The sequence below is a fragment of the Haloarcula hispanica ATCC 33960 genome (assembly GCF_000223905.1).
GTDB lineage: Archaea > Halobacteriota > Halobacteria > Halobacteriales > Haloarculaceae > Haloarcula > Haloarcula hispanica.
Genome location: NC_015948.1, coordinates 2,283,222 through 2,507,617, shown reverse-complemented (window position 1 = coordinate 2,507,617; position 224,396 = coordinate 2,283,222). Strand labels below are relative to the sequence as shown.

Genomic DNA, 224,396 nt, shown 5'->3' with positions numbered 1-224,396 from the left:
ATGATGACCGGTCGCGCGAGGTCCTCCTCCATGAGGCCTTGCGGGACCTTGACTTCGGTCGTCACGTCGTAGACCGTGTCGACTTCCCCGGCTTCGATGTAGACGACGGTGTCGACGATCTGGGGGATGAGACCCAGTTCGACGCGGCCGATGAGCCGCTGGAGCGCGTCGATGGCGCGGGTCGCGTGGACGACGCCGACCATGCCGACGCCGGCCAGGCGCATGTCCGCGAACACCTCGAAGTCGTCCGTTTTGCGAACCTCGTCGTAGATGGTGTAGTCCGGCCGGACCATCAGCAGCGAGTCGGCGGTCTTCTCCATGGAGCCGCCGAGTTCGGTGTACTGCGTGATGTTCGGGCCGACCTGGAGGTCCCGTGGCTTCTCCATCGTCTTGACCGCGTAGTCGGCGTCGACGAGGAACTCCCCGACCGCCTGGGCGAACGTCGATTTCCCGGCCCCGGGTGAGCCGGAGATGAGGACGCCGCGCTGGTGTTCGGTGAAGCGGTCACGGAGCTGGTCCGCGTACTCGTAGTCGTCCAGTTCGGTCTTGACGATGGGCCGGACGGCCGTGATTTCCAGTGCGTCGGCGAAGGGCGGCCGCGCGATGGCGATCCGGAAGTCCCGGAACTGGGTGATCGTCATCCCGGGCTCGTCGAGTTCGAGGAAGCCGTCCGGCGAGGCGCGCGCGCTCTCCTCGATGTCGGCGGCGTACTCCCGTAGCTCACTTTCGGTTGCAGGGTCGTCGCGGATCGGCGTGTACTGCATGTCGCCGATAGAGCCCTTCTTGGCGTAGGGCTGGACGCCGACCTTGAGGTGGACGCTCATCGTCCCCTCGTCGAAGAAGTTCTCGATCTGCAGGCGGTCGACCGTCCGCTTGACCGGCTCGACGAACTCCACTGCGAGCCCTTTCGCGCGGGCCACCTGGGCCTGCACGTCGTCGCTGGTCACGAGCGTGGCACCGCGGTCACCGGCGATGTCCCGGATGAGCGCGTCGATCTGCCCCTCGCCGGCCTCGCGCTTCTCGATGGCGTCGGGTCGTCGGCCCACGTACTCCACGTCGATAGTACCCCCCTCGGCCAGGTCGACGAGCGTCTGGAGCTCTTCAAGGCCCTCCCAGCCCGTCTCGCGGCCGTCGTTCGCCTGTGCTTCGAGTTCGCCGACGACGGCTTCGGGGACGACGACCGTCGCGCCGGCAAAGCCCATGCCGTCGACGTCGGTGTCGGGGTCGGCATCGGCCTTCACTTGGTCGGACACGCGGCCGTCGATGACCACGCTCGTGTCCGGTACGATTTCCATATCGGCCGTTGGAGACTGCCGTTGATAAGGGTATGGAGTCCGTGCCCTCTCCGTCCCTGCCGTCCGCGGGCAGGCTCACCTGCCCCGGATTTTTGCCGCTCCGGCACACGACCCACGGTATGGAGACGCTGCCGTCGCTGACTCGTGCCCTCGTTTCGATCCCCAGTCACGACGACGAAGCGGCTGCTGGGGAGTACATCCTGACGTGGCTCCGGGACCACACCGATGCGCAAGTCACCCGCGACGACCACGGGAACGTCATCGCCCGCAAGGGCCAGGCCGACGACTCGCTCGCCTTCGTCGGCCACCACGACGTCGTCCCGCCGGACGAGTCCCAGGTCGACGCCGACGGCGAGTACGTCGTCGAGGAACGCGACGGCCGTCTCTACGGCCGGGGCGCAGCGGACATGAAGGGGTGTGTCGCCGCGGCGTTGCTGGCCTTCCGGGACGCCGACCCCGCCGGCGAACTGGTCTTCGCTTCGTTCGTCGGCGAGGAACAGGGCGGCATCGGGTGCCAGGCCGCCATTGAGGACGGCTTCGCGCCCGACTACGCCGTCGTCGGTGAGGGGTCGACCGGCTACTCCGCACCAGGAACGACGGACGTAGCCGTCGCCCACAAAGGCCGGCGGGGATCGACTATCGTCGCCGAGGGCGCGGCGGCCCACGCCAGCGAACCTGAAGCCGGCGCGAACGCCATCTACCGCGCGACCGACGCCGTCGACATGGTCCGGGACCTCGACTTCCCCGAGACGACCGTCCTGGGCCACGAAATGAGCGGGAGTGTCGCCGTCACGGAAATAGATGGCGGCTCGGCCTGGAACGTCATTCCCGAGCGATGCGAGGTCACCGTCGACGAGCGGACAGTCCCGGGCGAGCGCGCGCCGCTGGACCGGGTCGAAGCTATCGACGGCGTCTCCTGGCGCGTCGACCAGGACCTCCCGCCGATGGCCTGTGGCGACGCCGACTTCGCGGAGCGGGTGCTGGACGCCGCTACCGCCGCGCAGGACGCGACACCTGAACACGTCGTCAAACCGCACGCGACCGACGCCGGCTGGCTCGCCCAGGCCGGGACGGACTGCGTGATTGTCGGCGCGGCCGAACCCGGCGAGGCCCACACTGGTGATGAGAGCGTGTCGCTGGCTGTGTTGGAGCGGTGTCGAGACATCTACGAGGACGTTGCCGAGTCGTGGCCGCCCGAGTGACTGTCGGCTGTTCCGCGCTGCCCTGATGTGTCCTGTTAGCTAGTGCACCCCTTACCGGCGGCGTCGGGCCTTTACGGTCACCGGCCTAACGCCGCCGTATGGCAACAGCGAGCGAGGACAGCGAGTCCACGTACGAGCAGTTCCTGGATCACGTCCGCCGCCTCCACTACGTCGAGGACGCCGGCGGCGTCCTCAACTGGGACCAGCAGGTGATGATGCCCGACGCCGGCACGCCGGCCCGGGCGAAACAGACCTCCGCCATCTCGACGCTCCATCACGATCTGCTTACCGACGACGATCTGGCCGACTGGCTGGACGAACTCGACGACGCCGACCTCGACCCCGAACAGGAGGCCGTCGTTCGGGAGGTCCGGCGGGACCACGAGCGGGCCACCAGGGTCCCCGCAGACCTTGTCGAACGCCTCTCCGAAGCGTCCTCGAACGCCCTGCCGGTCTGGAAGGAAGCCAAGGCCGAGGACGACTTCGACGCCTTCGCCGACACGCTCGAAGAACTGGTCGAACTCCGCCGGGAGTACGCCGCCGCCATCGACCCCGACCGCGACCCCTACGAGGTGCTGTTCGAGGAGTACGAGCCGTATCTCGGCATCGACACTGCCGAGGAAGTACTCACGAACCTCCGCGACGCGCTCGTCCCGCTCATCGACGACATCGCCGACAGCGACGTGACGCTTGCCGACCCATTCGAGGGCATCTACGACGACGACACCCAGCACGACCTCGTCGAGACAGCGCTTGACACGCTTGGCTACGACTGGGACCGCGGCCGCCTCGACACCGCCCCCCATCCGTTCTCTATGGGGACACAGTTCGACGCCCGCGTCACCACCCGATTCACCCCCGAAGACCCGCTGGACGCGCTTGGCTCGACCATCCACGAGTTCGGTCACGCCACGTACACGCTCGGCCTGCCACAGGAAGCGTACGGCACGCCGTTGGGCGACAATCGCGACCTCTCCGTTCACGAGTCACAGTCCCGCTTCTGGGAGAACCACGTCGGCCGCTCGCGTTCGTTCTGGGACTTCTTCACCGAGACGGCCAACGACCATCTCGGGACCGACGCCACCGCCCAGCAGTTCTACGAAGCGTTCAACGAGGTGTACGACGACAACCTCATCCGGGTCGAGGCGGACGAGCTAACGTACCACATGCACATCATCGTCCGCTTCGAAATCGAGCGAGACCTCATCCGTGGGGACCTCGCCGTCGAAGACGTGCCAGGGGTCTGGAACGACAAGATGGAAGAGTATCTCGGTATCCGCCCCGACACCGACGCCGAGGGCTGCCTGCAGGACATCCACTGGACCAACGGGGCCTTCGGGTACTTCCCCACCTACACGCTCGGGTCGGTGCTGGCCGCGCAACTGGACCACCACGCTCGGCAGGACATCGACGGCTTCGACGACCACGTCCGCGCCGGCGAGTTCGGCCCGATTCACGACTGGCTCACCGAGAACGTCCACCAGCACGGCGCACGCTATCGGACTGACGACCTCGTGGAAGAAGCGACGGGCGAGTCCTTCACCGCCGAGCACTTCCTCGACTACGCCGAGGAGAAGTACCGCGCGCTGTACGACTGCTGACACGACGGTCGACGAACCCCGTTCCAGATATCGACTCTGATACTATTGGGCAACTCGTTTTATATTCCCCTCCCATTGTGACGACTACTATGGCTGAGAGACCGACGGAAAATGTAACGAACCAAACAGGGACGGGGATCGACACGGACATCCAGGACGACGTCGCGGAGAATATCGACACGGAGGCCGGCTACAGCCACACTGCAGCGAGCGAGATCCAGACGATGCTGGCCGAGCTGGAGGGCACGTCGGTCGGAATCGCGGAGGAAACTGCCGAGATCCGCGAACAGGCCGCCGAGCAGTACGAGGGACTGACAGACATCGCAAACGAGGTGTCGAACCTCTCGGCGTCGGTCGAGCAGATCGCCTCGTCGTCCGAAGAGGTGTCCGCGGCCTCCCGCGAGGCAAAGGAACTCGCCGAACGCGGGCAGGGGAACGCTGACGACGTCCACGAGGCGATGGAGAACATCCAGCAGGCGGCCGACAGCGTCGCCGAGGACGTCAAGACGATTCAGGAGAGCGTCGAGGAGATCGACGAGATCGTCGACGTCATCAACGACATCGCCGACCAGACCAACATGCTGGCGCTGAACGCGTCCATCGAGGCCGCTCGCGCCGGTGAGGCGGGCGAAGGGTTCGCCGTCGTCGCAAACGAGGTCAAGAGCCTCGCCGAGGAGTCACAGGAGCAGGCGACGACCATCGAGCAGATGATCGACGGCATTCAGGACGACACCGAGAACGCCGTCGAGAGCCTCGAAGAGAGCAACGAAGAGATCGACGACGGTATCGACACTGTCGAGGAGTCGACCGAAATCCTCGAAGAGATCGACGACACCGTCCGCGAGGTCAACAACGGTATCGAGGAGGTCGCTACGGCGACGGACCAGCAGGCCGCCTCGACCGAGGAAGTGGCCAGCATGATCGACCAGTCCACGGACGCAGCCGAGGATATCGCCGACGGTACGGCCGACATCGCCGAGGAATCCGATGAGCAAACCGACCTTCTCACCGACATCAATCAGGCGATAGACGATCTCGTCGCGGACCTCCAGCGCAACAACTGAGCGGCGAACTGTCCCGGCTGTTCGGATCAGCTCTGCGTCCCGAACGTGCCCCCCGCGACGAACCCGTCGTTTATTTCTCCGGGTGGCGTACGGCCACTATGCGACCGGATCTGGATCCAGAACAGCTTGACCGGTACTCCCGGCATATCATCATGAACGACGTGGGGCCGGAGGGCCAGGCCGCGCTGCTTGACACCGACGTGCTGGTCGTCGGGGCCGGCGGCCTCGGCGCACCGGTCCTCCAGTACCTCGCGGCTGCGGGCATCGGGCGGCTGGGTATCGTCGACGACGACGTGGTCGAGCGGTCGAACCTCCAGCGGCAGGTCATCCACGGCGACGACGATGTCGGCCGACCGAAGGTCGACAGCGCCGCCGAGTTCGTCACCGGCCTCAATCCCGACGTGACTGTCGATCGCCACGACCTGCGGCTGGCGCGGGAGAACGCGACCGACCTGGTAGCCGACTACGACATCGTCGTCGACGCCTCCGACAACTTCGCCACGCGGTTCCTCGTCAACGACGCCTGCACGCTGTCGGGGACGCCCTTCACCCACGGCGCGATTTTCCAGTTCGAGGGCCAGGTAACGACGTTCTCCGGCGACAGTCCGTGTTACCGCTGTCTGTTCCCCGAAGCGCCGCCGGAGGGAACCGTTCCCGACTGCGCGACCGCGGGCGTTCTCGGCGTCCTGCCGGGCACTATCGGGTGCATGCAAGCGACCGAGGTCGTCAAGCTCGCGATGGACTACGGCGAGACGCTGGAGGGGCGACTCGTCGCCTACGACGCCGCCGAGATGTCCTTCGAGGAAATCCCCGTCGCCGCCAACCCCGACTGCCCGGTGTGTGGCGAGGACCCGGCCATCGCGAGCGTCGCCGACGCAAGCTACGAGGGACGCTGTTCGCTCGCCGAGGACTGACCGACTCGCTCTGTACTGACCGGCTCGCCCTGTACTCGCCGCCAGTTTTCATGGCTGATACTGTGGAAGCGAGCTTTATGCGCCGACAACCGCGAGTATCGGTATCCCCTCACATGTCCAGCCCTGACCACGCATCGCATCCCCTCTCGGTTCGCCTCCAGAAGTCCGGCTACGTCGAACTCGTGTTCTCGCTGGTGCTCGTCTGGGGCTTCGGTGACGCGCTGTCGACGCTGTTTGCCGCGCAGTTTGCCGGGCCGGGGCTGGAAGCAAACCCCTGGATACGGACCCTCCTTATCCACGAACCGCTGCTCGTAATCGCTTTGAAGATGGCCGTCGTCCTCTACGTCGGCGTCGTCCTGCTAGAGTGTCGCGACGTGGTCGAGCGGGTCCCGCTGTGGCGGGCCTGGCTCCTGTTCGTCGTCGCTCTCGGCGCGGCAGTCGTGGTCGGCAACACCTACGTCGGCCTAGCCGCGGCCGCCGTCTAGGCCCGGACCGTCCCGAGTTCGACCACGGCGTCCCGCGGCGGCGTTTCGAACAGGTCCGGGTGACACTGCGCCGCCAGGAACTCCAGTGTGTCCACCAGCCGCGGCCCCGAGCGGTTGACGTAGTGGTGGCCGTCCATGACGTACGCCCGGCCGTCCCGGACCGCAGTCAAATCGTCGAAGCCGGGCCGCTCGGTCAGGTCAGCGATGTTCTCGCGGGTCTGTGCCACGTCGAAGCCACAGGGCGCGGCCACCAGCACCTCGGGGTCGTAGTCGACGACCTCCTCCCACTCGCGGGGCCGGGAGTGAGCGCCCGCCTCTTCCATTCCATAGGTGCCGCCGGCTTTCCGGACCATCTCTGGCACCCAGTGCCCGCCGACCATCACCGGGTCGAGCCAGTCGAGCACCGCCACGCGGGGCGTCGTCTCGGCCCGCGCCGCTGTTGTCTCCACTGCTGCGACGCGCTCCCGGAGGTCCGCGACGAGGTCTGCGGCGCGGTCGTCGCGCCCGACCGCCGCGCCGACCCGGTGGATGGACTCGAACAGGTCATCGAGGCTGTGGACGTCCAGCGTCAGCACGTCGGCGTCCAGTCCCAGTTCCTCGACGGCCTCGGCGACGATGACGTGGTCGACAGCACACACGTCACAGACGCCCTGGGTGACGATGAGGTCGGGGTCCAGTTCTGCCAGCGTCTCGCGGTCGATGGCGTAGACGCCGTCGTCCTCCTCGGCGGCCGCGACCTGCTCGTTGATCTCGCCGCTTGAGGCCGTCGGGTCGACACGCGAGCGATTGACTGACGGCTTCTCGCGGGCCGCCGGCGGATGGTCGCACTCGTGTGAGACGCCGACCGGCTCGACGCCGAGCGCGTAGACGATTTCCGTCGCCGAGGGCAGGAGCGTGACGACTCGCATACCCCGACCTTGGACCGCGCGGACAAAAACCTGCGTCCGCCACACCGCCCGCGCGCTTCGTTACGCTTACCGTCTGTCGCCGAGGAGACGCGGGCATGGAAGTCAAGTCGCGACACCACCTCCGTTCGGACGAGGTCGACACCATCACGACAGCGCTGTCGGAGAACCTCGGTGTCGAACTCGACGCGGACAGCTTCGAGAAGGTCGAGTTCGACGACAGCGACTGGGATGTCGTCCTCGTCGACGGCGACCCGCTCGTCCTCTATCTGAACGGCGAACCGTTCCTGACCGTTCAGGGAGCTAATCAGTACCCACCGGAGAAACACATCGTCACCGTGGACGCCGGGGCCGTCTCCTTTGTCTCGGACGGCGCTGACATCATGCGGCCGGGTATCACCGAGGCCGACGACGACATCAGCGAGGGCGACCTGGTCGTCATCAACGAGGAGTCCCACGGGAAGTTTCTCGCTGTCGGCCGCGCACAGACCGACGGCGACGACATGGTCGGCGACAGCGGAAAAGTCGTCAAGTCGCTGCACCACGTCGGCGACGACCTCTTCGAGTTCTCGGTGTAGCGCAGTCCACTGGTATCGCACTCCAGTCACACCAGCGGCCGAAGCCCGAACCGGTCGAGGGTACGGTCTATGCCGATTCTAGCAACCGCTTCGGCCACGCCAGCGCTCACGGCCACCCCGAGCAGCAGTGGCCAGACGGTGAGATACGACGACAACGGGTGGAGATGCGTCCCGTAGAACCACTGCGACACCGTGTTGCCAAGCAGCCAGAGCGTCACGAGGACTGGCGTAACAAGCGAGAGGCGGCTACAGAGATACAGCGGGACGGCACCTGTGAGGACCATCCCAACGGCGGCGTAGCCGGCCCCGAACGCGAGTGTCGTCGGGTCCTGCGACGAGAAATGGACGCCGCTTGCAAACAGCCACGACAGCACCCCGATGGCATAGACGACGCCACCGACGGCTGCGACGGTGCGGGGAGTCGTTCTGATGGAGGGCGGGCGCATCGCTGTCGGTGTTTGCTCCGCCGCTGAATAACGTTTTGTGTGGGACTCGCTGTTCCTGCTCGCCACCACGGCCGATCAGGGGTGCTGTGGCGATACGTTCGATGGACGAAAAGTTGAAACGGGTAGCGCACGCCGTGAGTGACATGGGACTGATGAGCAAGATCCTCGGAGAGTCTGGATCCTCTCGGAACACCGAGGATTACGTCGAACTGAACGCGAACGAATTCGAGATGACCGGGACGGAACTCGAACGCCAGGTTCGGATCGCCCGTATCAGCGACAAGCAGGACGTCATCGACATCAAAGACGCCGTCTACGACGGTGACGTGGTCGTCGCGGACATCACGCGCCACTCCACGCAGGACCGTACGATGGAACACATCAGCGACGAACTCAAGCAGGTCGCCAACGAGGTCGGTGGCGACATCGTCCAGAAGGACGACGACCAGCTCATCATCACGCCGGCTGGCGTCGGCATCTCCCGGGAACGCCTCGGTCAGTAGGATTGTGACAGCCCGGCCAACGGGACCTCGCCGTTCGGTCGATCTTGTCAGCTTGTATCAGTCTAACTGCCGGTTTTCGGGGGCTTCAATGCGTTTTTCGGTGTCGCCACGCTAAGGGCGGCAATGACTGAACCGGCGATACGCGCCAGTGGATTAGGGAAGCGCTACGGCGACGTCCAGGCGCTCGACGACCTAGAACTGACAGTCGAGCAGGGCGAGTTCTTCGGGCTGCTCGGGCCGAACGGAGCCGGCAAGACGACGTTTATCAACACGCTGGTCGGCCTCGTCCACAAAGACGCGGGGACCGCCGAGGTGTTCGGCTTCGACGTGGAGGACGACTACCGGGAGGCCCGCGACCGCATCGGCGTCGCGCCACAGGAGTTCAACGTCGACCGTTTCTTCCCCATCATCGAGGTGCTCGAACACAAGGCGGGCTACCACGGCATCGGTCGGGCCGAGGCCCGGGAGCGCGCCGAAGACGCGCTGAAGACGGTCGGTATCTGGGACAAGCGCGACACACGCTTCGACTGGCTCTCCGGCGGAATGAAACGGCGGTTCGTCCTCGCGCGCGCGCTCGTTTCCGACCCCGACCTGCTCATCCTCGACGAGCCGACGGCCGGGGTCGACGTCCAGCTCCGGCACGACCTCTGGGATATTATTAACCGGATGAACGACGCTGGGACGACGATTCTGCTGACGACCCACTACATCGAGGAGGCCGAACGCCTCTGTGACCGGGTCGCAATCATGGACGACGGGCGGAAAGTCGAAGTGGCGACCCCCGACGACCTGATGGCCCGCGGGACGGACACTATCGTCCTCGAACTCGCCGAGATGCCGCGGACGGCCCCGCGACTCGACGTGGAGGGGATCACCGACGTCGAACTGACTGACGAGGGTCTGGCTGTCACGGCGATGGGAGGGAGCCAGACCGCGCCGGCGATCATGCGCGACCTCGAAGCGCAGGGTCACACCGTGACCTCGCTCGATATCCGCCGCGCGTCGCTCGAAGAGGTGTTCGTCGACATGACCCGCGACGACCGCGAGTACGCGGAGGTGTCCGCATGAACGCGAACGCGACGCAGTTCCTGACACTTGTTCGGCGGGAAATCCTCCGGTTCGTCCGCCGGCCGTACAACACCTTCCTCCCGCCGATTATCACGAACGCGCTGTATTTCTCCGTGTTCGGCGTGATTCTGGGGAGCCGGATTGGGGAAATTGCGGGCGTGAGCTACCTCCAGTTCGTCCTGCCCGGACTGGTCGTACTCGGGGCCATTTCGGACAGTTTTGAGAACGCCTCCTTCACTATCTTCCACGGGCGCTGGAATGACTACATCCAGGCTGTTCTCACTTCTCCGATGTCGAACCGGAGCATGGTGGCCGCCTATGTCTCGGCCAGCGCACTCCGGGGGGTCGTCACGTCACTGCTGATCGTCGGTGTGGGCCTGATATTCACCTCGGTTCCCGTCGCCAACCCCGTGTATCTCGTCTCGTTCCTGCTGGTGATTACCACACTGTTCGGCGGGCTCGGCGTCATCGGCGGCCTCTGGGCGAGCGACTTCGACTACCTGACAGTGATGAACCAGTTCATTCTCCGGCCGCTGGTCTTTTTCGGCGCGGTGTTCTACTCGCTCGAAGTCCTCCCGGCGTTCTGGCGGAACGTCTCGCTTCTCAATCCCATGGTATACATGGTCAACGGCGTTCGCTACGGCATGATCGGCGTCACCGAAATCGATCCGAACACGTCGCTGGCCGTCCTGACCGGGACGACCGTGGTCGTGCTGTCAATCGACTACGTGCTGTTCAAGCGCGGTTACGGGCTCGCCGAGTAGCGCCGTTCTGACTCTCGAATCTTTCCGATCAACGGCTGCATTTTGTCGTCGATATCGCGCCGATGAAACGGGAATGCCGGCTCGGTAACTGACCTGGCCGCGCTCGAATGCCGGATTGGGTCCGCTCCGGCGGGCGGACAAACTATGACAGGCTGCCCCGGAGCTGGCTCCGTGGCAACACGAGGGGTGTCTCGTGCCCCGGATACTTGTGCGCGCCTCCGGGTGAGGCGTATGTGAACCTATGCCACAAGCGTATTTAGATGTGACGCCCGTCTGACGCTGCGTGATACTGGCGGTACTCAGTGTCGATATCGAAGAATTTCCGGATGGCTACGCGGGCCGTGCCGAACCGATACGCAGTACCAGCCTGCCGGCACTCGCGGACTGCGTGCGCCCGACGACCGTCGTTAGACGTTGTCCGGGGCGTCGGCGTCGTCCTCGACCGAGCGCTTCAGTGAGTCGCGTCGTGCCTTCGCGTCGCGGTCGGTCGCCTCCTCCAGGAAATCGTTCTTGATAGCGACGGCGTCCTCGGCCGCATCGACGTTGCCCTCGGCGATGACGTCCTCTGCCGGTCGCTCGTCGATGTGGAGTGCGATCTTGTCTTTCTTCGAGCCGTACTCGACGCGGCCCGCGACGACCCGGTCAAACACGGGGTTGTCGGGGTCGTCGACGACCAGCAGGTCGTTGCCTTCGTACTCTTCTGTATCCGTTACTTCGCCGAAGTACTCCTCGACGAACGCTTCCATGTCAGGGACGCGGTCTTCGAGATGCTCGCCCCGTCGCATCTTGTACTCTCGCATGGGCGAGTTTTTGCGAGGGGCTGTCTTACCCTTTGCGTTCACTCCTCGCCCCGGGTGATAAGTGACCCTTTGTGACACTCCGGACAGAAGTCCCCAGCGCGCAACGACGTCGATTCCACCTCGGTGGTGAACCCACACTCCGGACAGGCGAACTCGCCTTCCGGAACCGTCACGGCGCTGTCGCTGGTCGGTTCGACGCTCGAATCGTCGTCCGTTCCGGTATCGACCGGCATCGTCTCCGGCGACCAGCCGTCCCCGTCGTCCCCCGGTTCATCGGGCCATTCGCCCGGCTGGCGGTCGTCGCCGGCCGACTCCGATTCCTCTTCCTCGCCGAGAATGAGCCCGTCGTCTTTCTCCGGGTCGGTCTCGTCTTCGGTTACCGGCTCCTCGCCTTCGGCGTCCGGGACGTCGACCGTCGTCGTCGGCTCGTCCAGTTCCACGTCGCCGCTTTCTTCCTCGCCATCGTCACTGTCGTCGATAATCTCGGCGTCGTCAGCCGACGGATCAACCGGTTCCCCGGCGTCTACGCTTTCGTCGCCGATTCCTGTGTCGTCCGGTGCTTCGACCGGGTCGTCGACGCTATCCCAGCCACCCGAGCGCTCCGATTCCTCGTCTGTGGGTTCGGCCGCGCTATCAGCAGGTTCGTCTTCTGGCGGTGACTCGGTCCCCGCCGTTTCGGATTCGGACTCGTCTTCGACGAGGTCGCTGGCGATGTCCGACGGCGTCTCGATTGCCGTGACCTCCTTGTTCTCCGAGACGATCCGCGTATTTCCACACCGCTCACAGGTCTCCCGTTCCTGGATGGTGATGACGACTTCGCTACCCTGCTCTTCGCGCTCGCGCTCGACGGTGGTCTCACCGTACTTGTGCCCGAGGACGGAACATTTGAGACCCATTGCCAGAACTTCCCACCGTGGCGTACTTAAACCCTGCCCGTTGGCTCCACCGCTCGTGACAGAACGCTACCCTGTTTCGCGACGCTGCTACATTAATTTCAGCACAGCTTGTGAAATTTTATAACTGGAAGCGGTACTACGTTACGCCAATGCAGCGGATGACGACGCTCGTGGTGTCGGTCCTCGCCCTCTCGGCGCTTCTCGGCGGGACAGCGGTGGCGACCGGGAACCAGCCACCGCTTGCCGACGCCGGACTGGACCAGTCCGTCGAGCGAGAGACGTCGGTCCAGTTGGACGCCAACGGCTCGCGCGACCCCGACGGCACAATCGAAGATACCGAGTGGTCCATCGAAACGCCGGACGGCACGACGCGCACGCCCGACTGCCAGACCTGCGTCCAGACGACGTTTTCACCAGCCGACACCGGCCAGTACAACGTTACTGTCACCGTCACTGATGATGACGGCGCGTCGCGCTCGGACACGCTCCACGTCGACGTGGTGGCCGCTGGTGGGCCGTCAGTCTCGATGTCGGCCCCGTCTGCGGTACCCGCTGGCCTCCGGCGGAATCTGGCTGCAAACGCGACTGCCGGTGATGCCGACCTCCGAACGCTCGCGTGGGTCGTCAACGGCACCGCCCAGAACCAGACACGACTCGCCGGTGAGAACGGGACCGCGACCATTACGCACACGTTCAACGACTCCGGCTCCGTGTCCGTCCGTGCGGTCGCCTACGATGCCGACGGACGGCGCGGCGTCGCTAACCGGACGATTCGTGTCGCCGACTCGTCCGGCAACGGTGGCGGCGGCAGTAATTGCCCGGGTGGTAGCGGAAGCTACTACGTCGACGGGCAGAACAAGGGCTGTACTTCGGCCGCGATGACTATCGGCGACACCATCGTCGACACCGACGGCCGGGACGGTTTGTGGATGTACGTTGACAATGAACTCACTAAGATCATCGATGAAGAGAACATGAACAAGTACTCCGAGGACGGTTACGGAGGCACGTTCAGTAAGGAGACTATCGATGAACGAAAAGACGATATAAAGGAGCGGAGTTCCGTTGCGGAAGAGCCTGACGACTCCAATGATGACGGTTCTGGTGATAGAAGTACTAGTGACAGTCGTAGTACCCGACCGGCCTCCAGCGTACCGAACAACTTGATAAACCCAGATGGGGGGAGTGGTGATGACGATGATGGCTATGATTGGTCTTACGATAACGGCGGTGGCAGTAGCAGTGATGACAGCAGCAGTAGTGACGATAGCGACAGCAGCAGTAGCGAAGGTGATGGCGATGACGATGATGGGGGTTTCTTGGATGGACTAACTGGTGGTGGAGACAATGACAGCGGCGGCGATGACAACGATGATGACGGTGGTTGGTTTGGTGGCGGTGGTGATGATGATAGCGATGATGACGGCGGCGGCGGAGGGTGGAGCTTCTGGTAATGCCTTCTGTTCTAAACTCTAAAGCTAGTGTTTATAAACTAAGTAGATAAATTCTAAATAGAATGTGGCGAAAACAGTGGGCTGGAAAAGAAGTCTCATACTTGTTAGCGACGACTGCACTTTCTCTTATGCTCCAAGTCTCTGCTCCGGTAATCATATGGGCAAGTACCATGCGTATGCGGACAAGTCCCAATGGATGTCAAGTACTTAGTCCTGAGATGGGTTTGTCAGCATCCAAAGCATGTTCCCTATGTGGACTTGTCTTCGCTGTCCCCCATTCGCGGAACCGCATTTTTCAATGCTGGTGGTGGGGCTGTGCGCGGTGCGCTATTTACAGGAGTGGACAGAAACGGGTCGGCAACAGAGCCAACGCTAGTCCCGAATTAAGATCTGACTCATCCACTTGTTGATAAAGAAAACAAAGAAAAAGACGCCAACAATGAAATTCAAGAACCATGACTAATACTAAAATAATTCTTAGCGGTGTTGCTATCGCTCTATTAATTATGTCTGCCGGCTGTTCCGCGTTCCTAGGTGGAAGTGGACCAGCCAAGCAGACAGATACGCCGATACAGACGCCAGAACACACACAGGGGGCTACTGAGGCCCCAGCCACAACATCTGAGCCGACGGAGGCCAAAAGTACGCTTGTGGCTACTGAGGAATCAAAAATAGAAACTGAATCCAACAGCGAGAAAGAACTTAGTAAGGCAGAGAAATTTGAGCGGTTCGATGAGCATATGCAGCGGATATATCACGAGCTTGATTATAACCGGTCTGCCGAGACAGAAGCCTTCCCTGAAAATGATTCATACCACATGACGATTCAGATGCGGGACACCACGAACCGTACTAAAACTGTAGATGACCGGCTTGACCCACTCTGGAACTACTATGTCATTGTGGAAGACTACAATGACGACGATGATAGTTATTCAGACCGGGACCACACGTACATTCCTGATACGGTCAATGTGACGTTCACTACGGAAGACGGCGGGGTGTTTGAAACAACTCACATCAAATATATTTGGGCGTACAAGTACTATACCGACGAATGGTCGCTCCGAGTCTTCATGGCAAAGTATGGCTCTACCACTGAAGAGGGGCCAGCTTACCATGAAAAGGGACGATAGCGAATCACTCGGTTCGGAATCATAAGTCACAGCGAGTTTGTCGCTGACGACCGCTCCGATCAGGGGTCTGACTTACCGGTTCAGCAGTTTATACCGTGTCGGATCAGGTTCCCAGATTAGATTCACGAGGGACAAAGATTAGACCCAGCCGGTTTTAGAGGGACATATGAGAGCGAAGCCGGAGTATCGCGACCGGGACGACACAGAGGTTGCGGTGCTCGATGCGCTCGCTGACCGCCGTGATGAGGGGATGACCGTCTTCGAGCTTCGGTCGCGGACGGAGGAGAATATCGACCGCATCGAGGACGCGCTCGCGGCTCTCAAGGCGGACGACCTCATCGAGGTCGAGGACAACGGCGAGCGAACCGTCATTCTCCCGGGCGAGGGCGTGGTGGGGGAGTCGTTGCCCGACGAAGACGAATCGATTCTGGATCAGATCCGCAAGCGACTCCCGTTGTAGCCGCTGTTGTGTCGTGGCGGTGTCACACCGCGTCCGACGGCGCGGCCGCGCAGTTGTTCGGACCGAGTTCGAGTTCGAACGCGGTGTCGTCGTCGGCCGTCTCCGTTCCGAGATTGATGGCGATAATCCGCTCGAAGTTGGCGGGGCGCGGCGGGATATCGTCACAGGCGTACTCCACGAACGCCTCGCGGTCCATCGCGAACCCCGGGAGCCGGTCGCGGAGAGTCCCCAGGGCAGCGGTGAATGTACCGTCGTCAGCCGGCGTTGTCGACTCGCTGTAGTGGCCCGGAGCGACGACTGTTTCGCCGGGTAGCGTTGCGAGTCGCTCGGTCAGCGTTCGGTGGAGGTCGCGGGCCAGATCCCTCGCTCCGTCAGCGCCAGCTTCCAGGTCTGGGCGGGCGACGCTGTCGAGGAAGACGCTGTCGCCGGCCAGCAGCACGTCACCGACGGTGAAGCCGGTCATGCCGGTCGTATGCCCGGGTAGGGGACGAGGCTCCAGTGTGGCCGAGCCGACGCGTAGCGTTTCGTCGGCGGCCAGTGCGGTCACGTCGTCGACACCGCGGGCGACCGCTCGTTCGGAAAGGATCGGCTCGGCACCGGTCTCTGCGGCGAGACGACGGACGCCGCTGACGTGGTCGGCGTGGACGTGCGTGTCGATAGCGTGGGTGAGCGAGGCGTCGTGGTCGGCGGCGTCGGTGACGTACCGGTCGGTGAACGCTCGGAGCGGGTCGACGACAGCGGCCGAGCCATCGCTGACGACCATGTAGCCGAGACAGCCGGACGACGGCCGGCGGTACTGGAGGACGGTTGCGGCGTCGCAGGTGATCTCGCGGGCCTCGTAGAGCCGCGCCCACCCCTCCATGCCGTCGCTGAGGTTCTGTGCCTCGATGCCGTGTTCGGTCAGCAGGCCGGCGACGAAGGCGCTGGCCTCGCCGCGGCCACAGACGACCGTTATCGGGCCGGTGCCGGCCACGTCGCCGACGATGTCGTCCACTTCGCCGGTCACCTTCGCCTGAAGGAACTTCGTAAATGGGAGCTGTGTCGCCGTCACCGAGTCACCGCGAATCCGCCACTGCTCGTACTCGTCACGGTCGCGAACGTCGAGTAACCGGAGCGACTCGCCGTCGTCCAGTTCCGCCTGCAACGCCGCTGCCGATAGTGACGGCGGGTCCGTCGGCGGGTCAGGGTAGTCATCGGCCATACCGACACTAGCGCCGCCCGGCGGATAAATCGGGCGGGGATTTCAAGCCCCTGCCGTTCCCAGCAGGCGTATGGACGCCGGAGCCACTATCGATGCCGTTCGCGACCGAACCGAGACGGAGCGAGACAGACTGGGCTCGGACAAGGTTCTCATCGCCGCGACGGATGCGACGCTGGAGACTGAGGCGGTACTCACGGCAGCGTCGACCCGCGAGTCGGGGCTTGCGGATATCCTCGGTCGATGGGCCGACGAGTCTGACAGCGACGTGGCGACGCAGTTCGGGGCAGCCGCCGAGGCTGCGGCCGAGCGGGCGGACCGCATTGACGCGGACGCCGGTGACCCCGATGGGTTCATCGACCACCTCGAAACCGTCAGTGGGACTGCGCGGCGCGTCGGGGCCGGCCTCGTCGCTGCGCCGCTGCTCGCCGACCGGTTCTACCTGCAGGTAGTGAGCTTCTTCATCAACGAGGCGGACGAGCAGCGGGCCGATACGTTCCGCGAGATTCGAGGGGAGGCGTCGGCACTCGACGACGGGGAGGCCACTCTCGGACACCTCTCGGAGTCCGGGCGCGAGACGGCAGCCGCGGCCGCGACCGAAGCCATCGAAGCGGCGTACGACGACTACGCGGAAACGCTGGAGGCGATGGGACTGGACCCGAAGCCCATCTGCTAGTCGAGTCGGTAGGTCGCGACGCGGTTGGCGGCATAGAGGAAGCCGGCGACAGCGCCAGCGACGGCGATTGCGGCGCTCGCTACCAGCCCCCCACCGAGAAGGAGCGCGTCATCGACCGGTAGCGCGAACAGGTCTCGGACGGCGAGCAGGTACGCCAGACTCCCCGGCGCGACGGCCACGCCGAGAACGAGGAAGTACAGTCCGAACGCCCAGCCGCTCGGGACCACCACTTCGCGGCCCTGCACCGACGAGGATTCGAACTTCGGGAACACGACGCCGGTGCCGACGGCGATGGCCGGCGCGGCGAGGGTTGCCACGAGTGCGAGTGAGAGTCCGACGGCGAGCGTGACTGGCGGTGTCCCGGCCGCGATACCGAGGCCGACGACCAGTAGCGTCGTCACCACGACGCCGGGGAGCGCGCCCGCAAGGACGAGCCCGGCGACGAAGGCTCGGCCGGAGACGTTAGCGGTCAGCGTCAGCGGCAGTACCCCTTCCTCGCCGCCGAGCGGATTGAGCGAAAACGCGGCCCCGAACGCCGCCGCGCTGGCGAGGCCGGCGCTGAGCGGGAGCGTCGGCGGCACTACCCGCTCCAGAATGACTATCTGGAGGTGATACACCAAGAAGAAGAACGGCATGACCGCGAACTGGACGGTGACGGGGGCTCGCTTGGCTCTGAGCCACGACTTCTGTGCGACTACGCGGGTCGCGGTTGGGACCCGCCCCGCCAGCAGACGGTCCGAGAGCGTTCGCTCGTCGGCGTCGAACTCGTGGTCGGGCTGGACCGGATCGGCATACCAGGCCCGCCCGGCCAGCCACAGACACGCGACTGCGCCGACCGGGAGCGCGCCGAAAATCCCCGCTGTGGCGACGACGGCAGCGACCGAATTGCCGCCGGTCCCCAGCACGAGCAGGACTACGTCGGCAGGCCACGAGAGCGGTGACTGGGTCGCCAGTTGGAGCACGCGAAGCTGTACCGTCGGAACGGCCGTCATCGCGACCCAGCCAAGTGGCAGGATGAGCGAGACGGCAGCCCCGACGCTCGCGCGGTGACTGGCGACGAAGGCCGAGCGGTTCGCCACCAGTTTTGTCACCAGCCCCAGGCCGAAGCCGAGAACCGTCCCCAGCAGGGCGACCGCGACCGACCCGACGAGCGCCACGAGAGCGACGAGTACCCCGGCGTCACCGGCTGCAAGCCCGCCTACTAGCGCCACAATCGGAATGGCGAGCGCGAGCGACACGCGACCGGCCTCGGCGGCGAGCAGCCCGGCCGCCGCGTCCTCGTAGGGGACCGTCGTCAGCAGGCCGTCGGCGGCGTCGGGCTCGCCGGCCGATTTCACCGTGTGCTGGAGCGTGAAGAAGCCGACGAGTCCGAGCAGTCCGACGATACCCGCCGTCGTCGCAAGCCTGACCGTGTGGGGGTCGCTGTCGGCCAGGGCACCGCCGAAAAAGAACGCCCCTGCGCCGATAGCGAGACTGTATATGCTGATGCCCAGCCCGCCGCCGAGGAATATGAGTGCGCCGCGTGTTGTCCCCTTGAGCTTGCGCCAGGTACGCCGCAGTTCCGTCCGCGCGATCAGTCGTGTCCGTCGTCCGCTCGGCCGTCTCATCGCTCTCCCGGGTGCTCGCTGGTCACGTCGAGGAACACGTCTTCGAGCGTGCTCCCGGACTCGACGCTGTCGGTCAGTTCATCGGGAGACCCCTCCGCGACGAGGTCGCCGTCGTACAGGACGCCGACGGTGTCAGCCAGCTCCTCGACGACGGGCAGGATGTGCGTCGAGAGAAAGACCGTCGTGTCAGCGGCCGCGACTTCGCTGATGGTGTCACGCACTGTCCGGGCGGCCCGCGGGTCCAGCCCTGAGGTCGGTTCGTCCAGAAAGAGAACCTCCGGCTCGTGCAACAGCGCCTGGACCAGCCCGAGCTTCTGTTTCATCCCCTTCGAGTACGTCTCGACGCGCCGGTCGGCGTCCTCGTCGAGGTCGAACCGGTCGAGCAGCGATTCCACGCGGCCCCAGTCCTCGTGCCCGCGCAGGCCGGCGACGTACTCCAGCTGCTCGCGGCCGGTGAGTTCGTCGTACAGCGGCGGCTCCTCCGGCAGGAAGCCGATGTGTTCGACCACCGCTGCGCGGTCGGCGACCGACTCACCGGCGACCCGCGCGGTGCCGCTTGTTGGGTTCGTCAACGTCGTCAGGATGCGAATCGTCGAGGTCTTACCCGCGCCGTTGGGGCCGAGGAAGCCGAAGACGCTCCCACGCGGGACCGTGAGGTCGAGGTCCGCTATCGCCGAGACCCCACTGTAGCGCTTCGTCAACCCCTCGGTGACGATTGCGGGTGCTGGAGGGCACATACGGGCAGTGCCGTACCGACTGTGAAAAGGTCTTGCTGTTGCTATGTGCGACTCTCTGGGATGGTTGTTTGGTGCTGCTACGGCTTTGTGGTGATATTTGAACAGCCAGAAAGCCCCCGCGCTATCGGCTCCTGCGCCTCGCTGCGCGCGCTTCGCGTGCTTGCGTCGTCGGAGTTCGCCGATAGCACGGCCCCTTTCAGTCCCACCCAGCCGGGGCTTTCTGGCTCCCGACGGCCGTAGCTGCAGAACCATGCACAACAGAACCCGATACTTTAGCTAGCCGTTACTCTTCAACGGCTGCGTCGGCGGCATCGGCTTCAGCGTCTTCATCCTCGCCATCGTCATCAGGATTCTCGACGACTTCGATACCGCGGTTGTTGACCGCTGACGGGTCCAGACCGACCTCCTGCAGGAAGTTCTTGTACTCGCGCTCGCACTGCTCGGCGTCCTTCTGGCGGTCGCTGGCGCGGTCACACAGCGCGACGAGGTCCTCGGGCACGTCGTTGGTGTAGACGATCCAGTGGTTGATGAGGTCCGACAGGCGGCGGATCGGCGAGGTGAAGTGGCCGTAAATCTCGAAGTTCAGGGCGTGGTGGCCGCCGAAGGGGTCGTTCATGTACTTCGCGCGTGGCATGACCTTCATCACGGCCCACTGAATCTTGTCGAGTTGGCGACCGGGGGCCTGTTCGAGCGTGGCGTTGACGGCCTTTCGCGGGTCGTCCCAGGCGTCGCCGGGGATGGAGACGCCGTCGAGTTCCTGAATCTCGACCAGCGCCTCGTCCCACTCGTCGGGGCTCGGCTGTGGGTGGACGCGGTACATCGCCTCGACGCCGCGGTTCCACATCAGCTCGTGCGTGACGGCCTTGTTGGCCTTCAGCATACACTCCTCGATGATGGTGTGGGCGCGGTCGCGGGCGGGGTTGAGGACGAGCGAGCCCTCTTCTTTGCGCTGCTCGTGCATCCGGTCGGCCAGTTCCCAGACGCGCTCGGTCTTCTCCGCGAGGTCGACGCTCTGGTCCTCTAGCACGTCTTCTGCGGTCTCCGGCTCGTCCAGCAGGCGCTCGGCCTCGGTGTAGGTCAGGCGAGCGTCCGAGCGGATGACGGACTTGTAGATGTTGATCTCCTCGTAGCCGAGGTTCTCCTTGTCGAGGTGCATCTCGACGGTGTGGGCCAGGCGGTCCTCGTTGGGGACCAGCGAACAGACGGTCTCGGCGAGGACGGGCGGCAGCATGTGGACGGTGTAGGCCGGGAGGTAGACGGTGTTCCCGCGCTCGACGGCCTGCTCCCACATCTTCGTGTCGGGGTTGACGTAGTGAGTCACGTCGGCGATGTGGACCCAGAGGACGATCTCGTCCTCGCGCTCCTCGATGGAGATGGCGTCGTCGAAGTCCTGGGCGTCGATGGGGTCGGTCGTCCAGGTCGTCATCTCCCGGAGGTCTTCGCGTTCGTCGACCTCGTCCTCGATTTCGGCCTGGACGCCCTGCGTGCGCTCTTTGGCCTCCTCCAGTACCTCGGGCGGGAACTCGTCGGGGATGCCGAACTTCTCGAACAGTTCCTCGCGCTTGTTCTCCAGATGGCGGGCCATCTCCGGGTCGATCTCGACGGGGCCTTGCCCCTCGGCGGTCCCGGCGGCCGCTTGCGCGTCCTCTGTAGTCATGTCACCCGGTACGAACAGGGCGTAGTTAGGGCTGTCGGGGTGGGACTGGGCCGTGACTTCCGCGTCTCATTCCCTGTGCGTGTCGCCCTCGGAGAGTTCTCGGAACCGTCTCAGGAAGGTCTCTTGGTCGGTCTCGCCGGCCCCGGCGGCGTCAAGCGTCGTTTCGAGGCCGTCCCGCGGCTGCTGGCACAGGTCGGCAAAACAGGCTTTACAGAGGTGCTCGAACGTCTTGTTCCGGCGGTCCCACCGGTCGCCGTGTTTGTCGTACTCGCGGGCCTCGGACCGTGGGACGGACTCCCCACACGCGATGCAGGTGACTGACTCCCCCCGGGAACTCCGGGACCCGAACATACGAACCAGTTGCGACTGACAGCGCTTAGAGCTTTCCGCACAGGCAACAGTTCCCCGTTCCGGGCCACACGTTTATTCACCCGCCGCCACTACACAGGGTATCGGCTATTCGGAGCCAGGGACACTGAATGAAGCCACCAGAGACACTCGCTCACTCGACGTTGGACACGCTACCCATCAATATCGCTGTCCTCGACGACGAGGGGACGATCCTGTTCACCAACCGCGCCTGGCGGGAGTTCGCGGGCGACGAGGATGGGGAGATGGAGGGGACGAACTACTTCGCGACGACCGACATCGACGCCGACGAGTACGCCGGGCAGGCACTCGGCGGCATCGAGTCGGTCATCGACGGTGAGCAGGACCTGTTCACGATGGAGTACCCGTGTCACTCCCCGGAGGAGAAGCAGTGGTTTCTGATGCGGGTCGCACCGCTGCCCGACGACGAGGCCGGGAGCGCAGTCGTCGCACACATCGATATCACCCAGCGGAAGCTCGCCGAGCTGGCGGCCGAGCGCCGCAGCGAGGAGCTCAAGGCCGAGCGCCAGAACCTCACACAGCTCGTCGACCGGGTCGACGGGCTGCTGAAAGCGGTGATGGGCGACGTACTGACCGTCGACTCGCGCGAGGCCATCCAGCAGACCGTCTGTGACCGGCTGGCCGAGGTCGACTCCTACCAGTTCGCCTGGGTGTCCGAACTCGACCTGCGCGACGAGACGCTGTCGTCGACGGCGCTTTCCGCCGACCACCCGACAACGCTGTCCATCCCGCTGGACGCCGACGACCCGGTTGCGAAGGCGGCCCGCACCGAGGAGATGCAGGTCGTGACCGGTGACATCGACGAGCAACACAGCCGACTCGCCGACTCCGACGTCGCGTCGGTCGCGGCAGTCCCGCTCGTCTCCGGCGAGTCGCTGTACGGCGTCCTTACCGTCTACGCCGACAGCGACGACGTGTTCGACCCTCGCGAACAGGCCGTACTGGGGACCATCGGGCGGGCGACCGCGGCGGCCATCGACGCCCGCGAGACCAGCCGGCTGTTGACCGCCGACAACGTCACCGAACTCGAACTGCAGGTCACCGACCCCGACGTTTTTTACATCGACGTGGCGAGCGAACTCGGCTGCTCGATGGAGTACGGTGGGAGCGTCCCCGACGGTGAGGAGACGGTGATGTTCTTCCTCGTCGAGACGGACGACCCCTCGGCGGTCTGTGCCGTCGCCGCCGACCACCCGCAGGTGTCGGGCGTCTCGCACGTCTCGACGGCGGACTCGTCGGCGCTGTTCGAATTCACCGTCTCGGACCCGCCGGTCGTCTCGGTCGTCGCCGACCGCGGGGCCCAGACGGGCGACATTCTGGTCGAACCGGGGAAGGCGACAGTCACCGTCACGCTCCCGGCGTCGATGGAGACCCGAAGCGTGGTCGAGCAGGTCCGCAGCCAGTATCCGGAAACGGAACTGCTCTCCGTGCGAGAACGGGACGAACCGCCGGTCTCCCGTCAGGCGTTCATCGCAAACGTCGAAGAGCGGTTGACCAACCGCCAGCTAACGGCGCTCCGGAAGGGGTTTCTCGGCGGCTTCTTCGACTGGCCACGCGACGTCTCCGGCGAGCAACTGGCCGAGTCGATGGACATCTGTCCGTCGACGTTCCACCAGCACCTCCGTGCGGGTGAGCGAAAGCTACTGGAAGAAGTGTTCGAAAACTGGTAACCAGTGCTTGCGAATCCCTACGCCTGCGGCGGACTCCTGGCACGATTCCCGAAGCAGTTTGGTAGTCCGCTTATACCGATAACAACCGTATATACATGTAGTGATACGGAACCAGTGTCCTGTTTGTCTCCGGCGAACCGACGGGACACAGTCCCCCGTGACAGCGGTGCACTCACGGATCGACCGAACTATTACGGACAGCCTGCCGACAAGTGCGCGACGCATCGCCCGCCGAATGACCGCCCGATAGCTTTCAATGCACTCCGATAACATCCAAACCAGCAAATCGATACAGCAGGAGACCGGCCGGACGTTTCACCTCGCGACGCGTCTGCTTCCGGAGCGTATCCGCCACCCGACCTACGTCATGTACGCCTTTTTCCGGGTCGCGGACGAGGTCGTCGACCAGACGGATGGGCCGCCCCCGACCGTCCAGCACGAGCAACTGGAGGTAATCCGCGAGGCCGCGCTCGGGAACGTCGACCCGGCCGAGACCGACCACGAGGCGGTCATGGCGGCGTTTCAGGACCTGGCCGAGCGTCACGACATCTCCGAGGAGACGATCAACGTCTTCATCGACGCGATGGAGATGGACATCGCACAGGCCCGCTACGAGACGTTCGAGGACCTCCGTGAGTACATGGGCGGCTCCGCCGTCGCTGTCGGCCACATGATGACGGAGGTGATGGACCCGCCACAGAAGGCGGAGGCCCTGCCCCACGCGACGGCGCTGGCCGAAGCGTTCCAGCTATCGAACTTCCTGCGGGACGTCCGCGAGGACATCCACGACTACGGCCGGGTGTACCTCCCACAGGAGACGCTCGACCGCCACGGCGTCACCGAGGAGCAACTGGCCGACGCCGAGGTCGACGACGCCTTCCGTGCCGTGATGCAGGAGGAACTGGCTCGGACCGACGAACTGTACCGCGAGGGCGTCGCCGGCATCCGATACCTCCCGGAAGACTGCCAGTTCGGCGTGCTGCTGGCTGCGGTCCTGTACGCTGACCACCACCGACTCATCCGCGACCGTGGCTACGACGTGCTGACGGAGACGCCGGAACTCACTCGTCGTCGCCGGCTGTGGTTGCTCGCCCGTACGTGGTGGCACTGGCGGCGCAACGGCGACCCCGAAGCGACGTTCTACACCGTGAGCGCTGTCTCCGAGCGCGGCCCCGGCGAGACGCCGACGGACGCCCACGGCCACGGGCAACCCGCGTGGCGTGGATGACAGCCACGCACCGGGTATCGTTTCTGACCACCGGCTGTATCTGAATTAATGTTGCCTACGCTCACGTATCTCCAGTTCCACGCCCTGTTCGTGGTGCCGGTCGTGGCTGGATTGGCACTGACGGCGACATACCGCCTCGGGAACCGCCGGGACGTCCTTACAGGGACGGCAATCCTTGCAGGCCTGGCGCTCGTCTACACGACGCCGTGGGACGGCGCGCTCATTCGACGCGGCGTCTGGTGGTACGGCGACGGCGCCGTACTGGTGCGGTTCTGGTCGATTCCCCTCGGCGAGTACCTCTTTTTCGTCTTGCAGACCGCGATGGTCGGGCTGTGGGTGGCCCGGTTTCGGGTGGACACTGAGCGCCAGCTAGCCACGCCGATGCGGACGCGGCTCGTTGGACTCGCCGCTGCGCTCGTCGTCGTTCTGTCCGGCCTCGTGCTCCTGCGCTCCGACTCGGGACTGTACCTCGGGTCGCTGCTGGTCTGGAGCGGGCCGATTCTCGCCATTCAGTGGGCCTTCGGCTGGCAGTTCCTCGCCAAGGAGTGGCGGACCGTCGGCGGCGCGACACTGGTTCCGGCGGCCTATCTCTGCGGTATCGACAGCGTCGCCATCCGACTCGGCGTCTGGACCCTCTCGAAACAGTACACGACCGGCTACACGATTCCCCTGCTCGACCTGCCCATCGAGGAGGCGGTGTTCTTCTTCCTGACGACGCTGTTCGTCGTGCAGGGAGTCGTGCTCTACATCTGGCTTCGGGACAGATGGGAATGAGCCGCCGCACCACCGTCGAGCCGTCGGTTCGCTACCGGGTCGCGCTGGTCCCCGGCTGGATCGCCAGCCTCGCCGTCGTTGCTCCGTTCCTCGCCGGGGTCTCGATACCGCCCGCGCTCCAGTACGCCCCGCTGGTCGTCAGTGCCGTTCTGCTCGGCCTCCCCCACGGTGCGGTCGACCACCTCGCGGTCGCACGCACCCGCGGAAAGCGCCCGGACTGGCGGGCTATCGCCCGCGTGTTCGCGCTCTACGGCGTCGTCGGCGGAACCTACGCCGTCGCCTGGTTCCTCGCGCCCGCGGCGGCGTTCGTCCTCTTCATCGCCGTGACGTGGTTCCACTGGGGGCAGGGCGACCTGTACGCGCTGCGTGCGCTGGCCGACGCCGACCACCTCCGAACCCTTCCGCAACGAATCGGAACCGTCCTCGTCCGCGGCGGCCTGCCGATGCTAGTCCCGCTGCTCGCGTTCCCGGAGTGGTACCGCCGCGTCGCGACGGACCTCGTCTCGCTGTTCGCGCCCGACGCCGTGGCCGCTATCGGCTGGGCGTTCCGGACCGACGTGCGGACCGCGCTCGCCCTCGCCTACGGCGCGCTCGTCGTGGCGACGCTGGCCGTCGGGTTCGCTCGCGCCGATGCCCGCCGGCCGTGGCTGCTCGACGCAGGTGAGACACTGGGCCTGCTCGCGTACTTCGCCCTCGTCCCGCCGGTGCTCGCCATCGGCGTGTACTTCTGTCTGTGGCACTCGCTGCGCCACGTCGCCCGCCTCCTGCTGGTCGACGACGACGCCACTGCCGCGCTCGAAAACCGCGACCCGACAGCTGCCCTGGCGCGGTTCGCTCGCGACGCCGCACCGCTGACCGCCGCTTCGCTCGCCCTGCTCGGCGGGCTGTACTTCCTCGTCCCAAACCCGCCGGGGTCCGTTCCGGAGTGGGTCGCGCTGTATCTGGTGTTTATCGCCGTCGTCACACTCCCCCACGTCGTGGTCGTTAGTATCATGGACCGCGAACAGGGTGTCTGGGGGTAGTCAAGGCAGACCGCACGGGAACAAGGTATCTGAGCGTAGTCTGACCGGACGCCGCGCGTTTACCGTCGGCGGTGCAGTCCGGCCGCACCGGCAATGATGAGACAGCCGGTGAGGAAAAGCACCACCCTGCCGTCGGCGTTGAACCGCAGCTGCGGACCAAACAGGAACTGCGCGCTCTCGACGAGATAGATACCAGTTCCAGCCCCGATGACTAGGTACGCCACAGTCGTCCGCTCCGTCACCCGTAACAGGCCGACTCCGACCAGTGAGAGACAGAGCGCCAGCACAATGTAGGTCATCGTTACCGAGAGCGCGAGGGCAGCGGCCGTCACTGCGAGGGAGGGCAGGGGAGTCATGGCAGAAATTCGATGGGACTGTGTATAATTTCTCGCATCCTTTCCGACGGCAGTGTTTAGTTTAGCTGGGCTCACGTCAGGCCCGCCCCACCGAACTACAGGATGGCTCCGGCGGTAGAGTCTCGCTGTATTCTTGTTTTATAGTAGTACGTCAGTAACGCCGCCAGGCCGGGAAAGACCACAAGCAACAGGATGGCAACCATCAACGCGACTATTGCTGGATTCTCGAAGCCCTGTTCTTGCGCATCGAACAGAACCCAGATTGTACTCACGCCAACGAACGGGAACCAAGCCACTGCAGCTAACGGGCCTAAAAGGCCATATCTGGCAGCAATTCCGACGACTGCCAGCCCGACCAGACCGAAGTACACCTTCTTCCACGTTGGCAGGCCACGGATACGGATGGCGATTTCGCCCATCGGAGTCCTGTCTCTCTCGTAAATACATAATGTTAATCAAGTATACACTTGGGGGGCCGTCGCATCGCTGAGATACCAGACTTGATTCCGGTTTGTTGCCAGTACAATCGTTGGCTGGCGGTGCTTCGCGGTGACCGCGTCGCCGCAAAAAACGAGACGTTGTTGGCTCTATTTGCCCTTGCCGCGGTTGCTGCGCAGCGATGGGCGGGTCTTCTCGCTCCCTTTGCCCTTACCGCTGAGGCCGCGGTTGCGGCGGCCGGCACCGGTCAGGCCGCGGAAGACGCGGTCGGCCTGGTCGTCGGCACAGATCCACGACAGGTCGTCGTCGTTCTGGATGGCCGGGTGGTTCGGGTCGATGAGGATGACCTCGTGCCACTTCTGTCGGCCGTCCTGGCCGACGGAGTAGCTGTTGAGCACGCGCAGGTTCGGGAAGGTGCGGGAGGCGCGTTCCTCGGCGACGCGCTGGATGTCCTTCCGGCGGGTGATGCGCGTGACGCCCTGGCGCTTGGACCGGCGACCGGCCTTGTGTCGGCGCTTGCGTGCGCCGCCCTTGCGGACGGAGACGCGGGCGACGACGACGCCCTGTTTCGCCTTGTAGCCTTGCGAGCGGGCCTTGTCGAGGCGGGTCGGGCGCTCGATGCGCTCGACGGCCCCTTCGTCGCGCCACTCCTGCTGGCGCTGCCACTGTAGTTCTGCGAGCTGTCCGTCGCCCGGGTTCTTCCAGGCGTCTCGAATGTACGAATATGCGCTTCGTGCCATATGTATTCACCACGGGCGTTGCGTGGTTCAAGTCGCGCTCGGCGCGACTCACATCCCGACCTGCACACGCAGGTGCCCGCTGGTGCCCGTCGTCCAGCGAGTTACCCGGAGTTTGCCGTTCGGAGTCTTAAACGGTTCGGACCAGACTCGCGGATGTGACCCGCTCACGCAGGGACGCGACCGCTGAAAACGTCGGATATCTGTGGTTTAGCAACACAAATCGTTAAGTTGTTCCCAGCCGGAGAGCCATGTATTACCATGACAGACCTTGGTGGCTTTCAGGACCATGTGGCGCGAATCGACCTCGGGGACGGGGACGTAGCCTACGAAGGTATCGACGAGGAAGACGCGAAAAAGTACATCGGTGCACGCGGGCTCGGCGTGAAGTACGTCTTCGATCAGGGACCGGACGTGGACCCGCTGGGTCCGGACAACCTGCTGGCGTTCATGAACGGGCCGCTGACGGGGACACAGGTGACGATGAGCGGCCGTATCGCCATCTGTACGAAATCGCCGCTGACGGGGACGGTCACTGATTCCCACCACGGCGGCTGGTCCGGAGCGCGGCTGAAATGGTCGGGCTTCGACGGACTGCTGTTCGAGGGCCAGGCCGACGAGCCGGTGTATGCGCTCGTTGAAGACGGCGAAGTGGAACTGCGCGACGCCTCGCACCTCTGGGGGCAGGGCGTCCACGACACCATCGACGACCTCGAAGGCGAGATCGAGGGCGGCTCGCTGGGCAAGAACCTCTCGGTGATGGCCATCGGACAGGGCGGTGAAAACGAGGTCAAGTACGCCTGTATCATCAACGAGGACGACCGCGCGTCGGGCCGCGGCGGCACCGGCTGCGTGATGGGCAACAAGAACCTCAAAGCCGTCGTCGTCAAGTCCAGCACCCGGATGCCCAAGCCGAAGGATCAGGAGACGTTCCAGGAGGGTCACAAGCAGGCGATGCAGGTCATCCAGGAGTCCGACGTGACCGCACCCAACGAGGGCGGACTCTCGATGTACGGCACGAACGTCCTGATGAACCTCACCGAAGAGATGGACGGCCTCCCGACGAAGAACGCGAAGTACTCTTCGACGCGCTCGTACTCGGACGCCGAAGGCGACGGCGAGCGCATTATGGATTCGGAGAACGTCTCCGGCGAGAACGTCCGGGAGAACATCCTGGTCGACGAGCCGACCTGTCACTCCTGTCCGGTCGCCTGCAAGAAGGAAGTCGAGGTGCAGGCGATGCACAAGGGCGAGGAGATGAACGTCCGCACGGAGTCCTACGAGTACGAGTCCGCGTGGGCGCTCGGCCCGAACTCCGGCCACGTCGAACGTGACAAGATCGCCGTGATGCTCGACCGGTGTAACGACGTCGGCGTCGACACCATCGACGTTGGCAACACCATGGCGATGGCGATGGAGATGACCGAGGAGGGCAAACTCGACGAGCTCGGCGACGGCCTGGACTGGGGCGACGCCGAGACGATGATCGACATGATCGAGATGATCGCCCACCGCGAGACGGAACTCGCGGACCATCTCGCTGAGGGGCCGGACCACCTCGCAGAGGAGTTCGATGCCCACACCAACTCGCTGGCGGTCAAGGGCCAGACGATGGCGGCTTACGACCCGCGCTGTATGAAGGGGATGGCAATCGGGTACGCGACCTCGAACCGCGGCGCGTGTCACCTGCGCGGCTACACGCCGGCGGCTGAGATTCTCGGCATCCCGGAGAAGGTCGACCCGCGAGAGTGGGAGGGCAAAGGCGAGCTGTGTGCCACCTTCCAGGACCTGCACGCTATCAGCGACTCCTTCGACATCTGCAAGTTCAACGCCTTCGCCGAAGGCATCGAGGAGTACGTCCTGCAGTACAACGGCATGACTGGGCTGGACGTGAGCGAGGAGGAACTGATGGAGGCCGGCGAGCGCGTCTACAACCTCGAACGGTACTACAACAACCTCGCGGGCTTCGACGGGTCCGACGACGACCTGCCAAACCGGTTCGTGGAGGGCGACGAGCACGCGATGCCGGCACAGGGCGGTTCCGAGGGCGAACTCGCGGAACTCTCGAAGATGAAAGACGAGTACTACGAGGTGCGTGACTGGGAGAACGGTGTCGTTCCCGACGAGAAACTCGATGAACTTGGCATCGACATCGGTCCCGGAACCGGCGTCAGCTCCGGTGGCGCAGCGGCACCGAGCGACGACTGAGACAGCCCCGGCAGCCGAACACACTTCAGTTCTCTAATGCGCAAGGAAGATATCGACGACTTCGAATTCCAGGTAGAGTCCCGACTGACCAGCCACGGCGTGTACGTCACCGAGTTCGACGACGAGGGCGAGACGTACCGGCTCACCTACGAGTCGATTTCGGCCGACGAGGCGGCCGTTATTCCCCACCGGGAAATCGGTCGCGTCATCAACGTCTTCCGGGACCTGCACGCCGATGACTGGTCCGGGGTCGACATCGAGGCGACGGTGACGGACCTCGAAGACACCGAACTCGGCGAATGGTCAGTCGACAGCGAGTGGATCGATGCCCTCGAAAACGGCGATCTCTCGGAGACGGACTTCTCCCAGCGCGTGCTGGAGACGATTACGGTTCGGAGCTGACCGCCAGCACGTCCCTGATTTCGAGCGTCGTCTCGAACTCCTCGCTTCTGTCCAGCCGCCGGCCGTCGCGCTCGAACTGGGCGGCGTGAGCCCGCCGAACCGCGTCCCGCTCGCGGTCGCTCAGCCCGAGTTCTGTACCGATACTGTCCCAGCGGCCCGACTCGGCACAGACGTAATCGGCCTCTCTGGGGCCGCTGATGCGCTCGTACTTCCTGTCGTAGCTCGCACGGTTCGCCCGGAGATACGTCTGGACCCGTCCGAGCAGGTCAGGGAGCTGGTCGAGCGGCACGCTGGCCTGTGTGCCGGCCAGCAGGACGATCTGCCCCTCGATGGGGTACGACGGGTCGGCCATCGCGCCCCGGTCAGCCGCCCGCCCGCATCGCTTTCTGTGCGAACTTCTCGATGAGCGGCTCCAGCGTCTCCGGCTCGCCGTCGAACTGGATTGTCACCTCGTTGAGCTGGAGGCTCGGCCCGATAGCGACTTTTTCCTCGGAGAGCGTTGCTGCCCAGCCGTCACCTTCGACGGTCGCGTCGCCGCGTTGCTCGCCGCCCAGGTTCTCCAGATAGCCGATAGCAGCCCGTGCCGAGATGCCGCGAAAACTCCGTTCACGCTCCATTACGTGGTCGTTACGGGTGCGGTCGTCTAAACTTATCGGCGGTCCGGCGCTCGTTTGCCACACCCGCGCTATCCCGGATGGCTCCACCTCTCCCGGACGGCGACGGCCTACCCCGGACGGATACACTCTATCCCGGCCGGATACCGTCGTCGACGATGCGGGCGTTGCGCTCGCGATTGATTCGCTCGTCTAAGTCCTCGTGGTCGTAAATCTGGGCGATGACGGCGGCGTGGAGGTCGCGCCAGGCCATCGCGTAGATGGGTGACTGACCCCATGCCCGAAGTTCGACAACGTACTCGTCGTAGGCCTCCCACCGGCTCTCGAACTGCTCGATGTGGTCGACGACGGCGCTGGCCGGCTCTTCGGTATTGAGCGCGGCGTTGAGCTCCCGCTCCCAGCCACCGACGGCCTGTTCCATGTCGCGTTTCGTGTCCTCGCTGTCCGGCGGTAGCGAGTCGACGATTCCGGCCGGAATCCCCAGTTCGATGTCGTCCATATCGCCACACAGAGTTCGCGGCCAATAAACCCCAGCGATGGGCGAACATGTTCGTCTCTACTGATTTGTGTCGGCGGGTCATAACACACGTATGAGCAGTGAGACAGTAGAGCGACAGTCGTCGGCACCGGACCTGACCACTGTCGAGGTCAGGTGTACCGGCCACGTCCGCCGGGTCGTCGGCGAACCGGCGCTGTCATACACGTTCGAAGGGAACACGCTACGTGACTTCCTCGACGCGTTCTTTCAGGAGTACGACGTGGGCGATATGCTCATCGCGGAGACCGAAGCCGACGCCACCACCGAGGGTTGGGCCCCGGAGATGGCGGACTTGCCGGGCGACTGGGCGAAAAACCCCGAAGGCGAGCAGACCAGATGCTACGCGCGAGTGGCGGTCAACGGCGAGTTCAACGAACACCTCGATGGACTGGACACTGAACTGGAAGCCGGCGACCGTGTCGGGCTGATGTTCCCGTTCATCTTCTGCTGCTGATTCGAGTCCCGCCTGCTCCGCCGGGCCGTTCTACCCCCCGGCGACTGGCGGGAACACGCTGAGTTCGTCCCCGTCCTCCAGCGCGGTCTCTAGCCCGTCGAGATGGGCAATATCCGTTCCGTTCCGGAGAATCGTCAGGTACTCCCGCAGTTCGCCGTCCTCGAACAGGTCCATCTCGGTGAACTCCTCGGAGAGCTGTCGGAGCACGTCACCCGCCAGGAGGCCGTTCTCGTACTCGCGCTGAACCGTCTTCTGTCCGACGGCTTCCCGGAAGTTAGCGAAAAACCGCAGCTCGATTTGCATACCGCTGGGTTGGCGGTCGAGTGGCTTAAATCACAGCGCTCGGACCGCGTGAATCGAACGAGCAACTGATTTATTCGTTGTATTCAATCGATTATGGACCTCGAATTCCTATTCGATGGGAACGACTTCGACCCGTTTTAGCGTCCCAGTCCATGACTCCGCGTATGGAACGTGTGGTCGCAAGCGATGACCCGATGATAGCTGTCGACCGACTGCGGGCGGCACTCGACGCCGATGTCGTTGTCGCGGAGACAGACGACGAGGACGCGGTCCGGGACGCTGCCGCCGGTGCAGCGGCGCTCGTTGTGGACGTGAACACGCCGGTCACCGCCGCGGTGCTCGACGCGCTGGACGACCTCCAGATCGTCGCGCGAGCGGGCGTCGGTATCGACAACATCGACGTGTCCGCGGCAGCGGACAACGGCGTAGCCGTCACGAACGTCCCCGAGTACTGCACGGATGAGGTCGCGACCCACACGGTGACGCTCCTGCTCGACTGCGTTCGGACACTCACGGCCTACGACCGCGACGTTCGCGACGGCGGGTGGGGCTGGGAGCGGACCCGACCGGTACACCGCGTCCGCGACCAGACGCTCGGTCTCGTTTCCTTCGGCCCCATCGCGAGACGAGTGCGCGACCAACTGCGGGGGTTCGACATCGACGTCATCGCCTACGACCCGTACGTCGACGCCGAGGAGATGGCCGAAGCCGATGTCGAGAAGGTCACGCTTGAGACGCTGTACGAGCGGGCCGACTACGTCTCTCTCCACGCGCCGTTGACCGAGAGTACGGCGGAGATGATAGACGCTGACGCGCTCGCGGCAATGCGCGACCACGCCGTCCTCGTCAACACCGGCCGCGGCGGCCTCGTCGACGAGGGAGCGCTTCGGGCGGCGCTGGACGACGGGACGATTGCGGCCGCCGGCCTCGACGTGCTGGCCGAGGAACCGCCGACGGCGGACCACCCGCTGGTCGGCCTTGACAACTGCATCGTTACGCCTCACGCGGCCTGGTACTCCGAGGAAGCCCGCGACGATCTCAACGCCGCCGTCGCCGCGAACGTCGAGGCCGCGCTGGCCGGTGAGACGCCATCGAACCGGATCGACCCCGAGACGGACTGGCTGTAAATATACGGCCGGGGTTGACCGCTAACACCGTCGAAACGGTTGTCGGCGAGTGGTCTGACCGCGCTCAGCAGCGGATGAACTCCCGACGCTGGTCGCCGAGGGCGCTCTGACCCGTGACCGCCGTCTTGATATCTCTGACGAGATTCGAGAGATACGCGCGAAGCCCGGGGTCACATGTGCCGACGCGCCTGGCCTGCCGGTAATCACAGCAGAGCGCGACCGGCAACAGCGGGGCCGCAAACAGTCCGGAAAGCGTGACGCCCAACTGGAAGGGGTGGCCGGCCGGGACGGCGAGCCACGCAGCGGCCACGACCGCCCAGAACACGACTCCGTAGATGACGGTGTGTCGCCAGTTGTGCGTCGGCAGTTCATATCTGCGAATACGCGATGAGGGCTCGTCCGGCGTGCCGCCGGCGGCCGGTCCGCCGGACGATTCGCCAGTAGATGCGGAGACAGGACACGACATACTCTATCGGTGGCCTCCCGTACCAATTACAGCTTGTTTGGCATACGCCGAATGAGACAGTGCGTATAAACGGCTTGGCACGCAACGGGAGGTATATGCGAGAGTTCATCTTCACTATCGACTACGAACGGAACGTCGACCCCGTGATGGACGTGTTCATCGACTACCCGGAAACCCACTCCCGGACTATCGCGTGCAACGTCACGCGAGACGGGATGTGGCGGCTCGAACGGGTCGCCGGCCCGGAGACCGCCCTTGAACAGCTTGACGACGTGTACGACGACCCGGTCCAGTGTACCGAGTGCATCGGGACCCGCAACTGCAAGACCGACTGGACGTACGAGGTCATCGGCTCGGACCCCGGAGTCCGGACGGTGTACAGCTACCGGTCGGAAGCCGGTGACTGTCACTCGATTCCGCGGCTGGCCATCGACCACGTCGGCCGCGGTGTCCTCGTCGAGACCGAACGCCGCGGGAGCCGGTGTGAGTGGCGGCTGCTCCTGTGCAGCGACGCCGGCGTCGACGGACTGTTCGAGGAGATGGAATCCGAGCTCCGCGAGGGGCTCACCGTCGAGTTCCGGCAGCTTAGCTCGCCCTCGTACTGGGTCGACGAGGCCGTGACGCTGGCGGAGCTCCCGCCGGAGCAACAGGCCGCCGTCGAGGCCGCCGTCGAACACGGCTACTACCGGACGCCCCGGGATACTTCGCTCACCGAACTCGCCGAGACGCTCGACGTGTCGCGGTCGACGCTCCAGTACCGCCTCCAGCGGGCCGAAGCGTGGATCGTCCGGTCGTTCGTCACGCGGTCGATGGGGCCAGTTCAGGCCGACGAAGATGTCGCCGAGGGCGGACGCCTCCGCATCGGCCGCTCGGGCGTGTAAACGGCGATATCGTATCCGGAACCGGGCCGAACTGCACTACCTGAATACTGCCGCGTCGCAGGTCAGCACAGGATGACCGCGGAGGGGCGTCGTGCGCTGTGGCGCGCGAACGTAACAGCTATCTATCACTTATCAGGATTTCGGCATATGCCAAACGAGTCGTCATGGGGGATGCACCCCTATAATTGGGTACGACCGCGGGCGTCCCACGCGCTCGCAGAGGCACACTATGACGACACGCAGCATCTATTCCCCCGACGAACGCGATGAAAGTGCGGACGAACAGGCCGAGTCCGAGGCGAGCACTGGCCACGCCTGCCCGGACTGTGGCGGAAGCCTCGTCACCGACGACAGTCGCGGCGAGACGGTCTGTGAAGCCTGCGGCCTCGTCGTCGACGAGGACGAGATCGACCACGGCCCGGAGTGGCGCGCCTTCGACAGCCAGGAGCGCGACAACAAGCGCCGCGTCGGTGCCCCGACGACGGAGATGAAACACGACAAGGGCCTCTCGACCAACATCGGCTGGCAGAACAAGGACGCCTACGGCAACTCCCTGTCGACGCGCCAGCGCGAGAAGATGCAGCGCCTGCGGACCTGGGACGAGCGGTTCCGCACCCGCGACCACGCCGAGCGCAACCTCAAGCAGGCGCTGGGCGAGATCGACCGAATGGGGAGCGCTCTCGGCGTCCCCGAGAGCGCCCGCGAGACGGCCAGCGTCATCTACCGCCGTGCCCTCGACGAGGGAATGTTGCCCGGTCGCTCCATCGAAGGGATGGCGACTGCCGCCCTGTACGCCGCAATCAGACAGTCGAACCTCCCACAGACGCTCGACGACATGGCCGTCGTCAGCCGCGTCGACGAGATGGAGTTCACCCGCGCGTACCGCTATCTCAACCGCGAACTCTCGCTGCAGGTCGGCCCGCCGGACCCCGCGACCTACCTCAGCAAGTTCATCTCCGAACTCGACGCCGACGACGCCCTCGAACGCCAGGCCCGCGCCCTCATCGAGGCGGGGAAGGAAGCGAACGTCCACAGCGGCAAGAGCCCCGTCGGCCTCGCCGCCGCGGCCATCTACGCCGCCGGCCTGCTGCTGGGCGAGGAGATGACCCAGGAAACCGTCAGCGAGGCCACGGACATCAGCACTGTGACCATCCGCGAGCGCTACCGCGAACTGCTGGAAGCCGAAGCGGAACTCGACGACAGCGCCGTCGACGCGACGAGCGGCGCTGAATCCGGTGCGAGCGCCTGATTCGGCCGCTATCCCTTTGTTCTCCTAGCTTCGGTCCCCTTCGAAATCGTCCAGCCATCCGCGCACAGCGTTCTGTACCGCGCCGGTCGTACTCCCGACGTGCAGTATCTGGTACCCCGATTCGGCCTTCTCGTTTACGTCGTCCATCCCGAAGCCGAGCCCGCCGACGGTGACACCCGCCTCGACGGCCGCCGAGCGGACCGTCTCCACCGCGTCCTGTACCTCGGGGTGGTCGACTTCGCCGGGGTGACCCAGCGACACGGAGAGGTCGAACGGCCCGATGAACACGAAGCCGAGCTCGGGCACGTCCAGAATCGCGTCGATGTTCTCCACCGCCTCCTTCGTCTCGATTGTGGTCCCGACCAGCGTCTCCTCGTCCGAGGCCTCGATGTAGTTCTCGCCCAGGCCCCAGCGACGCGCTCGGGGCGCGGCCAGTCCCCGGTCGCCCGGGTCGCCGTCGTACCGGAACCGCCCTGATTTGACGGCTTCCCTGACTTCGTCGGCGGTTTCGACCCGCGGCAGGAAGACGTTCTTGACCCCAAGGTCCAGCGCCTTCCGCACCAGCGTCGGAGCCGTATCCGGCAGGCGGACCAGTAGCTCCGTCCCGGTGCCGTCGGCCGCCCGCAGCAGATTCTCGACGGTCGCCGCGTCCCACGGGTCCGGCCCGCCGTGTTCGAAGTCGAGCCAGACGAAGTCGACGCCGAGGTCCCCGTAGAATTCGACCAGCGTCGGGCTGTATGTGTTGTCGAGGACGCCCAGCGCGACGCCGCCGCTATCGACCGTTTTGCGGAGTCCGTTCGTCGGCAGTGGTTCGGCCATGTCTTGTCAGTGAACTACAACACCGATAAGCGTGGTGCGGAAACGGCCGGTCAGTTCTGTTATTCCGACGGCAGCCCCTTACTGTCCCGGCAAGGGACAGAGGCTCGCGGTCAGCACGACGACGCCATCGGTGTGATTGTGCGCGCCGTGGGCCTGCCCCCGCTCGTTCAGCACGACCCCCGGCGCGGCGATGGCTTCCTCTCTATCCTCCTGCTGGACCGTCACCTCGCCACGGACGACGTGGAACACGTTTGTCGCGTCGTCGTGTTCGTGCGGGTCGATTGTCGCGTCCGGCCCCAGCGCGAACGCCTTCACCAGCACGTCGTCGGTCACTGCCAGTTCCCCGTCGATGACTTCACCCTCTTCCGGTTCGGCGTCGAACTCGGACAGGCGGTTGAGCGTCATATTTGTCCGTGGGCCGGCGCTTCCTTAGCCGTTCGGTTGCTAGGAACCGTTGTGTTCGTCTGTGTCTCTTGAGTGCGTGTGTTGTTTAACAGCCAGAAAGCCCCACTCTGCCTGGAATGACCAACCGGTTTTGGGCGGGACTGAAAGGGGCGGCTGGCTGCACGAACCCCGGCGACGCAAGGACCGCAACGCAGTGAGGACCGCAGCGAGTCGCGGGAGTGCAGCCAGCCGGGGCTTTCTGGCTGTTTGACTACCTACTCGCGCTGCAGTGTCTTTGAACGACTTACACATCTACTAGCCGGAATCCAAGACTGTCCATCGTCCCGGTTCGCTCGGAGCCGATAGCAGCAGCTATGTCGTCGGCCATCGCGGCCAGCGGTCCCCCAACTACGTCTGGAAGGTCGTCAGCGTACCCACGCACCACCTCCGCGTGGGCGTCCAAATGCGCCTCGGTCCAGGGCACAGGCTCCAGCAAGGTCTTCTTTCGCTCGACAGTCCAACCGTGGTCGGCGAACACCGCGGCCAGCACAGCGGGCGGGTAGAACGTCAGCGCCGGCCGGCCGTCGACGGCTCTGGCAGCGGCGTTTTCCAGCGCGAACAGTCGGTTGACAGACGCATCGGCGGGCGGCACCGCGTAGTCGTCGACAACGAGGTGGCCACCGGGTTTTGCGACCCGCGTCAGTTCGGCCGCGACGGCGTCCAGTGCAGTCGGTGGCAGGACGTTACAGAGTCCATGGGCGGTGACGAGGTCGACGCTATCCGTCACGAGTGGCGTCGCCCGGAGGTCGGCCTCGACGACGACAAGCCGGTCGGCGTTCCCGTCGCCGACGCGCTCGCGGACCGTCGCGGCGTGATCGGCGTCGTTCGTCACCGCGTACACCCGCTTCGCGCCCGCGGCCAGCAGTCCGGCCGTCGTGTTCCCGACGCCGGCCCCCGCCTCAAGACAGACCTGGCCTTCGACCTGCCGGTCGGCGAGGGCGGCCGTCACCGTCTCCGGAACGCCGTCCACGCTCAGTGGTGCAGTTGCTCGGGCACCGGGCTGTCGTCGTGGCGCGCTTCCTCGATGAGCGCCCGCTGGCGTGCCTCATCCATTCCTTCGGAGCGACTGGCAGCGTCGAGCACCATCGCGACGAGCTTCGGGTCACCGGGGCTGACGACGGTGTCGAGGCCCTGGGCGGCGGCGAAGTCGAACCGTTCACGGATGACTTCCGGCGTGTCGACCGGCTCGTACCAGTTCGCGTACGGGCGGTCGGCCTCGGCCAGTTCGTCGGTCGGCGGCCACGACCCCTTCGCGAAGGCCTTGATGCCCAGCGTGCCGATGCCCTCCGCCTCGCAGCGGTCCAGGACGGCCTCGTAGTCGTATTCGCTGTCGTCCTTGCCGGCGACGACGGGGTTCAGTGGGAACATCACCGTCTCCAGGTCGTCGATGCGGTCGATGGCGTCGAGGATGAGTTCGGGATTACCGTGGCTCGTCAGCCCGATATGGTTGATTTTCCCGTCCGCTTTTGCCTCGCGTATCGCCGCCAGCGCGCCGTCGTCGGCGGTGATGGTGTCCAGTTCGTCCTCGTACTCCAGGCCGTGAATCTGGTAGAGGTCGATAGTGTCGATGCCGAGGCGGTTCAGCGACCGGTCGATTTTCCGGGCGGCCCCCTCGTACTCGCGCTCCTGGGTCTTGCAGCCCAGGAAAATCTCCTCGCGGTGCTGGCGGAGCTTCGGCCCCAGTTTCAGCTCCGCGTCGCCGTAGGTCGGCGCGACGTCGAAGTGGTTGACGCCGTGGTCCAGCACGAGTTCGACCAGCTGGTTCGCCCCTTCCTGTTCGAGCCAGTTGAGTGCTATCGAGCCGAACGTCAGCACCGTGCTCTCCTGCCCAGTGTCGCCCAGTGCTCGGGTTTCCATACCGGTTGCACGACCCGGAGCCCAATAACCGTTGGTCGCTGCTCTCTCAGCCTGTCCAGTGCGGCAGACCGCAACAGGGGACGCCGACCGGGGTTTATTACTCCCGCAGTCCGAACGGGATGTATAGATGTTTGGGAGAGAACAACTGTTCTCGGCGATGACGGCGTCGTACGTGATCGCAGTCACGCTCGCCCTCGTCGTCGCCGCGATATTCGCGCCGGTCATCTGGAACGGCGTGCCAAGCGGTGGCGACGACGATCCGAGCGTCGCCGTCGTCACCCTTCGCGGCGGCACAACCGACGCTAACGTCAACGCCGTCAAGCAGGACCTCCGCGAAGCACGGAACAACGGCTCAATCGAGGCAGTCGTCCTCCGGGTCGACAGCCCCGGCGGGCCGGTCGACTCAAGCGAGGAGTTCTACCTCGCCGTGAACCGGACCGCCAGCGAGATGCCCGTCGTCGCCTACGTCGAGGGCACGGCCGCCTCGGGCGGCTATTACGGCATCGCTCCGGCCGACGAGATCGTGGTCAAGCCGAGTTCGAACGTCGGGAGTATCGGCGTCATCGTCCAGGCCCCGCTGAGCCTCATCGAGCAGGCCGAACAGCAGGGCGAGACGTTCGTCCGCTCGGGGCCGGACAAGGCCCAGATAAGCAAGGACGGCCTCCGAGAGGATATCGAGGTGCTCCAGCGCTCCTTCGTCGGGACGGTCATGCGTCACCGGGGCGAGCAACTGACCGTCTCCCGCGAGGAAGTCGCCAACGGCGGCACGTACCTCGGCGCACAGGCAACCCAGAACGGTTTCGCCGACCGCATCGGTGACTCCGAACTGGCCATCGAGCGGGCCGCCGCGCTCTCAGGCGACATCGAGGGCGACGGGTACGACGTGACATATCTGGGAAGCGGCGGTGCCCAATTCAACGCCATCATCGTCCCTGCCGGCGCTGAAACCGTGCAGGGCGCGAACAACGTGACCTATCTCGTCCATCCCGACGACAGCGAGACGATGTTCCGGGAACCGGTGAAGTACTACGCCGTCTGGGGAATCCCCGCCGAGGACAACAACGCAACGGTGATCCGCAATGACTGAGGGCCGTATCGTCAAGCCGCTCGCCGTGTTTATCGTCGTTCTCGTGGCGATACTGGGCGGCACGTTCCTCCTCGCAGTCGTTAATCCGGGGTCATCCGGCCCGCCGGACGGCCAGTCGATCGACGGCCAGTCTCCGTCGCAGTACCAGCCCGACGCCGTCAATGCCCCTGTCGACCCCGAAGAAGGGGAGATATCGGTCGACTCCGAGGCGAGTGACAAGCGAATACTCGTCGACACGGGCCACGGCAATCAGGTGTCCGAGTCCGAACTCGAACCGATTACCGAGGCCGTGTTCGAAGCGGGCCACACCGTTGAGTACGGCACCGCCGGCACTGCTTCGTTCGCCGATTCGCTGGGCCAGTACGACGGTGTGCTCATCGTCCAGCCGCTCGGCAGCTACTCGCAAGAAGAACGCGAAGCGCTACAGGAGTACACAGACGACGGTGGCCGTGTCGTCGTCCTCGCCGAACCGACACAGACCCGCCTGTCGACCGGCTTCACCCAGTCGACGACGACGGTGTCGTTCGGCGCCAACAACGCCACCGCGCAGTACGGCGTCCGGATGGGTGCCGAACAGCTGTACAACGTCGATGATTCGGCCAACGACAACAACTTCAAGGCCATCTATGCATCGCCGAGCGACGACGGCGAACTGACCGACGGTGTCGAGACGATCACCTTCGACACCGCCGGCTACGCGGTGGTAAACGGCGATGCCGAGACGAAGTTCACCGCTGCCGATGGCACCCGGACGCTGGAGACGCGTCGCACCGGCACGTACGCGACAGTCGTCCGCAACGACAACATGGTGTTCGTCACTGACTCGACGTTCATACGCAGTTCCGAGATATACGACGCCGACAACGAGGTGTTCATCGGGAACCTGCTTTCGTTCCTGCTCGACGGTGAAGCACCCGACCCGGATGCCGGTGAGACCTTCGATGGCGGCTTCGGGACGGACGAGGAAGCTGTAACCCCGACTGAAACACCAGCAGAGCCGACTCCCACACCTGCACCGACCCCTCCCGGATCCTGATCCGCATCGCCCGGTGCGCGATTGCTCGCGTCTCTACTGATCGCTGATGCTGACTGTCGTCTCGCTGTACAGGCCACGCTCGGCAGCGTCGGTCACGCTCAGCCCTGCGCCGATGGTGTACTCCCCGGCCGGTGCGGGCTCCCACTCGTCGTCGCTGACCCGGAACATCCGGTCCCACTGTCGCCTGAACCGCTTTCGTTCGCCGCGGTCGAACTGGAGGCTACCGTCCTCGCTGGGCACGCTATCGACGTGGGACGCCTCGGGCACTCCATCGACGTACCACGTCCACGGCCGCGGCGAGTCCGTCGGTAGCGTTATCGGCACCGGAAGCGCGTTCTGCATCGTCACGACGAACGGCACCTCGGTTCCCGCCGGATACGACCGCTGTGGGACCTCGATGTCGACCGAGACGGCGCGGTAGCGGAGCCACGTCGGCACCAGACGGTCGCTCCAGGCCCCGCCGTCGATACTGCGTGCGGCCTGTGGCCGTGCCCCGCGCTCAGTGGGTGCCTGTGGCTCATCGTCGTCGCGGTGGAGCGCCCCCGAGTCGTAGATGCGACGCATTGTCGGATTGTGGACTGGCGTGCGCAAAAGCGTTGCTCGGGGCTACCCCGTCCGCGTCGGCGTGTCCGGTCGCTCGTCGTCGTGCAACAGGCAGGCGATGCGGTGGTCGTCACCGACGTCGAACAGCGCGGGGTCGGTTCGCTCGCAGGGGGAGCTGAAGGCGTCGTTCATCGCCGCCAGCGCGTCCTCGAAGGCCTCGTCGTGCAGGTGGTCGAGCGCCGCCGCGAGCACGTCCTCGGCCTCCCGGTCGCCGACCGTGTCCGGGAGGCCGAACTCGGCGCGGACCCGGGTTTCGAGTGCGGACCGCGAGAGCTGACTCAGGTCTTCGTCCTCGACGCCCTCTTGCACGGCGGTGACGGCCTCAAGCGAGTCGGCTTTGCGGAGCCGCTGTTTCAGGTCCATCAGTGACCGCCACTCGGACTGGGCCATGTCGGTGCCTTCGGGCTGGATGACCTTCGGACAGCGGGTGTGGAACCGACAGCCCGACGGGGGGTTCAGCGGCGACGGAACATCGCCGGAGAGGAAAATACGGTCCCCCTCCCAGCCGGGGTCCGGCTCCGGAATGGCCGACAGCAGCGCCTCGGCGTAGGGGTGATACGGCGGCTGGAACACGTCCTCGGTCGGGCCGACTTCGGCGAACTCCCCGAGATACAGGACGCCCACGCGGTCGGAGATGTGCTCGACGACAGAGAGGTCGTGGGCGATGACGATGTAGGAGAGGCCGAATTCGTCCTGCAAGTCCTCCAGCAGGTTCAGAATCTGGGCCTGCACGCTCACGTCCAGCGCCGAGACGGGTTCGTCACAGACGATGACCTCGGGGTCGACGGCGAGCGCGCGGGCGATACCGATGCGCTGGCGCTGACCGCCCGAGAACTCGTGGGGGTAGCGGTGTGTGTGACGCGGGCTCAGCCCGACGGTCTCAAGCAACTCTTTGACACGCTCGGTTCGCTCCTCGCCGTCCGCGATCCCGTGGATGTCCAGCGGTTCGCCGACGATGTCGCCGACCGTCAGCCGCGGATTGAGGCTGGCGAAAGGGTCTTGGAAGATGTACTGGATGTCCTTCCGGAGTGCCCGCAGGCGGTCGTCAGAAGCCCCCGTCAAGTCCTCGCCCTTGTAGCGGACTGAGCCGGCCGTGGGTTCGATGAGCCGCAGCAGCGTCTGGGCGAGCGTCGTCTTGCCACAGCCGGACTCGCCGACGATACCTAGCGTCTCACCGGGGTAGAGTTCCAGGTCGACGCCGTCCAGAGCTTTCACCTCCTGACTCCGGCCCAGCAGGGTGTCAACGATGGTCCCGCCAGACTCGTAGTATTTCGTGAGGTTCTCGACCTCCAGGATCGGGCTATCGGCCGTCTTAGCCATCCTGTTGCCCTCCCGAGTCGTCTGGGCCATCGCGGTCTAACAGGTCGGTGTCGAGACCGACCGGGTCGGAGTCGGCCTGGAGTGGTTCCGTGTCCGTGCGCCCGCCGCGGGGGTCGGGCTGGGTATCGTCTGGCGGACTCCCCCGGCCCCCTTTCACTTCGACTTCGTAGTCCAGTTCGCTATCGAGGTCCCCGGTGTAGGCCAGACAGGCCGCCGAGCGGTCGGACAGACCGACACCGTCGCCGGTTTCGGGGTCGACGAGCGGCGGCTGTTTGCGCGTACAGGCTTCCTCGGCGAAGGGACAGCGCGGGTGGAAGCTACAGCCAGAGGGGACCTCAACGAGGTCCGGCATCGTCCCGGGAATCGTCTGGAGCCGGTCCTGCCGGTCGCCGATGCGTGGGATGGCGCTCATCAGCCCGACGGTGTAGGGGTGTTTCGGGTCGTAGTACAGCTCCTCGACAGGGGCGTTCTCGACGGCGCGGCCGGCGTACATCACCATCACCCGGTCGCACATCTCCGCGATGACGCCGAGGTCGTGGGTGATGAGCTGAATGGCCGTGTCGTATTCGTCGGCGAGGCGGTCGAGGCGGTCCAGGATCTTCGCCTCGATGGTCACGTCCAGCGCCGTCGTCGGCTCGTCGGCGATGAGGAGTTCGGGGTCACAGGACAGCGCCATCGCGATGATGGCCCGCTGTTGCATCCCGCCGGAGAACTCGTGGGGGTAGTCGTCGTATCTGGCTTCCGGCTCCGGGATGCCAACGTCGTCGAGCAGCCGGATCGTGCGGTCCCGGGCCTCCGCGTCGCTGTAGTCGAGGTGGTGCCGGATGGCCTCGGAAATCTGCTCACCGACGGTGTACACCGGGTTCAGCGCGGTCTGGGCGTCCTGGAATATCATCGCGATGTCGTTGCCCCGCACGTCCCGCACCGCTGAGTCGGACAGTTCCATGAGGTCCTGGCCGTCAAAGCGGATCGTCCCGCTCTCGATACGGCCCGGTTCCTCGATGAGGCGCATCACTGACAGCGCGGTGACGCTCTTGCCCGCGCCGCTCTCGCCGACGACGCCGAACTTCTCGCCGCGGTCGATGCGAAAGGAGAGGTCGTCGACGGCGGTGACGACGCCTTCCTCGGTGTAGAAGTTCACCGTGAGGTCTTCGACTTCCAGCAGTGACATCAGACCTCGCCTCCAGTGGCTACGTCAGTACCTTCCTGCGCGTTGAGCGCGTCGTTGATGCCGTCACCGATGAGGTTCATCGACATCACGAACAGGAAGATCGCGCCGCCGGGGAACACGGTGACCCACCAGGGAATCGTCCCGCCGGGTCCCTGGACGATGGTCTCGCGGGTTGCGTCCAGCATCGTCCCCCACTCGGCGGACCCGGGCGGGAGGCCGAGGCCGAGGAAGCCAAGCGCCGCCACGCCGATGACGACCGTCCCGATGGAGAGCGAGGCCTGAACGACCAGCGGCGCGATAGCGTTGGGGACGACGTGTCTGAAGATGACGCGACGGTCACGCGCGCCCAGCGCCTTCGCGGCCATGACGTACTCGTTTTCCTTGACCTTCAGTATCTCACCGCGTATCAGTCGGGCGTAGCCGGCCCAGCCGAACACGGTGAACGCGAGCACCAGCTCCCAGTACCCCTTGCCGAGCACGGCGACGATAATCAACGCCAACAGGAGGCCGGGGAACGCGAAGATGAGGTCGAGCAGCCGCATCATCACTTCGTCGATCCGGCCGCCGTAGTAGCCCGCAATGGCACCGTACACCAGCCCGATGGCGGCGGTAATCGAGACCACGATGAAGCCAATCGAGAGGCTGAACCGACCGCCGTACAGCACGCGGGAGAACACGTCCCGGGCGGAGCCGTCGGTGCCGAACGGATGGGCCAGCGACGGGGCCTCGTACGCGCTCACGTCGAGACCCTGCACGTACAGAATCGCGCTCGGGTCGTAGGGGGCCAGCGAGAAGGGCTGGACTGTCACGCCCGCGATTGTCACTGGGCGTGCGAATACAGCCAGGATTCCCATCAGGGCAACAATATAGAGCCCGAGCATCGCGCTTCGGTTGTCACGGAACTCGCCCCAGGCGCGCTCCCAGCGACTCTCGGTTTCGGTGTCTCGTTCCTCTGTCCAGTCGGATAGCGGTTCGCGGGACTCGACGCGGTCGGCGTCGAACCCCGTTATGCGTATGCGTCCTCGTTCAGTACTCATTGGTCAGTCGTAGCGGATTCGTGGGTCTAACAGCGCGTACACAATGTCTGCGAGCAGGTTCGCCAGGATGATCGTCACACCGGTAAACAGCGTGATCGCCATGATGAGGTCGACTTCGCGGCCGGAGATCGCCTTGACGAAGGCTCGCCCCAGACCGGGCCAGGCGAACACTGATTCGACGACGACAGCGCCGGCGAAGATACTCGCCGTCAGGAACGCGGCGATGGTGGTCACCGAGATGAGCGAGTTCCGCAGGACGTGTTTCAACACGACCGTCCGCTCGGGCAGCCCCTTCGCCCGGGCCGCCGTGACGTACTCCTTGTTCATCTCCTCGGCCATCGACGACCGCATCACGCGCATCAGCGTGGCCGACGACGCCGTCCCGATGGTGACGCCCGGGAGGACGAGATACTTCAGCATTGCCGGCGAGAACAGCGGTTTGTTCGGAGCCAGCACCGGCCAGAGGTCGAGCCAGAGCGCGAACACGAGGATGAGCATCAGGCCGAGCCAGAAGTTCGGCAGCGAGATGCCCGACAGCGCGAACACCCGCGAGAGGTCGTCGCCCAGCGTGTCCTTGTGCACGGCGGCGTAGATGCCGGTCGGAATCGCGATGAGTAAGGCAATAACCCAGCCGAACAGGCCCAGTGCGATAGTCTGTGGTAACCGATCCATAATGTACGGACCGACCGGCTGGTCGACGTTGATGACCGTCCCGAAATCGCCCTGGAGGACGTTGGTTATCCAGGTGAGGTACTGCTGCCACACCGGGCCGTCGAGCCCGTATCTGGCGCGTATCGCCGCCTCCTCGGCGGCCGAAATCTGAGGGTTTAGCGCCACTAACTGGTCGATCGGGTCCCCTGGCGTCAGGTGGACCATCGCGAAGGTGAACACCGAGACTCCGAACAGTATCGGGATGGTCGTGAGCACCCGGACTGCGATGAAGCGTCTGAGGCCCATGGGTTACTCCCGGTTCAGATAGGCGACCTGCTGGTCTTCTGGGGCGTGGAGGCCGTAGGGCAGGATGCTGCTGGAGAACGTGTACGTGTTGTAGCCGACGTACTCCGTCGACAGCGCCGTCACGTTTGTCCCGAAGACAGTGTAGCTGTTCGGGGCCTGCTCGATAAGTCCCTGCCACACCTTGTCGTACTGCTCGCCCCGGAACTGTGAGTCTTCGACGGCCTCGACGGAGAACCGTGCCTCCGTCGCGATTTCGTCCAGTTCCGGCGTGTCAATCCGGTTGAAGTTACAGCACTGGCCGAAGTTGTCGATGGAGTTGACGGCGTCGTAGAAACTGCCGGGGTTGAACGTCCCCGAGAGGCCGATGAGGACGATGTTGCCCTGCTGGTAGTACTCGGAGCCGAGGATGCGCTGGATGAATGTTGTGAACTCGAAGTCCTCGACGCTGATGTCGAAAAACTCCGTGTTGCTCAGCACCTGCGCGATGAGTTCGGCCTCGCGCAGGCGGTCGTCCGTCGCGTTCGTCTCGATTGTGGCCTCGATTGGCGTCTCGACGCCGAGGTCGTCGACGGCCTCCTGCAGCAGTTCGGTCGCCGCCTCGGTGTTCTGCTCGGTCTGTGGGCGCAGTTCCTCGGTGAGTGCCTCGTAGTCCACCGTCCCCGCTTTGGCGGCCATTTCAGGCAGCGGCGTGTAGGCCGGATTCCGATACCCGTTGTAGATGTTCTCGGCGATCTGGGCACGGGGAATCAGCTGATTGACGCCCCGGCGGATGCGCGGGTCGTCCCACGGTGACTGGGTGACGGGGTACTGGAGGAAGTTGTACGCGCCGGCATTAGTCACGCTGAGCCGGAAGTCCTCGGCACTCCGGTACTCGCCGTACGTGCCGGTGTTGAGCCCGTAGGTGAGGTCGATCTCGCCGTTGTTGAGCGCCGCGGCACGGGTCGCGTTGTCCTGCACGATGGCGACCACGACTTCGTCGACGACCGGACTCGTCGGGAAGCCGTCCGGGCCGTCCCACCACTCCAGCGCGTCGAGGCCGAGGTCGTCGAGCCAGTAGTCGTCGAAGGAACTGAACTCGGCGCGTTCCTCGGTCTCGTAGGATTCGAACTGGTACGGTCCCGTCCCGATGGGGGTGTGGTCGTTGCGCGGGTCCGCGCCCGTGTCTGGGTATTCCTCGATGTGCTCCATCGGGTACACGTCGACCGGGAGCTGGTTGTCGGCTTCCGCATCGGGCTCTTGCCCGTAGATGTTGACCGTGTAGTCATCAACAACCTCGGCGTAGAGGAACGAGTCGAACGTCTGGGCCGAAATCGAGGAGTTCTCGACGACCTCGTAGGACCGGGCGACGTTCTCGGCGGTCATCTCCTCGCCGTTGTGGAATTTGACGCCCTCGTGGAGTTTGGCCTGGTACTTGATGCCGTAGGTACCGTCTTCGACGGCGTCGGGGGCCTCGTTGACACTCAGAACTTCACCGGCCTCCTGATTCCGGATGAGTATCTGGTCGTCGGCGACGAGGTTCCCGTCGTCGTCCGTATCAGCCGACACCATGTACGGTTCGTAGGCTCCGTCCTCGACTTCCTGTACGTCCACCCGTTCCCAGGACTTCGCTAGCCAGGGATAGACGGTGCCTGCGGCGTCCTGTGTGATGATACTCTCGTAGACGAGGCCGTGGACGTTCCCGGACGGCGCATTGGTGCTGTAGGACGGGTCAAAGGAGTCGATTCCGGCACCGAGGCCGAACCGGAGGGTCCCCCCGTCCTGAATCTCGTCGACATCGACGTCGACGCGCTCACGGACCGGGTCGGGAGCCCCACCGCCGCCTCCGCTACTGGCTCCGTCGTTGGTACCGGTGTTACAGCCGGCGAGTGCGGCCAGTGTGGCGGCACCCGTAGTCTGAAGCATCCGTCGTCGCGATACTGTCGGCGTTCCGCTGGCATCTGCATCTTGAGACATGAACACATCCCTCGGAGGGTAAGATATGTGTTATTGTTGATCATACTTATAGTGTAAACATGATATCATGAACTGCGACCGAAACCACAGTAAAACGCTATTACACCGATTATGGGTTTATTAGTGCCTCCTGATGGAGGTGGGAACGGCTTCAGTTGAACAGTCGCCCATGGCACAATCGATAAGATCATGGATAGTCAAGCAACAATCATGATATACTCAACGTGGCCGCTGCTGACAGTCGACCTGTCAGCGGGTGAGAGAAACACGGAGGAGATAGACGGCATCCTCGAACAGTACCTCGGTGGTCGCGGCGTCGGGACGCGGCTCGCCCACGAGCGGATCCCGTTCGACGTTGACCCGTTCGGATCGGAGAACCGACTGGTGTTCTCGACGGGGCCGATGCAGGCCGCCCAGATGAGCTTCACCGGCCGGATGAACTGCACCGGCGTCTCGCCGCTGACTGACGGACTGCTCTCCTCGAACGCCGGCGGGTTCATGTCCAGGAACTTCGCCGATACCGGGTACAGCGCTGTCGAACTCACCGGCGAGAGCGACGAACTCGTCATCCTCCACGTTCGGGACGACGGCGTCGAGTTCGAGGCCGTCCCCGACCTCGCCGGCGCGACCGTTCCCGAGACGCTGGAGTACCTCGACGCCGAACACGGTATCGAGGCCGACCAGACGGCCGTTATCGGCCCGGCCGGCGAGAACCGGGTCCGGTTCGCGTCCATCATGACGAGCGGGGAGCGGGCGTTCGGTCGCGGCGGCCTCGGCGCGGTCATGGGCGCGAAAAACGTCAAGGGACTCACGTTCGCGGGCGATTCCCCACCGGACATCGAGGTTCCGCTGATACAGACGGACATTCACCGGGAAGCCGCCACAGCGGACCACATCATGAAACGGCAGGGAACCGTCTCGGTGATGGACCTCGCCAACGAGGTCGACGGGCTCCCGTCCTACTACTTCTCCGAGCAGTCCTTCGCGGGCGTGGAGGGCATCAACGGCGACGCCGTCGAATCGAAGAAGTACAAGAAGGGGACCTGCTCAGCGTGCGCGTTCGCCTGCAAGCTCCCGACGCAAGACAAGGAGCGCGGCGTCGAGACCGAAGGCCCCGAGTTCGAGGTGGCGATGGCGTTCGGGTCGAACTCCGGCGTCGACGACATCGTGGACGTGATGCAGTCCAACGAACTCTGTGACCGCCTCGGGATGGACGCCATCTCCGCCGGCAACACCGTCGCCGCGTATCTCGCCAGTGAGGACGCCTTCGGCGACACCGACCTGATTCACGAGACTGTCGAGAAGATTGCCCACCGAGAGGGTGTCGGCGACACCCTCGCGGAGGGCATCGACCGCTGTTACGACGACCTCGGTGTTGAGAACTGGACGGTCAAGGGGATGGACTTCGCGGCTCACGAGGGCCGTGTCCTTCACGGCCAGGGACTCTCCTACGCCGTCGCCAACCGCGGCGCGGACCACATGTATGCGACGTTCTACTCCGTCGAGTACCCACTCGTCCCCGACGAACAGGCGGTGGCTCCGGAGGGGACGCTCGGGAAAGCCGACGTGCTGGTCGAGCGGGAGAACCTGATGGCGCTGAACGACAGCGGCGTCGTCTGCAAGTTCTCGCGGGACTTCATGACTCCCGAGCGCTACGAACAACTCTTCGATGCCGACTTCGAGGACCTGATGGCCGTTGGCGCTCGCACCGTGACCCTCGAACGCCACTTCAACAACCAGCGCGGCTTCGACCGGACAGACGACGCGCTCCCCTACGAACTCCCGTCGTTCGAAGCAGCGCTCGACGAGTACTACGACGCACGCGGCTGGTCCGACGACGGCACGGTCCCCGAGAATACGCTGCCGGTCTAATTCTCGCCCCGGAATCCTCACAGATAGCTACCTGACTCCGTCCACACACTGACGGCAGCCCGACCGGTCAACCGATCTCTCCTCGACGGCGAACGCTGTCCGGTGTGAATAAAACCCAGTCCCGGTCAGTACCGGGCAAATGTCGACAGTTGCGATCCGGATACGAGCGGGCGCTCAGAACGGCGGGCTGTAATCCTCGTACTCGTCCATCTCCTCCATGTCGTCGGTCTTCGAGGGCATGACCGCGGCGCGCGGTCCGCCAGAGCGGACGACTTCGACGTCTTCGAGCCCGTCGACGCTCTTGGGGAGTCGCTGTTCGATTGCCTTCATCGTCATCGGAGCGATGCCACACCCCGAACACGCGCCGCCGATAGCGACGGTGGCTGTGCCTGCGCTTTCGTCGACCTCGCGGACCTCGAAGTTGCCGCCGTGTTGCTGGATCTGCGGGACGTTGTTGCTCAAGTAGTTACGCGTCTGTCGTTCGAGTCCTTCTGCGCTCATGACAGCTCTACCTACACACCAACATATCATAAAATTGGTGTTTTTGGGAGGCCTAAAATATCATCTTTTAGGCCGCCAAAACCCAGAATCTTGGCAGGCCGAATTTTTACTATATCAATTCTATCAACTTTTCGCACGGCCTAAAATAGGTCTTGAACAGTACAGCCCCCTCACGCAGTGTCCCCATCGGAGGTCGTCGAGTCTGAATCGGTAACCCCCCGTGTACCCTCCGCCCCGGCGTCACAGGGGAGCGTAGCCGCCAACCGCTCGGCGACCATCGGACTGACCAGACCGGCCAGTTCCATCGCCTCCGTCTCGTGGTCGTCGAGATCTAGCACGCCTCGGAAGAACCACGAGACGGTCACGTACGTCTCGTGTAACTCTGTGGCTTCCTCGCGCCCCGATTCAGTTAGCGTCACCCCATCGTAGGGCTCGTAGGAGACGAGACCGTCTTCGGCAAGTCGTTGGCACATCTCCGTCACCGCCGCCGGAGACCGATCGAGCATCTCCCCCAACTCTCCCGGTGCGACTGGCGGGTCATCCCGGTGCTGTGCGATGTAGATCGCCAGCAAATACTCCGGTGCCGTTCTCATCGCTCCGCCGAATCCGCCCCATCCCCGCCGCTTGCTGCGGGCGTACTGGCCGTCGACTCCCCTGTCGACTGCTCACCGGTCCCGAAGACCACCGCGTAGGCCCAAGTCCACAGTCGAGCGCGCGACCGTTGCGGGCGTTTACCCATCGTTCGGTTCCCCCGATATCCCGCTACCGCTGTCGCCACTCATCAGGCAGACGCCCCCCAATAGTGTCGGCAGAGCACGGGCGGTCGAGCAACTGCTCGCCACTGGGACCTCGGGATATGGCCCGCGGTGCACGCCGCTACCCCGCGAAGGGTGCCGACGTCGTCCTCGACGATACGACACCGCTCGCCATCGAGTCCTCCGCGGGTCTCTCCCCGTTTGTGCCCCGCACGCAGTACCGTCGTCTGCCATATGTTTTAGGCCAACCTAATAATATAAAACGTCTGCGGTTTTTAGGACTGCCTAATCCAATCTGCGAAGTCGGTAAATGGAACAGTTGACTCCGCTGTCCGACGCAGCGAGTCCGTCGCGTGGCACTCGGCTTCGCTACCCGGAACACACCGCCTCTCTCACCGCTGTCTCGAATCGACCCGGTCAGTACGGTTTGACCGATTTGATATCGCATTATATGGTTTATTTCGACCGCGATCGGTCAAGCTCCGACTCGTCCGTGAACAGCCAACAGACGGTGCATAGCGGCTAAAACATCGCTACTCGGTAAACTCGGTAATAGAATCGAACGCGTCGGTCGCCAGCCGTTCGGCGACTGCGTCCCTGTCCACGTCACTGATTTCCTGCGGGTATTTTCGTTCGAAGTAACTCACGATGTTCTCCACATCGCGGGTTAGCAGTTCCCTGGCGTTTTCGTGGTCGGTCGGGACGGCCTGGGGCCAGTCGAAGACGACGACACCCTCGTTCGTGACGAAGACGTTGTACTCGCTCATGTCCGCGTGGACGTACCCCTCACGGTAGGCCGTCTGCATCTCCTCGAGCACGAGATCCAGAATCGGCAGCACCTGTTCCGGTTCGAGTTTCGTTCGGGAGAGTTCGACGCCGTCTATCTTCTCCATGACAATTGCATGGCGGTTCGTGTCGATAGGCTGTGGGACTGATACGTCCGGATACAGCGTTTCGAGGGCATCGTACTCCCGTTCGGCGGCCTTCCGGGCGGTGTAGAGCCAGGAGACGTGGTCGCGGTCGGCAGTGTACTCCCGCTCTTTCATCACTTCGCGGAAATTGGTGTACCCTTCGCGGTGGTATTTCAGCGCTACCGGTTTGTACGACTGGGCCTCGTACACGTCGCTTTCCTTGCCGACGCCCAGCGGCGACCCAACTCCTTCGATAGTGTCGCGCTCGGCAAAGGTGTGCAGCGCAAGCGTGTCGTACCCCTCGAACGTGAGTTTGAACCCCTCGTACTGGATGGTCTTGCGCTCGACCAGCCCCCGGTCCGCACACCGGTCGAGCCGGTAGTCGACGTCCTCCGTCGTCAGCCGAGAGAATTCGGTCAACTTCTCGCGGGCGACGTACTCCGAGAACCGCATCCCCTGTTCGACGCCAGAGAGCAGATGGAAGTCCTCGGGTTCCAGCTCCGCCATCACTGAAGCCACGTTCTGGACCATTAGGGTTCTCTACTGGGCCAACTGGTAAAAGGCCGACGCGTTCGGCGGATGGCATTGATAAATTAGTACTCGCTATACAAAATCCTGTCTCGGCCTCGTCGCTGTTCGGTTTGCAATCGGGCTGATATGGGTATCTAGCTACTCCGATACGGACCTGATTTCGGTGTTTCGCGCCCAACAGCGTCTGAGACAATGTCCTGCCGAGTAGGAATACTTTAACCCACATGAGTACAGGTTCACATAGTAGTATTATCGGTCGGGTATCACCGCTGTATTACGTCTCTGTAGCTCAAATCACGACTGAGGACTCGTGAACGCTGGCTCTGACCGGTTGCAGGCTTCCTTTATATGAACGGTGTCTGAAAGGGGTTGCGAGCTACACATCAATCTACAAATACAATCCTAACTTCGGTAGCAGTATATGTAATGCGAACAGTAGCTGCCTTTGGCTACTGAATATATTCTAAATTAGTCTATACTTTTGGTCACCTGAACACAAACAGCCCGTGTGAGCAGACGAAACAAAGATCAACTCAGAGATCTGCTTCGCTCGCTTGCCCTCCATCCCCACGATAGACGACTCGCGTTTCCGGTACTGTTTGCCGTCGGCACGCAACTGTACTTTTTCGTGACAATCACACTCGATTCCACTCGACCGCCTATGGCACCCGACGCTGGTATCTTCCAGCACCTCGGCTGGTATTTGACACGCGGAGGGCGGTTGTACGTCGACGCCTGGGAACCGAAGTTCCCGCTGTCCTACGAGACGACAGAGATACTGGCATTGCTGTCCGGTGGCGATATGTACCGACTCCACCTCCTCAGCGTGGTGCTGATGAGCGGCGCGGTGTGTGCAATCGTCGGACTCGTCGTGATACTGGTCTATGACATCACTGGCGACGATATCGCTGCGCCGCTGGCTGGCCTGTCGATGTTCCTGTTGCCGGGGTTTGCCGTCCGGCCGGCGTATGGGTTCAAAGCGAAATATCTCCTCGTTCTCTGTGGATTACTGGCGATATATCTGTACACGCGTGGCTACCCGGCACTGAGCGGCGTGGCTGCGGCAGCCAGTGTTGGATACTGGCAGGCTGGGGCCATCTTCCCGCTGATCGTGGTCGGTCTAGCGATCCAACGGCGCGACACGCGGGCGCTTGAGCGTGTCGTCGCCGGCGGTCTCGGCTTTACCGTCGTCATGTTGATGCCGGTGTTTCTCCTCTGGCATTCAGCCTCGGAGATGGTCGTTCAGGTTCTCCTCGTACCGTTACAAACGGAGGAACACGCGTCGTTGCTCGCTCGGTTCGTCGCCGGTGTCGTCCACTTTAAATGGGCGTCACCGTTCGTCTTGCTTGGCGGGCTCGGCCTCGCTCATACCGCTCGATGCTGTTTCACAGACACTGAGGGCGTTGCCGGGCGCACCGAATGGTGGATTCCGGTCGGCGCAGCGTGGTTCGCGTTTCTGATACTGTTCGTCGATTTCGAAACAGGCGGCTACACCGACCTCATTCCGGGGCTCGCGTTCGTCGCAATCGGTATCGGCATGATCGCGACGGTGCTTCGCGACCGACAACAGGCGCAGAATCTCGGCGTCGTCCTTGCGCTGGTCCTCGTCGTGAACGTCGCCTTCCTCGGTAGCGTCGGCGTCGTCTTCACACCCGTCGAGACGCCGGGACCGGTGCCGATGTCGGACCTCGAAACCCACGACCTTCCAGCGGCCTATGACGAGGCCGAACCAGTACCCGACGTCCGATACATCTACTGGCAACAGATCGAGCCATCGACGTGTCACTACCGGCTCTCGCTGATGGAACTGCGGTGGCTCGACCGAGTCGACTCGTCGGTAGACAGTCGGTGTCTCGACTTCGGGACCGCCAGAGCCCGACTCGGGAACGGATAGCCCGTTACGACTCCGCGGAGTCGTAGTCGGAGAGCGACGTTTGCGTCGTTTCGACCGAGCCCGTGATGATGTAGGGAACGAGAATCCGGAAGAACTGGGCGGCAAGGACCAGCAGAATCGGGCCAAGGAAGATGCCGTAGAATCCGAACACGATCGGTCCGAAGATGTACGCGAACATCAACAGGCCAATGTGGGTCAGGTCGCCGCTGACGTACGGCCGAATCAGGAAATCCGGGATGGTGTCGACGACGACCAGCGTGACTGCGAGGAAGAGAACGACCCAAGCCAGGGCCGCCGTTTGTCCCGTGACGACCGCAGAGACCGCAAGCAGTGCAGCGACGGGCAGGTAGACGATTTTCATTCCGACGACAGGAACGAGGCTCCCGATGCCGGTGAGTGCGCCGACGAGTGGTGCAAACGGAATCTGCACTGAGCCGGGAGCGACCAGATTGTACAGCGAGAACACGAAAATCCCGATTACACCAGTCACCAGTGCGTTCAGGATGTTCCCGAAGAGAATCGAGGACAGTTCCTCGTCGACTGCTGCCGCGTACTCCCTGAGGACGCCCGACCCGTCGAAGGTGTCGAGGAACCAGCCGACGAGGCGCGGTCCGTCGGTAAGCAGGTAGTACGTTCCAGCGAACACGATGAACACGCGCAGCAGTAGCGCCGTAAGCATGCTCACGGAGCCGATGAGCGTATCGGATATTTGCCCCAGCCACGACTGGACTGTCGCGTTTCGCAACAGGTCGATCACCTCAGCCGGTCCCATTGCCAGCAAATCGGTGAAGCCGAGGTCGGCGAGCGGCCCCGGCAGTGAACCACCCTGGAGATCCTGGAACTGCGCGAGGTACGCCGCGCCCAAGCCGCCCTCGCCGAAGAACGCCTGTAATTCGGGGACAATGAGGACGAGCGTGTAGCCGACCAGAACCACGAACGGTAGGAGAAAGAAGAAGATCGTGGCCGCCGCGTGGACCTGCTTCTGGTAGGGGACGGCTCGATTCAGGAACGAATCGGGCAGCGGAAGCCGCCCGAGCCGTCGATAGATCGGTCGGCTGGCGTAGTACAGGAAGACGGTAAACACGAGCGTCGGGAGGAACTGGGACAGGACGAACCCGACCACGAGGAGGAGTGCTACGCCTGCGAGGGCAAAGAGGGCGCGCCGTCCGAGGTCGGTACTATATTCCATATGTTTTCAATACAACATCTCGATGAAAAATAAAACCACCGGTCGGCTCGATGATTTCTAGCGTGGCGGAACGAAATGGGCGGCGTCACGCTATCGGCTGTGGCTACAGCCCCTCGAACTCCGTGATCGCCTCCCGCCAGTCTTCGGGGATCGGACGCGAGGATTCCGTGTCGCGATCGTACGTGACGACAGTCGTTTCCCCGGTCGCAGCCACACCGTCCTCGGTCCGGACCTCGTACTCGAAGGGGAAGCTCTTCCCGCCCAGACGGGGCACCCGGACGGCAACGGCGACGGAGTCACTGATCCGGACCGGCTGGATGTAATCGATTTCGAGGTTCGCGATGACCATGCCGGTGCCCGACTCGCTGCCCGAGAGCAGCGCTTCGCCACAGTCGACCACGTCGTGCAGGTAGTCGATGCGAGCCTCCTCGAAGTAGGTCGCGTACGTCGCGTTGTTGACGTGGCCGTACGTGTCGATGTCCGTGTACCGGACCTCGACTTCCGTCGTGTACTCGAAGCTCATGCCAGCAGTTCCGCGTGTTTCTCTTTGAGCTTCTCGATTTTCGGCGGGATGGTCAACTGACAGTAACTCTGGTCCGGATTCTTCTCGAAGTAGTCTTGATGGTACTTTTCCGCGGGATAGAACGTCTCCAGCGGCTCGACTTCGGTGACGATGTCGCTGTCGTAGCCCGGCTCTATCTCCTCGATGAGGGCTTCGACGGTTTCGCGCTGGGCCTCGTCGTGGTAGAACACGGCCGAGCGGTACTGCGTGCCGACGTCGTTGCCCTCCCGGTCTTTCGTCGTCGGGGTGTGCGTCGTGAAGTGGACCGCGAGCAGGTCCTCGTAGCTCACCTCGTCCGGATCGAAAGTGAGCTGGACGCACTCGGCGTGGCCCGTTTCCCCGCGGCAGACCGCCTCGTAGCTGGGGTCGGCGACGTGGCCGCCGGCGTAGCCCGAGACCACATCGGTCACGCCGTCGACCTGCTTGAACACCGATTCCGTACACCAGAAGCAACCGCCCGCGAATGTCGCTTGTTCAGTCATCACCGGACGTACGTGCCCGGCGTACAAAACTCACTGGCTGTGTTCGTCCCAGACGGACATCGGCCTACCGGTCGACCTCGCCCATGATAGTGTCCAGACTACCGATCGTCGCCACGAGGTCGGGGATGTACTCGCCGCGTGCCATCTCGGACAGTGCCTGGACGTGCGAGAAGGAGGGGCCGCGGATCTTGAACCGGGCTGGCGTCTCCGTCCCGTCCGAACGGATGTAGATGCCGAGTTCGCCCTTCGCGGCCTCGACGGCGCGGTAGAGTTCGGCGTCGGGGTCGGGCCGGAGCGTGCGGGGGACGTTGGCCTGAATCTCGCGGTCGTCCTCGGGCCAATCCTCCAGTAGGTCGACGCACTGGCGGATAATCTTCGCGGACTCCTCTACCTCGCGCAGGCGCACGAGCAGGCGCGAGAAGTTGTCGCCGCCCTGCTCGGTGACGACCGACCAGTCGAGTTCGTCGTAGTAGCCGTAGGGGTCGTCCCGCCGGAGGTCGTAGTCGACGCCGGAGGCTCGGGCGACCGGCCCGGTACAGCCATAGGCCTTCGCGGTCTCGGCCGGGAGGTGGCCCGTGTCAACCGTTCGCAGTTGGAGGATTTCGTTGCTGGTGAGCATGTCGTGGTACTCCGTGAGCTTGTGCGGCAGGTCGTCGAGGAACGCGCGTATCTTCTCGAAGAACGCCTCGCGAGGCTCGGGCAGGTCCCAGGCGACGCCGCCCAGCCGCAGGTAGTTGAACATCAGCCGCTGGCCGGTGAGGTCCTCGAGGATGTCCTGCACGAGTTCGCGGTCCCGGACCCCCCACTGGAAGGTGGCGGTGAACTCCCCGACCACGTCCAGCGCGTAGGTCGCGACCGCGAGCATGTGCGAGAGAATTCGCGAGAGTTCGCCGCCCATCGTCCGGATGACCTGGGCATACGCCGGCACCTCGATGTCGGCGAGGTCTTCGGCCGTGCGGGCGTAGGCCCACTCGTTCAACAGCCCGGCCCCGCCCCAGTCCCAACGGTCCGGGTAGGGCATGATCTGGTGGCGGTAGGTCCCTTGCTGGCACATCTGCTCCTCACAGCGGTGGATGTAGCCGATGTCGGGGTCGACGGCCGCCACCTGCTCGCCGTCAAGCTGGACGTTCAGGTGGAGAACGCCGTGCGTCGAGGGATGGTGTGGCCCCATGTTGAGGTGCATCGTCTCCGGCCCCTCACGGCGGTCTTCGAGCAGGCGCTCGTGCTCCCGGAAGGAGACGATCTGTGGCTGGTCCTGATTGTAGTCCCGGCTCAGTGGGTGGCCCTGCCAGGTCTCGGGCAGGAGAATCCGCCGGAGGTCGGGGTGGTCTTCGTACTCGATACCGACCAAATCGTACGCCTCCCGCTCGTGCCACGCTGCCGTCGGATACACGGGCACGGCTGACTCGCTGGTCGGCGACTCTCTGGCCGTCGGGACGACGACCGAGAGTTCCTGTGTCGGGTCGGCGTAGCGTCGCAGGTGATAGATCGTCTCGAACCGGTCGGCGTACTCCTGGGCTGTGACGCAGGCGCAGTGGTCTAGACCGGCCTCGGTTCGCAGCGTTGAGAGGACGGTCTGGACCTCGTCAGCACGGATGACAGCAGCCGGGGCGTTCTCGTGGCGTTCGGTGGAAAGGACGTGGTCGGCGATCGGCTCGATAAGCGGATGGACATCGTCGGTTCGGTGGACTGTCTGGGCCATCTCCGTGACCGTGCGTTCGGCGTTTGCGTCCCTCGACCTGTCCCCTCATGCCCGAGGTTATTTTAAATACTGCTCGGAACAGCCAGGTATGAAATACGTCACGCTCTCGCTGTGGATGGCCCCTGAGGTCCGCCACTCGATGCACCAGTTCGTCGTTGAGCACGACGGCTACGAGGCGAGCTATCTCCTCCGGGGCAACGACATCGGTTCCGACCTCCAGACGCTGCTGTTTCATGTCGACGGCTTCCCGCCGGAGCCCTACCGGGCGGCGCTGGAACAGGCCGAAACCGTCCGGGAATATGCTATCTCGACGTGTCCCGACGAGACGTTCTTCCTCTACGTACAGGATTCGCCGTCGGCGACCGGTCACGACCTCGTCGACGCCCTCACGCGGGCCGGTCTAGTCATCGTCTCGCCGGTCGCCTACCACGCCGATGGCACGGTCGGACTCACGCTGGTCGGTCCGGGCGGGACGGTCCAGCAGGCAGTCGAGACGGTGCCAGACGGCGTCTCCGTCGACGTTCGGGAGGTGGGGGAGTACGACAGCCGACGGCTCGACACCGGGGCGGCGCTCACCGACCGGCAGTTCGAGGCTGTCGCCGCCGCTGTCGACTGCGGGTACTACGCTGACCCCCGCGAGGGGAGCGTCGACGACGTCGCCGACGAACTGGGCTGTGCCCCCGGAACTGCCGCTGAACACCTCAGGAAGGCCGAGGCTCATGTGATGGCTGACGTACTCGAACAGCGTCCCGTACCAGCGGAGTAGTCCGCTCTACCCGGGGACCGCCGGAGCGGCTGACTACCGTATGTCTTCCCGAAAAACTATAAACTCCGGAACAGTGCCTTCTAATGCTGGATTGCGAACGCATCACAGGGGCCAGCGGTAGCCCGACTCAGGACAACACCGACCATGAACACAGTAACTATCGACGACGTACCGGTCGAACGGAATCCGATGCAGGTACACGACATCCGCAAGCCTGTCTCCCGGACACTCGGGACCGAGCATTTCGCGGCAAACTACTTCGAACTCGAACCCGGCGACTCCTTCTCGGGGAGCCTCCACCGCCACCACGACCAGGAAGAGGTGTTCTACATCGAACAGGGACAGACCACCTTCGAGGTCGGCCTCGACCGTGAGGAAGTCGATGTTTCGGGCGGCGAACTGATTCGCTTCGAGCCCGGCGAGTTTCAGGAAGGGTACAACTCCGGCGACGAGCGCGTCATCGGCTGGGCCTTTGGCGCGCCCGGCGCGACCCACGACTGGGACGCCATCGAATCGAGAGCGCACTGTCCAGAGTGCGACACGGAAACCACCCAGAGCGTCGCCCTCGCCGACGGTCGGTTCGAACTGACCTGTACCGACTGCGGGAACGTCCAGGGCTAGGACCCACTTCTGTCGCTCTCGTGACTGGTAACAGGTGTTTGTACAGCCAGAAAGCCCCCGCTCGCTCGACTCCTGCGACTCGCTGCGCGCTTCCTCGCTCCTCAACGTCGCTCGTCAGTGCTTGCATCGCCTCGAACGTCGAGCGAGCGGCCCCTTTCAGTCCCACCCGTAGCCGGTTGGACAAAGAATGCTGGGCGGGACTGAAAGGGGCGTTGTCGGCGCTGTGCGCCGACTGCTCGGGAGACCGCAGGTCTCCCGGTGGGCGGCTGGACGAAGGCGGGCGATGTAAGCACCACAGGAACGACCGGAGGGTGTGACAAGGAGCGCAGCGAGCCCCCCGAGTTCAGCCGGCCGGGGCTTTCTGGCTCTTTGCATAAACAACGACCCCGTCAGTCATTCCACCCGTTGCTAGCCCGCAATTCATATCGCATCGCGTCACGAAGCCCAGGTATGTCACTGGCCGACCTGGAGTGGCGCGTCATCGGCGAGGAAACACGACCCGGACCGATGACGATGGCACTGGAAGCGGCCGCTGCCGAAACCGTCGCGGCTGGCGGTCCGGCAACGGTGCGGGTGTACACCTGGCCCGATACGCTGTCGCTGGGCTACGGACAGGACCCAGACACGATCGACTGGGCGTTCTGCGAGCGCGAGGATATTGGGGTAACACGACGACCCACCGGTGGCGGCGCAATTTATCACGACAGCGTGGCGGACATCTCGTACGGCATCATCGCGCCGGCCGACGCCGTGCCGGGCGATCTGATGGCGTGTTACGAGCAGTTCTGTGAGCCCGTTTTGGACGCGTTCGAGCGCATGGGCGTCGACGCGTCGTTTGCCGACGACGAGCGGTCGGCGGTCCACCAGCCGGCCTGTTACCTGCGACAGCTCCATCCGGCCCACGATATCGTCGGCCCCGACGGCCGCAAACTCAGCGGGAACGCGCAGTACCGCCAGAAGGACGCCGTCATCCAGCACGGTTCCCTGTCCGTCTCGCTGCGCCCCGACCGCCACTGCGGCTGTTTCACCGCCGACCCCGACTCGGAGCGGTTCACCGAACGTGTCGGGGCGATAGACGAATACGCCGATATCGACCGCGCCGAAGCCGTCGAGACGCTCCGCTCGACGCTGGCCGAGTGGGTCGACGCGACCGAGGGCTCGTGGACGGATGACGAACTCTTACGCGCACGCGAGCACGCGAGGGATAAATTCGACGCAGACGAGTGGATTCGCCGGTCGCCCTGACGCTGGCGGTGCGGTCCGGCGATGACGGCCGTGCCGGGCCACCACGAGCCGCGTCCTACCCTGAAAGATCGCCCTTCAGAGTGTTTCTTCGACAAACTGCGAGATAAGGCGGTCCTCGGCAGTCCGGAGCTGGTACTGCACGGTCGACCGGGGCTCGTCCAGTATCGATGCGAGGTCCTTGACCGAGACTTCCCGCGGCCGCTCGTAGTAGCCGTGGGTCACGGCGGCCTTCAGCACCCGCCACTGTTGGGGCGAGAAGTTCGTCGCGACCCGTTCGGTGGCCTTCCAGTTTCCAGCACTGGTGATGTGAGACACCGAGAGTGTGACGCCATCGCGGAGGCTCGATTCGATTCTGTCGTACACCTCGCCGATGGGGTTCGACCCCGGATAGAGGACGCGCCAGCGGTACTCGTCGCCAGTCCGCCGGGATTCGAAGATAGCCCCGTCACTGACGTGTCGGTGCAGGAAACTCGGCAGCGACTGACAGCCGCTGATTTCGCGACGCAACGTGTACACCGTCCGCGACGTTTCCCCGCGGTCCAGCATATGGTAGGTTCGCGTCGTATCACAGCTCACGACGTCGAAACACTCGTTACAGCGGTCTTCGTCCAGAAAGACCTCGTCGAACGCACTCAGGGCCTCGGGCGTCCCCTTCGCGTGGTCCAGCCGCCACATATGGTCGTCACCGACGAAGATGGCCGAGGACCACACAGAGAGACTTTCGTGCTGCCGGAACACGTCCATCAGGCTATCGGCTCCCGCGTCGAACTGCAAGACGAACTCGAACTCGCGTGTTTCATTTACTGCGGCCTGTGATTCGGTCATTTGGCTATTACTAACTTATCGAGACCGGTATAAGTCGATTACCAGTCGACTGAAGACGCTCAAAACTAGATAGTTGGCTATTGATAAGAATATGCTCGACAGCGAGGTCACCGATGTCGGCGCGGTGGTCGATTTATCGTGACCCTCACGCCTGCAATGACGGGCTACGAGGGCGGACTGTCCAACGTTCCTGACAACAGAGCTACGTCACCGTTTTGTGGCAACCCGGCCAAGCAGTGGCATGGTCTCGTCCCCCGCTGATGACGACGCTGCCGACACCTCCGCCGACCCTCAGGCAGCCGACGGCAGCGCCGCAACGCTTTCCGAGGAAGAACTGTACGCGGTTGTTCGGGTGGCTACCGAGGACGCAGTGCTTGGCGCGCTCGGCACGCTCATGTTGGTCGGTATCGGCATCGTACTGGCCTCTTGGGGCGCAGCGTTACTAATGTCAGCAACGCCGCTTCCAGCGGCTATCGGCGTGGTTCTCGTCCTGTTCGGTGCATACCTCGCGCTATCGAGCCTCCGCATGATCCCGCCCGTTCGCGAGTGGGTCTGAGGCGGTCGGGTATCCCTGTTCCCCGGTCTGTCGTCCCGCCCCGGCGAAATCCGGACACGAGCTATAACCGACCGTGGCACTCCGGAACCTCTTTTGTCGGGCATCACCGACCGGTGTGCATGGTACGAGTCGGGGCGCACACCTCTATCGCCGGCGGCGTCTACAACGCCGTCGAGGAACAGGTCGAGTACAGCGGCAACTGCGGGCAGATATTCTCCCATTCGCCACAGGTCTGGCAGGACCCGAACATCGACGACGACGAAGCCGAGCAGTTCCGCGACCTCGCAGCCGACCACGGCGTCGGCCCGTGGGTCATCCACTCGTCGTATCTGGTCAACCTCTGTACGCCCAAAGACGACCTCCGCGAGAAGTCCCTCGATTCGATGCAAAAGGAGGTCGACGCCGCCGCGAAGCTGGGCATCGAGTACGTCAACGTCCACCTCGGCGCTCACACCGGCGCGGGCGTCGACGGCGGCCTAGACAACGCCGCGAGCGTGCTGGACGACCTCGACATCCCCGAGGGCGTCACCGTCCTGGTCGAGTCCGACGCGGGCAGCGGGACGAAACTCGGCGGCCAGTTCGAGCATCTGGCGACGGTTCGGAAGCGAACTGACCAGGACATCGAGTTCTGTCTCGACACGGCCCACATGTTCGCCGCGGGCTACGACCTCTCGACGCCTGAGGCCGTCGACGAGACGCTCGCGGAGTTCGACGAGGCTGTCGGCTTCGATGACCTCGCCTGCGTTCACCTCAACGACTCCAAACACGAGTGCGGGACGAACAAGGACGAACACGCCCACATCGGCGAGGGCCACATCGGCGAGGACGGGATGCGCGCGTTCGTCAATCACGACGCCATCCGCGACGTGCCGCTGGTGCTCGAGACGCCGACCGAGAACGGCAAGAGTTTCGCCTGGAACATCGAGCGCGTCAAGGAACTCCGCGGCGAATAGACGTCGCTATCGAGCGCGGCGTATCCGAGCTTCTCGACTCTGTGGGGAAGTTCGAGCGCGTTCGACCGCGGTACTTTTGGGGGCGACTCGACTCTGAGGAACTGTGCGCAGGTTCTCCGCCGACTACCTCGAAACCACCCGCAGGGGGATGTGGGCCGACTCCCGCGAGGCGCTCTCGGACCTGCAGTTAGGCGAGTGCGAGCGCGTCCTCGACGTGGGCTGTGGGACCGGTGAACTGACCCGTGTCCTCCGCGAGGAGACCGACGGAACGGTCGTCGGCCTCGACGCTGATACGGATCTGCTGGCCGCCGCCGGCGACCCGACCGTCTGCGGCGACGCGACGCGGCTCCCCTTTGCCGGCGACAGCTTCGACCTGGTGGTGTGTCAGGCGCTGCTCATCAACCTCCCTGACCCCGAGGTCGCGGTTCGGGAGTTCGCCCGCGTCGCCACCGACCGGGTGGCCGCCATCGAGCCGAACAACGCCGCCGTCACCGTCGAGTCGACCGTCGACGCGGAGCCGACACTGGCCCGCCGCGCTCGCCGGCTGTTCCTCGATGGCGTGCGGACGGACGTCACTCTCGGGAGCGACGCCGCCGACGTGTTCCGCGACGCGGGGTTGTCCGTCGTCTCGACGACGCAGTACGACCAGGAGCAGCGCATCGAGCCGCCCTACGACGACGCGGCGATGCAGGCGGCCCAGCGGAAAGCCACTGGAACCGGACTGGCACACAACCGCGAGACGATTCTCAACGGCGATGCGACGCCCGCCGAGTACGACGCGCTCCGCGAGCGCTGGCGGTCGATGGGCCGGGACGTAATCGAGCAGATGCAAGCGGAGGCCTACGAACGCCGCGAGACGGTCCCGTTCTTCGTTACCGTCGGCGAGGTTCAGTGACCTGCTCGTTCTCGGCTTCAGGGAGGAAATAGCCCGCCAGTCTGTAGACTGCGCCGTCCAGCAGGCTGGCGACCAGTCCGACGACGCCGCCGACGACAGCGGCGACACCGGCCCCGATGAGCAAGACAAGCAGCACCGCCTGCAGTCGGACCCCGCCGCTCTGTAGCGTCGGCACGAGTGCCACCGCGAACAGACCCAGCAGGAACGCGACGCCGGTGGCACAGCCGGCCGCAACTCCGTGGAGGACGAGCGTGCTGACTCCTGCCGAGTCAAGCGCCACCCGGCCGTGAACCCATCGGACCGCCAGGACGAACAGCGCCCAGAGGTAGCAGAAGACGGCCACGCCGACGAGGGTGTTCAGCCCGGCAAGCAGGTCGGCGAGGCCGCCGCTCGCGTGGGCGGCGAGGACGCCGAGCAGGACGAACAGGGCGGTGTCGAAGGTCGCGAGCGTCCACGTCACGAGCGATACCCGTCGCGCGTCGGCCCGTTCCGCGGTGTACGCTGGCTCGGTCTCGGTCCCGGTCGCTATCTCGCTTTCACCTCTCCGCTCACGCTGGTCCTCAGCCATGCGCGAGTACCTCCGCGAGGACGACGATGCTCAGGAGGACGGCCGCTGTCGCGCCGTAGGCCCGCGAAAGCGTTCGCCGAAGGGCTGGGGACAGGTCACCGGATGTTGCCTCGCGGTCGCTGGCTTGAACGAGGAGGAGCGTCCGGACGACCGACCCGACGACGAGGGCGACGACGACGATGAGTTTCGCCAGCAGGGTTCGTCCCCAATCGGTTCCGGGTCCTGGCGGCCCGAGCGTGCCGAGGTTGCCGACGCCGGTGAACACGAGCACGCCGACGCCGGCCCAGAACAGCCACTCGAACTGTCGCGCGGGCGCGAGCGAAGCGATAGCGCCGCTCCGATAGCTGTACCAGAGGAGGGTCGTGCCGCCGACGAGGACCGCCATCGCGAGGACGTGGAGGGTTCGAATCGGGAGGGCTGCCATAGCTGTCGCTTCACCGGCAGGTCGCAAAGAATCAGGGGGTCACTCCGACCGGTCGACTGTCACTACGTCCTCGCCCGTCGCCACGTTGTACCGTGTCGACGGGTCGACGGTCAGGCTGACGACGCCGCTGTCAAGTGCGTCTGGGCGCTCGAACCGTGCCACCGTTGTGCGGGCGGTGTAATCGGCGGTGTAGACGCAGGGCCGGGTGTAACAGCCGAAGGCGTGGATTCCGGTGTCGGTCGCCTCGATGCGTTTCAGATGGGGCAGTATCGACCCCGATCCCCAGCCGGTCTGGACGACAAGGACGGCCCGGCGCTCGAAGTCCGTCTCCGAAACGAACGCGTGAATTTCGTCCCTCTCGTCGTCGAGTCGATCGACATCGTCGGGCCCGGTCAACAGTGTCGCATAGAGCTGTTTGCCGTTTCCGCCGCTGTCGTCGCCGGGAGAGAACTGTAGCCCTTCCTCGCGAAACACCGTTCCCCGCGCCGGCCGCTGGTCGAACGCCAGCGACGGCTCGGCCGGCATGTTGGCACAGAGGTACAGCGGGTCGTAGTCCTCGTTCTGCCCGTCTCCCGAGCACGTGGGCTCCTCAGTGTCGTACGGCGGCGCGTCGACCCGCTTGACGCCAGCGGGGAGTCTGTTTGGCGTCCGGGTCGGGGTTTCGTTCTCGGTGTCGGTCGGTGTGCCCTGGTCGGTGCCGTTTCGCGGCGTTGGCGTCGTCGCGCCGCCGTCGCCGCCAGCCCCGGGAGCGAGACAGCCGCCGAGGACGGTCGCCGCGAGGCCCCCGACCAGCCCCAGTGTCTCGCGTCTCGTTCGGTTCATACGAGACGCTCCGATCGGCGCGGATGTATCCTTTCTGTACGCTCAAACTCGCGTTGTAGTTGTCATGGACTGTGTCCATGCCCGTGACCTCGCCCAGAGCGATGTCGACCGCCGACAGACCCTTGCAAAGCGAACGGCTACGAACGACACGTGTCGATTCGCGTCTTCCCATGATACCACCGCTCGTCCGCCGCTGTCCGGAGTGCCGTCACGTGACCTGGAGCCGCCGGTTCACTGCGGTCGCCGACGGCGGGAGCGGCTCGCGGCTCGTCGAATGCCCCGCCTGCGGACATCAGTTTTCAACAGTCGACACCCCGTGGTTGCAGTAATCGGTCTGCCAAAGCCGGCCGTGACTGCCTACTGCCTACACCACGTCGCCCCGAACCGTCGCTCCCTCCTGCTGTGCCCGGTACTCTTTGACCGCGTCGGCGGCGTCGCCGGCCTCCGTCTCGTCCATCCCGAGCATCGACAGCGACTGGGGCAGCGTCGGGAAGACGAACTCGTTGTCACGGAGCTTCTGGAACGCCTCCGGCGACCGTTCGCCGTCGAGCCACAGGCAGGCCCCGCGCGGGTCCAGAATCTGCTCGTAGTCGTTTCGCATCTTCGCCCCCTTGAGCCGCTGGGTGACGTTGTCCTCGAAGGAAGCGTTACACACTTCCAGATGGACCGGCTCGTCGTCGTTCAGGAGGTGGGCGGCGAGGCACTTTTCGGGCGCAGCGTGGCCGTTGGCGTTCGCGCGGATGTACTCGGGATGCTCGTCGGCCCACGCGGCGCGGACGGTCTTGCCGACGCCGTCGACGCCGTGACTGCGCTGGAACTCCTCGGCGCGCTCCGGCGCGTCCTTGAACAGGATGTCCTTGGTGACGTACACGTCCAGTCGCTCGACCGGGTCCAGCCCGAGCGCCACGTCGCCGTACACCCACACCTCCCGGACCGGGACCGGCATCGTCTCCGCTTCGACCGTCGTGACGATCTCCTCGACGCGCTCGACTGCCTCCGGACGGTCCATACTCATTGTCCCCTCTACCGGTCGGGCGGCCTAAACGCTGACTCTCCGCGCCCGTCGCGTTGCGGCTCGCCATGCCACCTTGTGATGCTCACCGACGAACGTGATCGGCCGCGATTTTGCTCCCTTTGACGCAGGCGACGGTGCCAAGCCCCGGCCAGGTGGTGTCGCCCGCGAGGTAGAACCCCTCGATACCGATGTTCTGTGGCACAGCCCCCTGGTTCGCGTTTGCCCGCGTCTGCTTGTACCCGCCGACAGCCCCGCGGGGTCGCTTCGTGAACTGCTCGTAGGTGACCGGCGTCGCCACCTCGGAGACGACCGGGTCGGTCCCGAGGTCGGGATAGACGGTCCGGCCGCCCGCCAACAGTTGCTCGCGAGCGGCCGCCTTCTGTTCCCCGTAGGCCGCCTCGTCAAGGCCTTGCCACGGCTCGACTGCACAGTGGGTGGATAGCATGACTGCCCGGTGCCCTGCCGGTGCGCTCACGTCGTCACCCGGCGCGGAGACGGAGACGAACATGTTGTTCCCGTTGCCCAGCGGCTCGTCGTAGGCCTGCAGAATTTGGTGGTGCGTCCGCTCGCGGCTGTCGACCTCGGCTGCCGGGACACCGAGAAACAGCACGAGTGCGCTCCCCTCGTGGGCTTGCAGCATCGAACAGTAGTCGTCGAGTCTGTCGCCGACGACCGTCGGTGCGAGGCTTCTGGTAACGGGAACTGGGACAGTGCTGACGACCTGGTCTGCGTGGACCGGACCAGCCGCCGAGTCCACGCGAAAGCCGCTGTTGGAGCCGGTCACCGCAGTCACGGTTCGACCGGTCTCGACTCGCCCGCCGATGTCCGTGTACTGGTCGACGAAGGACTCCCAGAAGCCGTACATCCCGCCGGTCGCCCGGCCCAGCCCTGTCCGACGGATCGTCATTCCAAGGACGGCGTTTAACAGCGGCGCGTCGTCGAGCGTGGCATGGACCGTATCCTCGACGAGCATCGAGACGACTGCTCGGAGCGGTCGGTCGTCGTACACGCCGTGGGCGCGCATCGCGTCGGCCATCGTCCAGCGGAGATATCTGGCCAGCGGCAGGTCCCGAAGGCCGACCGCGCGGGCGTTCCGAACGAGATCGCCGACGCTCCGTATCGGCATCTTGACGTCTGTTCTGGTGAGCCGCCAGAGCCGCGCCGAGAGGTCGTCGATGAAGTCGTAGAACGCGAGATGTCGCTTGTCGTCGCCGAGTTTCGTACGCCGCTCGGCGTCCCAGTCAGTCTGGTCGCGGTACAGCGTCACTGTCCGGTCCGGCAGCCAGACGTCGTAGGCGTCCTGTCTCTCCATTGGTGGGGATTCGAAGCCGACAGTCGACAACAGCTGGCCGCCGACACCCCCCGTGACGAAATCCACGAGTGTCGTCGCGCCGACATCGAACCGGAACCCCGCCCGCTCGTAGTAGCCCGCACAACCACCGACGCTGTGGTGCTGTTCGAGAACGACCGTCGAGTAGCCGTCTGCCTGCAATCGTGCGGCCGTGCTCATACCGGCGACACCGCCTCCGATGACGGCCACGTCCGCGGATTCAGTTCCCATGACGCCCCACCTGTGAGAGTATCCCGTACCCACTCGTCGCGGTGAGGACTGTGACTCGTCCGAGTTCGTTTTGCCGGCACAGACTCATTGGCCCAGCTACATGTGTGACGGTCTAAATAGTATCTACCGGGAGCCGAACACTCATCTGCCAGTGCGGTGTCTCCGCCGTTATGTCATCCCTCCAGACGCAGTTCCGGGATCTGGCGACGTGGGCCGCGGACTCCTCCCCGCTGTACGCCCATCTCTGCCGCGAGGCGGCTGAAGACAGCGATATCCTCGACATCGCAGCGACCGTTCCCGAAAGTCGCCAGGCCCCGCATCTCCTGCTGGCTGCGGTGCAGTACCTGCTCGACCGGCATCCCAACCACCGGCTGGCCGAGTACTACCCGAGCATTACCCAGACGGCACACGACCCCGATGACGGGTGCTTCCCAGCGTTCCGCGAGTTCTGTCTCGACCGTGCCGACGATATCCGACCGCTCCTGCGGACCCGGCGCACGCAGACGAACGCAGTGCGGCGTAGCGCGGTCCTCTATCCGGCTATTGCACGGGTGGCCCGCGCCGCTGACGGGCCGCTTGCGCTGGTGGAGCTCGGGCCAAGCGCCGGCCTGAACCTGCTGTTTGACCGCTACCGCTACGATTACGACGGTCGTGTGGTCGGCAACAGCGACTCGCCGGTCACCATCGGGAGCAGCGTCCGACGTGGCGACCCGCCGCTTCCGGAAACGCCGCCCGCTATCCGCTCCCGGGTCGGTCTCGACCGCAATCCGCTCGACGTGACCGACGAGGCCGACAGGGACTGGCTCCGCGCGCTCGTCTGGCCCGAACACGGGGCGCGGCGCGCCGTTTTAGACGGTGCGCTGGCCGTTGCGCGGGACGACCCGCCCGAGCTTATCGAGGGCGATATGCTCGATGACCTGCCGGCGCTGCTCGACGAGATTCCGTCCGACGTCCCGGTCTGTGTCGTCAACACGCTCGTGCTGTATCAGGTCCCGGCGGAACTGAGCGAGGCGCTGACGGCGTTTCTCGAAGAGTTGATGGCCCAGCGCCCGCTGCACTGGCTCACCGGTCAGCGGGACCTGTCGGGCGGCGAGTCGGTGAGGCTGGACTGGAGGCGCTGGACTGATGACGGCATCGAAACGACACGTCTCGTCGACTACGAGCCACACGGGGCGTGGCTATCGTGGCGGCCCTGAGCGCACCAACTGGCTACCCACGCCGGCAACACGACGGGCGGCTGTCAGGCGTTCACCCGGGCTTATGTCTCCGCCGCGGGAACGTCGCGTATGCAGATTCGCGTGTACGACGAGGGGGCTACCCAGGACTGCCTGCTCGTCCTCGGCTGGGGGAACCGCTGCCGACACCAGAACGTCCAGTGGCTCGTCGACCAGCTTGCGGCGGCATACCGCGTCCACGCCGTCGAACTACCGACACATATCACCGACTACCGGCGGGAGTGGGTCGGTCCGGTTCAGGAGTACACCGCCGACCTCGGCAGGTTCGACCTGCTGGGCCACAGCGCGGGCGGGCTGACAGCGGCCCACATCGACGCCGATGGCATCGGCAATCGGGTGTACCTGAGCCCATGGTGGGACACCGACCTGCCGGCTCCGCGGTCGGTACTCGACGCTGTCGCGTCCCTGCCGATCACGAAACCGTTCATCCCTATCGATACCTTGGACGCCGATGCTATCGGCGACCTGGCGACGGCCCAGCAACTCGCGGAGGCTCCGTCGTCGGTTTCGCCCGCCTTCCTTCGGACGGTGTTTCGTGCCCAGCGGTCCCTGCCGCCGGCCCGGGACGCCGCCGCGGCGTTTTGCTCGCTCACGGACACAGTCGTCGACCCGCGTGCCGTCGGCGAGCGCCTGCCGGCCGACCGCATCCGGCTGTACGACGGCGGCCACGAACTGTTCTCGTCGAGCGGCCGCGAGGACACCGTCGAGATGGTCCTCGACGCGTTACAGCACGGCCCCGACACGCTGTGAGTGTGGCTGTGATCGATTCGGTACGACCTGGCCTGTCGTGGCCGAGACGAAACCCTCTCACCATTGCGGCCACGACTACTCGTCACGATGGAGTGCGACAAATGCGGCGAGAACGCGGTGTTACATGCGGCCTATTCCGGGCTTCACCTCTGTGAGTCTCATCTCTGCCGAGCGGTCACAAAACGGGTCCGCCGTCGCATCCGCGAGGACGGGCTCGTGTCCGACGACGCCACAGTCGAAGACCCCGAGACATGGGTAATTGGCCTTTCGGGCGGCAAAGACAGCGTCGTTCTCACGCAGATTCTGCACGACACGTTCGCCGAGGACCCCCGCATCGAACTGGTCGCCCTTTCTATTCACGAGGGCATCGAGGGATACCGCGACGCGAGTTTGGAGGCCTGCGAGGAACTGACCGACGACCTCGGCATCGAACACGTCACCGTCTCCTACGTCGAGGAGTTCGGCGTCCAGATGGACGACGTCGTCGAGGACGACCCCGAGGGGATGGCCGCCTGCGCCTACTGTGGTGTGTTCCGCCGTGACCTCCTCTCGAAGTACGCGGACGAACTCGACGCGGACAAACTGCTGACCGGCCACAACCTCGACGACGAGGCCGAGACGGCACTGATGAACTTCCTCGAAGGCGATATCTCACAGATCGCCAAGCATTTCGAAGCGTCGCTGGGACCGTTCGACTCGTCCGCCGACGCACCGACGGAGCAGACGCGTGAGGCGCAAGACCACCACATCCCACGGGCCAAGCCGCTCCGTGACATCCCGGAGAAGGAAGTCGCGCTGTACGCCCGGTTCGAAGATCTCCCGGCGCACATCACCGAATGTCCCCACGCCGAGGAGGCTTACCGCGGCGAGATACAGGAGCTCATGCTTGGCCTCGAAGAGAACCACCCCGGAACCCGCCACTCGATTATGGCCGGCTACGAAAAACTCGCCGCGTTAGCCGCCGACACCTACGGCGGCGAGAACAGCGACACCGACTACGGCGAGTGCGACAACTGCGGCGCACCGACGGCGCGGGACCTCTGCCGGAAGTGCAATCTGCTGGACGCGCTGGAAGCGGTCTGACCGAAGTCCGTCTGTCAGACACCGCTGAGTAAAGGCGTCGCTCACGACCGAGAAACCGAAAGAAGAACCGCGGACGTCGCTACTTGTTCGTCCGGATGACGTCGAGTCCGTTGTTCTTCTCGCGCTGGTCCTGCCCGCCGTCGGTCTCGCTGTAGCCGGTGGTTCGACCGCCGCTGTTCTGACTCCCGCTGTTCGGGGCGGGGCTGTCGAAGCTTTCGACGTTGTCGGACGCGTCGAAGGACGTGTCGTCACCGACTTCCTGAATTGCTTCGCGGGACTTGTTGGCCTGCTTCTGGGTCGTCGGGCCGAGTACCTGGGCGGACTGGACGCCGGTCATGATGGCCATGACTCGCACCTTGCCCTTGTACTCTTCCTGAATCCGCGCGCCCCAGATGACGTTGGCGTCGGCCTCGAGCCGCTCGGTGATGTTCTGTGCGATGCCCTCGGCCTCCTTCAGCGTGAGGTCCGGGCCGCCAGTGATGTGGACCAGGCCGCCGCTTGCGCCGCGGTAGTCGACGTCAAGCAGCGGATGGTTCATCGCGTCCTTGACGACCTCCTCGGTCTTGTTCTTGTCCTGGGTCTCGCCGACCAGCATCACCGCGACGCCGCCCTGGTTCATGATGGATGTCATGTCGGCGTAGTCGAGGTTGATGAGGCTCGGCTGGGTGATGGTCTCGGAGATGCCCTTGACGGTCTCGGCGATGATCTGGTCCATCACGGAGAACGCCTTGCCGATTGGCAGGTTCGGGACGTAATCGAGCAGGCGGTTGTTGTCCAGCACGATGATGGAGTCCGCCTCGTTGCGGAGCTTCTCCAGGCCTTCCTCGGCCTTGACCGTCCGCGCTCGCTCGACGTTGAACGGCGTCGACACCATGCCGACGACGATTGCGCCCTGTTCCTTGGCAATCTTCGAGACGACCGGGGCCGCGCCAGTCCCCGTGCCGCCACCCATGCCGGCGGTGACGAACACGAGGTCAGCGTCGCCCAGCACTTCCTTGATAGTGCCCTGTGCCATCTCCGTGGCGCGCTCGCCCATCGATGGGTCACCGCCGGCCCCGAGGCCGTTGGTGAGGGACTTGCCGACCAGAATCTTCGTGTCGGCTTCGATCATCTTGAGGTGCTGTTTGTCCGTGTTGATGGCCACGGTGTCAGCGCCCTCGACGCCGATGTTGTACAGGCGGTTGACCGTGTTGTTGCCGGCGCCACCACAGCCGACGATGACGATGCGCGGGTCTCCGAACCCGTCGACGTCCTCGTCGGACATCTTCTTCTTTTCTTGCTCGTCGCGTTCGAGGGCCTCGTTGACGATATCCTGCATCGTTACACCTTGGCCCAGGACCGCTTCTTTTCGGAGGCCTGTTCGGAGCCTTCTTCGGCGAGCATCTCCCGAACCGCCGAGCGAATCGCTTCGCTCCGATTGGGGTACTCGCCCGTCTCGACCATTTGTTCGACCTCTTCAATCTGCTGCTTCGGAATCCGTAGTGTCACACGCTCCATGTTTGGTAGTTTCCCCTTGGGTAAGACGGCCCGGACGGGACCTGTTTACGCCCCGCACGAGTGTTTACACAGCGAAACCGCAGTACGAGGGCGGCATCCCCTCGCGTTCGTCGCTGTGTAAGACGACCGTCTTACGCAGAATAAACCACTGACCCTGATGTATTAAAACTTACGGGCAGTGTCATACACTTTCCCGTTTACGGCGTCTGAGCGCGTCTATCGCGTGCAAACGCTGGTTTAGGTCTGGTCGAGGACATCCGCCGCAGGCGTTCGTCTCCCACAACCCGGGCAGAATCCCCAGTCCGACCGGAGTTCGTCGCCGCAGTCACAGAACACCCGGCGGGACGCTTTCTCACCGCAGTTCGGGCAGTAAACGTGGTCAGAACCCAAGTTTTCACCACATTGCGCACACGTCTTACGTTCTTCCGTCTCGGCTCTGTCCCGTGTTTCCGCTTCTGTCTTACGCCCGCTCGTATCAGACGTTTGACTTTCGTCGTGGGACCGTCCGCTCTCGGTGCTTTCCCCTCGGCTGCCGGCGCGCTGTTGCTCGGTTTCGGCGCTCGCTGCCCCCGCGCTTACGCCGTCTAACGAGATGTTTACGTTGACATCCTGCGGTTGCGAGCGCGGTTGTCGCGTTTGCAGCCGGTCGGCGATGATACTGTCGACGCGGTCTTCGATGAGCTCGTCGATCGTCTCGGCGTCGGTCACGGACTCCGACGCCGCCGACGGTGGTTCCGACGCTGACGGTGACGCGTCTCCGAGATACTCCCGGAGTGCTTCGCGCATGACCTCGCTCTTCGAGGCGTCGAATGCCTCGAGTTGGTCGATGAGGTCGTCGTCAGCACGGAACGTTATCTTACTCATCGGGCTCGATGAGGGTATTATACAGGCTGGTATTTTAATCTTCCCGCGCTGTCTGACGCCCGTCAGCTACCGGCATGACGCGATACATCTCTGTTCGGTCGGACACCGTTCGTAGACCGTTTCGGTCCGCCTATCGGAAGATCGGAAGCGGGGTCAGACGTGTCTGACACCAGCCGGTGTGTCACTCCGCGTCGTGTGACCGTTCGGCGCACCCTCTACGAATAACAATCCTTAAGTCTGGACGGCGGGGTATTTTCGGGTGTCGACCGCCCTTAGCTCAGACTGGTAGAGCAGTCGACTGTAGATCGACTTGTCCCCCGTTCAAATCGGGGAGGGCGGACTTCCTACCCTTGCTATCCAGATTCACAGGATAGCGCCCCGATTCGGCGCTATACTGCTCCGAAAACGCCTCGGGGTTCACTTGGTCATCAAGTCCAGTCGTAGCCATCTGGTGGTTCATCGTGGCTGAAGAGAGGAACGCGCTTAGACCTTAGCGTACGAATTCACGAGTGACGAGGCCAGAAATTGCTTCACCGGGTTACTTACCAAACCCAGACAACATCAACATACATGACCATGAATGAGGGTGTACACGTCACTTGGAAGATTAACAGAGAAGCAATTACGAACGAAGACGGTGAAATTGACCCTGGCAAACGCAGCGGGCTAAAATCCGAAGTACAGGAGAAGTTTGACGAAGACATTGAGACAACGTTGGGTGTTGCTGAAGAAGCGGAACCGGGTACAACAATTGCCCTTTGTGCTCTCGTATTAGGCTCAATCCGGACTGCGATAATGGTCAAGGAGTATCTGGATTCCCGAGAAGAAACTGACAAAGTCGAGGTTACGACAGCAGATGGAAGCTTCGTTGAAGTTACCGGCTCTAATGGTGAGACGGTCGTTGAAATCACATCTCCCGATGGAGATACTGAAGTGGTAAAAGTGGACCGCTAAAGCCTATTCAGTGGTGGTTTGAAACCCATCTATATTTTCCTGCCACGAATATAGTCCTCTACATCCTCCAGTAACCGTCCGACGTCATCGGGGTCGGGGTCTTCTTCATTTGCATGGGCACAGTCCGCCCGAATATCGGCAAGATGTTGGAGGTGCTTCTCAGGCGTGGAGTCAATCTCATCGGCCTCGTATAATTTCTGAGCCAAAGCCGCAATTCCATCGTTGTAGTTGTAGCTGATTTCCGCGTTAGCATTCTCGCACTTCATTAAGAGGTATCTCTCTAAAGCGATACCTGCGACCACTCCACTTGCTCTAACCTCCCCCTCATCAAAGAGGTCTCTTGCAGTATCAAGCTCGCTTTGAGAGACTTCTTCGGATATCTGCCGTCTTACCTTCAGTTCTTCAACTCGAATCTTGGATGGGATTGACTGGAGAATACTACGCTGAGAATCAAAATCCGCATTTTGAGCATTCAGTACCTTTTGAGTATCTGACCGAGCATCTTTGTCCAACTGAAGTCTCTCTTTGAACTCCGAGTAATGTTGCTCAAAGTCCTCTAGGCGATTCGGGAGATAGTCAGAGATGAGAGGGGTGGCTGAATTGTACCAAACCTCGTATTTTTGCAATGCCTCTCGTTGAAGTTCTTCTAGCTCGTCAGAGGGGGTATCCCAAAATCTACCTCCCACGACTACCATATCGCCAGGTCCGTTAGCCGAATGGGTCCCAATTCGATTGAAAAAATCCGTATATAATGCTTCAATAGATTCGGCATCACCCTCTAATCGTTCAACTTCTTTCTCAATAGCTTCAACTGGGGCAGCCATATGGTATACTCGAAATCATAATCGCTTAGTCTTTTTCTTGACCTGACCAGCCCGGTCCCATTGACCTATGAATTAGCTCTATTCGTTTTCCTCAGGCGATTTTAGAGTTATCGAGCAGAAGACGATTGCTCGCTATTCAATCGCTTCCTCGCCGCGCTCAGTGAATCTCAGGAACTCCCATCCTCGACGAAGGACCTCCACGATTCGAGCGCATCCGCTTTCTGACTCTCTGGGTCATCCAGAACGCCGACTTCCTTGAGCATCCGGAATATCGTCTTGTCGCGTTTCCGAATCTCATCGAGGAGGGCGGCTTCCTTCTCGTGGCTTCCGTGTTCGGTGAAGATAGTCTCGGTCAGCCCGGAGACGTTCTCGACGTAGTCGCTGGCCTTACTGACGATGTGGAGTTCGATAGCGATTCGCCGGGTCATCACCCTATCCAGATAATCGACGTCCCCCGAACGCGCTCGAATCCGGTCCTGAATCGAAGCGGAGACATCCCGGACATACTCCTTCTGCTCTCGTGGGAGGGACTGGAAGTAGTGATGGGGGTCGGCGTTCAGGGCGTGAGTCTGAGCGTTCTGGTTCCCCTTCGGCGCTCCAGTCGAAGCCCCTCCATGATACTTACAACGCCCTTCACCGAGATGGTCGGTTCCCTTCCCGGCGGTGGCGTTGCAGTATCCAGCGAAGACCGTCTCCTCACTCTCGTCGTCGCGCTCGACTTTCTTCCCGTTGCATTGCTCGTCTGGCTCGATTCTCGGAACCTCGTCAGGCTCGTTGCCGAGGTACTGCTCTTCTTGCTCGATGGTCATGGTCTATGGAGTTGATGTATGATGTGAGGGGTGGGCGAGGGCGTTAGAGCGTTGAGCATCCCTTCCCCACCATTCGGGAGGGGGACGGCTACGGGGAATCTACGAATGAAATCGTCCCTACTGTTCTCCATCGGAAACATGGGGAATCCTCTACCACCAGATATGGGTATCCCCGACTGGCTTTCCTGAGGGGCGTGGGGATTCATCCAGTAGCTCGAACGCCTCTTCGGTACTGACTCCGAGTTCTTCGGCGACTTCCTCAGTCGAGACGGCGGGATTGGTGACGGACTTCTCCATCTTCACGACTGTATCTGCGTCCTCGGGCGTCACTTCCTGAGCTTCACTCATCGTTGCCCCCGTGGTCCCAGCCACCGACCGGAACCTCCTCTGTCCGTCGGTCATAGTGCTTGTCGAGAACATCCTGCCCCACATCCATCCGGTCGGAGACGACCTTCTCGGGAACGTCCTCGGTCAGGAAGTGAGTGATAGCCCCTCTCCGGATTGAGTGGGGGCTGACGCTCGAAGGGCACTTGCTACGATATCCGTATTTGGTCGCCTCGCAGTCCCGTTCTCGCCGGTCATGCGGGCAATGGTCTCCATAGTAGCAGGGGCGAGTGACCGTATAGACTCTCTCGCGCATGGTCGATATCGTCAATCGGCCTTGCTCCGAAGCGAAGAGAGGTTCTCGGTCGTTCTCATCAGTGACCTCGGGACGATTGTGGTCAATCCAGTCTTCGAGGACTTCGCAGAGGTACTGACTGAGAGCGACCATCCGTTCCCCCTCGGATTTGTTCTTAAGAGGCGTCTCGGTATCCGGTCGATGGGTGAGACTGAGACGTTGCTCCTCGGAATCGAAGTCCTCGATGTCCAGCGAATAGACCGCTCCGATTCGGAGTCCAGTATGCCAGAGAAGTTCGACCAGCGTATGGGAGCGAGAGGCATACTCAAATCGGCGGAGATATTCCAGCACGTTCTCGGCCTGCCCCGACCGAAGTGTCTCCTCTCGGCGCTCCTCTTCCTTCGATGGCGTCGGGAGGAGAATCTTCTCGTGAAATCCCTCCTCGACTGCATCGATGGATTCGTACCACTTGATGAAGACTCGGAGCGATTTCAGTTGCGTCCGGAGACTGACCTTGTTCAAGTCCCCATCCTCCTTACGCCAGAGTCGGAACTTATGGAGAGTCCGACCATCGAGTTCGTTCAGATTGTCGAGCCCATTATCCTCGGCCCAGCGAATGAGATGCCGGAGTCGATAGTCGTCTGCCTGTACCGTTCCTTCTGAGACTTGTCCACGCCGGTCGGCCAAGAACATCTCCTTGGCTTCCGAGGGCGTGAGGGGTTCGAGTTCCTTCGTCATGATTGCCTCGAACCACCAGAAGGCGTGAGGATTGTCTCTTTATTTCAGAGACTTGTCACCCGTTCAAATCGGGGAGGGCGGACTTGGTTTTCAGTCGGTGTCGAGTGACTGTGAACAGGACTTGGTCTGTCGCATGACTTCGGACAACGGCGCTACGTGAGACAACCCTGTTCCAGCAGATCCGTGAAATAAAATCGTCGGGGACGGCTCAGTACAGCGTCAGAACCGCTCGCTCATCGCCGCCAGCCCAGCGTCCACGTCCACGGTCGCGCCCTGCTCTCCGAGCGCGTTGCCCAGTGCCGTCAGCAGGTAGCTGACGTTCTGCCGTCGGGCCGAATGGCCCATGCAGCCGATCCGCCAGATGTCGCCCGCCAGTGCGCCCAGACCGCTGGCGATTTCGAGGTCGTACTCGTCCAGCAGGTGCTGGATGACTGCGCCGTCGTCGACGCCGTCGGGCACGCGGATGGTGTTCAGGCTCGGGAGCCAGAAGTCGTCGGGGGCGTTCATCTCAAGTCCCATGCCCTCGACGCCGGCTTTCAGCGCGCCAGCGACGCGCAGGTGGCGGTCCCAGCGTTCTTCGATGCCTTCCTCGGCGACGAGGCGAAGCGCCTCACGGAGCGCATACACGTTCGTAATCGGGGCCGTGTGATGGTAGGCGCGTTCCTCGCCCCAGTACCCTTCCAGCAGCGAGATGTCCAGGTACCAAGAGCGGGCCTCTGACTCGCGGGAGAGGACCTTGTCCATCGCGTCGTCGTTGAGCGTGAGCGGGCTCGCGCCCGGCGGACAGGAGAGGCACTTCTGCGGGCCGGAGTAGGCCACGTCGATGCCCCACTCGTCGACGCGGAGTTCGACGCCGCCCAGCGAGGTCACGCTGTCGGCGATGACCAGCGCGTCGTTCGCGTGGGCGATATCAGTGAGTTCGGGCACGGACGGCTGGAGGACGCCGGTGCTGGTCTCGGCGTGGACGAACCCGAACACGTCCGGACTGTGTTCGTCGAATGCCGCTTCGACCGCCGCCGGGTCGAGCGGCTGGCCCCAGGGGGCGTCGACGGTGACGACGTCGCCGCCCGCGCGCTCGGCCATGCTTGCCATCCGGTCGCCGAAGTAACCGTTCGTCGGGACGAGCATCGTATCGCCCGGTTCAACGACGTTGCCGATGGCAGCCTCCATCGCCGCGGAGCCGGTCCCGGAGACCGGAATCGTCCACTTGTTGTCCGTTCGGAACGTGTACCGGAGGAGGTCCTGAACCTCGTCCATGATCTCGATGAACGAGGGGTCGAGGTGGCCGACCAGCGGCGTGCTCATCGCCTTGAGCACACGTGGGTGCACGTCGCTCGGGCCGGGACCCATCAGCGTTCGGTCCGGTGGTGTCAACTCATCGACAGTAGGTGCCTCATCCATAGCGTGTGTTACCTGATGACTGGGCATTAAAATCCGCGGTCACGACTCTCTGGTCAGGGCAAGGTCGGCTTCACAACTTCGCTGGGACGACAACCTCCCGTTCCAAAACCTCTCTCAAAGATCACGTTTGTGTTGCCAGTCACCAGCGGACACAACCCTCCCCCATAATCGTAACCGCAAGACAGCGACGATATGATGTGCATGAACGATCTGCCCTGTTTTTACTCTCGTACTGCGAAGGGAGTGTGTGGTCGTCGATGGGATTGTTCGATAACGCCGTGTCCCCTGGGGAGGAACCGAGACGCCGGTACACCTGTCTGGTGTGCCAGGCGTCGTTCGACGTTCAGTACCACTCGTGTCCGGACTGCGGTGCGTACGACATCCGCCGGACGAAGTGGCTCACGTAGCCCCCGGCGTCCACGTTGGCACGTCCACCGGACTGCCTGCTATCGGGCTACACTGCCCTTTTTTAGATTGGTGCCGCGTACCACAGCCACCAAGTGACCGCCGACGGTACGGCTATACGTGAACCGACGACAGTTAGGGACGACAGGGTACGACGTGACAGCTGTCGGACTTGGGACTTGGAATATCGGTGGTGACTGGGGCGACGTCTCGGCGGAGGAAGGCCGAGAAACGATCCGGACCGCGCTCGATGCTGGCGTCCGTTTCATCGACACCGCCGACGTGTACGGTGACGGCTTCAGCGAACAGCGCATCGCCGACGTGCTCGACGAACGCGAGGTCCGCGACGAGGTGACCGTCGCGACGAAGGCCGGTCGCCGACTCGACCCCCATACGGCCGAGCGCTACAACTACGACAACCTCTCCGAGCACGTCGACCGCTCGCGGGAGTACCTCGGGACCGACACGCTGGAACTCCTGCAACTGCACTGTCCGCCGACAGACGCCTACTACCGGCCCGAGACGTTCGACGCCCTGGCGCGGCTGAAAGACGAGGGGAAAGTCGAGCACTGCGGCGTCAGCGTCGAACGCGTCGAGGAAGCACTGAAAGCTATCGAGTATCCCGGCGTCGAGACTGTCCAGATAATCTTCAACATGTTCCGCCAGCGACCCGCGGAGCTGTTCTTCGAGGAGGCCAAGCGCCGCGACATCGGCGTCATCGTCCGTGTCCCGCTGGCCTCCGGACTCTTGACTGGCAAGCTCTCCCGGGACATGGAGTTCCCCGAGAACGACCACCGGAACTTCAACATCGAGGGCGAGGCGTTCGACCGCGGCGAAACCTTCGCCGGCCTCCCGGTGGACGCGGGCTTCGACGCCGTCGACGACCTCCGCGAGCACGTCCCCGAGCGGATGACGATGGCCCAGATGGCGTTGCGCTGGATTCTGGACCACGACGCGGTGTCGACCGTCATCCCCGGCTCGACCTCGCCGGAGCACGTCCGGGCGAACGCAGCAGTCAGCGACATGGACCCGCTCTCGAATCAGGTCCATGGTGCGGTGCGTGACATCTACGAGGCGTACGTCTTCGACGACGTCCACCACCGCTGGTAATCGCCTGCGTGACAGAACTGTTCGAGAAATGCGGATCGAACGGACGTCGAAGGCCGATGCCGGGTGGGCAAACCCGGCGTGAAACCGTCCCGTACAGGGGAGCATGGGACGGTGGGCGTCGGGAGAGTACGAGCACGCACTGTGCTCGCATACAGTCTTCCGTGCGATCCGATGTTTGTTATACAGCTCTTTACGTGGTGACAGTGGACAGACTGGGCGACAGGGGGACGCTACTGCACTTCGGTCACGTCAACTGGAAATCTATCGCCGTTGCACACCGAAACTGGTGCTCTGGAAGGAGTTGCAGCCGTTGGCTCCGATCATCATGACCGGTTCCGGCGAACTAGCCACCCGCTACCGGCCGGACTGTGGTGAATCACTCTTCGGTGGTGAGTTTCGGACCGGGCTTCCAGGTGTTGCCTTCGAGGACAACGAGGTCGTAGCGTTCGAGCACCTGAAGCGTATCGACGACCGCCTGAGCGTCGAAGGAGACGGCCATATCCTCGGGCAGCTGCTGGGCAATTGCACTGCGTGTCCCACCGTCCATCCGAACCACCGTATCAAGCAACTGTTCGAGGTCGTCGAGTAGCGAGACGAGCGACGTCGACCCCTCGTCTTCTGTCGCCAGTTTCGACATGACTTCGTCGTAATTCCCCGATATCTCCATCGATACTGACACGGTCTCGTCTTCGATGTCTTCTTCGTCTCCCATAGGGACAAATATATGCACACTTGTAGAAATACGTTTCCATATTTGTTACAACAGACGCATCTACCGGCTGTTTCACTGCAAAAGCGAGTTGTATGGGTGTTATTGTCTCTCCAATATGTGTAGTTATAACTACGTTCGGGGGCACTTTTTTGGTCTAATATAAGACCAAAACCGTTCATTCAGCAGTCGATATCTCTACCTAACTCTCAGTTATCGGAATAGTTGAATACATATCGAATATTTAGATCTATACCTCTGACCAAATCTGTTACCGTGGTCTCGGTAATATCACACCACCAAAGACGCACTGCCTTGTTGTGATCGTTCGGATAGGTCGAACGATATCGAAAGCGCCTGCGTCGTAGCGTAAGCCTGGCCCGGTGGCAGTCAACTAGTCCACGTCAACTGGTAACCCTGCCGCCGGACCGGTGTATCCGCTCCCACGGGCGACACACGCTCGGGCAGTCTGCCCTCGCTTGTCCTACTAGATAACAAAAGTACGGTTATTATTCCACTGTACTGAGAAGTCCCTGTTTCTCCCGCTGGACCGGGCTATCGGCGAGCCACAGTGCCGTGGAACACTGTCAGTTTCAGTATACGGAACAAGCAACACATCGATTGTGTTTGCTCCCGGTGCGCTCTGCGTTTGCCGGCAATGAACCGTCATCATAAGAGACCGCGGCAAGCGCGTACAGCTATATATGCGCCCATTTCGCGGGGCGGTGTAGTCCGATGGCTGGCCACCCGTTGCTTTCACTGTATTCGGCATCTGTTCGAGAATACGAACCGCCGACAGCGAAGTGCGACTGCGCGAGTGCCAGCCGGCGACGGACACGTGGTGGCAGCACAGGCTACCAAATTCAGTTCGCCACGCCCGTTCAATGGATACCGACGTACGCCTCCGTGATGTAGTCGTTGTCCCGGAACGCTGTGGCGGAGCCACTGAGCTCGACCCGACCGGATTCCAGCAGCGAGAGCCGGTGGGCGTGGCGTAGCGCGAACGTGGCGTTCTGCTCGACGAGCAGGAGCGTCTGGCCCTGCTCGTTCAGCGTCTCGATAGCGTCGCTGATGTCGTCGATGATGACGGGAGCCAGCCCGAGCGTCGGTTCATCGAGAACGAGTAACTCTGGGTCGCCCATCAGCGCCCGTCCGACGGCCAGCATCTGCTGTTCGCCGCCGCTCATGGTCTGGGCCTCCTGGTCCCGGCGGTCGTCGAGCCGCGGGAACAGGTCATACACCATGTCCAGGTCGGCCCGGACGGCATCGCGGTCCTCGCGGAACTGCGCGCCCATGCGCAGGTTCTCGTGGACCGAGAAAAACGGGAACAGGTCGCGGTCCTCGGTACAGTAGACGAGGCCGTCGGTGACCAACTGCTGTGGGTCGAGGTCGGCCACGTCTCGCCCGTTGAACCGAATCGTCCCGTCGTAGTCGAGGAAGCCGGCGACGGCATCCAACAGCGTCGTCTTTCCTGCGCCGTTGGGGCCGATGATGCCACCGATTTCCCCTCGCTCGACGGTCAGTGAGACGCCGTCAAGCGCCTGAGACTTGCTGTAGTACACGTCGAGGTCCGCGATTTCGAGCAGTGGGTCGCTCATTGGACCGCACTCACCTCCCCGGCGAGGTAGGCGTCCTGGACCCGTTCGTCACCGACGATGTCGGCCGGGTCACCGGCTGCCAGCTTCTGGCCGTTGTGCAACACGACGACCCGGTCGACGAGGTCCATCAGGCCGCGCATGTTGTGGTCGACGACGACCATGGTGATGCCCTGCTCGCGGAACGACTTGAACTGCTCTGAAAGCTGCCGGACCTCCGTCTGGTTCAAGCCGGCGAAGGGCTCGTCGAGCAAGAGGAGGTCCGGCTCCGTCGCCAGTGCCTTCGCGATTTCGAGGCGGCGAACGTCGGCGTGGGGCAGGGAGCCGGGGTCGTCGTCGAGAGCGTCCTCGATATCGACCCGTGCGGCGTAGCTCGCGATTGCCTCGTCGCTCGCGCCGCCGTCGAACGAGCGGACGCTGTTGGGGAAGGTGAACAGCTCGATGTTCTCTCGGACGGTCATCGACCCGATTGGATTGGACTCCTGAGAGACGCGCGACAGTCCACGGTTGACAATCTGGTGTGTCTTGTCGTCCGTAATATCTGTGCCGCCGAAGCGCACCGTTCCGCTGGTCACCGCGTAGATACTCATGATGCAGTTGAACACGGTCGTCTTGCCGGAGCCGTTGGGGCCGATGAGGCCGAGTATCTCGCCGCTCTCGACGCCAAAGGAGAGGTCGTCGACGGCGACGAGGCCGCCGAACTGCTTGGCCAGCCCGTCGACCGACAGCAGCGTCACCGTCGGTCACCTCCCAGCGCGCCGAGTGCACGCCAGAGGAGACGGAACAGTCCGTCGCGGGCGAACACCAGCACGAGGAGGACCAGCAGCCAGAGGGCGAGCCAGCGCAGTTCCTCGCCAAGGCCGACGAGGAACACGTCCCGGAGTCCGACGAACAGGAACGCGCCGCCGAGCGGTCCCAGAATCGAGCTCATGCCGCCGATGACTGCCATCGCTATCATCTGGATGCTGTTGTCCACGATGACGAACGTCTGTGGGTCCACGCCCGCGTTGACGTGGGCGAGCAAGACGCCGCCGATACCCATCGGGACGGCGCTCAGCACGAACGACCAGAGCTTGAACTTCGTCGGGTCTACGCCGGCCGCGGAGACGGCGTCCTCGTTCTCGCGAATCGCGACCAGCACAGTGCCCACGTCGGAGCGCCCGACGTAGGTCAGCGTGGCCGCAACCGCGAGCATCGGCACCACGACCATGTAGTACTGCAGCGTCAGGTCGTAGGTGAACACGTCGACGCGGATGCCCCGCAGGCCGTTCGTCCAGTGACTTAGCGCCTTCGTCAGCCGGTAGAACAGCAGGACGGTGACGAAGGTGACGAGCGAGAAATACGGGCCACGGAGCCGGAGCGAGGGGACGGCGATGGCCAGCCCCAGCACCGTCGTCGCGAGTATCGACAGCGGGACTGTGACAAACAGCGATAGCTCCGGATTCAGATGGAGCACCAGCAAGCCGGTCGTGTAGCCGGCCGCCCCCGACAGCGCCGAGTGGCCGAAACTGATGTAGCCGGTGTAGCCGCTCTGGATGTCCCACCCCATCGCGAAGACGGCCCACACCGCGCCGAGCGTGAGCGGCCTGAGGTAGTCCTGGCCCCACAGCGGCGCGGTGACGAGACCGCCAAAAGCTACCAGCAACAGCAACAACTGCAGGCCGGTAATTTCGCCGAAGCGTTTGCCGAGTGTCCGGTTGTACCGCTCGGCGACCGGCCAGAGCAGCCGCTCCGCTGGCTGGCCGACCGCTCCGATGACGCCGGCCCCCTGGGCGAGGAGGCTGTCTCTCAGGACCGATTCGACGCGGCCAACGAGTCGGCCGATACCTCGGCCGGTCTGCTCTCGGTCACTCATGGACGAACTCCGTGCCGTACAGGCCCTGTGGCAGCACCAGCAGGACGACCACGAGGACCACCAGCGACATGATGCCGCGGACGCTCTGTCCGAGGAACTGTCCGGTCGCCGTCTGCAGGTAGCCGACGATGTAGGCCGCGGCGACCGACCCCTTGATGGAGCCGATGCCGCCCACGACGACGATGATGAACGCGAGCGCGAGCGGTTCCAGCCACATCGTCGGTTCGGCCGCCCCGATGCCACCTAAGAACACGCCGGCGATGCCGGCCAAACCGCCCGCGACGAGCCACGTGCGGGCACGCACGCCGGACACATCAACGCCGGTAAGCATGGCCCCGCGCTCGCTCATCGAGGTGGCGCGTATCGACCGCCCGCTGTCGGTCTTGGTGACGTAGTACCAGAGCAGCCCCATCGCGACCCACGAGACGACAAAGGCCGCGAGTTCGACGTACAGGATTCGGGTCCCGAGCGCCTGGACCTGCAGCACGCCCGGCACCACGCTGTACTGGTAGGGTTGCGCGTGGAACACGAGCGTGACGAGTTCGGTGAAGGCGATGGCGACCACGATGGTCGCGAGGAACGTGATGACGACGTTCTCCTCGATGGTCCGAACTAACACGACGTAGAGGCCGTAGGAGATGAGGCCGACGACGACGATAGTGAGCGGGAACGCGACTATCGGAGGCAGCGTCACGCTCGCGAGGATGCTGTCCGAGACGAGACTCAGGTAGGTGTACGCGCCGGCCATTATCAGCGCACCGTGGGCGAGGTTCAACACGCCGCCGACGCCAAACACCATGGTGAAGCCGATAGCGATCAGGGCGTAGACGGCGCTGATGAGCGCGCCGTCGACGATGACGCTGGCAATGTCGCCCAGCATCGTTCACCCCATCCACGGCGGCGCGGCGTGTTCGGCTGTCTGCAAGCCCTCCGGGTAGACACATTCGAGCGAGCCGTCTTCGCGCCACTGGGTAAGCGGGTAGTTCGTGATGACGCCGTCACCGTCTCGCTCCTCTCGCAGGTCGTGAGCGTACGTCTCGTCGGCCCCGTAGAACTGGATTTGCCCGGCCACACCGGTGAAGTCAGTCTGGAGCAGCGCGTCGACAATTGTATCGAGGTTGTTCTCCTGGTCGACGGTACCGGCGCGCTCGGCGGCGTTCTTGAAGACGTGTATCGCGTCGTAGGTCACAAAGCCCATGTACATCGGCTTGCTCGGCGGGTCATCGGCGTCGCCGTACGCCTCCATGTACGCCTCCGTGAACGGGACCGTCTTCGACGTGATGTCGGTGACACCCGCCGCGCCGGACTGTGTCGTCGTCTCGTAAGCCGCCGCGCCTTCGGTGAGCTGGTAGTACGCCGGCAGCATCGACGCGACGTGCACTCCCTCGATGCCGAACTCGTACTCGCCCTGTGCCCAGCGGGCCGCCATCGGCCCGCCGTTGATGTGTGCGAAGAAGCGGAACATCGCGTCCGCACCCGCCGCGTCCACATCGTCAAGCACCGACCCGAATGAGGTGGTATCAGTTGCCAGCCCATTCACCATCGGCACGTCCAAGTCCGCCTCCTTCAGCAGGTCGACCAGCCGGTTCCGGAACACCGTCGTCCACTCGGCGTCGTCGGCGACGACAGCGAACGTGTTCCATCCGTGGCGGTCCGAGAGGTGGCCGGCGTACTGGCTGATGACCTCCGCCTGGAAGTGGGAGTTCACCGGCCCGACCCGGAACGTGTTCTTGTAGCGCTCGTAGTCGGACGCGACGAACTCCGTGACGGTACTCGGCGCGGCGGAGCCGGTGACCAGAAACGGCGTATTGAACTCCGACACGAGGTCCATGATAGACTGGGTCACCTCGCTGGAGAACGTGCCGACGATGGCGTCGACTTCCTCCTGTCGGACCAACTCGCCTGCGACGGTGCGCGCCTCGGACGGCGACGCCCGCGTGTCCTTCGTAACGAGTTCGACGGTCTGGTCGGCGATACCACCGTCGTCGTTGATTTCGGCGACCGCCATCTCCGCCGACCGCTTCGAGCCAACGCCGAGCGGGTTGTTCAGCGGTGCAAGGTGGCCGATGGTGACCGTCTCGGAGATGCCACCACCTCCATCGGGGTTCTCCCCACCACCGCCGCCATCACCGCTGCAGCCGGCGAACAGTCCGAGCGCCGTGCTCGCCCCGGTCGCTCTGATGAATGACCGCCGACCGATGCTGTTGGTATATGCTGTGCTGCTGTCGCTGGGTGTGCTCGTTGGGTCTGCCATGGTTTACCCTCGGTGGGTGGTACCATGTTCCAAACCATACACATTAAAGATACGGGAGGATTCGACCAAATCTATATCTGGGTGGCCGTCACACATCGAATATGGCGTTTAGCTTGACGGCCGAGCAGACGGCAGTCCGAGAAGCGGTGCGTGAATTCGGCGAAAACGAGATCGAGCCGCTCGGAAAGGAATGCGACAGGGAGAAGCGCTACCCGGCGGAACTGATGGAGCAGGCGGCACAGTACGACCTCATCGCGCCGGAAGTCCCCGAGAAGTACGGCGGCGCGGGGATGGACAGCCTCACTGGCGTCGTCGTCACCGAGGAACTCTGGCGGGCCGACCCGGGTATCGGGAGCGCCATCGGCTCCCGTGGCTTCGGGTCGAGCATGATTCAGAAGTACGGCGACGAGTGGATGAAAGAGGAGTGGCTGCCGAAAATCACCAGCGGCGAGTCGGCGTGTGCCAGCGCTATCAGCGAACCCGCCCACGGCTCGAACGTGGCCGGCATCGAGACCTACGCCGAGCGCGACGCTGACGGCTGGGTCCTCAACGGCAACAAGATGTGGATTACCAACGGCACCGTCGCCGACGTAATGGTCGTGATGGCCAAGACCGATCCCGACGCCGGCCACGAGGGCATCAGCGCGTTCCTCGTGCCGACGGATACCGACGGCCTGCAGGCAGAGAAAATCGACAACAAGCTCGGCATCCGCGCGTCAGATCTGGCCGAAATCAGCATCGACGACGTTCGCGTGCCCGAGGAGAACCTCGTCGGCGAGGAGGGCGCTGGCTTCTACCAGCTGATGGACTTCTTCGCGAGCGGGCGAGCGAATGTCGCCGCACAGGCTGTCGGCACCGCTCAGGCCGCCATCGACGACTCAGTTCAGTACGCGAACGAGCGCGAGCAGTTCGGCCAGCCGATCAGTGAGTTTCAGGCCATCGAACACAAGATCGCTGAGATGGCGACCAACGTCGAGGCCGCGCGGTCGCTCACCTACCGCGCTGCCAGCGCCATCGACGAGGACAATCTCGACGTTGCGACGAAGTGGGCCAGCATGGCGAAGCTCTTCGCCAGCGAGCACGCCGTCGACGTGGCCGACGAGGCGATTCAGGTCCATGGCGGTGCGGGCTACGTCACCGACCACAACGTCGAGCGGTACTACCGCGACGCCCGAATCACCAAAATCTACGAGGGGACCAGCGAGATTCAGAAGAACATCATCGCCGACCGCGTGCTGTAAGACTGCACCGAGGCTGGGAGACCGCACAGTCTACCGCCGGAGCGTCAGGAACTCGGCCGAGAAGACGGCTTCGTCGGCCTGATTCAGCGCGGTGACTTCGGTCCGGACGACGCCCGTCGCAACCGGGTGGTCTCGCCGCTCCTTGTCGACGATCTCGGCCTCGACGTGAACCGTATCCCCCAGAAACACCGGCTTGACGAACCGGAGGCGGTCGAGCCCGTAGAACGCGACCATGTGCCGCTTTTCGGCCTCGTCGCGGGCCTGCCACAGCAGTCCGGTGACGACTGAAAACACCAGTGCGCCGTGGGCGATACGCTCACCGTACCCCGAGTCGGCCATCCGCTCTGCGTTCGTGTGGAGGTGATTGAAGTCCCCGCTGACACCGGCGAAGTTGACCACGTCGGCCTCGGTGATGGTTCGCCCCGACGTGGTGAATCCCTCGCCAACCTCGACGGTTTCGAACTCACCGGCCATCGTACCGTCCCTCGCAAGCGACTGCGGAACGACGCTTCGGTTTCTGGTCTGGTCGCCACTGCCGCGTCCGCATCTGCCGGTTCCGGGACTGCGGTCTGCTACTGTTGCTGGACATACACGTCGTCACCGTGTCCCGCGCCGGTGTTAATGGTACCGGGGTTCTCCGGTCGTTCTCACCACCACCGCAAAGATACGAAGCACCTCAGCCTGTTCTGGCTGTTCAACTATATTCAACGGAATCCCGCAGAGGGGGCTCAGGACGTAGCTTTATTGGGGATGCCCGAGATGTCAGAAGCGATGTCAAAGCCACACACGGAGCGGTTTAGCCTGAAGGGTCAGCGGGCGATTATCACGGGCGCATCGAGCGGCATCGGCCGAGCAATCGCGGAGGAGTTCGCTGCCGACGGGGCCGACGTGGTTGTCTGCTCGCGCGAGCAGGACAACGTCGGCCCCGTCGCCGACGAGATCAACGACAGCGACCGGCCCGGCGAGGCGGTCGCTATCGAATGCGACGTGACAGACCGCGAGGCCGTCGAGGCGCTGGTGGAGGCGACCGTCGACGAGTTCGGCGGGCTGGACGTGCTCGTGAACAACGCCGGCGCGAGCTTCATGGCCGGGTTCGACGACATCAGCGAGAACGGCTGGAAGACCATCGTCGACATCAACCTCCACGGGACCTACCACTGCACGCAGGCGGCCGGCGACGCGCTGGCCGACGGCGACGGCGGGGCGGTCATCAATCTCTCCAGCGTCGCCGGCGAACAGGGCGCGCCGTACATGAGCCACTACGGGGCCGCCAAGGCCGGCGTCAGCAACCTCACGTCGACGCTGTCGGCGGAGTGGGCTGACCGCGATATCCGGATCAACTGCATCGCACCGGGCTTCGTCGCCACGCCGGGCGTCGAGTCACAGATGGGCGTCAGCGCCGACAACATCGACCGCGAGGCCGTCGAGCGCCGCATCGGCCTCTCCGAGGAAATCGCCGACATCGCGCGGTTCCTCGCCAGCCCGGCGTCGTCGTACATCGTCGGCCAGACCATCACCGCCGCCGGCGTCCCGCGGCTCGAAGAGACGCCCGACATCTGAGCGCCGGGACCAGTACCGACGGCTGGGACCGCGGTGTCACTCCCCGTCCGAGATTCCGAGCCAGTCCGGCAATTCCCGGAGGTCGTCGAGCGCGATATCCACGGCGGGTCCGTCCTCAGCCCCGTAGGCGGCCGTCCACAGTCCGGCCTCCGTCCCGCCGTCCATGTCGTGCTCGTAGCGGTCACCGATCATCACGGCCTGTGCCGGTTCGACCCCGGCCTTTGTCAGTGCCGTTTCGAACATCGCCGGGTCGGGCTTGGTCCGACCGACGGCCTCCGAGGCGGTGTACGAATCCATCGCGTCCCAGACCCCGAAGGTCCGCAACAGTTGTTCGCCCTCGGCGTCGTCCACGTCGCTGATGACGCCCTGATGCAGCGGCGCGTCCGCCAGCGTCCCGATGGCCGCGACGGCATCGGGGTTGGGTTCGGCCCGTTCGTCGCGGATTCTCCGGAACAGCGATTCCCACTCGGTTTCCTCGGGGCTGACTGTCAGAATCTCGTCGACTGCCAGCCGGTAGCCCTCGCGGGCCGGCCGGAACGCCGTCCCGTCGCGCTCGCCGAAGTACGTTCCGAGGACCGACCGCCACTGTTCGAGGGCCGCGTCGGCAGCAGCAGTCGCCGGGTACTCCGCACACAGGCGCTCGACAAACTCGCGGTGGGCCGCCCGGACGGACTCCATCCGAAGGATGACGCCCCCGATGTCCCAGAAGACGGCCTCGACGTCTGGACTCTCGCTCACGGCAGCGGCTTGGACTGGCCCGGGTATGAAACTACCGCCGACGCTCGGTGTCGTGGTGGGGACGCCGTGATGACGTACCGGAACACGATTCCGGCAAATAAACGGCCGACCACGCGTTCGCTGTGCTCCAACACTTATGCTGTCGACGTACGAGAACGAAAGTGTGCCATGATATCGTTCACCGATTCCGAGGCCGCGACTGAACTCGCCGAGCGCGCCAGAGCGTTGATGGACGAGGTCGTCATTCCGCGGGAGCGCGAACTCGCAGGCGGGACCGCGATCTCGGACGCGACGGTTCGGGACCTCCGCGCGGCCGCGCGAGAGTACGACGTGTACGCCCCCCAAATCCCCGAGGAACACGGTGGTATGGGCTATGACTTCCGGGACGTGTTGCCGACGTTCGAGGAAGCGGGTCGAAGCCTCCTCGGCCCGATTGCGATGCGGGTGGACGCGCCCGACGAGGGGAACATGCACCTGCTGGAGATGCAAGGGACGGACCTCCAGAAATCGGAGTACCTCGACCCGCTCGTCGAGGGCGAGATACAGTCCGGCTTCGCGATGACGGAGCCGATGCAGGGCGCGGGCTCTGACCCGAAGATGATACGCACCACGGCGCAGAAGGATGGCGACGAGTGGGTCATCGACGGCCACAAGTGGTGGACGACCGGTGGCGTCGACGCCGACATCCTGCTCGTCTTTGCCCGGACGGACGAGGACGTGCACCCGTATGAAGGGTGTTCAGTGTTCATCGTCCCGGCCGACGCCGACGGCGTGGACATCGTTCGGAACGTCCCGCACATGGGCAGCCAGGGCGACCCGAAGGGCCACGCCGAAATCGAGTTCAACGGCGTTCGCGTCCCCGAGGAGCACCTGCTGGGCGAGGAAGGCAACGGCTTCCAGCACGTCCAGCAACGCCTCGGCCCGGCGCGACTCACCCACTGTATGCGCTTCTCGGGGATGGCCGAGCGGGCGCTGTCCATCGCCAAGGCCTACACCACCGAACGGCAGGCCTTCGGCGACTCCGTGGCCGACAAACAGCACGTCCGCTTTGAAATCGCCGAACAGGAGACACAGATTCAGGCCGCGCGGGCGCTGGTCCGGGCCGCCGCGGACGCCATCTCCGCCGGGCAGGAGGCCCGCGTCGAGGTGTCGATGAGCAAGGTGTTCGCCGCCCGGGCGACACAGGACGCCATCGACACCGCGGTCCAGTTCTGTGGCGGCAACGGCATCGGCCGGGACCTCCCGCTGGCGGATTTCTACGAACTGGTCAGGACGTTCCGCATCGTCGACGGGGCCGACGAGGTTCACCTGCGTACCATCGCCCGCGAGGCGTTCGAGGACGTGGACAGCGAGGAACTGGAGCCAGTCCGTCGCTACCGGGAGTAGAACGCGGGCCGCCAGCGGAACGGGTCGCTATTGCCCCTCGAACTCCGGTTCGCGGTCGGCCGCGAAGGCCGCCGTCCCTTCTTTCACATCGTCGGTCGTCAGCAGGAGCGCGAAGGCCTGGCTCTCCATTTCGAGGCCGGCGTCGAGGCTCTCGTCGGCCCCCTCGTTCATCACGCGCTTGGCCTTCCGGAGGGCAATCGGCGGCCCGGAGACGAGGTCCTCGACGAACGCCCCGACTACGCTGTCGAATTCGTCGGCGTCGACAGCCCGGTTGATGAGTCCCCAGTCGGCCGCCCGCTCGGCGGAGATGTGCTCGCCGCGGAAGACGAGTTCCTTCGCTCGGGCGTCGGTCAACATCCGAATCGCGCGCTGGGTCCCGCCGCCCCCGGGCAGCAGGCCGAGCGTGATTTCGGGGAAGCCGAACTCCGAGTCGGTCGTCGCCAGCCGGAGGTCACAGGCGAGGGCAAGCTCCAGGCCCGCCCCGAGACAGTAGCCGTCGAGGCGCGCCAACGTCGGCCGCGGGTACTCGGCGACGGTCGTGAACACTTCCGTCGGTTCCGAAGTCTGTGCGGGGTCACGGTCCGCGAAGCCGGAGATGTCGGCCCCGGCGGAGAAGGCGCGGTCGCCGGCCCCTTCGAACACGACGGCTCGGACTTCGTCATCATCGACCGACGAGAGCAGGTCGACGACCTCGTCGGCGAGCGTTTCGCTGATGGCGTTCATCCGCGATGGCCGGTCGAGTTCCACTTCCAGCAGGCCGTTGTCGTCGAGAGCCCAGTTGATGGTGTGGTAGTCGCCCGGGCCGTCGCCGGTGTCGTTCTCGTGGAAGCCCCGGCCCGCTTCCGTGCCGGTATGGCCGGCCTCGACGAGTTCGACGAGGTAGTCGGCCGGCTCGTAGCGGTCGTCGCCGTGTTCGTCGTGGAGCGTCCGGAGCTTGTCGAGGACGGTGTCGAGACCGATGTCGTCGGCCCGTCGGCAGGTCCCTTCGGGGAAGCCCGCGCCGAGTTGCATCCCCGTGTCGATGGCTTCCGGCGTCGCCACGTCGTCGCCGACGAGCTTCGCGGCCTCGTTTGCCATCACCGACTCGACGCGGAGATGGTCAAAGCCGTCGGCGTCCTCTGGACCGTAGTCCGGCCCGTCGCCGTCGTCGTATTCGTAGTACCCTTCGCCGGTCTTGCGGCCGAGGGTCTCGTTCTCGACCTTCTCTTCCATGAGTGGCGGAATCGGCGTCCCGGCCTCCTTCCGGACGTGGTAACCGATGTCGATGCCGGTCAGGTCGCCGAGTTCGAACGGCCCCATCGGGTAGCCCCGTTCGTGGACCATCGCGGCGTCGGCCTGACGGATGGTCGCCTCGCCCGCCGAGACCATCCAGGCCGGCTCGCTCATGAACGGCCCGAGGACGGAGTTGACGACGAACCCGCGCACGTCCTTGCGGACGTAAATCGGCGTCTTGCCGATGGACTCGACGAATTCGTAGCCGGCCTCAGCCGTCTCGTCGGTCGTCGCCTCGCCGTAGATGACCTCGACGAGGTCCATCTTCACCGGCGGATTGAAGAAGTGCAGACCCAGCACCGATTCCGGCCGCTCCGTCGCCGCGGCGATTTTCGTAATCGAGAGCGAGGAGCTGTTGGTCGCCAGCAGGGCGTCCTCCGGCGCGGCGGCGTCGACGGACTCGAAGATGTCCTGCTTCACCGAGAGCTGTTCCGGCCCGGCCTCAATGACCAGGTCCGCGTCGCTGACCGCCGCCTCCAGATCGGTCGTCGTCGCGACCCGCGCCGCCACGTCGTCGGGGTCCTCGTCGAGTCGCCCCTTCTCGGCGAGCTTTTCGAGCGACCACTCGATTTCGTCGTAGCCGTCTTCGACGATGTCTGCATCGATGTCACGCAACACGACGTCGTAGCCGGCGATAGCCGTGACCTCGGCGATACCGTGACCCATTGTTCCCGCACCGAGCACTGCAACTGTCGCTATCTCTGTCTGCTCTGCTCGCATACGCGTAGTGTCTACTGCAACACATATCAATCATCCCCCTAGCAGCAATCGTGGCTGGTGGTGTTGGTCACGGTGTCATCAGCCAGTCGGGGCTTTCTGGCTGTTTCAATCCACTTCAGAAAAACCGTCTACTTGCTCGGCAGATAATCTCAATCGTCTATCTTCGTTTTCAGAGCGGTTCGTCGCCCTCGATAATCCGAATCGCGCGGTCGGCCAGCGCCGGGACGCGGTTCTCCATCAGGGGATAGAACGGGTCGTCGGCGTTACCTTCCAGATAGCGGCGGTAGAACATCTCGCCGAGAGCGGCGAGCTTGTACACGGCGAGCGTGCGGTAGAACCGCTCGTGTTCGAACGTCAGGCCGGTCTGGGCTTCCCAGCGGTCGACCAGGTCTTGCCGGGTCAGATACCCCGGCGCTTCGATGAACTCCATCGCGAGGTCGGGAATCTCCGGCTTCGGGTCCTTGGCGTCGCGCCAGTACGAGAGCAGCCAGCCGAGGTCGGCCCGTGGGTCGCCCAGTGTCGCCATCTCCCAGTCGAAGACAGCGGCGAGTTCGGGGTCAGCACCGGGGCCGAACATCACGTTGTCGAGTTTGTAATCGCCGTGAACCAGTGTCTCCGGATGGTCGTCGGGGCACTCGTCCTGTAACCACGAGCCAACCCGCTCCAGTTCAGGGATGGTTCGGGATTCGGCCGTCCGCTCGAACGCCCACGCCAGTTGTTTCCCCCAGCGCGTGACCTGGCGCTTCGCATACCCTCTTGCACGGCCGAGGTCGGACAGGCCGACGGATTCGGGGTCTACTTCGTGGATGGCCGCGAGGGTGTCCACCAGTTCGGTGCCGACGGCCTCTCGGGCATCGTCGTTCGTGAAGCGCTCCGGTTCTTCGTCTCGGATGACGGTCCCCTCGACGCGGGCCATCACGTAGAAATCGCTGCCGATGATCGTCTGGTCGTCACAGGCCGTCACCGTCGGCGGGACCGGCACGGCTGTGTCCTGTAGCGCGTCGATGACGCGATACTCCCGTAATACGTCGTGGGCCGTCTCGGCGGTCTGGCCCGGCGGGGGTCGCCTGACAACCAGTTCCCGGTCGCCCCAGGTGACAAACAGCGTCTCGTTGGAGTGGCCCTGTTCGTGGCGCGCAACGTCGAACGTCTCGGCCGGGCCTATCTCCCTCGCGAGGAACTCTTCGAGCGCACTTTCGTCGACCAGCCGCTGGTAGTAGTCGGTGCTGCGTTCAGTCATGGTCGTCGTTTCGCGTCCATCTCATGAAAAACTGCGGGTCGTGTCATCGTCCGACGAACTCCGGCCGGCGGTCGGTCAGGAACGCCTCGACACCCTCCTCGTGGTCGGCGGTCTCGAAGACGATGCCCTGAGCCGTCGCCTCATCGCGCTGGGCGCGGTCGAAGGACTTCTCCAGCCCGTCCTGAAGCAGTCGCTTCGAGTGCCGGAGGGCGACGGTCGGCCCATCGGCGATGCGGCTGACGGTCGCCGCGACTTCTGATTCGAACGCCTCGGCGTCGTAGACGTGGTTGAACAGGCCCAGCTCCGCGGCTCGCTCGGCGCCCAGAATCTCGCCGGTGAACACGAGTTCCTTTGCGACGTTGATCCCGACAATGCGGGGGAGCAGGTACGAGGTGCCGGCGTCGACGCTGAGGCCGACCTGCCGGAAGACGAAGCCGATGCTGGCCGACTCGCTCGCCAGCTGGATGTCACAGGCGATAGCGAGGTTCGCGCCGGCCCCGACGGCTGACCCGTCGACCTTCGCGACGGTCGGGACCGGCAGCGCGACGACTCTGGCGATGGTGTCGCGGGTCCGCCGGGCCAGTTCGCTGACGGCGTCGTCAGTCGGGTCGTCGTTCGTGAGCCGCTCGCTCATCCCCTCGATGTCGCCGCCGGCCGAGAACGACTCGCCAGTGCCCTCGATGACGACACATCGAACATCGGACGCTGTCTCGATAGTGTCGAGGTGGCGCTCCAAGGCGTCGTATACGGGCTGTGTGAGTGCGTTCCGCGTTTCCGGTTCGTTCAGCGTCAGCGTGGCGATGCCGTCGGTGATGGAGAGCAGTACGGACTCGCTCACTGGATATCACTCCGTTGTCGCTGCATGGGGTCGCTTCACATGGTTCCGGTATAAATTTACCGCTGGTTCACAGTTTCAGACAGCGCTGGCCACGAACTGTGGGTGGCACGTCAAGTGTTACCACAGCGAGCAGGGCTAGTTTTAACATATCGGTGTGTGTTGACACGGAGTATGCCAGGTGGTGCACCACTCAACCTCCGGTCATTCCTGTGGCGTGGCGAAAACGTGTTCCCCGACAGCGAGATCGTCTCGCGGACACACCAGGGGATTCACCGATACACAATAGCGGAGTACGCCGAGCGCGTGCGGAAACTGGCCTCAGCGCTCGAACAGGCGGGCATCGAACGCGGCGACAGAGTCGGGACCTTCGCCTGGAACAACCACTGGCATCAGGAGGCCTACTACGGCGTCGCCTGCATGGGTGCGCAGGTACACATGATTAACCTCCTCCTCCCCGACGAGCACATCCAGCACATCGTGGCCGACGCCGAGGACGAGATCCTCATCGTCGACCCCGTCATGCTGGAGAAGCTCGAAGCGGCGTACGACGAGGAGGCGTTCGCCTCCGTCGAGCAGTACATCGTGATGGGAGAGCAGGTACCGGAGACGTCGCTGGGGCCAGTCGTCGACTACGAATCGTTCATCGCCGACGGCGACCCCGACTACTCCTTCCCGCAACTGCCCGAGGACCAGCCCGCGGGGATGTGCTACACGTCCGGGACAACAGGCAAGCCCAAAGGCGTCGAGTACACCCAGAAGATGTACTGGACGCAGGTCATGTCGCTGATGACCAGCGAGGCCGGTATCAAGACCGACGACGTGGAACTGACGTACGTCCCGATGTTCCACGTCAGCGGCTGGTGTCGCCCGTTCACGACTATCGCCGCCGGAGCCAAGACGGTCCTCCCCGGGCCAAACCCGTCGGCTGAGGACCTGGCGAGGCTCATCGAGGAAGAGGACGTGACCGTCTCGGCAGCGGTCCCGACCGTCTTCATGGACCTGCTGGAGTACGCCCGCGAGAGCGACGTGGACTTCTCGTCGGTTCGGTACTTTACCAGCGGCGGGTCCGCGACGCCGCGGTCACTGATGGAGGATTACAAGCAGGAGTTCGACGTGGACCTCATCTCCGGCTACGGTATGACCGAAACGTCGCCGGTCACCCACGCCTACGAGCCAAAGCCCGGGCTGGCGGACCTTCCGGAGGAGGAGCTGTTCGACCTGCGGAGCCACTCCGCGGGGCTTCCGATTGCCGGCCTGGAGTTCAAAGTCGTCAACACCGACGGCGAGGAAGTGCCCTGGGACGGCGAGTCGCTGGGCGAACTCTGGATGCGCGGCCCGTGGGTTACACAGGAGTACTACAACGCCCCCGACGCGACCGAACAGGCTGTCACCGACGACGGCTGGTTCAAGACCGGTGACATCGTCCGGGTGAGTCCGGAGGGGTACGTCGACGTGGTCGACCGGATGGACGACCTCGTCAAGAGCGGCGGCGAGTGGATAGCAAGCGTCGAGGTCGAAAACGCCGTCATGGGTCACGACGAGGTCGTCGAAGCCGCAGTTGTCCCGGTCCCCCACGAGCGGTGGGACGAGCGCCCCGCCGCGTTCGTCGTCACACGCGACGCTGTGTCCGACGAAGCCGCGCTGCGCCAGGAGATCAAAGACCTCGTCGCCGAGTCGTACCCGTCGTGGTGGGTCCCCGACGCCATCCGTCTGGTCGACGGGATTCCCAAGGGCGCGACCGGCAAGTTCTCCAAGCAGACGCTCCGTGACGAGTACGTCGACGAGTCGGTCATCGAAACTGTCGCCGAGAACGCCCCGTCGACGTGATGACGATATAGCCGGTCGAACCGGCGATTCAGAGGTGCTGTGCGGACTCCGCATCCCAGTTCCGTCTACCTGCTACAGCGGCCAGCACATGGACGACGCGCTGTCCGACAGTTCAGCCTCTGCGTGGCGATAGGCCTTCGCAATCGATTTGACCAGCGACCAGCCGCTTCGCTCGGACGTTACAGCAGCTGGTAGTCGCGCTCTTCGTGCTGGACGGAGATCCACTTGGTCTCGGTCAGTTCGTCCATGATCCACTCGCCGTTGTACCGGCCGAGGCCGGAGTTTTTCATCCCGCCGAACGGGGCGTTGGGTTCGTCCTGAATCGGGTGGTCGTTGACGTGGACCATCCCGGCGTCGATCTGGTCGGCGATGGAACGACCGTGTTCGACATCACCGCTGTAGACGCCCGCGGCGAGGCCGTACTCGGTGTCGTTGGCGAGTTCGACAGCTTCCTCGTCGGACTCGAACGGGATGACCGGAGCGACGGGGCCGAAGTGCTCGTTACAGGCCGCGGACATATCGTTGGTACACCCCGAGAGGACGGTCGGTTCGAGGAACAGGTCCTCGACCTCGCCGCCCGTTTCCAGCGTCGCGCCGGCATCGACAGTCTGTTCGATGAACGAGGTAAGCTGGTCGACCTGACTCTCGTTGATGATCGGGCCGAACTCCACGTCCTCGTCCAGCGGGTTCCCGATAGTCAGTGACTCCGCGTGTTCGACGAGCTTCTCGACGTACTCATCGTAGACATCCTCGTGGACGAGGTGGCGGTTAATCGAGATACACACCTGTCCCTGATGGCCGAAGGCACCGACGGAGCCGGCCTTGGCGGCTGCCTCGATGTCGGCGTCCTCGGTGACGACGAACGGTCCGTTGCCACCGAGTTCAAGCGCCGGGAGGGCGAGCGCGTCCCCGGCCTGACTGGCCACAGACCTGCCGACCGCCGTCGACCCGGTGAACGACATCACGCGGGCGGTCGGATGGCCGGCCATCCGGTCGCCGATGTCGGAGCCGTGGCCCGTGACGACGTTGACGACGCCGTCCGGGAGACCGGCTTCCTCGGCAATGTCGGCCAGCAGGAGCCCGCCGGTAATCGGCGTGTCCGTCGCGGGCTTGATGACGACGGTGTTCCCCAGTGCGAGCGCGGGACCGAGCGCCCGCGTCGTGAGGTGTAGCGGGAAGTTCCACGGCGAAATAATCCCGACGACGCCAGCGGGCTCGCGGACGATGTGATGGTCCTTATCTTCGTGATACATCGAATCGCGGACCTCTTCCTCCGGCGGGACCATTTCCAGTGCGCTCTGGAAGTCCGCCATGGCGAAGTTGGCCTCGGCAGTCGCTTTGGCCTGAACACTGCCCGACTCCGTCGCGAGCAGTTCGACGATCTCGTCGAGTCGTTCCTGCATTATCCCGATCATCGCCTGAACGTACTCGTTGCGTTCCTCGCGCGACAGCGCCGCCCAGTCGGACTGGGCCGCTTCGGCGGCCTGATAGGCGTCGTTGACGTCCCCCTCTGTCCCGGCGGGCACCGCCGCGATTTCCTCGCCCGTCGCGGGGTTAGTCACCGGAATCGTATCAGACGCTCCGGCGTCGCGCCACTCGCCGTCGATGTACAGTTGGCTCCACGCCGTCTGGCTATCTGGTTGTGACATTCCATGCTGTCGACAGCGCTACGGACTTTTAGCACTTTGGCAGCAGGCAAACGCTTAATTGAACCCCGGCCACAGATCCTATATGATCGATTACCTCGGTCTCGAAGGCGACCTCGGCGAGGAAGAGCGGATGGTCCGTGACACGGCCCGGGACTTCGTCGAGAACGAAGTCAAACCGGACGTCGGCCAGCACTGGATCGACGGGACGTTCCCGACGGACCTCATCACCGAGATGGGTGAACTCGGGTTCTACGCACCGAACCTCGACGGGTACGGGTTGCCTGGACTCAGCGAGACAGCCTACGGCCTCTTGTTACAGGAACTGGAGGCCGGCGACAGCGGCCTGCGCTCGATGGCCAGCGTTCAGGGTGCGCTCGTCATGTACCCGATTCACGCCTACGGCAGCGATGCCCAGAAGGAGGAGTGGTTGCCGGCGCTCGGCAGCGGCGAGCGGGTGGGCTGTTTCGGTCTGACCGAGCCCGAACACGGGTCGAACCCGTCGGCGATGGAGACGACGGCCGAGCGCGACGCCGACGGCTACGTCCTGAACGGCTCGAAGACATGGATTACGAACGCGCCCATCAGCGACCTCGCAGTGGTCTGGGCAAAAGTCACGTCCGCCGACGGCGACCCCGTGCGGGGCTTCCTCGTCGAGACTGACCGCGACGGCGTGACGACGAACAAGATCGACGAGAAGCTCTCGCTGCGCGCGTCAATTACGGGCGAGATCAGCCTCCAGAACGCCCGCGTCCCCGAGGAGAACGTTTTGCCGGGCGTCGAGGGCATGAAGGGGCCGCTGTCCTGTCTCACGCAGGCCCGCTACGGCATCGCTTGGGGGACGGTCGGGGCCGCGATGGACTGTTTCGAGACCGCCCACGAGTACGCCACTGACCGCGAGCAGTTCGGGAAGCCCATCGCCGGCTACCAGCTCCAGCAGGAGAAGCTCGCGGAGATGGCGACCCAGATATCGCTGGGCCAGTTGCTCGCTCACCGGCTCTCTGACCTGAAGGAACGCGGCGACCTCCGCCCGGAACAGGTGTCGATGGCCAAGCGCAACAACGCGCGGATGGCCCGCGAGCAGTCACGGGTGGCCCGCGAGATGCTCGGCGGCAACGGCATCACTGCTGATTACTCCCCGATGCGGCACCTGACGAACCTCGAAACCGTCTACACCTACGAGGGGACGCACGACATCCACTCGCTCATCCTCGGACACGATCTGACCGGCATTCCGGCGTTCGAGTAGGGCGGCCGTCGAATCTCTTCCGGTATACGGAACGGCCCCGCTGACTCGAAACAGTACTTCTCAATCGTACGTGAGGTCGATCTTCAACTCGCTGGCTTTCCGTTCCAGCAGATCGGGGTACGTCGATTCGATGTCGTCCTGGCTCACCCGGCCATTCGGCCCGAAGACGCTCAACGCGCCGATGAGGTCGTCCTCGTGGTTGTACACCGGCACGCCAGCCGCCCGCAGGCCGTCCATATGTTCTGACATGTTGGTCGCATAACCCCGCTCGCGGACCTGTTCGAGTTCCTCGAACAGCGCGTCCCGGTCGGTAATCGTGTTCGCCGTCAACTCTTCGAGGGCAGTGGTTTCGACGAACTCCTCGATGCGTTCGTCGGGCCACTCCGCGAGGATGGCTTTTCCCGAGGCGAGCGCGTGCAGCGGCCGGCGTTTGCCGATCATCGTGTCGCTCTGCAGGGGATTCCGGCCGCCGGCTCGATGGAGATACACGCCCTCGAAGCCCTCTTCGACCAGAAACAGCGCCCGCTCGTCGGTCTCTATCGCCAGTTCGATGACTTTCTGTTTGGCGACGATATAGCCCGGCCGCCGTATCCGCGGCGGTTCGCTGAGTTGCAGAAACCGCAGCGAGAGCCGGTACTCCCCGTCCTCCTCGACGAGATAGTCCATGTCGTGCAGCGTCTTGAGGTGCCGATACACCGTGCTCTTGGCCAGGTCCGTCTCCGCCCGAATCTCCGCAATTGTCGCGCCTCCCGCGTCCCGAATCAGCGCCAGAATCTCGAACGACGTCCGGGTCGTTGATACCTCGGACGTTCCGTTCTTGTTTTCGAGCATACGGAGTTGTGACCGCTTAGTGACATCAACGTTTCGCATAATCGACCATGATGGTCTGACAGCTCGAACGCAATCAATAGCCGTCCGCTGCTCGATTCCGCGACCGAACAGAACCTAACTTCTATTATCTCGCCGGAGCCAAGACAAGGTATGCCACAACTCAGCGCAGACGCCATCGAACAGCTCCGGGCTCAGTTCGACCGACAACTCGAGGTCGGACTGCACCACGGCGCACAGCTGGCGGTGTACGTCGACGGGGACCTCGTCGTCGACTTCGCCGGCGGTTCCACGGGTCCCGACGGTGACGAAACGACGCCCGAGACGCGCCACGTGCTGTTCTCCTGTACGAAGCCGTTCGTCGGTGTCGGCCTGCACCAGCTCGTCGAGCAGGGCGAACTCGACTACGACGACCGGGTCGTCGAGCACTGGCCGGAGTTTGCCGACGACGGCACGCAGAAAGCATCGATTACAGTCCGGCAGGTACTCAGCCACACCGCCGGCCTCCCCTTCGGTGCGTTCGACGAACAGTACGAAAGCTGGGGCGACTGGGACGCCGTCGTCGCGGCGATGGAAGACATCGACCCCGTGTTCGAGCCCGGAACGACGCCGGCGTATCACGCTATCAACTACGGCTGGCTGGTCGGTGAACTCATCCGCCGCTGTAGCGGCCAGCCGGTCGAAGCATACGTCGCGGAGAACGTGTTCGAGCCGCTGGGGATGGACCACACCGGTATCGGTCTGCGGGATGACGAGCCCGACGACGTGGCGACCCTGGCCGGCTACGAGGCGTTCGAGCGGTGTCACGATGTCGACGAGGGGCTCGATGACCCCGCCGCGTCCGCCGGGGCATTTAATCAGGAAGCGATGCGCCGGGCAGTGATCCCCGCGGCTAACGGCATCGGTACGGCCCGGGACATGGCCCGGTTCTACGCCTGTCTCGCCAACGGCGGGTCGCTGGACGGGACGCAACTGCTGACCGAAGCGACTGTCGACGAGGCGACCACGACTCACGCCGAAACCGAGTCCGACGGCACGCTATCGCGCCCGGCCCGCTACGGCCTTGGCGTCTGGACCGGCGGGCTGGCCGCCGATATGTTCGGGGCCGCCAGCAAAGAGCGCATGTTCGGCCACGCCGGCCTCGGGAGTTCGTTCGGCTGGGCCGACCCCGAACTGAACGTCGGGTTCGCGCTCGTCACGAACGGTATCCGCGACGAGTCCTTCGAACACGCCGCCCGCGTCGGCCAGCTTTCCGACGCCGTCCGACTGCTGTTACAGGACTGACTGCGCCGGTCTGGGGGTTGCCGTCGTAGGCATTCCTGATCGTTCGGGTCGATGTCCGTATCCCCGGTCACCATAGAGCTGGGCGACCCCGGTCTTTGTATGGCTCGGCACTGATCCTCCGATATGAACTTCCCCGACCGAGGCGACGTGGACCACCTTATCGACCCACAGCCGCTGCCGGGCTTCGCTCGCGTCCGGTACGAGCCGGAGACGGCCGCCGTCGACGACCCGTCGGCCGCGGCGCGGACCGAACTCGACCGCCTCGACTTTGACGGGCTGGAAGCGGGTGCGACTGTTGCCGTTGCCGTCGGCAGCCGTGGCATCCACCGTATCGACGACATCGTCGAGACTGTCGTTTCGGATATCCGTGATCGGGGCTTCGAACCAGTCGTCGTCCCGGCGATGGGGAGCCACGGCGGGGCAACGCCCGAGGGCCAGCGCGAAGTGCTGGAAAGTCTTGGTATCACCGAATCACGCCTGGATGCCCCCATCGACGCCCGGATGGACACTGCACAGGTCGACACCGTTACTGTCGGTGACACCGAGTTTCCGGTCCACGTCTCGACGGCGGCACAGGAAGCGGATGCCGTGGTCGTCGTGAACCGGGTGAAGCCCCACACCAACTACAGCGGCCGCATCGAGAGCGGCCTGACGAAAATGACCGTCGTCGGGCTGGGGAAGCAACACGGCGCGAAAGCGTTCCACTCGACAGCCATCAAGGAGGGGTACGTGGAGGCGCTGGAAACCGCACTCCCGGTTGTCGAGTCGGCACTGCCGCTTGTCGGCGGCGTGGCGCTGGTCGAGAACTTCCACGAGGAGACGGCCCACGTCGAAGCGATTCCCGCGGGCTCGTTCACCGACCGCGAGCCAGCGTTGCTGGAGCAGGCCTACGACGAGATGGCGACGCTTCCGGTCGACGACATCGACCTGCTCGTCGTCGACGAACTCGGTAAGGACGTCTCCGGCGCGGGGATGGACACGAACGTCATCGGCCGCTACCGCGTCCTCAACGCGCCGGACCCCGACGAGCCGGCGATCAAACTGCTGTACGCTCGCGGGCTCACCGAGGCGACGAAGGGCAACGGCAACGGCATCGGCTTGGCCGATATCACCCGCCAGGCTGCGGTTGACCAGCTGGACCTGCAGAAGACGTACGCGAACGCGCTCACCAGCGGGTCAACGGCGAAGGCGAAGCTCCCCCTCGTTGCGCCGGACGATGAGTTCGCCATCCGGACGGCGCTGTCCGCGCTCGGTGGCTACGACCCCGACACCGTCCGGATCGTCTGGATACAGACCACGCAGGACCTGTCCGAACTGCACGTCTCCGAGCCGCTCGTCGAGGACCTGCCGACCGCCGCCGAGGTTACCGGCCGCGAGTCGCTCACGTTCACCGACGGCACCGCGTCGTTTACCCGGGACTGACAGTCGGGTGACGACGGTCCCCGTCATGCATCTGGAACAATTTCTAACAACTGTACATCCGTTTCTCCGACTACAACATATTATACCAGTATTACTTTGGGCATGTGATTCGATCCGAACAAGCGGTGGACCTGAATACAGGCAGAGCTGCTGATAAAACTCTATATACTGTGATATTCGAGCGCTATCATCGTACTATCTGGAGATATATCCCGATTGTAGTTGTCGAACGGTTATATCGAAGTGTTTTGCCAAATATACCTCCAAATATCCGAAAACAACATCCTATTCGGGTATGAGTCCAGACAAACAGCCCATGTTCCTATCACGCCGACCGTGAGGTCGTCGCTGTGTCTGGTAGTCGCTCGGCGACAACTTCGATAGGATGGGGCGGGAGCTCGTCGACGCCGTCGCGGTCACCCAACTGCGAGCGGCAGGACCCACCAGGGGCAACGACGCGGTCGCCGTCGCTCTCCTCGACCTTATCGAACAGCAGCCGGCCGATAGTCTTCGAGAGATCGTAGTGCTCGTCGTGGTAGCCGAAGCTTCCGGCCATGCCACAGCACGTCGAATCGAGCGGGTCGACCTCGTAGCCGACGCGACGCATGACGCCGACGGCGTGGTGATCCTTGTTGGTCCCCTTCTGGTTGCAGTGGCCGTGATAGCTGACCGCGCCGGCGGCCCCGAGCGACCGGTCCTCGACCGGCAGCGCGTCGTCGAGCCGGAAGGTATCGAGATACTCCAGCACGCCGTAGGCGCTCTCAGCCACCCGCGAGACTTCGGGGCCGTCGAGCAGGTCGCGGTACTCGTCCTGGAACATCACGGCATCGGAGGGCTCGACGAACACGATGTCCCACCCCTCCGCGACGCGATCCGACAGCCGATTCGCGTTCGTCTCGGCCCGCTCGCGAGCCAGGTCCAGCATTCCGGTGGAGTAAGCCGCTCGCCCGGACGGCGCGGTGTTGTCCGGAATGGTGACGTGGACGCCTGCGGCTTCCAGCGTTTCGACGGCGGCCTTGCCGGCCGTCGGGTACGAGTAGTTCGTGTACGTATCGGGGAACAGCAGGACTTTGCGGTCGGCTTCGGCCCGCGAGACGGTCGAGCCACCGCGTGCATCGAACCAGTCTTGGAATGTCTCCCGGCTGAAGGTGGGGAGTTCGCGCTCCGGCGCGATGCCGAACAGTTTCTGCATAACGGTCCGCGCGCCCGGGATGTCCGTCGCCCAGTTCGAGACCGGTGCCAGCGCCGACCCGACCTTCGAGGCCGTGTCGATGTTGGCGAACAGGCGCTCCCGGCGGCTGGCCCCCTCCGCTTCGTGGTGCTGGTGTTTCAGCTCGGTTTTGAGTTTCGCCATGTCGACGCCGGTCGGGCAGTCGCTCTTGCAGCCCTTGCAGCCGACACAGAGGTCGAGCACTTCCTCCTGGAAGCGGTCGGAGTGAATCTCGTCCTCGCTGAGGTCGCCGCTGATAGCCGACCGGAGGAGGTTCGCACGGCCGCGCGTCGTCTGGACCTCCTCCTCCGAGGCGCGGTACGTTGGACACATCACGTCCCCGTCGGTCTGTCGGCAGGTCCCACAGCCGTTACACAGTTCGACCAGCTCGGAGAAGCCGCCCTCGTCCGCGAAGTCGAGCGTCGTCTGTGGCTCCAGGGACTGGTAGTCAGGACCGTACCGGAGATTCTCGCGCATGTCCGCGCCGACACCCCGGTCAGCGTCTGGGCCGATATCGTCCGGGTCATCGCGGTAGACGACGTTGCCCGGGTGCATCCACCACTGCGGGTCGAAGGCCGTCTTGACCTGCTTGAACGCGTCCCAGAGGTCCTCGCCGTACATCTTGGGCGTGAACTCCGTCCGGGCCATCCCGTCGCCGTGCTCACCGGAGAACGACCCATTGTGTTCGAGCACGAGGTCGGTCACGTCGTCGGTGATGGAGTGCATGTCTTCGATACCGGATTCCTCCTTCAGGTTGAGAATCGGGCGGATGTGGAGTGTTCCGGAGCCGGCGTGGGCGAAGTACGCGGCCGAGGTGTCGTGGTCGGCCAGCACCTCCTCGAACTTCTCGACGTACTCGGCCAGTTCGGCGGGCGGGACCGTCGCGTCCTCGATGAACGGGTACGGTTTGGGGTCGCCGTCCATGGACATCAGGAGCGGAATCGCGGCTTTGCGGAGCTTCCAGAGGTCAGCCTGGTCGGCGTCGGTGTAGGCTTCCACCACGTCAAAGGCCGCTCCGTTATCGAGGAACCGTTCGTTGGTCCGCGCGATGGCCGCCTCGAAGTCATCGTGCAATTCCGAGTCGTATTCGAGCATCAACGCCGCGGCCGCTCGGTCCGGAATCGGGTCGACGTACTCGGCGTAGCCGTCGGAGCCGGCTGCGAGCCTGAACATCTCGTCGTCCATCAACTCGACCGCGCTGACATCGTAGTCAAGCGCGACCGGGACAGCCCGCATCGCATCGGGAAGCGTGTCAAAGCAGTACAGCGCCAGCGCGGTCTCCTCGGGGACGGTCACCAGCGAAAGTTCGGCTTCGACAATGACCCCGAGGGTCCCCTCGCTCCCGACAAACAGCTTCGCGAGGTTCAGCACGCGCTCGCCGTCGTCGTTTTCGTAGATAACGCGGTCGAGGTTGTAGCCAGACACCCGGCGCTTGAGGTCAGGGTAGCGGTCCTCGATTTCGCTTGCGTTCTCCTCGACGACTTCGCGGACCGTCTGATAGATGTCGGCCTCGCGGTCGTCTTTGCTCACGATGTCGTCCCACTCCGGCGAGTCGATGACGACCTCGCGGGCGTGGATGAGTGAGCCGTCAGAGAGGACAGCTTTCACCGCATCTGTGTAGGCGTCGGTGATGCCGTACCTGACGGAGTGTGCGCCGGTGGAGTTGTTTCCGATGCCGCCGCCGACAGAGGCGCGGTTCGACGATGCCGGATCCGGCGCGAACTTCAGGCCGTACTCGGCCAGCGTGTCGTCCAGGTCGTCCTGCACCACGCCGGGCTGGATGTGCGCCGTCTGCTCGCCCGGCCGAATATCGAGGATACCGTCCATGTGCCGGGACAGGTCTAGCACGACACAGCCCGGACCGACGGTCTGTCCGGCGAGCGACGACCCGGTCCCGCGGGGCATGATCGGGACGCCGTGGCTCGTCGCCACCTCGACGGCCGCCCGCACGTCGTCGGTATCAGTCGGGTACACGACCCCGGCTGGTTCGGCGCGATAGATGCTCCCGTCCGTTGCGTACAGAATCCGGGCGTATTCGTCGAACTCGACCCCACCCGAGACCCGCGAGCGAAGCGCTTCCGCCAGGTCCCGGTACGCATCCACGTCCGGTCGGTCGAGGTCCAGTTCCTGTGCTGACCAGGTGTCCTCGACATTTTCGATCGCCATACGAGCATTCAGGAGTAATAATCATTAAAGTCTGTGGCATGCGGTCACAATTCGCTTTACGTAGCCCGCCAGCTATTTGACGCAGGGCACTGGAAGCGATGTATGGGCAATGCAAGCATCCTTCATATGTGCCTGAACGTGGCCGACGCCACAGCATCGATCGCGTTCTACGAGCAGTTCGGCTTCGAGGAGTCCTGGCAGTTCACCACGCCCGACGGCGAGACGACGAACTACTACGTGGCCGACGACAGCGGCGTCGAACTGCAACTGGCAGAAACGGACGGGGAGACGAGCTTCGAGATGGGGTCCGGCTGGGACCATCTCGCTCTCGGCGTGGACGATGTCGACGCGACGGTCGACCGCATCGATCATCACGGCGTCGTCAAAGAGCCCGGCCCACAGCCGGAGGCCGGCGCGTACACGGCCTTCGTCGCGGACCCCGACGGCCACCACGTCGAACTCATCGAACCGCTGGAAGACTGAACCACGCCCGCGGCGTTTCGAGTGACGAAATACTGAGGACGGCCGTTAGTTGCCGACAGCCGTGGCGCGTTCGACGATGTCAGTGCCGTACATCTCCGCCAGTTCCTCGTGCTGGTCCGGGCGGTGCTCGTACACGTCCTGGAACAGCGTGATGGGTGTCTGGGCGGCCTGGTAGGTCGCTTCGTCCCACATCCGGTCTTTACTGACCTCGACTTCGACGCCGTCGATGACCAGCGTCGCGGCCTGAGTCATCGCGATGGCTCCCTTGCCGGCCTCCTTCGCGGCCTCGAACTCCTCCATCGAGTCGACGATGTCGGTCATGCTGGGGATGTACGCGGTGCGGTCGAGCAGTTCCTCGGTGAGTTCGTCCTCGTCCAGTTCCAGCCGGTCACCGCCCGCCTGCAGGACGTAGCCGCCCTCGCCGTCCGTTTCCAGCGAGAGGTCGTCGCCGTCGTACACCTGCTTGCCGTCCTGTGCGTCGAGTTCGACCTCCTGACCGCCGACGTCGAGCAGCCAGCTCCCGGTCTTTGGCGGGAGCGGGGCCGTGTTCGCCTCCACGACTTGCCCCGGTGTCAGCGACCAGATGCCAGTCATCCCCTTCGCGCGGTTGTCCTTCATCCGCTCGCGGTACCCCTCGACGTCGCGGATATCGTCGTAGGGGCCGTCGACGGCGATAAGGCCGGCGGCGCTGGCACCGCGGGAGGTGTTGTGGCGCAGTTCCGGCCACGGCGGGAGTTCGCCGGTAGGCGTCATCGCGCGCATATCCTTCGTGTAGTCGACCTCGCCGTCGACGAGCAGGAACATACGTTCGAGGTTGTTCGAGGGCTTGCCCATCTCCTCGCGCAGGTCGCCCATCGCCAGTTCGGCCTCGCCGCTCTCGACGATGACCGACATGGAGAGGCTCCCCTCCTCCAGTCCGTGCTCGTGCTCGATGATGGTGAAGAACTCGTCGGCCTTCTTCCAGTCGTCGATGTCGCCGACCTCCGGGATGACGAAGCCGTCGATGTGCTCGACCGCACCGTTTTCGGGGTCGGTAATTTCGAGCATCTGCTGGAAGCCCTGATAGCGGGTCGTCGGGGACTCGCGGTGCCAGACGACGCGCGGGTGGATCTCGCCGGGGAACTCGGCACCCTGTTCTGAGACCACTTCGATGATGTTCTCGACGCCCTCCTCGCGCATGTTCGGTGCCGTCGCGTCCTCGTTGTCCGGGACCCAGACATCCGGGGCCTGCAGGCCGCGGAGCTGGCCCGCGCTTCGCAGCATCTTCGCTGAATCGTCCTCCCCGTCGACTGCTGTTGGAGAGGTAAAGAACGTTCTGACGAACTCGCGGTCGTAGTGTCGTTTCACACTCATAACTCGTCTCAAAGAACCCGACGGAACCGCTTAAATCTACCGTCCACTATCGACCGAAACATCGACGAGAGCGGTCGTTCCACCGTCTTTCAGCGGATTCGGAAATACGAAATATGTATGCTATATTTTCTTTCACTACTCGTGCGCCCGGACGACACAACGGTCGGCGGTGCACACCGCTCTGTCGATATCTCGCGACCGTTCAGTCGCCACATCACGGAGCCCCCGGCGACTTCGGTCGCTGGCTTCGCGCTATTGAACCCACCTTTCCGTTTCGTATTTCCGAATGCCTGTGACGGTTGTAGAGACTGGTGACGCCCACTTCGCCGTGCGTCAAGCCTCGGAAGCTACCGTAGAGCGATTGTCACAACCGATACGGCAATTTTATTCGAGCGGCACCAGAACTGGTGCCTAATGACACGGGCAAAAACGGACTCGGTCCGGGCGACGCAGACCTCGCTGTCGGTCCTCTCGGGAATCAAAGACCTCGGCGGGAGCGCCACGCTGGTCGAACTCGCCGACTCGCTGGACCCGGCCAAGAGCACGATATACAAACACCTGGTGACGCTAGAAGACGAGGGACTGGTCGTGGAACGGGACGGCGAGTACCGCATCGGGCTCCGGTGGCTGGAGTTCGGCGGCATGGCACAGCGCTACGACGGCATCTACGAGGTGGCAAAGCCCGAGGTCAGACGGATGGCCGTCGAGACCGGCGAACTGGCGAACCTGATGATTGAGGAGCAGGGCTACGGCATCTACATCCACACCACCAGCGGCGACCAGGCGGTCGCGCTCGATACGCGCCTCGGGAAGCGCATCCACCTCCACAAGACCGCTATCGGCAAAGCGCTCCTGTCGAGTTTCGACGATGAGCGGGTCGCGGAAATCATCGAGACCCGCGGGCTGCCGGCCGAGACGGACAACACCATCACAGACCGCGAGACGCTGTTTGCGGAACTGGAGACGATCCGGGAGCGCGGGGTCGCCGATGACACCGAGGAACGGGTCGACGGAACCGGTTGTGTCGGGGTCCCCATCGACACCGGCGACCGGCGCGAGGCCGCCATCAGCATCACCGCGCCCATCAACCGGTTGCAGTCGCCGGGCCGCAAAGCACAACTCATCGACACGGTGCAACAGGCCGCTAACGTCATCGAAGTGAATCTGGCTCACGAATAACCGCTCCGTCTGTTGTCTCGACAGATACACCGAGTTCCGTCGCCAACGGTTGGCCGGTACTGGCAGAATCTAATACCAGTACAGTTGTTATTCGACGGCCGAATACCCGCTGTCCGTGGTGGACAAGTCTGGCTACTGTAGAGAAATACTCCGCCCTCGATACCCTCATTTAGCTCCATAATCGGGCTACTTCAACTCTTTTCAAATATAGTATCTTCTATTTAAGTTCGAAAACTCAAAAACAACTCCGAGTAGCGCAAGCAGTAGTTATATAATTCTATTACAGTACTAGCTTGGAGCGTATAGTTGTAGGTGGTTACTACGGTCATCGACCGGTGTCGTCCCCGCGAGGGTGAACGCTCACCGGTAACACAGGCACACAGCGAGGATGCCGAAGTACGTCACGAGTCCCCAGCACGCCGCGGCGACGACGACCGGGCCCAGAAAGACGGCGAGTCCGCCGGCAACACCCAGGAGTACGACTGCCGACGCCGTCCGGACGCCGCGGCGCTGCCACAGCGCCGCGACGGGCGTGTCGAGAACGAACAGCGCCTCGACACACAGTGCGACGGCCACGCCGACGGCGATGGCGGACTCGGACCAGAACGTCTCAACTGCGCCCGTCTGTCGGAGATACGCGACGAGTGCCAGTCCACAGAGCAGCGCAAACCCGGCGTCGCGTCGGTAGTCGGGCACAGCGGAGGTACACGCCGTAGCCGGAAAGCGATGCTGCCGGCGGCGGCACGCTCGCGGCTACCCCAAGTACAAAGACACTGTCAATCGCAGTGAACCTATGCACCATCCTGGACCGCCGCGGTTCGTGGCGACGGGTGACGAGGTCGAACTCGCGCCCCGCGACCCGGACCCGTCGGCGACCTACACCTGGCGACTGACGCAGGCACCGGCGCAATCAACGGTATCGCTCGGAGACGGCCCGGTCGAACACCTCGTCCCCGACGCGCCGGGCAGATACGTCGTCCGACTCACCGCACCGGACGGCGAACACGACCTTACTGTCCGCGCGTTCCCGGGGACCCTCGAATCGAGCGGGACACACACGTCCGGCCGCTCTGGCGGTCACAGCGGTGGCGTCTCCGGCGGGCAAAGCGGTTCCGGCCGCAGCGGGAGCGGCGAGTACACCGAGGCAGGGGACGGCGGCGACGGCGGCAGTGGCGGCGGCCAGCCACGCCTGACTCTGCGGCCGGACATTGAGGGCGACGAAGCCGTCGTTCGCGCCGATTGCAGTCCCCATCCCGAGGGGACCGAGACGGCCGCCGACCTCGCCGTCGAGTTCCTGCTGGACGACCGTGATGATATCGACGCCGACGCGGTGACCCGGGACGGGACGGCTCTCCGGATTCCGCTGGACGCGCTCCCGGACCGCGCTCGCATCCACGCCGTTGCCATCGGAGACCACGGCTACAGCGTGCCCGACGCCGTCGAGTTTAGCCGCGACGGGGGCGGCATCGAGACCGTGACGAGCGGCGACGGGGTCGCTGCCAGTCGACCGTACGACGCGCCGGCCTGGGCCGAGGACTCGGTCATCTACGAGATTTACGTTCGCACGTTCGCCGGCGATAGCGACGAATCGCCCTTCGACGCGATCATCGACCGTCTGGATTACCTCGACTCGCTCGGCGTCGACGCCATCTGGCTCACGCCGGTGTTACAGAACGACCACGCGCCCCACGGCTACAACATCACCGACTTCTTCGAAATCGCGTCGGACCTCGGCACCCGCGCGGACTACGAGCGGTTCGTCGAGGCGGCCCACGACCGCGGGTTCAAGGTGCTGTTCGACCTGGTGTGTAACCACTCGGCGCGGACCCACCCCTACTTCGAGTCCGCCGTCAACAACCCGGCCAGCGAGTACCGCGACTGGTACGAGTGGCGCACCGAGACCGAGCCAGAGACGTACTTCGAATGGGAGCACATCGCGAACTTCGACTTCGACCACCTGCCGGTCCGCCGGCACCTGCTCGATGCGGTCGCCCAGTGGGCCGAACTGGTCGACGGGTTCCGGTGTGACATGGCCTGGGCCGTCCCGAACAGCTTCTGGCGCGAGATCCACGACTACTGCAAGGACCGCGACAGCGAGTTCCTGCTGCTGGACGAGACCATCCCGTACATCCCAGACTTTCAGGCCGGACTGTTCGATATGCACTTCGACTCGACGACCTACGCCGCGCTCCGGCAGGTCGGCGACGGCGGCGATGCCGAGGCCGTCCTCGGTGCTATCGAGGGGCGGGCGGAGATCGGCTTCCCGGAGCACGCGTCGTTCATGCTGTACGCGGAGAACCACGACGAGACGCGCTACGTCGTCGACTACGGGCGGGGCGCCGCCGAGGCCGCCGCGGGTGCGCTGTTCACGCTCCCGGGCGCGCCGCTGCTGTACGCCGGCCAGGAGTTCGGACAGCGCGGCCGGCGCGACGACCTCGCGTGGGACCACGCCGACGAGGCGCTCCAGTCGTTCGTCAGTGACCTCTCCGCGGTCAGACACGACCAGCCGGCGCTGTCGGCCGACGCGGACCTCCTCCGAATCCCGTACGAGGTCCGTGACGGCCCGTCCGACCGCGTCGTCGCGTACGCGCGGACAACTGCGGGGGACGCGGCTGTCGTCGTGCTCAACTTCAGTAGTGAACCGTCGACGGTCGGGCTACCAGCCGGGACCGATGATACCGACCTCGTTTCTGGGGAGCATCGTGGAGCTGCTGATGACGGGGACACAGCAGTCACCGTCGACAGCGCCGCCGTGTTCCCGGCTGACGAGAGCGCTCTAAACCAGTAGACCGAGCGCGCGGATCTGTTCGGCATCAGCGGCCCCGTTCTCCCGGGATATGCAGCCACTCCCTCGAAGTATCACTAATTTGTCCGAACCACAGGAGTTTATAGAGATTGGTCTGCTTTGATGTGTATGCGGCTTTCGACAGCGCTCAACGAATACAAGCGGACTCGTCACGAGCGCTTTCCAGAAGAACGCAGGACTGTTTCAGGCTCTTTCTCCGGGCACGGTGATCGGCTCGTACACGTCGGCGAAGACGGCACGCTGAAGGACTATTCCGATTCGCTCTCCGGGCTCTCCGGTATTGACCGCTCCAGGCTCGGGGTTATGCTTGGGGACGAAACACGGTGGTTCAGTGACCTGGAAACGATCAGACAGCACTACTACCGCGAGACGCGGCTCGTCGAGACCGAATACGACGCGGGGTCGTTCACGGTCCACCAGTACGATCTGACGCTGGGCCGGGCCCACGTCACGCACGTCGCGATGCGCGGGGCGGTTCCACAGGACGCCAAGCTCGTGGCGTTCGTCACGCTGGCCCCCGACAGCAGCGACAGCGGCGTCGGCTCGCTGATTCACGAAGACGCCGGGCCAGACGACTCGCGCGTACTGGAGGTGTACCATCGGCGAGAGCACGATTACCTCGCCTCGTCGACCGGGCTGGACGCCGTCGCCGGACAGCGGCCGGAACGCCTCGCGGAGATACTCGACGGCAGCCCGATTGCGTTCCCGCGGTCGGAGCCAGTCGAGCGACGCGACCAGACCCGCCTCACCGGTGACTTCCTCGTGACCGCGCCGCTTGACCGGTCCGGACGCAGCAAGGACACGACGCTGGTCAGTCAGCTCTCGAACCACGACGAGGTCGACCGGGAGACGGCACTCCTCGACCTCGCCGACTGTGTGACGGAGCACACGACGTCTGACGATCTCCGGCAGGCCGGGCGGGAGCGAACGCGCATCGACGTGGCCGAATCGACGCCGCGGTCAGATTCGATACGGATGGACCTGCGGGTGCTTGACCTGCTGTCCTCGCCGACCGGCGGTCGCATCGCCGCCCCGGAGTTCGACCCGTTCTACTCGAACTCCGGCGGCTACGGCTACGTCTGGTTCCGCGACGACGCCTCGGTCTCCCGGCATCTGCTCGAAGCCGGCGACCGACTCGATATCGACACCGTCGAAATGTTGACCGAGAGCGCGGCGTTCCTCTGTGACAGCCAGCTTTCCGACGGGCGGTGGCCCCACCGCGTCTGGGCCGATACCGGGGCTATCGCGCCGGGCTGGGCCAACGCCAGAGTCGAGCACAACGCCGAATCGCCGGAGTACCAGGCCGACCAGACCGCGACCGTCACCGCCTTCCTCGCGACGCTGCTGCGAACACACCGCGGCAAGATGGACGCCGAACTGACGGCGATGGTTCGGGAGACAATCGATGCGGCCGTCGACACGCTCATCGAAGACATCGCGGCCAACGACCTGCCCGAGCCGTGTCAGAACGTCTGGGAGGACTCGGTCGGCCAGTTCACGCACACCACTGCGACGTTCATCGAGGCCTTCGCCGCGGTGACCCGCGCCCCGATGCCCGAATCGGTCTGTGAGCAGAGTCTGGCGGCAGCCGACCGGTTGCTAGACGGGCTGGATACGCTCTGGGACAGTGATCTGGGCGTGTACGTGATGGGGCTGACAAACGGGACGCCGGACCACCGCATCGACGCCGCGGGGCTCCACCTCGCGGACGCGCTGCAGGAGTACGACAGCGTCGAGTCGACCACGCTTGCTGACCAGCACATCATCCGCCTGGCCGATCATGTGAGCACGACGCTCGATACACTCTTTCGGAACCCCACCGAGAGCCAGGTTGCGGGACTGGCCCGCTACGAGGGCGACCGCTGGCGGACCGGTCATCAGGACAGCGAGAAGGTCTGGACGGTTACGACGGCGATGGGGGCCCTCGCCGCCGCCCGCGTCGGCGATATGCTGAACGACCGCGACGGGAGCGGCGACGCCTACCTCGACCGCGCGAGCGACCTGTACGAACTGCTCGAGGACGACGGGCCGCTCACGACCGACGCCGGCTACCTCGCCGAACAGGCCTTCGACGACGGCGACCTCGACAGCGCGACGCCGCTTGGCTGGTCCCACGCGTTGCGGCTCCACGCGACGGCCCGGCTGGGTGAGCTAAACGCGCTCCCGACGACATCGGCGGGAACCGAGGGGCCGAGCGAGCGCCCGACCTGGACGACCGGGGAGAAGTACGGCGTCGGCACCGTCGCCGACCACGACGAACCGGACCCCTCGCGCGTCTGGTTCACGCTCACAGAGGGCGCGCTGACAGAGGCTCGCTACCCGCAGGTCGACCTGATGAACCTGCGGACGCTGGATTTTCTGGTCCGGTGTACGGACGAGACGGACTACGCCGTCCGGACCCATCGCGAGAACCGCCGGACCGACGACAGCGTCAGGCGACGCGTCGAACCGGTCGACGATGAGGCGCTCCTCTATCGCCACGTCTTCACCGAGACCGGCGACGGCCGGGGCCACGAGTGGACGCTGACCGTCGACTACGCGACCGACCCCGAGCACGACGCCATCGTCGCCGACGTGTCCTTCAGCGCCAAGGACGGCAAATCATACGACGTGTTCTCGGTCGCGGACATCGCGCTCACCAGCACGGTCACCGAGGACCGCGCCATCAGATACGGCCAGCCCGGGAGCTACCACCTCGTGGGCCGGAACCCTCGCGCCTACACCGATCAGACGGACAACGACTTGCTCGTCGACGAGAACGGCGACGCATACTCCATCGCCGTGGCGATGGCCGCGGCCGGGCGTTTCGACTGGGCCACCGTCGGCGCGGCCGGCAGCGACCACCTCGATGGGCTGTACTCCGACGGAGACCTCCCGAACCCGGTCGAATCCATCGACGGGACGAACCTCGTCCTCATCGGCCGGCTGGACTCGGGGACCAGAGTCAGCGACACGGTCGCGCTCGGCTTCGCGCGACAGGCTGACACCGCCGCCGCGCTGGGCGAAGCCGACGGGGCGCTCGACCGCGGCTACGAGACGGTCAGCGCGGAGTACGCCGACAGCTGGGGTGACTTCCTTTCGGACAAGCAACTTCCGGAGTCGGTTGCCGACGACGAGGCACTGGCAAACCAGTACAGGACAGCGCTGATGACGCTGTTAGCGGTCGAGGACAAGACCTACCGCGGCGCGTCCATCGCCTCGCCGTCCGTGCCGTGGGGCGAGGCCGTCCACGCCGAGGAGCCCAAGGGCTACGGCTACAACTTCGTCTGGTCCCGGGACCTGTACCAGGTGTTCAGCGTATTCGACGCTATCGGGTCGCTAGATATCGCCACGGAGCAACTGGAGTACATCTACGAGTACCAGCAGGACGAGGCCGGCTTCATCCCGCAAAACACCTACGTCAACGGGACGACCCGCTGGGGCGGCGAGCAGATGGACAACATCTCGTTCCCGCAGGTGATGGCGTACCGCCTCGCCGAGGGCGGCGTCGACTTCGAGGACGTCGAGTACAGCTACGAGAACGTCCGGCGGTCGGCCGAGTACGTCGTCCGCCACGGCCCCGAAACGGCACAGGAGCGCTGGGAAGAGGAGGCCGGCTTCTCGCCGTCCTCGATTGCGGCCGAAATCGCGGGGCTCGCGTGTGCGGCGAAGCTCGCACTCGACACCGGCCACGAGGCCGACGCGCTTGTCTGGCTGTCGCTGGCCGACCAGTGGGCGAACAACGTCGAGGCCTGGACCGCGACCGAGACCGGGACCGAGCGCCACACCAACACGCCCTACTACACGCGGGTCACGCTCGATGGGAACCCCGAGATGGGGCACCTCCGCACGCTTGCTAACGACGGCCCGACGCTGGACGAACGGAACATCATCGATGGCGGCTTCCTCGAACTCGTCCGGCTGGGTATCAAGCCCGACGACGACGAGACCATCCGGAACTCGCTCGTCGAGGTCGACGACACCATCAGCGTCGACACGGAGTACGCGCCCGGGTTCTACCGGTACAACGGCGACGGCTACGGCGAACGCGGCCGGGACGACCAGGGCGCGCCGTGGACGGTCGAACACAAAGGGAAGGGCCGCCTCTGGCCGCTGCTCACCGGCGAGCGCGCCGAGTACGAACTCCACCGTGACGACCCGGACATCCCGCCGGAGAACGCCCTCCAGATGATGCAGGACGTGGCGAACTCGGGACGGATGATCGCCGAACAGATCTGGGACCGGGGCCACGCGACCGACTACGACTGGGAGTTCGCCGAAGGGACCGGCTCGGCGACGCCGCTGGCGTGGTCGATGGCCCAGTACGTGCGGCTGGCCCACGGCATCAGCGCCGGTGAACCGGTCGAAACGCCCGCGTTCGTCGACGACCGCTACCGCAAGCGGCGGGCCCACACGCCCGACCGCAGCCCCGCGCTCCGCGTCGACACGCAGTTCCGCGGGAACGAACTGGTCGTCTCCGGCGAGACGACCGGCGTCTGTGTCGTCGTCAAAACGCCCGCTGATATCACGTACATCCCCGTCGAGGAACGTGAGTTCGAGGTCGCAGTCGACGTCGACCCCGGTGAGAACCAGGTGATCGTCGCCGCCGCGGACGACGAGGATCTGGTCACCGCCGGGACAACCGTCTGGCAGCTCAACCTCTAGCCACTCCAACAAGTAGTTACCACTTTATAACTCGGGTCTGACTGTGGGATATGGACGCGATAGTTCTAGCTGGCGGCTACGCGACACGGCTGTGGCCGATCACCCGTCGTCGACCGAAGATGCTGCTCCCGGTCGGCGAGACGACGGTTATCGATGGAGTCCTGCAATCACTGGAAGCCGACGACCGAATCGAGACGACGTACCTGAGCACGAACGAGGCCTTCGCCGACGAGTTCGAGGCTCACATCGACGAGATGGGCTACGAGAAGGTCCAGCTCTCCGTCGAGAGTACGGCGGACGAAGACGAGAAGTTCGGCGTCGTCGGCGCGCTCGCGCAACTGATCGACCGCGAGGGCATCGACGACGACCTGTTTGTCATCGGCGGCGACAACCTCATCGGCTTCGACCCCTCGGAGTTTCTGGATTTCTTCGAGGAGCGCGACGGGCCGGCACTCGCCGCCTACGACGTGGGCTCACGGGAGAAAGCCAAGTCCTACGGGCTCGTCGAACTCGACGGCGAGCGCGTCGTCGACTTTCAGGAGAAGCCCGACAACCCCAAGAGCACGCTCGTCTCGATTGCCTGTTACGCCTTCCCGGCCGACTCGCTCCGCTTTGAGGAGTACCTCTCGGGCGACAACAACCCCGACGAACCGGGCTGGTACATCGACTGGCTGCAACAGCAGGAGCCGGTGTCCGCGTTCACGTTCGACGACGTCTGGTTCGACATCGGAACGCCCGACTCGTATTTCGAAACGGTCGAGTGGAAACTCGACGGCGGGTCGCTCATCCACCCCGACGCGACCGTCGAGAACTCCGAGATCGGTGACACCGTCCATGTGATGGCTGGGGCGGAAGTGACCGACAGCAGCCTCGACCGGTCCATCGTCTTCCCGGACGCCGAGGTCCACGACTGTGATATCGACGAAACGATTCTCGGCGAGAACGTCCACGTCGAGGGGTACAACATGTCCGGGTCGCTCATCATCAACCGCTGATGGCTCGCGGCGATGGGGCCACCGTTCGAGTGCAGGACGCGACACGATTCGCCGCCAGCCACCGCACTGCTGGCGAAGGACTAAGTGACACAGCGCCGTCTACTCGCCGTACGAAAGTTATCTGACAACATGGCACAACCAGAAACGGAGCCAGTCACGTTCGAGATGACAATCGACGACGGCCGGACCAGAATCGACGTCTCGGGCGACCGCGACACGGCCGTCGTGGTCCGCTCGAAATCGGGCGAGAAGATATACCTGCCGCCGGAGGACTTCGACCGCCCCCCAGAGGACAGGCAGACACCGTACGACAGCCCCTACCAGTCGGCTGACGGGACCGCAGACAGCCCGTACCGGACACAAACCGATACGACGTCCGTGACAGGGCTGGAGCCGACCGCCGACGGCTACCTCATCGTTCACCCGGAACCGGTCACTGACGTTCGCTTCCTCCGGTAAGCGTTCGGTCGTCGTCAGGCTTCGTCGAGAACCTCGTGGTAGAACTCGACGTGTTCGTCGGCTACTTCCTCCCAGGTCCGAACATCGTAGTCGATGGGCGTCGACAGCGATAGAGCGCGCTCGATCCCTTCGGCGATAGAGTCCGAATCGGGTTCGACCTCGATGACGCAGTCCTCGTTGAGGAGTTCCGCCGCCCCGCTCTCGCAGGCGACGACGCGCGTCCCGACCGATAGCGCTTCGACGATGGTGATGCCGAACGGCTCCGCCAGCGAGGGCGAGACGAACAGGTCTGCGCTGTTGTAGTAGTCTCCGAGCTCCGACTGGGGGAGATACCCCGGGAAGTAGACCCGGTCCTCGACGCCCAGCAGCTCCGCGAACCGTTCGAGCTGTTCAGTGAGATGCCCCGAGCCACCGAGTACCAGGCTCACGTCGTCCCGACCGAGCTTCGAGAGCGCGTACAGCAGGTACGACAGCCCTTTCTGGTCGGTGTGTCGGCCGACGAAAAACAGCATCTTTCCGTCGATACCGAGTTCCGCTTTGATGTCCCGGCCCGTCGGCTCCACCGACGAGAACCCGTTGTAGATGACCGTCGAGTCGGCGTCGTACTGCTCGCGTATCCGTCGCTGGGTAAACTCACTCACCGCGACGAGGTGGTCCGAGCGGTTGGCGACCCGCTGTTCCGTCTCGACTTCCCGCTGTGGCGGCGTCACGTTCCGGTCCGCCGACAGCGAGTGGAAGGTCGAGATCCATTCGACGTCGTGGGCTGATTTGGCTCGCGAACCGGGGTTGTAGCCGAACCAGTCGTTCGTGTGGATAATGTCGGCATCGGCCGCCTCGTCGGCGAACTCTCCAGCCAGCCGGCCGATGCGAGTGACGATGTCGCCGCTTCCCGTCGAGACGCCGTGGATGCCGTCGCGGTCCGGCGGCGCGTACTCCGCGGGCAACACCAACTCGAACTCGACGTCGTCTCTCGGTTCAAGCTGTTCGAACAGCTCCCCGATAGCGGTATCAAGCCCGCCGGTGATGTTGGGTGGGAACCCCCAGCCAAGCATCAGAACGTTCGGTGGCATCTCTGTAACTGGCTCTCTCACCATAGCATCAAATGGATACAATATATATGTTTGCGTGCGCTCTTCTCCGGCCCCGCAAGCAGACACGATGGCAGTCACCGACCCCGCCCATTGAAATGCCTGTCAGGGCAACAGGTGCGTATGCAATTCGAACGGCAGAGTGGCGTGTTTCTCCACCAAACGTCGCTCCCGGGGCCACACGGTATCGGCGACCTCGGTGCCGGCGCGCGGGCGTTCGTCGACTTTCTCGACCGGGCCGACCAGTCGCTGTGGCAGTTCTGTCCGCTCGGTCCCACGGCGAGCATCCACGGGAACTCCCCGTACCAGTCGTCGTCCGCCTTCGCCGGAAACCCGCTGCTCATCGACCTCCGCGACCTCGTCGACCGCGGCTATCTCACAGCGGACGAGGTCGACCCGCCCGAGGATTTCTCACAACAGCACGTCAAGTACGACCGCGTGACCGAGTTCAAGGAGCGCCGGCTCCGGACCGCGTACGAGCGCTTCGACGAGAGCGCAAGCGATGCGGACCAGCAGTCGTTCGCCGAGTTCTGCGAGCGCGAGGCCGGCTGGCTGGACGACTACGCGCTGTTCACGGCGCTGAAAGCCGAGTTCGACGATGCCGGCTGGATGGACTGGCCGGACGATATCAGAACGCGAGAGCCGGCGGCCGTGGAGCGATACCGGGACGAACTGGCCGACGATATTCGCTACCACAAGTTCGTCCAGTGGTGCTTCGACAGCCAGTGGCAGGCGCTGGCCGAGTACGCGGCCGAACGGGACATCGGCCTCGTCGGCGACCTCCCCATCTACGTCGGCCTCGACTCGGCGGACGTCTGGGCGTATCCAGAGGTGTTCCGACTCGACGACGACCACCACCCTGCAGAGGTGGCCGGCGTCCCGCCCAATCCCGGCGACGACGGCCAGCGATGGGGGAATCCCGTCTACGACTGGGACGCCCTCCGTGCGAACGACTACGGCTGGTGGGTCGACCGGTTCGAGCGGCTGTTCGACCTCGTCGACATCGCCCGCATCGACCACTTCAAGGGCTTCGACGAGTTCTGGTCGATTCCGGCCGAGGCGGACGACCCGGCCGCCGGGCAGTGGCGGGACGGCCCCGGCGCGCACTTCTTCGAGACGGTCAGAGACCGGCTCGGCGAACTGCCGTTCTTCGTCGAGGATCTGGGCTTTCTCGACGAGAGCATCGTCGCGCTTCGGGACCGGTTCGGCTTCCCCGGCATGCGCGTGCCACAGTACGCCGACTGGTGCGAGGAGGGGCATATGTACCAGCCGATGCACTACCCGGAGTCGGCCGTCGGCTACACCTCGACCCACGATACGGACACTATCGTCGGCTACTACCGCGACCTCGCGGACCGGCAACGGGACTGCCTCCACTACAACCTCGGCACCGACGGAGACGAGATCAACTGGGACCTCATCGAGGCGGTGTGGAACTCGAACGCCGTCGTCGCGATGACGACCATGCAAGACCTGCTCGGCCTCGACAGCGACGCCCGGTTCAACGTCCCCGGCACGGCGACCGGGAACTGGCAGTGGCGGGTGACCGAAGACGCCATCAACGACGAGGTCGCCGAACGGCTCAGACAGGTCACCGACAGAACGATCCGCTGAGTACCTTCAGAACTGCAGGATACCGTCTTCCGTGACGACCGTATCGAGCAGGCGGGTCGGCGTCGCGTCGTAGCCCGGGTTCCCGATATCGAACCCCTCCGGGGGTTCGAGCATCACGTCCGACCCTTGCCGGAACGTGTTCCTGAAGGTGAAGCCGCTCCCGATGAACTTCGACGAGGTCCCGACGACGGTCACGGGGACGTCCATCTCGTTGGCCGTCGCGGCCAGTGGCAACGTCCCGATACGGTTGTACACCGTGTCGTCGATGAGGCAGTTCATGCCGACGAACACGCGGTCGGCCTCCGAGAGGTAGTGGCCCGCCGCACCGTCGACGATGAGCGTCACGTCGGCCCCGTCCCGGTCGGCCAACTGGCGGGCGGTTCGCCGGCCCAGGAAATGCGGCCGCGACTCTCTGGCGTACAGGTGGAACTCCTTGCCGTCGTCAAGCGCCGCCATGAGCGTCGCCATCACCGTCGAGGAGTTCTCGTGAGTCACCAGCACGTCGCCGTCGTCGATGAGCGTCGCCGCCCGCTCCGCCGCGCGGTCCTTGCTGGTCTCGATTTCCGTGACGACCTCGTCGATTGTGTCGAGCAATCGCTCCTTGGCCTCTGAGACGGAGTCGAGGTCGGCGTCTTTCAGGTCCGTGACGATACGCTGCTGTGTGGTGTACAGCGGCGCGTGCGAGCGGTTCGCCCGCTGGAGCGCACTACTGTTGCGCTCGACCACGCGGAGGAAGTCCTCGACCGTGTGGCACTCGCGGTCTGTTAGCTCGCGGAGCGCCTTCGCAGCTTTCACGGCGGCAATCGAGGAACTCTGTGTCTCCATCTCCTCGATCTGCCGCACGGTCTCGTTTATCATGAGTGTACGTGCGGTTGCCTCCCTTATAACGCTACAGCCGGCTGACAGCCCGTTCCCGCGGCTTGCAACGGGCCACGACGGGCGTGGTCACACCGACCCGACCACGTCCTCGTCGGTCGGTCCCTGACCGTCGAACTCGGCCACGAGCGCGTCCAACTGCGCCGGGTCGTCGACGCTCGGGAGCCTTCGGTCCGCAGTCCGACAGTCCGCATCGACGCCGATGCCGTCACAGACGAGGTCGGCCGTCGCCTCGGCCATCTGCCGGTAGGTGGTCAGTTTACCGCCGACGATGCTCGCCATGTTGTCGACGCCGTCGTCGGCGTGGTCGAGCAGGAAGAAGCCACGCGAGATGCCGCGGCCGCCGCGCTCGTCCTCGTCTGGGGCGTACAACGGCCGGACGCCCCACCAGGTTCGGACCTCGGGGGCGTCTGCAACTGGCGGCAGCATCGCCGCACACTCTTCGATGCTCTCTTCGATTTCCCACTGCTCCGTCTCGTACTCGTCCGGGTCGCGGACCGGCACGCTCGTCGTCCCGAGGACGGCCTCGCGCTCGTGTGGCACGACGATGTCGCCGTCGTCGGGGTCCCGGCAGCGGTTGAGTACCGGCCCGAGGTCGTCGTACTCGACGGAGACCATCACGCCCCGCGTCGGTTGCATCTCGACGTCGAGGTCGGCCATCGCGGCGAACTGGCCCGCCCAGGCACCGGTCGCGTTGACGACGTAGTCGGCCTCGATAGTGTCGTTGATTGCCCCACCGACCCGCACGCCGGTCACCTGTCCGTCCTCGACGAGCACGTCCTCGACAGGTGCGTGCGGGTGTATCGTTGCGCCGTGGTCGCGAGCATCGGCGGCGTTCGCGGCGACCAGGCGCGACGGGTAGATGACGGCGTCAGGGACCTCGAACGCGCGCTCGACCTCCGCGGCGAGGTCGGGCACCCGCTCTTGGGCTGCATCGCTGTCCAGCGTCTCGACGGGGATGCCGATGTCTTCACAGGCCGCCCGTTTGGCCTCGAAGTAGTCGGGGTCGTCCCCGGCGAGTTGGACGAACAGGCCCCCGGTGTCGCGGATGCAGGCCCCGGCGATGTCCTTGAGTATCCGGTTTTCGGTGATGCACTCCTCGGCACCGACCCGGTCTGCCTCGGCGTAGCGGGCACCGCTGTGCAGCAACCCGTGCGAGCGTCCGGAGGTACCGCTTGTCAGCCCGTCACGCTCGACAAGCGTCACGTCGATGCCACGGAGTGCGAGGTCACGAGCGACGCCAGCGCCGGTCGCGCCACCACCGACGACGAGGACATCCGTCTCAATTGCCATGTATTTGATTAGGGTAGCTGACGTAAGGTTCCTCCGATACCGGGGGTTTCGACAACTGTGCGTCCAGTTTCACCCCCGGAAACTGACCGCGGCCGGTGGACACGAACCCGGTAAAGTGCTACCGGATCGAACGAGTGAGACACGGTTCCAGTAGCCGTTGTCGTCGGCTGTGTGACCGCGTAAATGGTGGCTGCTCCGTTTCTCCGTTGTCTCCCACTCGCAAGACCTGCCTCGATCAGATATCCTGCCCGGTCGGCCTGATCAGGAGTTCGTTCACGTCCACGCGGGCGGGCTGGCTCGTCGCGTACACGATGCCGCGAGCGATATCGTCGGGGTGGAGCATTGGGAGGTCCATCTCCGCGAACCGCTCAAGCACTTGCTCGTCCGGAACGTGTGTCGCGAGTTCCGTATCGACAGCACCCGGTTCGATAACCGTCGTCCGGATGCCCTGTGTCGTCACTTCCTGCCGGACTGCCTCGGTGAACGCGTTCACACCGAACTTTGTCGCGTTGTAGCCGCTCGAATCGGCCGAGGCCCGGCGTCCCGCGACGGAGGAGACGTTGACGATGTGGCCGCTCTCCTGCTCTTGCATGACCGGAAGCACTGCGTGGGTGAGGTTCATCAGTCCGAGCAGGTTCACCTCGACCATCTGCCGGAGGTTCGAGCGATCTGCCCGCTCCAGTGGTTCGAGGAGCATCACGCCGGCGTTGTTGACGAGGATGTCGATGCGACCGTACTCGTCGGTCGTCGCGTCGACCAGCGAGTCGATGTCGTCTTCGTCGGTCACGTCGGTCGGCACAACCAGCGCATCCCCGCCAGCCGACTCGATTCGGTCCGCCAGAGCCTCTAGCTCGTCAGCGCGGCGGGCCGCCAGCGCCACGCTCGCGCCCGCGTCGGCCAGCGCCTCCGCGGTTGCCTCACCGATTCCCGACGATGCGCCGGTTACAATCGCCACGTCGCCTGCAAGCCGCTGTGCGTCCTGATCGTCTGCTGCAGATTCGTCTGACATCGCTGTTTAGTCAGTGCGACAGCCACGAGCGTCCTTTGCTTACTGATAAGCCCATTTATATACTGGCTGCAACAGCGCAGTCGCACAGGCTGGCGGCTACTGTGCGAGCGCGTTCCGGAACTGGTCGGGGCCGACTGTCGAACTGATGAGTTGTTTTTCGGCTCGACGCAAGAGGTCAGAGGCCGCGGCGGCCGACACATCGAGCTTGTCGGCGAGTTCCGCCGTCGAACAGCGACGCGGTGAGTCGTAGTACCCCGAGGAGAGGGCGACGGACATCGCCCGATACTGCCTGTCCGTGAGTCCGAACTGGTCGCGTTCCCCGGGGTTCTCGGGGTCCGAAGCGATGTGCAGTAGTTCGAGCGGGATGTCGTTGACCGCACACCGGTCCCGTAGCGCACTGAACGCGTCGTAGTCGGAGAACACCTTCTGTTCCCGTATCCCGTCGCCGGTGACCGTCGCGTCCATCGCAACGCCCTCGAACTCCTCCGGGTCGTGTGACGCGATGAGATCCGGTGCGTTGTCGACGACCACCTTGTAGAACCAGCCATCGGCCGTCTGCCCGATATCCGCCGCGTCGGTGATCTGTGGCCGCGCGTCGAGTTCTCGCTCGAAGGCGTCGCGGGAGCCAGCGTCGACGCTAACTGTAAGCAGCAGTCGTCCGTCTTCGAGGCCGACGGCGTTCGAAATCGAGAGTTCGCCGCTCGGAATCGAGTCCGCCACGCCGACCAGCGGAAGCGTCTCGTCCGCGAGGAGGATTTCAGCAACGATGGCCATAGCGTGCCATCGGAGTCGACGTATATAGTCGCCAGCATTGCGATTACAGGCGCACTGACAGCCCCGCTCCGGTTCGCAGCCGCTCAGTCAGAACTGGACGCTGTCTCACCACCCAGCAATCGCTGTAGCTGTTCGATTAACGAGCGGCTTGCGGGCTGCCCACGATACACCCGCACGGAATCGAAGCCCGCGTACCCGTGGTTCCCGGATTCGTCCCGCTCCCAGTACAGCCATGCTGTCTCCTCCCCACCATCGAAGCCCATCTCATCGACTGGGAATGTGAGAACGAGCGACGCCTGGCCGTCCGCAGCATCGTCGTCCGGTTCCCTGATCTCGCCATCCTCGACGGGACGCGCCCCCTCGCCGTCTTCCAGCGCGAGACGCGAGCCGAACCGATAGCGGACGGCCCGCTCCGTGGGGTCGAAGGTCTCGCTGTCCCCGTCGCTGTTGACGAACTCTGACTGCTCGACTGCGACGGTGATGGTGTCGTGTTCCGACAGGTCGATGAAGTTCTCCGCGTTCTCGGGCTGGACGTCGACCGTGATCTCGACCGGGAAGTGGGCCGCCGCGACGCCGCTCAGGCTCGGAACCGCGGCCGCGGTCACTGCTGTGCCAAGTGTTCCTTTGAGGAGCCGTCGTCGTGTGGTAGTTGCCGATTTTGTGCTATCGTTGCTCGTCGCTGACTCCTTTCCTTTCATCCACGTGAACTGATCCGCTGGCACAGTTATGATAATTCTGGTGCATATCTCGAAACACCGAGTTATGGGAGAGAGCGGACCCGAAAGCGGGATCATATCTCCTAATTAGTGGTTTTTTGATGTTATCAGACACCCCTATTGTGCTCGTATGCCTCTATGCTGACAGAGTGTTTTCATGGTCTGTACTCCAACTCACATTCTCCATATAGGGAGATTATATTTTAATTAAATTCCGCAAAACTAAGTCTACAACTTTAAGTACAATAGCTAGTTTAAAACTGCGTATGACCGCACAGGCTGGCACGGAGACCGCACCGGTGGTTCCCGCACCGACGCCACCGGACGCCGCCGACGCCTGGTACGCGCCGGACGTTCGTGAGCAAGACGAGGTGTATCCGGGCGTCGTCGTGACCGTCCGACGGGAACGCAGCGGGTTCCGGTACGATGTCCGTGATCCGGTACTTTCAGCGGCAGAGGCTGACGCACTGTCGACTGTCGAATCACACTTCGCAGGTGCGAACATCGAGCGACCGCGGACGCGTGAGGGGGCCGTCGAGCGGATGAACGGGGGGTTCGACGCGAAACACCGCCGGGTAATCGACCGACTGATCGACGCGTCGCCAGCGAGCCGCCGTCGAATCGAGTACCATGCGCTCTCGTCGCTGGCGTGTTTCGACGACCTGACCCCATACGCGCTGGATTCCCGCATCGACGTTGCTGACGTGACCGACGACGGCGTCGTCGTCCACACTGACGATTACGCTCCGGCGGAGACTGACCTTGGCCCGGACCCGGCGTATCTTAACCGGTTCGCGAGCGAGCGTGTCGAGCGCCACACCGTCCGTTTTCAGGGCTTCGAGATTCCGGTCGTCGTCTACCGCGAGCATCTCCTCGGTGCCGACCCGTTCACGACGAAGTACGCGGTTCGAGAGCCGGACCTGCTCCCCGGCGACGAGCAACTCATCGAGGTGTGCAAGGAGCGCGTCTGGGAAACCGGCGTCGACGGCGTCGTTCAGGACCGTGTCGAGTTCGTGCGGGAGCGTGCCCGCTCGCTCCTGGCCCGGCAGCTAACCGTCCGCAACACGACCGAGTGGGTCGACGCCGCCCGCTACCGGCTGCGGTCGGCGCTGGCCGAACTCGACCTGGCCGTGCCGCCGGTCGACCATCGGTTCGCCGACGACCGCCTCGACGACCTGCTGTACTACGTGCTTCGAGACCTCGTCGGCTACGGAAAGCTCACCGTTCCCATCCGGGACCACACGCTGGAAGACATCGAGGCGAACCGCGTCGACGAGCGCGTGAAGGTCCTCCCACGCGCCGATCTCGGCCACGACGGCCGGGTGCCGACCAACCTCGCCTTCGACTCCGAGGCGGCCTTCGTCAACGTCGTCACGCAACTGGCCGCCGACGACGGCGTCGAACTCAACGCCTCGAACCCGAGCGCGAAGGTCAACATCGACCCGGACGGGGACAGCCTCCACGACGCCGACGACACCATCCGCTGTGCAGTTGCCTTGCCGACTATTAGCGAAGGCGGTCCACACATCTCCATCCGGAAACAGTCGGGCGATGCAATTCGAATGTATACCCTCGAAACCAAAGCAAGCTTGCGAATGAAAGCGTATGTCTGAATTGCCCATGTTTTAATACATAAGAGTATACATATCATGCGATATGTCTCAACTTCCTGATGACCACTGGGCCTCTAAAACAGTCATTCAGGAGGCAGAATTGCTTGAACATATATTTGAAGTTGATGAGAAAACATCAGATAATATAAGAATTAGCAGATATTGTGTTTCCCCAGGTGTAGATACACTAGATTATACGTCGTTTATAAATTTCTTAAGAAAGAAATTCAAGTACTATGTCTTATCTGAGGAAGAAGTGAAACAAACGGAAGATGCACACTATGAAGCACAAACAAAGTCTGCTTACAAATTAAACGCAGAGAATGAAGGAATCTATGGAGAACTGATTCTATTTGCATTTGTTGAAGCCCTTCTTGACCTGCCAATCGCAAGTCACAAAGTCGCATGGACGCAAAATGCAAACGATGAAGTGAAGGGTTCCGATGGTCTGTTTTACGGCCACTTTGATGGTGAAAAATCCCTCGCAATCGGTGAGTCGAAAATCAAGGGTCAGCGATCAGAAGCGATAAAAGACTCATTGAACAGTATCAATAGATTTTATAGTCCTGAAGGAACTCAGATGCGTAAACATGAATTAACGGTTGCTTCCAATAATTTACCTCAGGATTTGAATAAAGAAGAAGTAAAAGAACTAAGCAAGGTTTTAACTTCAGGACCAGGCGAACATAGAACTATTCACCCAATGTTTATTTGTTATGAATCTGCCAAATTACAAAATGTCCAAGAATCTAACTTGACAAGATCAGAATTAAGAGATGAGATTATATCTGAAATTAAAAAATACGACGTAGGTGAATACATTGAAGAGAAGATTGAAGAAAATTATCCTAATGTAAACAAGCACTGGGCTATCATGATGTTGATGCCCGTTGATGATACAACAAACCTCCAAGAGACGCTAAAACAGCAAATTTACCCTTATACCAATCAATGACCGAAAATAGCCCTGCAGAGGCCGAATTCTTTAATTCTACAATTGATAAGCTTATAGAAGAATTATTAAAAAATGATTTAGGAGTCCCATATTCTACTCTATATCCAGTAACTGATGAAGAACTACATAGGTCAGTCTGGTTAGCTTCCTACTTAGCAAATAGCGATGACGAAAACGATAGGAAAAAAGCCTTAGCATTAGCAACTCTTTCTTACATAAGAAATAAAAATAGCCCCGATAAAAGTGTTTATAAACAGTACTTATATATCGTCCTATCCAGGCTTGGAAACTTACCAGCATTTGAGAATGTGCGTGATGAAGAAGGAGGGGAAATACAAGGATCAGATTCTTATGAAAATAATGGACATATCCAGACTAATTCCTTTGAAACGGGGATCTTCAACTCATATGATCCAATTCTTAATGCTGAATTACAGACTAGCAAACAAGAATATCAGATCGATCGGGACACTGTTCTCTCAGCCTTTCAAAATGAAATCTATGATTCGCTGAATAAGGGAAAAGATGTGGCAATTTCAGGGCCAACATCTTCTGGCAAGTCTTTTATAATTCGTGAATACATAAATTCTAAAATTAGCGAGCAAAATAAATTTGACACAATTTATGTTGTCCCGACTAAAGCACTAATCAGCGAGGTTTGTCGAAAATTATCTGAGAGATTCCCAGATGCAAGTATCGAAACAGGTGCGCATTTTACTGAAACTAACGAAGAAAAAAATAACGAAACAACCTTTCTTGTAGTTACGCCAGAGAGATGTCTGAATTTACTTTCGGAAGAAAACCGGTCATCAATATCCCCATCGCTTGTGTTCTTTGATGAAATTCAAAATCTTGAATCTGGAGAAAGAGGCGTTATCTTCGAGAGTATTATTGAGTCATTGACTACATACTGGCCCCGCGCCCAAATAGTAGCCGCAGGACCATATTTAAAAAATTCTGGCGTCACTTTATCATCACTCACTGACCGTGATGTGAAAGAAATCGAAACAAAATTCGCTCCGGTTTTACAATTAAAAGCTATACTTGAGTTTCAGAGGGGCGGAGGGAATGCACCAGGCCAAAGATTGATGAATGCTACCATTTATAGCCCTTCTGGTGAACCGCTGACAACTAAAGTACCGGAGCCTGAACAAGTTACTTTCTCAGATTTCAATGACAATAAAAAGAACTCGTTACCTCACATCTTAGATGAATTTGCAAGCAACTCTAAAAATATAATTTATGCAAGTAGGCGTGATTTCGCCGAAGATCGGGCTACCAAGATAGCCGAAAACCGAAAGAATACTGCTGACTCAGAAGATATTGACGATCTTGTCCAATTTCTCAGAGATAGTATCCATGAGGAATACTCGCTTGCGAACTGTGTCGAATCCGGATTAGCATATCATCATGGAATGGTCCCAAAAATTGCTCGGGAAGAAATTGAGAGAATATACAGAGAGGAAGATTCTCTGGATACAATTGTAAGTACACCAACGCTACTGCAAGGTGTTAGCCTACCCGCAGAAAAGATCTTTTTGGTAGGGGATAAAAAAGGGCAAGATGACCTCACTAGCTTTGACTTTAATAACCTAATTGGTCGTGTCGGCAGGTTAGACACCAAACTGTATGGTTCAATATACTGCATAACAACAGAGGACGATGAGTGGGCTCAAGAACAATTTGAGAACGCTGAAGAAAAGGAAGTAGAACCAGTTACTGAAAATGCTCTAAATCGGCCAGATGAACTGATTGATACATTAACCAAAGAGAATATAATTGAAGAAGATGATGGTAGTTTGCGCTACACTGGAATATTACTGAGAAATCGGTTTTTAAGAGACCCTGACAGCGTTGATAGGTATTTAGAAGAAAATGGTGTGAATCAAAACGATAGAGAGAAAATACGGTTTGTACTTGAGGAAACTCTCAAATCTATTGAAATACCAAAAGAAATTGCAAAAAAGTCCCCAACTACCGATCCAATATTACAGAATCAATTATATAAACAAGTGAAAGAAAATCCTACTGATTGGATAGTTGCTAAGGGAAGGGGAGGGTTTAGCTATGAGAAATTAGAGAAGATTTGTAAGGAATTGAATCGGATATTTAAATTCACGTACGATCGATCTAACGGTATTGATCCTCCGGAGAATGAAGCCGAGAACCAGATTGGGCCAATAATTTTTGCGGCTAATCAATGGTTACAAGGGAAATCGTATAAGCGAATGGTTCAGAATCGAATAGACTCAGATGCTGTTGATGATAAAGGGGTTAATGATTCCATATCTAACCTTTTTGAATTAGTGGATAATGACATTCAGTTCGTCCTCGTGAAGTATTTCAGTATTTTAGTGAAGGTTTTAGAGAGTTTGGATAGGGATGACACTCAATGGATGCAAAAATTTGATCAGATGCTTGATTTGGGAACGATGGATACTAATGAAATAACTCTGATTACAAAAGGGGTTGATCGCTCCGTCGCAGTAGATGTATATATACCATCAAATGTTGATGACGTAACCCAATATTTGAACTCTAACAAAGATAAGATTCCAGATTTCTATGAAACACATTTAAAGAAACAAGGAATATTAAAGTAGAACTGGATCAAGCTTATCCTTTTTTACCACCGCCTTCCGGCGCGCACTCAATCAGGGCATTCTCACCGGCAGTCTCGACACCGGTATCGAACGAGTCGCTAGCGAAACCCCTTCACGGGACCTGCTTGCACCGTTTCTGCTGAAGTTCCGCGAACACGCGAACCAGAGCGCCGAGGCGCTTGAGGGGTACTTGGAGATGGAGGGCCGCTTGCTCTCCCACGAGCAGAGCCGGCAGCACGAGCGGGCGACCGGCTATCTCGAACTGCTTGCGGAGCTATTCGTCGTGTTGCTGGTGTTGCCGGCGCTCGTGGTGCTCATCGTCACCGTGATGGGTATTCTCGCGCCCGGCCTCTCTGAGCCCGTTGCGACGCCGCTGGGCGAGACGACTGTCCGTGCCATCGTCGTCTACGGGAGCGCGGCGTTCGTGATGGCTGCTGGGCTGCTGGCAGCCTTTGTCGTCGCTACGCTCCGACCACGGAACACGGCTGCCCCGAGTTACAGCCTCCCGGACGGTCCCGTGGCAATACTCACCTCGATCCCCTCGAACCCTGCGAGCGCGCTTCTCGCCTGCGCGCCGCTGGGTGCGGTCGTCGCGGCAGGCCTCTGGTCACTGGGCTACCGGCCGGTCAACGTCGCGCTCCTCTCGTATGCTACCGTTGGCGTCCCCGTCGGCGTGGTGACGGTCCGCCGGGCCAGAGCGGACGACGCGAAAGACAGGGAGATTCAGGACTTCGTTCACGCCGTCGCCGGCCACGTCGCGCTGGGCCGCCCGTTTCCAGAGGCGGTCCGACGCGTCGCCGACGACGTGGAACTCGGTGCGCTCGCCAGCGATGTCCAGTCGCTCGCGTTCACACTGTCGCTGGGCGATAGCCCCGGCGACGCCGCGGCTGACCGCCGGGCTGCGGCGCTAGACCAGTTCGTCGACCGCGTCGGCACGCCGATGGCCGAACAGACCATCGGGCTGGTCGTCGGCGCACTGGATACGGGGAGTGACGCGGAGGACGTGTTCGAAACGCTCCAGACCGAAATCGGCCAGCTCTATCACCTCCGGAAATCAATCCGATCGGCCCTGCTCGTCTACGTTGCGGTCGGCTGGACGACGGCGCTGCTCGTCATCGGGATCACCGTCGCTGTCAACGTTTCCGTCCTCGATAGCTTCGCGCAACTATCTGCCGTCTCGGGCGGTGCCAACATCGCCTTCGACCCGACCGCAATCAAACCCGCACGGGAGCAACATCGGTTCTACGTCGTCACGCAGGCGACGATGCTGGCCTGTGGCTGGTTCGCCGGCACGGCGAGTCGCGGCGTCTACGAAGCGCTGTTACACTCCTCGGGGCTGGTACTCGTCGCCTACGTCGTTTTCGCGGGGGCTGGTCTGATTTGATTCCCGACACCGACGCTCAGTCACACGTCGTCGGCGTGGTGTTGCTGCTGGGACTGACCGTCGTCGCGCTCGGTGGACTGACGGCTGTCGTCGGGACCGTCGTCGACGGCCACACTGCGACTGCCGATGAGACCCGCGTCGCCAACACGTTCGAGACGACGTTCCGGCCGGTCGAGCAGACGGGCCACCAGACTGCTCGCGTCCGGTTTACTGCGGGGCGGCTGACCACTGCGGAGCGGGAACTCCGAGTCCTCAACGATTCGGGAGTTCAGCGGACGGTTCCCATCGACGCGATAGTGTACGACTCCGGCGACAGCCGCGTTCGGTTTCTCGGGGGCAGTGTCGTCCGCGGGACAGCGGGCAACGCCTGGCTCGAATCGGACCCGCCGGTGACGGCGACGCGGGACGACACGGCGGTCATCGTCGGTGCACCGCTCGTCAACGCCAGCGGCGGCACGGTGTCCGGAACGGGCGGCGTCTCCGCACATATCCGCCAGAACGTCAGCCACGAACGCGAACGGCTCCCGGCCGACAACTATAGCGTGGCTATCGAGACGGAGACGCCCCGTCCGTTTACCGAGTCCTTCCAGCGTGTCGGCGCAACCACGCGAGTCAGGGATATCGACGGCGACGGCGTTCAGAGCGTCGTGGCGACGTTCCCGGGCCGCCGGACGCTGTATCTGGTCCGCCACGATATGCGGACGGAGGTGGGGCATGGATAACCGTGCGCTCAGCACCGTCGTCGAGAAACTGCTGAGCATGGGACTGGTGCTGCTGTACATCGGACTAGTGACGACTACGCTGTACGGCGGCACTGTCCCAGCGTACCAATCCGCCGTTGGGGCGGAACTCGGCGACCGGACGCTCGCCGAAGCCACGGCCCGCGTCGAGCAGGCTATCCCGCCGGATGCTCGGGCCGTCTCGGCCACTGTTCGGGTTTCGCTGCCGGAGACCATCGACGGCGCAGGATACAGCATCCGGACTGACGGGGATGCTCTCGTCCTCGACCATCCCGACCCCGAAATCGGCGGCCGAACACAGCCATTGTTGCCCGACAGAGTCGATACCTTCGAAGGCGAGTGGCAGAGCGGCAGTCCGACCGTCGTCGCTGTCTCCGGAACACGGGGGAGCGTGACGGTGACACTGGAGGCGGAGCGATGACCCTGTCGAACCGTCGCTGTGCCCATTCTACTCGCGCACAGACGTCGCTACCAGCGCTGGGCATCGCGCTTGTATTGCTGACCGTCGTCACCGGACTGGGTGTCGCCATGGCCGACACCGCGATTGCCGGCGCAGACAGGGCCCCCGACGAGCGTCGGGTCGCCGCCGCTATCGCTGACCGACTCGTCGCGGCGGGCGGTCCACTGGCCGCCCGGAGCAACGTCCTCAACAAATCTCGGGTGGACGACTTCGACCAGTCGGCGCTGGAGGGGAGCGCACCGCCGGCCGGTGAGTACGCGGTCAGCGTCGCGGTGGCTGACGAGGAGATCGCACGCAGCGGTACGGTTCACGGCGGCACGCGAATCAGCCGTCTCGTCGTAGTCAAGTCTCAGGAGCAACGCACCCTCACGCCTGATCTGGCAACGACCGACGCGGTGACGCTCCCTCGCCGGAGCGCGCAGGCCACAGTAACTATCGACCCGCCGGCCGGCACGACCGTCTGGACGGTCCGCGCTAACGACCGGGTCGTCCTGCATAACCGAAGCGGGCTGGACGGCAGCTACGAGGTCCCACTGGTCCCTTACGAGACGACGGAACTGCGCTTCCAGCGGGCCGGGCAACTCGAACCTGGGAACGTGACCGTCAGCTACGATGCCCCGCGGTCGACGAAGGAAACCCTGGTGGTGACCGTTGATGCGTAGAGCCCAGTTGCCGCTGTCGCTCGTGGAAGTTGCCCTCGGGACAGTGCTGATTCTCGGCGTCGCGCTGGGATTTGCTCTTGGGACTCCAGCGCCGGACACCCGGGAGCCACAACTCGACGCCTACGCCTCGGATACGGCGGCACTCCTCGCTAACGACTCGCCGCGACACGACGGTGCAACGCGACTGCAGGAGGTCGTTTCGAGTCCAGCGGCATTCGACCGCGAGCGGGACGCGCTTTCGAACCGGGTCGCCCGTATCCTGCCCGACAACGTCCTCTTCCGGGTCGAAACACCGCACGGAGCGGTCGGAACACCGACGCCACAGGGCGTCAGCACTGGGACCGCAACTGTGCCGACGGGACACGGGAGTGTCCAAATCATCGTGTGGTACACATGACCCGGCGCGGACAGCTAGTCCTCGTTGCGGCCACGGTCATCGCTGTAGCGCTGGTCCCAATCGTGCTCGCCTCACTCCAACTGGGCTATCACGACGACGTTCGGGCGACGGCAGACTACGACGACGACCCGTCTGCTGACGCGCTTCGGGTGCTTGAGCGAGCCGTCGCGACGGAGAGCACGTCCATCCCGAGCCAGTACGCCTGGGCCGCGAACGATTCGGCAGTGACGGCCGTTCGGACGGGGTTGCAGCCTCGGCTCGACCGACTCCAGACCTCCCGAATCGAAGACGGTGTTCACTACAATATAACCTACAACGGCACTGCAACGCGGCAGTGGAAAGACGCGAACTGTCCGTCCGGGCCGGACCGCCAGTTCGGGGACTGCGTCGCCGACCGCGGCGTCGTCGCTCAGGACCGGGTCGGCCGCACGCACGTCCTCGCCGTCGGCTTCGACGTGACGACGACGACCGAACGCGGCGAAACCACCGTCACCGTGGTTCTGGAGACCAGCGGTCGGTCCTCGTGGTGAGAGTCCGGAACAAAAGCTGCACCCCTCGCCGCAAATCAGGAGACGGTCCGTAGCGTTCGTTACTCCGTCGCACCCGGCGTCTCGGTCCGAACCTGCGACCGGATCTGTTCGAACGTCGCTTGCGAGAGGATCCCGGTGACACTTTCGATTGAAAGGGTACCAATGAGGCCGGCTGGTGGGCCAGTGACCAACAGCGCACTCGCTTCGGGAACAGAATCGTCGACAGTGAGACCGAAGTCTGCTGTCGCACGCTCCTCGAAAGAACTGATTGCGTCTTCGCCAAGGTTCCCCTGTGCGGTACGGTATTCCGCCTGTGCCTCGCTTTGTGTGAGATTCCCTGCCTGGAGTTCAGATTGGATCTCCTGCTGTCGTTCCCGCAACTGTGTCTGGTCCGGTTCAACCACGACCGTCACGGTCGCGGAGTCCGCGTCCGCGCTCTGGCTCTGTGGCCCTGTACCCGTGTTCGTTCCGTCGCTGTCGCCTCCCTGAAGGGCGTTACAGCCAGCGAGCGACACTGTCGCGCTCGCTCCGGCGAGTTCCATGAATCGTCGGCGTGTGGACTCGAATTCCATTATCGACTAGCGCGGGTCTCGCGGTGTAACCCTTCTGGTAGCCGACCGCGGCTCACTCCACTGGGCTGCCCTCTCGAACACTGTGGCTTCGAGAGACGAAAGACAGTGGTGCCTGTGGTCCAATGACGAATCAATAGCGCGTATGCCGGGACTGGAGTCAGACGAGACGCTGGACGCGCCACGACAGGACGCGATTCCGACGCTTGAGAGCGATGTATCCGGCACAGTCGTCTGGCATCGCGAACACCTTCGGATTCGCGATCAGGCCGCGGTAGCGAGGGCTGCAACGTCCGAGTATATGCTCCCGCTGTTCGTGTTCGACCCGGCGTTCTACGGCGCGGACGGCCTCGCCTGTGACAGCCGTATCCGCTTCCTGCACGACTGTCTGGCCGACCTCGCAGACCAGTACCACACTGTGACCGGCCGCGGGCTCACTTACGCCCACGGGGACCCGGTGGACGTGCTGGGGCGGTTCCGCGAGGCCGGCTGGGACATCGTGACGATGGCCGTTCCGACCGGACGCTACGGCCGGGAGCGGGACCGCCGCGTTCGGGAACAGTGTGGCGTCACATTCGTCGACGGCGACGGGCTGGTTCGGGACCGAGCGGAGACCCGCAACGGGTGGCAGGACGACGTCTCGGCGTGGTTCTCCGCCGACCAGTACGACTGGGACCCGAGCACGGTCACCTCTCGGAGCTTCGATAGCGGCATCGACATCAGCACGATTGAGGACCACTACGACCTCACGCCGTCGAAATCTGCGGTGCCGCGCGGCGGAACCGGGCCAGCACGCAAACGGCTGTCTGCGTTCGCCGAGCGGATCGACGACTACCCGGGGAACATCTCCGCGCCGACGGACGCGCGGGACGGGACCAGCGGGCTCTCGCCGTACCTCGCCTTCGGCTGTCTCTCCGTGCGGCAGGTCATCCAGTACATCGAGGCCCACGCGCCCGACGGCCGCGGGAAAGAGATGTTCGTCTCGCGGCTGTTCTGGAACAAACACTACGAACAGAAACTCGAAGACTGGCCCGGCTGGCTCGATACGGCGGTGAACCCGGTGTTCGAGGGGTTCAACACGGCACAGTATGACCCCGATCTGGTGGCCGCTTGGAAGCACGGACGGACCGGGTTCCCGATGGTCGACGCGTCGATGCGGTGTCTCAAGGAGACGGGCTGGCTCAACTTCCGGATGCGGGCGATGTGTGCCTCGGTCTACTACCACTTGCTCCAGCAGCCCTGGCGGATCGGCGCGGACTGGTTCTACCACCATCTCATCGACGCCTCGGCGGCGATCAACTACACACAGTGGCAATCACAATGTGGACTGATCGGCAAACCGACGCTCCGGCTGTACAATCCTCGAAAGCAGGTCCGTGACCAGGACCCGGACGGCGAGTTCATTCGTCGGTGGGTGCCCGAACTCGATTCGCTCCCCGACGAGTACCTCGACCGGCCCGAGGGGACGCCGGTCCACGTACAGGCGTCCTGTGGCGTCAGCATTGGCGAAGACTACCCGCACCCGGTCGTCGACTACGACGCGGCTAGACAGGCGTTCCGCAGGCGTTACGAGGAGGTCCGCGCTGACGCGGCCGACGCCCTGCAGGACTCGGCTATTGCGCGCCGTGCCTCCTTCTCCGGCGGCCGCGAAGCCGCTGCACGCATCGCCGCGGAACACGGGACGGATGCGTCGAACGGCGCGGAAGACGGCGGGACCCAAAGCACCCTCGGCTCGTTCGGCGACGAGTAGCTCCACAATTCGTTCAGTGTTGCCAAACGCCAAAGAGGCTAAGACGGTTGCCCACGCAGACGTATCCAATGGCGGAGGGTCCGGACGACACCGTTTTCGAGGACTGCCAGTTCCTTACTGGGTCACCACAGCGGTTCGCAGTACTGGCCCAGCTCCGGGAGCGTCCGGCACGGCCCACCGATCTGTGCGATGCGGTGGACGCGACTCGGACCACGATCCAGCGGATACTCGCGGGCTTCTCCGAGCGGCAGTGGGTCGTCAAACGGGACGGCGAGTACCGGCTCACGGTGACTGGACAGCGGGTGTTGGACCAGTACACGGCACTCATGAGCGAGATCGAACGGGCTCGGGCGGTCGGTCCGCTGGCCGCCCACCTCGGTTCCATCGCGGCGGATCTCCCGGCGGAGCTGTTAGACCCCAATTGTCTCACGACGAGTTCCGAACAGAACCCGCTGGCCGCGATTGATCGGTTCACGGACTGGCTGCACGAGGTCGACGGCGACGTTCGGGCCATCTCGCCTATCGTTACATCGGTGTTCAACGACGTCGCGGTGGACCTGCTCGAAACGGGGACGCGTATCGAGTTCATCATCGATCACAGCGTCCTCGAACGGTCAGCGTCGGACTTCGCAGACGCGCTGGAACGAGGCGTCGAACACGAGAACATCGACACGTACGTCCACGATACTCCGCTTGATATCGGCCTCGCACTGGACCGCTCGCGGGTCTGTCTGGCGGCCTACGACGACCGGAACAACGTCCGGGCGATAGCCGAATCCGACGCCACAGCGGTGTATAGCTGGGCTGAGACGGTGTTCGACCGATACAGAGCGCGGTCACAGCCGCTTGAATCGGTCCTGTCGGTGCAAGAAAACAAGCAATGATCCAGTCGCTCACGGATGGAATCCGGTGTGGAAGGGCCGAAGGGAGCACTGGTCGGCGCGCCAGCACTCACTGGAGGGCGGGATGGCGTATCCCCGGAGCATGGTATAGCCGGTGGGGGCCTATACTTATTCGCTGTAACTGTTTCGGGACACAACACATGTTACAGGGGCTGTAACAGCTTAGAACGTTCATGCTATTCTGATCCGACGTCCGGGTTCGTTTTGCGACAACAACGGGCTGTGTTTCTATACTTTCACCCAGAATGAAATAATAGCCGACAGTATAAGTATGTGGCAATCGTTGACAGAAGTATGTCTCCGCCTGGACGGGAGATTCAGTACACTGAATCGGACGTTATCGAGGTGTTCAGACACCGAAATGATTACGCGGAGCCACTCACGGCGTCGGAGGTGGCGGACAGACTCGGCTGTTCGCGACGGACTGCGCTGAACAAACTCCACGACCTCGAATCGGAGACGGATATCACGAGCAAGAAAGTCGGGGGCCGGTCGCGGGTGTGGTGGATCCCCGTGCGAGCGGATTGATGCGGATTGTTGTCGACTATTTCCCGATAGTACCGACTTCGGAGTCGACACAGATCGGTACATCGCTACAACTATGCGACGGTGCCGTCAGGCGGTTTACTCTTGGAGTGGGATTGGGGCCGTGTCACGACGGACACACTGAAGACCTGTAGCAAAGCAGACTGATCTCATGGCTGGCTGTATAGAACCCCACGCAAGCGGGACCATTCAGAACTCCCACTGCTGAGCACGTTCGCGGGCCTCCGAGCGCGCCTGCTGTTTGATGGCTTCGATTTTCTCGGCGTCGTCAAGGAACGCTTCGACGGCACTCTGTTCGGTGGTTCCGTCCTCGGCTGCTGCCGCGTCGCCGTCGCCCATCGCTGGCAGCCGCTCGTCGGGAGCCGCCCGTCGCGTACTGTCGGCCAGCGCCGGGTCGCCGCCCAGCCGTTCGGCGGGCATCCCGGGTGGGACTCGGAGGTCGGCTGCTTCGTGTGCCGATTCGAGGTCAGCGGCGTCAAGCGTGTACAACGAGACGTGGTACGGCCCGGGAATGGCGAGGTCCGCGAGCGCCGGCGGACCGCCGCGGTCCGTGCCGGTGTGGTAGGCCAGCACCGGCACGCCGTCGGTGAACGTGATGACGCCCCGGCCCTCGCCGTCAAGCAGGAGCGTCTCCTGGGACTCGAAGACGGCATAGCCGGTCAGTTCGCGGTCGAGCACGTCGGCGAGCGTGTCCCGCGGGTCCGTGACGACGCGGGACTTGTCGAGTCGGCCGCGGGGCAACTTCATAGTGACTCGGGGATGACGGCGCTCTGGAACCGGTCGGCGGCGTCGGCGGCCGCCCCATCCCGCACGGTAAGCGATTCGGCGGCCTCTCGGTAGGCCGTCGACGCCTCGCATTCGGGGGCGTGGGCAAGGAGCGGCCGGCCAGCACGGCGTGCCTCACGGGCCCGCTCGCTTTCGGGGACCGCGGCCAGCGTCGGCCCGTCGAAGTACCGTTCGGTCTTCTCTGAGACTTGTTCGATGGATTCGGACTCGCGGACCTTGTTGAACAGGAGGCCCGCAACGTCCGTGTCGTAGGTCGTCGCGTACTCCTGGACCTTCAGCCCGTCCGAGATGGCGGGGATCGTCGGCTGGAGGACGACGACGATGCGGTCGGCTAGCACGATGGGAAGGACGGCGGTCCGGCTGTCGAGCGCTGGCGGCGAATCGAGGAGGATGATGTCAGTATCTTCTGCAAGCGTCGCAACCACGTCTCGAAGGCGGTCCGGGTCGGCGTCTCTGAAACCGTCCAGGCTCGTTCCACAGGGAACGACGGTCAGCCCGAACCGGTCGTACGTGGCCGCCTCAACGGGCGCGTCGTCGGCCAAGACGTCGTGCAGCGTCGTCTCGGCGTCGGAGAGGCCGGCGTGAAAGAGGAGGTTCGCCATCCCCGTGTCGGCGTCGACCACCGTCACGTCGTAGCGGTCGGCCAGCGCCATCCCGAGGGCGACGGTGCTCGTCGTCTTGCCAGTCCCGCCCTTCCCACTGGCGACCGCGAACACTTCGACCATTGGAGAATATTGCGAGCTAGATGTATATAAATTTCCGGAATTTGAAGAAGTATCAAACGGTCACCAATCGGCCAGTCCGAGCGGGCCGAGGTCGACGTGGTCGGCGACGAGGCCGGCGGCTCGCTCGTACGGGTCGCCGCTCTCTCGCTCGTTTGCCGCTGGGGAGTTAACACCAGCACTCTCGAACGCATTTCGCACGAAGGCACCTCTGGCACTCTCGTTGACGAAGAGGTCGTGGAGGTATGTGCCGAGAACGCTGTCGGTCGCCGCCCCGTCGCCGTCGAACGGCCGGGCCGCCTCGTCGGTCAGCGTCGAGTCGCCCATGTGGATCTCGTAGCCCTCGACAGTCCCGCTCGCCCCGGAAAGCGGGCCGACGCCACGGAGGTCCCGCCGGACGTGTTCGACTGTCTTCGACTCGCTGAATTCCGTCGTCACCGGGAGCAAGCCCAGACCCTCGACGCGGTCCGCGTCGCCGGTCCCCTCGATTGCGGCGTTCGTGATTTCCTCCCCGAGCATCTGGTAGCCGCCACAGAGGCCGACGACGGGGCCGTCGAACGACTGGAGGCGGCCATCAAAGCCAGCGTCGGTGAGCGTCAGCAGGTCGTCGACCGTGTTCTTGCTCCCCGGCAGGACCACCGCGTCGGCGTCGTCGAGGGCGGCTTCGGGTGGGACGTACGCGACCCTGACGCCGGGTTCGCGGGCGAGTGGCTGGAGGTCAGTGAAGTTCGAGATGCGCGGGAGTCGCGGCACGGCGACAGTAACACTCCCGTCGTCGGGGACGCCATCGTCAGCGCCGACGACGGACCGCTCGCCGACCGGCGGCAGCGCAACGCTGTCCTCTTCGGGGAGTCCGGGGTCGTCGTAGGGAATCACGCCGACGACGGGCACGCCGGTCCGGTCCTCGAACTCGTCGATGCCGGGGTCAAGCAGCGAGCGGTCGCCGCGGAACTTCGTGATGACCGCGCCGGCCACCTGGTCCCGGATGTCGTCGGGAACCAGTTCCAACGTCCCGACGAGCGAGGCGAACACGCCGCCGCGCTCGATGTCGGCGACGAGGAGGATGTCGGCGTCGGCGAAACGCGCCGTCTCGACGTTCGCCAGGTCGCGGTCGTGCAGATTGATTTCGGCAATCGATCCCGCGCCCTCGGCGACAATCACGTCGTGGGACCGGGCGAGTCGGTCGTGGGCCGCGCGGGCGGTGTCCAGCGCGTCCTCCCAGTGCTCGTCGTAGTATCCACGGGCCTCGAAATGCCCGACCGCCTCGCCATCCAGAATGAGCTGGGATTCGCCGTCCCCTCGCGGTTTCAGGAGTACCGGATTGTGGTCGGTTGACGGCGCGACGCCGGCCGCGCGGGCCTGAACGTACTGCGAGACGCCGACTTCGCCGCCGGGTGTCGCCCGGGCGTTGTTGCTCATATTCTGGGCTTTGAACGGTGCGACCGAGACACCACGGTCGGCCAGATAGCGACAGAGCCCGGCCGCGACGGTCGACTTGCCGACGTGGCTCGCCGTTCCGGCGACCAGCAGCGTGTGGGCCATTAGGCTGTGTTGGGAGACGAACGCACTGGTGTCTTTCGCTCAGATCACTAAACCCATATCGATTTAACACTGCCCAATCAACTGAATCCGGATTAGCCGTTCACACGGTACTCAACGTGAAACGGTTTAACCGAAACAAGTAAACGATATCGGGTTGAGTCGATGACTATGGCGGAGCGATGGTGCGTCATCATCGGTGATGTCATCGAGTCACGGTCGGTCACAGATAGAGAGGCGTTGCGAGCGGCGCTCAATCAGGGTGTGTCACGAGCGACCGACGCACTCGCCGACCAGACGGTTGCGCCGTTCTCGGTGTTGAAGGGGGTTGACGAGGTCGGAGGAGTCATCAGAAACCCTGGACATGCTTACCGCGCTATCCGGGAAATCACCGAATCGATACACCCGACTGCGATTCGGTTTGCGGTTGTCCACGGAGAAGTTGACGTGGGGATGACAACGAGCGAGGTTTCAGAGATGGATGGCCCTGCGTTCCACAAAGCAGATACGTTGCTAGCTGACATCACGGAAAACGGTCGGGCCGTTGCGCTGCACGATCCTGTCGTGAAGTCTTGGCTACTTTCGCTGCTTGCCGACCAGATACACCTGCTGTTTGCGTGGAAACAGGAATGGACGCCACACCAGGCGTCGATCGTCCGTGAGTACCGCGAAAGAAAGAGTATGCAGGCGTTGGCTGACGACCGAGACGTCTCGATTCAGGCCGTCTCACAGACGCTTTCGCGGGCAAAGGCGGAGATGGTACTGTCAACCGAAGCAAATCTTGAAGCGGCCATGACAGAGGTCTGGGAATGAGTTCTGTGAGTTGGCGGACACCAGCGTCGGCCGTAGTCACAGTCGGTGCTATTCTTGGTCTTGTCTGGGCGACCGGTGATTTGATTTCGTCTATCTCATTTCGCTCAGCGGTCGTAGTTGGTGCCGGGTACGCTCTGTTGCTGTCGACAAGTGGGACCATGGTATCCGCTGCTCTCCAATATGCCGGTGCCGATGTGAGTGAAAAAGAAGCGGATACGGGACGTGCGGTCGGGAAAGTAGAGAATATTCTGATACTCACGTTGACGCTACTCGGCGCATACACGGCACTAGGGCTGGTGTTCACTGCAAAGTCAATTGTCCGCTGGCAAGACATCTCCAGTGGGAACACGACGTATTATCTCACAGGGAGTATCGCCAACGTGACGTACTCGCTAGTCTTCGGCGTCTGTCTTGACTATCTGCTTGGAACCCTCTAGAACTCCGTTCCCTTCCGCGCGCCCTGCCCGGCGTCGATGGGGTGTTTCTCCTTGTTGACTTCCGTTATGAGATCGGCATGGTCGGTCAGAAATTCTGGTCGCTCGTGCCCGCCCGTCAGGACCAGTTCGAGGTCGTCGGGCTTTGCTTCGATGAGCCCAATCACGTCCGCCGGATCGACGAGGCCGCGGTTCGCGGCGTAGAGAATCTCGTCGAAGACGAGCATATTGACGCCCTCCTCTGGCGGCCCGTCGGCGTCCCGCGGCGTCGAGAGGTCGGCGTCGGCGCTGGCCTGAACGAGTTCCTGTGCCCGGTCGAGTGCGCCTTTCGCACGGGCCTCGTGCTCGTCGTCCTCGCTGCCGTCGAGGAAGCCGTGCCAGCCGTAGTGGCCCGCGTTCTCGTATGAGAAGCCCGGCAGGGCGGCAATCGCGTTGTACTCGCCGCGCACGTCTTCGACGGTGCTGGTCCCGCCCTTCATGAACTGCAGGAGGTGGACGCGGTAGCCGTGGCCGACGGCGCGGGTCGCCATCCCAAGCGCCGCGGTCGTCTTGCCCTTGCCATCGCCCCACCAGACCTGGACCAGTCCGAACTCCTCGGGCGCGCTTGGACTGATGGGCTCGGCGGTCGGTCCGGCCGTGTTATCGCTCATACCCGTCTGTTCGACCGGATTCTGTTTAGCCGTTTGGTCTCCGGGAATGTCGTGTGATAAACGGCTTTTTCACGGCTCGAACACCTCCGTCTCACGGTCGGTGACGACGCCGTACGCCGCGTCGTCGACGGTCGGCAGGCTGTCGCCGTCGTAGCGGGCGGCGAGACTCGACCGGATAGCGTCGCGGACACAGACGCGAGCGGCGGCCCCGATTTCTGTTGCGCTGCCGGCGAACGGTGCGGACTCAGCGCTCGGGACACAGCCGATGATGGCTGCGTCCGAGGTGGTTCCGGGCACGCCCGCTGCGTCGAGTAGCGTCGCGGCCTTCGCTTCGACAGCCGTGGCGAGTAGCGTTGCCAGCGCGCCGCTGTCCAGCGCTCGGTCGACGCCGACGACGAGATTGACCGTGCCGGGACGCCAGTCGGGGCTGTCTGCCGGATTCGATGCTGTTCCGTCGGAGTCGTCCGCTGTCCCCTCTCCCGACATCGGTAACGCCGCGGGGTTCGAGAGGCCCGCGGTCGCCAACACCGACACCGGGCCGCTCCGGACACAGCGGGCGTGCTCCATATGCACGCCGGTGAGCAGCGCCGGGCCGAGGGGGAAACCGGTCGCGGACAGTCGCTCCGCGCGGTAGGCGTCGAGGTCGGTCCGCTCGAACCCCTCGGGTACGGTGACGTTGTAGACGGCGTCTGCGGTCCGGTAGCCCCCGTCCCACGCCGTCGAGAGCCAGTTGGCACCCTCGCGGCGGACCTGACAGACACCATCTTCGACGGTCGTCTCAAACATCCAGCGCGTCCAGCAGCCGGTCGTTTTCTTCGGGGGCTCTGACGGCGACGCGGATGTGCGAGTCCAGCCCGCGGAAGGTTCGGGCGTCCCGGAGTGCGATACCAGCCTCGCGAGCCGAGGCAAGGATGTCGTCGACAGACTCGTCGGCGTCGCTGACCGACAACAACAGGAACGGCGCATCGGAGGGGAACACGTCGAACCGCGCCGCGAGTCGGTCCCGCATACGGGCTCGCTCGTCGGCGACACGGGCCTTCGTCTCCGCAACGAACTCGCGTTGCCCGTAGCAGTGCGTGCCGACCGCGGCCGCCGGCGCGCTCATCGACCAGGCGCGTCGCGCGGTGGCGAGGCGGTCCCTGGCCGCGCCCGCTCCGACGGCGTAGCCCATCCGGACGCCGGGGAGGCCGAACAGTTTCGTCAGCGAGCGCGCGACGATGATGCCCTCACGGCCCGCCAGCGACTGCTCGTCGGTAAAGCCGAGAAAGGCTTCGTCGACCAGCAGTGTCGTCCCAGCAGAGAGACAGTCGTCGGCGAAGGCCCGGAGCGCCGACGGGTCGGCCGCTTCGCCGGTCGGATTGTTCGGGTTGCAGACGATGGCGAGCGCATGACCGTCCGGGTCGGCGGTCAGCAGGTCGTCGTGTGGGACGAACTCCGGCGTCCCGCCCTGGAGCCGGACCTCGCGGGCGTACTCACCGAAACTGGGATACGGGACGAGCACGCTGTCGTCAGTCCGAACTGTCGTCTGGATCGCCAGACGTATGGCTTCGAGGCCGCCGGCCGTGGGTATCACCTGTTCCGGTTCGCAGTCGACAAAGGACGCCGCGGCCGCCCGGAACTCGGGGTAGTCGTCCGCCGGATACGAGCGGGCGGCCTCGAACGCTTCCCGGTACGTCTTCGCGGCGTCCGGCGGGACGCGGGGGTTCGTGTTCGCGCTGAAATCCAGCAGGTCCGGGTCGTCGCTGCTGCCGTGTGGGACGCGCCCGTCCGGCCCGATGGCGTCCTCGGCCCCGTTGCCGCCACTCGCCCGCAAGCCCTCGACCGAATCAGGGTCCATTGACGGGGGCTACGGCGGGCGGTGTGGAGAAGGTTTCGCGGCGTTCGGCCTCCGCCCCACGTCGTTACAGCCATTGCTCAGCCACGCGCGCGTCAGCGAGCGTGTTGACGTTGACCGCGACGCGTCGGTCCCGCGTGAGCCAGGCGTCGTCGGGGCCGTCGCCGACGACGTTGACGCCTGTCGGCGCGACCTCCCGACCTCCGTTGTCGAACGTCGGGTCGTCGCTCACGCCGAGGGCACGCTTCAGCGAAGCCGGGACCAGGACCGTCAGCGAGCCCCCGTTGTGCTCGTCGAGCACGCGGTCCACTATCTCGCCGTCAAGCAGCGGCAGGTCGGCGGCGACGGTCAGCACCGGCCGGGCGAGTCGGCCGTCGGCCAGCGCCGCGTCGAGGTCGGCGACGTACCCCTCACCCGGCGTCTCGATACAGGGCACGTCCAGATGTGACTGCGTTTCCGGTGCGTTCGGCGACGTTACAGCGATAACTCTTTCGACGGAACTGTCTTCCAGTGCGCCGACGACCCGGTCGACCATCGGGACACCGCCGACCCGAAAGAGCGGTTTCTCGGCCTCGGTGTCCAGCCGCGTCCCGCGCCCGCCACACATCACGAGAGCGTCCATGCGAGCACCTCCCAGTCGACAAGCGGCACCGGCCAGGCACCACCGAACAGCGACCATGTGGCGACGCTGATGTGGAGCGCGACGGCGCGCGTGAGTTCGTTGGCCGCGCCGAACGTGTCGCCGCTGACGCCGCCCAGTCGCCGGTCAGCCCAGCCAGAGAGGCCGAGAGCGAGCAGCGGGCCGGTCAGAACTGCGACTGCAGTGGACGGAACGGCGACGACAGCGGCCGGGAGCGCGACGGCGAGCGAGCCGACGAGGTGGCGTGGGCTGTTCCCGTTGATAACCGTCGACCCGAAACCCTCGTGGCTCGGGCGTCCGACGCAGGCCAGCGTCGCCATCGCGAGTTTCGCCCCCACCTCGGCGGCGAGGACCAGCGCGACAGCGACCAGCGGCGGGAGCCCGGCAGCGGCCAGCGCGCCAAACGCCAGCGCGAGGAGGACGGTCCCCAGCGCGAGGACGGCCCCGACGCCGACAGTCGTGTCCCGCATCACGTCGCGGCGCTCCGCGGGGTCGCCGTGGACGACGGCGGCGTCCCCGAGGTCCGCGAGGCCGTCGGCGTGGTTGACGCCGGCGACGAGGACGACGGCTCCGAGGTAGGCCGCGGCGACGACCGGGGCCGGGAGCAGGCCGGCGGCGAGGAACGGGAGCGCGACGAGGCCGCCGACGACGTAGCCGGCCATCGGGAACGCCGCCGGTGTCCCGACGAAGGCGTCCCATGCCCGTTCGCTGTGGCCGACCGGGAGCCGTGAGAGGAAGCCGAGCGCCCCCCGGACCGCGGTCAGAACCACGCGAGCACCCCCAGACCGGCCAGCAGATACGCCAGCACCCCGGCGACGCCAACCCGCGTGACGCTACGCTGGGCTGTCGCCACATCGGGGAGGTGTCTCGTGGGGTTGAGGACGTACACGCCGGGCTTTTCGAGTCGAACGTCCAGCGCCGCGGCGGCCGTCCCCATCGGCCACCCGGAGTTCGGCGAGGGAACGCCGTCCAGCCAGTCCCGGGCCTGGGCCACCGACCGGGGCGACCCGCAGGCGACGGCGAGCAGGAGCGCACTCGCCCGCGCCGGGAGCCACATCACGGCGTCGTCGAGCCGCGCCGCAGGCGTCCCGACGCGTTTCGAGCGGTAGCCAAGCATCGAGTCCATCGTGTTGACGGCCTTGATCCACGCCGCTGTCCCGGCAGCGACGGGAAGCGGTAGAAGGCCGACGCCCGCAGCGGCGAGCCCGCCCAGGACGAACGCGGCCAGCGACGCGACGAGGCCGTCGGCGAGGTTCTCCGACGCGCTCTCGACGGCGGCGCTGCGAACCTCGCCCGCAGAGAGCGCGCTGGCGTCGCGGCCAGCGAGTGCGAGCAGCCCGTCCCGAGCAGCCGCGAGGTCGGCCTCGGTGTCGGCGATGACGCCCCGAGCGGTCGAGAGGAGACTGCGGAGGCTCGTGGTCAGGAACAGCGCGAGGCCGGCGAGCGCGACGGCGGCGAGGGGCGCGCGGCCGGCGGCGAGCGCGACAGTCGCGCCGACCACCGTGGCGGCTCCGAGCGGCAACAGCGCCGCGGCGAGCGCCCCGACCGCAAGCGGGTGGTCCCACTCGCGGTCGACCGCCCCGACGAGTCGTCCGAACCACGCAACGGGATGCAATCGGGTCGGTGGCTCACCGATTGCGAGTTCCAGCCCGCCGGCGACGGCCACCGCCAGCGCGCTCAACACAGCGTTCCCTCCCGGAGCTTCTCGGCTATCGCCGGTAGCGGGTGGTCTTCCAGTAACATCGACTGCGCGCCCACGCGGCCCGCGCCGCCGTCCGTTCGGGCGTCGTCGCCAACGTGGACGAGGTCAGAAAGCTCCGCGTCGAGCGCGTCAGCAGTTACCTCGAAGATGCGCTGGTGCGGTTTCCGCCAGCCGCAGTCGACGCTGGTGACGACGGCGTCGAACGCGTGGCCGCTCTGATTCTCGATGGCCGCTCGCTCCAGCGTTCGCTCGACCAATCCAGGGACACTGCAGTTCGAACAGACAGCGACCGGGCCACGCTGTGCTGCGGCGTCCAGCGCTTCGATGGCTCCCTCGCGGACCGTCACCGGGCTGTCGAAGGCATCGAGGACGACCTCGGTCGCCGTCTCCTCGGCAACCTCGACTCCGCGGCTGGCAAGCGCCAGTCGAACGTGTTCGTCCAGCGGCGCTTCCCGGCCGCGGTCGTACTCGCGGTGGGCCGAGCGATAGGCGTCCTCCCAGTCGTCCGGCACCCGAACCGACTGGGCCGAAAGCGTCTCCGCAATGGCGTCCCACGGCTCTGACGGCCGGTCTGCCGCTACGAGCGTCCCGAACAGGTCGAACGAGAGTGCCACATCTGTGTGGTTAGTGCAAGCTCACTTGAACTGTGGGGGTAGACGTGGGAACTGCTGTGGGAGTCGGGCTGCTGTCGAGGAGTTCCGGGCGCTGGAGGACTCGTTTCTTCGGACGAGCCCAGCGATGGACCTGGCCTGCGGCATTCCAAACCGTTTATACCCAAACAGGGGTAATCCGGCGGTATGGCAAGAGAGCAGACCGAAGTTCGAGAGCTCGACGAGGGAAGCTACGTCATGATCGAAGACACGCCGTGTAAGATTAACTCCTACAGCACGGCCAAGCCGGGCAAGCACGGCAGCGCCAAGGCCCGCATCGACGCCAAGGGCGTTTTCGACGGCAAGAAGCGCTCGCTGTCCCAGCCCGTCGACGCGAAGGTCTGGGTCCCGATTGTCAACCGAAAGCAGGGGCAGGTCGTCTCGACCGACGGCAACGACGCCCAGGTAATGGACCTCGACACCTACGACACGTTCACGATGCGGGTCCCCGAGGACATCGACCTCCAGCCTGACGACGAAATCGAGTACCTCCAGTACGAGGAACAGCGCAAGATCACACGCTCGTAACGATGTTGCCCGGTGCGGGGGCCGACCGCGGGGCGGCCGACTACGCGCTCGTGGGCGCGCCACTCGACGCGTCGACGTCGTTTCGCCCCGGTGCACGCTTTGGCCCACGCCGCGTCCGCCAGTTCGGCCAGCAGTTCGACGATTACGACCACCGCACCGACCAGCACTTCACTGACTGTTCCGTCTACGATCACGGCGACATCGGCCCCACGGCCGACGTTGCCGAGTACCTCACTTTCCTCCAGGGCACTCTCTCGGATTTCGAGAGCGAGGGGGCCGTCCCGCTCGTCGTCGGCGGCGAACACACCGTCTCTGTGGCCGGCGTGCGTGCGCTCGATCCAGACGTGTTCGTCTGTCTGGACGCGCATCTCGACCTGCGCGAATCCTACGCCGGCGACGAGTACTCCCACGCGACGGTGACCCACCACGCGCTCTCGGTGGCTGACGAAGCGATTGTGCTGGGCGCACGCACTGGCTCGGAAGCCGAATGGGACCGCGCGAACGAACCCGACGTGACCGTCGTCCCGCCCGAGGACGTGGCCGACTGGTCGCCTGCGTTCGACGACGAGCGGGTGTACCTCTCAGTCGACATCGACGCCGCCGACCCCGGGTTCGCGCCGGGCACCGGGACGCCGGAACCGTTCGGCCTCGACCCGCGGGAGATGCACACCGTGGTCCGAGCCGTCGCACCGCAGACCGTCGGCTTCGACGTAGTCGAGGTCAACGACCGCGACGACGGTCAGACGGCGACGCTGGCCGCGAAACTCCTCCGGGCGTTCGTGTTCGCCCACGCGGACCAGCGCTAATCCGAGATGTATCGGGGAATATTCTCGCCGTCGGCTTCAGCAGACAACTCGGTGGATGTCCATCGGCGACGCTCGCCGGACAACCGCGTCGACTGGGTCGGCGACAGCCGAGAGGTTGTCTGAGTCGCCGTCGAGGACCAGCAGTGCGGCCCGGCGGCCGGGTTCGATGACACCGCAGTCGAGGCCGACCGCTTCGGCCCCAGCGGTCGTGGCCATCCGAAGCACCGTCCGCGAGGGGAGGTCAAACGTCTTCGCGGTGTACTCCATCTCACGGAACATGGATGGTGCATTGAGCATCACATTATCAGTCCCGAGTGCCACGTCAGTGTACTCCAGAAGCGTCTCAATCGGCGGTCGGCCGACCTCAAGGACGCGGTTCGCACGGGGACAGACCGCGATAGGGACGTCCTGATCGGCCACCCGTTCGAGGTGTTCTGCTTCGGCATGGACCATGTGGACCAGCAACTCCGGCTCCAGATCCAGCGCCGGGTGTATGTCAGTGGCGTCCGGTTCGCCGGCGTGGATAGCGAACGGGGCCCCGCGCTCCTCGGTGGCGGTCCGCCGGGCGGTGAAATCGTCGTCGTTCGCGCCGCTGGCACCGAACCCGTCGGCCACGTCCAGCACCGCAGTGTCATCGCTCCCGAAGATGAAGGCCTCGATATCGAGTCCCTCGGCGGCCTCGCGTAGTGCCCGTGCCCCGTCGACGCCGAACTCCCGGAAGTCGAGAAACGCCGCGGTGCCGGTTCGCTGCATGAATCGAAGTGTGCGGTGCATCGCGGCAATCAGCGTCTCGTCGTCGGCCGCTGCGATCTGCTGGTGTTTCAGGCTGTCCGGTGGCACCACTGCCTCCTCCAAGCCAAGACCGACAGCGGCCTCCTTGGCGACTGAGTCGCCGACGTGCGTGTGGGCGTTCACGAACGCCGGCAAGACAATGCGGTCGTGGTCGCTCTCGCGCTCGGACGTCTCCTCGATGGCCGTTATGTAGCCGTCCTCGACGACAACGCTGCCGTGGACCGGCTCGAACGACCGCCCGGCAAGGACGGTTCCTTCGATAGCCTCCATGTGGGTGCGAGGAAGCGGAGCTATATGTGTCTCATGGAGGCGCAATCTTGCCATGTAGCACTGGCCGCGGTAGACTGATGCGGACGGCGCCGGACAGTTCGAGTATGAGTGGCAGTACCACAGTTTCCGAGGACTGCGCGCTGTCGCCAGACGACTGGTCCCATCCGGCCGAGCGCCGATACGCGGACGCACAGGCCCGTCTTGTGGACCACTACGACCATTCCGTCGAGTCCAGAGTGACCGAGACGGACGCCGCGGGTCGCGTTCACTATCTGGTCGGTGGGAATCAGGACGGCGACCCCCTACTTCTGCTCCACGGTGTCGGAACGCCAGCAGCGACGTGGCTCCCGCTGGTCCCGGCGCTCACCGACGAGTACCGCGTGTACGCTCCCGACCGGCCCGGCCTCGGCCTCTCAGCCGCGCCGAGCTACCGGGACCGGGACCTCCGTTCGTTTCTGGTCGCATACTTGCTGGAACTGCTCGACGACCTCGCTATCGACCGTCCCCACGTCGCCGGGAACTCTCACGGCGGCCTGCAGTCGCTTCTGCTCGCAATCGACCACGACCGTGTGGACCGACTGCAACTGGTCGGCGCGCCGGGCGGCGTCTCGCGAGACCTCCCGCTCCTGTTTCGCCTGCTGACGGTTCGTGGCCTCAACCGGGTGTTGCTGTGGCTGCTCAGCCGTGGTGACCCAGTCGAGAACGCGAGGCAGTCGATGCAGCGGGTCAACGTCGTTGACGCCGCAGCGATACCGGACGTGTTCTACGAACTGCTCGCCGCCGGCCAGGATCTGCCCGGCCGGCCGGAAAGCCAGCGGTCGCTAGCGACCGCACAGGGCTCGTACGGCCGTGTCCACCCGTTGTTCGACATCAGGGACGAAATCGTTGGAATCGACTGCCCGACGCAGTTCGTCTGGGGGACGGAGGACGCCTTCTATCCGCCTGACGTCGGTCGCCCCGTCGCCGAGAAGATGCCCGACGCCGAGTTCCACGAACTCCCGGGACACGGTCATACGCCGTGGCTGGAACCAGGTGATGAAGTCGCTGGACTGGTCCGAGGATTCTTCGATAACTGAGCGTTTTCGTTATAATACACCGCAAACAATCGCTCAGCGTCAGTGCTGTTCGGACCGCCGTGGCCGTCACCACTTGCTCGGCATCCGACACAGCAAGTAGTCTTTTAGTAAACAGGCCATCTCGGTTGAGAGCATGGACCAGCTATCGTCGTGTTACTTCTGTGGCGGCGCGCTCGACGTCTCGCTCTCCGAATATCCGATTATCCCGAAATCGCTGGACCCGGAAGCCGAAAAGCAGGGGACGGTCGTTCTCTGCTCGACTTGCCGAGAGAAGCTCGCAACCATCGTCGAACCGGCCGTCGAGGCGGCGAAGGCGGACGCCCGCGAGACAGCGGAAACGACTGGCGACGCCGGGACCACGGAGCCGCCGGGGCTACTGGATGATTCTGGAACGACGGCAGGCGACGCACAGGCGACCACCGACAGCGTGGTCGAGCCGGCCGATGACGGCTCGCTGCTGGGCGACGACGGCGCGAGCGCGGCGGGACAGGAACGGTCGGCGCAGTCAGCGGCGACGACGGAGGCGACTGCGAAGCCAGATGCGACGAACCCGGCGGCATCGGACACCACGGACGGACAAGCGGCGGAACCGACCGAGTCGAATGACTCGGCGGCGAACACTGGGAGCGAGGACACCGAACGCGGTACGGACAGCGACGACAGCGCTGACGGCCCCTCGCTGACGAAACTGGAGTACAACAAGGTGATGCGCCTCCTCCAGAACCGCGAGATGCCCGTCGACCGTGCGGAGATACGCGAGGTCGCGGTCAACGCCTACGACATCGACGGGGAGCAGTTCGACGCCATCATCGACGCCGCGGTGGACCGGGACCTCATCGGTCAGGAAAACGGCCAGCTGGTCGAATCGGATGGGTAGCCCGTCGCCGGTAGAGAAAAACATACCACCGGTCATCTCGAAGTCCGCGCCATGAACGCAGGCGACATCGCGACGCGTCTCGACGACAGACTCGACATCGAGGCCTACGCCGACATCGACGCCAGTCCGAACGGTCTGCAGGTCGGGCCGGCGAGCCAGCCGGTCGAGCACGTCGCTTTCGCAGTAGATGCGGCCGTCGAGACCATCGACCGCGCCGCCGACGCGGGCGCTGACCTGCTCGTGACCCACCACGGTATCGTCTGGGGCGGGATGGAGCGCGTGACGGAAACCAACTACCGCCGGGTCGCACCGCTGATCGACAACGACCTCGCGCTGTACGTCGCGCATCTCCCGCTAGACGGCCATCAATCGCTTGGCAACGCCGCCGGCGTCGCGGACCTGCTGGACCTCGACAACCGTGCGCCGTTCGGATCGATGGGCGGCGAGCACATCGGCCAGCGTGGCTCCCTCCAAGAACCACAGACGGTCTCCGAACTCGCCGAAACCCTCGAAGGAAATCTGGATACTGGCGGACAGCCAATTCAAGTGCTTGATTTCGGCCCGTCGACTGTCGAGGACGTCGCCATCGTCACTGGCAGCGGCGTCGACTGGCTGCAAGAGGCGGTCGAGACGGACGCCGACGTGCTCATCACCGGCGAGGGGAAACAGCAGGCCTTCCACGAGGCGCGCGAGCAGGGACTCCACGTCATTCTCGCCGGCCACTACGCGACGGAGACGTTCGGCGTTCAGTCGCTCCAGACCGTCGTCGAGGACTGGGGGCTGGAGACGACCTACATCGACTGCCCGACCGGCCTCTAAGGCGATGGCAGATGTCGTTTCGTTCGAGGGCGTTAGCTCGGATGCGGACCTCATCGCTTGGTCGCAACAGTACTGTCGCGGGGTCCGCCGCGAGCAGGGCGTCTCGGTTCGGTTCGACCTCGTCGACTGGGCAGTGTCCCACCGAGCCAAGCGTCGGGCCGCCGCAGTCAAGCGGTCGAAACTGGACGACGCCACCGTCGGCGAGCGGTACGACTGGGACAGCGTCGACGGGAGCGACGGCCGCCCGCTTCGATGTACGGTGTCGCTGACCTGGGACGCCTTTTCGGCCTTCGAGCGGGACGCCTGGGAGGCAACACTGCGCCACGAACTCATTCACGTCGAGCAATATCAGCGCGACGGGACGACCGACCACGGCCGGGCGTTTCAAGAACGGGCCGACCAGCTCGACACCGACGTCCACTGTCCGGCCTTCTCCGATCCCAAGCACGTCCTCACCTGCGGGGCGTGTGGGGACCTCGTCGCCCGCCGCTATCAGGACTGCAAGCTCGTCGAGCGACGCGAGCAGTACCGGTCTGACTGCTGTGGGGCCTCGCTGGAACTGAGCTGACTACAGCAGGAACCTGATGGCCCAGAGGACGCCCATCCCGGTCACCATTGTCGCGAACACGTCCTCGGTCCGCCAGGCGACGCCTGCCGCGAGCGCTCCGGCGACGAACTTGTCCGCGGCGAAACTACCGGCGTCGAGTGTCACGAACGAGGGGAGAACAAGCGCGGCGAGGACGGCGGCGGGGACGAACCGCAACACCCGCTCGACGACCGGCGGAATTTCGTCCAGCCGACCGAACAGCGCGATGAACGAGAGGCGACAGGCGTAGGTCAACACGCCGATGACAGCGACGACACCGGCTATCTCAACCGGGCCGTAATTAGTCGCCATCGGTCCCTCCCGTGGCGGATTCCGTGAGAACGCCAGCCGTGATGCCAACCCCGGCCGCGACGAGCAGTCCGAGATTGAGCGGGAGGCCAGCGCCGACGACGGCGACGGTTCCACCGACGACAGCGGCGATGCCGGTCGCTGCGTCCTCGATTGCAGGGACCAGAATCGCGAGGAAGACCAGCGGGATAGCGAATTCGAGACCCCAGGCGTCCGGGACGCCGGTCCCGAGTAGCGCCCCCGCGATAGTCGTGACCTGCCACACCGCCCAGAGCGTCACGGCGACGCCGAGGTAGTACCACTTCCGGTCCGTCTCACGGTCCGACCGGTAGCTGGCGACCGACAGCGCGTACGCCTGGTCGGTCAACACGTAGGCGAGCACCGCCTTCCACCGACCAGTGAAGTCCCGAAAGTACGGGGCAATCGACGCCGAGTACATCAGAAGCCGGAGGTTGATGACGACGGCTGTCGCGACAACGACCGTCAGCGGAGCGTTCTGTCCCAGCAGTTCCAGCGCCGCGAGCTGTGATGCGCCGGCGAAGACGACCACCGACAGCCCGACTGCGGTCGGCAGCCCCAGTCCGGCGTTGACGGTCGCGATGCCGGCAACGAGGCCAAACGGAATAATTCCTAGCAACAGCGGCGCAACATCCCGAACGCCGCGCCTGAACGCAGCAGTATCCATAGCTCCCAATCCAACGCAGGGGCGTCTAAGCCCTCCGTTTCAGCCGCGGTGTGTGACGGCACGTCGATGCATGGGCCGTCCGCGGTGTGTGACGGCACGTCGACAACGGCCTCTACCCGTCACGGCGAACCACGACGTTGAAACCCGACGCCATTCGACTGCATTGTAATGAGCGACCACACCGACGAGCGGGAGACGTTCCATCACGATCCGATCGGGCACGCGGAAGCCCGGGCCGGAATGACGGTCGGCGAACTGGCTGACAGCTACGGCGAGGCCGGCATCGGCGCGAACGACATCCACGAGGCCGTCGACATCTACAGCGAGATGCTCGACGACGACGTGACGACCTTCTTCGGGCTGGCCGGCGCGATGGTCCCGACCGGGATGCGGGCCATCGTCAGCGAACTCATCCGCGACGGCCACATCGACGTACTCGTGACGACGGGCGCGAACTGCACCCACGACAGCATCGAGGCCATCGGCGGCAAGCACCACCACGGCGAGGTGACACCCGAGGGGCAAACGGAGCGCGAACACGACGAGACGCTCCGTGACGAGGGCGTCGACCGGATCTACAACGTCTACCTCCCCCAGGAGCATTTCGCCCTGTTCGAGAACCACCTCCGGGACGAAGTGTTCTCGACGCTGGAAGACGAGGGCGCGGTCTCGATCCAGCGCATGACGGAGGAACTGGGCCGAGCCAACAGCGAGGTCAACGAGCGCGAGGACGTGCCCGAGGACGCTGGCGTGCTGGCGGCGGCCTACGAGAACGACGTGCCGGTGTACTGCCCGGCCTTTCAGGACTCCGTGCTGGGGCTGCAGGCGTGGATGTACTCCCAGACCAGCGAGTTCACCGTCGACGCGCTGGCGGACATGACACAGATCACGGACATCGCATACGAAGCCGATAGCGCGGGAGCGATGGTCGTCGGCGGCGGCGTCCCGAAGAACTACGTCCTCCAGACGATGCTGGTCTCGCCCGATGCCTACGACTACGCCGTCCAGTTGACGATGGACCCATCGAACACCGGCGGCCTCTCCGGCGCGACGCTCGACGAGGCCCGCTCGTGGGGGAAGCTTGAAAAGGACGCCCGGAATGTCTCGGTGTATGCCGACGCGACGATTACACTCCCGCTGGTCGTGGCCGCGGCCCGCGAGCGGCACAGCGCGTAAGCGTGACCACGCCGCCGTAGACGGCGACAGGTCTGGACATTGTGGGGCACGTCTACTGAGAGGCATATATCCCTCATATAAACGGTCTTTCACAACCGCTCGGCAGCCGTACCTAGCATGTCACGGTACATCGGCCGACGGACGTTCGTCGGAGGGACAGCGGCGACGCTGGCGAGCGCGGGACTCGTGGGGAGCGCAACGCCCCAGGAATCGGATGATACTGACACAACCAACAGTGACACCGACGACAGCGAGCGCAAAGCGATGACTGACGACACGACGCTCATCGCTCACCGCGGATTCGCCGGCGTCTACCCGGAGAACACGGAACTGGCCGTCGAGGCGTCCTCGTTCGGCGGTCCGGGAGCCCAGACGGCCCACCGACGCGCCGACATGATCGAGGTCGATGTCGTGCCAACGGCCGACGGCACGCTCGTCACCTTTCACGACGACGGGCTGGCCGAGCGTGACGGCGGCGAGCGCGGTCTGACCGACGCTGACGGGCTCGTCTTCGAGACCGACACCGATACTGTGACCAGTGCGACTGTTCTCGGCACCGGGGAGACGGTCCCGACGCTCGAAACGGTCATGGACTCGATTCCGCCGAGCGTCGCCGTCAATCTGGAGTTCAAGAACCCCGGCAGTCAGGACCTCCGTTTCGCTGAGTCGCTGCCGGACCAGGCGCTGTCGGCGCAGCGAGCGGTGTGGCGGCCCTACACCGAGCGCGCGCTCGACCTCGTCAGCGAGTACGACAACGACATCCTCGTCTCGTCGTTCTACGAGGCCGCGCTCGCGACCGTCCGCGACTACGACGACTCGATTCCCATCGCTTGCCTCTTCTGGAATGACATCGAGGCGGGGCTGGAAATTACCCGCCGCTACGACTGTGACGCGATGCACGTCCCTCGGAACATGGTTCAGGGAACGCCCTTCTTCAACGACGACGGCTACATCGAGTCCAATCTGAGCGATATCGACCTCGTCGACGTCGCTGCCGACGAAGGCCGTGATCTGAACGTCTGGACGATCAGTACGTGGTATCAGGCCCGTGAACTGGTCCGGGCCGGCGTCGACGGGCTCATCTCTGACTACCCCAGCGTGCTCTCCGTTCAGGACTGACGGCGGATCTCGTTTTCGTTGTGTTTCCTCAAAGAGCCTGAAAGCCCCGAGGCGCTGGGCGTACGAGGCGACGCAAGCACTGGAGCGAACGCAGTGAGCGAAGGGCGCAGCGAGTCGTAGTAGCCCAGCGCCTCGCCCCTTTCAGTCCCACCCAGCCTGGATTGTCCAACGGGCTTTCTGGCTGTTCGAAATCGCTTCCCAGTCTGTCTCTTCAATCAATCCAAGGCCGAATGTTGAAGGGGCGACCGGCCGACGACGCTAGTATGGAAGCACCGACCGGGGACGCAGGAATCTACGCCCGCGAGTCGTCGTATCTCGACCGGTACGTCCAGCTCGGTGAGGCCGGCGACCGGATCATCTCGCTGTCGTTTCCGTCCCAGCCCGAGGACGACGCCGGGGCGGACCACGCGCTGCTCGACCGCATCGACGAGTATCTTCAGGGGGTCGAGGACGACTTCGCGGACGTCACCGTCGGCCTCACCGTCCCGACGGACCAGCGCACAGTGCTTGAAGCGGTCCAAGAGATTCCGTACGGCGAGGACGCCACCGTTGCACAGGTCGCGCGGATGACGCCGGATCTGGACGACGACGACGAGGACGACCTTGCGCAGGTCCGGAAGGCACTGGCCGCGAACCCCGTGCCGCTGTTGATTCCGGACCATAGAGTCCGTGACGGACCGAGCGCCGCGCCGCCGCCCGTCGAGCAGAAACTCCGCGCTATCGAGGGCCTCTAGGCCCAGAGCCGGTCGACGCCCAGCCCCTCGTGGACGATCAGTTCGAGGGCGTTGACGAGGTAGTGGGCGACGACGACGGCGAGCAGGCTGTTTGTCGCGATGAACAGGCCCGCGAGCGCCAGCCCCAGCGTGCCGGTGACGACGATGCCCATCCGACCCTGTGCACCGTGGCCCAGCGCGAAGGCGACGGAGGCGACGATGGCCATCGCCCACGCCGGCGCGTCGAGGCCGGCTACGGGAACGCCGATAGCCGCCGCCCGGAAGAGGAGTTCCTCGACGATGGCGATGACCGGCAGGACACCGCCCAGCAGGACGACCCAGCCGCCGGCCGAGTCCGGGGCGAGCAGTTCCCGCAGCGACTCGTCGAAGGCGACGCCGAAGCCGTCGGCCAGCGCCGCGGCGAGTTCGTTGCCCAGCCAGAACCCGACGCCAGCGCCGATGCCGACGGCTATCGCCGGCAGTCCAGTCGAGAGAGCGTCCGCAGTAATACCGAACGCACTGGCCGGGATTTCGAAGTAGAACGCGCCAGCGACCAGCAACACGCCGAACAGCCCCTGCGTGAACGCGACGTTGGCAAGTAAGGCCCCTGTCGAGAGGTCACTTGGGGCGAGCGTATCCTGCATCTGCCGTCGCTGGGCCGCCGCCCGTTGTGTCTCGAAGCGTGGGAGAGTCGGGTCCTGGGGTTCGGTGGCCATCGAAGTACCGTCGACTGTCGACGAGACACCGCCGTCGGACCGTACGGCTCCCTGCGAGAGCCGTGCGAGACCGAGAAGCGCGGTTAAAAGAAACCCCGTCAGGCCGACGAACGCGGCCCACTCGGGCATCTATTGGGGACTTGGGCTGCCGCTCTGCCGGCCGACCTCGTGATCGAGCGCCTTGCCCGTGATGGACTTGAGGCGGTCGACCAGCGAGTCCTTCTCGGCTTCGCCGGCGAGGGCGACTTCGAGGACTTCAGAGATGTGCGAGACGGGGATGATCTCGATCATGTCCTCGTACTCGTCCTCGATCATCACGTCCTGCGTGTTCGCCTCGGGGATGATGACCGTATCGAGGCCGGACTTGGCGGCCGCCTCGATCTTGTGCGTGACGCCGCCGACCGGGAGCACGTCGCCCCGGACCGACAGTGAGCCGGTCATGGCGAGGTTTTGCTTGATCGGAACGTTTTCTATCGCGGAGATAACCGCGGTGGCGACGGTGATAGAGGCGGAGTCGCCGTCGACGCCGCCCTCACCGGCCTGAACGAACTGGATGTGGACGTCCTTCTCGGAGATGTCCTCGTCGGAGAACTTCTTGATAATCGCCGAGACGTTCTGTACGGCTTCCTCGGCCATCTCCTTGAGCTGTCCGGTGGCGATGACCTGACCGGGACCCTGTGATGGGCTGACCTCGGCCATGACAGGGAGGACGATACCGCTGTCCTCGCCCATGACGGCGAGCCCGTTGACGCGGCCGACCACGTCGCCCTGGTTGACGGTGAGCTCGTAGTCCTTGCGGCGCTCGATGTAGTTGTCCGCGAGCTGTTGCTCGATGGACCGGGAGCGGCGTTTGGCCTGTAGCACGTCCGCTCGCTCGGTGCGGTCGCGGTCCTCGGCGCGGGCGATGTCGCCGGCGACGCGGACCAGCCCACCGAGGTCACGGAACTTCAGGCTGAGGTGGCCTTTGCGGCCGGCGCGACGCCGGGCCTCCAGGATGAGTTCCTGGACGGCCTCCTCGGTGAAGTGCGGGAGCCGCCCGTCGTTCTCGACCTCCTGGGCGATGAACCGGGCGTACTTCCGTCGCATCTCGGGGTCGTCCTCGATGGTGTCGTCCATGTACACCTCGTACCCATACCCCTTGATACGGGAGCGCAGCGCGGGGTGCATGTTCTCCATCGCGTCGAGGTTCCCCGCCGCGATCATGATGAAGTCACAGGGAACGGGCTCGGTCTGGACCATCGCGCCCGAGGAGCGCTCGGACTGGCCTGTGATGGAGAACTCGCCCTCCTGGATGGCCGTCATCAGCTTCTGCTGGCTGCGGATGTCGAGCGTGTTGATCTCGTCGACGAACAGCACGCCCTTGTTGGCCTGGTGGATGGCACCGGGTTCGACGCGGTCGTGGCTCGGCGTCTCCATCCCGCCTGACTGGAACGGGTCGTGGCGAACGTCGCCCAGCAGTGCGCCGGCGTGAGCGCCCGTCGCGTCCTCGAACGGCGCAGTCTTCTGGTTGGCGTTGTTGACCAGCAGGTTCGGGATCATCGCGTCGCTACCGCGCGAACCGTAGCGGAACGCGAGATAGATGACACCGGCCGCGAGAATCCCCAGCAGGACTTGCTGGACGAGGATGAGGGCGTAGCCGATGACGATGGCGATGATGATCCACATGAGGAAGGTCCGCATCTGGTTTCGCTTGCGGGCCTCCTCCTTGTGGGCCTCGACGATCTGTTCCCCTTTGCCGCCGGGGACGGTGCGAACTTTCGGCTCGTTGCCGTCGTCGGGATTGTGATAGACGAGAACGTCCTGCAGCTCCTCCCGCGGAAGCAGTTGGGACATCGCTTTCGCCAGCATCGACTTCCCCGTCCCGGGGGAGCCGATCATCATGACGTGGCGGCGCTGTTTGGCCGCCTTCTTGATCACGTCACGGGCGTGGTCCTGCCCGATGACCTGGTCGACGAGTCGGTCTGGCACTTCGATGTCGGCGGTCGACTCGATTTCGAGACCGCCGAGGAGATTCTCCTCGTCTCCGTCCAGTTCGGACTCGCCGTCAACTTGGACATCGCTTCCGAGTGTCGTTTCGGACGTTTCTCCCTCGCCGCCCCATCGCTCCTCGGACGGGTCGGATGGCTCGTCGGCCGAGGGCTCAGAGGCGGGTTCGTCGGGGTCCTGTTTGGCCCCGTTGGTCGACGCCTCTTCCTCCCCAGCGTCGGATGCCTCCCGGTCAGGGTCGGGAGTCGCGTCGGTGTCGGTGTTGTCGCTCATACAAACGTTGCTAACATACTCACGGAAGGCCTGTCGACTGATATACTTTCTCCCCGTGTCGGTTGTTGCAACACCCCGGAAACCGCAGTACAGCGCCCGAATTGGGTGTGCTTGTATTCCGGCGGTACCGCGTCGTCGGGTTTATCAAACCACCACACCCACTGGGGAATATGCGTGGGTTCTACATCGGTCGCTTCCAGCCCTACCACAACGGCCATCACTCGATGGTCGAACGTATCGCCGATGAGGTGGACGAACTCGTCCTGGGCATCGGAAGCGCCGACGATTCACACACCACTCACGACCCCTTCACGGCCGGCGAGCGAATCATGATGATTACGAAGGCCGTCGCGGAGTACGACCTGACGACTTATGTCGTCCCCCTTGAGGACATCAACCGCAACGCCGTCTGGGTGAGCCACGTCGAGAGTATGTGCCCGGACTTCGACGTGGCGTACTCGAACAATCCGCTTGTCGTCCGCTTGTTCGAGGAGGCCGGTATCGAGGTCCGCCAGTCGCCGATGTTCGACCGCGACCGACTGGAGGGCAGCGAGATCCGCCAGCGGATGATCGACGACGAGTCCTGGCGTGACCGGGTCCCGGCATCTGTTGTGGAAGTCATCGAGGAGATCCACGGCATCAAGCGACTCCAGCACGTCTCAGACAGTGACTCGCTCGAACGATACACCGCCAGCGGCGAGTCCGTCACCGAATCCATCGATGACCTCGACGACTGATGATTACGCTCAGCTCTGATTTCGGATCACCGTATCCGGCGGCGATGAAGGGCGTCATCTGTCGGGCGACGGACGCGCGTATCGCGGATATCGCTCACGATTTCCCACGGCAGGACGTGCGGGCAGCGGCGTTCTGGCTCACGCAGACGCTCCCGTACTTTCCGCCGGCAGTCCACTGTGTCGTCGTCGACCCGGGCGTCGGAACCGACAGAGACGCCATCGTCGTCCGTGCGGGCGACCACGCGCTCGTGGGGCCTGACAACGGCGTCCTCCTGCCAGTCGCCCGCGAACTGGCTGAAACCGAGAACGACGCCCCGGACGCGTTCGAGGTGTTCACCTGGGCCTACGACGACCCGGCGAGTACGACGTTCCACGGGCGGGACGTGTTTGCGCCCGCCGCGGCGGCCGTCCACGACACCGGCGTCGATACCATTGAAACACGGCCCGAAATCGAGCCGACCGACGACTACGTCGACCTTCGGTTCCCGGCAGCCGCAGTCGAAGGTGACGGAGCGACCGGCGAGGTACTCGTCGTCGATGACTTCGGGAACGCCGTGACGAACATACCCGGTGCGGTACTTGCGGAGCGGTTCGGCGGGGTGGTCTCGGTCGACGGCGTTGAGGCACCAGTCCGACGGGCCTACGCCGCCGTCGACCAGGGCCAGCGACTCGTCACTGTTGGCAGCCATGGGAACGTCGAACTCGCCGTCAACCGCGGCCGCGGCGACGAAGCGTTCGGTGTCAGTACCGGCGACACAGTTTCCGTATCACTGAGATGATGTGTAACCACGAAGGGATTTAGGCTCGCCGAAAAACCGGTGCTGTTAAGTCTTTTAGGCCTGCCTAATCGACTGTATGCCACAGAGACGCGACTTGCTGAAGACGGTGGGGATCGCTGCGACGGGACTCCTTGCTGGCTGTCCAAGCCAGGGGTCGTCCGAACCGAACACGGCGTCAGCTGATACCGAAGCAGCGACAGAACAGGTAACGGGTGCGGAAACCGACGAGGGGGACGAAAGCGGCGTCTCGGTCGGGCCGATGACCGCTGTCGCGACTGAGTGGAACGTCTACCGGGCGCGGCTGTACGACGCCGTCGCGCTGGGCCGGGCCGGCGCACCCGGTGCCGGGGCGACTGTCGCCCAGAGCGTTTTCGCCCGCTTCGAGGGGGCGTCGGGCGAGTACGGAGCCCACGAACAGCTAGAAGCCACGTCCGAGTCGGCATACGAGGGGTTCGAGGACGCGCTCGGGTCCGTCCAGTCGTCGCTGTCCGAGGGCGACGTGTCCGGAGCCGCCTCGGCCGCAGACAAAGCGTCGGGCCACCTCCAGACAGCGCAGCAGGCCGCTGCCGGACAGCAGGCCACCAGAGTGCTGGACCTGCTCGTGCTGGGTAGTCGGGCGAGCAATGCCGCCATGGCCGGGACGCTGGGCGCTTTCGAAGCGGCCGCTACCATCGCGGAGGAGACGATGACCGCGTTCGAGGATGCGCTGGTGTACAGCAAAATAGAGACTGCGGACGCGGAGTCCTACGAAGCCTTCGAGAACGCACTGGCTGGCATCGGTTCCGCCGCGGGCAGTGAAGACGCGAGCGGTGTCACCGAACAGGCCCGCGCCGCGCTCGATGCGACTGTCACAGGTGCGTATGCGCTGGTCCAGCAAGAGGCGGTCGCTGGTGCAGGTCACCTCGCGACGATGCAGGCCCGCGGCTGGGACGCGGCCGCACTCGCGTCCGCCGGCGGTCCCGGGCAGGCGTACGCGCACACGGTCACGCTGAGCAGCTACCGTGCCCGGATTGCCGATGCGGACTGGCTCGCCGCCAACGACGCGGCCGATGCAGCGTCGACGGCCGTCGAGAACGTCTTCGCTCACTTCGAGGGAGCGAACGCGCACGACGCGCTGGAGGAGGCCGATGGCGAGGCCTACGAAGCCTTCGAGGGCGGACTGGAGGACCTTTCCAGTGCCATCGAGAACGGGAGCGCGGACGGCATCGACAGCGCCGTCGAAACGGTCGATACGAACCTCGTGACTGGTATCGAAGCGCTGGTCGGCGGCGAGGACGCCCGGGCGGCGCTGGAGTCCGCCTTCTTCCGTGCGCGCATTGCGGACGCTCGCGAACTGTATCGCCTCGGCGACGCCGACAGCGCGGCGACTATCGTCTCAGACGTGTTCGCCCGCTTCGAGGAGAACGAACTCGGCTTCCACGAGACGATGGAGCACGAGAGCGAGGACCTCTACCATCGCTTCGAAGAGGAACACCTCGTGGCACTCCAGTCGGCCTACGAGAACGACGACAGCGAAGCCGTGGCGACCCATCACGACGGGGTCCAGCAGGCCTTGCTTGACTTCGAAGCGGCCCTGTCGACGGCTGTCGCCAGCGGAGCGGAGGCGGACTACATGATCGGGCGGGCCTTCGACGCGGCCGGCCTCGCGGCGCTGTCGGAAACCGACCGCGCGGCGACCGTCATCCAGGATACCTTCGCCCACTTCGAGAGCGGCGCGGCGGGCTTCCACGAGGCGCTGGAAGAAGCCGACGGGGAAATCTACGAGAGCTTCGAATCGACGCTTTCCGACGTTCGTGCCGCCGCTCAGGACGGTGGGGATGTCACCAGCGCGGCGACAGCGTTCAACGACGAGGCCATCGCGGCGGCGTACGCCATCGCCGGGAGCGCCGGCGGCAACGGTGAGGCCGCGACGGCCATCGTGCAGGACGTCTTCGCGACGTTCGAGGAAGCACGGGTTCACGAGATGCTGGAGGAAGCGGACCACGACGCCTACGAGAACTTCGAGGCTGCGTTGAGCGACTACTCGCAAGGGCTTACGAACGGCGACGGGGACCCGACAGTGCTTGCAGATGCGACGCGAACCGCGCAGTTCGCTGTCGTCGGCGCTGTCGACAGCGCCCCGAGCGGGTCCGGAGGCCACGGTAGCGAGGAGTCCGAAGAGACTGAGACGTCGCTGTCCGGCGGCCCGAACGTCGTTGAGGGCGTTCCCGACGACGCCGACCACGTCGTCGACATGGAAGCAGTGGCGTATGCGCCGGAAGAACTCACTGTCAGCGTCGGCGATAAAGTCGCCTGGGAACACGTCGGCGGCGAACCGCACTCGGTCACCGCTGTGGCGGACGAAATCCCGTCGGACGCGACCTACTGGGCCTCCGGCGGATTCGAGAGCGAGTCGGCCGCACGCAAGGGATGGGAGAACGGGGAAGGGGCAGTGCAGTCCGGCCAGAGTTACGTTCACACGTTCGAGACGGCTGGCGAGCACGGCTACGTCTGTATTCCGCACGAAGCCGCGGGGATGGTTGGCACCGTCATCGTCGAGGAGTAATCGACGCTCTACTTTTTGGCCCGCCTAGAAACCGATGGCTTTTTGTATTTTAGGGTAGCCTAAACAATTGTATGCCGGACGAACAGGCCACATCGAGACGGGATATCTGTCGCCGTAGCGAGTCGGGTACTGCCGTCCCTGTCGTCCGCGCAAACGCCGCCCTACAGGAGGTGAGAGTCAGGACGTGACCGGGTATTGACCTGTCAGTCTCGACCATCTTTCGCGGCGACGACCACCGTGGGCATAGCCCGTCGCCGCGCGCCACGAGTTTTTCGTGTCTGTCCCGTGGGCGTCTCGCCCCAAGGACGCCCCATTTCAGGTCCTTTGCTGTGGACCACACCGGAACTATCGGTCCGCCCAGCGGATGGTGTCTGGAGAGTACGAGAACCCATCTCACATCGTCTGTATCAGCACTTTTGTGATGACGCTCGGCCCGGATAGGTCCCGCCGCCAATCACTCCCGTTCATCATACCATTGACGACGATAGCGACGGCGAAGAAGCGATGCCGCCGTCATGCGAACGGTTCGGGGTAGGCGTTTTGAGTCCGCCGGCCCTGGCACTGGATATGAGCGACGAGGAACCAGCGGAGAACATCAGCGGCGGGACCGCTGGCGGCGGCCAGTCAGCCACGTTCGACCCGGAAACGGCTGGGACGCGGGCCGAAGCTATCGTGGACCGCCTCGGCGAAATGTACTGGACGAAGACCTACGGCGGCCGGGACGCCTTCGAGTGCCTGGTCCGGACGATTCTCAGCCAGAACACCTCCGACAAGGCGAGCCAGCCGGCCCACGACGAATTGATGGCGCGGTACGGGAGCGGCGGCGGGGCTGCGAGCGGTGGCGGCACCGATGCTGACCTCGCCCGCGCGCTGGCCGACGCCGACCAGCCCGAACTCGCCGAGACCATCTCCTCAGCCGGGCTCTACAACCAGAAGTCCGAGCGCATCATCGCCCTCGCTCAGCGTATCTGCGAGGAGTACGGCGGCGAAGCGGGCTTCGACGAGTTCGTCCGCGACAGCGACCCCGAGAAGGTGCGGTCAACGCTGCTCGACATGAACGGCGTCGGCCCGAAGACCGCCGACTGCGTCCTGCTGTTCGCGGGCGGTCGCGGCGGTGTGTTCCCCGTCGATACACACGTCCACCGCATCGCCCGCCGGATGGGGCTGGCCCCGCCCGACGCCGACCACGAGACTGTCCGCGAGTATCTGGAACGCGACGTCCCTGGGGAGAAATGCGGCTTCGGACATACCGCGATGATCCAGTTCGGCCGGGAGTACTGTAGCGCCCGGAAGCCGGCCTGTTTGGACGACCCCGACGCCTGCCCGCTGGCGGGCCACTGCGACCAGGTCGGCGTGTATCCGGCCGCTGACGAGGTCACCGACCCATCGGAAACGGTCTAACGCTTCACAGTACCCTGCAATACTATCGTTGGGTGCTGATATCTGCACTCTCCTGTCAAAAATCGTACTGAATCACGTTTCAGGAAGTGCTTTAGTCCCCAGAAAGTGACAACGTCCGTATGTTCGGACCGGTATCCGACCGTGGGTTAGTGCGCCGGTACTACCTGTACCGTGCCACGATTTCGGTCGGATTCATAACTCCCATTTTCACCTTGTTTCTCCTGCGAACACTGACGTTCACACAGGTCGGTGTCCTCTCAGCGGTCTGTTCGGCGCTGTCAGTCGTCGGCGAGATACCAACAGGCTACGTCGGTGACAGGCTCGGGCGGCGTGCGAGCCTCCTTCTCAGCGTGCTGTTCACCGTTACCTCACTCGCAGGCTTCGTTCTCGCTTCGGGGTTTCTCTGGTACGGCTTCCTCTATGCACTGTGGGCGCTGGCGCTGACGTTACGCTCGGGGAGTATGGATGCGTGGCTGTACGATACACTCTCTGAACGACTCGATAGCGGGCAGTTCAGCCATATCCGCGGCCGGGGTGACGCGATGCAGAACTGGACTGCGGCAGTCTCAATGGTTGTCGGTGGCCTGCTGTACGGGCTGGACCCGATCTATCCGTTCGTTGCTGCGGTCGGTTTCAATAGCCTCGGGTCCGTCGCACTGCTTTCATTGCCGAAGAACCGGCAGTACGCAGACCGGGGTGGTGACTCTGACTCCGGCGACCGTCTCGATCCGCTGGAAACCGTCGCCGTCATCCGCACGCATCTGGCTCGACCGCCGCTCCGAGCACTGATACTGTACATCGGACTGTTCTATGCCGTGTTGAGCGTTTCTCACACCTACGTCCAGCCGATGGCGGTCGAGACGCTGGGGTCGTACGTCGCCACTCTCGGCGTAGAGGTCCCCGCTGGTGGTCCGATCGCGGCGGCGCGAGCAGGTGAGGCCGGCGCGGCGCTCGCGCTCGGACTGGGTGTGCTGTACGCCGCCCTGACAGCAGTCTCGTCCGCTGGCGGCTACTACGCCGGCGCAATTGAGGCCCGTCTCGGCGTCCGCAAAGCCGTGATCGTCGTGCCAGCCCTGACGGCTGTCGCGCTCGTGGTACCGCTGTGGATTGCGCTGGTGGCACTACCGACGTTCGCGACAGTCCGAACCGCGAAGCCGCTGGTCCAGCCCATCGCAAACGGGTATATTAACGACCATGTCGAGGCGGTCGGGCGGGCGACGTTGCTATCAGCGGTCTCGATGTCGTATATGGCTCTCCGGACGCCGCTGGCACTTGCTGCTGGGGTGGCGGCGGATGCAACCACGGCGACCACAGCAGTTGCGGCGCTTGGCGGCCTGTTTCTCGTCGCTGGCGGCGCAGTCTGGCTGTTCGGGGCGATTGCGCCTGAGGCAGTGACTGCGTCCGGTGACAGGGCCAGCAAATCGGCATCGTAGGGCCGTCGGCAGTCGGCCGGGAGTTCCGACCGGCTCAGGAGTATATCGCAGTCTCCTCCGAACGACAGCGGACTATCCCGACTACAACGCGGTTCGGTCAGTTTGTATCCCGATTACGCCCGGTGGCCCCAGCGCTCGCCGTTCTCGGCGTAGCGGGCACTCACAATCCGGTTGAACTGGTCGTCGGACAGCGAGATGTCGGCCGCGCCGACGTTCTCGTCGAGCTGGTCGACGGTGCGCGCGCCGACGATGGGGACGCAGGTGATATCCGGCTGTTCGATGAGCCAGCGGAGCGCGACCTGGGCGGGGGTGGCGTCGAGTTCGTCCGCGACGGCGCGGAGTTCGTCGAGGACGTGCCAGCCGCGCTCCGAGAGGTAGAAATCCTCGAAGCGGTCGGACAGCGAGCCTCGGGAGCCTTCCGGCCCCTCGAAGGCCGTCGGGTCGTCGTCGTCCGTGCGCTCGTACTTGCCCGTGAGGAAGCCGCCGGCCAGCGGCGAGTACGGACAGACAGCGATGTCCTGATCGGCACACACATCGAGGTAGTCTTTCACGTCATCGCGGTAGCCGGCGTGGAAGAGCGGCTGTGTCACCTCGAAGCGTTCGTAGTCCTCGACGTCGCTCTTCCAGAGGGCCTTGGTCAGTTGCCAGGCGGCCATCGTCGACGCGCCGAGGTGGTGGACCTTGCCCGCGCGGACGAGGTCGTCGAGCGTCGACAGCGTCTCCTCGATGTCGCTGTGCTCGTCCCAGCGGTGGATGTAGTAGAGGTCGAGATAGTCCGTGTCGAGGCGGTCCAGCGTCCCCTCGATCTGTGCGCGGATGTGCTTGCGGCCGAGACCAGAGTCGTTGGGGCCGGGCTCGCCGCGACCGTCGAAGGGGAAGTACACCTTCGAGGCGATGACAAAGTCCTCACGGTCGTAGTCGTCGAGCCACTCGCCGATGTATTCCTCGCTGGTCCCGTTGGGGTTGCCGTAGACGTTGGCGGTGTCGATGAAGTTGATGCCCCGCTCCCACGCCGCGTCCAGCAGTTCGTGGGCCTCCTCGCGGTCGGTTTCGACGACGCCGCCGGTCTCCCGGCCGAAGCGCCAGGTGCCGAAACACAGCTGTGAAACCGTCGTTCCGGTCGAACCGAGTCTGGTGTATTCCATACCGGAGCCACGCGGGGCTACCCGAAAAAGGGGTTTGGTCGCGGCGAAGGCTGACCGGTACTCTACGACCGCTTCACGGACGCCGCGACGACCAGCCCGGTCACTAGGAGAAACGCCGTCAGCGAGAGGTTCGGCACGGTCAGGCCGAACACCCGGTACTGTATCTGGGCACAGCTAACCGCCCCGAGACCGCAAGTGGTCTGGCTTACCTGCAGCCAGGAGTGGTAGGCCGCGATGGCGGCCCCCGGCACCGCCAGCGGCAGCGCCGTCCGGACGACACCGGGCCGGTTCTCGACGGCGGCGACGCCGAGGACGACCACCAGCGGATACATGAGGATTCGCTGATACCAGCAGAGCCGACAGGGGGTCAGCCCGAGGCCCAGCGAGAGATAGAGGCTGCCGGCCGTCGCAACGGTGGCGACGGTAGTCGCCGCGGCCAACAGGAACCGGGCTCGGTCGGAATCGGATCGAGAATCGCCCACAGGGAAGCCAGCGTTTGCTGGCGGAAAAAGCGTTCCGAGAGTCGCCCTCTTTCTCGGCTCCCGCTTGACCGGAGCGCCAGCGCTCGCTTTTTCAGGCCTGCCGCCGACAGCCAGCGTATGCCCGACGATTCGGACCCCGAGGCGAACCTCGAACAGTGGAAGTCCGCAATGCAGGAAGAGCACGCCGAGGCCATCGCGAACCCGGACCCCGACGAGTCCCACCAGATCGAGGGGGTGGCACAGGTCACATATCGGGTGACCTTCGACTACGACGCCGCGGACGACGCGCTCGAACGGGCCAGCGCCGAGGAGGTCGACGACCTGACCGACCCCGAACTGCTCTCCTGTGCGTGTGGCGTTCGCGGGATGACGCCCGAGGAAGCCCGAGAGCACATGGCCGCCGCTGTCGAGCAGGCGTAAACAGGGACAGCAGTCTTCTCAGTCGTGGATGGTGACGCCGTTCTGATCGACCGAGATATCGAGCAGGCTGGTCACTTCGTAGTCGGTGTCGTCAAGCGCTGACTCGCCCTGTTTCCGGAAGACGACGACGATGTCTGAGATATCCGCCCCGATATCGTCGAGCGCCTCGCAGATGGAGGCCATCGTGCCGCCGGTCGAGAGCAGGTCGTCGACGATGAGCAGGTCGTCGCCCGCCTCGATGTCGTTGATGAACATCTCCGACTCGGAGTAGCCGGTGGTCTTGTGCAGCGGGACCTCGTCGTCGAGGCCGTAGGAACGCTTGCGGATGACCACGAGCGGAATGTCCGTCTGGAGCGAGAGCGCGGTCGCGATGTGGATACCCATCGCCTCCGGCGCGACGATCTTGTCCACGTCGAGGTCGGCCGCCCGCGTCACGCCGACGACGACCTCGCGGAGGAGTTCCGGCTCCAGCATCGGGACGCCGTTGCTGAGCGGGTGGACCAGGTAGGAGTATCCGTCCTTGTCGATGATCGGGGCTTCGTGCAGCGACTCGCGGAGCTTCTCCATGCCCCCGTTACCTGAAGCGGGACAATAAACCGTTCGAGGCTGGGCTGCGGTCTGTGCGTTACAGTATCATGTTGTGACTCGGACGGTCCACACAAACGACGAACCGAAAGCCACGGCGTCAGTCCGCCGTCGAGGCCGAACGGTCCTGTTTCGTCTCGAACGGGCTGTCCTCGATGATATCGCGGGCGGTGTGTTCGCCGCTGATGAGACACATCGGCATCCCGATACCGGGGGTCGTGTAGGCCCCGGTGTAGTAGAGCCCCTCGAGGCCGGCGCGGTGGCCGGGGCGAAGCGGCCCGGTCTGGAACAGCGTGTGGGCCAGTCCGAGCGCCGTCCCCTGCGGGTCGCCGAAGCGCTCGGCGAATTCGCTCACGCAGGCCGACTCCTCGACGACAATGCGGTCACGGAGGTCCACACCGGTCTGTTTGGCGAGGTCGTCCAGCACGAACTCCCGGTATTCCTTGCGGATGTCGGGGCCGTCGTTGAGCCCCGGCGCGATGGGGACGAGAACGACGACGGCGTGGTGGTCGTCCGGGGCGACCGTCTCGTCGGTCTTCGACGTAACCGACAGGTAGTAGGCGGGGTCGTCGGGCCACGCCGGGCGGTCGAATATCTGCTCGAAGTGGCCGTCCCAGTCCGTCGGCAGCACCAGCGAGTGATGCGCCAGCGGCTCCACGTCGCCCTCGACGCCGAGATACAGCATGAACGCGGACGGCGCGTAGGTCTGGTCGTCCCAGTACTCGGTATCGTGGTCACGCGCGGCGGGGTCGAGCAGGTGCTGCTCGGTGTATGCGGGGTTGGCGTTGCTGACGACGATGTCGGAGCCGACGACGCCGTCCTTGGTGGTCAGTTCGAACGCCCCCGCCTCGCCGGCGATGTGCTGGACCTCGGTCCCGGTCTGGACGTCGACGCCGAGTTCGCGAGCCAGCGACCCGAGGCTGTCGACGACGCCGGCGATGCCGCCCTCCGGGTAGAACACGTTCATGTTCAGGTCGACGTGGCTCATGATGCTGTACAGCGCCGGGGTGTTGTGTGGCGCGCCGCCGAGAAACACCAGCGTGTATTCGAGCAGCTGCCGGAGCTTCGGGTGGTCGATGTAGCGGCCCACGTAGTCGTCCATCGAGCCGAACAGCCGCGCCCGCGGCGCGAGCGGGAGGAGGTCGGTGTCGACGTAGTCCCGCAACCGCTCGCGGCCCTCGTAGACGACCCGGTTCATCGCCAGTTCGTAGTTCTGTTCGGCCCGGTCGAGGTACTCGGCTAGCGCATCGCCGGCCCCCTCCTCGTAGGACTCGAACACCTCGCGGGCGTTCTCGCGGTTCGGCCGCATCGTCACGCGATCGCCGTCCTTCCAGAACACCCGGTACTGGGGGTCCAGTCGCTCCAGTTCGTAGTAGTCCGCGGGCTCGCGGTCGAAGTGGCCGAAGAAGCGCTCGAACACGTCGGGCATCAGATACCACGACGGACCGGTGTCGAACCGGAAGCCGTCGCGTTCGAGGACGCCCGCGTGCCCGCCGAGGCGGTCGTGGCGTTCGAGCAGTCGCACGTCGGCCCCGGCGTCGGCCAGATAGCACGCGGCCGAGAGGCCGCCGAAGCCGCCGCCGACGACGGTCACCGTCCGGTCGCGAGGGAGGCCATCACGCATAGCAGCCGCTAGCGACTATGACTGAAAAAGGGTTGTCTGGATTCTCAAGACCTCACAACAGACACTGTCATCATTAATCCACTGGGCCGTTCCCAGTTCGCTGGAATCGCTTGTCTCGTTTATTGTGAGTATTTCCCTAGGGCCACGATATGCCCACGACCGGCCTGGGGTCCGTCTGGCAGCGGCATCGGGACACCGACCGCCATCCGTCGCTCTGGCTCTCGCGGGCGAGCCTGCTGGTACTCGCCGTCACGTTCGGTCTCCTCGGCACCGTCGGCGTCAGGGTTCCGCTCCGGGCCCAGATGGTGGTGTATCTCGTCGGGATGGTCGCGCTCAATCTCCCCCACGGCGGGTACGAGCACTTCGAGAACCTCCGCCGCCGTCGCCCCTCGTTTCGCTGGCGCTACGTCGCGGTGTATCTGGCGGCTATCGGCGGGTTCGTCGGCCTGTTCCTCGTTGCGCCAGTCGCTGGCCTCGCGCTGGCGCTGACCGTCGCCATGGCGAAGGGCGGAATCGGCGGCCTACAGGTGCTGGAAGCCACGAGCGGGACCGAGCACCTCCAGACCCGGTTCCAGCGCGGTCTGGCGGCGACCGTCCGCGGCGGCGCGGTGATGCTCGTCCCCATCGTGTTCTGGCCGGAGACGTTCCACGCGTTCAGTTCGTTGATGGTCGGCCTCGTCGAACCCGGTGCCCTCTCGTCGTACGCAGGGTCATTCGACACAACCCGGCTCGTCATCGGGTCGGGCTACGGGCTCGCCCTAACGGCACATATCGTGCTGGGATACGTGCGCGGCGGCGGCCGTTCCTGGCTTATCGACGCCGGAGAATCGTTGCTCCTTGCGGTATTCTTCGCGTCTGTCCCGGTCCTCGTCGCCGTTGGCCTGTACTTCCCATTCTGGTACTCCGCTCGGCAGGTGGCGCGGACGGCATCCGTGGAACAAGAGCCGGTCGGCGACGAGCGCTGGGACCTGCTCGGCGGCGCGGACGCCTCGACCGTCGCACTGCGCGCCTGGGTCGTCCTCGTCGTCGGGGCGCTGGCCACCTTCGGCGTCCTCGCCGCCGTCTACTGGGCGTTCCCGAACCCACTGGGGGCGAGCGACCTGCTCCCCGGCGCGGTGGCGTTTTGGAGCGTGTTCATCAGTATCGTCGCGCTCCCGCACATCATCGTCGGGTCGGTCCTCGACCGTGACCGGGGTATCTGGTACGTGCCGTGACGGCGCAGTATTCGGAGACAGCCACGGCGTCGGTCCACAGATGACTAGGTTTCTGTAGCTGGCGAACGCCTGCGTCGGTATGTCCGAATTCCGCCCTGTCCCGACGACTGACCGCGAAGCCTGTCAGCGGATGCTCCAGTACGCGTTTGCGCCCGAAACGGGTCCGGTGACGCCGGACCCCGATAGCGACTGGCCGCCGTCGCTGTTCGACCAGCGAGGCCTCTACGACGGTGACGGCCTTCGTGCGGTCTGCAAGCTCTACTATCTCGATACAACCGTTCGCGGCGAAGCGGCGACGGTCGGCGGCCTCGGCGCGGTTGCGACGCCGCCCGAACACCGCGGGCAGGGATACGCCGCCGACCTCTGTCGGCACGCCTTACACGAGTACCGCGAGGCCGATGTCGGGTTCGTCACCCTCTGGCCGTTCTCGACGCCGTTCTACCGCCGCCTGGGCTGGAGCACGGCGAACACATATCGCCGCTTCGATCTGCCGCCGTCGGCACTTCCAGACCACGACACCGCCGGACAAATGGTCCGCCTCGACGCCGACGACTGGGAGCGTCTCCGTCAGGTTGAGTCCGCTTCAGCCGCCGGGACGGCGCTCTCGCTCCGCCGCTCAGAAGCGTGGTGGCGCGAGCGGACGCTCGCCGACTGGGACGACGACGGCGTCCCGTACTGCTACGGTTACGAACGCAACGGTGACCTCCGTGGGTACGTCGTGTACACCGTCGCGGACGATGCCGACCGCACGCTCTCGGCCACACAGTTCGCGGCCGCCGACGAGGAGGCCCGCCGCGCGCTGTTTGCGTTCCTCGGGCATCACGGCGCACAGATAGATCGCGTCACGCTCCAGCTACCGCCTGATACTGACCTCTTCCATCGCGTCGACGACCCCGGGGCGGTCGACTGCACGGTCGAAGCCGGGCCGATGGTTCGGCTCACCGACGTGGACTACCTCGAACGCCTCGACTGGCCCGGGGGCGACCTCGACTGCACGCTCTCGGTGAACGATCCGCTGCTTGACCGCAACGACGGCCTGTTCCGGCTGTCAGTGAACGGCGGCACTGCGACGGTCGACCCGCTTCCAGCCAGCGACTCGAAAGCCGATGTGGCCGTCAACATTGCGACGCTCTCACAACTGGCCGTCGGGACGCACGGCGTCGACGCCGCTGAACGCCTGGCCGGGCTGGAGATGTTCGACGACTCGGTCCGCGGCCCGCTCGCAGACGTTTTCCAGCCCGAATCCGTCTACTTAGGCGAGTTCTTCTGAGATTGGTGGCTGTGACTGCGACGGGATACTCGCCATCCGTGATGGCGACATTCTCGAAAGACGGACAGCAGACCGTGTGCGAGTCACCCACTCGGCCGACAGTCCGAACGGTGCTCACTCAGTCGACGGCGAGTCGTCGCCGTCGTTCGCTCGAATCCGAACCGTCGAGATACGGGTTCCGTCGACGCTTGTCACCTCGAACGCGTGTCCGGCCGCTTCGGCGGTATCGCCGACTTCCGGCGCGCGGTCGAGGTGACTCAGTACCAGCCCGCCGACGGTTTCGACTGCGTCGCTGTCGAGGTCGACACCGAGGGCCTCACTGACTGTCGACAGCGGGACGCCGCCGTCGGCGTCGTAGCTCCCGTCGCTTCGCTTGCGGATGGCGTGTTCGCGGCCGTCGACGTCGAACTCGTCGCGCAGGTCGCCGACGACGGCCTCGACCACGTCCTCGATGGTCGCGATGCCTTCGAGCGACCCCCATTCGTCGATGACCGCGGCCATCTGCCGGCGGTCTTGCCGGAACTGCAACAGGAGGTCGTTGATAGCGGTCGTCTCCGGGACGACCGGTATCTCGTGGGCGATATCGCCGGCAGTCGTGTTCCCGTTGCCTTCCTCGCCGGCCCGTAGCACGTCCTTGACGTCGATGAACCCGACGATCTGGTCGCTGTCGTCGGCATCGACCACCGGATAGCGGGTGTGTCCCTCGTCGAAAACGACTGCCCGGATATCCGACAGCGTGGCGTCGGCCGGCACGCTCACGACGTCGGGGCGCGGGACCATGACCTCCCGGACCACCGTATCGTCGAGGTCGAACACGCGCTCTATCATGTCGACCTCCGCCGCGTCGATGTTCCCCTCTTCGCCGGACCGAGCCAGCACCCGGCGTATCTCACGCTCGCCGAGCGTCTCGTCTGTTTCCGAGGCCGGCGGGACGCCGAGCAGTTGCGTGAAGGCGTTCGCCGAGCCGTTGAAGACGACGATACCAGGATAGAACAGGTAGTAAAACAGCTTCATCGGCGGTGCGAGCAACAGTGAGAGCCGCTCGGTCTGGGCAATCGCGAACGTCTTCGGTGCGAGTTCGCCGAAGACGACGTGGAGGAACGTGATGATTGTAAACCCAATCGCGAACGCCACGAGGTGGAGGAGGGTCTCCGGCAGTATCGGTGCCAGAACAGGTTCCAGCAGCGCCGCCACGGCGGGCTCACCGACCCACCCCAGCCCCAGCGAGGCGAGCGTAATCCCGAGCTGGGTCACCGCGAGGTAGTTGTCCAAGTCCGCCATCACTGCCTGGAGCGAGCCCGCACCGGCTTTCCCCTCGTCAGCGAGCTGTTCGACAGAGGTGCCGCGAACGCGAACGAAGGCGAACTCCGCGGCGACGAAAAAGCCGTTCAGTCCCACGAGTACCAGCGCCAAGACGAGCTGTGCCGCCGAGAGCGCGAGGTTTACCATCGCAGCCCCCGGACGGCGAGCGGCGGTGTGTTCATACACACCCATCTCCGTCACCGTACTAAAGTGCTGGAATCTCCGCGCCCGTACCGCCGTCGACTCTCTCAGCGGTACGCGGCGCGGACAGTGTCCGCGATGACACCGGGCTTCCGGTAGTGTTTGGTCACCGGGGGGACTTCCCGGTCGAGGTCGAGCATCTCGTAGACGGCGGTCATCGCCGACCGGACCGAGTACTCGACGGTGAACACCACGTCCCGTGGCTGTTCGGCGTACTGTCCGAGGAACGCCAGATTGTTCGACCCGTCAGGAACGACTTCGGGTCGGTCACCGGGCTCCCGGGGCTGGAAGTGCGCCGTGATGAACGGCATCATCGCCGGGATGCAGGTCACGTCGTCGAGTAGCCCCGGGAGCCGGTCCTCGCACTGCAGGTGGTAACACAGCTCTTGGAGGATCTCCCGGCCGGTACACTCGGACATCGGTTTCTCCACGTAGTTCCCCTCGCGGTCCGGGAACAGCGCGTAGCCCCAGAACACCTTCACGTCGTCCGGCTGGTTCGCGAAGTGGGGCTGTGCGGCGACGACCGTCGACAACAGCCAGTTCGACCCGAGGTAGGTGACGAGCCCGTTGCCCGGTTCCTCGTTCGTGAAGTCGACGATGTGGTCGAACAAGTCGGTGTTGTGCAGGGTGACGGTGAACGACTCCCACTTCGTCTCCGTGACGTTGTCCGCGAACACCGACGGGTTGCCGAACTGTGGGTTGTCCTCGGCGATGGACTTCCACAGCTCCCACGACGCCCCGGTCTCGTTCAGTTCTGGGGCCTCGTCCATCCCGCCGATGGACGAGCCGTCGGTCATCGACCCGTTCGTCATGAACACGAGGTCGGACGGCTCGACGGGGACCGTCTCGGTGCCGCTGTCGGTCTCACAGTAGAGCCGCTCGACGGTACGCCCCGTCCGCGACGGGACGATATCCATATCGGTCACCTCGTGGCCGTACTCGAAGGAGACGCCCCTGTCTTCGAGCCAGCGCCGGAGCGGGAGGATCATCGAGTCGTACTGGTTGTACTTCGTCCGGTCGATACCTTCCATGGTGTGCAGGCGCGGGAACTCGTGCAGGAACCGGTACATGTACCGCCGGACTTCGGCGACGCTGTGCCACGGCTGGAACGCGAAGATCGTCGCCCAGACGTACCAGAAGTTCGTCTCCAGGAACGACTCGTCGAACCACTCTTCGATGCGCGTGTCACCGAGTCGCGGTTCGGGCGTGAGGAGCAACCGAGCTATCGACTGTCGATGCTGGCTCGTCAGTCCGTACTCGCCCGCGTCGATCCGTTCGCCCTCGTGCATCAGCCGCGTTTTCGCGTACGAGGGGTGCGCTTCGTTGAACTCGTCCATCACGTCTTTGACCGACCGCGAGTCGTCTTCGAGCGACGGGATGGACTCGAAGAGGTCCCACGTACATTCGTACGCCGGATAGTTGAACATCCTGCCGCCCCGGATCAGGTAGGCCTCGTCCGGGTCGCCAGCGCCGTCCATCGCGCCACCGACGACGTCCAGCTTTTCGTAGACATGGATGTTTTCGCCGGGCATATTGCCGTCCCGTACGAGGAACGCCGCCCCAGCGAGGGAGGCAATACCGCCGCCGACGAAGTGTGCGTCGCGGTCAGTGACGTGTGGGTGCTGGTGGATGGTCATATTGGGTCACCGTCATGTAGTGCTACGCAAGTCTCAGCCCTAACCGTTGCCAGCATATGTACAGCAATTTATAAGAGGGGACATCTCGCCGACATAGCCGCGCTCCGGGTAGCCCGCTGTCACTGTTCGGAGCTGGCAATCGTGTGGTCGATCAGCTGGTCCGTCCCACGACGGAGACGCTCCGAGATCGCGGACGTGGTCGCGTCGAGTTCCGCTGAAAGGTCCGTCAGGTCTGCCTCGCGAGGGACGGTGAAGTATCCCTGCCGATGGGCTGCTAGCAGTGCCTCCCGCTGTGGGGCGGAGAGTCCGTAGTCATCGCCGCCATGTTCTGTCTCACAGAGCCGGTGCGGGCGGAACGTGACGCTGCTGGACTGACAGGCATCCCGGAACGCTTCGAGGTCCGCTCTGTCGGCGAACTGCGTACTCACCTTCCACCCGTGTTCGGTCACGAGCGCACCCATCGGATACGTCTGCCGGTCGACGAGCTGGGTGTACATCTCGACGTAGTCCGTATCGAGGACGACCCGATAGCGGGACTCGACGATAGCCGAGTCCATGGCGACAAACTCCACGACGGACTCGTCGCCGAGCAACGCCGATTCGAGGGCATCCGGTTCGACGCCTGTCGCGGAGAATACGAGTGCCGGCTCCGCGGTCGTTCCGGAGACGACGGTGTCGACGATCAGCCGGGTGTCCAGTTCGGCAGCGACCGCACACAGCGGCATATCCGCGGACTGCAACTCGAACTCACAGATGACGCTCATATGTGTTGCTCGCCCGACCAAAATAAAGGCGTACTGGGGATTCCCACGCGCCGAAACCGACCGGCGAGGTCGGAGCCGCTCGACGAACATCCACAGGCGGAGCAGGCCGAGGCGGTTCACGCCGTCCCTGCAACGCGGATTGCGACTCCATCACTGCTCGTACTGGGACGCGTTGCGCGTTGTGGTGGATACACGCGGCGAAACGGTACAGGAAAACGCGTGTGCCGAACCGCTCCGAGCGTCAGTCTGTGCTCACGCTGTTGTCGATCAGCGGTCTCGGGATCGCTCGGTTTCGTCGACAGCGACGTCAAACTCCGACAGGAGCGCCTTGAGCTGCTCGGCCTGCCCGCTCAGCGATTTGATACTGTCGTTGATCTCCGACATCGAGGCCGCCTGCTCCTCTGCGGCGGCGGACACGCTCTGTACCTCATCGGCAGTGGATTCACTGAGGTCGGCGACTTCCTCGGTCATCGATACCGCTTCTTCAGTACTGGCGGCCTGATCGTCAGTGGTGTCGCTGATCCCCTGGACGCCGGCGTCCGTTTTGTCGGCGTACTCCGACACTTCTGTGAACGCTTCCATGACCTCTTCGACCGCACTGATGCCTGCTTCCATCGACTCCTCAGCGACTCTGGCCTCGTCGACAGTCGTCTCCGTCTGGGACTGGACATCGGTAATGAGTTGCTCTATTTCGGTCGCCGATGCCTGCGTTTCCCCGGCGAGTTCCTTGACTTCGTCGGCCACGACGGCGAACCCTTCGCCGTCTTTGTCGGCACGAGCAGCTTCGATGTTCGCGTTCAGCGCGAGCATATTCGTCTGCTCGGCGATGTCGGCGATCAGCTCGACGATGGTGCTGATTTCCGCCATCTGCTCGTCTAACTGTTCGACGTTCTCGACAGTCGTGTCGATTGCCTCCTGTACTCTGCGTGAACTTTCGAGCGCGTCTCTGGCCGTGTCTTCGCCCTTTCGGGCGACGTCAGCGGTCTGGTTCGAGTGCTCCGCAACCGAGTCAGCGGACGCAGCTACCTCTTCGATAGCTGCCGAAAGGTCAGTCATCTCTCCCGAGACTGTGTCCAGCATATCGCGTTGCTCGTCGGCGGCAGCCGCGATCTCCTGAACCGATTCGCTGACCTCGCCGCTCGCACGCTCGGCGTCAGTCGCCCCGACTTCGGCCTCCTCGCTGGCGGCTGTGACAGTCTCCGCGAACTCCTGAATGTCGACGATAGTGCGTTCCCACTGTGCGAGCATATCGTTGAACGACGACGCGATAGCCGCCATCGCCTCGTTGTCGGTCTCGCTTTCGGGGAGACGCCGGGTCAGGTCACCGTCCGCGCACGCTTCCATCACGTCGCTGTATACCTCTGCTTGCTGTTCGAGTTCCGCCGCGAGCGTCTCAGCCTCTTCCTTTGCCTGCTCGGCGCGGGCTCGCTCTTCTTCCGCCTCCTCCTGGGCGTCTGTTGCTTGCTCACGGGCAGCCTCGGCTTCGTCGATTTTCGAGACGAGTGCGTCGCGCATGCTCCCGATAGACGTGAACAACTGACCGATTTCGTCCCGGCGAGAGCTCGAAACGTCGACATTGTACTCTCCCTGCTCGATGGCAGTAGCGGCCGCAGAGAGCTGTTGCACGGATGTCGCCGTGTTCCGTCCAATCGTTCCACCCACGACGACAACGCCACCGAGCGCGAGCAGGATGAACGCTAGGATATCGGTCCGAATCTGCTCGCTCAGCGCGAACGCGTTCGCCGCAGGCGTGTGCTTGATGACGACCCAGTTTGTGCCGGGGATGGTCGCGTACGCGGCGACGTGGTCGGTGTCAAGCACTGCGTCCTTCGCTGGCGTGTCGGTAAAGGTGCCCTGTTCGGTAGCCGTGCTGATCTCCGGGATGTCGGACTGTGACTGGTTCGGGATGTACGGCTGTCCGACGGCATCGGTGCCGGCGTCGGAGAACAACACCTCAGTCGAACTCGATGTCGGGCGGACCACCTGTGTGAACGTCCCGTCGATACCAGTGCTGAACTGCTTGCTCAGGTCGCTGGCGTCGTACTCGACCACGAGTACGTGCGTGAAGTCGGCGGCGACACTCATCGAACTGACCACTCGCTTGCCGTTCGCGTTCGTGTACGGGTTCGATGAAACCACTGTGTCGCGGCCGATAGACCGAGTCCGGTCGACCCACGGATGTGCGTCCGATGTGACACGCGTTCCGCGGAGCGTTTCGTCAGTACTCGCCACAATCCTTGCCTCCCCCGCTGTGCCGACAGTGGGGTCTGCAAGGTGGACGGCAGCGACGCGGTCGGACTGGAGCTCATCCGCGGCGAGCCGTTCCGTGTAGGCCTGCTGGTCTTCGCGCGTCGCGTTGAAACCGAGCAGCGGATTGTTTGACGCGACGAGCACCGGCCGTTCGTTGCGCTCAATCCACTCGTTCAACAGGCCGGACTCGGCGTTGACCTCCTGTACGAGCTGTTGTGCCGTGTCGTCTTCGAGTGTGGCAGTTGCGTTCCCCTGCACCCAGAACCCGCCGGCCGCGATGAGTACCACGATCACGAGCAACGCAACAGCGAACTTGACGAGGTACGACCGGACTGGCAGCAGCGCAACGGCTTTCACTCGCTCCAGCGCTGTCGTGTCCGAGGCCGCTGACGCTGTCGCGTCTGCTGATTCGTCGTCACCGTCGCCTGAATGTGCTGTAGATTCTTCCATACTGATTCAGATGAAGCCGTTGGCCGTGAGGTGGTCAACAACCGCCTGCTGGCTGCCGACCTCGGTTGCGTGACTGTTCAGCTCTTGCATCGTTTTCGCGTCCGGAATGGCGTCCGGCATCTTGTTCAGCGCCGACACCACGGCGTCCGTCGCGACGTCCTCGTGAACGACGCCGACCGGGTGGAAAAACGGCCAGAAGTTCCGGTCGTCATCGAGGTACACGATGTCTTCAACGGTTGTGAGCCACGCGCTGGTGCTGTACCCGAAGCTGAGATCGGCGTAGCCTTCGTCGACGGCCGTGCCAGCCGCCTGCGCCGACGCCGCCTCGATGAACTCCTGTTCTGCCTCCCAGCGCTCCACATGCTCGCCCTCAAACCCGTAGTATTCAAGCAAAGCATCGAAGCCGTCGCTACGAGTCCTGAATCCGTCGCCAAACGCCGGTCTAATGTCGTAGTTCCCGTCGTTGACGTAACCGGCGAGGTCACTGATTGTCTCGATACTGGTCCCTTCGATAGCGTCCTCGCGGATGAACACGGCCCATGTGTTCTGCCAGTCCGCACGGTCGAGAATCCGTATCGGGTGTTCCGACTCCATCTCGGACTTCAGCGCTTCGTACTGCTCGTCAGGTGTCTCGAAGTCGGCTTCGTCGTGCTTGGGCGGGTGCGCAGCCCACAGTGACCCCATGTAATCGTAGTACGCGTGGATGTCGCCGGCCTGATACGCTTCGGCGTGTGCAGCGTTCCCGCCGAAGCCGGTTTCGTCCACAAGACTCACACCCGTGTTGTTGGCGAGCAATTCGTAGGCGATGTACCCGAGGTTCAACTGCTCTGTGTAGCCTTTCGAACTGACAACGACTGACAGCGAGCCGTCGGTCGACCCGGCGGCTTCGCCCCCACTTTCGGCTGTACTTGATTCCGTCTCTCCGCCAGTCGAACAGCCGACCAGCGTGGCTGTTCCGCCAGTTGCGAGCATCCCGAGTAACCGTCGCCGGCTCCCAGTCCATGGCTCTCCTCTCTCATCTATCATTGCTCAACCTGAGCTAATGATAGTCAAAAAACCGTTGCCGAGAATATCAACATTGATAGCAAAACAATAAAATCGTGTACAATTTAGTCCCTAGCTGTTGGGGATCTCCACAGAGGGACTCTCTACAGGAGAGTCATCGCAGTCGCTGTCGTCCCAGATCCAGATCATGTCAGTTGCAACCGAACCGCAGAGATACCCGTGGCAAACGGTCGTCAGCTGCAGCTACCAGTTGGGGTAAGAGCCTCGGCACTCAAGACTCACAATCTATCCATAGTGAATGTGTTTACAGCGTCTATAGAGTCCACTCATCCCGTTACTGTTCGTCCAGCATCTGGATGCCGCGCTCCACAACCGCCTCGGTCACGAAAAGACTCGTCTCACGCTGGAGTGCTCGCATACGGGATGCCGCTTCGTCTCTGTCGAGCAATCCGCGACCATACCCGAGCGCGATAACGCCGATAGAACCGCGTACTTCGACGCCCGCGTCGGATGCTGTCTCTCGGGCGGCGAGATCGTCGGTTAGAAGAACAACGCCCCGCTCTATTGCGACCGCAATCGCGGCGCATTCTCCGGCGTCCAGTTCCTCAGTTCCGACTCGGCTTTCGTCGGCTTCGACGAGTTCGTACGAGAGGTCGACCACCCCGTCCGGAACACCACCGGCGTCGACCTCCTCGTAAACCGTCTCCGGGACAAGGAGCGTGTCAAACGTCGAGAGCAGTTCGAGTGAACCGCTTTCGGCGAGGTGAATGAGCGGTCCTGCGTCCGAAACGGCCGCAGGCGTCACGCGTTCAAGCCCCAGTCAACGTCTTCCTCGACGACCTCACGCTCTCGCTCCGCTCGCTCGACTTTCGTCCGCCCGACGTGCTCGATGGCTTCCTCGCGGTCGAGTTCCCCATCGAGGTACTGTGCGAGCACGAGGTCCTCCCACAGGTCTTCGAGCCCGCGTTCGAGTGCCCGCGCGAACACTTCGGACTCCGGAAGGCCGCGGGCCTCCGCGATTTCTCGAACACGGTCGGAAATTTCGGCGGCCATACTATACGTTTGCTCGGCACCGTTCATAAATCCGCGTCTGCCAGTCCGGCGCAGCCCTGACCGGGGCCTATGTCTACTGTGGCCACAACCAGACTGCCCCAGAGACAACTTCTACCGTCAAAAATAGCGGCCTCGGCACTCATAGGGCTCGTCACCACTGGGGAGTCACCCCGGTTCGGCCCCGTGAGTCGTCGTCATCGGCCGGCAGATGCTACCGCCGCTGGCGACAAGACGGTTACTCATCGTGGCCACATAGTGGAACAAACGCTAAACCAACGCGGGCCAACCAGTCGTATATGAACAGACGACGCTTTCTAGCACTTTCCGGGGTGGGTGTCGTCGGCGCAGTCGCTGGGTGCAGTAGCGAGGCGGACAGCGTCGAATCCGTCGACAGCCACCCGGCGGCCGCCGACCTCGACGCCCAGCCCCGCCGCGGCGAACTGGGCGGCCACGTCATCCTGGCGTTCGAAGACCCCTCCTGTCCTACGTGTCGCCGCTTCCACGAGAACACGCTGCCGGACATTCGGGAGAACATCGTGGACGCGGGCAAAGGCGCGTACGTCGTCCGGACCTACCCCGTGATCTATCCCTGGGGTGAGCCAGCGACGCAGGCGCTGGAATCGACGTTCGCCCGCGACAGCGAGGCGTACTGGTCGCTGTTCGATCACTACTTCGCCGAGCAGTCGTCGTTCGACCCGGACAACGTTCTGGCGCGGACGGCGACGTTTCTCACCGAGGAGACCGAGGTAGACGGCGAGGCGGTCGCAAGCGACGCCCGAAACCGTGCCCACGATGACGCCGTTCAGGCCGATATCCAGGCGGCCGAGGACGCCGGATTGGGTGAGACGACGCCGATTATCCTGCTGTTCGAGGACGGCGAGTTCGTGACGAAGGTCAACGGGAGCGTCAGCTACGAACTCATCGCGGAGGCGCTGGGAGAGCACGACGGATGAGCACCGCAGAGGGGCTCCGCCTGCCGACGACGCGCGGGGACTGGCGGCTCATGGGCCGGACGGTCAGGCTCGTGCTCACGCTGCCAGTCTACGCGGCAGTCGCCGTGATCGCCGCAATCGTCTCGCTGACGCTGTTCGTCGTCTCGCTGAACGTCCCGCTGGTGCTGGACCTCGTGGTCGGTGGGTCGCTCCCGCTCGCCAGCCGACTGCGCGTGCTCGGGGAGCTGTACCCGTTCGTCGGCACGTCGTTCAACCCTGCACAGGGAATCCTGCTGGTCGTCGTCGCCGCCCTCACCGGTATCGACATCGGGCTGGTGACCTACCACTTCCGCGAACACGGCCTCGACCTCCAGCAGGGCGGCGCGGGCGTCGCGGGTGTCGTCCTCGGAACGCTCGGCGCGGGCTGTGCGGCCTGTGGGTCGGCGGTCCTGCTGGGCCTGCTGTCACTACTCGGCGTCTCGACCTCGCTGCTGTTTCTGCCACTGGATGGGCTGGAATTCGCGCTGCTGGCGCTCGCGGTATTGACCCTCTCTATCTACTGGCTCGCCGAAGGGATGCGCGGCGGCGAGATCAACGGGTGTCCGGTGGATATCTGACTGTCTCGTTGGCAGGTCCTCGTTTCGCCCCGGTTACGGAGTTCCAACCGTTCAAGCGGGAGAAAACGTATAGTGTCGTCAGCCGAACACTCGTGTCGAGAAGGTATGCCCGAGACGGAGTCCCAGGTGACGGCCTCGATGGAGTCCCCCACCGAGTACGAGCACCTCCAGAAAAAGCGGAAAGAGACGGCCGGCACGGTCGAACTGGCCGAAATCGTCGACGTGTGGGTCGGCGAGAGCGAACTCGTCTGTCGGTTCCAGTTCGACTGGGCGACCGACCCGATACAGCGGCGGTACGACCTGAACAGCGACCGCGACATCGCCAAGGTCGAGCGCCTCTGTGAAGCCAACGGCCTGCAGTTCGAGCAGGCAAGTTATCTGGAGGGGTCGCTGGTCGAACTCGAATACACGGGGTCGCAGTGGCTGCCCCGGCCGGAAGCCGCCTACACTGACGGCGAGGGGTCGGCGGTCGAGACGTTCCGCGCGGAGGTACGGCTGCTGGTGCGTGAACTCGCCCAGTCGCCCGCGTTCCTCCGGCGGGGCATCGAGCGCGTCCGGGCGCTATCGACGACGCAACTGATTATCGGTGTTATTCTCGTCAAGAAAGTTGCCATCATTGCCTTGCTGGCGCACCTCCTGCTGTAGAGTTCCAAACCGTTGGACGGCATTGTTGGCTGGCGCGACTGGGATACGGGTACCCAGTTCGTCTCAGTCACCCGTAGCGGAGCCGGGGCCGGCGGGCGTGTCCACGACGTCGGTCTCGGCGGTCTCGAACTGTGAGAGTTCGTCGTGGAGCGTGTCGGCGTCGTCGGCGAACCGCTCCACCGAGTCGACCATCCCGGCAACGGTCTGGCCCTGCTGATCGACCGTGGTGGCCATCTCACGGGCGTCGGTTGCGGTGTCACCGGCGATATCGTTGATGTCGTCGATTATCCGCACGACTTCCTGCGCGCTGGTCGCCTGCTGGTCGGTCGCCCGGTCGATCTCCTGGATGCCGCCGTTGACATCGACAGTGGCGTCGACCACGTCTTCAAGCGTCGTAATGGTCTCGGAGATAGTGTTGCTTCCGCGGTCGACAGCGTCTTCCATCGTCTCCATGGCGTCGACGGACGTCCCGACCTGGGACCGCAGCGAGCCGATGAGGTCCTCCACATCGGCGGTGGCGGCCTGTGTCTCGGTCGCAAGCTGTTTGATTTCGTCCGCGACGACGGCAAAGCCCGAGCCTGCCTGGCCGGCACGCGCAGCTTCGATGGAGGCGTTCAGCGCGAGCATGTTCGTCTCCTCGGCGATGCCGTCGATGACTTCGACGATCTCGGCCATGTCTTCGGCGATGTCGTCGAGTTGCTGGACCTCGCTCGCGGCGCTCGTCGAGTGGTGTCGGATCTCGTCGACGGCGCTCTGGGCTTCCGACGAGGACTGCTGTGCATCTCGGCCGAGGTCTGCGGCAGTGTTGCTCTGGTCGGCGATCTCTGCCACGGAGGAGGCCATTTCCTCGACGGTTGCCGAGAGGTCGCTGAGTTCGCTCGCCGCGTCGTCTAGCTGCTGGCGCTGGGTTTCTGCTCCGTCCGCGATGTCGGACGCGGTGTCGGCCACGGACTGCGTTTCGTCACGGACCTGCTGACCGTCAGTCAACACGGTTTCGCTCTCGGTTGCGATATGTGTCGAGGTCGACTGGCCGCTGCCGATGGCAGTCTCGAGGGCAGCCAGCGTCCCGTTGATCGCGGTCCCGACGGCCGCCATGGCGTCACTGATGCTGTCGGTGTCGACGCGTGCGGTCAGGTCGCCGTCGGCCGCCTCGTCGAGCGTCGTCCGGTACTGGGTCGCTTTCAGTTCGAGGTGACTGCTCAGCGCCTCCATCTCACTGCGCTCGGACTCCGCGGTTTCACGGGCCGCTTCGGCTGCTTCGCGCGCTTCCTCGGCGCGTTCCTGGGCTTCGTTTGCCTCCTCGATGTTCCGGCCGAGCGAGGCCGCGGCCCGTTCGAGTTTCGTGTATGCGTCTCCGACCTCGTCGATCCGGTCGACGCCGAAGTCGATGTCGTACTGGCCGTTGTCGACTGCCGTCGCCTTTCGGTTGATCTCGATTATCGCGCGGTACATCTCACAGTAGCCCAGAAACCCGGTCACGGCGACGACAAACCCGATGAACACCGCGGCGGCTGTCACGGAGGAAAACAGCACGATAGCCAGCGCCGGTGCGCCCACGATCGACATTGCTGCCAGCAGGAACACACGGACGCTGAACGTCCGACGGAGCGGCGTCGGCAGGTACGGCTCGATTGTCATCGGCACAGTACCGACCGCAAGCATGAGTCGGCCGAGCGGGCCCGTCGCATCATCTGCCGTCGTCATCGAAACCACCTCAAGACAGGGGCCAAACAGACTACGGAACTGGACCTTTCGGGGTGCATGTGACACGTTCACTCCCGTCCCATGAAAAATCGCACCCTCGGAGTATCAGCGGTGAGTTTTGCGGTGTCAGTTCGTTGTCGTAATTTCGACCACGTCGCGGTGGTCGAGTTCGGTGTCAGCACCGATCTGTCGCTCGGTGCGCACGTCGTGGGCGTGGAGGAATCCCTCGCCGATATCGGTGTGCAGGAAGTACGCGAAGTCCTCGGCGGTCGACCCGTCGGGGAGGACGAAACAGTCCTGCAGGAAGGTGCCGTCCTCCTGTGGCTTGCGAGCGCCGGGGAACACCGCGATTGCGCCCAGTTCCTCGAACAGCGCGGTTTCCAGCGCCTGCTGGACGCCAGTGCCGCCGAACTCGGTAACGAACTCCCGGATCTGTTCCAGCCCCGCGGCCTTCTCCTCGGGCAGGTCCGCCGTCACGGTGAAATCTTCGTCGCCGGGCCGGTAGTCGAGTACGCCCTGCTCGTTGCCGTTTTTCAGCGCCTTCTCGGCGTGGGCCGAGACGGGGACGAACGTGAGGTGCTCGTACTCCGGGTCCTCGGTGATCGGTTCCCAGTTCGCCTGAGCCTCCGGGGTGTCCATCTTGTTCGCCGCGATGAGCATCGGCTTGGTCCGGATGCGGATTTCCCGAGCGAGTGCCTCTCTGTCCTCGTCGTCCCAGGTGTCGGGGTCGAGTTCCAGGCCCAGTGCGAGTACGACCTGTTTAATCTCGTCGGCGTTGATCTTGAACGCCGACATCTGCTCGGCGAGGTCGTCTTCGATGGCCTTGTCCTCGCCGTGATAGCCCGAGCGGTAGCGCTCGATACCCTTCTCTAAGATGTCGAGATACCACATATCCAGTTCGTCTTCGAGGAAGTCGATGTCCTCGCGCGGGTCGTGGTCCTCGGTGGGTTCTCCTTCCAGGTCCGTTTCGCCGGTGAAGTCGACGACGTGGACGAGCACGTCGGCCTCGTTTAAGTCCGTGAGGAACTGGTTCCCCAGTCCCTTCCCCTCGTGTGCGCCGGGGACGAGGCCGGCCACGTCCACGAGTTTCGTCGGGACGAACCGGACGCCCTCGGTACAGTAGCCGTGATTCGGGGTGCAGGTGTGATCGAATTCCGGGGCCGCGCAGTCGACGCGGACGTACGCCTCGCCCATCGAAGGGTCGATTGTCGTGAACGGGTACGCGCCCTCGGGCACGTCGTTCATCGTCGCCGCATTGAAAAACGTGGACTTGCCGACAGAGGGCTTGCCGACGAGTCCGATCTTGTAGCTCATTGCACCGATGAAGCGGTTTCAGCGGCTTAAACGCTGTTACACGAGCTACGAGAGCGTGTGAGTCACACACGTACTGCGGGCTGCGAATGCGAGCCGGCGTTTACAATCGCCGCTCGTACACGTTGACGGGGTGTTCCTGTCCGCCGACCTCGGTCGTCCGCTCGCCGACCTTCTCGAAGTGTGCGCGGTAGAACGCGTTCCCAACCTCGTTCTCGGCCAGCACCTCGTCGCGGATTTTCCGCACGGAGAGCTCGTGCAAGTGCTGTTCCCCGCGATGCAGCAGCTTCGTCCCGATACCTTCCCCCCAGTAGTCCGGGTGGACGTACAGATCAAGGTCGCCGAAGCCGGTCGCGTCCGTCATCCCACAGCTCATGTACGCCACCACGTCGTCGTCGGCCGTCGAGACGAACAGGCCGACCTCTTCGAGTTCGATCATCTGCTCCAATAGCGGCGGCGCATACCCCTCTTTGAGGTGCTCTTCCACGGTTTCTGCTCCGAGGATGTCGTCGTACACGGTATGCCATGTGGTCCTGGCGATCCGCCGTATATCCGCGATGTCCACCGATTCGGCCGGCCGGATGGCTGTCTGGAACGACATATGTGAACATGCACCGCGGAACAATATAGAACTGTGGCCTGTTTGACAACGCGAGGAACTATTGCGTTCTGCGTCCCCTGAGATAATAGGGCAACTCTTATGTACACTTCTGTACGTTAGTGTTCAGTAATGGACTACAGTGAGGAGATTGCACCAGCGGTCCAGTCGATTCTCGACGCGGCGCGGGAGCGCGGTGGCGGCGGAGACCGGGTCTCGGTGACACCCCGGTCGCTGGCCGATGCCTTCGAAGCGGCCGAGAATGCTGGGCGGACGCCGGTCATCGCGGAGATCAAGCCTACGAGCCCGACCGCGGACGGTGAGCGGACCGACGACCCGGTCGACCTCGCTCGACAGATGGTTGCGGGCGGCGCAGCGGCGCTGTCCGTGCTGACCGAGCCGGACCACTTCGGCGGGTCGGCGGCGACGCTCGAACGGGTCCGCGACGCCGTCGACGTGCCCGTCCTGCGGAAAGACTTCGTCCTCCACGAGAGCCAGCTGGACGTCGTCGAAGCGGACGTCGTCCTGCTCATCGTCCGCTTTCTCGAAGCGGACGGGACCGACGACCTTGCTGATCTCCTCACGGCCGCGCGCGAGCGCGGTTTCCAGGTCCTCGTGGAGACCCACACCGCGGCAGAGGTCGAGAAAGCACTTGGCGCGGGCGCGGACATCATCGGCGTCAACAACCGCGACCTCGCGGAGCTGGAGGTCGACCTCGGAACGTTCGAAGCCGTCGCGCCCGAAGTCCCGGACGGCGTCACACTCATTGCGGAAAGCGGCATACAGACGCCGGACGACGTTACACGGATGCGCGACGCCGGTGCGGACGCGCTGCTGATCGGCTCGGCGATCATGGACCACGACGCGGCGACGGACGTGGAAGCGAACACGCGGCGACTAACAGATGCGGACACTGATGCGGTTGAAACGACGACTACAGACACATGAGTACTGACGACGCACACGACCCCAAGTTCGGTGAGTACGGTGGACAGTACGTGCCCGAGGCGCTGATGCCAGCTATCGAGGAGCTGACAGACGCCTACCAGCGGTACGTGCTCGAAAACGAGGACGGCTTCATGGACGAGTTCCGGGAGCGGCTGGCCGACTTCGGCGGCCGACCGACGCCGCTACAGTACGCGGACCAGCTCTCGGCCCGGTACGACACGGACGTGTATCTCAAGCGCGAGGATCTGCTGCATGGCGGCGCGCACAAGCTCAACAACGCGCTGGGCCAGGTGCTGCTGGCGAAGTACATGGGCAAGGAGCGCATCATCGCCGAGACGGGGGCCGGCCAGCACGGCACGGCGACGGCGATGGCGGCGGCCCATCTGGACATGCCCTGTGAGATCTACATGGGCGAGACTGACATCGCGCGCCAGCGTCCCAACGTGTTCCGGATGCGCATCAACGGGTCCGAAGTGAATCCGGTGACCGTCGGCCGCGGCACGCTGAAGGAGGCCATTTCCGAGACGATGCGGGACTGGGCGACCACCGTCGAGAACACCCACTACGTCATCGGGAGCATCGTCGGGCCGCACCCGTTCCCGAAGATGGTTCGGGACTTCCAGGCGGTCATCTCCGAGGAGGCCCGCGAGCAGGCCATCGAGAAGACCGGCGGGCTGCCCGATTCGGTCCTCGCCTGTGCCGGCGGCGGGTCGAACACGATGGGCACGTTTGCCCATTTCGTCGACGATGACGGGGAGCCACGCTCCCCGGAACAGTCGAGCGACGACGAGCCGCGAGACCGTGTCGACCTCTACGCCGTCGAGGCCGGCGGCTCCTCGCTCCAGGTCGACGAGGAGGAGGGCGTCGCGCCCAACTCCGCCACCCTCTCGACTGGCGACGAGGGCGTTCTTCACGGTGCGCGCACGAAGCTCCTGCAGGACTCGGACGGCCAGATCATGGAATCCCACTCCGTGTCCGCGGGGCTTGACTACGCCGGTGTCGGCCCGGAACTGGCCCACCTCGTCGACGAGGACCGCGTCACGCCGGTCAACGTCGACGACGACGCAGCGCTGGAGGCGTTCCACCGGCTCTCCCAGGACGAGGGTATCATCCCGGCCCTGGAGACGGCCCACGCCTTCGGCTATCTCGAAGAGCACCACGACGAGGTCGGTGACACCGTCATCGTCAACGTCTCCGGCCGCGGCGACAAGGACCTCGAAACGGTCATCGAGGAGACGAGCAAGCGCGACCTCGACATCGCGCCGGACATGTCCATCTTCGAGCGGGTCGGCGGAGGTGGCCTCTGATGGGCCTCGAACGCGCCTTTGCCGACGAGCCCGCCTTCGTCCCGTACCTCGCGGCCGGCGATCCGAGCTACGAGGCCTCACTGGAGTACGTCGAGGCGCTGGCCCGCGGCGGGGCAGACGTCATCGAACTCGGCCTGCCGTTCTCCGAGCCAATCGCGGAGGGCAAGACCATCCAGAACGCTATCGTCCGCTCGCTGGAAGCCGGGATGACGCCCGACCGCTTCTTCGAGTTCGTCGAGGATCTCGACGTCGACGTGCCGCTGGTGTGTATGACATACTACAATCTCATCTATCAGTATGGTGAGGGAGATAGCGAGTCGCGAAGCGACTCGGAAAACGCGAGCGGTGAAACCGCGAGCCAGGGTCCCCGACCGTTCGTCGAGAAGGCCGCCGCGGTCGGCATCGAGGGCCTCGTCGTTCCGGACCTGCCCGCCGAGGAGGCTGCCCCGCTCCGCCAGGCCTGCGACGAGTTCGGTCTCGACCTGGTGTTCATCGTCGCGCCGACGACGAAAGGCGACCGACTCGAACGGATGCTCGAACAGGTGTCGGGCTACGTGTACGTCCAGGCGCGCCTGGGCGTCACCGGCGCGCGCGAGGACGTGGACGACGCCACCGAGGAATCGCTGGCCCGGCTCTCGGACTGGGACGTGCCCAAGGCCGTCGGGTTCGGCATCAAGACGGGTGACCACGCCGAGCGAATCGTTTCTGCCGGCGCTGACGGTGTTATCGTCGGCTCCGCGCTGGTCGATATCGTGGCCGAGGGTCACGAGAACGGCGACCCAGTCGACGAAGTGGCCGACCGGCTCGAAGCGAAGGCTCGTGAACTCAAAGACGGTGCGCTCCGGGGCGCGGCAGAACGACCGCAACCGGAACGCACATAATCGTACTTGCCACACTGTCTCATATCATGACTGCAGGAAAACGCGCACGACTCGAACGCATCGGGACAGACGACACATACGTCATCATCCCGATGGACCACGGCATCACAATGGGGGCCGTAAAGGGCCTCAAAGACATCGAATCGACTATCGACGCGGTCACTAGCGGCGGCGCGGACGCCGTCCTCACCCAGCGGGGTATCGCCGGGCGAGTCCACCCGAACAAGAACGACGCGGGCTACATCACGCATCTCAACGGCTCTACTACTATCGGCCCGGACGAACAGGACAAACGGGTGACCGGCACGGTCGAAGACGCCATCCGCGCCGGGGCCGACGCCGTCTCGTTCCACATCAACGTCGGCAGCCAGTACGAACCCGAACAGATCGAGGAACTCTCCGAACTGACGACCGAGGCCAGCCAGTACGGCCTGCCGGTGCTGGCGATGGCCTACGCCCGCGGCCCCGACATCGACTCCGAGAACGAGGACTACAACCAGTCCGTCGGCCACGCCGTCCGGCTGGCCGAGGAACTTGGCGCGGATATCGTCAAGACCGGCTACACCGGTTCCGCCGAGACCTTCCAGCACGTCGTCGAGTCCACGTCGCTGCCAGTGGTCATCGCCGGCGGCTCGAAAGGAACTGACGAAGACACCGTTCGTATGGTCCGGGGAACGATGGACGCCGGGGCGTCCGGCGTCTCGATGGGCCGCTCTATTTTCCAGCACGACGAACCGGAGAAGATTGCCCGTGCCGTCTCCGCCGTCGTCCACGACGACGCCACCACCGAGGAAGCGCTTCGCGAGGCCGGACTGGCCGTCGAGGCCTGAGGTCCGAGCAGGCCGTCTGCGAATCGGTTTTGCGACGCTGGACGTTCCGATAGCGACAGCTAGCCCGGTCACACTGTCACCACCCGTCGGGCCGACCGGCTCTGAACACAGCCGCGGCGGTCCCGTTTATTTGAGACCACTCCCTGCCGGCGGGCTCACAACCACCCGAAGCGTCGCTCAATCCCACAATCCGCCACGTTCAAGCCCCGCCGTCGCACACGTGGGCGTATGACTCGAAGCGTCTGGCTCAAGGCCGACAGCGAAGTCGGCGACTGGGAGACACGCAAGCGACGGATAACCGCCGGTATCGAGGCCGGCGTCGACTGGGTACTGGTCGACGAGGAAGATGTCGACCGCGCCTCGGAACTCGGAGAAATAAACATCGCCGCGTTCACTAATGGCGACGTCCACGTCATGGAGGCCGAGGCGGAGGACTCGGGGGCCGATGCGACCATCGTCGGCAAAGACGGTGAGGGCGACGGCACGGTCGACCTCCCGTCTGATTTCTCCGGCTCCGCGGACCTCTCGACGCTCCGGCAGAACGGGGCCGCCCCCGACGGCGGCTACGTCCGCATCTTCGACGAGGACTACGAGGCCTTCGCCGAGGCGGTCGCCGCCGAAGCCGACTTCACTATCGTCATCGGCGAGAACTGGCAGATCATTCCGCTCGAAAACCTCATCGCCCGGGTCGGCGAGGAGACGGACCTCATCGCCGGTGTCCGGACCGCTGAGGACGCACGAACGGCCTACGAGACGCTGGAAATCGGGGCTGACGGCGTCCTGCTGGACACCGACGACCTCGACGAAATCCGCAAGACGGTCGAGGTCCGTGACGAGATGGGGCGGGAATCGCTCGACCTGGAGTACGCCGAGGTCACCGCTATCGAGCAGACCGGCTCCGCTGACCGCGTCTGCATCGACACGGGCAGCCTGATGGAACACGACGAAGGGATGCTCGTCGGCTCGATGGCCCGTGGGCTCTTTTTCGTCCACGCCGAGACGGCTGAATCCCCCTACGTCGCCAGCAGGCCGTTCCGCGTCAACGCTGGCGCGGTCCACGCCTACGTCCGGACCCCCGACGGCGGCACGAAGTACCTCTCGGAACTCCAGTCCGGCGACGAGGTACAGATCGTCGACGCAGACGGGCACACTCGCGAGGCCATCGTCGGCCGCGCGAAGATAGAGAAGCGTCCGATGTTCCGCGTGCAGGCCGAAACCGAGGACGGCGACCGCATCGAGACGCTGCTCCAGAACGCCGAGACCATCAAAGTCCACACCCGGGACGGGCGAACTGCCGTCACGAACCTCGAACCCGGTGACGAAATCCTCATCTACCACGAGGACACGGCGACGCACTTCGGCGAGCGGATCGAAGAAAGTATCATCGAGAAGTAAGCCGGCTTCGGCCCGGAACGGACCGCAAGCCGGAGGTTACTGCTGGTCCGCCTCGACCGGTTCCAGTTGCGTTGTACACCAGTGACAGAAATCGATGTCCTCGTCGAGTTCCTTGCCGCAGTTCGGACACGTCATACCGGCTTCGACCTCCTGTGTCTGGTTCTCGTTGACCGCGACCCAGTAGGCGTCGACGACGTTGAGCGTCGTGATCACGACCGAACCGATTGTCACCTCGGTGGGTCTGGACTGATACGACGACGAGATAGCCTCTAGGCTCAACTGGGTGACGGGGTCGATAGCGCCAGTGACGACGAACACCACCGACAGCATGAACAATAATCCGAGCCACAGCAGTCCCCGTCCCCACTTGCGGAGGTAGAAGTGTCCCAACCCAGGGAAGATGAACGCAAGCACCACGGCCAGTAACGGCCGCTTGCGTCCTGTGTCAGTCATACTCCGCGAATCCGTCTCGCATACCCCTATATCTTCCGAAGGATCACCGTCCGGAGGAAAACCCCGTGACCGGCGGCCACCGGTTCAGGTGTCGCTCTGTAGCTGTCCGACCAGCGTCCGGAGCGTCGCGAGGTCGTACTGCCCCGGCGCGGTTGCGTCAGCGGGGTCGACCGGTGCGTAGCCGATGCGGGAGCCATACACAGGGGCGACGGCTCTGGAGTGACGACCGGCTGCACCCATACACATCGTGGCGACCTGCTCGCCTCTGGCAGTCATTTCGCGGGTCGCCCCGAGCATCGCCAGTACGTCGTCCGGCGACTGGGCTGTGCTGGCCATTTTCCCCACGTCACCGTGAGCACAGGCCCGTTCGAGTCGACTCACGATGTTGTCGCGGTCCGGCGTCGACTCGAAGTTGTGCGTCGAGACGACGACAGACGCGCCGCGGTCGCGGGCAGCGTCGGCGACGCGGCCGGCATCGTGGTCGCCAGCCCCCGCAAGCGCCGCGAGTTCGAGGTCGACGGCCGTCACGGCGTCGTGTTCGAGCGCGGTTTCGAGCGCGTCGAGGCGGCCCGCGGTGTCGGCGGCCTCGCCACCCTCCCACGTCGGCCGGTTCGTGACGAGTATCGGGAGGTCGCCGTCGTAGGCGTCCAATTGTGCCAGCGGCTCGTCGGAGAAATCCATCCGTAGCTCCAGCCCGTCGGCGTCAGCGCGGGCGGCCGGCTCCACCCCGAGGTCGTCTGTGGCGGCGAGCAGGGTGAACGACTCGAAGTCCATAGGTCGGCTTCGACGGAGCCACACAAAAAGCCGCGCTTACTCGACCGGCTCGTGGGCGGTCCGGAAGCCGTCATCGGTCGTCGTGACGGAGTCGACCGCGTAGAACTGAATCCGTTGCTCCTGTTTCGTATTGACCGCGAAGTCGTACTGTTCGGCCTCGTAGCCCGGCTCTTTCCCGTCGGCACGCCGTTGTTCCACCCACGAGCGGTGGTCGGCGAGGCGCTCCTGAGCGATGGTCCGAGAGCGTTCCGGGGCGGCCGCGACCCGGTCTTCGAGCGCCGACAGCAGGTCCGGGTCGCGGTCCACTCCGACCGAGTTCCGGCCGGTGACCATCGCTGCCAGCGTCGTCGTCCCGGTCCCGAGGAACGGGTCGAGTACGGTGTCACCGTACACCGAGAACATCGAGATGAGCCGGTATGGCACGGTCAGCGGGAAGGCACCCGAGCGGTCCCGGAGCCCGTCGTCGATGCCCTGCGTCTCGCCGGGCAGTTCCCAGAGGTCGGAGAACCACTCGTTGCGTTCCTCCCAAAAATAGGCGCTCTCGTAGCGACGGTCCGCGCCGGGTTCGAGGCGGCGGCGCTCCCCGTTGCGGAACACGAGGATGTGCTCGTGTTCCAGGGTCGGATAGGCGTTCGGCGGCACCATCCCCGAGCCCATGAACTTCGCGCCGCTGTTGGTCGGTTTGCGCCACAGGATATCCGGCAGCGCGCGCAGGCCGTGGTCGGTCAGCCGGTTGGTTATTTCGGCGTGGTTGGGGTAGGAGCGGAAGCCGTCCTCCAGGGACCGCGTCGCGTCCCCGACGTTGATGCAGGCGATGCCGCCGGGAACCAGCACGCGTTTCAGCTCTGCCCAGACCGCATCGAGCACGTCGTGCATCAGTGTGAACGCTCGGTCACCGTCGCCGCGGTCCAGCGCCGCCCCGATGTCGGGGTCCAGGTCCGCGAAGATGTCGTCCCACATCTCGATCATCGGGTACGGAGGGGACGTGACCACCAATTCGACGCTGTCGTCGGGACACTCAAGCGTACGGGCGTCACCGGTTCGAACCCGGTGTGTCGTCTCCATACCGGTCCCAGCAGATGAGACGACTCTAGTCTTGCGGTTATCGGTCGGGGGAGTCGTTGATGTGTGTCGCTCTGTGGTGGCCGTGCCTTATTTTGAAATACCGTCCGAAAACAGCCAGAAAGCTCCCGACCCGCTTCGGTCCCCCGGCTCGTTGCGCTCCAGTAGGTGCTTACATCGCTGAGGTTCCCGGAGCGGGTCGGCCCCTTTCACTCCCACCCGTAGCTGATTGGCCATCTGACATCGGGTGGGACTGAAAGGGGCGGGCGGCTGAACGAAGGCGGACGAAGTAAGGACCGCAGTGAGCATGGCGAGCGAGGACCACAGCGAGTCCCCCGAGTTCAGCCGGCCGGGGCTTTCTGGCTGTTCAGACTGTCCGCTGCAGTAGCAAATACTCCGCTTGAAACATCAATCAAAAACTGATTCTCACAGCGATCCAACGCAAATACCGAGCTTACGCGACGGGGAGGTCCTGCTCGGCTTCCAGCAGTTCGTGGTAGCGGTTGCGGATGGTGACCTCGGAGATGTCGGCGACCTCGGAGACGGCAGCCTGGGTCGTCTTCTCGTTGGTCAGCAGGGCGGCCGCGTACACTGCGGCGGCGGCGAGGCCGACCGGGGACTTGCCGGAGTGGACGCCCTGTTCCTTGGCGTTCTGGAGGAGCTGGCGGGCGCGGTGTTCGGCCTCGTCAGACAGTTCCAGCGAGGAGGCAAACCGCGGGACGTAGCTCTCGGGGTCCGCGGGGCGGACTTCGAGCGAGAGTTCGCGGACGACGTAGCGGTAGGTCCGGGCGATTTCGCTCTTCTCGACGCGGGAGACCTCCGTAATCTCGTCGAGCGAGCGTGGGACGCCAGCCTGTCGGGCGGCGGCGTAGACGGAGGCCGTCGAGACGCCCTCGATGGAGCGGCCGGGGAGCAGGTCCTCGTCCAGCGCGCGGCGGTAGATGACGCTGGCCGTCTCGCGGACGTTTTCTGGCAGTCCGAGCGCGGAGGCCATACGGTCGATTTCACCGAGGGCCTGCTTGAGGTTGCGCTCCTTGGAGTCGCGAGTGCGGAACCGCTCGTTCCACTTGCGGAGACGCTGCATCTTCTGGCGTTGTTTGCCAGAGAGGGAGTTGCCGTAGGCGTCCTTGTCGCGCCAGTCAATGTTCGTCGAGAGGCCCTTGTCGTGCATCATGTTCGTCGTCGGTGCGCCGACGCGGGACTTCTCGTCTTTCTCGCTGGAGTCGAATGCGCGCCACTCGGGGCCGCGGTCGATTTCGTCGGACTCGACGACGAGGCCACAGTCCTCACAGACCGTTTCGCCGTGTTCGTCGTCGATGACGAGCGAGCCACTGCACTCCGGGCACGCAGTGCTCTCCGATTCCGTCGACTCAGTCGTCTGTTCCTCGTGTTGCTGTCGCGTCCGTGTGTGTTCACTCATTGGTTGCGAAGGCGGGTGCTCACCGGGTGGGAGACATCACAGAACCCGGAGGCAGTCGGTAACACTGTATTCGAACGAAAGTCATTAAAACATTCCGGTATTGTCATGGAGACCACCGATACACGTCACGAAACCCACGTTTGTGCATTAGTCGCATGACCATTCATATAATAGCTGCCGGGTATTTTTGACTGATTTCCCACAACCCGGTTATAATCGTATACAACTGGTAGCGTCACCGCCGCCACGTCCCTCTCTACTCGAACGTCTCAACGACAGTGGGCAGACACCCTTCGCCAGGCTCGTAGTATGAATTGTGGTCCGCAACGGTTTCTGTTACATCGTGCTCGGTGTAGTTCTCGGGGGCGTCATCGGGACTCTGCACACCCGTTTCACCGACCGCTTCCGCCCACTCGGCAGCACTGAATGCAGTCCCCAGCACCGCGTCGTCGTCCTTGTGGAAGTTGTCGAAGGACGTGGTGGCGTACTCGATGGACTCGCCGTATGCCTCGTCGAGCTCAACGACGGATTCACCGATAGCGCCACCCAGTAACGTCACCGACTCGACTGCGTCTTCGCGTCCACGCTCGTGAAGCGACGCCATCGTTTCAACAGCCACCTTTGCGCCGAGCGAATGTCCGATTACCCGGACTGGAAGCCCACCGCTGTCGTTGTGGTCGGCAACCCACTGTGCGAGCTTCGGACCGTTCTGTTTGGCGATGGCGACACCCTCGCTCCAGCCGATGCCGTCGCCCTTATCGGCATCCCAGGTGAACCCCACGGTGAACTGGTCGTACTCGTTCTCTTCAAGCCCGATCTGGCAGGTGTAGGCGGCGTTTCTGGCATCCGTCTCTCCGAGACTCCAGCCGTGGACGAAGATGACGAGTTCCGTATCGTCGCTGGCCCGGGTCGACTCCCAATCCCCCACTGTTTCGTACTCTGTCTCTGTATACTCGGACTTCAGTTCAGCGTCGTCAGTGAACTGATCACGCGTCGAAACGAGTGGGAACTCCGCTGGAGCTGTGTACTCTCCGTCATCACCGCCGAACTTGCCGCCCCGTACAGCGCCACTCGTACCGAGTGCTGCTACCGATGCCACAGCACCGGTCGAGGCCTTGAGGAAACTGCGTCGCGTTTGCCTGCCCAGTTCGCTCGATTGTATGCTACGTTGAAACATAGCAGAACTGCGTAGTTTTCCGTATTGTATAATATTAACTATTATAATTAACGTTGTTGGTGAAAGGGCCCTTATTTATAATATTAGTAAAGAAATACGCCGCTCTGGAGACTGGTAGCTACAGTAGCCACTGAAAATCAATGCACACCGGATCGCAGGACGGCAGTGTGATCAGTGTGGACATCGTTTCAATTGTTACTCTAGAAGAGCAATCTCAGTAGAGTGCTGTTGTACTGTCCCGAGTATTACCAGCGCAATCCCAGTAGCGACGGAGTGCTATTTCGGGGCGCGTCAGAATGCGCTCAGTCGTTTGTTTCCGGTTCGATAGCGTCGGCGGACTGGGACTCCTCGACGGCCGTCGTCAGTGAGACGTTGAGCCAGGCCATCGATGCGACGCCGCCGATGATGGTGACGACGTTCTTGACCGCATGGTCGACGATAGCGACGCCGATAGCCGCGGCGACGCCGACCGGCGTCAGGGACGCGACGATGACGGTGAACGCACCCTCGTAGAGGCCGACACCGCCGGGCGTCAGCGGCAGGACCTTTGCGAGGTTCCCGACGCTGACCGCGAAGAAGCCAACGGCCACCAGCGACGGCGTCAGGCTGTATCCGAAGGCCGCGAAGACGATCAGGGCCGTTATCACGTCGAACGTCCAAATGAGGAGGCTTCCGATGCCGACACGGGTGAAGGCCGACCCGTCGGCAGCCACCGTCTGTACGTCGCCGACGAACCCTTCGATGACGCCGGCGACGTAGTCGGCGTAGGAGTCGCTGCTCAGCCGCCCGATGACCGCCCGGACGAAGTTCCGGTCGCTCCGGGCACTGGCGACGATAGCCACCACCGCCCCGATCGCCGCGAGGCCGACGCCGCTGGCCACGGCCACGGCAGTTCGCCCGCTGCTGGCCGCGTCGCCGCCGACGGTATCACCAGTCAGCGCGGTCAGCAACTGCTCGGCCGACCCCGTTACAGCCAGCCCGATCATGACGACGCCGGCAAGCAGCGTGATCGTCAGCAGGTCGAACACGCGCTCGACGGCCAGCGACGCGAACCCGGAGGGGTACGGAATCGAACGCCGGGCCTTGATGACGTACGCCCGAACCGCATCACCGGCCCGCGCCGGAAACACGAGATTCCCGGTCTGGCTGATAAATATTGCACCCGTCAGGAAGCCCCACCGCTCCCGATACCCCATCGAGACGAGGATGTCCCGGTAGCGAATACCCCGGAGCGGCCACGAGACGGCATAGACGACGGCGCTCAGCGCGACGATTTCCGGCGCTGCGCCCGCCATCTCCGCGAGCACGCGGTCGGGGTCGAGATACTGCGTCATCAACAGGAGTGCGACGACGACCAGCATCGTCCCCGCGCCGAGCGACACCTCGCGTGTAATCCGGGGGCTAACCGACAGTTCCCAGAAGGTCCGGAGTATCTGACTGCCCATGCCAAACACGTCCCGGACGATGTCGACCTTCGAATCGCCCTTCGGCGTCCAGTCGACGGGGAACTCCTTCACCCGATAGCCGTTGCGCTGGGCCTTCACGAGCAGTTCCGTGTCCCAGAACCAGTGCTCGTCCTGAACGATGGGTAACAGCGTTTCCAGTGCCTGCCGGTCGAACGACTTGAACCCGCACTGATGGTCCTTAAGATCCGAGCGGAGGACCGTCCGAACGAGCGTGTTATAGCCGAAGCTCGGAATGCCACGCTTTGCGGGCCGGTCGGCTCGGTTTTCGGGCATCCACCGTGACCCCGTCGCCACGTCGTAGCCGTCGATTCGGACGGCGTTGACCAGTTCTTCGAGATGCGACATATCCGTCGCCAGATCGGTATCGAAATACACCAGTGTGTCGCCGTCGGCCTGGTCGAAGGCGTACTCTAACGCGCCGCCGCGTCCGAGGCGGTCGTCGCTGTGGACGTGTCGGATCCGACTGTCCTCGTTCGCGAGTCGCGTCGCGATTTCGGGTGTGCGGTCCGAGCAGCCGTCCTCCGCGACGATGACTTCGTACGCGTCTTCGGGGAGAAACGAGGCGAGCGTCTCCAGCGTTATCGAGACCGTCTGCTCGATGGTGTCTGCCTCGTTGTAGGCAGGGAGAACGACGCTCACCTCGACCGCAGTCATACGCTCTTGGTCATCCCCGGAGTGAAAAGTACTTTCCGTTCGGTATGCTTTCGGGACCAAACCGGCTGTTAGTCAGCGCCTTCCTGCGACTGGGTGGTTGCGAACCGCTCGATTGACGCGACGTCGATATCTCCGACCGACTCGTAGGGTCTGTTTACCACCACGTCGCCGGCGGTGCTCCGGCCGATACCGGGAATCGCGGTGAGTTCGTTCATCGACGCGCTGTTGAGATCAAGTGGGTAGGGAACGCCGGTGACCGACCGATAGCCGTGGTCGGTGACTGCGATGTCGACGACGCTGCCGAGTTCGCGCTCGCCAGGGATGCCCACGAGGAGCGGGTAGGTCCCAAGTTGTCGGCCGAACGTCTTGCCGTCCTGATGATACTCCAGATGCACGTCGGGGAGTACCGTCCCCGGTGGTGCGACCCGCTGGAGCATCGGGTTATCGATGGTCTCACGGACCTCCTGTTTGTACTGCTTGAACAGTTGTTTGTGGTCCTTAGCGATTTCTGCGCCGGTGTCGGCCATGTCGGTCCCCTCGAAGGCCATCACCTGCCGGATGTTCACCCGCCGGAGCATGAGCCCCTCGTCGTACACCCGCTGGAGGAACCGCTTGTTGTGCTCGAAGGTCTCCCGCGTCTCGCCTTTCAGCCCGTGGACGAGATTGATACCGGGCAGGAGTTTGGGGAGCCGCCGAGCGGCGTCGTCGCCAAAGTTGGGGGCAGTGTCTTTATCTCCTCCGGGTCGCCAGCCAGCCACCTCGTTGACGATTTTCACCGCCTCGAAACACTGGTCGGCGGTGACGTTGAGGTTGTTGTCGCTCATCACGTTCGGGTCGGCCGACTCCAGGCCGAACGCGGCGGTGTCGCCGGGCGTGTTGTGCTCGGCGATGATGCGAATCCCCTCGCGAGCCTTCTCGGGCCACTTCACAACCGTGATGGGATTCATATTGTCGAGATGCAGCGTCTCAAGGTCCGGCGCAACGTCGCGGATACCGCCGTAGAGCCGCCGCAGGGCGTCGGGATTCGGTGCCTCACCGTCACCGCCGTAGGCCAGGATATCGGCCTGCCGGCCCAGTCGGAAGTGCTTCACGCCGCGGTCCGAGAGGGCATCGACTTCATCGACAACACTCTCGGGCGGCCGGAAGTCCGGGTTGCCGTACATCGGCTCCGTACAGAAGGAACACCGGTACGGACAGCCCCGGGAAGTCTCCATCTCGCAGATGAGGTAGTCAGGGTGGTTCGGATGCTGTTCGACAACGAACGCGCCGGCGCGGGCCCACCGTGTCTCCTCTTCGATGTCACGGTACCGGTCGTTGAACCCCTCCAGGCCGGAGTCCACGAGGTCGAACACTGCGGCCTCGACGTCCGCCATCGCCAGGAAGTCGAAATCGAGGTCGTCGCGGGCCGTCTCGCTCGCGCCCTCGTTGGCCTCGCCGACGCCGAATCGGACCGGACCGCCCATGATGGAAGTCCCGTCGGCCGTCCACGCGAGTTCCCGTACCTCGTCGGGTTCGGCCGGCGTCCCACCGACGTACTTGCCGGGGACGGTCATCCCGCCGACGTACACCATGAGGTCGGCGGCCTCAACGTCTCGCCAGACTGCGTTGTCCTCCCGGAGTTCGTCGATAGTGTGATACGTTATCTGCTTGCGGGGGACGCCGGCATCGACGAGCGCGCCGGCGGCGTACCGCGGGTACGTCGAGATGTACGGCGGCACCCCGAAGTGTGCGGGCTCGTCGACGTAGCCGTCGACGATGGTCACGTCGAGCGTCTCGGGGTCAGTCATACCCCTCGCTTGACGTTCGATGCCTAAAACCGTGTCTGGTCGGCCGTGGAAACAGGAACGGTCATGTGCGAGCTAAAGAGGGCGTAGTCAGCACCACGGCCACCCATGGTACAAAATCACTTTCTCCCAGCCCGTGCCATGGATGTGTATGGAACGGGTCGAATTTACGGTCCGTGGCGAAGGGGCCAGCACGCTGCCCAGAGCGTTCCACGATATCGCCGAAGATTCCCGCGAGCTGTATGACGGCAACGGGTTCGTTGTGGCGGTTACGGAGAACCACTACCGCATGGAACTCACTGAGGTACAGGCGACGACCGTGCTGGAGCTAATAGATGAGACAACTTGCGAGGTGACGATCATCGCGGGCGGCGGTGGATCCGGACTGACAGCCAATACGAGCGGTCGTGAATCCGAGGAAGCCCGAAAGGTCAGGCGGCGGCTCGAAACGTTCTGTGAAGACCGTGATCTCACTGTCGAACGGGTGTAGGCTGGCAGCACTTCTGGAGGGGATGATGCAGTGACAGAATCACCCGGGGGCAGACGAACTCAGTCGTCCGCGACAGCGGATGACGTAGCTGAATCAGTTTGCTTGGACCCGTCGTACCGACCACCGAACAGCGTTGTCGCAAACAGGATCAGCGGCGAGAGGAACGCGAAGAAGTAGTACGGGGCGTAGGCAAGCGTTCCGACTCCGAAGACTGCGGACATATAGACGGCACCGGCGTGCCACGGGAAGAGCGCGCCGGTCGGGGTTCCGGCGGACTCGATAGCCTGTGAGAGGTCGTCGCTGGCCAGACCGTACTCGTCATAGAGGTTCCGTAGTGTGAGTCCGGGGACGACGATGCTCATGTACTGCTGGGCCGAGAAGGCGTTGACGAAGATGGCCGAAACGCCGGTCCCGACGACTAAGCTGCGCGGGCCGCGGACAGCAGTTGCGAGATGGTGTGCGAGCACGGCGAGGACGCCGGTCCGCTCAAGGAGCCCACCGAGACTGAGAGCCGCGACGACGACGGCAATCGTCCAGGCCGACCCCGAGATGCCACCGCTTGCCAGCAGGTCGTTCACGAGGTCCATCCCCGTTTCAGGGGCCGTCCCGTCGAGAAAGACGGTCCAGGCGGCAGTGAACGACCGGCCCTGAACGAAGATGGTCGTGAAGGTCCCGGCAAAGACCCCGGCGACCAGCGTCGGGAGCGCGGGGATCCCGTACAGCGCCAGCCCGAAGGTGACGACGAGCGGGAGAAGTACCAGCACCGAGAGGTCGTAGCTGCCCGCGAGTGCGCCCTGTATCTCGGCGACGCGCCCGTCCGGGATTTCACCGACAGTACGCAGCCCCAGCGCAGCGTAGAGCAGGACTGAGAGGCCAAACGCCAGGACGGTCCCGTTGCGCATCGCCCGGATGTGGTCGTAGAGGTCGGTGTTCGTCACGGCGGCCGCGAGGTTCGTCGTATCCGAGAGGGGGGACTGTTTGTCGCCCGCGTAGGCACCCGAGAGGATGGCACCGGCAGTCATCGGTGTTGGCACGCCGAGACCGGAGCCGATGCCGATGAAGGCCACGCCGAGGGTGCCAGCCGTCGTCCAGGACGATCCGATGGAGAACGCGACGACCATCGCAAGCAGCGCTGTCGCCGGCAGGAACACGTCCGGTGTCAGTATCGAGAGCCCGTAGTACATCAGCCCGGGAATAGTCCCCGCGCTGACCCACGTCGCGATGAGCCCGTAGATAACGAACAGAATGAGAATAGCCTGCAGTCCCATCAGCAGACTGTCCGCGAGCCCCTCGTAGAGGTCGTCCCACGAGTAGCCGAGCCAGTATTTCCCGACTGCGCCAGTCAGCACGATGCTCCAGAGCAACGGCCCGTGTGGGGCCAGCTTCAGATACCCGGACCCGATGCCGAGGAACAGAACGACACCGAGTACGGGGACCAACGCTTGGAGTACCCCGGGACGGCGCTCCGACGGGATGTCCTCGTACGTCAGCGGTTCGAGAGTGAGTGATGTCACGCTTACGCCGACCTAATAACTCATATGTATTAAAAAGAGCGATAATATCTCTGTAGTGCATATGAGAAAGTATCTCTTTCGAAGGCACTGTTATCAAGTACCACTATCACAGACGCAAAGCGGGACTAATGTGCACTTAGTATGCGTCCCTCCAGCGGCTCACGCTGGTTGGTGTGGACCGGGCTTAACGGGCTACTCAATGGGTTCTCGACGGTACTAGGGCATCTCGGCGCTGCTGACCCAGTACCGGCGGCGGCCGAACAGACGCAGTCTCAGTTGTCGGCGCTGACCGTTCGGTCGTCGGCCTGGGCGTGCCAGAGATCGGCGTAATCGCCGTCGGCCGCGAGCAGGTCAGCGTGGCTACCCCGTTCGACGATTTCCCCGTCGTCCATCACGACAATACGGTCCGCGTCCTGAATTGTCGAGAGGCGGTGGGCGATGACGAAGGCGGTGCGGTCCGCGACCAACTGTTCGATGCTCTCCTGAATCCGGTCTTCCGTCTCCGTGTCCACGTCGCTGGTCGCCTCGTCGAAGATGATGATCTCGGGGTCGTTCAGCAGAGCGCGAGCGATGGCGACCCGCTGCCGCTGGCCGCCCGAGAGTTTGATGCCCCGCTCGCCGATCTGCGTGTCGTACCCATCCAGCAAGTCTTGAATGAACTCGTGGGCCTGTGCGGCTTTCGCCGCATCGCGGACACGGTCGCGTGCGGTCTCCCAGCCGACCTCTTCGGTCTCCTCGTCCAACTGTTCGGCGTCGAGTACCTCGTGGTCGCCGTAGGCGATGTTCTCGGCGACGGTCCCCGAGAACAGGTACGGCTGTTGTTCGACGATGGCGATTTCGCCCCTGAGGCTCTGGAGGCCGTACTCGCGCACGTCGACGCCATCCACCCGGACCGCACCAGCATCCACGTCGTGGAACCGCGGCACCAGTTTCAGCAAGGTCGATTTGCCGGCTCCGGTCGCCCCAGCAAGGCCGATTGTCGCGCCATCGGGCACGTCAAGCGACACGTCGCGGACGACCGGCGGTTCGTCACCGTAGCCGAACGTCACGTCGTCGAACTCGACCGACCCGTCGATGTTGTCGGGTTCGTACGGGTCTGCGGGGTCGGTGACTTCGGGGTCCTGACCCAGCAGCCCGAACACGCGCTCGGCGCTGGACTTGGCGAGCTGGTACTTGTTTGCGGAGCGCCCGATTCGGCGCATCGGCGAGTACAGCCGGCGGATATACAGGAAAAACAGGGCAAACGCCCCGGTCGACAGCGCCGCTTCGCTCTCGGGAGCCGTGATGAAGTCCATCCCGGCGACGTACAGAATCAGGACGAACGCGATACCAGTAAGCAGTCGCAGGCCGGCGAAAAAGGCCCGGCGGATACGCAGGGCGGCTACCTTCTGGTCGTGATACTCCTGGCTCTGGTCGGTCACCCGCTTGCGCTCGAAGTCGTAGCGGTCGAACGCTTTGATGACTGGCGCGCCGCTGAGGTTGTTCTCTAACCGGGTGTTGAGCCGGGACACTGTCTGGCGGATGGAGCGGTATTTCGGCTCGATCCAGGTGAGGAAGAAGCCGCTGGCGATGCCGATGAGTGGCACCGGGCCGAGCGCGATGAGCGCCAGTTTCGGAGAGTACCGATAGAGGATGACCGCGATACCGCCGACGGTCGCCACCACCCGAATCATCTGGCGGAACTCCGTGTTGAGGAACGATTCCAGCCGGTTGATGTCGCTGTTGAGTATCGACATCATCCCGCCGGTCTGGTGGTTCGCAAAGAAGGACAGCGAGAGGTGTTGCAGGTGGTCGTAGGTGTCGTTCCGGAGGTCCCGCTGTATCTTCTGGGCGCTCGACTGGAGGAGATATCTGGAGGCAAAGCGCGTCGCCGACCGAAGGAGATAGGCGATGGCTGCGATGGCGACCAGCCGCTGGAGGAACGCGATACGGGCGGCTTCGCCCGTGATTTGGCCGGGCGGCAACAGGCCGGCATCCGTCAGCAGCCCCGGCTCGCCGCTGCTGAGGACGACACGGTCGATGGCCGCGGCGACGATTATCGGCGGCACGAGGCGGGCGAACCGGGTACAGAACGCCGCCAGAATGCCGACGAGCAGACGGAGCCAGTAGGGGGTGGCGTAGCCGACGAGGTTGACCATCGGGTGGCCGTCGACGTTCTCGCGGACGCCCTCGAAGCCGCCCTGGTCGTCAGGCATAGACGCTAGTTGGTCCGGAAACTGATATATGCCGGGCTTCGACCCGGAGACGGTGACTTCACTGCGTCGTCAAACGTAGATACAGCCTTCACTGTCGGGACCCGAGACGGGCGGTCCGGCACCGTCGGCCAGCCGGCCCGCCGAAACCACGGCGGCCAGCGAGTCCAGCGCGTCGTGGTTCCCGAGGTAGGTGTCGCGGTGATCGCCGACCGTAACGCTACAGGCTTCGACCGCTGCGACGTTTGCCTCTCGGCGCTGCCGGGGGTCATCGACGTTCTTGTACCCCTCGCGGTAGCAGCCCAGCCAGCCGAACGTCGCCGCGGGGTACACCTCCGCGACCAGCGTGTCGGCATCCCAGCCCTGCATCGGCACGACGGCTGTCGCGTCGTCGTCTCGCAGTTTTCCGAGTACGTCCCGGACGCCGTAGAAGGTCATACTGCGCGTCCGATTCGTGTAGGGACACAGCGCCCCGCGGCGGAAATCCGTCTCCCGGCGCAGGTCCCGGTTGCCGGTCGCCATCTCCGCGGTGTGCCGGCACGCCTCTGAGAGTGACCCCGGGTCAGTCGGGCCGCTACCGCTCGCAAGCCAGTCGACGAAGCCGTCCCAGGTCCCCCCGCACTGCGCGTCAAGCAGCGCCTGTGGCAGACTGAACGGGAAATCCAGCCCGACAGCGCCCACATCATCGTCGGTGATGCGATCGAAAAGGCCAGCGTGAGCCGCTTCACGGTCCCGGCCCCATTCGTCCGTCCCGCGGTAGCACCGTTGAATCGTCAGCCCGTCTTCCGTCGGGATCGCCTCGGTGACCCAGAGCGCGTCGCCAGCGGTCGCTGCGCCGCTGAAATCCACCCCGAGGACGCGTTTACTCATACACCCGAGTACGCCGGTGACGGTATCAATGTTGGGACTGGCACGAACGGGGTGGCCCCTTCCCCGTCCGTAAGGGGTTTGTCCCCGACGGACCAACGGAATAGTATGCCAGCCACTATGGAGGTCGTCTGCACGGACGACAGCTGCGAACTCGACATGTTCGAGATGCACTACACGTACGATATGCCGGACGATGTCGAACTCGCGGCGTTCTCCTGTCCGTACTGTGGCGGGACGGACTGTCTCGACGAAGTGGAACTATGATGCGGGACATCGGCTCCTCGATCAGCGACGCGATCTTCGAGAACATCGGCCGGGCCGCCGGCCGGGTGCAGGAGAACAAGCCGCTGGCCTCGGACCTGCTGGAGTCGGACGACGCCTACCTCGTCGTCTTCGACGCGCCCGGCACGACGGCGTCGGACATTCAGGTCCGGTACGTCGACGACCGCGTGGAGGTCCGCATCGACCGCTTCCGTGACTTCTACGAGGGCTTCGAGATGCGCTACCCCGGCCGCGGGCTCGCGCTCGACGGAAGCGTCACCCTGCCGAGCGACGCCGCTGTCGACCCGGAGACGGCCCAGGCCACACTCAAGAGCAACGGCACGCTCCACGTCCGCGTCCCGAAGGCTGAGCCTGGGCACGACGAGGACGCGGCAACGGATGTGGGCGTTGAAACCGACGACAGCGGGACTGACGGGGGAACCGAAGCGGATGCAAATACCGATGTCGAAGGCGAAGCCGAATCAGCTGACGAGGGCGAAGACGACTCCTGATTGGAGCGTATACACTTTCTCACAGCGCATTTACTCGTCCCAGTCACGCGTCGGGTCGTCCAGCGCGGCGAACTCTTCGGAGCCGTCGAACCGCGTTGGGTCGACCCGGTCGGGCAAATGCTCGGAGAGCGGATTCGGGCGATTGAGAACGTCTGCGGCGAGATAGTCGCCCATCGCTGGCGCGCGCATGAGCCCGTGGCCCTGCCAGCCGGTCGCCACCCAGAGCCCGTCGGCGACCTGCCCGGCCAGCGGCGCGCCGTCTGGCGTCGCTGTACACAGACCAGACCAGGCTCGGTCACAAGCCGGCGAGAGCGCCGTTGACTGCTCGACACGGTCGAGGCTCCGAGTGACGAACTCGGCGTCAGCCTCCGGGTTCCACTCCGTCGGGTCGACCTCGTGTGCGCCGTCGCCGACCAGCAGCGCGTCGGCTTTCGACCGCCAGTAGAACTCACGCGTCGCGTCGTAGAACGATGGCAACGCGGCGTCGACCGGCTCGGTCACGAGCGCCTGCGCCCGGTAAGCTTTCAGCGCAAGCGAGACGCCGATGTCGGCAACGAGTGGCTTCGTCTGTGGGCCGGCCGCGACCACTACCGCGTCGAACGTCCGCGTTTCGTCCGGCGTTTCGACGGTCGTCGGCGACGCGAGCGAGACCGGGGTTTCCGTTTCGATGGTCGAGCCCGCTTCGCGGGCTGTTTCGGCGAGCGTGGCTACCACAGCGTCCGGGTCGAGCACGCCGGCGTCGCTGGCGAGGCCGGCCACCTCGATGCCGCTCGTGTCCAGCGCCGGGTAGCGGTCGCCGAGTTCCGCCGGCGTGAGCGCTTCGACCGCGACGCCGTTTCGCTGCATCCCCGCGATCTGCTCGCGGACGGCCGCGGCGTCGCTCTCGTCTCGTGCGACCCAGACGTAGGGCTGGGGCTCGAACAGGTCCAGGTCGCGGTAGCGAGTGATCGCGTCCGCGGCGACGGCCGCGTCCACGTCGTCGGCGAAGGCGTCGTAGCAGAGGCCGGCGGCGCGGCCGCTCGCACCGCTGCCCAGTTCATCGCGTTCGAACACCGTGACCGACGCGCCGTGACGGCCCAGCGTCAGTGCGGTCGACAGACCGACGGCCCCGCCGCCGACGACGGCGACGTTCATTTACGAGAGGAAGGGGTCAAGCCCACGCGCCGGATAGCCGACAATTGTGTCGACGCCGATGTCGTGGAGTCGCTCGGTTCGCTCGGCGACTGTCTCGACGGAGCCGACGAGCGCGTAGTCGCGGATGGCCTGTTTGAGTACGTCTCTGGCCCGACCCGTCGCTCGGCTGTCCGTCGGCGCACCGTCAGGCAGCGCGTTCCGGACCGGACCGCGCCGGGCCGCGTAGTCGCCGACGGCGTCCAGCATCGCGTCCTCGCTGTTCGAGAGCACCAGCGGGGCGTAGACGGCAATCGATCCCTCGAAGCCGGCCGTCCGGAGCGTCCGCACGTCGCGGGCCGTCGTCCGGGAGAGGAGTTCGTACTGCGTGCCCCCGACCGCCAGCGCGAGGCGTTCGATGCCCTCGGTGCCGACCCAGGGGTCGCTGGCGTCGTCGACGGCCGCCCGCAACCGCGGTGCGACGGCCCGTTCGGCCTCGTCCTCCGAGAGATACGCGCTGTGGCCGGCGACCAGTACGTGTCCCGCACCGGCCGGCAGCGCGTCGAACCCGCTGTCGTCTCCCAGCGGATCGAAGCCGTCGGCCCGGACTGGCGTGGTGACGCGTACGTCGGCGGTCGATGCCAGTCGCTCGATAATGTCCGGTTCTGGGACGTGGGCCGCCCCCTCGTAGTCAATTGCGAGCGTCTCGATGTCGAGGTCTGTCGCCCGCGACACGTCCACTTCTGTCGGCTTGAGCGCCACCGCGTCGATGCCGGCGGCCGCCAGTGTCGCACCGGTAAGCGTGGTCATCCAGTACGCGATCAACGTCTCGGGGTCGCAAAATCCTGTCGCTCTCGGCCCTACCACAACCCACTCTGTGTCACTCAGCTTCGTCGCGCACGCTCGGCGGGAGGTCGTCGTCCGGCTCCATGTAGCGGTCCGGCTCGGGCGGCATCCGCCAGTCGGTTGCGAGTTCGAGCAACTGGACGAGCATCCGAGCCGTCGCGCCCCAGACGGTGTAGCCGTCGACGTAGAAGAAGTGGAGCCGTATCTCGCCGTAGTGGGGATGGTCGCGGTGTTCGGACTCGTAGTTGTCCAGGTCCGTCAGCTCCGACACCGGCAGGGGGACGATCTCGGCGACTTCCTCGTCCGAGGGCAGATAGTCGCGGTCCGGGATCCGGCCGACGAACGGGCGCACGGAGTAGCGCGTGATGGTCCTGATGTCGTCCAGCCGGCCGACGACGTTGACTGCCAGCGGGTCGAGTCCGATCTCCTCGTTGGCCTCCCGGAGCGCCGTCCGCAGCAGGTCCTCGTCTTCGGGTTCGCGGCCGCCGCCGGGGAACGACATCTGCCCGGGGTGGTCAGACAGGTGGTCAGCGCGTTTCGTGAACAGTATCGCCTCGCCCTCGGGTCGCGTGACCACCGGGGCGATGACGGCGGCCTCCTGTGGCTCGTCGTCCACGACGACTGGCTCGTGGGCCGCGACCCGGTCGAACTGCATAGCACATCGTAGGTACCCGAGCGTCTTAATTCGGGTGGCTCACTCCTGCGAACTAGCCGATTTAATGGTGCAGAATACGGATGTCGGGCTCACACGTCGTCCAGACGGTCGCGGAGGCCGTCCATTTCAACGCTCTCCCAGGCTTCGATGTCGTAGCTCACGTCGAGCAGTGTCTCGACGCGGTCCTCGTCGCCGTTCTTGACGGCCATCACCGCGTCCTCCCGGAAACGGGACTTGACGGCCTCGATGACAGCGTCGCGCGCGAGGTCGCGGGACGGGACGTCCATGATATGCGGGAGGTCGGCCGCGCCGTCGGGCAGGGCCGGGAACGCGACCGGGCCGACTACCAGCAGCGTCTCGTCTGTATCGGCGGCGTGGTCGTCGACGGCGACGAGGTGATACGAGTCGATAGCGCCGTCGATGGCCGCCGCGACCGCGTCCGGGTCGGCGTCGACGCCCTGCTTGAAGGCGAGTTCGCCGCAGGCGTCGACGAGTTCCGCTCTGGTGAGCGAGCCGAAGAGGTCGACGACGCCAGCCAGCTCGTCCGGTTGCAGGTCCATACAGGTGACGCGGCACCGAGCGGCTTCAGCCTTTAGGCTCGGGCTGCGCTCGGCAGGCGACCGTCGAGGTGCAGCGACACCATCGCAACGAGGACGACGAGCAACGCGATTCCCATGCCGCGAAGCAGTGTCGGAAACGTGACGCCGGCATCAAGCAGTCGGCCGACGAGCGCGCTCCCGGGGGCCTGCATCACCATCATTCCCGCGCCGTAGGTGGCGTAGGCGCTCGCGCGGTGGCGGTCCGGGAGCGAGCCGAGCAGGTACGCGTCCACCGCCGGGAAGATGCTGTGGATGACGTAGCCGACGACGACGCTGAACGCGGCCAGCGACCAGAATCCGGTCAGTGACGGGAGCACCAGCACACAGCCGGTAAAGGCCGCCAGAATCGTCAGGAGATACGGAATCGACGGGAGACGGTCGGCCAGCCGACCGCTGACGTAGAAGGCCGGTACGCCGGCGCCGAACGCGAGCAACAGCAGCGTTCGACCTAACCCCGCGGACAGCCCAACGCTCGTGGCGTAGGTGACGTAGAAGTTGAACAGTCCGTTCCAGACCAGGCCCGCGACGCCGATGGTGGCGACGCTGGTGACGATGATGTGCCACTGGGCGCGCGCCGCGCCGAGGAGGTCGCGGTCTTCGCTCCCGGCGTCGGGGAGTTGCGAGCGTCTCGCAATGAGCGTGAACGCGATGGTCACCAGTCCCGCGGCGACCGCTATCCCCTGCAGCGCGGTCCGCCACGTTCCGACGATGAGTACGAACGAGATCAGCGCCGGCGCGCCGACGGCGGCGAGCTGGGAAGCGACCCCATGTTGCCCGAGGGCGCGGCCGGGCCGCTCCGGGTACAGTTCGCTGACCAGCGTGTTCGCCGCAGTCAGGTAGACGCCGCTGGCAAGCCCCATAGTGAACGCGCCGACGAGCAACAACGTCGGGTCGAACGCGAACGCGGTGAACGTCGTCCCGAGCGTCAACACGACACCGGAGCCGAAGATGACCTTCGCCCGCGATATCCGGGTCAGCAGGACGCCGGTGGGAAGCCTCGGGAGGGCGCTCCCGGCCCAGGCCATCGTTGCGAGCAGTCCGAGCGTCGCATCGGACGCACCCGTCGTCGCCCGGATCGGCTCGATAAGTGGTGCAAAGACGACTCTCGCGAGGTTGATGCAGAACACCATCCCCAACAGCGAGCCGAAGATACGGCGACGAGACACGACCGGTGATAGACCGGAAGCCATGAACAACGTTCCGGAACGCCGCCACGGGGTTTTTACACGCGGGTAGCACACTGGCAGGTATGGACTCAGTGAGGAAGGCCCTCCGGGCCGGCGACGTCGAGAAGGACAACTACGGACGGCTCTCCTGTACCAGCTGTGACGAGCCGCTCGCGACGGAGAACGACCCGGACGAGGTCGGGAAAGTGCGCGTCTGCCCCGAGTGCGACGGTAAGTGGAAGGAACTCAGCTAGCTACTCGAAGACGGCGTCGAACGCGTCCGCACCGAGCGGCTCGTACCGACCGGCATCGACGTTCTCCCGGGCGTGCTCGACCGAGCCCGTGCCGACCAGCGAGCAGGTCACGCCCGGCGCGCTGCGTGCGAAGTTGATGGCGCGCTGTGCGCTCGTCTCGCCCGAGAGCTTCGCCGCCACGTCGTCTGGGACCGCTGCGGCCAGCTTGCCCTGCATGATGGATGCGCTGGTGAACACGTCCAGCCCGGCCTCGTGAGCGAACCACAGCGCCGACTGCGCCCCCTCCGCGCCGTCGTGGGATTCGACGGTGAACGCGTCGGCCATCGAGACGTTGAACGGCAACTGAATCGCGCGGAGATGCGTCGCCGCGTTGCCGACCGTCTCTGCCGCGGCGCGTGCGCGCTCGACGACCTCGGGCAGCGAGAGATAGCTGTCGTGGGCAGCGGCCACGCGGAACGCCTCCCACGTCGCGACACCGTAGTGCTCGATGTCGCCGGCTGCAGCGCGCTCCTCCAGTCGCTCGAAGGTTGCCTCTAGCTGGTCGTACACCGCTTCACGGGACTTGGATTTCAGTTGCGTCTCCGGATTGTGGACGTAGTAGAGGTCGATGGTGTCCAGCCCCAGATTCGCGAGCGAGCGGTCGACCTGGTCGTCAATGTAGTCGGGCGCGATGCAATGCTGGCCCGCGACGAGGTCGTCGCGGTCCACGATGCCGGTGTCGAGGTACTCCGACCGGACGAACGCGCCGGGGTCCGCCGGGCGCTCTCCGTCGAACGGGATGAACCCTCCTTTCGTCGCAACGGCAATCGCATCGCGGTCCACCTCGGCGTCCGCGACGGCGTCGCCGACGACCCGCTCGGAGCGCTGGTGACGGTAGTTTATCGCCGTGTCGACGACGTTGATGCCGGATTCGAGTGCCGTCACGATAGCGTCGTGGTAACTCGCGTCCCGCTCGTCGGTCGGGTCGCCGAGGTACGTTCCGATGCCGATGCTGGAGACGACGCCGTCGCCGAACCGCCGGTAGAACGTGCGCGCGAACTCGTCGTGGTCGTCCCGGTACGCCCAGGTCGCCTCCCGTGTGGCCATACCGGGTGTTGGTCGGGCAGTGACAAAAGGACAGAGATTCACTGGAGTCGGCGACAGCGCAGGAGTCGCCTGTCACAGTTCGCCGCTCATCGCATCGAACACCCGCTCGCGGAAATCTTCCCGGGAAACGCCGTTACTGGGGCCGAGGCCGGCCATGTGCTCGACCGGGACCTTGCCGCCGCCCATCCGAGCGTGGCCGCCGCCCTCGGCCATCGGGATATCGTCGACGACGGCCTCTATCGCCCGGCCGATGTGGACGCGGTCGTCCCGCGAGCGCCCGGCGATGCGCATGGTCCCTTTCTTCTCGCCGACAACGACGACCGCCGAGACGCCCTCTAACGTCTCCAGTTCGTCCGCCGCCTGCGGAATCGCGTCCGTGTTCGACACCTCGCCCACATCACTGAACGCGTAGGGCGCTCGCACCTCTCGTTTCCCGATGGCTCGGGATTTCACGTCGAGGACTTCGGCGTCGACCTGCGGGTTCGCGATGCGGTTGAGCAGGTCGCTGTCCATCCCATCGTAGAGGTACGCGGCAGCCGCGAAGTCCTCGGACTTACACCCGTTGGTCAGCGACCGGGTGTCCGACTGGATACCGTACATCAGCCCCGTCGCCAGCGCACAGGGGATGGTCTCTGCCGGTGACGCGTCGATATCGATACCCCCGTTCCCCTGTGTGTCGCTGAACTCGAACTCCAACTGATTGAAGTAGCTCGCGAAGATGGTCGCACAGGCCCCGTAATCGGACCGGATGTCCGTGAACTCGTCCCCGCTGCCGTTGCCGGGATGGTGGTCGATGACGGCGACCGGTTCTATCTCTTCGGCACCGGGGAAGCCGCGTGCCGTGTTGTGGTCGACGAGGACGACTGCCTCGCCGTCGATGTCGTCGACAGTCTCGATGTGGTCGAAATCCAGATCCAGCACCGTCTGGAAGGCCCGGTTCTCCGGGCGGCGTATCTCCCCGGGGTACAGCAACGACGCTGACGTATCAGTGCCGGCGACGAGTTGGTTGACGGCCAGCGCGGAGGCCATCGCGTCCGGGTCCGGGTTCGGGTGCATCAACACCGCGATCCGGTCGTAGCCGGTCAGCGTCCGACGCAGTCGCTCGCCGGGCGTTCGGCTGAGATACCGACGCAACCAGATGCCGGCACCGAGGAGGGCGAGAAGAACCACAGCGACACCAGCGACCAGCAGGGGGTTCTCGCTAGCGAACGCCGCGGCGGCGTCGATCTGGAGTCCGCCGGCGGCAACGCGTGTCATACCACGCTGTTCGCCAGCCTATCAGTAATAAAGTTCGCCCCCGATACAGCTAATTTTGCCGGTATTCCCGGACGGCGTCGCGGTACCCTTCCCGGAATGTCGGGTACTCGAATTCGTATCCCAGTTCGTGGAGCCGGTCGTTCGAGCATCGCTTGCTCGTCTGAATACGGCGCTTCGCCGTCTCCGAGAGGCTGTCGTCGGCCAGTCGTTCCGCCGTCGTCTGTTTCGGCGGGAACGGGACGTCACACTGTTCGGCCAGCCAGTCGGCGAATGCCCACTTCTCGACGGGTTCGTCGTCGACGACCAGCACGACTTCCTCCCGGTGGTCTCCCGTCAGCAGGTGGCGCACGGCCCCGGCCGCGTCGGCCCGGTGGACCATGTTCAGGTAGCCGGCCGTCACCGGTCCCTCCAGGTACCGCTCCAGTCGGTAGCGGTCCGGGCCGTACAGGCCGGCGAAGCGAGCGACCGAGCCGTGGCCGCCGTGTTCCACGGGGCGCTCACGGGCTACGCGCTCTGCTTCGGCCAGTACCTCGGTCTTCTCGGTCTGTGGGTCCAGCCCCGTCTCTTCGTCGACCCACGCGCCGTCGTGGTCGCCGTAGACGCCGGTGCTGGAGGTGTACACCAGTCGCTCGGGCGGGTCCGCCCGCGACCAGAAGTGGTCGATAGCCGTCCGGAGTCCCTCAACGTACACTTCGCGGGCGGCCTCAGCTCCCCTGCCGCCGGAACTCGCGGCGAAGACGAGCCAGTCGGCGTCCGGCACCGCCGACAGCGACTCGGGGTCGGTCACGTCGGCGCGGACCGCTTCGAAGCCGGCGTCCTCTATAGCTGCGATGCCGTCGTCGGACCGGCGAACGCCCACGACCTCGTGGCTGCTCCGCAACTGCCGTCCGAGTTCCAAGCCGACGTAGCCACAGCCTAGAATGGCGACGCGTTCCGTCACCGCTTCTCCCCCTCGATGTAGCTGTGCAGGAGGGCGTACTCGGCCAGTGTTATCGGGTAGCGACCCTCGATTTTCTGCTGGATCTCTTTCGGCTCCAGTTCGTCGTCGATGCCGGAGGCCAGCGATTCTACGTCTATCACGGCTGTCGTCATCCCCATCAGGAGGATGTCCTGCGCTTCGGCCTGCAGCGCGTCGGCGTCCGGCCGGTTCGGGTGGGTCGCCAGGACCGAGACCGCCTCATCGAGCGTTCGGTCGCCGATATCGCTGTCGGCGAACGCTGTCACTGTCGCTTGATCGAGATCGGTCTCGGCGACGATTTCCTCGATGCCGACTGTCTCGACTGTCTCGGCCAGCACAGTGCTGTAGGCCGCCAGTAACTCCTCGTGGGACTGCTCGCCCGCGTCCGGAAACTCGCCTCGAAGCATGGGTGTCGGTATGGCCCCGGGGTATTTCACTTCCGTTATGCGGCCCGGGGTCAGGTACCTGCGTGCGGCCACCCGCTCGATTCCTCCACGGCGGTCCCGCCCTTGTCACCGACCCCGCGCGGTTTGGGCGGTACCACGACGACAACGCCCGTATCGGCGCTGAACGAGACGCGGTCGGCGGTACCCAATCGCTCTGTCGATCCGTCGTCGTCCACGTCGAGCGTGACGTTGTGCCCGTCACGCGCATAGGTGGTCCGTGCGCCTGGCTCCCTCGGCGGGCCGTGACTCGCAGAGACGGCGAACCTGGCGTACTCGCCCTTGACGGTAACCCACCAGATGTTCGCCGTCGCGTACCAGGGGGTGACCGGCGGTGCCAGCGGGAGGCCAGCCGGCAGTTTGTCCGTTCCGAGACGCTTCTTCGCGAACTGCTGGACCTTCTGTTCCCCTGCGTTCGCCAGCGCTTTGCTCAGTTCGTCTTTCGCAACGGACCGTACCGCCGAGGCCGTCCCGTTTGTCGACTCCAGCGTCGGTCTGGTCGCTGGCGTGTCGACTGAGAACAGCGTCAGGCGGAGACGGTCGCGTTCGACCCGCGTGAGGTTCAGCCGGGCACCGGCGACGTGGGCGACCCGTTCCTGCGCGGAGCCGTTGGTCAGCGCCAGCGCTCGGGCCGCCGGTGTGTCCCATGGCGACAGCGCTTCAGTGACAATGGCCTTGCTCTCGCCCTGTTCAGCTTCAGTGTGCTGGGAGACTGCCAGCCAGAGCGTCGTCGTCAGCTCCTCGTTGGCCGCTTCCACCTCCCGCTGGAGCGCATCACGTTCCGAAGCGAGCGTGGCGCTCGACTCGTCTTCGAGGGTTTCGTTCGCGGCTGCGAGTGCGTTCGCTGCCGTTGCAAGGCGCACCCTATCGCCACCCTCGAACGCACCGCCAACGACGGCGTCGGCGGCGTCGCCGTAGGGGACCGTGAACACGTTCGCGTTCCGCGCCACCAGCGGATGCTCGCTTCCGTCCAGCGCGCGATACCGACTCTCGTTCAGTTCGGCCAGCGTCAGATACGGCGTTTGCGTATCGACCCGCGTCCTGACGGGACCGGCCGGACCGACCGGGACCGGGCGTGACCGGGGGACGCGCGTCTCACGGGCCGTCAATCCTTTCCGGAGGGCACGCAGCGACCCCTCGGTGCGTTCCGTTAGCTGTGCGTCGACTCGCTTCCGGTTACTGTCCCGAACCGAGGCCTGCCTATCTAGCTCCGTCAACACTGCATTCAGATAGGTCAGCCGGGCCGCGGCGCGGGCCTTCTGGGCCGTACTGTCGTAGGTGTCCGGCACGGCCGCGAGGTCGGCACGGCGCTGTGCGACCCGCTCCCGAAGTTCCCGCGGGGGATTCGTCTCGAAGGTCCCTACACGTCCGCGCTCGACGGTGACGGTCGTGTTGCGGATTGGCTCCCGTAGAGCCATCAGGTCCCGATACACCCACTCGTGCAGTTCCGGTGGTCGGTCGGCCGTCACCGTCGCTTCCGTCCGGCCCAGGCTGTCGTCGACGACTCGCTCGGCGGTCTCGTCTCTCCCCCCGGCGTGGCCGACGAGCCTGTCCATCGCTTTCGGCTCCACATCGGCGAGGTTCGACCCGTTCAACGGGCTTGCGCTGGCGTCGTGTGCGGTCCGAATCGAGCGGTTCGGTGCCACTGAGCGGCCGTGATGGCGGCCGACGACGGCGACGGTCACGCGATAGCGCGCGGTGCTCGACACAGTCGTGCGCCGACGCACTGACCCGTTCTGCCAGACGGCGGTCCGCGTGTACTGTCGCTCGACGGTCCGGCTGAACGTCTCCAATCTGTGCCAGCCGTCCGGCGTCGCAACACCCCCGCTGGCGTTCCCGACCGCCTCAACGGATGTAGTCGTCCGGTCGGCGACTAGTGTCCACTCGCTGCCCGGCGAGGCCGGCTTCCCCGGCGGCCCCCCGCCCAGTCGGTGCTCGTCGACTTCCAGCGCTACCTCGACGGTGTACGCGTCTTCGAGCGTTTCGTTGAGCGCCGACGGCTCGGTGACGGACCGGAACGCGGTGTCGGCCGTCTCGTTGACGCCGATGGTCATCGAATCCCCCGGGCTCGGACTGGCCGTGGACTTCGGGCGCGGCGGCGTCTCGCTGACCGGTTTGTAGTCGGCCTGATCGAGCACGTCGCTGGAGACAGCGGAACCCCTGCTCCCCCGAACGACGTCTTCGATTCCCGTCATCGCTGTCGCCTCTGTCAGAGCACGACGACCGGCGGGGTCACTCCGCCCGAAGGTCGACCGCTGGACGCCGAGCAGTGCGCCGTTCGTCGCCAGCGAGACGTGCCGGTTCGCGACGACGTTCTCGACGCCTGCGCCGCCGTACTGGGCATATCCTCTCGCCCACGCCATCGGGTACAGCCGCGCTGTCATCCGCTGGCTCAGGCCCGGCTTGTCCAGACCGTTGTTCAACCGCGTCTGGTAGGTTGACACCTGGTCGTGGAGCATGAGCGCCTGGTTCGGAACGACGACGGTCGGCGAAACCCGCCGTGTCGAGACCACCGCTCCGTTGCGCCGAACCGTCAGAACGATATTCTCGACCGTCGCCCGCATCGCGGTCTCGTTCGGCCCGGCGCGTTCGACCGAGACGCGACGTTTCGCAGCCCGGAGGTCGCTCGCGTTAGAAACCGTCGGCAAACTGGCGGTCACGGTCACGTCACCGCTTCGGCCGGTGACGCGCTCCAGTCGGTCCGCAACCCGGAGATAGGCGCGGATTCTGAGCGAGTCCCGGAACGCCGTCGAGCCGTTCAGCACCCGGCCAGTGGGCGTATCGGCCGGCGTGACGACCGGGTTCGCGGCCGCCTGCCGGCCGGCCGTCGAGACGCCGTCCCGCACGGCGACCTGCGTCTCCGCCGTGGCCTGATTCAGCGCCCGCTCGACGGCTGTTTCGCTCGGGGCCGGCTCGCTAACGAACGTCGGGGCCAGCGTGAGGCTGCTTACCAGAAGGAGGACGCCGAGCAACGCGAACGGGATCCGGCCGCGGGTGTCGTCCCTCACGGAGACCACGTCCTGACAGTTACGCGGACACGGCTCACTCGAACGGCGCGGGCGGCGTCCGCTGGCGAGTCGTACCGCGACCGCATGTCGGTCCGAAGCCGGGCGGCGAGCGCCGCGGTCAGGTCGCGGTTCATTTCTGTCGCCGATTGCTGCTCAACGGCAACGCTCGCCCCCGTCAGGTCGGCCATGCGCTCGTACCGCGCGGCCAGCAGCACGTCCGAGGGGTAGTCGCCACGGAGAGCGTACCGCGACTGTGTCGGCGGGAACAGCCCGTCGACGACGCTCCGAGCTACGACCGTCGCCACGCCGTCGTAGCCGCCTGTCTTTGCTGCTTCACGGGCCGGCTCCGAGACGGCCTCCATCCCGCTCGGAACTGTTACCGTCGCCGCCCGAACGTCCACGCTGTCAGGGGGCCGGTCGCCGACACGGTACTCGCCGCTGACTGGCGCACCGGGATACGGTGCCCAGGTGACACGGACGGACGTTCGATGCCCGCGGCTGTGGAGTCTGTCACGCGTTGCCGCAGCGACTCGTGACTCGAAGTCCGTGCCGGCGCTCGATACCCGTTCGCCGTCCACGGTGACACCGCTCATCGCCGCCTCACCGAGCAGTTCCGCGACGGTCCCGTGACTCGTCCGCTGCCGTCGCGTGGCGTGGTCGGGTGGCCTGTGGCGGTCGGACGGTGGGACGAGCAAATCGTACTCGACGCTCGCGGTGCTCGTCGCCAGCGCCGACGCTTGCTCGGCCGCAGGGTTTGGGGTTGCTACCGGCTTTTCCACCCCGACACCGCTCACGAGAGTCCCTGCGGCCGCACCGACGAGCAGAAGAAACACCGTCACGTCGGCGACGGCGCTCATGGCTCGGGTCATCGCCACACCCGAACGGTGAGCGTTCCCCGGCGGACTGCCCCCGGCCCGACCTGCACGCTCACTGTTCTGGTTTCGGTGTCGGCGCTGCTCGGTGGCTTCTGGCCACTGCTCCATCGCCCGCCAGCCGTCGCCGTGATGGTCGCGTTCCCGTGGTAATTCGCCGGCACTGCATCGAGCGCGGTGTCGAGCGCGCCGGGCTGAACGATGCCGGCCGACGAGAGCCGCTGTTCCACAGCATCGGCGGTCGGGGTGGCGATATTGCGGTCGTCGTCGAGCGTTCCGAATGCTTCGTCTACTACGCCGGCGTACAGCGCCACGCCGAGCGTGACGGCGAAGACGGCGACGAGTGCGGCCAGCGGCTCCGTCGTCGCTCTATCCGACGATGGTGACATCGGTCCCTCCCCAGGCGACGTGCCTGACCGTCAGTCGGTCGGGGGCCGGTCGCCACCCGTCGTCACCGGCCCGAGTTTGGCGGGTGTCCCGACGGAAGGCGTCGGGCGAGTCGTACACCGCCTTCGGTCGCTCACCGTTCAACACAGCCTGTAGCCGGTCGGTCCGCGCCGGGACAGCCGCTCGGATCAGTC

Annotated in this window: 218 protein-coding genes, 1 tRNA gene and 2 pseudogenes (2 of these 221 cut by a window edge); 97 read left to right on the top strand and 124 right to left on the bottom strand. The window is 64.2% G+C overall.

From position 1 onward, the window contains the following. Positions 1–1,295: the 5' portion of a PINc/VapC family ATPase gene (locus HAH_RS12570; protein ID WP_014041263.1), read on the bottom strand. Its footprint begins 583 nt before the window's first position; the window shows 1,295 of its 1,878 coding nt (coding positions 1–1,295); it begins with the start codon at positions 1,293–1,295; its stop codon lies beyond the left edge, outside the window. 119 nt (positions 1,296–1,414) lie between these two features. On the opposite strand from HAH_RS12570, the gene HAH_RS12565 reads away from it, so the two are divergent. The 5 genes from HAH_RS12565 (at position 1,415) to HAH_RS12545 (ending at position 6,561) form a co-directional block, all read left to right on the top strand. Further along, positions 1,415–2,497 carry a M20 family metallopeptidase gene (locus tag HAH_RS12565; protein ID WP_014041262.1) on the top strand — a complete coding sequence of 361 codons (1,083 nt, stop codon included), beginning with the start codon at positions 1,415–1,417 and terminating at the stop codon, positions 2,495–2,497. A 98-nt stretch (positions 2,498–2,595) separates the two neighbouring features. After that, positions 2,596–4,098, top strand: a complete 1,503-nt coding sequence (locus HAH_RS12560) for a carboxypeptidase M32 (RefSeq protein ID WP_014041261.1) — start codon at positions 2,596–2,598, stop codon at positions 4,096–4,098. 89 nt (positions 4,099–4,187) lie between these two features. After that, positions 4,188–5,162, top strand: coding sequence for a methyl-accepting chemotaxis protein (locus HAH_RS12555; protein ID WP_014041260.1), 975 nt, complete (start codon positions 4,188–4,190; stop codon positions 5,160–5,162). A gap of 98 nt (positions 5,163–5,260) precedes the next feature. Then, a complete protein-coding gene (gene ubaA, locus HAH_RS12550; RefSeq protein ID WP_014041259.1) occupies positions 5,261–6,076 on the top strand; it encodes an SAMP-activating enzyme E1 in 816 nt (271 codons plus the stop codon). 113 nt (positions 6,077–6,189) lie between these two features. After that, positions 6,190–6,561, top strand: a complete 372-nt coding sequence (locus HAH_RS12545) for a DUF5658 family protein (RefSeq protein WP_014041258.1) — start codon at positions 6,190–6,192, stop codon at positions 6,559–6,561. On the opposite strand, the gene HAH_RS12540 is transcribed toward HAH_RS12545, so the two are convergent. Continuing rightward, a complete protein-coding gene (locus tag HAH_RS12540; RefSeq protein WP_014041257.1) occupies positions 6,558–7,469 on the bottom strand; it encodes a cobalamin-binding protein in 912 nt (303 codons plus the stop codon). The two genes, HAH_RS12545 and HAH_RS12540, sit on opposite strands and share 4 nt — an antisense overlap. Positions 7,470–7,564: 95 nt before the next feature. Here HAH_RS12540 and HAH_RS12535 point away from each other — a divergent pair, with 95 nt between their 5' ends. Then, on the top strand, positions 7,565–8,044 hold the full coding sequence (locus HAH_RS12535; protein WP_014041256.1) for an RNA-binding protein: 480 nt from the start codon (positions 7,565–7,567) through the stop codon (positions 8,042–8,044). 26 nt (positions 8,045–8,070) lie between these two features. Here the strand turns inward: HAH_RS12535 and HAH_RS12530 are convergent, their stop codons facing one another. Continuing rightward, positions 8,071–8,490, bottom strand: a complete 420-nt coding sequence (locus tag HAH_RS12530; RefSeq protein WP_014041255.1) for a hypothetical protein — start codon at positions 8,488–8,490, stop codon at positions 8,071–8,073. Between the two features lie 143 nt (positions 8,491–8,633). Here HAH_RS12530 and HAH_RS12525 point away from each other — a divergent pair, with 143 nt between their 5' ends. The 3 genes from HAH_RS12525 (at position 8,634) to HAH_RS12515 (ending at position 10,825) form a co-directional block, all read left to right on the top strand. Then, positions 8,634–8,993 (top strand): cell division protein SepF, encoded by a 360-nt coding sequence (locus tag HAH_RS12525; protein WP_014041254.1) that lies wholly within the window; start codon positions 8,634–8,636, stop codon positions 8,991–8,993. A 123-nt stretch (positions 8,994–9,116) separates the two neighbouring features. Next, on the top strand, positions 9,117–10,061 hold the full coding sequence (locus HAH_RS12520; RefSeq protein ID WP_014041253.1) for an ABC transporter ATP-binding protein: 945 nt from the start codon (positions 9,117–9,119) through the stop codon (positions 10,059–10,061). Beyond that, positions 10,058–10,825, top strand: coding sequence for an ABC transporter permease (locus HAH_RS12515; protein WP_014041252.1), 768 nt, complete (start codon positions 10,058–10,060; stop codon positions 10,823–10,825). Before HAH_RS12520 ends, HAH_RS12515 begins: the two co-directional genes overlap by 4 nt. Positions 10,826–11,232: 407 nt before the next feature. Here HAH_RS12515 and HAH_RS12510 read toward each other — a convergent pair whose 3' ends face one another. Both HAH_RS12510 and HAH_RS12505 read right to left on the bottom strand, forming a co-directional pair. Continuing rightward, positions 11,233–11,625, bottom strand: a complete 393-nt coding sequence (locus tag HAH_RS12510) for a DUF5611 family protein (RefSeq protein WP_008308010.1) — start codon at positions 11,623–11,625, stop codon at positions 11,233–11,235. A 38-nt stretch (positions 11,626–11,663) separates the two neighbouring features. Next, entirely contained in the window at positions 11,664–12,521 is an 858-nt protein-coding gene (locus HAH_RS12505) for a DUF7093 family protein (protein ID WP_014041251.1), read from the bottom strand. Between the two features lie 149 nt (positions 12,522–12,670). Here HAH_RS12505 and HAH_RS12500 point away from each other — a divergent pair, with 149 nt between their 5' ends. The 3 genes from HAH_RS12500 to HAH_RS12490 all read left to right on the top strand — a co-directional run bounded on the left by HAH_RS12500 (position 12,671) and on the right by HAH_RS12490 (position 15,571). Next, positions 12,671–13,975: a PKD domain-containing protein gene (locus HAH_RS12500; RefSeq protein ID WP_023843409.1), complete on the top strand. Its 1,305-nt coding sequence runs from the start codon at positions 12,671–12,673 to the stop codon at positions 13,973–13,975. A 455-nt stretch (positions 13,976–14,430) separates the two neighbouring features. After that, on the top strand, positions 14,431–15,111 hold the full coding sequence (locus tag HAH_RS12495) for a hypothetical protein (protein ID WP_044952029.1): 681 nt from the start codon (positions 14,431–14,433) through the stop codon (positions 15,109–15,111). Between the two features lie 166 nt (positions 15,112–15,277). Further along, on the top strand, positions 15,278–15,571 hold the full coding sequence (locus HAH_RS12490) for a DUF6432 family protein (RefSeq protein WP_004958397.1): 294 nt from the start codon (positions 15,278–15,280) through the stop codon (positions 15,569–15,571). Between the two features lie 22 nt (positions 15,572–15,593). On the opposite strand, the gene HAH_RS12485 is transcribed toward HAH_RS12490, so the two are convergent. After that, positions 15,594–16,772 (bottom strand): MBL fold metallo-hydrolase, encoded by a 1,179-nt coding sequence (locus tag HAH_RS12485; protein WP_014041248.1) that lies wholly within the window; start codon positions 16,770–16,772, stop codon positions 15,594–15,596. 70 nt (positions 16,773–16,842) lie between these two features. Between HAH_RS12485 and HAH_RS12480 the strand changes: the two genes are divergently transcribed. After that, a complete protein-coding gene (locus HAH_RS12480; protein WP_014041247.1) occupies positions 16,843–17,445 on the top strand; it encodes a hypothetical protein in 603 nt (200 codons plus the stop codon). Here HAH_RS12480 and HAH_RS12475 read toward each other — a convergent pair. The 4 genes from HAH_RS12475 to HAH_RS12460 all read right to left on the bottom strand — a co-directional run bounded on the left by HAH_RS12475 (position 17,442) and on the right by HAH_RS12460 (position 21,797). Then, the gene (locus tag HAH_RS12475; RefSeq protein ID WP_014041246.1) at positions 17,442–19,052 is read right to left on the bottom strand and encodes a hypothetical protein; all 1,611 of its coding nucleotides are present in this window, start codon (positions 19,050–19,052) and stop codon (positions 17,442–17,444) included. The two genes, HAH_RS12480 and HAH_RS12475, sit on opposite strands and share 4 nt — an antisense overlap. Then, a complete protein-coding gene (locus tag HAH_RS12470; protein WP_014041245.1) occupies positions 19,049–19,789 on the bottom strand; it encodes an ABC transporter ATP-binding protein in 741 nt (246 codons plus the stop codon). The genes HAH_RS12475 and HAH_RS12470 overlap by 4 nt, the downstream gene beginning before the upstream one ends. A 283-nt stretch (positions 19,790–20,072) precedes the next feature. Then, on the bottom strand, positions 20,073–21,446 hold the full coding sequence (locus HAH_RS12465; protein WP_014041244.1) for an RNB domain-containing ribonuclease: 1,374 nt from the start codon (positions 21,444–21,446) through the stop codon (positions 20,073–20,075). A 66-nt stretch (positions 21,447–21,512) separates the two neighbouring features. Next, on the bottom strand, positions 21,513–21,797 hold the full coding sequence (locus tag HAH_RS12460; protein WP_014041243.1) for a DUF7562 family protein: 285 nt from the start codon (positions 21,795–21,797) through the stop codon (positions 21,513–21,515). Between the two features lie 128 nt (positions 21,798–21,925). On the opposite strand from HAH_RS12460, the gene HAH_RS12455 reads away from it, so the two are divergent. From HAH_RS12455 to HAH_RS12440, 4 genes are all read left to right on the top strand, one after another. Beyond that, positions 21,926–23,506 (top strand): bacterio-opsin activator domain-containing protein, encoded by a 1,581-nt coding sequence (locus HAH_RS12455; protein ID WP_014041242.1) that lies wholly within the window; start codon positions 21,926–21,928, stop codon positions 23,504–23,506. A 256-nt stretch (positions 23,507–23,762) separates the two neighbouring features. Continuing rightward, complete coding sequence (locus tag HAH_RS12450; protein WP_014041241.1) at positions 23,763–24,734, top strand: phytoene/squalene synthase family protein; 972 nt, start codon at positions 23,763–23,765, stop codon at positions 24,732–24,734. 48 nt (positions 24,735–24,782) lie between these two features. Continuing rightward, positions 24,783–25,508, top strand: coding sequence for a lycopene cyclase domain-containing protein (locus HAH_RS12445; protein ID WP_014041240.1), 726 nt, complete (start codon positions 24,783–24,785; stop codon positions 25,506–25,508). Continuing rightward, positions 25,505–26,530, top strand: a complete 1,026-nt coding sequence (locus HAH_RS12440) for a Brp/Blh family beta-carotene 15,15'-dioxygenase (RefSeq protein WP_014041239.1) — start codon at positions 25,505–25,507, stop codon at positions 26,528–26,530. The genes HAH_RS12445 and HAH_RS12440 overlap by 4 nt, the downstream gene beginning before the upstream one ends. Positions 26,531–26,589: 59 nt before the next feature. On the opposite strand, the gene HAH_RS12435 is transcribed toward HAH_RS12440, so the two are convergent. The 3 genes from HAH_RS12435 to HAH_RS12425 all read right to left on the bottom strand — a co-directional run bounded on the left by HAH_RS12435 (position 26,590) and on the right by HAH_RS12425 (position 28,064). Next, entirely contained in the window at positions 26,590–26,886 is a 297-nt protein-coding gene (locus HAH_RS12435) for a hypothetical protein (protein ID WP_014041238.1), read from the bottom strand. Positions 26,887–26,981: 95 nt separating this feature from the next. Further along, positions 26,982–27,305 (bottom strand): hypothetical protein, encoded by a 324-nt coding sequence (locus HAH_RS12430; RefSeq protein ID WP_014041237.1) that lies wholly within the window; start codon positions 27,303–27,305, stop codon positions 26,982–26,984. A 168-nt stretch (positions 27,306–27,473) separates the two neighbouring features. Continuing rightward, positions 27,474–28,064, bottom strand: coding sequence for a 50S ribosomal protein L15e (locus tag HAH_RS12425; RefSeq protein WP_008308034.1), 591 nt, complete (start codon positions 28,062–28,064; stop codon positions 27,474–27,476). Between the two features lie 258 nt (positions 28,065–28,322). Between HAH_RS12425 and HAH_RS12420 the strand changes: the two genes are divergently transcribed. Next, entirely contained in the window at positions 28,323–30,269 is a 1,947-nt protein-coding gene (locus HAH_RS12420) for an aldehyde ferredoxin oxidoreductase family protein (protein WP_014041236.1), read from the top strand. A 36-nt stretch (positions 30,270–30,305) separates the two neighbouring features. Continuing rightward, on the top strand, positions 30,306–30,671 hold the full coding sequence (locus HAH_RS12415; RefSeq protein WP_014041235.1) for a hypothetical protein: 366 nt from the start codon (positions 30,306–30,308) through the stop codon (positions 30,669–30,671). On the opposite strand, the gene HAH_RS12410 is transcribed toward HAH_RS12415, so the two are convergent. From HAH_RS12410 to HAH_RS12400, 3 genes are all read right to left on the bottom strand, one after another. Then, the gene (locus HAH_RS12410) at positions 30,655–31,023 is read right to left on the bottom strand and encodes a hypothetical protein (RefSeq protein ID WP_014041234.1); all 369 of its coding nucleotides are present in this window, start codon (positions 31,021–31,023) and stop codon (positions 30,655–30,657) included. The two genes, HAH_RS12415 and HAH_RS12410, sit on opposite strands and share 17 nt — an antisense overlap. A 10-nt stretch (positions 31,024–31,033) precedes the next feature. Beyond that, positions 31,034–31,288: a hypothetical protein gene (locus tag HAH_RS12405; protein WP_014041233.1), complete on the bottom strand. Its 255-nt coding sequence runs from the start codon at positions 31,286–31,288 to the stop codon at positions 31,034–31,036. 127 nt (positions 31,289–31,415) lie between these two features. Continuing rightward, positions 31,416–31,784, bottom strand: coding sequence for a hypothetical protein (locus tag HAH_RS12400; protein WP_014041232.1), 369 nt, complete (start codon positions 31,782–31,784; stop codon positions 31,416–31,418). 91 nt (positions 31,785–31,875) lie between these two features. Here HAH_RS12400 and HAH_RS12395 point away from each other — a divergent pair, with 91 nt between their 5' ends. After that, complete coding sequence (locus HAH_RS12395; protein ID WP_014041231.1) at positions 31,876–32,277, top strand: MoaD/ThiS family protein; 402 nt, start codon at positions 31,876–31,878, stop codon at positions 32,275–32,277. A gap of 30 nt (positions 32,278–32,307) precedes the next feature. Here HAH_RS12395 and HAH_RS12390 read toward each other — a convergent pair whose 3' ends face one another. Continuing rightward, complete coding sequence (locus HAH_RS12390; protein WP_014041230.1) at positions 32,308–32,580, bottom strand: ubiquitin-like small modifier protein 1; 273 nt, start codon at positions 32,578–32,580, stop codon at positions 32,308–32,310. A 164-nt stretch (positions 32,581–32,744) separates the two neighbouring features. Between HAH_RS12390 and HAH_RS12385 the strand changes: the two genes are divergently transcribed. Next, positions 32,745–33,707, top strand: a complete 963-nt coding sequence (locus tag HAH_RS12385; RefSeq protein WP_014041229.1) for a C-terminal binding protein — start codon at positions 32,745–32,747, stop codon at positions 33,705–33,707. Between the two features lie 64 nt (positions 33,708–33,771). Here HAH_RS12385 and HAH_RS12380 read toward each other — a convergent pair whose 3' ends face one another. Continuing rightward, entirely contained in the window at positions 33,772–34,173 is a 402-nt protein-coding gene (locus HAH_RS12380) for a hypothetical protein (RefSeq protein ID WP_014041228.1), read from the bottom strand. A 95-nt stretch (positions 34,174–34,268) separates the two neighbouring features. Between HAH_RS12380 and HAH_RS12375 the strand changes: the two genes are divergently transcribed. Further along, positions 34,269–35,054, top strand: coding sequence for a helix-turn-helix domain-containing protein (locus HAH_RS12375; protein ID WP_004591084.1), 786 nt, complete (start codon positions 34,269–34,271; stop codon positions 35,052–35,054). 229 nt (positions 35,055–35,283) lie between these two features. Next, positions 35,284–36,303 (top strand): transcription initiation factor IIB, encoded by a 1,020-nt coding sequence (locus HAH_RS12370; protein ID WP_014041227.1) that lies wholly within the window; start codon positions 35,284–35,286, stop codon positions 36,301–36,303. Between the two features lie 24 nt (positions 36,304–36,327). Here HAH_RS12370 and HAH_RS12365 read toward each other — a convergent pair whose 3' ends face one another. The 4 genes from HAH_RS12365 to HAH_RS12350 form a co-directional block, all read right to left on the bottom strand. Then, complete coding sequence (locus HAH_RS12365) at positions 36,328–37,122, bottom strand: HpcH/HpaI aldolase family protein (protein ID WP_014041226.1); 795 nt, start codon at positions 37,120–37,122, stop codon at positions 36,328–36,330. Positions 37,123–37,200: 78 nt separating this feature from the next. Continuing rightward, a complete protein-coding gene (locus HAH_RS12360) occupies positions 37,201–37,527 on the bottom strand; it encodes a cupin domain-containing protein (RefSeq protein WP_014041225.1) in 327 nt (108 codons plus the stop codon). Between the two features lie 283 nt (positions 37,528–37,810). After that, positions 37,811–38,542, bottom strand: a complete 732-nt coding sequence (locus HAH_RS12355) for a class I SAM-dependent methyltransferase (RefSeq protein WP_174878666.1) — start codon at positions 38,540–38,542, stop codon at positions 37,811–37,813. Then, positions 38,539–39,423: an aldo/keto reductase gene (locus HAH_RS12350; RefSeq protein WP_014041223.1), complete on the bottom strand. Its 885-nt coding sequence runs from the start codon at positions 39,421–39,423 to the stop codon at positions 38,539–38,541. Before HAH_RS12350 ends, HAH_RS12355 begins: the two co-directional genes overlap by 4 nt. A gap of 127 nt (positions 39,424–39,550) precedes the next feature. Between HAH_RS12350 and HAH_RS12345 the strand changes: the two genes are divergently transcribed. After that, positions 39,551–40,510, top strand: a complete 960-nt coding sequence (locus tag HAH_RS12345) for a S49 family peptidase (protein WP_014041222.1) — start codon at positions 39,551–39,553, stop codon at positions 40,508–40,510. Continuing rightward, a complete protein-coding gene (locus HAH_RS12340; protein WP_014041221.1) occupies positions 40,503–41,546 on the top strand; it encodes a DUF4350 domain-containing protein in 1,044 nt (347 codons plus the stop codon). The genes HAH_RS12345 and HAH_RS12340 overlap by 8 nt, the downstream gene beginning before the upstream one ends. 33 nt (positions 41,547–41,579) lie before the next feature. On the opposite strand, the gene HAH_RS12335 is transcribed toward HAH_RS12340, so the two are convergent. From HAH_RS12335 to HAH_RS12310, 6 genes are read right to left on the bottom strand one after another with little or no spacing between them, the layout of a single operon-like run. Then, positions 41,580–42,110 (bottom strand): hypothetical protein, encoded by a 531-nt coding sequence (locus tag HAH_RS12335; protein ID WP_014041220.1) that lies wholly within the window; start codon positions 42,108–42,110, stop codon positions 41,580–41,582. Positions 42,111–42,152: 42 nt separating this feature from the next. Continuing rightward, a complete protein-coding gene (locus HAH_RS12330) occupies positions 42,153–43,469 on the bottom strand; it encodes an ABC transporter ATP-binding protein (protein ID WP_044952024.1) in 1,317 nt (438 codons plus the stop codon). After that, positions 43,462–44,640 (bottom strand): ABC transporter ATP-binding protein, encoded by a 1,179-nt coding sequence (locus HAH_RS12325; protein ID WP_008308063.1) that lies wholly within the window; start codon positions 44,638–44,640, stop codon positions 43,462–43,464. Before HAH_RS12325 ends, HAH_RS12330 begins: the two co-directional genes overlap by 8 nt. Then, entirely contained in the window at positions 44,640–45,677 is a 1,038-nt protein-coding gene (locus tag HAH_RS12320) for an ABC transporter permease (RefSeq protein ID WP_008308064.1), read from the bottom strand. The genes HAH_RS12325 and HAH_RS12320 overlap by 1 nt, the downstream gene beginning before the upstream one ends. Before the next feature lie 3 nt (positions 45,678–45,680). After that, on the bottom strand, positions 45,681–46,634 hold the full coding sequence (locus HAH_RS12315) for an ABC transporter permease (RefSeq protein ID WP_014041218.1): 954 nt from the start codon (positions 46,632–46,634) through the stop codon (positions 45,681–45,683). Positions 46,635–46,637: 3 nt separating this feature from the next. Further along, positions 46,638–48,587 carry an ABC transporter substrate-binding protein gene (locus HAH_RS12310; protein WP_044952022.1) on the bottom strand — a complete coding sequence of 650 codons (1,950 nt, stop codon included), beginning with the start codon at positions 48,585–48,587 and terminating at the stop codon, positions 46,638–46,640. A 210-nt stretch (positions 48,588–48,797) separates the two neighbouring features. Here HAH_RS12310 and HAH_RS12305 point away from each other — a divergent pair, with 210 nt between their 5' ends. Beyond that, positions 48,798–50,459 (top strand): aldehyde ferredoxin oxidoreductase family protein, encoded by a 1,662-nt coding sequence (locus HAH_RS12305; protein WP_044952018.1) that lies wholly within the window; start codon positions 48,798–48,800, stop codon positions 50,457–50,459. Between the two features lie 174 nt (positions 50,460–50,633). On the opposite strand, the gene HAH_RS12300 is transcribed toward HAH_RS12305, so the two are convergent. The 3 genes from HAH_RS12300 to HAH_RS12290 all read right to left on the bottom strand — a co-directional run bounded on the left by HAH_RS12300 (position 50,634) and on the right by HAH_RS12290 (position 53,157). Continuing rightward, the gene (locus tag HAH_RS12300; RefSeq protein WP_014041215.1) at positions 50,634–50,960 is read right to left on the bottom strand and encodes a NifU family protein; all 327 of its coding nucleotides are present in this window, start codon (positions 50,958–50,960) and stop codon (positions 50,634–50,636) included. Between the two features lie 170 nt (positions 50,961–51,130). Continuing rightward, the gene (locus tag HAH_RS12295; protein ID WP_014041214.1) at positions 51,131–51,553 is read right to left on the bottom strand and encodes a metal-dependent transcriptional regulator; all 423 of its coding nucleotides are present in this window, start codon (positions 51,551–51,553) and stop codon (positions 51,131–51,133) included. Between the two features lie 695 nt (positions 51,554–52,248). After that, positions 52,249–53,157, bottom strand: a complete 909-nt coding sequence (locus HAH_RS12290; protein ID WP_014041213.1) for a serine/threonine-protein kinase RIO2 — start codon at positions 53,155–53,157, stop codon at positions 52,249–52,251. Positions 53,158–53,818: 661 nt separating this feature from the next. On the opposite strand from HAH_RS12290, the gene HAH_RS12285 reads away from it, so the two are divergent. Continuing rightward, positions 53,819–55,051, top strand: a complete 1,233-nt coding sequence (locus tag HAH_RS12285; protein WP_044952015.1) for a DolP-mannose mannosyltransferase — start codon at positions 53,819–53,821, stop codon at positions 55,049–55,051. 4 nt (positions 55,052–55,055) lie between these two features. Here the strand turns inward: HAH_RS12285 and HAH_RS12280 are convergent, their stop codons facing one another. From HAH_RS12280 to HAH_RS12265, 4 genes are all read right to left on the bottom strand, one after another. Further along, positions 55,056–56,240 carry an AI-2E family transporter gene (locus HAH_RS12280; RefSeq protein ID WP_014041211.1) on the bottom strand — a complete coding sequence of 395 codons (1,185 nt, stop codon included), beginning with the start codon at positions 56,238–56,240 and terminating at the stop codon, positions 55,056–55,058. 103 nt (positions 56,241–56,343) lie between these two features. Then, positions 56,344–56,763 (bottom strand): acyl-CoA thioesterase, encoded by a 420-nt coding sequence (locus HAH_RS12275; RefSeq protein WP_014041210.1) that lies wholly within the window; start codon positions 56,761–56,763, stop codon positions 56,344–56,346. After that, positions 56,760–57,284: a peptide-methionine (S)-S-oxide reductase MsrA gene (gene msrA, locus HAH_RS12270; protein ID WP_023843406.1), complete on the bottom strand. Its 525-nt coding sequence runs from the start codon at positions 57,282–57,284 to the stop codon at positions 56,760–56,762. The genes HAH_RS12275 and msrA overlap by 4 nt, the downstream gene beginning before the upstream one ends. A 64-nt stretch (positions 57,285–57,348) precedes the next feature. Further along, positions 57,349–58,986 (bottom strand): NADH-quinone oxidoreductase subunit D, encoded by a 1,638-nt coding sequence (locus tag HAH_RS12265; RefSeq protein WP_014041208.1) that lies wholly within the window; start codon positions 58,984–58,986, stop codon positions 57,349–57,351. Positions 58,987–59,074: 88 nt separating this feature from the next. On the opposite strand from HAH_RS12265, the gene HAH_RS12260 reads away from it, so the two are divergent. The 3 genes from HAH_RS12260 (at position 59,075) to HAH_RS12250 (ending at position 61,618) form a co-directional block, all read left to right on the top strand. Next, complete coding sequence (locus HAH_RS12260) at positions 59,075–59,752, top strand: helix-turn-helix domain-containing protein (protein ID WP_014041207.1); 678 nt, start codon at positions 59,075–59,077, stop codon at positions 59,750–59,752. 144 nt (positions 59,753–59,896) lie between these two features. Continuing rightward, a complete protein-coding gene (locus HAH_RS12255) occupies positions 59,897–60,373 on the top strand; it encodes a cupin domain-containing protein (RefSeq protein ID WP_014041206.1) in 477 nt (158 codons plus the stop codon). 450 nt (positions 60,374–60,823) lie between these two features. After that, on the top strand, positions 60,824–61,618 hold the full coding sequence (locus HAH_RS12250) for a lipoate--protein ligase family protein (RefSeq protein ID WP_014041205.1): 795 nt from the start codon (positions 60,824–60,826) through the stop codon (positions 61,616–61,618). A gap of 75 nt (positions 61,619–61,693) precedes the next feature. On the opposite strand, the gene HAH_RS12245 is transcribed toward HAH_RS12250, so the two are convergent. Further along, positions 61,694–62,443: a helix-turn-helix domain-containing protein gene (locus HAH_RS12245; RefSeq protein WP_014041204.1), complete on the bottom strand. Its 750-nt coding sequence runs from the start codon at positions 62,441–62,443 to the stop codon at positions 61,694–61,696. Between the two features lie 241 nt (positions 62,444–62,684). Between HAH_RS12245 and HAH_RS12240 the strand changes: the two genes are divergently transcribed. From HAH_RS12240 to HAH_RS12230, 3 genes are all read left to right on the top strand, one after another. Next, the gene (locus HAH_RS12240) at positions 62,685–62,999 is read left to right on the top strand and encodes a hypothetical protein (RefSeq protein WP_008308090.1); all 315 of its coding nucleotides are present in this window, start codon (positions 62,685–62,687) and stop codon (positions 62,997–62,999) included. Between the two features lie 119 nt (positions 63,000–63,118). Then, entirely contained in the window at positions 63,119–63,952 is an 834-nt protein-coding gene (locus HAH_RS12235; RefSeq protein WP_014041203.1) for a deoxyribonuclease IV, read from the top strand. A gap of 148 nt (positions 63,953–64,100) precedes the next feature. Beyond that, positions 64,101–64,847, top strand: a complete 747-nt coding sequence (locus HAH_RS12230) for a class I SAM-dependent methyltransferase (protein WP_014041202.1) — start codon at positions 64,101–64,103, stop codon at positions 64,845–64,847. On the opposite strand, the gene HAH_RS12225 is transcribed toward HAH_RS12230, so the two are convergent. From HAH_RS12225 to HAH_RS12205, 5 genes are all read right to left on the bottom strand, one after another. After that, positions 64,825–65,415, bottom strand: a complete 591-nt coding sequence (locus tag HAH_RS12225; RefSeq protein WP_014041201.1) for a hypothetical protein — start codon at positions 65,413–65,415, stop codon at positions 64,825–64,827. The two genes, HAH_RS12230 and HAH_RS12225, sit on opposite strands and share 23 nt — an antisense overlap. Beyond that, entirely contained in the window at positions 65,408–65,839 is a 432-nt protein-coding gene (locus tag HAH_RS12220; RefSeq protein ID WP_014041200.1) for a CopD family protein, read from the bottom strand. Before HAH_RS12220 ends, HAH_RS12225 begins: the two co-directional genes overlap by 8 nt. A gap of 39 nt (positions 65,840–65,878) precedes the next feature. Beyond that, positions 65,879–66,661: a hypothetical protein gene (locus HAH_RS12215; protein ID WP_014041199.1), complete on the bottom strand. Its 783-nt coding sequence runs from the start codon at positions 66,659–66,661 to the stop codon at positions 65,879–65,881. Positions 66,662–67,025: 364 nt separating this feature from the next. Continuing rightward, positions 67,026–67,670, bottom strand: coding sequence for a DUF7095 family protein (locus tag HAH_RS12210; protein WP_014041198.1), 645 nt, complete (start codon positions 67,668–67,670; stop codon positions 67,026–67,028). An 88-nt stretch (positions 67,671–67,758) separates the two neighbouring features. Continuing rightward, on the bottom strand, positions 67,759–69,237 hold the full coding sequence (locus HAH_RS12205; RefSeq protein WP_014041197.1) for a phytoene desaturase family protein: 1,479 nt from the start codon (positions 69,235–69,237) through the stop codon (positions 67,759–67,761). Between the two features lie 170 nt (positions 69,238–69,407). Here HAH_RS12205 and HAH_RS12200 point away from each other — a divergent pair, with 170 nt between their 5' ends. From HAH_RS12200 to ncsA, 3 genes are all read left to right on the top strand, one after another. Beyond that, a complete protein-coding gene (locus tag HAH_RS12200; RefSeq protein WP_014041196.1) occupies positions 69,408–70,433 on the top strand; it encodes a DUF2332 domain-containing protein in 1,026 nt (341 codons plus the stop codon). A gap of 90 nt (positions 70,434–70,523) precedes the next feature. After that, the gene (locus HAH_RS12195; RefSeq protein WP_014041195.1) at positions 70,524–71,222 is read left to right on the top strand and encodes an alpha/beta hydrolase; all 699 of its coding nucleotides are present in this window, start codon (positions 70,524–70,526) and stop codon (positions 71,220–71,222) included. Between the two features lie 87 nt (positions 71,223–71,309). Then, positions 71,310–72,305 (top strand): tRNA 2-thiolation protein NcsA, encoded by a 996-nt coding sequence (gene ncsA / locus HAH_RS12190; RefSeq protein ID WP_014041194.1) that lies wholly within the window; start codon positions 71,310–71,312, stop codon positions 72,303–72,305. Between the two features lie 79 nt (positions 72,306–72,384). On the opposite strand, the gene ftsZ is transcribed toward ncsA, so the two are convergent. The 3 genes from ftsZ to HAH_RS12175 all read right to left on the bottom strand — a co-directional run bounded on the left by ftsZ (position 72,385) and on the right by HAH_RS12175 (position 74,666). Beyond that, on the bottom strand, positions 72,385–73,623 hold the full coding sequence (gene ftsZ / locus HAH_RS12185) for a cell division protein FtsZ (RefSeq protein WP_005537569.1): 1,239 nt from the start codon (positions 73,621–73,623) through the stop codon (positions 72,385–72,387). A gap of 2 nt (positions 73,624–73,625) precedes the next feature. Then, positions 73,626–73,802, bottom strand: coding sequence for a ribbon-helix-helix domain-containing protein (locus HAH_RS12180; RefSeq protein ID WP_004515010.1), 177 nt, complete (start codon positions 73,800–73,802; stop codon positions 73,626–73,628). A 237-nt stretch (positions 73,803–74,039) separates the two neighbouring features. Then, positions 74,040–74,666, bottom strand: a complete 627-nt coding sequence (locus HAH_RS12175) for a double zinc ribbon domain-containing protein (RefSeq protein WP_014041192.1) — start codon at positions 74,664–74,666, stop codon at positions 74,040–74,042. A 266-nt stretch (positions 74,667–74,932) separates the two neighbouring features. On the opposite strand from HAH_RS12175, the gene HAH_RS12170 reads away from it, so the two are divergent. Then, positions 74,933–75,006 (top strand) — tRNA-Tyr (locus tag HAH_RS12170). A 230-nt stretch (positions 75,007–75,236) separates the two neighbouring features. Next, a complete protein-coding gene (locus tag HAH_RS12165; RefSeq protein ID WP_014041191.1) occupies positions 75,237–75,620 on the top strand; it encodes a hypothetical protein in 384 nt (127 codons plus the stop codon). Between the two features lie 29 nt (positions 75,621–75,649). On the opposite strand, the gene HAH_RS12160 is transcribed toward HAH_RS12165, so the two are convergent. From HAH_RS12160 to HAH_RS12140, 5 genes are all read right to left on the bottom strand, one after another. Then, on the bottom strand, positions 75,650–76,444 hold the full coding sequence (locus HAH_RS12160) for a hypothetical protein (RefSeq protein ID WP_023843403.1): 795 nt from the start codon (positions 76,442–76,444) through the stop codon (positions 75,650–75,652). Between the two features lie 167 nt (positions 76,445–76,611). Then, positions 76,612–77,253 carry a hypothetical protein gene (locus HAH_RS20140; protein ID WP_014041190.1) on the bottom strand — a complete coding sequence of 214 codons (642 nt, stop codon included), beginning with the start codon at positions 77,251–77,253 and terminating at the stop codon, positions 76,612–76,614. 150 nt (positions 77,254–77,403) lie between these two features. Next, a complete protein-coding gene (locus HAH_RS12150) occupies positions 77,404–77,601 on the bottom strand; it encodes a hypothetical protein (protein WP_014041189.1) in 198 nt (65 codons plus the stop codon). Next, positions 77,594–78,610, bottom strand: a complete 1,017-nt coding sequence (locus tag HAH_RS12145; RefSeq protein WP_014041188.1) for a tyrosine-type recombinase/integrase — start codon at positions 78,608–78,610, stop codon at positions 77,594–77,596. The genes HAH_RS12150 and HAH_RS12145 overlap by 8 nt, the downstream gene beginning before the upstream one ends. Positions 78,611–78,829: 219 nt before the next feature. Next, positions 78,830–80,011, bottom strand: a complete 1,182-nt coding sequence (locus HAH_RS12140; protein WP_014041187.1) for a pyridoxal-phosphate-dependent aminotransferase family protein — start codon at positions 80,009–80,011, stop codon at positions 78,830–78,832. A gap of 257 nt (positions 80,012–80,268) precedes the next feature. Between HAH_RS12140 and HAH_RS19770 the strand changes: the two genes are divergently transcribed. Next, positions 80,269–80,418, top strand: a complete 150-nt coding sequence (locus HAH_RS19770) for a hypothetical protein (protein WP_023843402.1) — start codon at positions 80,269–80,271, stop codon at positions 80,416–80,418. Between the two features lie 118 nt (positions 80,419–80,536). After that, positions 80,537–81,526 carry an aldo/keto reductase gene (locus tag HAH_RS12135; protein ID WP_014041185.1) on the top strand — a complete coding sequence of 330 codons (990 nt, stop codon included), beginning with the start codon at positions 80,537–80,539 and terminating at the stop codon, positions 81,524–81,526. A gap of 376 nt (positions 81,527–81,902) precedes the next feature. On the opposite strand, the gene HAH_RS12130 is transcribed toward HAH_RS12135, so the two are convergent. The 6 genes from HAH_RS12130 to HAH_RS12105 all read right to left on the bottom strand — a co-directional run bounded on the left by HAH_RS12130 (position 81,903) and on the right by HAH_RS12105 (position 87,939). Next, entirely contained in the window at positions 81,903–82,238 is a 336-nt protein-coding gene (locus HAH_RS12130) for a hypothetical protein (RefSeq protein ID WP_014041184.1), read from the bottom strand. 878 nt (positions 82,239–83,116) lie between these two features. After that, on the bottom strand, positions 83,117–83,833 hold the full coding sequence (locus HAH_RS12125; RefSeq protein WP_014041183.1) for an ABC transporter ATP-binding protein: 717 nt from the start codon (positions 83,831–83,833) through the stop codon (positions 83,117–83,119). Then, the gene (locus HAH_RS12120) at positions 83,830–84,567 is read right to left on the bottom strand and encodes an ABC transporter ATP-binding protein (RefSeq protein WP_014041182.1); all 738 of its coding nucleotides are present in this window, start codon (positions 84,565–84,567) and stop codon (positions 83,830–83,832) included. The genes HAH_RS12125 and HAH_RS12120 overlap by 4 nt, the downstream gene beginning before the upstream one ends. After that, the gene (locus HAH_RS12115) at positions 84,564–85,685 is read right to left on the bottom strand and encodes a branched-chain amino acid ABC transporter permease (RefSeq protein WP_011223972.1); all 1,122 of its coding nucleotides are present in this window, start codon (positions 85,683–85,685) and stop codon (positions 84,564–84,566) included. The genes HAH_RS12120 and HAH_RS12115 overlap by 4 nt, the downstream gene beginning before the upstream one ends. Next, entirely contained in the window at positions 85,678–86,565 is an 888-nt protein-coding gene (locus HAH_RS12110; protein ID WP_014041181.1) for a branched-chain amino acid ABC transporter permease, read from the bottom strand. The genes HAH_RS12115 and HAH_RS12110 overlap by 8 nt, the downstream gene beginning before the upstream one ends. A 3-nt stretch (positions 86,566–86,568) precedes the next feature. Next, positions 86,569–87,939, bottom strand: coding sequence for an ABC transporter substrate-binding protein (locus HAH_RS12105; RefSeq protein WP_014041180.1), 1,371 nt, complete (start codon positions 87,937–87,939; stop codon positions 86,569–86,571). Positions 87,940–88,040: 101 nt separating this feature from the next. On the opposite strand from HAH_RS12105, the gene HAH_RS12100 reads away from it, so the two are divergent. Beyond that, on the top strand, positions 88,041–89,180 hold the full coding sequence (locus HAH_RS12100; protein WP_014041179.1) for an acyl-CoA dehydrogenase family protein: 1,140 nt from the start codon (positions 88,041–88,043) through the stop codon (positions 89,178–89,180). Between the two features lie 30 nt (positions 89,181–89,210). On the opposite strand, the gene HAH_RS12095 is transcribed toward HAH_RS12100, so the two are convergent. Further along, positions 89,211–89,654: a MaoC family dehydratase gene (locus tag HAH_RS12095; protein WP_014041178.1), complete on the bottom strand. Its 444-nt coding sequence runs from the start codon at positions 89,652–89,654 to the stop codon at positions 89,211–89,213. Positions 89,655–89,930: 276 nt separating this feature from the next. On the opposite strand from HAH_RS12095, the gene HAH_RS12090 reads away from it, so the two are divergent. Next, a complete protein-coding gene (locus HAH_RS12090) occupies positions 89,931–90,740 on the top strand; it encodes an SDR family NAD(P)-dependent oxidoreductase (RefSeq protein ID WP_044952010.1) in 810 nt (269 codons plus the stop codon). 36 nt (positions 90,741–90,776) lie between these two features. Here the strand turns inward: HAH_RS12090 and HAH_RS12085 are convergent, their stop codons facing one another. After that, positions 90,777–91,478: an HAD family hydrolase gene (locus tag HAH_RS12085; RefSeq protein WP_014041176.1), complete on the bottom strand. Its 702-nt coding sequence runs from the start codon at positions 91,476–91,478 to the stop codon at positions 90,777–90,779. Positions 91,479–91,646: 168 nt separating this feature from the next. On the opposite strand from HAH_RS12085, the gene HAH_RS12080 reads away from it, so the two are divergent. Then, positions 91,647–92,864: an acyl-CoA dehydrogenase family protein gene (locus HAH_RS12080; protein ID WP_014041175.1), complete on the top strand. Its 1,218-nt coding sequence runs from the start codon at positions 91,647–91,649 to the stop codon at positions 92,862–92,864. A gap of 27 nt (positions 92,865–92,891) precedes the next feature. Here HAH_RS12080 and HAH_RS12075 read toward each other — a convergent pair whose 3' ends face one another. From HAH_RS12075 to HAH_RS12065, 3 genes are all read right to left on the bottom strand, one after another. Next, positions 92,892–94,856 (bottom strand): 3-hydroxyacyl-CoA dehydrogenase/enoyl-CoA hydratase family protein, encoded by a 1,965-nt coding sequence (locus HAH_RS12075; RefSeq protein ID WP_014041174.1) that lies wholly within the window; start codon positions 94,854–94,856, stop codon positions 92,892–92,894. Positions 94,857–95,025: 169 nt separating this feature from the next. Beyond that, positions 95,026–96,096: a phosphotransferase family protein gene (locus HAH_RS12070; protein WP_014041173.1), complete on the bottom strand. Its 1,071-nt coding sequence runs from the start codon at positions 96,094–96,096 to the stop codon at positions 95,026–95,028. A gap of 43 nt (positions 96,097–96,139) precedes the next feature. Continuing rightward, the gene (locus HAH_RS12065) at positions 96,140–96,934 is read right to left on the bottom strand and encodes an enoyl-CoA hydratase/isomerase family protein (RefSeq protein WP_014041172.1); all 795 of its coding nucleotides are present in this window, start codon (positions 96,932–96,934) and stop codon (positions 96,140–96,142) included. Between the two features lie 171 nt (positions 96,935–97,105). On the opposite strand from HAH_RS12065, the gene HAH_RS12060 reads away from it, so the two are divergent. Further along, complete coding sequence (locus tag HAH_RS12060) at positions 97,106–98,761, top strand: long-chain-fatty-acid--CoA ligase (RefSeq protein WP_014041171.1); 1,656 nt, start codon at positions 97,106–97,108, stop codon at positions 98,759–98,761. A 179-nt stretch (positions 98,762–98,940) separates the two neighbouring features. On the opposite strand, the gene HAH_RS12055 is transcribed toward HAH_RS12060, so the two are convergent. Further along, positions 98,941–100,410, bottom strand: coding sequence for an aldehyde dehydrogenase family protein (locus HAH_RS12055; protein ID WP_014041170.1), 1,470 nt, complete (start codon positions 100,408–100,410; stop codon positions 98,941–98,943). 82 nt (positions 100,411–100,492) lie between these two features. Here HAH_RS12055 and HAH_RS12050 point away from each other — a divergent pair, with 82 nt between their 5' ends. Beyond that, positions 100,493–101,656 (top strand): acyl-CoA dehydrogenase family protein, encoded by a 1,164-nt coding sequence (locus HAH_RS12050; protein WP_014041169.1) that lies wholly within the window; start codon positions 100,493–100,495, stop codon positions 101,654–101,656. Positions 101,657–101,716: 60 nt separating this feature from the next. On the opposite strand, the gene HAH_RS12045 is transcribed toward HAH_RS12050, so the two are convergent. Next, positions 101,717–102,487: an IclR family transcriptional regulator gene (locus HAH_RS12045; RefSeq protein ID WP_014041168.1), complete on the bottom strand. Its 771-nt coding sequence runs from the start codon at positions 102,485–102,487 to the stop codon at positions 101,717–101,719. Between the two features lie 150 nt (positions 102,488–102,637). Between HAH_RS12045 and HAH_RS12040 the strand changes: the two genes are divergently transcribed. Continuing rightward, positions 102,638–103,768, top strand: coding sequence for an EstA family serine hydrolase (locus tag HAH_RS12040; protein WP_014041167.1), 1,131 nt, complete (start codon positions 102,638–102,640; stop codon positions 103,766–103,768). Positions 103,769–103,891: 123 nt separating this feature from the next. Further along, a complete protein-coding gene (locus HAH_RS12035; protein WP_014041166.1) occupies positions 103,892–105,190 on the top strand; it encodes a DUF362 domain-containing protein in 1,299 nt (432 codons plus the stop codon). 325 nt (positions 105,191–105,515) lie between these two features. On the opposite strand, the gene HAH_RS12030 is transcribed toward HAH_RS12035, so the two are convergent. After that, positions 105,516–108,566: an FAD-binding and (Fe-S)-binding domain-containing protein gene (locus tag HAH_RS12030; RefSeq protein WP_014041165.1), complete on the bottom strand. Its 3,051-nt coding sequence runs from the start codon at positions 108,564–108,566 to the stop codon at positions 105,516–105,518. Positions 108,567–108,668: 102 nt separating this feature from the next. Here HAH_RS12030 and HAH_RS12025 point away from each other — a divergent pair, with 102 nt between their 5' ends. Further along, entirely contained in the window at positions 108,669–109,049 is a 381-nt protein-coding gene (locus HAH_RS12025) for a VOC family protein (protein WP_011223955.1), read from the top strand. A gap of 45 nt (positions 109,050–109,094) precedes the next feature. Here HAH_RS12025 and aceB read toward each other — a convergent pair whose 3' ends face one another. Beyond that, positions 109,095–110,402 (bottom strand): malate synthase AceB, encoded by a 1,308-nt coding sequence (gene aceB, locus HAH_RS12020; RefSeq protein ID WP_014041163.1) that lies wholly within the window; start codon positions 110,400–110,402, stop codon positions 109,095–109,097. A gap of 414 nt (positions 110,403–110,816) precedes the next feature. Here aceB and HAH_RS12015 point away from each other — a divergent pair, with 414 nt between their 5' ends. Beyond that, positions 110,817–111,581: an IclR family transcriptional regulator gene (locus tag HAH_RS12015; RefSeq protein WP_014041162.1), complete on the top strand. Its 765-nt coding sequence runs from the start codon at positions 110,817–110,819 to the stop codon at positions 111,579–111,581. Positions 111,582–111,941: 360 nt separating this feature from the next. On the opposite strand, the gene HAH_RS12010 is transcribed toward HAH_RS12015, so the two are convergent. Then, on the bottom strand, positions 111,942–112,277 hold the full coding sequence (locus tag HAH_RS12010) for a hypothetical protein (protein ID WP_014041161.1): 336 nt from the start codon (positions 112,275–112,277) through the stop codon (positions 111,942–111,944). A 97-nt stretch (positions 112,278–112,374) separates the two neighbouring features. Between HAH_RS12010 and malA the strand changes: the two genes are divergently transcribed. From malA to HAH_RS11990, 4 genes are all read left to right on the top strand, one after another. Beyond that, positions 112,375–114,369, top strand: coding sequence for an alpha-amylase MalA (gene malA, locus HAH_RS12005; protein WP_023843400.1), 1,995 nt, complete (start codon positions 112,375–112,377; stop codon positions 114,367–114,369). Positions 114,370–114,495: 126 nt separating this feature from the next. Further along, positions 114,496–119,031 carry a glycoside hydrolase family 15 protein gene (locus HAH_RS12000; RefSeq protein ID WP_044952008.1) on the top strand — a complete coding sequence of 1,512 codons (4,536 nt, stop codon included), beginning with the start codon at positions 114,496–114,498 and terminating at the stop codon, positions 119,029–119,031. Between the two features lie 50 nt (positions 119,032–119,081). Beyond that, positions 119,082–120,026: a sugar phosphate nucleotidyltransferase gene (locus HAH_RS11995; RefSeq protein ID WP_014041158.1), complete on the top strand. Its 945-nt coding sequence runs from the start codon at positions 119,082–119,084 to the stop codon at positions 120,024–120,026. A 129-nt stretch (positions 120,027–120,155) separates the two neighbouring features. Further along, positions 120,156–120,485: a DUF7510 family protein gene (locus HAH_RS11990; protein WP_011223949.1), complete on the top strand. Its 330-nt coding sequence runs from the start codon at positions 120,156–120,158 to the stop codon at positions 120,483–120,485. 14 nt (positions 120,486–120,499) lie between these two features. Here the strand turns inward: HAH_RS11990 and HAH_RS11985 are convergent, their stop codons facing one another. Then, positions 120,500–121,555, bottom strand: a complete 1,056-nt coding sequence (locus HAH_RS11985; protein WP_044952006.1) for a glycosyltransferase family 4 protein — start codon at positions 121,553–121,555, stop codon at positions 120,500–120,502. A gap of 141 nt (positions 121,556–121,696) precedes the next feature. Here HAH_RS11985 and malQ point away from each other — a divergent pair, with 141 nt between their 5' ends. Next, positions 121,697–123,187 carry a 4-alpha-glucanotransferase gene (gene malQ / locus HAH_RS11980; RefSeq protein WP_023843398.1) on the top strand — a complete coding sequence of 497 codons (1,491 nt, stop codon included), beginning with the start codon at positions 121,697–121,699 and terminating at the stop codon, positions 123,185–123,187. A 6-nt stretch (positions 123,188–123,193) separates the two neighbouring features. Here malQ and HAH_RS11975 read toward each other — a convergent pair whose 3' ends face one another. The 5 genes from HAH_RS11975 to HAH_RS11955 form a co-directional block, all read right to left on the bottom strand. Continuing rightward, positions 123,194–124,045 (bottom strand): translation initiation factor eIF-2B, encoded by an 852-nt coding sequence (locus tag HAH_RS11975; RefSeq protein ID WP_014041155.1) that lies wholly within the window; start codon positions 124,043–124,045, stop codon positions 123,194–123,196. Positions 124,046–124,132: 87 nt separating this feature from the next. Next, positions 124,133–125,356 carry an FAD-dependent oxidoreductase gene (locus tag HAH_RS11970; protein ID WP_014041154.1) on the bottom strand — a complete coding sequence of 408 codons (1,224 nt, stop codon included), beginning with the start codon at positions 125,354–125,356 and terminating at the stop codon, positions 124,133–124,135. Between the two features lie 235 nt (positions 125,357–125,591). Beyond that, the gene (locus HAH_RS11965) at positions 125,592–126,365 is read right to left on the bottom strand and encodes an SDR family oxidoreductase (protein WP_014041153.1); all 774 of its coding nucleotides are present in this window, start codon (positions 126,363–126,365) and stop codon (positions 125,592–125,594) included. 96 nt (positions 126,366–126,461) lie between these two features. Further along, positions 126,462–127,139 carry a helix-turn-helix domain-containing protein gene (locus HAH_RS11960; RefSeq protein ID WP_014041152.1) on the bottom strand — a complete coding sequence of 226 codons (678 nt, stop codon included), beginning with the start codon at positions 127,137–127,139 and terminating at the stop codon, positions 126,462–126,464. A gap of 83 nt (positions 127,140–127,222) precedes the next feature. After that, on the bottom strand, positions 127,223–127,744 hold the full coding sequence (locus tag HAH_RS11955; protein WP_014041151.1) for a hypothetical protein: 522 nt from the start codon (positions 127,742–127,744) through the stop codon (positions 127,223–127,225). 377 nt (positions 127,745–128,121) lie between these two features. On the opposite strand from HAH_RS11955, the pseudogene HAH_RS11950 reads away from it, so the two are divergent. From HAH_RS11950 to HAH_RS11910, 9 genes and pseudogenes are all read left to right on the top strand, one after another. After that, positions 128,122–129,447, top strand: a pseudogene (locus HAH_RS11950) (type II secretion system protein); the annotation flags it as partial. A gap of 64 nt (positions 129,448–129,511) precedes the next feature. After that, on the top strand, positions 129,512–130,423 hold the full coding sequence (locus HAH_RS19160) for a HamA C-terminal domain-containing protein (RefSeq protein ID WP_079891624.1): 912 nt from the start codon (positions 129,512–129,514) through the stop codon (positions 130,421–130,423). Then, positions 130,420–133,026 (top strand): DEAD/DEAH box helicase, encoded by a 2,607-nt coding sequence (locus HAH_RS19155; RefSeq protein ID WP_014041149.1) that lies wholly within the window; start codon positions 130,420–130,422, stop codon positions 133,024–133,026. The genes HAH_RS19160 and HAH_RS19155 overlap by 4 nt, the downstream gene beginning before the upstream one ends. Before the next feature lie 31 nt (positions 133,027–133,057). Next, positions 133,058–134,410: pseudogene (locus HAH_RS11935) on the top strand (type II secretion system F family protein); the annotation flags it as partial. Next, positions 134,407–135,132, top strand: a complete 726-nt coding sequence (locus HAH_RS11930) for a DUF7289 family protein (RefSeq protein ID WP_014041147.1) — start codon at positions 134,407–134,409, stop codon at positions 135,130–135,132. The pseudogene HAH_RS11935 and the gene HAH_RS11930, both read left to right, overlap by 4 nt. Next, positions 135,125–135,571 carry a DUF7266 family protein gene (locus HAH_RS11925; protein ID WP_014041146.1) on the top strand — a complete coding sequence of 149 codons (447 nt, stop codon included), beginning with the start codon at positions 135,125–135,127 and terminating at the stop codon, positions 135,569–135,571. The genes HAH_RS11930 and HAH_RS11925 overlap by 8 nt, the downstream gene beginning before the upstream one ends. Continuing rightward, complete coding sequence (locus HAH_RS11920; RefSeq protein WP_014041145.1) at positions 135,568–136,272, top strand: DUF7263 family protein; 705 nt, start codon at positions 135,568–135,570, stop codon at positions 136,270–136,272. Before HAH_RS11925 ends, HAH_RS11920 begins: the two co-directional genes overlap by 4 nt. Beyond that, positions 136,265–136,669 (top strand): DUF7262 family protein, encoded by a 405-nt coding sequence (locus HAH_RS11915; RefSeq protein ID WP_023843395.1) that lies wholly within the window; start codon positions 136,265–136,267, stop codon positions 136,667–136,669. Before HAH_RS11920 ends, HAH_RS11915 begins: the two co-directional genes overlap by 8 nt. Continuing rightward, the gene (locus HAH_RS11910) at positions 136,666–137,199 is read left to right on the top strand and encodes a DUF7261 family protein (RefSeq protein ID WP_044952001.1); all 534 of its coding nucleotides are present in this window, start codon (positions 136,666–136,668) and stop codon (positions 137,197–137,199) included. Before HAH_RS11915 ends, HAH_RS11910 begins: the two co-directional genes overlap by 4 nt. Before the next feature lie 59 nt (positions 137,200–137,258). Here the strand turns inward: HAH_RS11910 and HAH_RS11905 are convergent, their stop codons facing one another. Beyond that, positions 137,259–137,771, bottom strand: a complete 513-nt coding sequence (locus tag HAH_RS11905) for a hypothetical protein (protein ID WP_023843394.1) — start codon at positions 137,769–137,771, stop codon at positions 137,259–137,261. Positions 137,772–137,913: 142 nt separating this feature from the next. Here HAH_RS11905 and HAH_RS11900 point away from each other — a divergent pair, with 142 nt between their 5' ends. The 3 genes from HAH_RS11900 (at position 137,914) to HAH_RS11890 (ending at position 140,948) form a co-directional block, all read left to right on the top strand. Next, a complete protein-coding gene (locus HAH_RS11900) occupies positions 137,914–139,518 on the top strand; it encodes an FAD-binding domain-containing protein (RefSeq protein ID WP_014041141.1) in 1,605 nt (534 codons plus the stop codon). 68 nt (positions 139,519–139,586) lie between these two features. After that, positions 139,587–140,402, top strand: a complete 816-nt coding sequence (locus HAH_RS11895) for a helix-turn-helix transcriptional regulator (protein WP_014041140.1) — start codon at positions 139,587–139,589, stop codon at positions 140,400–140,402. 312 nt (positions 140,403–140,714) lie between these two features. Then, positions 140,715–140,948 (top strand): HTH domain-containing protein, encoded by a 234-nt coding sequence (locus tag HAH_RS11890; protein ID WP_008308192.1) that lies wholly within the window; start codon positions 140,715–140,717, stop codon positions 140,946–140,948. A 207-nt stretch (positions 140,949–141,155) separates the two neighbouring features. Here the strand turns inward: HAH_RS11890 and HAH_RS11885 are convergent, their stop codons facing one another. The 3 genes from HAH_RS11885 to HAH_RS11875 are packed head-to-tail and all read right to left on the bottom strand — an operon-like array spanning position 141,156 to position 144,016. Then, positions 141,156–141,713 carry a hypothetical protein gene (locus tag HAH_RS11885; RefSeq protein WP_014041139.1) on the bottom strand — a complete coding sequence of 186 codons (558 nt, stop codon included), beginning with the start codon at positions 141,711–141,713 and terminating at the stop codon, positions 141,156–141,158. Then, positions 141,710–142,477, bottom strand: coding sequence for a nucleotide-binding protein (locus HAH_RS11880; protein ID WP_014041138.1), 768 nt, complete (start codon positions 142,475–142,477; stop codon positions 141,710–141,712). The genes HAH_RS11885 and HAH_RS11880 overlap by 4 nt, the downstream gene beginning before the upstream one ends. A gap of 60 nt (positions 142,478–142,537) precedes the next feature. After that, positions 142,538–144,016, bottom strand: coding sequence for a cobyric acid synthase (locus HAH_RS11875; RefSeq protein ID WP_014041137.1), 1,479 nt, complete (start codon positions 144,014–144,016; stop codon positions 142,538–142,540). Between the two features lie 168 nt (positions 144,017–144,184). Between HAH_RS11875 and HAH_RS11870 the strand changes: the two genes are divergently transcribed. Both HAH_RS11870 and HAH_RS20135 read left to right on the top strand, forming a co-directional pair. Then, a complete protein-coding gene (locus HAH_RS11870; RefSeq protein WP_014041136.1) occupies positions 144,185–144,826 on the top strand; it encodes a SatD family protein in 642 nt (213 codons plus the stop codon). Positions 144,827–145,020: 194 nt separating this feature from the next. Beyond that, positions 145,021–145,263, top strand: a complete 243-nt coding sequence (locus HAH_RS20135) for a hypothetical protein (RefSeq protein ID WP_233425838.1) — start codon at positions 145,021–145,023, stop codon at positions 145,261–145,263. Here HAH_RS20135 and HAH_RS11860 read toward each other — a convergent pair. The 7 genes from HAH_RS11860 to HAH_RS11830 all read right to left on the bottom strand — a co-directional run bounded on the left by HAH_RS11860 (position 145,260) and on the right by HAH_RS11830 (position 150,700). Next, entirely contained in the window at positions 145,260–145,910 is a 651-nt protein-coding gene (locus tag HAH_RS11860) for a cob(I)yrinic acid a,c-diamide adenosyltransferase (protein ID WP_008308206.1), read from the bottom strand. The two genes, HAH_RS20135 and HAH_RS11860, sit on opposite strands and share 4 nt — an antisense overlap. Positions 145,911–145,979: 69 nt before the next feature. After that, positions 145,980–146,696, bottom strand: coding sequence for an adenosylcobinamide amidohydrolase (locus tag HAH_RS11855; RefSeq protein WP_014041134.1), 717 nt, complete (start codon positions 146,694–146,696; stop codon positions 145,980–145,982). After that, on the bottom strand, positions 146,689–147,747 hold the full coding sequence (gene cobD / locus HAH_RS11850; protein ID WP_014041133.1) for a threonine-phosphate decarboxylase CobD: 1,059 nt from the start codon (positions 147,745–147,747) through the stop codon (positions 146,689–146,691). Before cobD ends, HAH_RS11855 begins: the two co-directional genes overlap by 8 nt. 64 nt (positions 147,748–147,811) lie before the next feature. Beyond that, a complete protein-coding gene (locus tag HAH_RS11845) occupies positions 147,812–148,351 on the bottom strand; it encodes an NTP transferase domain-containing protein (protein ID WP_014041132.1) in 540 nt (179 codons plus the stop codon). After that, complete coding sequence (cobS, locus tag HAH_RS11840; RefSeq protein WP_014041131.1) at positions 148,351–149,154, bottom strand: adenosylcobinamide-GDP ribazoletransferase; 804 nt, start codon at positions 149,152–149,154, stop codon at positions 148,351–148,353. Before cobS ends, HAH_RS11845 begins: the two co-directional genes overlap by 1 nt. Further along, positions 149,145–150,068, bottom strand: coding sequence for a CobD/CbiB family cobalamin biosynthesis protein (locus HAH_RS11835; RefSeq protein WP_023843390.1), 924 nt, complete (start codon positions 150,066–150,068; stop codon positions 149,145–149,147). Before HAH_RS11835 ends, cobS begins: the two co-directional genes overlap by 10 nt. Then, positions 150,062–150,700 (bottom strand): HAD family hydrolase, encoded by a 639-nt coding sequence (locus HAH_RS11830; RefSeq protein WP_014041129.1) that lies wholly within the window; start codon positions 150,698–150,700, stop codon positions 150,062–150,064. Before HAH_RS11830 ends, HAH_RS11835 begins: the two co-directional genes overlap by 7 nt. A gap of 183 nt (positions 150,701–150,883) precedes the next feature. On the opposite strand from HAH_RS11830, the gene HAH_RS11825 reads away from it, so the two are divergent. Both HAH_RS11825 and speB read left to right on the top strand, forming a co-directional pair. Beyond that, positions 150,884–151,264 carry a translation initiation factor IF-5A gene (locus HAH_RS11825; protein WP_004515075.1) on the top strand — a complete coding sequence of 127 codons (381 nt, stop codon included), beginning with the start codon at positions 150,884–150,886 and terminating at the stop codon, positions 151,262–151,264. Between the two features lie 2 nt (positions 151,265–151,266). Further along, entirely contained in the window at positions 151,267–152,070 is an 804-nt protein-coding gene (speB, locus tag HAH_RS11820; RefSeq protein ID WP_014041128.1) for an agmatinase, read from the top strand. Positions 152,071–152,106: 36 nt separating this feature from the next. Here speB and HAH_RS11815 read toward each other — a convergent pair whose 3' ends face one another. Next, positions 152,107–153,132, bottom strand: coding sequence for an amidohydrolase family protein (locus HAH_RS11815; protein ID WP_014041127.1), 1,026 nt, complete (start codon positions 153,130–153,132; stop codon positions 152,107–152,109). Between the two features lie 104 nt (positions 153,133–153,236). Between HAH_RS11815 and HAH_RS11810 the strand changes: the two genes are divergently transcribed. From HAH_RS11810 to HAH_RS11795, 4 genes are all read left to right on the top strand, one after another. Continuing rightward, positions 153,237–154,208, top strand: a complete 972-nt coding sequence (locus tag HAH_RS11810) for an alpha/beta fold hydrolase (RefSeq protein ID WP_014041126.1) — start codon at positions 153,237–153,239, stop codon at positions 154,206–154,208. A gap of 133 nt (positions 154,209–154,341) precedes the next feature. Further along, a complete protein-coding gene (locus tag HAH_RS11805; protein ID WP_014041125.1) occupies positions 154,342–155,085 on the top strand; it encodes a prolipoprotein diacylglyceryl transferase in 744 nt (247 codons plus the stop codon). 51 nt (positions 155,086–155,136) lie between these two features. Continuing rightward, positions 155,137–155,904, top strand: a complete 768-nt coding sequence (locus HAH_RS11800; protein WP_014041124.1) for a Nif3-like dinuclear metal center hexameric protein — start codon at positions 155,137–155,139, stop codon at positions 155,902–155,904. Between the two features lie 4 nt (positions 155,905–155,908). Next, positions 155,909–156,472, top strand: a complete 564-nt coding sequence (locus tag HAH_RS11795; RefSeq protein ID WP_014041123.1) for a SprT-like domain-containing protein — start codon at positions 155,909–155,911, stop codon at positions 156,470–156,472. On the opposite strand, the gene HAH_RS11790 is transcribed toward HAH_RS11795, so the two are convergent. Together HAH_RS11790 and HAH_RS11785 are read right to left on the bottom strand one after the other, a co-directional pair. Next, positions 156,473–156,802 carry an AzlD domain-containing protein gene (locus tag HAH_RS11790; protein WP_014041122.1) on the bottom strand — a complete coding sequence of 110 codons (330 nt, stop codon included), beginning with the start codon at positions 156,800–156,802 and terminating at the stop codon, positions 156,473–156,475. It abuts the gene before it with no gap. Then, positions 156,792–157,484, bottom strand: coding sequence for an AzlC family ABC transporter permease (locus HAH_RS11785; RefSeq protein ID WP_014041121.1), 693 nt, complete (start codon positions 157,482–157,484; stop codon positions 156,792–156,794). The genes HAH_RS11790 and HAH_RS11785 overlap by 11 nt, the downstream gene beginning before the upstream one ends. Before the next feature lie 168 nt (positions 157,485–157,652). On the opposite strand from HAH_RS11785, the gene HAH_RS11780 reads away from it, so the two are divergent. From HAH_RS11780 to HAH_RS11770, 3 genes are all read left to right on the top strand, one after another. Further along, positions 157,653–158,660: a deoxyhypusine synthase gene (locus HAH_RS11780; protein WP_023843388.1), complete on the top strand. Its 1,008-nt coding sequence runs from the start codon at positions 157,653–157,655 to the stop codon at positions 158,658–158,660. Positions 158,661–158,777: 117 nt separating this feature from the next. Next, a complete protein-coding gene (locus tag HAH_RS11775; RefSeq protein ID WP_014041119.1) occupies positions 158,778–159,779 on the top strand; it encodes a glycerophosphodiester phosphodiesterase in 1,002 nt (333 codons plus the stop codon). A gap of 230 nt (positions 159,780–160,009) precedes the next feature. Further along, positions 160,010–160,513, top strand: a complete 504-nt coding sequence (locus HAH_RS11770; RefSeq protein WP_023843387.1) for an MGMT family protein — start codon at positions 160,010–160,012, stop codon at positions 160,511–160,513. Here HAH_RS11770 and HAH_RS11765 read toward each other — a convergent pair. After that, a complete protein-coding gene (locus HAH_RS11765) occupies positions 160,510–161,337 on the bottom strand; it encodes a CPBP family intramembrane glutamic endopeptidase (protein WP_014041117.1) in 828 nt (275 codons plus the stop codon). The two genes, HAH_RS11770 and HAH_RS11765, sit on opposite strands and share 4 nt — an antisense overlap. Further along, on the bottom strand, positions 161,338–163,467 hold the full coding sequence (gene lonB, locus HAH_RS11760; RefSeq protein ID WP_014041116.1) for an ATP-dependent protease LonB: 2,130 nt from the start codon (positions 163,465–163,467) through the stop codon (positions 161,338–161,340). 170 nt (positions 163,468–163,637) lie between these two features. On the opposite strand from lonB, the gene HAH_RS11755 reads away from it, so the two are divergent. From HAH_RS11755 to HAH_RS11735, 5 genes are all read left to right on the top strand, one after another. Then, positions 163,638–164,204 carry a nicotinamide-nucleotide adenylyltransferase gene (locus HAH_RS11755; protein ID WP_014041115.1) on the top strand — a complete coding sequence of 189 codons (567 nt, stop codon included), beginning with the start codon at positions 163,638–163,640 and terminating at the stop codon, positions 164,202–164,204. Further along, positions 164,204–164,983 carry an SAM hydrolase/SAM-dependent halogenase family protein gene (locus HAH_RS11750; RefSeq protein ID WP_014041114.1) on the top strand — a complete coding sequence of 260 codons (780 nt, stop codon included), beginning with the start codon at positions 164,204–164,206 and terminating at the stop codon, positions 164,981–164,983. Before HAH_RS11755 ends, HAH_RS11750 begins: the two co-directional genes overlap by 1 nt. Positions 164,984–165,059: 76 nt before the next feature. Then, positions 165,060–167,528, top strand: a complete 2,469-nt coding sequence (locus HAH_RS11745; protein ID WP_014041113.1) for a DUF5059 domain-containing protein — start codon at positions 165,060–165,062, stop codon at positions 167,526–167,528. A gap of 567 nt (positions 167,529–168,095) precedes the next feature. Next, positions 168,096–168,929: an endonuclease III domain-containing protein gene (locus HAH_RS11740; RefSeq protein ID WP_014041112.1), complete on the top strand. Its 834-nt coding sequence runs from the start codon at positions 168,096–168,098 to the stop codon at positions 168,927–168,929. Between the two features lie 119 nt (positions 168,930–169,048). Next, positions 169,049–170,362, top strand: coding sequence for an MFS transporter (locus tag HAH_RS11735; protein WP_014041111.1), 1,314 nt, complete (start codon positions 169,049–169,051; stop codon positions 170,360–170,362). Between the two features lie 113 nt (positions 170,363–170,475). Here the strand turns inward: HAH_RS11735 and HAH_RS11730 are convergent, their stop codons facing one another. Further along, entirely contained in the window at positions 170,476–171,507 is a 1,032-nt protein-coding gene (locus HAH_RS11730; protein ID WP_014041110.1) for an aldo/keto reductase, read from the bottom strand. 62 nt (positions 171,508–171,569) lie between these two features. Then, positions 171,570–171,989 (bottom strand): disulfide bond formation protein B, encoded by a 420-nt coding sequence (locus tag HAH_RS11725; protein ID WP_014041109.1) that lies wholly within the window; start codon positions 171,987–171,989, stop codon positions 171,570–171,572. Positions 171,990–172,106: 117 nt separating this feature from the next. On the opposite strand from HAH_RS11725, the gene HAH_RS11720 reads away from it, so the two are divergent. Beyond that, on the top strand, positions 172,107–172,409 hold the full coding sequence (locus HAH_RS11720; RefSeq protein ID WP_014041108.1) for a hypothetical protein: 303 nt from the start codon (positions 172,107–172,109) through the stop codon (positions 172,407–172,409). An 18-nt stretch (positions 172,410–172,427) separates the two neighbouring features. Here HAH_RS11720 and hpt read toward each other — a convergent pair whose 3' ends face one another. Together hpt and HAH_RS11710 are read right to left on the bottom strand one after the other, a co-directional pair. Then, positions 172,428–172,976, bottom strand: a complete 549-nt coding sequence (hpt, locus tag HAH_RS11715; protein WP_014041107.1) for a hypoxanthine/guanine phosphoribosyltransferase — start codon at positions 172,974–172,976, stop codon at positions 172,428–172,430. 118 nt (positions 172,977–173,094) lie between these two features. Next, positions 173,095–174,618, bottom strand: a complete 1,524-nt coding sequence (locus HAH_RS11710) for a phytoene desaturase family protein (protein ID WP_014041106.1) — start codon at positions 174,616–174,618, stop codon at positions 173,095–173,097. A gap of 149 nt (positions 174,619–174,767) precedes the next feature. Here HAH_RS11710 and HAH_RS11705 point away from each other — a divergent pair, with 149 nt between their 5' ends. Continuing rightward, the gene (locus tag HAH_RS11705) at positions 174,768–175,832 is read left to right on the top strand and encodes a Brp/Blh family beta-carotene 15,15'-dioxygenase (RefSeq protein ID WP_014041105.1); all 1,065 of its coding nucleotides are present in this window, start codon (positions 174,768–174,770) and stop codon (positions 175,830–175,832) included. A gap of 79 nt (positions 175,833–175,911) precedes the next feature. After that, positions 175,912–177,102: a GNAT family N-acetyltransferase gene (locus HAH_RS11700; RefSeq protein ID WP_014041104.1), complete on the top strand. Its 1,191-nt coding sequence runs from the start codon at positions 175,912–175,914 to the stop codon at positions 177,100–177,102. A gap of 114 nt (positions 177,103–177,216) precedes the next feature. On the opposite strand, the gene HAH_RS11695 is transcribed toward HAH_RS11700, so the two are convergent. The 7 genes from HAH_RS11695 to HAH_RS11665 form a co-directional block, all read right to left on the bottom strand. Beyond that, positions 177,217–178,596: a hemolysin family protein gene (locus tag HAH_RS11695; RefSeq protein ID WP_044951996.1), complete on the bottom strand. Its 1,380-nt coding sequence runs from the start codon at positions 178,594–178,596 to the stop codon at positions 177,217–177,219. 56 nt (positions 178,597–178,652) lie between these two features. Then, positions 178,653–180,242 carry an oleate hydratase gene (locus HAH_RS11690; protein ID WP_014041102.1) on the bottom strand — a complete coding sequence of 530 codons (1,590 nt, stop codon included), beginning with the start codon at positions 180,240–180,242 and terminating at the stop codon, positions 178,653–178,655. A 119-nt stretch (positions 180,243–180,361) separates the two neighbouring features. Then, complete coding sequence (locus tag HAH_RS11685) at positions 180,362–181,006, bottom strand: helix-turn-helix domain-containing protein (protein WP_044951994.1); 645 nt, start codon at positions 181,004–181,006, stop codon at positions 180,362–180,364. 267 nt (positions 181,007–181,273) lie between these two features. Beyond that, complete coding sequence (locus HAH_RS11680; protein WP_014041100.1) at positions 181,274–183,706, bottom strand: methyl-accepting chemotaxis protein; 2,433 nt, start codon at positions 183,704–183,706, stop codon at positions 181,274–181,276. Positions 183,707–183,712: 6 nt separating this feature from the next. Beyond that, positions 183,713–184,732, bottom strand: coding sequence for a glycine betaine ABC transporter substrate-binding protein (locus HAH_RS11675; protein WP_044951992.1), 1,020 nt, complete (start codon positions 184,730–184,732; stop codon positions 183,713–183,715). Positions 184,733–185,045: 313 nt separating this feature from the next. Then, positions 185,046–185,516 carry a hypothetical protein gene (locus HAH_RS11670; protein ID WP_014041098.1) on the bottom strand — a complete coding sequence of 157 codons (471 nt, stop codon included), beginning with the start codon at positions 185,514–185,516 and terminating at the stop codon, positions 185,046–185,048. Further along, the gene (locus tag HAH_RS11665; protein WP_014041097.1) at positions 185,513–185,764 is read right to left on the bottom strand and encodes a hypothetical protein; all 252 of its coding nucleotides are present in this window, start codon (positions 185,762–185,764) and stop codon (positions 185,513–185,515) included. The genes HAH_RS11670 and HAH_RS11665 overlap by 4 nt, the downstream gene beginning before the upstream one ends. A gap of 296 nt (positions 185,765–186,060) precedes the next feature. Between HAH_RS11665 and HAH_RS11660 the strand changes: the two genes are divergently transcribed. From HAH_RS11660 to HAH_RS11650, 3 genes are all read left to right on the top strand, one after another. Further along, entirely contained in the window at positions 186,061–186,717 is a 657-nt protein-coding gene (locus HAH_RS11660; protein WP_014041096.1) for a DsbA family protein, read from the top strand. Beyond that, the gene (locus HAH_RS11655) at positions 186,714–187,313 is read left to right on the top strand and encodes a hypothetical protein (RefSeq protein WP_014041095.1); all 600 of its coding nucleotides are present in this window, start codon (positions 186,714–186,716) and stop codon (positions 187,311–187,313) included. The genes HAH_RS11660 and HAH_RS11655 overlap by 4 nt, the downstream gene beginning before the upstream one ends. A gap of 105 nt (positions 187,314–187,418) precedes the next feature. Then, positions 187,419–187,958, top strand: a complete 540-nt coding sequence (locus HAH_RS11650; protein ID WP_014041094.1) for a hypothetical protein — start codon at positions 187,419–187,421, stop codon at positions 187,956–187,958. 63 nt (positions 187,959–188,021) lie between these two features. Here HAH_RS11650 and HAH_RS11645 read toward each other — a convergent pair whose 3' ends face one another. The 3 genes from HAH_RS11645 to HAH_RS11635 all read right to left on the bottom strand — a co-directional run bounded on the left by HAH_RS11645 (position 188,022) and on the right by HAH_RS11635 (position 191,574). After that, positions 188,022–189,662 carry a methyl-accepting chemotaxis protein gene (locus HAH_RS11645; protein WP_023843385.1) on the bottom strand — a complete coding sequence of 547 codons (1,641 nt, stop codon included), beginning with the start codon at positions 189,660–189,662 and terminating at the stop codon, positions 188,022–188,024. Positions 189,663–189,788: 126 nt separating this feature from the next. Further along, the gene (locus tag HAH_RS11640; RefSeq protein ID WP_014041092.1) at positions 189,789–190,976 is read right to left on the bottom strand and encodes a redox-regulated ATPase YchF; all 1,188 of its coding nucleotides are present in this window, start codon (positions 190,974–190,976) and stop codon (positions 189,789–189,791) included. Positions 190,977–191,076: 100 nt separating this feature from the next. Continuing rightward, entirely contained in the window at positions 191,077–191,574 is a 498-nt protein-coding gene (locus HAH_RS11635; protein WP_044951990.1) for a GNAT family N-acetyltransferase, read from the bottom strand. Positions 191,575–191,703: 129 nt separating this feature from the next. On the opposite strand from HAH_RS11635, the gene trpC reads away from it, so the two are divergent. The 5 genes from trpC to HAH_RS11610 all read left to right on the top strand — a co-directional run bounded on the left by trpC (position 191,704) and on the right by HAH_RS11610 (position 196,932). Next, positions 191,704–192,519 carry an indole-3-glycerol phosphate synthase gene (gene trpC / locus HAH_RS11630; protein WP_014041090.1) on the top strand — a complete coding sequence of 272 codons (816 nt, stop codon included), beginning with the start codon at positions 191,704–191,706 and terminating at the stop codon, positions 192,517–192,519. Continuing rightward, on the top strand, positions 192,516–193,826 hold the full coding sequence (gene trpB / locus HAH_RS11625; protein WP_014041089.1) for a tryptophan synthase subunit beta: 1,311 nt from the start codon (positions 192,516–192,518) through the stop codon (positions 193,824–193,826). The genes trpC and trpB overlap by 4 nt, the downstream gene beginning before the upstream one ends. Beyond that, the gene (gene trpA, locus HAH_RS11620) at positions 193,826–194,707 is read left to right on the top strand and encodes a tryptophan synthase subunit alpha (protein ID WP_014041088.1); all 882 of its coding nucleotides are present in this window, start codon (positions 193,826–193,828) and stop codon (positions 194,705–194,707) included. The genes trpB and trpA overlap by 1 nt, the downstream gene beginning before the upstream one ends. A 26-nt stretch (positions 194,708–194,733) precedes the next feature. After that, entirely contained in the window at positions 194,734–195,537 is an 804-nt protein-coding gene (locus HAH_RS11615) for a 2-amino-3,7-dideoxy-D-threo-hept-6-ulosonate synthase (RefSeq protein ID WP_014041087.1), read from the top strand. A gap of 228 nt (positions 195,538–195,765) precedes the next feature. Then, the gene (locus tag HAH_RS11610) at positions 195,766–196,932 is read left to right on the top strand and encodes a 3-dehydroquinate synthase II (protein ID WP_014041086.1); all 1,167 of its coding nucleotides are present in this window, start codon (positions 195,766–195,768) and stop codon (positions 196,930–196,932) included. A gap of 36 nt (positions 196,933–196,968) precedes the next feature. Here HAH_RS11610 and HAH_RS11605 read toward each other — a convergent pair whose 3' ends face one another. The 7 genes from HAH_RS11605 to HAH_RS11575 all read right to left on the bottom strand — a co-directional run bounded on the left by HAH_RS11605 (position 196,969) and on the right by HAH_RS11575 (position 205,725). Beyond that, a complete protein-coding gene (locus HAH_RS11605) occupies positions 196,969–197,385 on the bottom strand; it encodes a zinc ribbon domain-containing protein (protein WP_014041085.1) in 417 nt (138 codons plus the stop codon). 84 nt (positions 197,386–197,469) lie between these two features. After that, positions 197,470–198,159: a type I 3-dehydroquinate dehydratase gene (locus tag HAH_RS11600; protein WP_014041084.1), complete on the bottom strand. Its 690-nt coding sequence runs from the start codon at positions 198,157–198,159 to the stop codon at positions 197,470–197,472. A 36-nt stretch (positions 198,160–198,195) separates the two neighbouring features. Continuing rightward, positions 198,196–199,224: a DNA-methyltransferase gene (locus tag HAH_RS11595; RefSeq protein WP_014041083.1), complete on the bottom strand. Its 1,029-nt coding sequence runs from the start codon at positions 199,222–199,224 to the stop codon at positions 198,196–198,198. Positions 199,225–199,675: 451 nt separating this feature from the next. Beyond that, positions 199,676–200,641, bottom strand: a complete 966-nt coding sequence (locus tag HAH_RS11590; protein WP_004517203.1) for a transcription initiation factor IIB — start codon at positions 200,639–200,641, stop codon at positions 199,676–199,678. A 256-nt stretch (positions 200,642–200,897) separates the two neighbouring features. Then, the gene (locus tag HAH_RS11585; RefSeq protein WP_014041082.1) at positions 200,898–201,740 is read right to left on the bottom strand and encodes a DUF726 domain-containing protein; all 843 of its coding nucleotides are present in this window, start codon (positions 201,738–201,740) and stop codon (positions 200,898–200,900) included. 380 nt (positions 201,741–202,120) lie between these two features. Further along, complete coding sequence (locus HAH_RS11580; protein ID WP_014041081.1) at positions 202,121–203,938, bottom strand: flippase-like domain-containing protein; 1,818 nt, start codon at positions 203,936–203,938, stop codon at positions 202,121–202,123. A 68-nt stretch (positions 203,939–204,006) separates the two neighbouring features. Further along, positions 204,007–205,725: a radical SAM protein gene (locus HAH_RS11575; RefSeq protein WP_014041080.1), complete on the bottom strand. Its 1,719-nt coding sequence runs from the start codon at positions 205,723–205,725 to the stop codon at positions 204,007–204,009. A gap of 148 nt (positions 205,726–205,873) precedes the next feature. Between HAH_RS11575 and HAH_RS11570 the strand changes: the two genes are divergently transcribed. After that, positions 205,874–206,212 (top strand): hypothetical protein, encoded by a 339-nt coding sequence (locus HAH_RS11570; protein WP_044951986.1) that lies wholly within the window; start codon positions 205,874–205,876, stop codon positions 206,210–206,212. Positions 206,213–206,271: 59 nt separating this feature from the next. Here the strand turns inward: HAH_RS11570 and arcD are convergent, their stop codons facing one another. From arcD to HAH_RS11555, 3 genes are all read right to left on the bottom strand, one after another. Further along, positions 206,272–207,726: an arginine/ornithine antiporter ArcD gene (gene arcD, locus HAH_RS11565; RefSeq protein ID WP_014041078.1), complete on the bottom strand. Its 1,455-nt coding sequence runs from the start codon at positions 207,724–207,726 to the stop codon at positions 206,272–206,274. A 272-nt stretch (positions 207,727–207,998) separates the two neighbouring features. Continuing rightward, positions 207,999–209,921: an ABC transporter ATP-binding protein gene (locus HAH_RS11560; RefSeq protein WP_014041077.1), complete on the bottom strand. Its 1,923-nt coding sequence runs from the start codon at positions 209,919–209,921 to the stop codon at positions 207,999–208,001. 69 nt (positions 209,922–209,990) lie between these two features. Further along, positions 209,991–210,788 carry a DUF429 domain-containing protein gene (locus HAH_RS11555; RefSeq protein WP_014041076.1) on the bottom strand — a complete coding sequence of 266 codons (798 nt, stop codon included), beginning with the start codon at positions 210,786–210,788 and terminating at the stop codon, positions 209,991–209,993. Between the two features lie 105 nt (positions 210,789–210,893). On the opposite strand from HAH_RS11555, the gene HAH_RS19990 reads away from it, so the two are divergent. Together HAH_RS19990 and HAH_RS11550 are read left to right on the top strand one after the other, a co-directional pair. Continuing rightward, positions 210,894–211,052, top strand: coding sequence for a DUF7559 family protein (locus tag HAH_RS19990; protein ID WP_004517194.1), 159 nt, complete (start codon positions 210,894–210,896; stop codon positions 211,050–211,052). Continuing rightward, the gene (locus tag HAH_RS11550) at positions 211,049–211,561 is read left to right on the top strand and encodes an Hsp20/alpha crystallin family protein (protein ID WP_014041074.1); all 513 of its coding nucleotides are present in this window, start codon (positions 211,049–211,051) and stop codon (positions 211,559–211,561) included. Before HAH_RS19990 ends, HAH_RS11550 begins: the two co-directional genes overlap by 4 nt. A gap of 30 nt (positions 211,562–211,591) precedes the next feature. Here the strand turns inward: HAH_RS11550 and HAH_RS11545 are convergent, their stop codons facing one another. From HAH_RS11545 to HAH_RS11525, 5 genes are all read right to left on the bottom strand, one after another. Continuing rightward, positions 211,592–212,695 (bottom strand): NAD(P)/FAD-dependent oxidoreductase, encoded by a 1,104-nt coding sequence (locus HAH_RS11545; protein ID WP_014041073.1) that lies wholly within the window; start codon positions 212,693–212,695, stop codon positions 211,592–211,594. Beyond that, positions 212,696–213,481, bottom strand: a complete 786-nt coding sequence (locus HAH_RS11540; RefSeq protein WP_014041072.1) for a DUF7388 family protein — start codon at positions 213,479–213,481, stop codon at positions 212,696–212,698. Positions 213,482–213,551: 70 nt separating this feature from the next. Beyond that, a complete protein-coding gene (locus tag HAH_RS11535; RefSeq protein ID WP_014041071.1) occupies positions 213,552–214,172 on the bottom strand; it encodes an NUDIX hydrolase in 621 nt (206 codons plus the stop codon). A gap of 89 nt (positions 214,173–214,261) precedes the next feature. Beyond that, a complete protein-coding gene (locus HAH_RS11530) occupies positions 214,262–214,732 on the bottom strand; it encodes a DUF7109 family protein (protein ID WP_014041070.1) in 471 nt (156 codons plus the stop codon). A 32-nt stretch (positions 214,733–214,764) separates the two neighbouring features. Continuing rightward, positions 214,765–215,901, bottom strand: coding sequence for an MFS transporter (locus HAH_RS11525; RefSeq protein WP_044951980.1), 1,137 nt, complete (start codon positions 215,899–215,901; stop codon positions 214,765–214,767). Between the two features lie 119 nt (positions 215,902–216,020). On the opposite strand from HAH_RS11525, the gene HAH_RS19985 reads away from it, so the two are divergent. Beyond that, entirely contained in the window at positions 216,021–216,191 is a 171-nt protein-coding gene (locus tag HAH_RS19985) for an HVO_0758 family zinc finger protein (protein ID WP_004517187.1), read from the top strand. Here HAH_RS19985 and HAH_RS11520 read toward each other — a convergent pair whose 3' ends face one another. From HAH_RS11520 to HAH_RS11485, 8 genes are all read right to left on the bottom strand, one after another. After that, on the bottom strand, positions 216,192–217,277 hold the full coding sequence (locus HAH_RS11520; RefSeq protein WP_014041068.1) for an aldo/keto reductase: 1,086 nt from the start codon (positions 217,275–217,277) through the stop codon (positions 216,192–216,194). Between the two features lie 72 nt (positions 217,278–217,349). Beyond that, on the bottom strand, positions 217,350–218,534 hold the full coding sequence (locus HAH_RS11515; RefSeq protein WP_014041067.1) for a DHH family phosphoesterase: 1,185 nt from the start codon (positions 218,532–218,534) through the stop codon (positions 217,350–217,352). Positions 218,535–218,583: 49 nt separating this feature from the next. Further along, the gene (locus tag HAH_RS11510; RefSeq protein ID WP_014041066.1) at positions 218,584–219,474 is read right to left on the bottom strand and encodes an SDR family oxidoreductase; all 891 of its coding nucleotides are present in this window, start codon (positions 219,472–219,474) and stop codon (positions 218,584–218,586) included. Next, complete coding sequence (locus HAH_RS11505) at positions 219,471–219,899, bottom strand: DUF5791 family protein (protein ID WP_014041065.1); 429 nt, start codon at positions 219,897–219,899, stop codon at positions 219,471–219,473. Before HAH_RS11505 ends, HAH_RS11510 begins: the two co-directional genes overlap by 4 nt. Before the next feature lie 50 nt (positions 219,900–219,949). After that, the gene (locus HAH_RS11500) at positions 219,950–222,952 is read right to left on the bottom strand and encodes a DUF7286 family protein (RefSeq protein WP_014041064.1); all 3,003 of its coding nucleotides are present in this window, start codon (positions 222,950–222,952) and stop codon (positions 219,950–219,952) included. After that, positions 222,940–223,800 carry a DUF7284 family protein gene (locus tag HAH_RS11495; protein ID WP_044951978.1) on the bottom strand — a complete coding sequence of 287 codons (861 nt, stop codon included), beginning with the start codon at positions 223,798–223,800 and terminating at the stop codon, positions 222,940–222,942. Before HAH_RS11495 ends, HAH_RS11500 begins: the two co-directional genes overlap by 13 nt. 8 nt (positions 223,801–223,808) lie before the next feature. Further along, positions 223,809–224,204 (bottom strand): DUF7285 family protein, encoded by a 396-nt coding sequence (locus HAH_RS11490; RefSeq protein ID WP_014041062.1) that lies wholly within the window; start codon positions 224,202–224,204, stop codon positions 223,809–223,811. Continuing rightward, positions 224,185–224,396, bottom strand: partial view of a DUF7283 family protein gene (locus HAH_RS11485; protein ID WP_014041061.1) — the 3' portion only. The gene runs 250 nt beyond the window's last position; the window shows 212 of its 462 coding nt (coding positions 251–462); its start codon lies off the right edge, out of view; it ends in the stop codon at positions 224,185–224,187. Before HAH_RS11485 ends, HAH_RS11490 begins: the two co-directional genes overlap by 20 nt.

Excerpts from the sequence above, each read along its gene's own strand:
- HAH_RS12565 (WP_014041262.1), top strand. The coding sequence starts at position 1,415 with ATGGAGACGCTGCCGTCGCTGACTCGTGCCCTCGTTTCGATCCCCAGT.
- HAH_RS12560 (WP_014041261.1), top strand. The coding sequence starts at position 2,596 with ATGGCAACAGCGAGCGAGGACAGCGAGTCCACGTACGAGCAGTTCCTG.
- HAH_RS12555 (WP_014041260.1), top strand. The coding sequence starts at position 4,188 with ATGGCTGAGAGACCGACGGAAAATGTAACGAACCAAACAGGGACGGGG.
- ubaA (WP_014041259.1), top strand. The coding sequence starts at position 5,261 with ATGCGACCGGATCTGGATCCAGAACAGCTTGACCGGTACTCCCGGCAT.
- HAH_RS12545 (WP_014041258.1), top strand. The coding sequence starts at position 6,190 with ATGTCCAGCCCTGACCACGCATCGCATCCCCTCTCGGTTCGCCTCCAG.
- HAH_RS12540 (WP_014041257.1), bottom strand. The coding sequence starts at position 7,469 with ATGCGAGTCGTCACGCTCCTGCCCTCGGCGACGGAAATCGTCTACGCG.
- HAH_RS12535 (WP_014041256.1), top strand. The coding sequence starts at position 7,565 with ATGGAAGTCAAGTCGCGACACCACCTCCGTTCGGACGAGGTCGACACC.
- HAH_RS12530 (WP_014041255.1), bottom strand. The coding sequence starts at position 8,490 with ATGCGCCCGCCCTCCATCAGAACGACTCCCCGCACCGTCGCAGCCGTC.
- HAH_RS12525 (WP_014041254.1), top strand. The coding sequence starts at position 8,634 with ATGGGACTGATGAGCAAGATCCTCGGAGAGTCTGGATCCTCTCGGAAC.
- HAH_RS12520 (WP_014041253.1), top strand. The coding sequence starts at position 9,117 with ATGACTGAACCGGCGATACGCGCCAGTGGATTAGGGAAGCGCTACGGC.
- HAH_RS12515 (WP_014041252.1), top strand. The coding sequence starts at position 10,058 with ATGAACGCGAACGCGACGCAGTTCCTGACACTTGTTCGGCGGGAAATC.
- HAH_RS12510 (WP_008308010.1), bottom strand. The coding sequence starts at position 11,625 with ATGCGAGAGTACAAGATGCGACGGGGCGAGCATCTCGAAGACCGCGTC.
- HAH_RS12505 (WP_014041251.1), bottom strand. The coding sequence starts at position 12,521 with ATGGGTCTCAAATGTTCCGTCCTCGGGCACAAGTACGGTGAGACCACC.
- HAH_RS12500 (WP_023843409.1), top strand. The coding sequence starts at position 12,671 with ATGCAGCGGATGACGACGCTCGTGGTGTCGGTCCTCGCCCTCTCGGCG.
- HAH_RS12495 (WP_044952029.1), top strand. The coding sequence starts at position 14,431 with ATGACTAATACTAAAATAATTCTTAGCGGTGTTGCTATCGCTCTATTA.
- HAH_RS12490 (WP_004958397.1), top strand. The coding sequence starts at position 15,278 with ATGAGAGCGAAGCCGGAGTATCGCGACCGGGACGACACAGAGGTTGCG.
- HAH_RS12485 (WP_014041248.1), bottom strand. The coding sequence starts at position 16,772 with ATGGCCGATGACTACCCTGACCCGCCGACGGACCCGCCGTCACTATCG.
- HAH_RS12480 (WP_014041247.1), top strand. The coding sequence starts at position 16,843 with ATGGACGCCGGAGCCACTATCGATGCCGTTCGCGACCGAACCGAGACG.
- HAH_RS12475 (WP_014041246.1), bottom strand. The coding sequence starts at position 19,052 with ATGAGACGGCCGAGCGGACGACGGACACGACTGATCGCGCGGACGGAA.
- HAH_RS12470 (WP_014041245.1), bottom strand. The coding sequence starts at position 19,789 with ATGTGCCCTCCAGCACCCGCAATCGTCACCGAGGGGTTGACGAAGCGC.
- HAH_RS12465 (WP_014041244.1), bottom strand. The coding sequence starts at position 21,446 with ATGACTACAGAGGACGCGCAAGCGGCCGCCGGGACCGCCGAGGGGCAA.
- HAH_RS12460 (WP_014041243.1), bottom strand. The coding sequence starts at position 21,797 with ATGTTCGGGTCCCGGAGTTCCCGGGGGGAGTCAGTCACCTGCATCGCG.
- HAH_RS12455 (WP_014041242.1), top strand. The coding sequence starts at position 21,926 with ATGAAGCCACCAGAGACACTCGCTCACTCGACGTTGGACACGCTACCC.
- HAH_RS12450 (WP_014041241.1), top strand. The coding sequence starts at position 23,763 with ATGCACTCCGATAACATCCAAACCAGCAAATCGATACAGCAGGAGACC.
- HAH_RS12445 (WP_014041240.1), top strand. The coding sequence starts at position 24,783 with ATGTTGCCTACGCTCACGTATCTCCAGTTCCACGCCCTGTTCGTGGTG.
- HAH_RS12440 (WP_014041239.1), top strand. The coding sequence starts at position 25,505 with ATGAGCCGCCGCACCACCGTCGAGCCGTCGGTTCGCTACCGGGTCGCG.
- HAH_RS12435 (WP_014041238.1), bottom strand. The coding sequence starts at position 26,886 with ATGACTCCCCTGCCCTCCCTCGCAGTGACGGCCGCTGCCCTCGCGCTC.
- HAH_RS12430 (WP_014041237.1), bottom strand. The coding sequence starts at position 27,305 with ATGGGCGAAATCGCCATCCGTATCCGTGGCCTGCCAACGTGGAAGAAG.
- HAH_RS12425 (WP_008308034.1), bottom strand. The coding sequence starts at position 28,064 with ATGGCACGAAGCGCATATTCGTACATTCGAGACGCCTGGAAGAACCCG.
- HAH_RS12420 (WP_014041236.1), top strand. The coding sequence starts at position 28,323 with ATGACAGACCTTGGTGGCTTTCAGGACCATGTGGCGCGAATCGACCTC.
- HAH_RS12415 (WP_014041235.1), top strand. The coding sequence starts at position 30,306 with ATGCGCAAGGAAGATATCGACGACTTCGAATTCCAGGTAGAGTCCCGA.
- HAH_RS12410 (WP_014041234.1), bottom strand. The coding sequence starts at position 31,023 with ATGGCCGACCCGTCGTACCCCATCGAGGGGCAGATCGTCCTGCTGGCC.
- HAH_RS12405 (WP_014041233.1), bottom strand. The coding sequence starts at position 31,288 with ATGGAGCGTGAACGGAGTTTTCGCGGCATCTCGGCACGGGCTGCTATC.
- HAH_RS12400 (WP_014041232.1), bottom strand. The coding sequence starts at position 31,784 with ATGGACGACATCGAACTGGGGATTCCGGCCGGAATCGTCGACTCGCTA.
- HAH_RS12395 (WP_014041231.1), top strand. The coding sequence starts at position 31,876 with ATGAGCAGTGAGACAGTAGAGCGACAGTCGTCGGCACCGGACCTGACC.
- HAH_RS12390 (WP_014041230.1), bottom strand. The coding sequence starts at position 32,580 with ATGCAAATCGAGCTGCGGTTTTTCGCTAACTTCCGGGAAGCCGTCGGA.
- HAH_RS12385 (WP_014041229.1), top strand. The coding sequence starts at position 32,745 with ATGGAACGTGTGGTCGCAAGCGATGACCCGATGATAGCTGTCGACCGA.
- HAH_RS12380 (WP_014041228.1), bottom strand. The coding sequence starts at position 34,173 with ATGTCGTGTCCTGTCTCCGCATCTACTGGCGAATCGTCCGGCGGACCG.
- HAH_RS12375 (WP_004591084.1), top strand. The coding sequence starts at position 34,269 with ATGCGAGAGTTCATCTTCACTATCGACTACGAACGGAACGTCGACCCC.
- HAH_RS12370 (WP_014041227.1), top strand. The coding sequence starts at position 35,284 with ATGACGACACGCAGCATCTATTCCCCCGACGAACGCGATGAAAGTGCG.
- HAH_RS12365 (WP_014041226.1), bottom strand. The coding sequence starts at position 37,122 with ATGGCCGAACCACTGCCGACGAACGGACTCCGCAAAACGGTCGATAGC.
- HAH_RS12360 (WP_014041225.1), bottom strand. The coding sequence starts at position 37,527 with ATGACGCTCAACCGCCTGTCCGAGTTCGACGCCGAACCGGAAGAGGGT.
- HAH_RS12350 (WP_014041223.1), bottom strand. The coding sequence starts at position 39,423 with ATGGAAACCCGAGCACTGGGCGACACTGGGCAGGAGAGCACGGTGCTG.
- HAH_RS12345 (WP_014041222.1), top strand. The coding sequence starts at position 39,551 with ATGTTTGGGAGAGAACAACTGTTCTCGGCGATGACGGCGTCGTACGTG.
- HAH_RS12340 (WP_014041221.1), top strand. The coding sequence starts at position 40,503 with ATGACTGAGGGCCGTATCGTCAAGCCGCTCGCCGTGTTTATCGTCGTT.
- HAH_RS12335 (WP_014041220.1), bottom strand. The coding sequence starts at position 42,110 with ATGCGTCGCATCTACGACTCGGGGGCGCTCCACCGCGACGACGATGAG.
- HAH_RS12330 (WP_044952024.1), bottom strand. The coding sequence starts at position 43,469 with ATGGCTAAGACGGCCGATAGCCCGATCCTGGAGGTCGAGAACCTCACG.
- HAH_RS12325 (WP_008308063.1), bottom strand. The coding sequence starts at position 44,640 with ATGTCACTGCTGGAAGTCGAAGACCTCACGGTGAACTTCTACACCGAG.
- HAH_RS12320 (WP_008308064.1), bottom strand. The coding sequence starts at position 45,677 with ATGAGTACTGAACGAGGACGCATACGCATAACGGGGTTCGACGCCGAC.
- HAH_RS12315 (WP_014041218.1), bottom strand. The coding sequence starts at position 46,634 with ATGGGCCTCAGACGCTTCATCGCAGTCCGGGTGCTCACGACCATCCCG.
- HAH_RS12310 (WP_044952022.1), bottom strand. The coding sequence starts at position 48,587 with ATGTCTCAAGATGCAGATGCCAGCGGAACGCCGACAGTATCGCGACGA.
- HAH_RS12305 (WP_044952018.1), top strand. The coding sequence starts at position 48,798 with ATGATATACTCAACGTGGCCGCTGCTGACAGTCGACCTGTCAGCGGGT.
- HAH_RS12300 (WP_014041215.1), bottom strand. The coding sequence starts at position 50,960 with ATGAGCGCAGAAGGACTCGAACGACAGACGCGTAACTACTTGAGCAAC.
- HAH_RS12295 (WP_014041214.1), bottom strand. The coding sequence starts at position 51,553 with ATGAGAACGGCACCGGAGTATTTGCTGGCGATCTACATCGCACAGCAC.
- HAH_RS12290 (WP_014041213.1), bottom strand. The coding sequence starts at position 53,157 with ATGGTCCAGAACGTGGCTTCAGTGATGGCGGAGCTGGAACCCGAGGAC.
- HAH_RS12285 (WP_044952015.1), top strand. The coding sequence starts at position 53,819 with ATGGCACCCGACGCTGGTATCTTCCAGCACCTCGGCTGGTATTTGACA.
- HAH_RS12280 (WP_014041211.1), bottom strand. The coding sequence starts at position 56,240 with ATGGAATATAGTACCGACCTCGGACGGCGCGCCCTCTTTGCCCTCGCA.
- HAH_RS12275 (WP_014041210.1), bottom strand. The coding sequence starts at position 56,763 with ATGAGCTTCGAGTACACGACGGAAGTCGAGGTCCGGTACACGGACATC.
- msrA (WP_023843406.1), bottom strand. The coding sequence starts at position 57,284 with ATGACTGAACAAGCGACATTCGCGGGCGGTTGCTTCTGGTGTACGGAA.
- HAH_RS12265 (WP_014041208.1), bottom strand. The coding sequence starts at position 58,986 with ATGGCCCAGACAGTCCACCGAACCGACGATGTCCATCCGCTTATCGAG.
- HAH_RS12260 (WP_014041207.1), top strand. The coding sequence starts at position 59,075 with ATGAAATACGTCACGCTCTCGCTGTGGATGGCCCCTGAGGTCCGCCAC.
- HAH_RS12255 (WP_014041206.1), top strand. The coding sequence starts at position 59,897 with ATGAACACAGTAACTATCGACGACGTACCGGTCGAACGGAATCCGATG.
- HAH_RS12250 (WP_014041205.1), top strand. The coding sequence starts at position 60,824 with ATGTCACTGGCCGACCTGGAGTGGCGCGTCATCGGCGAGGAAACACGA.
- HAH_RS12245 (WP_014041204.1), bottom strand. The coding sequence starts at position 62,443 with ATGACCGAATCACAGGCCGCAGTAAATGAAACACGCGAGTTCGAGTTC.
- HAH_RS12240 (WP_008308090.1), top strand. The coding sequence starts at position 62,685 with ATGGTCTCGTCCCCCGCTGATGACGACGCTGCCGACACCTCCGCCGAC.
- HAH_RS12235 (WP_014041203.1), top strand. The coding sequence starts at position 63,119 with ATGGTACGAGTCGGGGCGCACACCTCTATCGCCGGCGGCGTCTACAAC.
- HAH_RS12230 (WP_014041202.1), top strand. The coding sequence starts at position 64,101 with ATGTGGGCCGACTCCCGCGAGGCGCTCTCGGACCTGCAGTTAGGCGAG.
- HAH_RS12225 (WP_014041201.1), bottom strand. The coding sequence starts at position 65,415 with ATGGCTGAGGACCAGCGTGAGCGGAGAGGTGAAAGCGAGATAGCGACC.
- HAH_RS12220 (WP_014041200.1), bottom strand. The coding sequence starts at position 65,839 with ATGGCAGCCCTCCCGATTCGAACCCTCCACGTCCTCGCGATGGCGGTC.
- HAH_RS12215 (WP_014041199.1), bottom strand. The coding sequence starts at position 66,661 with ATGAACCGAACGAGACGCGAGACACTGGGGCTGGTCGGGGGCCTCGCG.
- HAH_RS12210 (WP_014041198.1), bottom strand. The coding sequence starts at position 67,670 with ATGGACCGTCCGGAGGCAGTCGAGCGCGTCGAGGAGATCGTCACGACG.
- HAH_RS12205 (WP_014041197.1), bottom strand. The coding sequence starts at position 69,237 with ATGGGAACTGAATCCGCGGACGTGGCCGTCATCGGAGGCGGTGTCGCC.
- HAH_RS12200 (WP_014041196.1), top strand. The coding sequence starts at position 69,408 with ATGTCATCCCTCCAGACGCAGTTCCGGGATCTGGCGACGTGGGCCGCG.
- HAH_RS12195 (WP_014041195.1), top strand. The coding sequence starts at position 70,524 with ATGCAGATTCGCGTGTACGACGAGGGGGCTACCCAGGACTGCCTGCTC.
- ncsA (WP_014041194.1), top strand. The coding sequence starts at position 71,310 with ATGGAGTGCGACAAATGCGGCGAGAACGCGGTGTTACATGCGGCCTAT.
- ftsZ (WP_005537569.1), bottom strand. The coding sequence starts at position 73,623 with ATGCAGGATATCGTCAACGAGGCCCTCGAACGCGACGAGCAAGAAAAG.
- HAH_RS12180 (WP_004515010.1), bottom strand. The coding sequence starts at position 73,802 with ATGGAGCGTGTGACACTACGGATTCCGAAGCAGCAGATTGAAGAGGTC.
- HAH_RS12175 (WP_014041192.1), bottom strand. The coding sequence starts at position 74,666 with ATGAGTAAGATAACGTTCCGTGCTGACGACGACCTCATCGACCAACTC.
- HAH_RS12165 (WP_014041191.1), top strand. The coding sequence starts at position 75,237 with ATGACCATGAATGAGGGTGTACACGTCACTTGGAAGATTAACAGAGAA.
- HAH_RS12160 (WP_023843403.1), bottom strand. The coding sequence starts at position 76,444 with ATGGCTGCCCCAGTTGAAGCTATTGAGAAAGAAGTTGAACGATTAGAG.
- HAH_RS20140 (WP_014041190.1), bottom strand. The coding sequence starts at position 77,253 with ATGACCATCGAGCAAGAAGAGCAGTACCTCGGCAACGAGCCTGACGAG.
- HAH_RS12150 (WP_014041189.1), bottom strand. The coding sequence starts at position 77,601 with ATGAGTGAAGCTCAGGAAGTGACGCCCGAGGACGCAGATACAGTCGTG.
- HAH_RS12145 (WP_014041188.1), bottom strand. The coding sequence starts at position 78,610 with ATGACGAAGGAACTCGAACCCCTCACGCCCTCGGAAGCCAAGGAGATG.
- HAH_RS12140 (WP_014041187.1), bottom strand. The coding sequence starts at position 80,011 with ATGGATGAGGCACCTACTGTCGATGAGTTGACACCACCGGACCGAACG.
- HAH_RS19770 (WP_023843402.1), top strand. The coding sequence starts at position 80,269 with ATGGGATTGTTCGATAACGCCGTGTCCCCTGGGGAGGAACCGAGACGC.
- HAH_RS12130 (WP_014041184.1), bottom strand. The coding sequence starts at position 82,238 with ATGGGAGACGAAGAAGACATCGAAGACGAGACCGTGTCAGTATCGATG.
- HAH_RS12125 (WP_014041183.1), bottom strand. The coding sequence starts at position 83,833 with ATGAGCGACCCACTGCTCGAAATCGCGGACCTCGACGTGTACTACAGC.
- HAH_RS12115 (WP_011223972.1), bottom strand. The coding sequence starts at position 85,685 with ATGAGTGACCGAGAGCAGACCGGCCGAGGTATCGGCCGACTCGTTGGC.
- HAH_RS12110 (WP_014041181.1), bottom strand. The coding sequence starts at position 86,565 with ATGCTGGGCGACATTGCCAGCGTCATCGTCGACGGCGCGCTCATCAGC.
- HAH_RS12105 (WP_014041180.1), bottom strand. The coding sequence starts at position 87,939 with ATGGCAGACCCAACGAGCACACCCAGCGACAGCAGCACAGCATATACC.
- HAH_RS12100 (WP_014041179.1), top strand. The coding sequence starts at position 88,041 with ATGGCGTTTAGCTTGACGGCCGAGCAGACGGCAGTCCGAGAAGCGGTG.
- HAH_RS12095 (WP_014041178.1), bottom strand. The coding sequence starts at position 89,654 with ATGGCCGGTGAGTTCGAAACCGTCGAGGTTGGCGAGGGATTCACCACG.
- HAH_RS12090 (WP_044952010.1), top strand. The coding sequence starts at position 89,931 with ATGCCCGAGATGTCAGAAGCGATGTCAAAGCCACACACGGAGCGGTTT.
- HAH_RS12080 (WP_014041175.1), top strand. The coding sequence starts at position 91,647 with ATGATATCGTTCACCGATTCCGAGGCCGCGACTGAACTCGCCGAGCGC.
- HAH_RS12075 (WP_014041174.1), bottom strand. The coding sequence starts at position 94,856 with ATGCGAGCAGAGCAGACAGAGATAGCGACAGTTGCAGTGCTCGGTGCG.
- HAH_RS12070 (WP_014041173.1), bottom strand. The coding sequence starts at position 96,096 with ATGACTGAACGCAGCACCGACTACTACCAGCGGCTGGTCGACGAAAGT.
- HAH_RS12060 (WP_014041171.1), top strand. The coding sequence starts at position 97,106 with ATGCCAGGTGGTGCACCACTCAACCTCCGGTCATTCCTGTGGCGTGGC.
- HAH_RS12055 (WP_014041170.1), bottom strand. The coding sequence starts at position 100,410 with ATGTCACAACCAGATAGCCAGACGGCGTGGAGCCAACTGTACATCGAC.
- HAH_RS12050 (WP_014041169.1), top strand. The coding sequence starts at position 100,493 with ATGATCGATTACCTCGGTCTCGAAGGCGACCTCGGCGAGGAAGAGCGG.
- HAH_RS12045 (WP_014041168.1), bottom strand. The coding sequence starts at position 102,487 with ATGCTCGAAAACAAGAACGGAACGTCCGAGGTATCAACGACCCGGACG.
- HAH_RS12040 (WP_014041167.1), top strand. The coding sequence starts at position 102,638 with ATGCCACAACTCAGCGCAGACGCCATCGAACAGCTCCGGGCTCAGTTC.
- HAH_RS12035 (WP_014041166.1), top strand. The coding sequence starts at position 103,892 with ATGAACTTCCCCGACCGAGGCGACGTGGACCACCTTATCGACCCACAG.
- HAH_RS12030 (WP_014041165.1), bottom strand. The coding sequence starts at position 108,566 with ATGGCGATCGAAAATGTCGAGGACACCTGGTCAGCACAGGAACTGGAC.
- HAH_RS12025 (WP_011223955.1), top strand. The coding sequence starts at position 108,669 with ATGGGCAATGCAAGCATCCTTCATATGTGCCTGAACGTGGCCGACGCC.
- aceB (WP_014041163.1), bottom strand. The coding sequence starts at position 110,402 with ATGAGTGTGAAACGACACTACGACCGCGAGTTCGTCAGAACGTTCTTT.
- HAH_RS12015 (WP_014041162.1), top strand. The coding sequence starts at position 110,817 with ATGACACGGGCAAAAACGGACTCGGTCCGGGCGACGCAGACCTCGCTG.
- malA (WP_023843400.1), top strand. The coding sequence starts at position 112,375 with ATGCACCATCCTGGACCGCCGCGGTTCGTGGCGACGGGTGACGAGGTC.
- HAH_RS12000 (WP_044952008.1), top strand. The coding sequence starts at position 114,496 with ATGCGGCTTTCGACAGCGCTCAACGAATACAAGCGGACTCGTCACGAG.
- HAH_RS11995 (WP_014041158.1), top strand. The coding sequence starts at position 119,082 with ATGGACGCGATAGTTCTAGCTGGCGGCTACGCGACACGGCTGTGGCCG.
- HAH_RS11990 (WP_011223949.1), top strand. The coding sequence starts at position 120,156 with ATGGCACAACCAGAAACGGAGCCAGTCACGTTCGAGATGACAATCGAC.
- HAH_RS11985 (WP_044952006.1), bottom strand. The coding sequence starts at position 121,555 with ATGCCACCGAACGTTCTGATGCTTGGCTGGGGGTTCCCACCCAACATC.
- malQ (WP_023843398.1), top strand. The coding sequence starts at position 121,697 with ATGCAATTCGAACGGCAGAGTGGCGTGTTTCTCCACCAAACGTCGCTC.
- HAH_RS11975 (WP_014041155.1), bottom strand. The coding sequence starts at position 124,045 with ATGATAAACGAGACCGTGCGGCAGATCGAGGAGATGGAGACACAGAGT.
- HAH_RS11970 (WP_014041154.1), bottom strand. The coding sequence starts at position 125,356 with ATGGCAATTGAGACGGATGTCCTCGTCGTCGGTGGTGGCGCGACCGGC.
- HAH_RS11965 (WP_014041153.1), bottom strand. The coding sequence starts at position 126,365 with ATGTCAGACGAATCTGCAGCAGACGATCAGGACGCACAGCGGCTTGCA.
- HAH_RS11960 (WP_014041152.1), bottom strand. The coding sequence starts at position 127,139 with ATGGCCATCGTTGCTGAAATCCTCCTCGCGGACGAGACGCTTCCGCTG.
- HAH_RS19160 (WP_079891624.1), top strand. The coding sequence starts at position 129,512 with ATGTCTCAACTTCCTGATGACCACTGGGCCTCTAAAACAGTCATTCAG.
- HAH_RS19155 (WP_014041149.1), top strand. The coding sequence starts at position 130,420 with ATGACCGAAAATAGCCCTGCAGAGGCCGAATTCTTTAATTCTACAATT.
- HAH_RS11925 (WP_014041146.1), top strand. The coding sequence starts at position 135,125 with ATGGATAACCGTGCGCTCAGCACCGTCGTCGAGAAACTGCTGAGCATG.
- HAH_RS11920 (WP_014041145.1), top strand. The coding sequence starts at position 135,568 with ATGACCCTGTCGAACCGTCGCTGTGCCCATTCTACTCGCGCACAGACG.
- HAH_RS11915 (WP_023843395.1), top strand. The coding sequence starts at position 136,265 with ATGCGTAGAGCCCAGTTGCCGCTGTCGCTCGTGGAAGTTGCCCTCGGG.
- HAH_RS11910 (WP_044952001.1), top strand. The coding sequence starts at position 136,666 with ATGACCCGGCGCGGACAGCTAGTCCTCGTTGCGGCCACGGTCATCGCT.
- HAH_RS11905 (WP_023843394.1), bottom strand. The coding sequence starts at position 137,771 with ATGGAATTCGAGTCCACACGCCGACGATTCATGGAACTCGCCGGAGCG.
- HAH_RS11900 (WP_014041141.1), top strand. The coding sequence starts at position 137,914 with ATGCCGGGACTGGAGTCAGACGAGACGCTGGACGCGCCACGACAGGAC.
- HAH_RS11895 (WP_014041140.1), top strand. The coding sequence starts at position 139,587 with ATGGCGGAGGGTCCGGACGACACCGTTTTCGAGGACTGCCAGTTCCTT.
- HAH_RS11890 (WP_008308192.1), top strand. The coding sequence starts at position 140,715 with ATGTCTCCGCCTGGACGGGAGATTCAGTACACTGAATCGGACGTTATC.
- HAH_RS11885 (WP_014041139.1), bottom strand. The coding sequence starts at position 141,713 with ATGAAGTTGCCCCGCGGCCGACTCGACAAGTCCCGCGTCGTCACGGAC.
- HAH_RS11880 (WP_014041138.1), bottom strand. The coding sequence starts at position 142,477 with ATGGTCGAAGTGTTCGCGGTCGCCAGTGGGAAGGGCGGGACTGGCAAG.
- HAH_RS11875 (WP_014041137.1), bottom strand. The coding sequence starts at position 144,016 with ATGGCCCACACGCTGCTGGTCGCCGGAACGGCGAGCCACGTCGGCAAG.
- HAH_RS11870 (WP_014041136.1), top strand. The coding sequence starts at position 144,185 with ATGGCGGAGCGATGGTGCGTCATCATCGGTGATGTCATCGAGTCACGG.
- HAH_RS11860 (WP_008308206.1), bottom strand. The coding sequence starts at position 145,910 with ATGAGCGATAACACGGCCGGACCGACCGCCGAGCCCATCAGTCCAAGC.
- HAH_RS11855 (WP_014041134.1), bottom strand. The coding sequence starts at position 146,696 with ATGTTTGAGACGACCGTCGAAGATGGTGTCTGTCAGGTCCGCCGCGAG.
- cobD (WP_014041133.1), bottom strand. The coding sequence starts at position 147,747 with ATGGACCCTGATTCGGTCGAGGGCTTGCGGGCGAGTGGCGGCAACGGG.
- HAH_RS11845 (WP_014041132.1), bottom strand. The coding sequence starts at position 148,351 with ATGTGTGGCGGGCGCGGGACGCGGCTGGACACCGAGGCCGAGAAACCG.
- HAH_RS11825 (WP_004515075.1), top strand. The coding sequence starts at position 150,884 with ATGGCAAGAGAGCAGACCGAAGTTCGAGAGCTCGACGAGGGAAGCTAC.
- speB (WP_014041128.1), top strand. The coding sequence starts at position 151,267 with ATGTTGCCCGGTGCGGGGGCCGACCGCGGGGCGGCCGACTACGCGCTC.
- HAH_RS11815 (WP_014041127.1), bottom strand. The coding sequence starts at position 153,132 with ATGGAGGCTATCGAAGGAACCGTCCTTGCCGGGCGGTCGTTCGAGCCG.
- HAH_RS11810 (WP_014041126.1), top strand. The coding sequence starts at position 153,237 with ATGAGTGGCAGTACCACAGTTTCCGAGGACTGCGCGCTGTCGCCAGAC.
- HAH_RS11805 (WP_014041125.1), top strand. The coding sequence starts at position 154,342 with ATGGACCAGCTATCGTCGTGTTACTTCTGTGGCGGCGCGCTCGACGTC.
- HAH_RS11800 (WP_014041124.1), top strand. The coding sequence starts at position 155,137 with ATGAACGCAGGCGACATCGCGACGCGTCTCGACGACAGACTCGACATC.
- HAH_RS11795 (WP_014041123.1), top strand. The coding sequence starts at position 155,909 with ATGGCAGATGTCGTTTCGTTCGAGGGCGTTAGCTCGGATGCGGACCTC.
- HAH_RS11790 (WP_014041122.1), bottom strand. The coding sequence starts at position 156,802 with ATGGCGACTAATTACGGCCCGGTTGAGATAGCCGGTGTCGTCGCTGTC.
- HAH_RS11785 (WP_014041121.1), bottom strand. The coding sequence starts at position 157,484 with ATGGATACTGCTGCGTTCAGGCGCGGCGTTCGGGATGTTGCGCCGCTG.
- HAH_RS11780 (WP_023843388.1), top strand. The coding sequence starts at position 157,653 with ATGAGCGACCACACCGACGAGCGGGAGACGTTCCATCACGATCCGATC.
- HAH_RS11775 (WP_014041119.1), top strand. The coding sequence starts at position 158,778 with ATGTCACGGTACATCGGCCGACGGACGTTCGTCGGAGGGACAGCGGCG.
- HAH_RS11770 (WP_023843387.1), top strand. The coding sequence starts at position 160,010 with ATGTTGAAGGGGCGACCGGCCGACGACGCTAGTATGGAAGCACCGACC.
- HAH_RS11765 (WP_014041117.1), bottom strand. The coding sequence starts at position 161,337 with ATGCCCGAGTGGGCCGCGTTCGTCGGCCTGACGGGGTTTCTTTTAACC.
- lonB (WP_014041116.1), bottom strand. The coding sequence starts at position 163,467 with ATGAGCGACAACACCGACACCGACGCGACTCCCGACCCTGACCGGGAG.
- HAH_RS11755 (WP_014041115.1), top strand. The coding sequence starts at position 163,638 with ATGCGTGGGTTCTACATCGGTCGCTTCCAGCCCTACCACAACGGCCAT.
- HAH_RS11750 (WP_014041114.1), top strand. The coding sequence starts at position 164,204 with ATGATTACGCTCAGCTCTGATTTCGGATCACCGTATCCGGCGGCGATG.
- HAH_RS11745 (WP_014041113.1), top strand. The coding sequence starts at position 165,060 with ATGCCACAGAGACGCGACTTGCTGAAGACGGTGGGGATCGCTGCGACG.
- HAH_RS11740 (WP_014041112.1), top strand. The coding sequence starts at position 168,096 with ATGAGCGACGAGGAACCAGCGGAGAACATCAGCGGCGGGACCGCTGGC.
- HAH_RS11735 (WP_014041111.1), top strand. The coding sequence starts at position 169,049 with ATGTTCGGACCGGTATCCGACCGTGGGTTAGTGCGCCGGTACTACCTG.
- HAH_RS11730 (WP_014041110.1), bottom strand. The coding sequence starts at position 171,507 with ATGGAATACACCAGACTCGGTTCGACCGGAACGACGGTTTCACAGCTG.
- HAH_RS11720 (WP_014041108.1), top strand. The coding sequence starts at position 172,107 with ATGCCCGACGATTCGGACCCCGAGGCGAACCTCGAACAGTGGAAGTCC.
- hpt (WP_014041107.1), bottom strand. The coding sequence starts at position 172,976 with ATGGAGAAGCTCCGCGAGTCGCTGCACGAAGCCCCGATCATCGACAAG.
- HAH_RS11710 (WP_014041106.1), bottom strand. The coding sequence starts at position 174,618 with ATGCGTGATGGCCTCCCTCGCGACCGGACGGTGACCGTCGTCGGCGGC.
- HAH_RS11705 (WP_014041105.1), top strand. The coding sequence starts at position 174,768 with ATGCCCACGACCGGCCTGGGGTCCGTCTGGCAGCGGCATCGGGACACC.
- HAH_RS11700 (WP_014041104.1), top strand. The coding sequence starts at position 175,912 with ATGTCCGAATTCCGCCCTGTCCCGACGACTGACCGCGAAGCCTGTCAG.
- HAH_RS11695 (WP_044951996.1), bottom strand. The coding sequence starts at position 178,596 with ATGGGTGTGTATGAACACACCGCCGCTCGCCGTCCGGGGGCTGCGATG.
- HAH_RS11690 (WP_014041102.1), bottom strand. The coding sequence starts at position 180,242 with ATGACCATCCACCAGCACCCACACGTCACTGACCGCGACGCACACTTC.
- HAH_RS11685 (WP_044951994.1), bottom strand. The coding sequence starts at position 181,006 with ATGAGCGTCATCTGTGAGTTCGAGTTGCAGTCCGCGGATATGCCGCTG.
- HAH_RS11680 (WP_014041100.1), bottom strand. The coding sequence starts at position 183,706 with ATGGAAGAATCTACAGCACATTCAGGCGACGGTGACGACGAATCAGCA.
- HAH_RS11675 (WP_044951992.1), bottom strand. The coding sequence starts at position 184,732 with ATGATAGATGAGAGAGGAGAGCCATGGACTGGGAGCCGGCGACGGTTA.
- HAH_RS11665 (WP_014041097.1), bottom strand. The coding sequence starts at position 185,764 with ATGGCCGCCGAAATTTCCGACCGTGTTCGAGAAATCGCGGAGGCCCGC.
- HAH_RS11660 (WP_014041096.1), top strand. The coding sequence starts at position 186,061 with ATGAACAGACGACGCTTTCTAGCACTTTCCGGGGTGGGTGTCGTCGGC.
- HAH_RS11655 (WP_014041095.1), top strand. The coding sequence starts at position 186,714 with ATGAGCACCGCAGAGGGGCTCCGCCTGCCGACGACGCGCGGGGACTGG.
- HAH_RS11650 (WP_014041094.1), top strand. The coding sequence starts at position 187,419 with ATGCCCGAGACGGAGTCCCAGGTGACGGCCTCGATGGAGTCCCCCACC.
- HAH_RS11645 (WP_023843385.1), bottom strand. The coding sequence starts at position 189,662 with ATGACGACGGCAGATGATGCGACGGGCCCGCTCGGCCGACTCATGCTT.
- HAH_RS11640 (WP_014041092.1), bottom strand. The coding sequence starts at position 190,976 with ATGAGCTACAAGATCGGACTCGTCGGCAAGCCCTCTGTCGGCAAGTCC.
- HAH_RS11635 (WP_044951990.1), bottom strand. The coding sequence starts at position 191,574 with ATGTCGTTCCAGACAGCCATCCGGCCGGCCGAATCGGTGGACATCGCG.
- trpC (WP_014041090.1), top strand. The coding sequence starts at position 191,704 with ATGGACTACAGTGAGGAGATTGCACCAGCGGTCCAGTCGATTCTCGAC.
- trpB (WP_014041089.1), top strand. The coding sequence starts at position 192,516 with ATGAGTACTGACGACGCACACGACCCCAAGTTCGGTGAGTACGGTGGA.
- trpA (WP_014041088.1), top strand. The coding sequence starts at position 193,826 with ATGGGCCTCGAACGCGCCTTTGCCGACGAGCCCGCCTTCGTCCCGTAC.
- HAH_RS11615 (WP_014041087.1), top strand. The coding sequence starts at position 194,734 with ATGACTGCAGGAAAACGCGCACGACTCGAACGCATCGGGACAGACGAC.
- HAH_RS11610 (WP_014041086.1), top strand. The coding sequence starts at position 195,766 with ATGACTCGAAGCGTCTGGCTCAAGGCCGACAGCGAAGTCGGCGACTGG.
- HAH_RS11605 (WP_014041085.1), bottom strand. The coding sequence starts at position 197,385 with ATGACTGACACAGGACGCAAGCGGCCGTTACTGGCCGTGGTGCTTGCG.
- HAH_RS11600 (WP_014041084.1), bottom strand. The coding sequence starts at position 198,159 with ATGGACTTCGAGTCGTTCACCCTGCTCGCCGCCACAGACGACCTCGGG.
- HAH_RS11595 (WP_014041083.1), bottom strand. The coding sequence starts at position 199,224 with ATGGAGACGACACACCGGGTTCGAACCGGTGACGCCCGTACGCTTGAG.
- HAH_RS11590 (WP_004517203.1), bottom strand. The coding sequence starts at position 200,641 with ATGAGTGAACACACACGGACGCGACAGCAACACGAGGAACAGACGACT.
- HAH_RS11580 (WP_014041081.1), bottom strand. The coding sequence starts at position 203,938 with ATGACTGCGGTCGAGGTGAGCGTCGTTCTCCCTGCCTACAACGAGGCA.
- HAH_RS11575 (WP_014041080.1), bottom strand. The coding sequence starts at position 205,725 with ATGACTGACCCCGAGACGCTCGACGTGACCATCGTCGACGGCTACGTC.
- HAH_RS11570 (WP_044951986.1), top strand. The coding sequence starts at position 205,874 with ATGGAACGGGTCGAATTTACGGTCCGTGGCGAAGGGGCCAGCACGCTG.
- HAH_RS11560 (WP_014041077.1), bottom strand. The coding sequence starts at position 209,921 with ATGCCTGACGACCAGGGCGGCTTCGAGGGCGTCCGCGAGAACGTCGAC.
- HAH_RS11555 (WP_014041076.1), bottom strand. The coding sequence starts at position 210,788 with ATGAGTAAACGCGTCCTCGGGGTGGATTTCAGCGGCGCAGCGACCGCT.
- HAH_RS19990 (WP_004517194.1), top strand. The coding sequence starts at position 210,894 with ATGCCAGCCACTATGGAGGTCGTCTGCACGGACGACAGCTGCGAACTC.
- HAH_RS11550 (WP_014041074.1), top strand. The coding sequence starts at position 211,049 with ATGATGCGGGACATCGGCTCCTCGATCAGCGACGCGATCTTCGAGAAC.
- HAH_RS11545 (WP_014041073.1), bottom strand. The coding sequence starts at position 212,695 with ATGAACGTCGCCGTCGTCGGCGGCGGGGCCGTCGGTCTGTCGACCGCA.
- HAH_RS11540 (WP_014041072.1), bottom strand. The coding sequence starts at position 213,481 with ATGACCACGCTTACCGGTGCGACACTGGCGGCCGCCGGCATCGACGCG.
- HAH_RS11535 (WP_014041071.1), bottom strand. The coding sequence starts at position 214,172 with ATGCAGTTCGACCGGGTCGCGGCCCACGAGCCAGTCGTCGTGGACGAC.
- HAH_RS11530 (WP_014041070.1), bottom strand. The coding sequence starts at position 214,732 with ATGGACCTGCAACCGGACGAGCTGGCTGGCGTCGTCGACCTCTTCGGC.
- HAH_RS11525 (WP_044951980.1), bottom strand. The coding sequence starts at position 215,901 with ATGGTGTTCTGCATCAACCTCGCGAGAGTCGTCTTTGCACCACTTATC.
- HAH_RS19985 (WP_004517187.1), top strand. The coding sequence starts at position 216,021 with ATGGACTCAGTGAGGAAGGCCCTCCGGGCCGGCGACGTCGAGAAGGAC.
- HAH_RS11520 (WP_014041068.1), bottom strand. The coding sequence starts at position 217,277 with ATGGCCACACGGGAGGCGACCTGGGCGTACCGGGACGACCACGACGAG.
- HAH_RS11515 (WP_014041067.1), bottom strand. The coding sequence starts at position 218,534 with ATGACACGCGTTGCCGCCGGCGGACTCCAGATCGACGCCGCCGCGGCG.
- HAH_RS11505 (WP_014041065.1), bottom strand. The coding sequence starts at position 219,899 with ATGCTTCGAGGCGAGTTTCCGGACGCGGGCGAGCAGTCCCACGAGGAG.
- HAH_RS11495 (WP_044951978.1), bottom strand. The coding sequence starts at position 223,800 with ATGAGCGCCGTCGCCGACGTGACGGTGTTTCTTCTGCTCGTCGGTGCG.
- HAH_RS11490 (WP_014041062.1), bottom strand. The coding sequence starts at position 224,204 with ATGTCACCATCGTCGGATAGAGCGACGACGGAGCCGCTGGCCGCACTC.